This window comes from Pseudomonas sp. JBR1, from assembly GCF_028198185.1.
Classification (GTDB): Bacteria; Pseudomonadota; Gammaproteobacteria; order Pseudomonadales; family Pseudomonadaceae; genus Chryseomonas; species Chryseomonas oryzihabitans_E.
On the sequence record NZ_CP116340.1, the window covers coordinates 2,602,974 to 2,828,999 of the forward strand.

Consider the following 226,026-nt stretch of genomic DNA (forward strand, 5'->3'; position numbering starts at 1 on the left):
TTGAGCCCCACATTCGGCAACACGCTGTAACACTTGATCGCCCATCTGGTGGCCGAAGCGATCGTTGATCTTCTTGAAGTCATCGATATCGAGCAGCAGGAAAGCGAGCGGCTCCCCTTCGCTGCGGGCAAATTCGAAGGCACGTTGCGCGCTTTCGAAGAAATGGCGGCGGTTGCTGCTACGCGTCAAGACATCGGTGGTGGCGAGCCGCTGCAGCTCTTCCTCCATACGCTTCTTCTCAGTGATGTCTTCGGCGATTCCCACCACCAGGAGCGGCATACCGGCTTCGCTGCGCTGACTGACAAAGCATTTGTCACTGAGCCAGCGAATCTCGCCGTCGGCACGGATGATGCGGTACTCACGCGATTCGATAGCGCCCTGCTCTATCACCTGTTCCAGGGTTCGTTGCGCGTATTCGAGGTCATCGGGATAGATGTTGTTGAGCCAGGTACTGTAATCGCTCAACACCTGCGATTGGGAGCGACCGAAGATCTGCTGGTAGGCGGGGCTGACGTAGATGATCTGACGAGTGCGCCAGTCCAGCGCCCACAGCACGGCGTTGACGCTTTCCAGGAGCGCGCTGAACAGCTGTTCACGATCACGCAGGCGATCTGCTTCGGCCCGCGAGTGCAGGAGCGCCAGAAGATTCTCTTCCGGGGTAGGAAGAGCAGACAGCGGGGGTTGTTCATCCATATACACATGCGCCTACGCGGGGTCCTGAGGGAATTAGAGACAGCTGAAAGCAAGCTGGTTCAATCCCCGCGCAGCGCAGCCCACCGCTTCGATGGGCTTTTGTGAAGCCTTTCTCAGGCGGTCCCAGCCGGTCGCAGCGAATAGGTCTTCAGCTGTTCGGCGAACTCGCGCAGCGACTGGATACCGCTGGCTTCGGCCTCGCCGATCCACTGCCGGGTCGCGGCCAGCATGTCGTGGCCATTGGCACTGGTGCGGGCCCAGATCTGCTGCAGCGCCAGGCGCTTTTCGTAGATCAGCTTCAGCGCCTGGCTGTGCTCGAGCAACTCATCGATGCGTACCTGGTGGCGCGCCTTGAGCAGACTGGTCTCTCGCGCCAGCAGACCACGCGCCCGACGAAACAGCGGACGCTGGGAGGGCGCGGCGCTGACGCGCTCCTGCCGGAGCAGCGGACCTATTACCTGCTTGCGGTACTGGGCCATGATCTGGAAACGGTTGTTGAGGATGGCCATGGCGGTATCCATGTCCAACTGTCCCTTGCCCTCGATACGGTGGGCGATGGGCGCGACGCGATTGACCTTGGCCAGGCGCAGCCAGGTGAACAGCTTGATCCAGGCCCAGCCCATGTCGAATTCCCAGCGCTTGACCGACAGCTTGGCCGAGTTGGGATAGGTGTGGTGGTTGTTGTGCAGCTCTTCACCCCCGATGACGATGCCCCAGGGAACGAGGTTGGTGGCGGCGTCGCGGCATTCGAAGTTGCGATAGCCCACCGCGTGCCCCAGGCCATTGACCACACCGGCGGCCCAGAAGGGAATCCAGACCATCTGCACTGCCCAGACGGTGAGACCCAGGGCGCCGAACAGAGCCACGTCGATCAGCAGCAGCAACACGACCCCCAAGTTGCGGGTACGCGGATTGGAATAAAGCTTGCGCTCGATCCAGTCGTCCGGGCAGTTCTTGCCATAGATGCGCAGGGTGTCGGCGTTGTTCGCCTCGGCCTTGTACAACTCGGCGCCGCGTCGAACCACGGTGGCGAGCCCCTTGTGCACCGGGCTGTGCGGGTCGTCTTCGGTTTCGCACTTGGCGTGGTGCTTGCGGTGGATAGCGGTCCACTCGCGGGTGTTCATCGCCGTGGTCAGCCACAGCCAGAAGCGGAAGGCGTGCTTGAGCGCCGGATGCAGCTCCAGCGAGCGGTGGGCGGAGTAACGATGCAGGTAGACGGTGACACTGACAATGGTCAGGTGAGTCAACACCAGGGTGACCACCACCAATTGCCAGACCGTCAGGTCGAGCAGGCCGTTGTAGCTCATGACGCAGAGGACCTCGCGCGGATGTTGTAGTGCAACTGTCACTGAAAGTTCAGTGAACAGGCGTTCGCGCATTATTGCCGGGGTTGGCGATAAATCCAGCCCTACCTTTTGCTACACAACGTGTCCTTCACAAACCGCTAATTCTAAAAGCGCATAAACAAAGCATTATTAGCAATTTTAAGAAATAACAAACCTCCTTCTAAGATGGCGTCACCTCTTCACTTACCCCTCCTTCTAGGACGCCATCCCATGAGCTCCGCTCCGTTCCGCAGCCTGGAAAACCAGGACGAAACCGCACTGCTCCGCGACATCCAGCAGGCCTTGCGTGGCCTCAGGTTCGGCGCCATCGAGATCACCGTGCACAACGGCCAGGTGGTGCAGATCGAGCGCAAGGAAAAATTCCGGCCTCAGACCGGTCCGTCAAACAAGCATTGAGTTCGCGAGATTAGTGGACGAGCGGGCAAGGTGCCCGCCAGACGGTGTCCGCCTTTCCACGTCAAGGAGCCTTCCCATGTCCCTTCGCCGCTTCGCCATGGCCGCACTTGCCGGCGCCTTGCTCACCAGTCAGGTCCAGGCCGTCGAGTTGCTCAACGTGTCCTACGATCCGACCCGTGAGCTCTACCAGCAGTACAACGCCGCCTTCGCCAAGCACTGGAAGGCCGAGACCGGCGAAGACGTGAGCATCAAGAATTCCCATGGTGGCTCCGGCAAGCAGGCCCGCTCGGTGATCGATGGCCTGCAGGCCGATGTCGTCACCTTGGCACTGTCTGGTGACATTGATGCCCTCAACCTGCACCAGCAGCTGGTCGACCCTAGCTGGCAACAGCGTCTGCCGGACAACAGCACGCCCTATACCTCGACCATCGTCTTCCTGGTGCGCAAGGGCAATCCCAAGGGCATCAAGGACTGGGACGACCTGGTGAAGAAAGACGTCCAGGTCATCACCCCCAATCCCAAGACCTCCGGCGGCGCACGCTGGAACTTCCTTGCCGCCTGGGCCTATGCCAAGGCCACCTACGGCAGCGATGCCGAGGCACTGAAATTCGTCACCGAGCTCTATCGCCATGCGCCGGTGCTGGATACCGGCGCGCGCGGCGCCACCATCAGCTTCGTACAGCGCCAGCTCGGCGACGTGCTGATCGCCTGGGAGAACGAAGCCTATCTGTCGCTCAAGGAAGAAGGTGGCGACCAGCTGGAGATCGTCACGCCGTCGCTGTCGATCCTGGCCGAGCCGCCGGTGGCCGTGGTGGACAAGGTGGTAGACAGGAAGGGCACCCGCAAAGAGGCAGAGGCCTACCTCAAGTACCTCTACAGCCCCGAGGGCCAACGCATCGCCGCAGAGAATTTCTATCGGCCCCGCGACCCCAAGGTGGCGGCGGAATTCAAGGATCAGTTCAAGCCGGTCAAGCTGGTGGCCATCGACCAGGCATTCGGCGGCTGGAAAGCGGCGCAGCCGAAGTACTTCGCCGACGGCGGCGTGTTCGACAAGATCTTCGCCGACATCAACAAATAGCACCCCGGCCGGGACGGCTCACGCCGACCAGCCCGGAACAGGTATCGTTCCACCCCTCTGCGCCCTGGCGAAGGCATCGCCGGGGCGCCTTGCAGAAGGACGTCTCATGTCTCGCCGCCTCTCTCCGGTCATACCCGGCTTCGGGTTGACCCTGGGCTTTTCCCTGACCTACCTGGCGCTGATCGTGCTGATCCCGCTGGGCGCCATGTTCCTCCATGCCAGCCAGCTGACCCTCGGCCAGTTCTGGTCGCTGATCACCGGGCGCCAGGTGCTGGCCGCGCTGCAGCTGTCCTTTGGCACGGCCCTGCTCGCCGCCCTGGTCAACGGCATCCTCGGCACCCTGCTGGCCTGGGTGCTGGTGCGCTACGAGTTTCCCGGGCGCAAGCTGATCGATGCCATGGTCGACCTGCCCTTCGCCCTGCCCACCGCGGTGGCCGGCATCGCCCTGACCGCGCTCTATGCGCCCAACGGCATGATAGGTTCGCTGTTTCCCTTCAAGATCGCCTATACCCCGATCGGTATCACCCTGGCGCTGATCTTCGTCACCCTGCCCTTCGTGGTGCGCACCCTGCAGCCGGTGCTGGCGGACATTCCCAAGGAAATCGAGGAAGCCGCCACCTGCCTGGGCGCGCGCCCCTGGCAGGTGTTCCGCTACGTGCTGGTGCCGACCCTGCTGCCGGCCTGGCTGACCGGCTTCGCCCTGGCCTTCGCCCGCGGCGTGGGCGAGTACGGCTCGGTGGTGTTCATCGCCGGCAACATCCCGTTCAAGACCGAGATCCTGCCGCTGCTCATCGTCTCCAAGCTGGACCAGTACGACTACACGGGTGCCACCGGCATCGGCGTGTTCATGCTGCTGGTGTCCTTCGTCATGCTGCTGCTGATCAACATCCTGCAGCGCCGCATCCAGCCCAACATCTAAGGACGACCGCATGAGCCTCATGACTTCGACCAAGGCCGATGCGCGCGCCAGCAAGCAGCGCACCCCGGTGGCCATCGCTCTGATCGCCAGCGCCTGGCTGATCTTCCTGCTGATTCTGGTGCTGCCGCTGTACATGGTGCTGAGCCAGGGCCTGGCCAACGGCATCGGCGCCTTCTGGAACGCCATCAGCGAACCGGATGCGATCTCGGCGCTCAAGCTGACGCTGTTCGCCACCGCCATCTCGGTCCCCCTGAACCTGGCCTTCGGCCTGGCAGCGGCCTGGTGCGTCACCAAGTTCGAGTTCACCGGCAAGAGCCTGCTGATCACCCTGATCGATCTGCCCTTCTCGGTCTCGCCGGTGATCGCCGGTCTCATCTATGTGCTGCTGTTCGGCGCCCAGGGGCTGATGGGCCCCTATCTGCAGAGCGTGAACGTGCAGATCGTCTTCGCCGTGCCCGGCATCGTACTGGCGACGATCTTCGTCACCTTTCCCTATGTCGCCCGCGAACTGATCCCGCTGATGCAGGAACAGGGCACCCAGGAGGAAGAGGCGGCGCGGTTGCTGGGCGCCAGTGGCTGGCAGCTGTTCTGGCACGTGACCCTGCCCAACGTGAAGTGGGCGCTGATCTATGGCGTGGTGCTGTGCACCGCGCGGGCCATGGGCGAGTTCGGCGCGGTGTCGGTGGTCTCCGGCCACATCCGCGGCCTGACCAACACCCTGCCGCTGCACATCGAGATTCTCTACAACGAATACAACATCGTCGCCGCCTTCAGCGTGGCGATCCTGCTGCTGATGATGGCCCTGGTGATCCTGCTGCTGCGGCAGTGGAGCGAGAGTCGCCTGAGCCGCCAACTGCAGCACCGTGACGAGGAATAAGGCGCCATGAGCATCGAGATCCAAGGCATCAACAAGAGGTTCGGCGCCTTCCAGGCGCTCAAGGACATCAATCTGCACATCGAGAGCGGCGAGCTGGTCGCCCTGCTCGGCCCCTCCGGCTGCGGCAAGACCACCCTGCTGCGCATCATCGCCGGCCTGGAAGCGCCGGACACCGGCAACATCGGCTTCCATGGCGAAGACGTCTCCGGACGCGACGTGCGTGATCGCAACGTCGGCTTCGTCTTCCAGCACTACGCGCTGTTCCGCCACATGACGGTGTTCGACAACGTGGCCTTCGGCCTGCGCATGAAGCCGCGCCGCGAGCGACCGGGCGAGGCGCAAATCGCCAGCAAGGTGCATGAATTGCTGAACATGGTGCAGCTCGACTGGCTGGCCGACCGCTATCCCGAGCAGCTCTCCGGCGGCCAGCGCCAGCGCATCGCCCTGGCCCGTGCCCTGGCGGTGGAACCCAAGATCCTGCTGCTCGACGAACCCTTCGGCGCGCTGGATGCCAAGGTGCGCAAGGAATTGCGGCGCTGGCTGGCGCGCCTGCACGAGGAGATCCACCTGACCTCGGTATTCGTCACCCACGACCAGGAAGAAGCCATGGAGGTGGCCGACCGCATCGTGGTGATGAACAAGGGCCAGATCGAGCAGGTGGGCTCGCCCGCCGAGGTCTACGAGCAGCCGGCGAGCGACTTCGTCTATCACTTCCTCGGCGACTCCAACCGCCTGGCGCTGGGCGAACAGGAGGTTCTGTTTCGACCCCACGAGGTGGAGCTGGAGCGCGAGCCGCGGCCGGGTTATCACGCGGCAGAGGTGCGCGACATCCGCCCGCTCGGGGCCATCACCCGGGTGACCCTGCGAGTACCGGCGCAAACCGAGGTGATCGAGGTGGAGCTGGTCAAGGACCACCCGGTGCTGAGCGGGCTGCAACGGGGCACGCCCCTGCATTTCCTGCCGCGCACCCCCTGAATCCGGGGCGGGCGGCTACGACGAAAGTCGTAGCCGCCAAGGTCAGACAACGGTTGCAACCTCCGGAAAGCTGGCTCCATGATCGATAAAAGCTGACAGCCATCACGCTTTGACATCGATCCGAGCAGAATAACAAGGAGGTCCCATGCCCAGGCGCTGGCTGATCGTGTTGTCGCTTCACCTGGCCACCCTGGTCGGGGCCCTGCTGGCGTGGCAACTCCTGGCGCTGCCCAGCGTCCTTGGCCTCGGCCTGACCGCTGTCGCCGCCCTGTGGCCCTGGCTGCTGGTGCGCTCCCCCGCGCCACCGCCTGCCCCTCCCCTGGCGCTCGACGACCTCACCAGCGACCTGTCGCGCAGTACCGCGCGCAATGCGGTGGCCATCGCCGGCGTGGCCTTTGCTGCCCAGCAGCTGGCAGCCCGGGTGCAATCTCAGGCCAGCACGGCTGCGCAAATTTCCAGCAGTGCCACTGCCCTCTCCCGGACCGAGCAGGACAGCGCCGGCAGCGCCCGCCAGGCTCTGGAAGTGGCGCAACAGGTCCATGCGCGCAGCGAGATCGGTCGCGAAGCGCTGAGTTCGGCGATCGCCGCCATTCGCGCACTGAGCGATCACGCCCGCCAGAGCCGCGAACTGATCGCCGGCCTGAGTGCCCGCACCGACAAGATCCAGCAGGTCACCGAAGTCATCCAGGCCATCGCCAGCCAGACCAATCTGCTGGCGCTCAATGCTGCCATCGAAGCGGCGCGGGCCGGCGAGCACGGTCGCGGCTTCGCTGTGGTGGCCGACGAAGTCCGTGGCCTGGCGGCGCGGACCTCCACCGCCACCGGTGAGGTGGGGGTGATCGTCGCCGACATCAGCCAGCAGACCGAGGCCGTGGTCGCCCAGATTCAGGAACTGGCCCAGGCGCTGGAAGACGGTGTCCGCCAGGTGGAGCGCACCGGCGAAGGCCTACAGGAGATCGCCCAGCTGGCGCAGACCGCCGAGCGCCAGGCTGAAGACATCGCCCAGGGCACCTCGGCCAATCTTGCGCAGCTGGAAAGCCTGGCCCAGGCAGTGGAACAGGTGCATAGCGATCTGGCCGACAGCGAACGCCAGACCAGCCGCCTCAGCAGCGCTGCCGACGAGCTGGTGGACATGGCCGAAGCCAGCAGCGAGCGCCTGGCCGAGGTCGGGCTGGACAGCTATCACCAGCGTATCTTCGAACTGGCGCGCCAGGGGGCGGATGCCATCGGCAGGCGCTTCGAAGAGGATCTGGCCGCCGGGCGCATTACCCAGGACGCCCTCTTCGACCGTCAGTACCAGCCCGTTCAGGGCAGCCAGCCTGCCAAGTACCGCACCCGCTTCGACAGCTATACCGATGGCGTGCTACCGGCGATCCAGGAGCCGCTGCTGGAGCAGCATCCCGGCCTGGTGTTCGCCATCGCCTGTACGCCGGAGGGTTATGTGCCCACCCACAACCGCGCCTTCGCTCATCCGCCCACCGGGGATCTGGCAGTGGACACGGCGCGCAGCCGCAGCAAGCGCCTGTTCAGCGATCGCACCGGCAAGCGCTGCGGTAGCCATCAGCGCCGCCTGTTGCTGCAGACCTACATGAGGGACACGGGCGAGGTGATGCACGACCTCTCGGTACCCATCCTGGTGAACGGTCGCCACTGGGGCGGACTGCGCCTGGGCTATCGCCCTGACACCGCGCGCTAGGTCACCTGCAGCTGGGTGACGGCCAACTTCCACACCGGCGCCTCGAGGCCCAGCATGCGCCCGGCCTTGTGTTCGAGCAGATCGTCGAGGGCTTCGCCAGGCGCCAGATTCGCTGCCTGAGCGGCCAGATGCAGGATCAGCGACGGCTTGGGCAGTACACCATGCAGGCTGTGCACGGCAGCCACCAGCTCGCGCAACTCCAGCGGCAGACGCCAGTGCCGCTGCAACTCCGCAGAGAATTCCAGACTGTAGCTCAGCAGGGCACGCTCCAGCGCAGCCTCATCGATAGCACCGCCCTCCTCGCACCAGCGCTGCACGCCTTGCAGTACGGCCAACTCACCCAGCCGGTGCAGCAGGCCCGCGGTATAGCAGCGCTCGGCGTCCTCACGGGCATAGCGCAGCGCCAGCAAGCGAGCACAGTCGGCGGCGCGCTGGGCCAGGTGCAGATAGCCTTCGGCACGCCCGGCCAGCAGCGGCTCGGCCAGGCGTGTCGCGCGCCTCAGACTCAGACCCAGGACCAGGTTCAGGGTAAAGCCGACGCCCAGGCGCGGCAGGGCCTGGCCAAGCGTCTGGCAGGACTGCCCGACGCGCTGAGAGGCACTGTTGGCCGCGGCGATCAGGGTCGCCGTGACCAGTGGATCCTGGCCGAACTCGGTTTCCAGCTCGCCCAGGCTGCAATTGGCGCTATCGCGACAGCGCTGAATGATGGCGGGCAGGTCGGCGAACAGCGGCACCGCATCGATCTCGGCTGCCATGCGCTGTAGATGGTCACCCAGCGTACCCAGCGCCGTGGCATTGGTCGTCTGCGTCTCGTCACCCGCAGGCGGCAACAGGCTGCGCAGGCGACGCAGCACCTCTTCGGCGGCATAGGGTTTGACCAGATAGGCCGTGGGTGCCAGGCGCAGGGCAGCGCGCACATAGGCGGCATCCGCCTGATCGGATAGCAGAATCACCGGCTGCAGGGGCTGGGCGCCACGCTGGCGGATCCGCCGCAGCAGATCGAGTCCATCGCAATCAGCGGGGCGCTCGACGATGACCAGGGCGCATCTCTTGCACTGATCCAGTTCGGCGAGGGCCTGGTAGCCATGGCCGTATTCATGGACGGCGGCATCGGCACGCACGGCCAGGACGAGTGACTTGAGCAAATCACGGGTCCAAGGATTGGCATCGACGATGAGTATCAGGGGCGGCATCCCAACCCACTCCTGCGTGAGGCAAGCGAAGCGGCGGATGATGCGGCAAAGCGAGCATTATGCCAAGCAGGTCACACAAAACGTCTGTAATGGGGTTTTGCACCCGCTTGGTTAGCGCCGGAAGGGTGGCCGACAGGGATGACCAGGCGAAAAAAACCGCCCTGTTGCAGGGCGGTTTGGTCAGGACTCAGGCCAGTTCGGCAAAACACTCGCCGATGATGGCGAGGCCGCGATCCAGCTCTTCATCGCTGGCGGTCAGGGGGACCAGGATGCGCAGCACGTTGCCGTAGCTACCGCAGCTGAGCAGGATCAGGCCCTTCTGGCGCGCCCGGACCACGATCTGGCTGGTCAGCTCGGCATCGGGCTGCTCGATGTCGCCCCCCTTGCCCAGCTCCATGGCGATCATGGCGCCCAGGCCGCGGACGTCGCAGATCTGCGTGTGCTTGGCGGCCAGTTCGCGCAGGCCGGCGGTAAGGCGTTCGCCTACGGCCTTGGACCGGTCCAGCAGCTTCTCTTCCTCGAAGGTCTCGATCACCGCCAGGGCTGCGGCGCAGGCGATGGGGCTACCGGCGTAGGTCCCACCCAGGCCACCCGGGGTGACGGCATCCATCACCGTGGCCCGGCCGGTCACGCCCGACAGCGGGAAGCCGCCGGCGATGGACTTGGCGAAGGTCAGCAGATCGGCATCGACGCCCATCTGCTCCATGGCGAAGAAGGTGCCGGTACGACCGGCGCCGGACTGGACTTCGTCAGCGATCAGCAGGATGCCGTGGGTGTCGCACAGCTTACGCAGGCGCTGCATGAACTCCTTGGGCGCGGCATAGAAACCGCCTTCGCCCTGCACCGGCTCGAGGATGATGGCGGCGATGTCGCCAGGCGCGGCATCGTTCTTGAAGATGCGCTCGACACTGGCGATGGCGTCATCGACGCTGATGCCGTGCAGTTCGCAGGGATAGAGTGCGCGATAGACGCCACCGGGCATCAGGCCCATGCCGGCCGAATAGGGCGCGACCTTGCCGGTCAGCGACAGGGTCATCATGGTGCGGCCGTGGTAGGCGCTGGAGAAGGCGATGACACCGGCGCGCTGGGTGGCGGCACGGGCGATCTTGACGGCGTTCTCCACGGCCTCGGAGCCGGAGTTGAACAGCGCGGTCTTCTTCGGGAAGTTGCCTGGTACCAGCTCGTTGAGCTTTTCGCAGACCTCGACGTAGGGCTCGTAGGCCAGCACCTGGAAGCAGGTGTGGGAGACCTTGGTCAGCTGCTCCTGCACGGCCGCTACCACGCGCGGATGCAGGTGGCCGGTGTTGAGCACGGCGATGCCGCCGGCGAAGTCCAGGAATTCGTTGCCCTCGACGTCCCAGACCTTGGCGTTCTCCGCACGGGCGACGAAGATCGGGTGGGTCTGGCCGACGCCACGGGCGACGGCGGCGCTGCGACGGTGCATCAGGGAATCATTGGTGTGGCTCATTGCAGTCCTCGATGGCCGCTCATCGTGGCGGCCGGCTACGGGAAAGGCGCGGACCGGATTCCGGGCAGCATACGATGATCGACTGCCAACGGCCCGGCGTCCGCGCCGGGAGAAATCTTTGGATCGGGCGGGCCCCGTTGGGCTTCGACGAGGGAGCTGTCTCAGCCCAACCTACGGTAGAGGTAGGTTGGGCTGAGCGTAGCGAAGCCCAACGAACGGGATCAGACGCCCAGGCAGAGGTACTTGATCTCGAGGTATTCCTCGATGCCGTACTTGGAGCCCTCGCGGCCCAGGCCCGAGGCCTTGACGCCACCAAAGGGTGCGACTTCGTTGGAGATCAGGCCGGTGTTGATGCCGACCATGCCGTACTCCAGCGCCTCGGCCACGCGGAACACGCGGGACAGGTCACGGGCATAGAAGTAGGAGGCCAGGCCGAATTCGGTGTCGTTGGCCAGCTCGATGACCTCGGCCTCGTCCTTGAAGCGGAACAGCGGCGCCAGCGGGCCGAAGGTCTCTTCCTTGGACACCTTGGCACTCTTGGGCACGTCGGCCAGGATGGTCGGCTCGAAGTAGCTGCCCCCGTTGGCGTGGGCCTTGCCGCCGGCGATGACCTTGGCGCCTTGGGTCACGGCGTCGTCGATGTGCTCCTTGACCTTGGCCGCCGCCTTGGCGTCGATCAGCGGGCCAATGGTGACGCCCTCCTCCAGGCCATTGCCGACCTTGAGCTTGGCCACGGCGGCCTTGAATTTCTCGGCGAAGGCGTCGTAGACACCGTCCTGAATATAGAGACGATTGACGCAGACGCAGGTCTGGCCGGCGTTGCGGTACTTGGAGGCGATGGCGCCTTCCACGGCCTTGTCCAGGTCGGCGTCGTCGAAGACGATGAAGGGCGCGTTGCCGCCCAGCTCCAGTGACAGCTTCTTGATGGTGGGGGCGCTCTGCTCCATCAGCTTGGCACCGATCTCGGTGGAGCCGGTAAAGGAGATCTTGCGCACGATGGGGCTTTCGGTCAGCTCGGCGCCGATCTCGGCGGCGGAGCCGGTGACCACGCTCAGCACGCCCTTGGGAATGCCGGCGCGCTCGGCCAGCTCGACCAGGGCCAGGGCCGAGTACGGGGTCTGGCTGGCGGGCTTGATGACCATGGTGCAACCGGCGGCCAGGGCCGGACCGGCCTTGCGGGTGATCATCGCTGTGGGGAAGTTCCACGGCGTGATGGCGGCGGTGACGCCAATGGGCTGCTTGATCACCAGGATGCGCTTGTCGGCCTGGTGGCCGGGGATGGTGTCGCCATAGATGCGCTTGGCTTCTTCGGCGAACCACTCGATGAAGGAGGCAGCGTAGGCGATCTCGCCCTTGGCCTCGGCCAGTGGCTTGCCTTGCTCCAGGGTCATCAGCCGGCCCAGGTCATCCTGGTTCTCGATCATCAGCTCGTACCAGCGCCGCAGCTTGGCCGAACGCTCCTTGGCGGTCAGCGCACGCCAGGCCGGCAGCGCACGGTTGGCGGCGTCGATGGCACGCTTGGTCTCGGCGCGGCCGAGCTTGGGAATGGTGCCCAGGGTTTCGCCGGTGGCCGGGTTGTCCACCTTGACGGTGGCACCGCTGTCGGCGTCGATCCAGGCGCCGTCGACATAGGCTTGCTGGCGAAACAGGGAAGCGTCTTTGAGCTGCATTACGGTCTCCTTGGTGCAAAGGGCCGGAAGCAAGGGCATGACACCCCTGCGCCTGCGATAGGGTCAGGCTTGGAAACGCTGGCGTCGCCACCGTTCAGTGCCTGCGAGAGGAACGTCCGAAGCGCCACAGGCGTTCGAAATATTGAACGCATCCTAGGAGAATCCTGAACCCCTGCGCAAGAGCGCTGGCGAGGTTTTCGCGCTGCCCTCCTCCTTGTTTATGCAGCCCTTGCCACGCCCCGCGAAACAGTCGTTCAAAATCAACAACATCGTGCATCCGGGCATGGACGGTCCGATGCAAGATGAGTATGATGGCGACCGATTCAGCGTCATCGAATCGTTGCACTCGTAGCTCAGCTGGATAGAGTACTGCCCTCCGAAGGCAGGGGTCGTGGGTTCGAATCCCGCCGAGTGCGCCATCTTCCGTTCACCGTCGTGTGAACCTCAACAAAGCCCGCCATTGAGCGGGCTTTGTTGTTTCTGGTGGTCCCTTCCCGATATACCCATGCGTGACGCCTGCTCGCCTTTACCTGAAGAGGCCTTAGCGAAATGGAATTCGCCAGACCATTGGCCTGATTTATCTGATCATCACCATCGTCGTCAGTGTGATCCTGGGCTAAGCTCTGCCGAGTTGAACCCGTTGAAGCCAGCCGGCCGGATGCCGATACCCTGGTGCTCACCTCGCAAGGAAGCCTGCATGAGATATCTCCTGACCAGCTCGGTCACCCTCTTTCTCGCCGCCCCGATCTTTACCGAAGACACTGCCCTCGCCCAGGCTGGCCACGCCATCCGGCCAGGGCTAGCGGCCGCGGCTCACTGTCTGCACGAATCGCTACTGGAAACCAGCGCCGCCAACAGAGGCCCGGTGGCGGACGGCGCCCGTCTGCAGCTGGCCGGGCTGGAGAGGCGCGACCAGATTGCCCATTAGGGCTGGATCGGCGACCGGTGCGCCTCAGTTTCTCTGCCTTGGAGCCTTTTCAAAGTCCCTTTCCAGAGCGCTTTCGTGAACGAAGCCGCTGCCACTGGCTCTCAAGGTTTCCACCATGGACTCCCGAGGAGACCCGCATGAAAGCTCTGATTCCCCTGTTGCTGCTGCCCCTGGCCCTCGGTGCCTGCACCGGTCAGCAGGCGCGGCATGACGATCTTGGCCTGCCGAGCTGCAATCTGGCCGAGCAGCGCGCCGTGCCGGGAGAGCTGGGCGGATCGATCACGGATCCGCGGCAGGCGCATGTCTCGATGCGGGCCAATGTGCTGCTGGCGGATGTGAGCACGGCGCGCAAGGCGCGGCGGATCAGTCAGGAACAGGCGACGACCTTCAGCGAACGCATCGCCGCCGTGCGCAGCCAGACCAATGCCTTCGTACAGCAGCAAGGCTTTCTCAGCGCGGCCGAGCGGGCCAGTTTCGATCGGGAATTCGACGGGATCGCCGCGCAGATCTGCCAGCCACGTCCGGCGCAGTGATCTCTGCCTAGCCTGGACGGGTCGAAAGACCGCCGCTCGAACGGCTAGGATAGCGGGGCCGATCAGGCGGTGAGGACCCTTGCCGCCCTTCTCTTCCAGCCCAGGGGACGACCCCTGTGATCGGTGGGCAGCGTTCCGGGACGGCCCGGTGTCACAGGAGGCCGTCCTTGGCTTGGTTCTATCTGATCTGCGCAGGGCTGCTCGAGGTAGTCTGGGCGTTCTACATGAAGCAGTCCGCGGGTTTCACCCGCCTCACGCCGACGATCATCACCGGGGTCGCCATGGTGGCCAGCGTGGCGCTGTTGTCGATCTCCATGCGCAGCCTGCCGCTGGGTACCGCCTATACCATCTGGACCGGCATCGGCGCGGTGGGCGCCTTCATGGTCGGTATCCTGCTGCTGGGCGAGGCGGCGAGTCCGCTGCGTATCCTGGCTGCGGCGCTGATCGTCAGCGGTCTGGTGCTGATGAAGCTGACGTCGTCCTGAGCGCCCTCCTCTAGCGCTGAATCCTCGGGCGCGCCAGCCAGCTGAACAGCAGCCCGCCAAGCAGGCCGCCCATGGCCATCGCCAGCAAACCCTCCAGGGTGCGGGTGGCGTAAATGAGCACCGGCATGGGAGCGAAGGCATCGATCAGGCGGATGGCGACGATCACGCTGACGCTACTGGCTAGCGGCAGCAGCCAGGCGCGATAAGCGCCGCTGCGGCGCCCGAACCAGAAGGCCACGGCAAAGGCTGGTAACCAAGCGGCGAGCACGATGGCGGCGTAGACGGGTCCGAAGCCGAGCAGGTCCTGTACGGAGGTCCGCCAGCGAGTGGCACTGTCTATCGGTTGCCCAAGCCCCTGGAGCGCAGCCAGGTTGTACTGGGTCTGCACCAGGCTGCCCCAGGCGGTGGCCAGCAGCAGGGCTGCAGCGAATGCCAGCAGGGTGCGGGGTCTCGACAGGGCGCGCCAGAGCGGTTGGGACATGACTGAAAGATCTCCTGGAGAGATGCTGATGCTAGCGAAGGCAGGTGCGTGGAGTAGCTCTCAAGCGTTACCTAAAGCTTCCGGACGCTGGGCCTGGGTGGCGCTGCTGCTGGGACTGCTGGCGAGTTCGATGGCCCTGGCGACACCGGCCTATCGCGTCGAGACAGTGGCGACCGGCCTCAAGAGACCCTGGTCGCTGGCCTTCCTGCCCAATGGCCGAGCGCTCCTGACCGAAGGTGCCGGGCGTTTGCGACTGCTGGTGTCGGACGGCACAGGCCGGCTCAGGCTACAGCCGGAAGCCATAACCGGATTACCGGAACTCTATACCGAGGGCCAGGCTGGGCTGTTCGAGGTGCTGCCGGATCCGGATTTCGCCCGCAGCCAGCTGATCTATCTCTCCTATGCGATAGGCACGCGGCAGGCCAATCACCTCCGGGTGGTGCGGGCGCGGCTGGACGACAGACGCCTGCAGGACGTCCAGCCACTGTTCACCAGCCAGCCGGCCAAGGCTTACGGTCAGCACTTCGGGGCGCGGATGGCCCTGCTCGGCGACGGAACCCTGGCCATCGCCCTGGGCGACGGCAACGTCGAGCGCACCAACGCCCAGCGACTGGATACCCATCTGGGCAAGATCGTGCGCATCACTCGCGACGGCCAGGTGCCGACGGACAACCCCTTCATCAAGCGACCCGGCGCCCTGCCGGAGATCTACAGCCTCGGCCATCGCAATCCCCAAGGCCTGGTCTGGGTGGCCGAGCGTCAGGCGCTGTACGAGCACGAGCATGGCTCCAAGGGCGGCGACGAACTCAACCTGATCCGCGCCGGCGCCAACTATGGCTGGCCGCTGACCACCGGCGGCGTGGACTACACCGGTGCGCGCATCTCGCCCTTTCGCGAATTGCCGGGCATCACTCCACCGTTGCTGGAGTGGACGCCGTCGATCGCGCCCGCGGGCATGACCTGGTACGACGGCCAGGGCTTTCCCCCCTGGCGCGGCAGCCTGTTCGTGGCGGCGCTGCGAGAGAAGTCGGTGCGGCGGATACCGCTGGTTGAGGGTATGCCTGGTTCGCAGGAGCTTTTGTTCCAGGAATTGAACCAGCGTCTGCGCGACGTGCGCAGCGGCCCGGACGGCAATCTCTGGCTGCTCACCGATGGTGAGGACGGTCAGCTGTTGCGGGTGGTGCCGGGGTAGGTAGCGAAAGAGCCGTGATGCCGATCCGGTACAGCACCAGTCGCGGCCATGCCGATGCGGTAGGTGGGGTTGAGCACAGCGAAGCCCAACGTCGGCTCGGGGCTCACCATGTTGGGCTTCGACGATAGGGCCGTCTCAACCCAACCTACGGAGACATCGATAGCCTGTTTGGGCGGCAACTCGGGTAAGCCGCGAGAAGCCTCGTCGAAACGACGAATACTCCGCCGTTTCGTCAAATAAAGCACGACGATTCGACGCTCTGACGCTCACATCTGGCAGTGCCCCTTTTTAAGCTGGAGCCTCTAACCACGGAGGATCCCGCCATGAACGTCACCCTGCTCGGCGCCGGCCACATCGGCTACACCATTTCGCAATTACTGCACGCCAGTGGCGACTACCGGGTGACGGTGGCGGATCGTGACGAGCGTGCCCTAGAGGCAATCGCGGCCCTGGGCGTGCAGACCCGCACCCTGGACACGTCCGACGCCAGCGCCCTGGCCGCGGCCCTGGACGATCAGGACGTGGTACTCAACGCCCTGCCCTATCACCTGGCGATTCCCGTCGCCCAGGCGGCCAAGGCCACCAACACCCACTATTTCGACCTCACCGAAGACGTCAAGGCGACCAAGACCATCCGCCAGCTGGCCGAGGGCGCGAGCAATGCCTTCATGCCCCAGTGCGGTCTGGCGCCTGGCTTCATCGGTATCGCCGCCCATTCCCTGGCCAAGCGTTTCGACAGTGTGCGCGAGGTGAAGATGCGTGTCGGCGCCCTGCCGGAATTTCCCACCAACGCCCTGAAGTACAACCTGACCTGGAGCGTCGACGGCCTGGTCAACGAGTACTGCCACCCTTGCGAAGCCGTGCGCAACGGCGAGCTGCAACTGGTGCAGCCGCTGGAAGGCCTGGAGCATTTTTCCCTGGATGGCGTGGAATACGAGGCCTTCAACACCTCGGGCGGCCTGGGTACCCTCTGCGAGACCCTGCAGGGCCAGGTGGAAACCCTGGACTACAAGACCGTGCGCTATCCGGGTCACCGCGACCTGATGAAGTTCCTGCTGGAAGACCTGCGCCTGGCCGGCGACCAGGAGCAGCTCAAGAACATCCTGCGCGGTGCCGTGCCCACCACCATGCAGGACGTGGTGCTGGTGTTCGTGACCGTCAGCGGTATGCGCGGCGGAAAGCTGGTGCAGGAGGTGTTCAGCCGCAAGATCTTTGCCGCCGAGCGCGACGGTCGCCTGACCAGCGCCATCCAGATCACCACCGCCGCCGGCATCTGCACCGCCCTGGATCTGTTCCGCGAAGGCAAGCTGCCGCAGCGCGGCTTCATCGCCCAGGAACAGGTGGACATGGACGCCTTCCTGGCCAACCGCTTCGGCAAGGCCTACCAGCCGGCCTGATCGGGAAGCTTAGCGGCCGATGTGGGGTCCATAACAGAACAGTTTCCGTTGGAGGACCCCTCGTCATGCTCAGCGTCGCCATCGTCGGTTGCGAACAGATCCACGCCCAGGACTACCTGGACACCAGCCTGGCCGATCCGCGCGTGCGGGTAGTGGCCGTGGCCAGCGAACGCGATCCTGCCCGCGCCCAGCGTCTCGCCGCGCCCCATGGCCTGCCGGTGCTGGACGATTTCGCCCAGTTGCCCGAGGTGGATCTGGCCTTCGTCACCACGGCCATCGAGGATCACGAAACAGCGGTGGCCGCGCTACTCCCCCGCGCCCGTCATCTGTTCGTGGAAAAGCCCCTGGCCGTCTCGGCTGCACGCGCGACGGTGCTGGCCGCGCAACTCGCCGGGCGCTCCTGCTTCAGCGGCTTCTATCTACGCACCGACCCTGCCCTGCAGCAATTACGCCAGCGGGCCCGCGCTGGCGCCATCGGTACCCTTTCCCACCTGTCGCTCACGGCTGGCCACCCAGGTCTGCTGGAAGGCTGGCTAAGCGACTGGCCGGCGCATCTGGACGAGACGCGCATGGGCTATGGCGCCTTTGGCGACCTGGCCGTGCACCTGCTGGACTTCAGCGCCTGGCTGACCGGTGAATCCCTGACGGTCGAACACTGCCGCCTGGAACGCGATGCCCGCTGGCCACTGGATCATGGCGGCGAGGCGTTGCTCCGGGCCGGCGACCTGCCGATCCAGCTGCGGGCCAGCGCCACCCTGCGCGGTCCGCGATTGGCCATCCGGCTGGATGGCAGCACGGGCACCCTGGAGCTCACCGCTGGGCGTCTGCTGCTGCACGAGGCCAGTGGTGAGAGCCAGGTGCTGGCCGAGGCGATCGCACCCGGTGTTCCCCAGGGCGCCCAGGCGGTATTCGATCAGTTGCTCGGTCAACCGCGTCCCGAATTGGCCAACCTGGAGGATGCCCTCGCGGCCAACGGCCTGCTGGATCGCCTCTATGGACGCGACTAGAACGTCAGGCCAGGCCGTGTTGGCCACCGTTACCGAGAGACCGGAGGGGTTAAAGGTCAGTCTGATGGTGCCGATAGCGAGGCATCCGGCGCAGTTCGGCTGGCATCCCCGTCGCTGAAAGGAATTCCCAATGGTCTGGTTCAACAATCTGGCGCTGGCGAAAAAACTCGCCGTGGCCTTTGGTCTTTGTACGCTCATTACCCTAGGCATAGGCGCAGCGGGCATGAGTGGACTCAACAGCCTCAATGCGCTGCTGAGCACCTTGCTGAATGACAATCTGCGCTCCATCGTTCAACTCAACGATGCCAAGAGCAACGTGATCGGTCATAACCGCGACATCTTCCGCCTGATGTCCATGGCCTATGCCAATGCGCCCCAGGCCGAGCAGGATCGCATCATCGCGTCTCTGCGCTCCAACCAGGCCGATGCCGAAAAACCCTTCGCCGCCTATCGCGCCACGCCCTTGGAGCCTGATGAAAAGGCCGCGGGTGATGCCTACGAGGGTGATTGGAAAACCTATCTGGCCGGCATCGACGCCGTACTGGCCCGGCTGGCCGCCAAAGACGTAGCCGGTGCCAACCAGTTGCTCAACGAGCAGGTGCAACCCAGCTATCGCAAGACCATGGCTTCTTTCAAGATCATGGTGGAATCCAACAAGCGGCAGAGTGCCGAAGCCGGCGTCGAGGCGCAGACCACGTACGATAAGGCGTTCTGGACGCTCACCGGTGGTCTGCTGTTGGCCACACTCTGCGCCCTGGCGCTGGGCATCGTCATTACCCGCCTAATCGTGGCACCGATTCGCGAGGCCGTCTCCAGCGCCGAGCGTGTCGCCCAGGGCGATCTGACCTTGCCGATCCAGAGCGGTCGGCGTGACGAAGCGGGCCAGCTGCTGCAGGCCCTGGGCGGCATGCAGCGCAGCCTGAAGGACACCGTGCAGCAGATGGCCGGGGCCGCCAGCCAGCTTGCCGCGGCGGCCGAGGAGCTACACGCCGTGACCGAGGAGACCTCCCGGGGCCAGGTTCGTCAGCACGATGAGGTGCAGCAGGCTGCCACGGCGGTTAACGAGATGACCGCCGCCGTTGAAGAGGTGGCGCGCAACGCCGCGTCCACCTCGACCGCTTCCCAGGACACCAGTCGCGAGGCCCAGCAGGGTCGCGAGCAGGTGCAGCAGGCGGCCCAGGCCATGGCGGTGATGACCAGCGAGATCACCGATTCCACCCAGAAGGTGCAGACCCTGGAAGGCCAGGTGCGCGAGATCGGCAAGGTGCTGGAAGTGATTCGTGGCATCGCCGAGCAGACCAACCTGCTGGCGCTCAACGCCGCCATCGAAGCCGCCCGCGCCGGCGAGCAGGGTCGCGGTTTCGCCGTGGTGGCGGACGAGGTCCGCGCCCTGGCCCATCGCACCCAGGGCTCCACAGGCGAGATCGAGCGCATGATGAGCGCCGTGCGCGACAGCGCCGAAGAGGCGGTGAGCGCCATGCACAAGAGCCAGTCCCTGGCCGGCGATACCCAGGAGCGCGCCAACCGTGCCGGTGAAGCCCTGGACCGCATCACCAACGGGATCGCCAGCATCGAGGAGCGCAACCTGGTGATCGCCAGCGCCGCCGAAGAGCAGGCCCAGGTGGCTCGCGAAGTGGACCGCAATCTGGTCAACATCCAGGACCTGTCTACCCAGACCGCCACCGGTGCCCAGCAGACCGCGGCGTCCAGTCAGGAGCTGTCGCGCCTGGCGACGTCCTTCCAAGGTCTGGTCGCGCAATTCCGTTATTGATCGATCGTTCAGCAAACTTCCGACCAGTGGTCGACCCGCCCTCATCTCGGTGAGTGGCGGGCTTGCTGCGCTCCAGAGGGGCTGACGAGCCTTGCCCAGGTCGGCCCCAGGGGAACATTGGGCGCCAGAGCCGTTCTGAGCTGAAATACCTGAATGGATGCTCCCATGCGCTTTACCTACGATGCCCGCCGAAGTTACCGCCTGATCGGCCTCGACGACGGGCGTCTGGCCGGGCAGTTGCTGCGTGGTCAGCTCTACATCATGGTCGCCGGCGACGGTAAGCAGCCGCAGTCGTACGCTCAGCTGGAGGACGATCAGCTGCGTACCGCCGAAGGTCGCCTGATCGGCTGTCGCGAAGCAGACATCCTCACCCTGCAGCGCACCGGTGTCGCCTTACGCCTGGAGCCGCTCGACGCCTGAAGCGTTTGGCAATGGCCAAGGCAGTCCGGCGTGAGCGAGGCCACCACCAGACTCCGTTGGGTCCCGTGCTGAGAGCCAGCTCCAGACCGTGACCGCCATCCGGTCAGCGAGGCCACTCGGCGTTCTTCGTGCAGTTGGGATTTCCCATACGCGAAAGGACCCTCCTTTCTCCACGCCCTTGGACGTCAGATCGCGTCGGAAGCGTATCGGGGTAAGGCCAAGCATCAAATCTGCCTGCATCGACACATCCTCTGCTGATCGCGGGAACCTCGTCGGGTCTTTGCCCCTCCATTTCCTTGAACGTCATCGAAAAGATGCCAAACGGGCGCCTTCTTGGCCCCTTCAGGAGATGTCATGTCCAGCGACAACCAATACAGCATGCAAAACCCCCTTACCCAGTATCCCCAGCCGGAATTTCCCAAGCAGCCTCAGGAAGCACCGGGCCTGGCGCAGGTGATGCAGCCGCGCCCCGACCATGGCGAGACCAGCTACAAGGGCTTCGGTCGTCTGGCTGGCCGCAAGGCGCTGATCACGGGTGCGGATTCGGGAATTGGCCGGGCGACTGCCATTGCCTATGCCCGTGAAGGGGCGGATCTGGTGCTCAACTACCTGCCCGAGGAAGAGACTGACGCCCAGGAAGTGGTGAAGCTGGTGGAAGCCGAAGGGCGCAAGGTGGTCTGCGTGCCCGGTGACCTGAAGGACGAAGCCTTCTGTACCCAGTTGGTGAGCAAGGCCAAGGAGGCCCTCGGCGGTCTCGACATCCTAGTCAACGTGGCCGGCAAGCAGACTGCGGTGCAAGACATCGCCGAACTGACCACCGAGCAGTTCGATGCCACCTACAAGACCAACGTCTACGCCCTGTTCTGGCTGTGCAAGGCCGCGCTGCCGCACCTGCCAGCTGGCGCCGCCATCATCAACACCACCTCGATCCAGGCCACCCAGCCCTCGGAGTTCCTGCTGGACTACGCTTCCACCAAGGCGGCCATCACCAACTTCACCAAGGGCCTGGCCAAGCAGGTCGCCGCCAAGGGCATTCGCGTCAACGCCGTAGCGCCCGGCCCCTTCTGGACGCCGCTGCAGCCCAGCGGTGGCCAGCCCCAGGAGAAGATCCCCACCTTTGGTGGCGAGACGGTGTTCAAGCGTCCTGGCCAACCAGCGGAACTGGCACCCATCTATGTGCTGCTGGCCTCCCAGGAGTCGAGCTATGTGACAGGCGAGGTCTATGGCGCTACCGGAGGCATGGGCTGACGGCCATGGCGGTCTTCGATCCGGCTCGCCAGGACGGCTACGCGCCCCTGGCAGGCTACGCTGCCCTTTCCGACGGTCGTTCGGTCGCCCTGGTGGCGCCGGACGGCTCGCTGGACTGGTGGTGCGTGCCCAACATGGACTCCGCCCCACTGTTCGACCGCCTGCTGGACGCCCCCGCTGGCGGCTTCTTCACGATCACCCCGGTTGCCGACTACCGCGTCGAGCGGGCCTATCGCCAGGACAGCAATGTGCTGGAAACCTGCTTCCATACCGCCGATGGCACCGTGCGCCTGACCGAGTCGCTCAACAGCGGTTCGGCCGGCCGCCTGCCCTGGTGCGAATTGGGTCGCCGGGTCGAGGGCCTGTCCGGACGGGTCGAGCTGCGTATCGAACTGATACCCGGCACCCAGGGCCAGACCGTGTCACCCTGGATGCGCAGCACGCCCAATGGCGAAGTCATGCACGTCGACGGCGTCATGGCGACCCTGCGTTATTGCGAGCGGCTGGAAATCCTCGAATGCGATGACCGCCGACTGGTGGCGCGGCTGGTATTGGAAGCGGGCCAGCGCAGTGTCCTGGCATTGACCGCGACCGAGAACGAGCCACTCGTTGTACCTACGCTGGAGGAAGTCGACCAGCGTATCGACCGCAGCGACCAGGCCTGGCGCGAGTGGGCCCAGGGTTTCGCCTACCAGGGCGAGTTCCTCAGCGAGGTGAAGCGCTCGGCGTTGGCCCTCAAGTTGCTGCTCTACTCGCCCACTGGCGCCATCGTCGCCGCGGCTACCACCTCGTTGCCCGAGCGCATCGGCGGCGACAAGAATTACGAGTATCGCTATGCCTGGGTGCGCGATGCGGTCTTTACCATCAAGGCCTTCTTGCGCCTGGGTGCCCTCGGAGAGGCCCAGGCGGCCCTGGCCTGGATTCAGAACGTCATCCGCCGCCACGGCAATCGCCTGCACACCTGCTTCACCCTGGAAGGCGAACTGGCCCCCGAGGAACGCATCATTCCGGTTCCTGGCTATCGCGACTCCCAGCCAGTGCGAGTGGGCAATCGTGCCAGCGCCCAGTGTCAGCTGAGTCTCTATGGCGATCTGCTGGAGACCTTTCGCCTCTATGCGAGCAAGGGTCATGTGCTGGACTTCGCCACCGCCAGCCTGCTCACCGACCTGGCCAATCTCTGCGCCGATGGCTGGCGGCAACCGGACGCCGGCATGTGGGAGTTGCCCGAGGAGCGCCACTACACCCTGTCCAAGCTGGGCTGCTGGTTCGCCCTGGACCGCGCCGTGACCCTGGCCCGCGATGGCCATATCCCCGACGCCATGTGCGGTCGCTGGGCGCGCGAGCGTGACCGCATCCGCGACTGGGTCAACGAACACTGCTGGAGCGAACGCAAGCAGGCCTACACCTTCTATGCCGGTACCGAGCGGCTGGATGCCGGGCTGCTGCTGGGTATCCGCTTCGGTTTCGACGGCGGCGAACGTTCGGTCAGTACCCTGGCGGCCATCCGCCGCGAGTTGGCCCATGGACCTCTGGTCTATCGCTACAGCGGTGCCGAGCAGGAGGAAGGTGCTTTCCTAGCCTGTTCCTACTGGATGGTCGAGGCCTATGCCGTGCTGGGCGAGGTGGATCAGGCGCGTATCCTGATGCGCGAGGTCCTGGCCGCCAGTCTCAATGGTGTCGGCCTGATGACCGAGATGCGTGATCCCCGTGACGGCGCGGCCCTGGGCAACTTCCCCCAGGGCCTGAGTCACCTGGCCATGGTGCATGCGGCGCTGATCCTGGAAGCACCGGAGCCCGAGGCATGACGACCCTGGACTTCGATCGACCGGTGGAGGACGTCGCTCGGCAACTGATCGGTGCGACGCTCAGGGTCGAAGGCGTGGGCGGCCTCATCGTCGAGACCGAGGCCTATGACGGCGAAGATCCGGCCTCCCACAGCTTTTCCGGTCCCACGCCGCGCAACAAGGCCATGTTCGGTCCGCCCGGGCATGCCTATGTCTATCGCTCCTATGGCATCCATTGGTGCTTCAATCTGGTCTGCCGTGAGGCAGGCCATGGTGCCGGCGTCCTGATCCGCGCGCTGGAGCCGTTGTGGGGTTTGGACGTGATGCGGGAACGTCGGGGCGGGCTGGCCGATCGTCTGCTCTGCGCCGGTCCCGGTCGTCTCTGCCAGGCACTGGGCATCGATGGCAGTCACGACGGCTTGCCGCTGGACGCACCGCCCTTCCAACTGGAGTCAGCTACCGCAGACGTGGTGGTAGTCGAAGGCCCGCGCATTGGCATCACCCGAGCCCGCGAAGTCCCCTGGCGTTTCGGCCTGGCTGGCTCACGCTATCTGAGTCGTGGTTTCGCCACTGCAGTATCGGTACGAAACAGCGGCTAGGCTCAAGACAACGGCCACTGCTGTGTTGCTCGCCTGGAGGTCTGATGCGCCCTCGCTACCTGCTGCTTGCCCTGCTACTGCCGTCCCTTACCCAGGCCAGCCTGCGCTGTGGGCAGAACCTCGTCGAAGAAGGCGACAGCGTCGAGCAGGTCCTGGCCGCCTGCGGGGCCCCGGCCGAGCGCAAGGTCAATCCCCCTGCCCTGCGCAACAACCAGGTACCCAAATTCAATGCAGCCGAGACCCAGTTCTGGACCTATGGCCCGGAAAACGGCGCCTCGCGCCACCTCAGGTTCATCGATGGCAAGCTGGTAGAGATCAGGGTCGAGCGGTAGTAGGCGGGAGCTTCCCTCACCCCAACCCTCTCCCAGAGGGAGAGGGGCAGATTGGCTCCGGCGTAGGTTGGGTTGAGCGCAGCGAAGCCCAACAGCCTTTTCCTTTCACGGCTGGCAAAAAAAGAACCGCCCGAGGGCGGTTCAAGCGGAGCACGACCTAGGGCCGTGGTTAGAACTTGGCTTCCAGGTCCAGCTGCAGGGTCTTCACGTCCGCATCGTTGCGGAAGCGGCTGGCGGTGTCGGACTCGGCGAGGAAGTAGGTCAGGCCAACGCCGAAATTCTTGTCAATCTCGTAGCCGAGCTTGAGCTTGTGCCCACGCGCACCGGTCGAGCCATTGCCGAAGTCGGAGTCGGTGAAGGCGCCCACCACGGCGTTGCGCTGGACATCGCGGTAGTTGTATTCCAGCCCGACCCGCTGCATCAGCTTGGTTTTGGCGCCCACCAGCCAGGCAGTGTCCTCGCCGTCGTCGGCCTTGTCGTTGACCACGTACTGGCCATAGAAGGACAGCGGCACCCACAGCTTGGTCAGGTCCAGCTGGGCGAAGCCCTCGTAGAGCTGGAAGCGGTCGGTGGTGTTGCCATTGACCGCCAGGGCGCAGGGCGCGGTGACCGAACCGGTGGTCGGGCAGGCGCTGTCCTGTTCCTTGTCGTAAGCATAGACACTGCCGCCCACCATCAGCTTGGCGGCATCGCCCAGGTTGAAGCGGCTGCCCAGCTGGCCGGCGTAGAGGCGCAGGTCATGCTTGAATTCATAGCCTTCGCCGTCGACGTTATCCTTGAGCACGTAATAGCCGGTGCTGCCGAACAGTTCGGCGCCACCGCCTAGGTCGTACTTGTAGGTGCCGGCCAGGCCTTCGGGGTTGATGTCGGCGTCCCAGATGACGTCGCCGGTGCTGACCCACTGCTGGCCCATCTTGCCGCCCACCAGATGCAGATTCGGCACTGCCGTGGGGTGGTAGTCGATATAGGCCTGATCCAGCCAGAGCTGCTTCTTGTTGAAGTAGTTGTTCAGGTCCTGGTTGGTGGAGCGGGCGTCGTCGCCACCGCCGGTGGCGATGCGGATGCCAGTGTTCACCTGCGGATTGATCTCGCTGTAGGCACCCAGCCGCGCGCGGATACGCTGGCGGTCACGGTCGCGGCCGTTGTCCGGCTCGCCGCTGATGTCGATGCTCTCGTGGCGCACCCGCACGTCGCCCTTGATCTGGGTCTTGGTGGCCCAGGCCAGCTTCTTCTCGAAGTCGGAGGTCTTCTGCTGCTGGGCGACCTGGGCGGCACGCGCCTGCTGCTCCTGCTGCAGGTCGCCGCGCAATTCGCTGTATTGGGCCGGGGTGATGGAGCCATTGGCCCTGAGCATGTCGAGCAGCTTCTCATCGACAGCGGCACTCGCGGCGGCCGAGCAGGTAGCCAGGAGCACGCCCGAGAACAGCGCCGTGAATCGATAAGGGTTAACAGACATCGGCAGATCTCCTTTCAAGACAATCCAGGCGGTAGTGGCTGGCGGTGCAGCCCGTCACAAAGCTGGGTCAGTCTCGGCAGAAGAGATGTCGTTTTGCTTGCAGGAACATAAAGGTTTTAATTCAAGTCACTGAATTTAAAGCAAAATTTAACCAAAGATTCATCCGTTCGGACGGCTCCGCTGCGGACCGGGAAGGATGAGGACGACCAGAAGCCCTGGCTCGCCGCTTTTCAGCCGCCATGAAAAAGGCCACTCCAGGGAGTGGCCTTTTTCGAAACGACGCCGTATCAGCCGAAGCGACCGGTGATGTAGTCCTCGGTCTGCTTCTTGTCCGGCTTGGTGAAGATCTTGTCGGTCTTGTCCACCTCGATCAGCTCGCCCAGGTACATGAAGGCAGTGACGTCGGAGCAGCGCGCCGCCTGCTGCATGTTGTGGGTGACGATGACCACGGTGAAGTCCTGCTTGAGCTCGGCCAGCAGCTGCTCGATACGCGCGGTGGAGATGGGATCCAGCGCCGAAGTGGGTTCGTCCAGCAGCAACACCCGCGGACGCAGGGCGATGGTACGAGCGATGCACAGGCGTTGCTGTTGACCACCGGAGAGCCCCAGGGCGCTCTGATTCAGCTTGTCCTTGACCTCATCCCACAGCGCAGCACCGCGCAGGGCCTGCTCGACGCGATCCTGCAACTCGACGCGGGAGAGCCGCTCGTGGTGGCGGATACCGTAGGCGACGTTGTCGGCGATGGACATGGGAAAAGGCACCGGCTTCTGGAACACCATGCCGATGGTGCTGCGCAGGCGGCTCAGCGAGTACTTGGGATCGAGGATGTTCTCCCCGTCCATGAGGATCTCGCCGGTCGCTTCCAGCCCCGGGTACTCCGAGTAGATGCGGTTGAAGATGCGCAGCAGCGTGGACTTGCCGCATCCGGAGGGGCCGATGATGGCGGTGATCTGCTTGGCCGCGATGTCCAGGTTGATCGACTTGAGCGCCTGATGGCCCTTGTAACGGAAGCCGACGTCGCGCGCCTGCAGTTCCGGTATCTGCGTCTGCATGGTGGTCACTTGGAATCCCGGTTGCGAAAGAAGAAGCGAGAGGAAAGGTTCAGGAACAGCACGAACAGGGTCAGCAGCAAGGCGCCGGCCCAGGCCAGTTGCTGCCAGTTCTCGAACGGACTCATGGCGAACTGGAAGATGGTCACGGGCACGCTGGCCATCGGCTTGAGCAGGTCGGCGCTCCAGTACTGGTTGCCAAAGGCGGTGAACAGCAGCGGCGCGGTCTCGCCGGTGATGCGGGCGATGGACAGCAGCACCCCGGTCACCACGCCGGCGCGAGAGGCGCGCAACAGGACCTGCAGGGTGACCTTCCACTGGGGAATGCCCAGCGCCAAAGCCGCTTCACGCATGGCCGCGGGCTGCAGCTGCATCATCTCGTCGGTGGTACGGGTCACCACCGGCACCACCAGCATGGCCAGTGCCAGGGCCCCGGCGAAGCCGGAGAAGCCCACGCTGCCGCCAGTGGCCTGATTGAGCGGCACCACCACGGCGGTGTAGATGAACAGACCGATGACGATGGACGGTGCCGACAGCAGGATGTCGTTGACGAAGCGTACCACCAGGCCGAGCTTGGAATGGCGGGCGTACTCGGCCAGCCAGAGTCCGGCCAGGATGCCGATGGGGGCGCCGATGGCGGTGGCCAGCAGGGTGATCAGCACGCTGCCGAACAGGGCGTTGGCCAGACCACCGTCGGTGGCGCCGGGTGGCGGCGTCATCTCGATAAAGATGGTCGGGCTGAGGGCGGAGAGTCCCTTGAGCAGGGTGGTGCCGAGGATCCAGGTGAGGAAACCCAGGCCGACCACGGCAGCGGCGCTGCCGAAGATCAGCGCGATACCGTTCTTGATCCGGCGCTTGCGATAGAGATAGGCGTCGATATGCATCAGTTACCTGCCTTGCGCGACAGCTGCGCCAACATCAGACGCGCCGCCAGCAGCACGAAGAAGGTCACCACGAACAACAGGAAGCCCAGGGCGATCAGCGAGGAGCGGTGCAGATCGGTGTAGGCCTCGTTGAATTCGTTGGCGATCACCGAGGCGATGGAGCTGCTCGGCATCATCAGCGACGCGGAGAATTGGTGGGCGTTGCCCAGCACGAAGGTCACCGCCATGGTTTCGCCCAGGGCTCGCCCCAGACCGAGGAAGGCGCCACCAACCACCGCCGAGCGGGTATAGGGCAGCACGATGTCCCAGCAGACCTCCCAGGTCGTTGAACCCAGGGCATAGGCCGACTCCTTGAGCTGGGGCGGCACGCTGCGGAACACCTCGTACATCACCGAGGTGATGAAGGGCAGGATCATGATCGCCAGGATGATGCCGGCGGTGAGCATGCCGATGCCCAGCGGCGGACCCTGGAACAGGATGCCGATGATCGGGATGGCGCCCAGGTAGTCGTTGATGAAGGGCGAGATGTACGCGGCCATGAAGGGGCCGAAGACGAACAGGCCCCACATGCCGTAGATGATCGAGGGGATACCTGCCAGCAGCTCCACCGCCGTGGCCACCGGACCGCGCAGCCAGGTGGGGGCGATTTCCGACAGGAACAGGGCGATGCCGAAGGCGGTGGGCACGGCCAGCAGCAGGGCGATCAGCGACGTCATCAGGGTGCCGTAGATGGGCACCAGGGCGCCGAATTTCTCGGCACCGACGTCCCATTCGGCGGACGTCAGGAAATCCAGGCCAAAGGTCATGAAGGCCAGGCGGCCACCCCAGAGGGTGGACAGGGCTGCCCCGACCAGCACCGCGAGTACCAGCAGGGCCGCAGAGAACAGCAGGCGCCGGAACCAGGTGTCCGCGCGGGTATCCCGGCGGATGCGCTCTTCCTGAGCGGCCGAAAGGGGAAGGGTTTGATCGGTCATGGCGATTTCCGGTCAGCAGATCGGGATGCGCGAAGCCGCCCGGACCCCTCGCGGGATCCCGGACGGCAGGCGGTCTTGCTTACTTCTTGAAGTCGGAAGCCCAGTAGCCTTCGATCTGCTTGACCAGCGCGTCGGGAACCGGGACGTAGTCCAGTGCCGCGGCGTCCTTCTGGCCGTTTTCCAGGGACCACTTGAAGAAGTCGAAGGCGACCTTGCTGCGCTCTTCGTTCTTCGGCTCCTTGTACATCACGATCCAGGTGGTGGCGGTGATCGGCCAGGCATCGGCGCCCGGGGCGTTGGTCATCAACAGGTTGAAGTCCTTGGCGCTCTTCCAATCGGCGGTAGCGGCAGCGGCCTGGAAGCTCTTGGCGTCAGGCTGCACGAAGTTGCCGGCGGCGTTCTTCAGCTGCACATGGGACATCTTGTTGGTCAGCGCATAGGCGTACTCGACGTAGCCGATGGAGCCCTTGATCTGCTTGACGTAGGCAGCGATACCCTCGTTACCCTTGCCACCCACACCGACCGGCCAGTTGACGGTGGTGCCGAAGTTGAACTTCTCCTTCCACTCCGGGCTGACCTTGGCCAGGTAGTTGGTGAAGTTGTAGGAGGTACCCGAACCGTCCGAACGGCGCACTACGGTGATGGCGCTGGCGGGCAGCTTCATGCCGGGGTTCAGGGCAGCGATGGCCGGATCGTTCCAGGTCTTGACCTCACCCATGAAGATCTTGGCCAGCAGCGGGCCGTCGAGCTTCAGCTTGCCGGGCTCGATGCCTTCCACGTTCACCACCGGCACGATGCCACCGATGATGGTCGGGAACTGGCCCAGGCCGCCTTTCTGCAGATCCTCGGTGCTCATCGGGGCGTCGGTGGCACCGAAGTCCACGGTGGCCGCCTTGATCTGGGCGATACCGCCGCCAGAACCGATGGATTGGTAGTTGACGCGGTTACCGGTCTTCTCGCTGAAGGTCTGCGACCACTTCGACAGAACGGGATACACGAAGCTCGAACCTGCGCCCGTGACATCCACGGCATGAGCGGCAGTGCTCAGGCAAAAGGCCGACAACAACAGGGAGAGGCTGAACGTGCGTTTCATGGTTGCTCCATTACCTAGTGAGGGCTGGCGCTAGGCTATTGCCGAAATGTGACAATTAAGTGTCAGCGCCATGACGAAACGAGGAAGGCAGAGCGCCAGTATCAGCCCGCTCTGACCGGCTCATGGCTGCTGCCAGGGACACCTCAGGTCGTGTGCTCCTATGCTCATTCGGCTGCTCGCAGGCGACCTTCAGCGATCCTCTGGCGACGCCCTGCCCACGCGTAGAAGGCCGCCGTCGGCTATCGCCGGCATCCTGTGCTGCGGCTAAAGCCCTGTCGCCAAGCGCTATCCAGCTGCCTCGGCCGATTTCAAGCTATCCAGGACGGCAGAAGATTTAGCCAAGGCTATATATATTAGAACTATCTACAAGATAGACTTTCTCTATTCGGCTAGGTAAGGTGGCGGCCTCTTTGGGGAGTAGCCTGCTTCCACCACGGTGGAAAGCGTCCTGATCAACATACTCGGCAACCGCCGTGGTCAGGACAGCCAGTCAGGGTTGGCGAGACCAGGGGCATCACCGCGCCGTGCCGGGCGTGCGGGGATGTCTTGTGGATCCGAGCCCGGCCGGCGCTGTCACGATGAACCCCGCTTCCCTGATGTTCCTGGCGTTTGCCATGTCCACCGATGCCTTTGCCGCCGCCGTCGGCAAGGGTGCCAGCCTGCACAAGCCCTGCCTGCGCGAAGCCCTGCGCACCGGTGCCATCTTTGGCGTCATCGAAGCCATCACCCCGGTGATCGGCTGGGCCGTCGGCCTGACCGCCGCCCAGTACGTCCAGCCCTGGGATCACTGGATCGCCTTTACCCTGCTCACCGTGCTGGGCCTGCGCATGATCTGGGCCGGCTTCGGCGCGCCCGACGCGGAAGAAGAAAAACCCCGCCAGCATTCCTTCATGCTGCTCGCGCTCACGGCCGTGGCCACCAGCATCGACGCCCTCGCCGTAGGCGTCGGCCTTGCCTTCATCGACGTCAACATCATCACTGCCGCCCTGGCCATCGGCCTCGCCACCATGGTCATGGTGACCACCGGGGTAATGCTGGGGCGGGTGATGGGCAACCTGGTCGGCAAGCGAGCGGAAATGCTCGGTGGCGTGGTGCTGATCGTGATCGGCGCCGTCATCCTCCACGAGCACCTGACCTCCGTCGCCACCTGATGGCCCGGCTCTGGCGCGGCGCCCTCATCACCCTGGCCGCGAGCCTGCTGGCCGCAGTCGGCTTTCTCGCCTGGCAACGCTTCTGGCCAGCCCAGGCCGCCACGGGCTGGCACTACGAAGTGGCCTATCCTGACATCGCCAAGGCCAGCGCCCTGGCCTGGCAGGGCGACGCCCTGCTCGCCGCGGAAGAACTCAAGGATGGCAAGGGCCGCCTGCTGCGCATCGATGCCCAGGGCCGACGCAGCGTGCTTAGCGCGGGCCTGTACAAGCCCGATGGCCTGACGCCCTATCGCAACGGTTTCGCCTATAGCCAGGAAGGCGGCACTCATCCGATCCGCTGGTTCGATGCCGCGGGCAGTCGCGATCTCTTCATGGGTATCAACGCCCAGGGCCTCTGGGTCGAAGGCGAGCACCTCTATGCCGTGGAAGACCGCAAGGGTGAGGGACGCCTGCTGCGCTACGACGCCGCCGACGGCAGCCTGACGGTGCTGCGCGACCACCTGGACGAGGCGGAGTCCTTTACCCGCTGCCCGGACGGCACGGCCTTCTATACCGAGAAATCCCGTGGCCTGGTGCGTCAGCTCAGCGACGATGGCCGCGATCCACCGGCGCTGAGCGAGCTGCGCGAACCGAGCTTTCTGCTCTGCGACCACCGCGGCCTGTGGATCAGCGAAGACTCCACCCACCGCGCCCGGCTGCTGCTCTGGGATCGCCAGTCAGCGCCACGCGCCATCCTGACCTTTCTACGTGCCCCCCAGGCCCTGCTGCCCAAGGGCGACGGCTATCTGCTGGCCGAGGGTGGGCGCGACCGAATCATCGCGCTCTATCCACGCCAGGTTCCGTACTAAAGCCACCTGCGCGCGGTGCCACTTCGTCCTGCTCCTAGAGCATGCGCCTGAGGGTATCGTCCCGGCGTACCAGGTGATGCCAGAGCGCGGCCAGCACATGCAGCCCGATCACCCAATAGAAGGCCTTGCCCAGCCAGAGGTGCACGCCCTTGAGCGACTGCGCCAGCTCGCGATCCACGGCGAAGGGCGACGGTAGCGCCAGGGTGCTGGAGGGGATTTTCACCTCGCCGATGGTCAGCCAGACGGTGAAGAGGCCCAGTAGCGGCTGGGCCAGCAGGAAGGCATAGAGGGCGTAGTGGGTGAGCCGGCTGATCCGCTGCAGGCCTGTGGCCAGCGGCGGCGTGATGGGTGGCGCCGGATGGCGCTGGCGTACCCAGAGGCGCGGCACCACCAGGAGCAACACCAGCAATCCCACCCAGAAGTGGCCGAGGGTCACCCACTGGCGCTCCAGGGAGCCACGTTCGAACTGACCGCGGTTGGTGATCAGCACATAGGCCAGCAGCACCAGCAGGGCCATGAGCCAGTGCAGCAGGCGTGCGCTGTGGGCATAGCGAGAAAGGGATGAAGCCGAAGGCATGACGAGGTCCTGATGACGAGATGAAAAAGCGCCGGCAGTGTAGCGGCGCCCCGGAGCCAAGGGTAAGACGGCTGCAGCCTCAACCGCAGGGTGCTGCCGAGCTGTCCAGCAGTAGCTTGCTCAGTTGCTGCGGCGGCTGGTGCACCAGCCCGGTGGGCGATTCGCAGACGCGCTGCACGAAATTATCGCTGAACAGCAGCTTGCCATGGACGAAGTGTTCCTCCGGGCGGCGATTGGGATTGTCGATGCGGGTACCCAGGCGCTCCGCCAGCCAGCTGCCAGCTTCGTAATGGCTGATCCAGCGCTCGCCCTGCAGACCGGCCAGGGCATTGGCCGGTGCGTCCCGCGCCACCACGATCACTGGCACATCGCTGACCTCGGGGACCAGGTCGTTGTGCCCCCAGTGACCGCCCTCCCCCAGCCGCTGGCCGTGATCGCCCGTGATGATCAGGTAGCGCTCACCCTGCAGGCGATCGAAGTCGGCGAGTATCTCGGCGAGCAGGCCATCCAGGTAATGCAGCGAATTGTCGTAGGCATTGGCCTGGCCCTCGATACCGGTGTCCGGCCAGGGGGCTGGCGTAGCCTCGTGCCGGTAGTTCTGCGCATAGGGCAGGTGCGCGGTACGCAGATTGAGTACCACGAAGTTGCGCGGCGCCCAGCGCTGTTCGTCGAGGATAGCCAGCAGGGCACGATCCTGGCGTTGCAGGAAACGCAGCGGATGGTCCTCTCGGGTGATGGACACGTCCAGATAGCGACTGCCCAGGTGCGCCAGCAACTTGGATTCCTGGGACGACAGCCAGTGGGTGCGAAAGCCGGCGGCCTGGGCGAAGCGGAACAGGTTGATCTCGCCGGTGCGCAATCGCTGGTCCTGGCCCGGCTCGCGGATGGGATTCAATAGATAGGGCAGGCTGACGTCGGTGGCCACCCCTGCCGCTACCCCGGGCCGGATCAGGGCCTGGGGATTGCCCGCCAGATAGGCCGATAGCTTCGGGGTGGTATTGCGATGGTAGCCGAAGGCGCCCAGGCGATCGCTGCGCAGGGAATCGGCCACCACCAGCCAGACATGTCGCGCGGTGCTGGGCACCTGGACGAGGTCATAGGGCGCATAGGCCGTGGGCGGCAGGGTCACCTCGCTACGCCCGGCCAGACGCACCGCCCAGGCGGAAAAGGCATTGAGGCTGTTGTGCAGGCCGCTGCGACTGGGGCTGGGCACGAAGGCGTCGAGATTGCGGTAGGTGGCGCGATAGGGCTTGGACAGCAGCACCGCGGCGATCAGGACCAGCGCCCAGCGACTGGCGGGCAGCGGCACCTGGCTCGGCAGGTACAGATGCAGGGCGATCAGCAGGCCATAGGGCAGCCCCACGCACAGCAGCACCGGCCAGTGCTCGGGCAGGCTGACCCAGAGTGTCTGCGGGACCTCGGCGGTATCGCCCAGCAGCGCCTGGATATCGATGGCACTGAGTGGCTCGCCGAAAAAGCTCAGGTTGCCCAGCTGCAGCAGCTGCATCAGGGCGAACAGCAGCAGGAGGGCAGCCGCCAGGCGCGGCAGGTTGCACAGCCACAGCGCCAGGCTGAACACCCAGAGCGCCGCGACATAGCCCGCTTCCAGTTCGGCGCGGTTGTTCGGAGTGAAGAGCTGCTGGAGGTAGTCGTCGGCCAGCAACAGCAGGCCACTCAGGCTGCTCAAGGCCAACAGGTTGCACCAGGGTCGCCAACCTCGGGCCTGGGGACGAGTGCGCACAGCGAGCAGCATCAGGGCACCCTGCGCGAGGGCATGGAGAGGCAGCGGTGAACGAACATGGTGGGCTCCGGCGACAGGAAGCTGCCACCCTGGAGGGCGAACCTTAATGGAGTCTTAGTGGCTCATCCGCGGTTACAGATGACCGCTCGGTCATCCGGCAGGTGAGGCTGGCTTGACCCTGAAGTCACTTCAGGCTTCAGGATGGTCAGATAGAGAGGCGCTTGCACGCCTTGCCTTCTTTTCAGCCGGAGACCTAGAGATGAGTGGCTCCATCCGTCACCACGATCACGATCACGATCATCAGCATGGCCACGAGCACGGCCATGGTCACTCCCATGCCCCGCGAGTGACCGCCGACAACGAGCGCAAGCTCAAGCTGGTCTTCTGTCTGACCTTCGGCTACGCCATCGTCCAGGCCGTGGGTGGCTGGTGGTCCGGCTCCCTGGCGCTGATCGCCGACTCGGGGCACATGGTCTCGGATGCCGCCGCCCTGCTGCTGGCGCTGGTGGCCTACCGGGTGGCGGCCAAGGCCGCCAATGCCCGCTTCACCTATGGCTTCCACCGGGTGCGCATCCTCGCGGCCCTGACCAATGGCGTTGCCCTGCTGCTGCTGGTCCTGTGGATCGGCTGGGAAGCGGTCATGCGATTGCGCGAGCCCACCGAGGTCTTGTCCGGCCCCATGCTGGTGGTGGCGGTGATCGGCCTGGTGGTCAACATTGTCGGCTTCCTGGTGCTGAACGGCGGGCACAAGGACGACAGCAATCTACGTGGTGCCCTGCTGCACGTGGCCGGCGACCTGCTGGGGTCGGTAGGCGCCATCGTCGCCGCCCTGGGCATCCTCTGGACTGGCTGGACCTGGCTGGATCCGGCGCTGTCGATCCTGGTTGCCCTGCTCATCGTCAAATCGGCCTGGACCCTGGTGCGTGACGCTGGTGCCGTCCTGCTGCAGGCAGCGCCACGGGAATTCGACACCGCTGGCGCCACGGCAGAGGTACGTGCCCTGCCGGAGGTGGCCGAGGTGGGCCACCTGCACGTCTGGACCCTGACCGACGAAACCCGCATCGCCACCCTGCACATCACCCCGGCACCGGGCAGCGATCCGCTGCGGTTGCCGACCCTGGTGGGTGAGCTGCTGCGCAGTCGTCATGGCCTGCAGCACGTGACGGTGCAGGTGGATCCGCCGGGTACCCTCGACGGGCACTGCGCCTAGTCGCGTGGGGAGGCCTCATCCAGCGGGCGGCGGCGACCGGTCAGCATCGACAGCGGCAGGTTGTCGCGAATCCTCAGGCTTTCCACCACCGCCGCCAGGGCGTGCAGGCAGACCAGGGCCAGCAGGCCATTGGCAAAGAGCGCGTGCAGGTCTTCGGGCCAGTCGGCGCCCCAGAGCGCATCGACCTCGTGCATGAGGAAACCGGTCACGCCGAGCGTGCCAATGGCGACCATCATCAGCAGCATCACCAGGGCGCCCAGGGGGGAATGGCCGAGGCGATGATGGGGCCGCCCCTGCCAGAGATCACGCAGATGGGCGCTCAGCCGCGCACGGGTCGGCCAGCAGTCGCTCCAGCGCGCGCTGCGCGGGCCGACGAAGCCCCAGACCAGCCGCACCAGCAGCCAGGCACTGGCGTAGTAGCCGATCCAGCGATGCCAGAAGGCGCCCTTCTCGTTGAAAAAATAGTTGGCGAAAAAGGCCGCGGCGACCGACAGGTGGAACAGCCGTACCAGGGGATCCCAGAGCCGCACGGTCGCCGTTTTCATCAGCCGCCTACCTCGCTCTTGACCGCCTTGCCGCTCACCGGGTCGTGATAGATCTCGACCTTGCGCCGGTCCTTGTCGAAGCCGTAGATCTCGTAGCAGTTGCCCTTGGTGATCTTGAATTTCTTGATCTCGTAGCCCTGGTTTCGCAGCTGCGCCTGAAACTTCGTGGCGTCTTGCCAGGTGGACTTGTCCGCCTGGGTGCACTGGGGTTCGGCGGCAAGGGCCAGGGGACTTGCGAACAGCAACGGCAGCAACAGGCGGCGCATGGCGACACTCCTCGTGGTTGGAGTGGCCAGACTCGACGCCGAAGCTTAATGCAATCTTAGGATGCAACGCCCGGTAACAGATGCGCCTGCCGCTTCGCCAGGACGCCGGCGATGATGGCGGGCTAGAGGCATAGCGGAGAGGAACGCGGCCGTGCGAGTACTGCTGGTGGAAGACGATGCGGCCCTGGCCCAAGGCATCCGCATGGCCCTGCGCGGCGAGGGCTATACCCTGGACTGGGTGGCCGACGGCCTGGCCGCCGAGCACGCCCTGGCGCTCGAGCGTTTCGATCTGGTGCTATTGGACCTGGGCCTGCCGCGCCTGGACGGCCTCGACCTGCTGCGCCGTCTGCGCAGCCAGCCTGACAGTCAGGTCCCGGTACTGGTGCTCACCTCCCGCGACGCCAAGGCCGATCGCATCCAGGGCCTGGATGCCGGCGCCGACGACTACCTGGTCAAGCCGTGCGACCTGGACGAACTCAAGGCGCGTATCCGCGCCCTGATCCGTCGCAGCTGCGGCCGGGCGCACCCCTTGCTGGAGCACGCCGGCATCAGCCTCGACCCGGCCAGCCAGACGGTGCACTATCGCGGCGCCGAGGTGGTGATGACGCCCATGGAGTATCGACTGCTGCATCTGCTGCTGTTGCGGCCGGGCGCCGTCATCACCCGCGAGCGGCTGAGCAACGCCCTCTATGGCTGGCAGGAAGCGGCCTCGGGCAATACTCTTGAAGTGCTCATCCACAACCTGCGCAAGAAGCTCGACAGCGGGTTGATCCGCACCGTACGCGGTGTGGGCTATCTGCTGGAGCGCCAGCCGTGATCGCCATCCGCACCCGCATCCTCGCCCCTACCCTGGCCCTGGTGCTGGCCGGCAGTCTGGTCCTCGCCCTCTTGGCCCTGCGCGACAGTCACCGCGAGATCGAGGGCATCTACGACGCCCAGCTGGTACAGGGCGCGCGGCTATTGGAAGGGTTACTGCAGGCCGGCCTTCCAGCGGCGGATACCGGGCCCGAACTGGTCAGGGTGTTCGACCGGGCCATGCAACCCCGTCCCGGCAACGTGCCGGCGCACCCCTACGAGAACCAGCTGACCTTTCAGGTCTGGACCGCCGACGGCCAGTTGCTGGTTCGTTCCGGCAACGCGCCGCGGCTGGCCGAGGTGCCGCCCGAGGGGCTGCACGAGGTGTTCGAGAACGGTCGCGAGTGGTGCGGGATGCTGGTGCGGACCGCCGACAACGGCCTGCGCATCTGGGTCGGTGAGCGCGAGGATCTGCGGCAGGACCTGATCCAGCGCATCGTCAGCCATACCCTCTGGCCGACCCTGGTGGGCCTGCCGCTGCTGGTCGGGGTGCTCTGGCTGCTGCTGGGTTGGGGCCTGCGACCGCTGCAGGATTTCGCCCGCGGCCTGCGCGAACGCGATCCGCACAGCCTGGCGCCACTGCCCGAGGCGACGCTACCCCCGGAACTGCAGCCCATGCGAGGCGCCCTGGATCATCTGCTCGCCCAGCTGCGCACCCTGCTCGATCGCGAGCGCCGCTTCATCGCCGATGCCGCTCACGAATTGCGCACGCCGCTGGCGATCCTCGATTTGCACGCGCAGAACGCCCAACGCGCCGAGACGCCCGAGGAGCGCGAGGAAGCCCTGGGCTATCTGCGCCAGGGCGTCAGCCGGGCCACCCGCCTGGCCAGCCAGCTGCTGACCCTGGCGCGGCTGGAGCCGGGCGCCGCCCAGGTCCAGCCGCTGGCCCTGGAACCCCTGGTGCGCGAAGAACTGGCGGAATTGACGCCGCTGGCGCTGGAGCGGCAGGTGGAGCTGGTGCTGGCGGCCCAGGCCGGGCCAGCGGTGCTCGGTGATCCGGACGCCATCGCCATCGCCCTGCAGAACCTGGTGACCAACGCCCTGGCCTTCGCACCAGCCGGCAGCACGGTGGAGGTGGGCATCGAAGCCAGCCAGGACGACGGGGTCCTGCTGCGGGTGGAGGATCGCGGCCCCGGGGTGGACGAGTCCGACCTGGCGCGGCTGTGCGATCGCTTCTACAGCGCCGGCAATCCCCAGGGCGCCGGGCTGGGGCTGGCCATCGTCGAGACCATCACCCGCCGCCTGGGCGGCATCCTGAGGTTCAGCAACCGAGCACGGGGCGGCTTCTGCGTGGAGCTGCACCTGCCATGCGCGGTCTAGGCCTGTTGGTAGCCAGCCACCTTGGCCGGCTGCGCGGGCCGGGTCAGGCGCAGGCCAAGACCCATCAGCAGCACCACACCCGCCGCCATCAGCAGCCAGGCGTTGGCCAGGCTGTCCAGGTAGTCGCGCAGGATGCCGGCGGCCAGGGGCGCCAGGCTGGCGATGAGATAGCCGCCGCCCTGGACGAAACCGAGCAGTGCACCGGCCTCGGCCGGGTCGCGGACCTTGTCCATCGCCAGGATCAGCGACAGCGGAAACAGCGCGCCGATGCCCAGGCCGAGCAGGATGGCGGTGGGCACCGCCAGTTGCAGCGGCGCCAGGGCCAGGCACAGCAAGCCGATCAGCACCACGCCGAGTACGCCCAGCACCAGCGGACGGCGATTGCGCAGCCGGGCGATGGTGGCCGACAGCAGGAGACCGGCGCTGACCTCGGCCAGACTCACGCCGCCCAGCAGCAGACCGCTGTCGGCCGGTTGCCAGCCGAGACCGGTGTAGTACGGCGGCAGCCAGGCCAGCACCAGGGTGTAGGCCGCAGTGCCGATGCCAAAGAAGGCCAGTAGCAGCCAACCCTGGCGCTGACGCCAGGGTTGGGCGCGGGGGGTGATGGTCTGCGCCGGCGCATCGGGGCGCGCCAGGGCCAGCCAGGTGCCGAGGGCGAGCAGCACCGGCAGGGTCCAGAGCGCCAGGCCCTGGGCCCAGCCCCAGTGCTCGGCCAGGGGCGCCGCACTGGCCGCCGCCACCGCGGCACCGCCCATGATGCCGGTGGTGTAGAGGCCCATCAGGGTGCTGGTACGTTGCGGATAGCAGCGGCGGATATAGGCCGGGATCAGCGCCTGTACCAGGGCGATGCCAACGCCACCCAGGCCGGCGGTGAGGATCAGCCCCAGGCCGCTCGGCTCCTCCCAGCGCAAGGCATTGGCCAGGGCCAGCAGCAACAGGCCCAGGGCGATGCCACGGCGCTCACCGAGCCAGGCCTGCAAGCGGGCACCGCCCAGGGCGCAGAGCCCCATGGCGGCGATGGGCAGCGTGGTGAGGGCCCCAGCGCCGCTGCCTTCCAGACCGGTCGCGGCCTGGATGCCATCCAGCAGCGGACCGATGGCGGCCAGGATCGGCCGCAGGTTGAGGCCGACCAGCAGCACGAGCAGTACGGCGAGGAAGGCATCCTGGCGCGGCGCGGGCGTAGTCGGGGATGATGATGACGCGGAAAGCATGGACAATCTCCAGAGTGACGCGATATTTCTCTTGATGAGAAGTATCTTAACATCAAGATATATTCGCGAGGTAATCCGATGGCCGATCGCGCCGAATTCGCCGTGGACCAGTGGCACCGGGAACGCCCCGACCTGGACGCCCTGCCCATGCGCCTGGTCGGTCGTCTCGGCGAAGTCGCCCAGGTGCTCAATCGCGATGTCCTGCAGCCCTTCTTCGACGAGCATCGGCTGCACTACGGCGAGTTCGATGTGCTGGCCACCCTGAGGCGCGCTGGCGAGCCCTATGCCCTGAGCCCGACGGTGCTCTATGAGTCGGCCATGATCTCCTCGGGCGGCATGACCAATCGCCTCGACCGCCTGGAGCGCGCAGGCCTGATCGAGCGCCGCAAGAATCCCGAGGACCGCCGCAGCACCCTGGTGGCGCTCACCGCCGCGGGCTTCGCCCTGATCGACGGCCTGATGGCCGCCCATGTCGACAACGAACGCCGCGCCCTGGCTACCCTCAGCGAGGCCGAGCAGCAGCAGCTGGATGCCTTGCTGGGCAAATGGCTGGCCGGCCGCGCGCCGTCCTGACGGCCATGTTCATCGACTTCAGCTCATGCAACGGGTTGCATGCCGTGGCCCAGGACTACGCCCATGGCGACCGGGTGCCGCCCCACCGCCATCGCCAGGCGCAGCTGATCCATGCGCTGTGCGGCGTGGTGATCGTCAACACCGCCCAGGGGCGCTGGGTGGTGCCGCCGGAGCGTGGCGTCTGGGTACCCGCTGGCGAAGAGCACGACCTGCACCTGCTGGGGCGCGTCGAGGTACGCACCCTGTTCGTCGACCCCCAGGTGCGCGCCGATCTGCCGACGCGCTGCCAGCTGATCGCCGTCTCACCGCTCTTGCGGGAACTCATCCTGGCCGCCCTGCCCCTGCCGGTCGACCGACCGGCCGAGGGCCGCGCCCGGTACATCCTGCAGCTGATGCTCGACGAACTGCAGGGTTCGCCCACCGCCGGGCTGCACCTGCCCTGGCCGAACGATGCTCTGCTCGCCGAGCTCTGCCGCCACCTGCGCCAGCATCCCGGCGAGCGCTGGACCCTGACCCGGGCTGCCGCCCGGCTGGCGGTCAGCGAACGCACCCTGAGCCGGCTGTTTCTCCGCGAGACCGGCCTGAGTTTCGGCCAGTGGCTGCAGCGGGCGCGACTGGATTCGAGCCTGACCTCGCTGGCCGCCGGCCACACCATCGTCGACGTGGCCCTGGATCACGGCTACGCCAGCCCGAGCGCCTTCGCCACTCGCTTCCGCCAGGTGCTGGGCGTGTCGCCTTCGGCCTATCGCGGCCAGGCGGGACTGCCCGACGCCCCTAGCCCAGACGCGCTTCCAGGCCCACGTCCGCCGGATCGATGAGGCCCAGGGCCGCGCCCCGCTCCGGGTGAGCGGCCAGCGCCAGGCGACCGCCATAGGGATGACGCGGATGGATCGCCAGCTGATTGCAGGCCTCCACCACGCTGGCCACCTCCTCCAGCCGGGAAAAGTCGATGCCCGGCGCTATGCCCTGGCTGTAGAGATTCAGCGCCAGGGTCACCAGATCCACGTTGCCGGTACGTTCGCCGTTGCCGAACAGGCAGCCTTCCACCCGCGTCGCGCCGGCCAGCTGGGCCAGCTCGGCACAGGCGACACCGGTGCCGCGATCATTGTGCGGATGGACGCTGATGGTCACATGGGGAGCCGGGCCCAGGCCGCGGATGAAGCCTTCGATCTGATCGGCATAGACGTTGGGTGTCGCCACCTCCACCGTCGCCGGCAGATTGAGGATCAGCGGTCGCTCGGCCGAGGGCTGCCAGGCCTCGAGCACTGCCTGGCAGATCTCCAGGGCGAAGTCCGCTTCGGTAAAGCAGAAGGTCTCGGGCGAATACTGATAGGTCCAGGCCGTATCTGGCTGGGCATCGCACCGGGCGCGTACCCGCTGGGTACCGGCCACCGCCATGGCCTGGGTCGCGGCGCGATCCTGATCGAACACCACCCGGCGAAACAGCGGCGCGGTGGCGTTGTAGAGGTGCACGATGGCGCGCGGCGCGCCGACCAGAGACTCGAAGGTACGGTCGATCAGTTCGACGCGGGCTGGCGTCATCACCTGCAGCCAGAGATCCTGGGGCAGCCCGTCCGCCGTGACCAGCTCGCGCACGAAGGCGAAATCGGTCTGCGAGGCCGCCGGAAAGGCCACCTCGATTTCCCGGTAGCCCACCGCCACCAGCAGGGCGAAGAAGCGCCGCTTGCGCTCCAACCCCATGGGTTCAATGAGGGCCTGGTTGCCATCGCGCAGGTCGGTGGAGCACCAGCGCGGCGCCTGGGTCAGCTGGCGACCCGGCCATTGGCGATCGGGCAGGTGAGGCGCGGCGAAGGCTTGGTACTTGGTCTGAGGTTGCTTGAGCATGGGGGACTCCAGGGCTGGGCCCTTGAGTCTGACCGGCGCCGCCCCCCGCTGCGCTTGCGAGCAGGACAGCCCCCTGCGCGATCCGGACAGCCACCGGATGAAAAAAGCCGCCGGGGAGCACCCGGCGGCTTTCTTGACCTCAACAGCAGGGCGATCAGTCTACCGAGATGCGCTCCAGCGGTACCGGCTTGAGCCGCGGCGTGAGCACATGGATGACCACGATGGCCACCAGGTAGGCGCTGCCGGCCACGATGAAGATCGGCTGGTAGGACTTGAAGATCTGCAGGATGTAACCGTTGTAGGTGGTCATCAGCATGCCGCCGATGGCACCCGCGGTACCGCCGATGCCGATCACCGAGGCCACGGCTTCCTTGGGGAAGAGGTCCGACGGCAGGGTCATCAGGTTGGCCGACCAGGCCTGGTGCGCCGCGGCGGCGAGACCGATGATGCCCACCACCAGCCACAGGCTGGAGACGAACTGGGCGGTGACGATCGGGACGACCGCCAGGGCGCAGAGCAGCATGGTGGTCTTGCGTGCCAGGTTGGCGCTACGGCCGAGCTTCATCTGCTTGGAAGAACCCCAGCCGCCCATCACCGAACCGATGTCGGCCAGGATATAGATGGCGATCAGCGGCGGACCGAAGGATTTCAGATTCAGGCCATAGGTCTTGCCCAGGAAGTCCGGCAGCCAGAACAGGTAGAGCCACCAGATCGGATCGGTAAGGAACTTGCCCGCGGCGTAGGCCCAGGTCTCGCGGAAGGTCAGCAGCTTGAACCAGGAGATCTTGGTCTGGGTGGCCGGCGTCGCCGCCACCGGGGAGCCATCGTCTGCCTGGATGTAGGCCAGCTCTTCACGACTCACCTTGGGGTGTTCGTGAGGGCGACGATAGATCAGCAACCAGGCGATCAGCCACAGCGCGGTGACGAGGCCGATGGAGATGAAGGCCGCACGCCAGCCCCAGGCCAAAGTGATGGCCGGCACTAGCAAAGGTGTGATGATTGGCCCCATGGCGGTGCCGGCGTTGAACAGCCCGGTAGCCTGGGCGCGTTCCTTTTGCGGAAACCATTCCGACACCGCCTTGAGGCTGGCCGGAAAGCTGCCGGACTCGCCGAAGCCGAGGGTGAAGCGCACTAGCACGAAGTGCGTGACGGTATGGGCGATGCCATGGCCGATGCTGGCGATGGTCCAGATAGTGAAGGCAAGGGCGTAGCCGATGCGTACCCCGACCTTGTCGATGATGCGGCCAAAGGTCAGGAAGCCGATGGCATAGGCGCACTGGAACCAGAACACGATCGTGGCGTAGTCGGTCTCCGTCCAGCCCAGGTCCGCCTGCAGCGTGGGCTTGAGGATGCCGATCATCTGGCGGTCGATGTAGTTGATACCGATGGCGACGAACAGCAGGGCGCAGATCAGCCAGCGATAGCGCGTGAAGCGGGAGGTTTGCTGGGTAGCGGCGACGGGCGGGACCTGCGGCCGCGAGACGGACTCCGTCTCGGGAGTGACCTGGATAGTCATCGAATAGGCTTCCTGACTTGTTGTTATTGACCGGGGTGAACCGGGGTCGTTGGAAAGCTGTTACTAGATATTCATATGACATCGTATGAGTGACTTCCCTAGGTGTCAATGCGCCCAAAGCAGAGTGGTCAGACATCTTTGTTAGGGCTAGGAGATCCGTAACGGCGAGCCCCAGGCAGCCAGCGCCGGGCGCGATATCAGCAGGGCGGCAATCCGTGACGTAGGTGACACTTTTCCGCCTAAAGACATCTAATACGGACTTTGAAGCGAAGCCGTCGCCTCATCCTGGCCTGACGAGTCCACTGTGCCCCTCGCCGATATCCCTTCCCTGCTGGCGCGCATCGCCGAGCTGGAGCAGCACAATCAACAGCTGCGCCATCAGCTCGACGACCAGGCCATGCCGTCGGAGGGCGCCGCCACCCTGGCCAGCGAGCGTTATCAGTTCCTCTTCAACGCCATGGACGAAGGCTTCTGCATCATCGAGTTCCTCGATGGTCCCCATGGCCCCCTGAGCGATTACCTTCATGTCGAGGCCAATCCGGCCTATGCCGCCCATGCCGGCATTCCCAACGTGGTGGGCCAGAAGTTGCGCGACATGGTCGGCGACGAGGCCCAGGCCTGGCTCGACCGCTACGGCCATGTACTGCGGACGGGCGAATCCATCCGCTTCGAACAGGAGCTGGTGGCCACCGGGCGCTACCTGGACGTCACCGCCTTTCGCGTGGAGCCGGCCAGCCGCCGTCAGGTCGCGGTGCTGTTCCAGGACATCACCCCACGCAAGCGCGCCGAAGCCGCCCTGCGCCAACTCAACGAGACCCTCGAAGAACGGGTGCAGGCCGCCCTGGCCGCCAACCGTATCCTGGCCAACGTGGTGGACGGCGCCGCCGCCCTGATTCAGGTACTGGATTTCAATTTCCGCTGGCTGGCGATCAACGGCTCCGGCGCCGATGTCTTCGAACAGGTGATCGGAGTCCGCCCCCGTATCGGCGCCTCCTTCAGTGAAAGCCTCAGGCACCGTCCCGAACTGCGCGACGGCATCCTCGCCCACTGGCGCCGCGCCTTCGCCGGCGAGACCTTCAGCGAGATCATCTCGGTGCGCGAGGAGCCAGGCCTGCGCCATTACGAGCTGCAGTTCAGCCCCTTGCACGATGCCGAAGGCCGCACCATCGGCGCCTACCAGTTCGCCTATGATGTGACCGAGCGGCTCAACGAGCAAGAGCGCATCCGCCTCATGGAAGAAGCCCTGCGCCAGTCGCAGAAGATGGAGGCGGTCGGCCAGCTCACCGGCGGCATCGCCCATGACTTCAACAACCTGCTGACCGGCATCCTGGGTTCGCTGGAGATGCTCGACGTGCGCCTGCGGCAAGGCCGCCTGCAGAATCTGGATCGCTACACCGGCACCGCCCGCAGCGCCGCCCAGCGCGCCGCCGCCCTGACCCATCGCCTGCTGGCCTTTTCTCGTCGCCAGACCCTGGACCCCCAGCCGGTACCCCTGGACCAGTTGGTGATCGGCCTCGAAGACCTCATCCAGCGCAGCATAGGTCCGCAGATCGCCCTGGAGCGCGAGGCCGATCCAGGCCTCTGGCTGACCCATATCGACGGCTTGCAACTGGAAAACGCCCTGCTCAATCTCTGCCTCAATGCCCGCGACGCCATGCCCGAGGGCGGTCGCATCCGCATCGTCCTGAGCAACGAGCGTCTCGACGAGGCGCGTGCCCAGCGTTGCGCCCTGCCCCAGGGCGACTACGTGCGCCTGAGCGTGGGCGATACCGGCAGCGGCATGAGCGACGAGGTGCGCGCCCGGGTCTTCGATCCCTTCTTCACCACCAAGCCGCTGGGCCAGGGCACCGGCCTGGGCCTGTCCATGGTGCATGGCTTCGTGCTGCAGTCGGGTGGCGAGATCCAGATCGAATCCGCGCCCGCGGCGGGTACCTGGGTCCACCTCTATCTGCCGCGCCATCATCGGATGCCGATCGCTGACACCACAGCCCATGTCGAACCCGAGCCCAACCTTCCCGGCCAGGGCGAGACCATCCTGGTGGTCGACGACGAACCCACCATCCGCGCCCTGCTGGTCGACGTCATGACGGCCCAGGACTACCAGGTACTGGAAGCGGCCGATGCCGCCACGGCACTGGCACTGCTGCTGCCCGACACCCCTTTGGACCTGCTGGTCACCGATGTCGGCCTACCCGGGACATTCAATGGTCGCCAGCTGGCCGACGCCCTGCGCGGCCTGCGTCCGGGCCTGCCGGTGCTGTTCATCACCGGCTACGCTGAAAGCCACATCATCGGGGACGGCGATCTCGAAGCCGGCATGCGGGTGCTGACCAAGCCCTTCACCTTGGATGCCCTGGAACGGCGCATCCAGTTGATGCTAACCCCACCCTGATCCAGGTCCGGCAGCGAAATAGATAGCCTTTTGCTATCATCGGCGAATCGAATCCCTCCCCGCGCCCTTTCCGCCGAGACGCCCATGGACAAGCGATCCTTGGTCCACCTGCTGCTGATCTTCGCCATGATCGCCTTCATGGCCCTGCTGGCGTCGCTCATCCGCTAGCGACGTTAAGCCAGCCATAAGCCTGGTGGTGGCACGCTCTATCCCGTGCCGAAGAGGCATCGTAGAAGCTGACATCTGCGCTTTTGAGCCCGGGAGGATCCGGGCTCTTTTTTGTGCGGAGAAAATGCGCAGCAGTCCACGAGTCGAGGTGTTGCCCCTGCGGTGGGCCACGAGGGCCCGGCATGATGGGGTTCTTGTCCAGGAGGGACACGCCATGGTCACCAGGATGCCGTCCGTTATCGCTCCGTCGCTCGCCTTCGATGTCTGCCCCCTGGGTGCGGAAGCCTCTTCGCTGTCCCTCGATATCCTCCGCCAAGGGTTCCTGGCCCTGGATCATCACGGCCAGCTCGACACGAGTCGCGCCATCAAGCGCCAGCTGCGGGCGCGCCTGGTCGACGCCGTCGATGCCCAACTGCCCAGGGTGGTGGCCGACACCCTGGAACGCGCCCTTCCTCAGCAGTTGCCCAGACAGCAGCGCCGCACGCACGGCGGCTGAGCGCCTGCTTCAGTCCTGATAGTCCGGCTCCAGCCGCAGCAACTGACGCTTCACGCTCTCCAGATGCAGCCGCGCGCTGTCGGCATTGCCCTGCAGCATCTGCTGGCAGGCGGCGTGGGCGATCACCGGGTCTACCGGTTTGAGCGGCCGGCCGCTGGCCATGGCCTTGAGCTGCACCTCGGCGGCGCGCTCCAGGTAGTAGAGATCGTCCCAGGCTTCGGCGATGCTCGGCCCCAGCACCAGCGGCCCATGATTCTTCAGCATCACCACCGCTGCCTCGCCGGCCGCCCGGGCAATGCGCTCGCCTTCGGCAGCGTCCAGCGCCAGGCCGTTGTAGTCCTCGTCCACGCTCAGGCGATCATAGAATTTCAGCGCGGTCTGGCCGGCCCAGACGAAGGGCTCGCCTTCCAGCAGGCAGAGCGCCGTGGCATGGGGCATATGGGTATGGAAGGCCGCCCGCGCCTGGGGATTGAGCCGGTGCAGCTGAGCGTGGATGTGGAAGGCGGTGGCCTCGGGTGCGCCTTCGCCCATGACCACGCCACCGTCGAAGTCGCAGATCAGCAGGGAAGAGGCCGTCACCTCGGCAAAGGCCAGGCCATAGGGATTGACCAGAAAGAGATCGTCGTGACCCGGCACCACGAAGGAGAAGTGGTTGCAGATCCCCTCGCCCAGCCCGAGGCGCGCGGCCATGCGGAAGCAGGCGGCCAGATCGAGGCGGGCCTGGCGGATGGCCGGGGTATCGAGGGTGCAAGGGCTGGTCGCGATGGAGGCGGCAGGTTCGAAGGCGTGGGCCATGAGCGGCTCCTTGGACGGGAAGCCTAGTCGCTGCACAAAGGATGCCGAGGGTTGTCACCCCGCTGTCATCATCAAATTGCAGCAATACCTTGTTACATCTAGTGGCCTCCTCCCCTGCTGAGATCCTTTCATGGCGTTCATCCCCACCCTTCTCGCCCGTGCCTGCAGCCTCGCCCTCCTTGCCAGCTCGGCGGTCATGGCCGCCGAACCGGCGCGCAACGTCATCCTCTTCATCCCCGATGGCCTGCGGGCGGGCATCGTCGATGCGCAGACCGCGCCGAACCTGGCGCAACTGCGGCGCGAAGGGGTGAACTTCCAGAACAGCCATTCGCTCTTTCCCACTTTCACCACCCCCAACGCCTCGGCCATGGCCACCGGGCACTACCTGGGCGACACCGGGGATTTCGGTAACACGATCTACACCGGCTTTCCGGTTCCGGGTGCCAGCAACAGCGTCACGCCCTTCCTGGAAAACGACGAGGTGCTGGGCGACGTCGACGAGCACTTCGCTGGCAACTACCTGGATGAAGAAACCCTGCTGGCCGCTGCACGCCATGCCGGGCTGTCCACCGCCGCCGTCGGCAAGCTCGGCCCCGTCGCCATCCAGGACGTGACCGCCCGCGATGGGGAAAAGACAGTGATCGTCGACGACTCTACCGGCCACCCCACCGGCATCCCCCTGAGCGCGGCCATGCAGGACGCCCTGAAACAGGCCGGCCTGCCGCTGGAAGCCCCGAGCCGGGGCGCCAATGGCAAGGCCGGCAACGCCACCACGCCGGGCACCCTGAGCGCCAACATCGAGCAGCAGCGCTACTTCCTCGATGTCACCAACCAGGTGCTGCTGCCGCGCTTCAAGGAGAACGGCAAGCCCTTCGTACTGGTGTTCTGGTCGCGCGATCCCGACGGCACCCAGCACAACCAGGGCGACAGCCTGGGCAAGGTCACTCCGGGCATCAACGGCCCCACCAGCCTGGCCGCCATCCGCAACGTCGACACCAACCTCGGCGCCCTGCGCGCCCGACTGAAAGAGCTGGGCCTGGATGGCAATACCGACATCTTCGTCAGCGCCGACCACGGCTTCTCCACCATCTCCAAGGAGAGCAAGACCAGTCCGGCGGCCAAGGCCAGCTACCCCGACGTGCCCAAGGGGCTGTTGCCGCCCGGCTTCCTCGCGCTGGATCTCGCCACCGCGCTGGAATTGCCGCTGCTCGACCCGGACGCCAAGGGCGCCGCGGTGGAGATGGACAAGGGCCAGCACCCGAGCAAGGCCAACGGCCTGATCGGTCCCGATCCGGCCAAGCCGGAGGTGGTGGTGGCGGCCAACGGCGGCTCGGACCTGGTCTATCTGCCCCAAGGCGATGCCAAGGCCCTGGCGCCCAAGGTGGTCGCGGCACTGCTCAAGCAGGACTATGTCAGCGGCCTGTTCGTCGACGACGACCTGGGCAAGATCCCCGGCACCCTGCCCCTGTCGGCGATCAATCTCAAGGGTTCGGCGCTCACCCCCTACCCGGCCATCGTGGTCAACTTCCGCTCCTATGACAGCGGTTGCGGTAAACCCGACATCTGCGCCGTGGAAGTGGCCGATACCGGCCTGCAGCAGGGCCAGGGCATGCACGGCAGCTTCAGCCGGGGCGATACCCACAACTTCATGGCGGCTATCGGCCCGGACTTCCGCAAGGGCTTCGTCGACCTGAGCCCGGTCAGCAACGCCGACGTCGGCCAGACCCTGGCCCACCTGCTGCACCTGGAGATCCCGGCCAAGGGGCAACTGGTCGGCCGAGTGATCGGCGAGAGCCTGGAAGGCGGCAAGCCGGTCAAGGACAGCCACCAGGTGCAGCGTTCCGCACCGGCGGCGGGCGGCCTGGTCACCGAACTCAAGACCCAGAATGTCGGCAGCACCCGCTACTTCGATGCCGCCGGCTTCAAGGGACGCTCGGTCGGGCTTTGATCCGCGGTCAAAGGGTAAGGGTGCCGCGGATGCAGTCCTGCACCGCGCCACCCACCCAGATACCGTCGGCGATGCGTGCCACCCGCACCCGGCCGCGGCGGCCCATGGCCGTGCCCTGGCTGGCCAGGTAGCGCTCCGGGGCCAGGCCCGCCGGGATCAGCCACTGTGCCAGGCTGGCGTTGAGGCTGCCGGTGACCGGGTCTTCGGCGAACTCCTCGCCCATCAGGGCACGTACCTCGAACTGCGCCTCGGCAGCGCTGCCTGTCCAGGGTGCGATCAGGCCGACGTTGAGGCCTTCCAGCGCCGTGTAGTCCGGTCGGATCGCCAGCAGTTCCTCGCGACTTTCCAACAGCACGGCGACCCAGCCGGGGCCATTGTCGGCCCATTGGCTGGCCTGGAAACGCTCGGGCGAAAGACCTGTGCCACGGGCGATGCACGCCAGCACCTCGGGCGCCACCGGCCCGCCCCGCAGCAGCGGTGGCGCGGCAAAAGCCAGCTCCTCGCCGGCCGCGCGGATCGGCACCAGGCCGGCGCCGCATTCCTGGATCACCTCGCCGCCGCGCGGCTGGCCGCCTTCGCGCAACCAGACATGGCAGCTGCCCAGGGTCGGATGGCCCGCGAAGGGCAGCTCGCGAACCGGGGTGAAGATGCGCACCCGGTAGTCCGCGGCCGGATCGGTAGGTTCGAGGAGAAAGGTGGTCTCCGACAGATTGGTCCAGCGCGCCAGGGCGGCCATCTGTTCGGTGGAAAGCTGATCGGCACCGCAGACCACTGCCAGGGCATTGCCCTCCAGGGGGCGCTGGGCGAAGACATCGACCTGATGGAAAACGAGGGACATGGCGGCGGACTCCTGGGCAAAGAGCCGATTGTCCGCGGTCGGCAGGCGCTAGGAACAGCCACAGCCAGGTGGCTAAGGGGCCGTACAGAAGGGTGTTGCGCGTGGGATTCGCGTGGAAAACGCTGCGCGGCTTTCCACCCTACGGTGTCGCCCTACGTCATCGACGCGGGGCTTGCCCTCACCCCAGCCCTCTCCCCGAGGGAGAGGGGGCGGTTCCGAGCGCAGGGCGGCGCCGCGAACGAATCACCGGTCACCCGTAGGTTGGCGCTGAGCGCAGCGAAGCCCAACAGGGGCGTCCGCCCTCACCCCGAAGGAAAGGGCAGTCCCTCATTCCACCGCTGGTCGCCCGAAAATTCGGGTCACCGCATCCAGGTGCTCGGCCATGGCCTGGCGGGCGGCGTCGGGGTCGTGGGCTTCCAGGGCGTCGAGGATGGCGAGGTGCTCCTGCTGGGAGCGGTCGGGCATGTCTTCCGGGGTGTAGCGGCGCTGCAGGAGCTGGAACATGCTGCCGTAGCGATGGCCGAGCAGATGGCGCAGCAGCAGGGCATAGGCCGGGTTGCCGCTGGCCTGGGCGATGCGGATATGGAACAGCCGGTCACCCGGATGGGTAGTGGAGCCCAAGCGATTGTCCTCGACGTTGCGAACATAGGCGGCGCGGATACCGGCCAGATCACTGTCGCTGGCGTGCCGGGCGGCCAGGGCGGCAGCTTCCGGTTCCACCAGGCAGCGCGCCTGCAGCAGGGCGAAGGGCGGGATCTCGGCGTCCAGATCCAGCGCCAGGCTAAGTTCCGGATCCATCTCCGCCCACTGACCACGCCCGGCCAGCTCCAGCACCGGGGTATCCGGTGGTGGCGGAGCACTGGGCGCGCAGACCCGTACGCCGTCGCCGACGCGCACATCCACCAGGCCAATCACCTCCAGGGCGATCAGGGCTTCGCGCACCGAAGCCCGACTCACGCCCAGCTGCTTGGCCAATTCGCGCTCAGCGGGCAGGCAACTGCCCGGCGGGTATTCGCCGCCGTCGATAAGGGCGCGCAACTGGTCGGCGATCTGCCGGTAAAGCCGCGGCTTTTCAATTACCTGAAGGGGCATGGCGGTCTCGTCTCATGCAGGTCGCGCAGTTTGCCGCGAAAAAATCCTTGCCTGAGAGCCTAGCAGGGTCTAAACAATAGGACCAATGGCCTGACCATTGACCGCTGGCGGTCAGGCGACTCACAACAATAAACAGCCAAGAGGTCTCTCGCATGAGTCATGCAGGCAAACGCGTTCTGGTCACCGCCGCCGGCCAGGGGATCGGTCGGGCCACCGCCCTCGCCTTCCATCGCGCCGGTGCCGAAGTCATCGCCACCGACATCAATGCCGCCGCCCTGGACAGCCTGGAGGGGCTACAGACCCGGGTGCTCGACGTCACCGATGCCGCGGCCGTCTCGGCCCTGGTCGCCGAGCTGGGCAGCTTCGACGTCTTGTTCAACTGCGCCGGCTACGTCCACGCCGGCAGCATCCTAGATTGCGACGAAGAGGCCTGGCGCTTCTCCTTCGAACTCAATGCCACCGCCATGTACCGGATGATCCGCGCCGTGCTGCCCGGCATGCTGGCCCAGGGTGGCGGCTGCATCATCAACATGGCCTCGATCGCCTCCAGCCTCAAGGGCGTCCCCAATCGTTGCGCCTATGGCGCCAGCAAGGCGGCGGTGATCGGCCTGACCAAGTCGGTGGCCGCCGACTATGTCGGCCAGGGCATCCGCTGCAACGCCATCTGCCCCGGCACCGTGGATTCCCCTTCGCTGCACCAGCGCATCGCCGACCAGGCCGCCCGCGAAGGCCGCAGCGAGGCCGAGGTGCAGGCCGCCTTCGCCGCCCGCCAGCCGATGGGTCGCGTGGGCCGCCCGGAAGAGATCGCCGCCCTCGCCCTGTATCTTGCGTCCGACGCCGCCGCCTTCGTCACCGGGACCGCCCAGGTGATCGATGGTGGCTGGAGCGTCTGACGCCGCTTTTCGTCTGTACCCTTTCGCCCCTCATAGGAGCTCCGATGAAACTCTTGCGCTACGGCCCCCAGGGCCAGGAAAAACCCGGTCTGCTGGATGCCCAGGGCCGGCTTCGCGACCTCTCCGGCCAAGTGGCCGATCTTGCCGGCGAGGTGCTCGGCGCCGATTCCCTGGCCCGCTTGCGCCAGCTGGACCCGAACAGTCTGCCGCTGGTGGACGGCTCACCGCGCCTGGGCCCCTGCGTCGGTCGGGTCGGCAAGTTCATCTGCATCGGCCTCAACTACGCCGATCACGCCGCCGAATCCGGGCTGGACGTGCCCAAGGAGCCGGTGGTGTTCAACAAGTGGACCAGCGCCATCTGCGGTCCCAACGACGCCGTGCAGATCCCCCGCGACTCGACCAAGACCGACTGGGAAGTGGAGTTGGGCGTGGTGATCGGCAAGGCCGGACGCTACATCGACGAGGCCAATGCCCTGGACCACGTGGCCGGCTATTGCGTGGTCAACGACGTCTCCGAGCGCGAGTGGCAGATCGAGCGCGGCGGTACCTGGGACAAGGGCAAGGGCTTCGACACCTTTGGCCCGCTCGGCCCCTGGCTGGTCACCGCCGACGAAGTGGCCGACCCGCAGAACCTCGACCTCTGGCTGGAGGTGGACGGCCACCGCTACCAGAACGGCAACACCCGCACCATGATCTTCACGGTGGCCCAGATCATCGCCTACCTCAGCCGCTGCATGAGCCTGCAGCCGGGTGACGTCATCTCCACCGGCACCCCGCCGGGCGTGGGCATGGGCGTCAAGCCGCAGTCGGTGTACCTCAAGCCCGGCCAGGAAATGCGCCTGGGCATCCAGGGCCTGGGCGAGCAGCTCCAGCACACCGTCGCCGCAGACTAAGCCCCTCCCCTCCACCCTTTTTCCAGCAACCCCCCGTGCCCGCTTTCATCCAGCGGGCACGGGCCGGGTTCGCTCACCCCGCGAAAACCCTCGAGGACAGCGCCATGCCAACAACAATTACCGGCCTGCAGATCGAAGACATCCGTTTCCCCACCAGCCAGGCGCTGGATGGCTCCGATGCCATGAACCCCGATCCGGACTACTCCGCCGCCTACGTCATCCTGCAGACCGACCAGCCGGGTCTGGAAGGCCACGGCCTCACCTTCACCATCGGCCGCGGCAACGAGATCTGCTGCGCCGCGCTGCGCGCCCTGGAACCACGGGTGCGCGGCCTGACCCTGGAATGGATCCAGGAAGACCCAGGGCGTTTCTGGCGGCACATCACGGGTGATAGCCAGCTGCGCTGGATCGGCCCGGACAAGGGCGCCATCCACCTGGCCACCGGCGCGGTGGTCAACGCCGCCTGGGACCTCTGGGCGCGCGCCGTGGGCAAGCCGGTGTGGCGCCTGGTGGCGGACATGAGTCCCGAGGAGCTGGTGCGCTGCATCGACTTCCGCTATCTCACCGACTGCATCACCCCCGAGGAGGCCCTGGCCCTGCTGCGCCAGCGCGCCGAGGGCAAGGCCGAGCGCCTACAGCGCCTCGAAGCCGAGGGCTATCCCTGCTACACCACCTCGGCCGGCTGGCTCGGCTATCCCGACGACAAGCTGCGCCGCCTCTGCCAGGAGGCCATCGACGCCGGCTTCTCCCACATCAAGCTCAAGGTCGGTCGCGACCTCGCCGACGACATCCGCCGGGTGCGCATCGCCCGCGAGGTGATCGGCCCCGAGCGCCAGCTGATGATCGACGCCAACCAGGTATGGGAAGTCGGCGAGGCCATCGACTGGGTGCGCGAACTGGCCTTCGCCAAGCCCTGGTTCATCGAGGAGCCCACCAGCCCCGATGACGTGGAAGGCCATCGCGCCATCCGCGAGGCGGTAGCGCCGGTCAAGGTGGCCACCGGCGAGATGTGCCAGAACCGCATCCTCTTCAAGCAATTCATCATGCGCGGCGGCCTGGACGTGGTGCAGCTCGACGCCTGCCGCCTGGGCGGCCTCAACGAGGTGCTGGCGGTGCAGCTGATGGCCGCCAAGTACGACCTGCCGGTCTGCCCCCATGCCGGCGGCGTGGGCCTGTGTGAATACGTGCAGCACCTGGCGATGATCGACTACCTCTGCGTCGCCGGCACCCACGAGGGCCGGGTGGTGGAATACGTCGACCACCTCCACGATCACTTCGAGGACCCTTGCCGGGTGCGCGGCGCGGCCTACCTGGCACCCCAGGCGCCGGGTTTCTCCATTGCCATCAAGGCGGCCTCCCGCGCGCGTTATCGCCACGCCGGGGAGCAGCCGTCATGAGCCTGCGCCTGGATGCCCACCAGCATTTCTGGCGCTACCGCCCGGCCGAATTCGGCTGGATCGACGGGCGCATGCCAGGGCTGCAACGCGACCACCTGCCGGCCGATCTGCAACCGCACCTGCAGCGCGCCGGCTTCGACGGCTGCGTCGCCGTTCAGGCGCGCACCCAGGAAGAGGAGACGGATTTTCTGCTCGACCTGGCCGCCCAGACGCCCTGGGTGCAGGCGGTGATCGGCTGGACCGATCTGCGCGCCGCCGACCTGGTGGCGCGCCTGGAGCGCCGCAAGGGCAGTCGTCATCTACGCGGCTTTCGCCATCCGGTGCAGGACGAGGCCGATCCCGGCGCCTGGCTGGTCGATGCCGCCGCCAACCAGGGCGTCGCCACCCTGCAACGCCATGGCTATCTCTACGAACTGCTGATCCATGCCGAGACGCTGCCCGCCGCCACCGCCTTCGCTGCGCGTCACGACCACGGCGTGCTGGTACTAGACCACCTGGGCAAGCCGCCGGGACGGGTCGCTCCCGCCGACTACGCTCGCCTACTGGCGCCCCTGGCGCGGCTGCCCCACGTCCATTGCAAGCTCTCCGGGCTGGTCACCGAGGCCGACTGGCACGGCTGGCAGGCAGAGCAGTTGCTGCCCTATGCGCGCATCGCCCTGGAGGCCTTCGGGCCGGAGCGGTTGCTGTTCGGCTCCGACTGGCCGGTCTGCACCCTGGCCGCCAGCTACGCCGAGGTGGTCGACCTGGCCGAACAGGCCCTGCTGGACCTCACGGCCAATGAGCGCGCGGCGGTCTTTGGCGGCAACGCGGCCCGCCTCTATGGCCTGGGCACCCAGCCGCGGGAGGCCGTGGCATGAACCTGCAGCTGACCGACAAGGTGATCCTGGTCACCGGCGGTGGCTCCGGCATCGGCGCCGCCATCTCCCTGGCCCTGGCCGCCGAGGGCGCCATCCCGGTGATCCTCGCCCGCGAACCGCTGGAGGCCGACTTTGCCGAACGTCTGGCCGAACAACAGCCAAAAGCTCGGGCCTTCACCGTGGAACTGTGCGACGAAGCCGCCTGCGAGCGGACCGTGGCCGCCGTGCAGGAGGCCTACGGCCGTATCGATGGACTGGTCAACAACGCCGGGGTCAATGATGGCGTGAGCCTGGCTGCCGGTCGCGCCGCCTTCGTTGCCTCCCTGGAACGCAATCTGGTGCACTACTACCACCTGGCGCACCTCTGCCTGCCGGCGCTGCGCGCCAGCACCGGCGCCATCGTCAACATCGCCTCCAAGACCGCCCTCTCCGGGCAGGGCGACACCAGCGGCTACACCGCGGCCAAGGGCGGGGTACTGGCCCTGACCCGCGAATGGGCCGCCTCGCTGCTGGACGACGGCATCCGCGTCAACGCGGTGATCCCCGCCGAGGTGATGACGCCGCTCTATGAGCGCTGGCTGCAGGGCTTCCCCGACCCGACGGCCAAGCTCGCCGCCATCACCGCGCGCATCCCCCTGGGCCGGCGCATGACCACGCCGGAGGAAATCGCCGATACCGTGGCCTTCCTGCTCTCGTCACGATCCAGTCACACCACTGGCCAGTGGCTGAGCGTCGACGGCGGCTACCTGCATCTGGATCGGGCGCTGACGTGAAGACGGGGACGTAGGTTGGCGCTGAGTGCAACGAAGCCCAACAAGACACGGGCGCCCTCACCCCAACCCTCTCCCAGAGGGAGAGGGAGCGGTTCAGTGGATAGCCTTTAGGTTTGGCGCTAGCCGAGCGCAGCAACGCGTGGAAAACGCCCTGCGGTTTTCCACCCTACGCCAGACTAAACGTAGGTTGGCGCTGAGCGCAGCGAAGCCCAACAAGACACAGGCTCCCTCACCCCAACCCTCTCCCAGAGGGAGAGGAGGCGGCTCCGTGGATAGCCTTTAGGTTTGGCGTTAGCCGAGCGCAGCGATACGTGGAAAACGCCCTGCGGTTTTCCACCCTACGCCAGGCTCGACGTAGGTTGGCGCTGAGCGCAGCGAAGCTCAACAAAACACGGGTGCCCTCACCCCAACCCTCTCCCAGAGGGAGAGGGGGCGGCTCCGTGGATAGCGGTCAGGTTTGGCGTTAGCCGAGAACAACGACGCATGGAAAACGCCATACGGTTTTCCACCCTACGCCAGGCTCGACGTAGGTTGGTGCTGAGCGCAGCGAAGCCCAACAAGGGGCCGGCATCGTGGCACCCCGTAGGGTGGACAACGGCGCAGCCTTGTCCACGCGCCAAATACCGAATCCGCTATCGCTTGGGACTCAAGGGGCTGTCGTCCTGGTCCTCGCGCTCTTCGGTGGTGGTGGTGTTCGCCGAATCCGGCACGTCGCCGTATTCGTCGTAGTCGTGGGGGGTCTGCTTGTCGTCCGCGGGTTCGGGATTCATGAGGTACTCCAATAAAAGAAGTGCCTTCGGTGGAGTCCGCCAGCCCCTGCGGCGTTCCCGCTAGACCAGCGCCACCAGACGTTCGGCGACCCGGTCGAAGGGTTCGATGCTGCGCTGGGCGCGACACAGCGGGATCACTCCCTGCACCGCCGCTACCAGCAGCGTGGCCAGCCCCGTGGCCGCTTGCTCTGTATGGCCGTGCTCGACCAGCGCCACCTGCAAGCGCGCCTCCCAACGGCGATAGATGCCCGCCGCCGCGTCCAGCTCGCGCTGGGCGATTTCGTCCACCGGCTCTTCCACCGCCACCGCCATCACCGGGCAGCCGACGCGAAAGTCCGAGTCCAGCAGGATGTCGCGCCACAGCTGCAAAAAGCCCTGAATCCCAGCCAGCGCCCCGGCCTGCAGCTGCCGCTCCAGATCGCGACTGACCTGGGCGCCCGCCAGCTCCACCGCCTCCACCACCAGCTGGTGCTTGCCGCCGGGAAAGTGATGATAGGTGGACCCCAGCGGCGCCTCAGCGCGCTTGATGGTCTCGCGGATGCTGGTGGCGTTGAGGCCGTGCTGCGCCAGCATGGCCGACGCGGCCACCACCACCCGTTCCCGCACCGTCGACTGCTCGGTCATTCATTCTCCTTGCTATGACAGTCGTCATAATCTACCGTCCAGGCATTATAACAACTGTCATAGGGACCATCCCATGCCCAGCGACGCCCTCGTCGAGGACTTGATCACCGCGGATGGTTATCGCCTCAGCACCAGTCGCTTTCCCGCCGAGGGCACGTTGCAGGGACGGCTGATCGTCGCCGGTGCCACCGCCGTGCCCCAGGGCTTCTACCGGCGCTTCGCCCAACACGCCGCAGCCCGCGGTTTCGAGACCCTGACCCTGGACTATCGCGGCGTCGGCCGCTCGGCACCGGCCTCGCTCAAGGGCTTTCGGATGGACCTGCTGGACTGGGCGCGCCAGGATCTCGCCGCCGCCGTGGATACCATGGCCCAGGGCGACGTCCCGCTCTACCTGGTCGGCCACTCCTATGGCGGCCACGCCTTCGGCCTCCTGCCCAATCACGCCAAGGTCGCCGGCTTCTATGTCTTCGGCACCAGCGCCGGCTGGCACGGCTACATGCCGCCGCTCGAACGCCTCAAGGTGCTGGCCATGTGGAAGCTGGTGCTGCCGGTGCTGACCTGGTGGAAAGGCTACTGCCCCTGGAGCGCCCTGGGCCTGGGCGAAGACCTGCCGCGCGACGTCTATCGCCAGTGGCGGCACTGGTGCAGCTATCCCCACTACTTCTTCGACGACCCGGCCATGCGGGGCATCGAAGCCGGCTATGCCGAGGTGCGCACGCCCATTGTCGCGGTCAATGCGCTGGACGACCTCTGGGCCACGCCGCGCTCGCGTGATGCCTTCATGCAGGCCTATCGCAACGTCGACCTGCAGCGCGAAGACCTCGACCCTCGCCAGCACGGCGGCGCCATTGGCCACATGGGTTACTTCCGCGCCAGCGCCCAGCCCCTGTGGGACCGCGCCCTGGACTGGTTCGCCGCCCTGCCCCGCTCACCGGGGCTGAGCTGAGTCCCAAACAGGCCGCCCCAGCGGCGCGCCTGTCGCTTTTTCAAAAGCTACCCGTCGTTTCCGGACAGCCACTCCGCTGCCCCAGGTCCCATTGTGGCGGCACGAATAACAAGGAGTGACACCCGTGCTGATCGGCGTCCCGTTGGAATCCGGTGCAGGGGAAACGCGCGTGGCCGCGACCCCCGAAACCCTCAAGAAACTGATCGGCCAGGGCCACCAGGTGGTGGTGCAACAGGGTGCTGGCGAACGCGCCAGCGTGCCCGACGCGGCCTATGCCGCCATTGGCGCCCAGCTCGGCGATGCCGCCGCGGCCCTGGGCGCCGACCTGGTGCTCAAGGTCGCGGCGCCCGATGCGGCAGAGCTGGCGCTGATGAAGCCTGGCGCCGTGCTGATCGGCATGCTCAACCCCTTTTCTCAGGAGACTCTCGACCAGCTCAACGCCCGTGGCCTCACCGCCTTCGCCCTGGAAGCGGCGCCGCGTACTTCCCGCGCCCAGAGCCTGGACGTGCTCTCCTCCCAGGCCAACATCGCCGGCTACAAGGCAGTGATGCTGGCGGCCGACCACTATCCGCGCTTCATGCCCATGCTGATGACCGCCGCCGGCACGGTGAAGGCCGCGCGGGTGCTGATCCTTGGCGCCGGGGTGGCCGGGCTGCAGGCCATCGCCACCGCCAAGCGCCTCGGCGCAGTGATCGAAGCCTCGGACGTGCGCCCGGCGGTGAAGGAGCAGATCGAATCCCTCGGTGCCAAGTTCGTCGACGTGCCCTTCGAGACCGAGGAAGAACGCCAGTGCGCCGAGGGCGTCGGCGGCTATGCCCGGCCCATGCCGGCCACCTGGATGGGGCGCCAGGCCAAGGCCGTGCACGAACGCGCCAAGCAGGCCGACATCGTCATCACTACCGCGCTGATCCCCGGTCGCCGCGCGCCCACCCTGCTGCACGAAGCCACCGTGGCCGAAATGAAGCCCGGCTCCGTGGTCATCGACCTGGCCGCCAGCCAGGGTGGCAACTGCCCGCTGACCGAACTGGACCGGGTGGTGGTCAAGCACGGCGTCACCCTGGTGGGCTACGGCAACCTGGCCGCCCGGGTGCCGGCGGACGCCTCGGCGCTCTATGCCCGCAACCTGCTGGACTTCCTCAAGCTGGTGCTCAAGGACGGGGCCTTCCACCTCGACCTGGAGGACGACATCGTCGCCGCCTGCCTGATGTGCCACGGCGGCGAATTGCGCCGCAAGAACGCCTGAGCCCCAGCCCGGCCCCTCTGCCTTTAAAGGACTGCCCCCATGGATCTGATTTCCGACGGCATCTACAACCTGATCATCTTCGTGCTGGCCATCTATGTCGGCTACCACGTGGTCTGGAACGTCACCCCCGCGCTGCACACCCCGCTGATGGCCGTGACCAACGCCATCTCCGCCATCGTCATCGTCGGCGCCATGCTCGCCGCCGCCCTCACCGTCACCCCGCTGGGCAAGATCATGGGCACCTTGGCCGTGGCCCTGGCGGCGGTCAACGTCTTCGGTGGCTTCCTGGTCACCCGCCGCATGCTGGAAATGTTCAAGAAGAAGGCTCCCAAGGCCCAGGCGGAGAAGCCCTGACATGAGCATGAACCTCATCACCCTGCTCTACCTCGTCGCCTCGGTGTGCTTCATCCAGGCGCTCAAGGGCCTTTCCCACCCCACCACCTCGCGCCGCGGCAACGCCTTCGGCATGGCTGGCATGACCCTCGCCGTACTCACCACCCTGGCGCTGATCCACAAGCTCGGCAGCGAGCTGGCGGTGCAGGGCATCGGCTATGTCATCGTCGGCCTGCTGGTGGGCGGTAGTGCCGGCGCGATCATGGCCAAGCGCGTGGAAATGACCAAGATGCCCGAGCTGGTCGCCTTCATGCACAGCATGATCGGCCTGGCCGCGGTGTTCATTGCCATCGCCGCGGTGGTCGAGCCGCAGTCCCTGGGCATCGTCGCCACCTTTGGCCAGCCGATCCCCAGCGGCAACCGCCTGGAGCTGTTCCTCGGCGCGGCCATCGGCGCCATCACCTTCTCCGGTTCGGTGATCGCCTTCGGCAAGCTCTCGGGCAAATACAAGTTCCGCCTGTTCCAGGGCGCCCCGGTGCAGTTCGCCGGCCAGCACATCCTCAATCTGGTCATCGGTGTGGCCATCCTCGCCCTGGGCCTGATGTTCACCTTCAGTGGCAACCTCGGCGCCTTCGCCGTGCTGGTGGCCCTGGCCTTCGTCATCGGCGTGCTGATCATCATCCCCATCGGCGGCGCCGACATGCCGGTGGTGGTCTCCATGCTCAACAGCTACTCCGGCTGGGCCGCCGCCGGCATCGGCTTCTCGCTCAACAACTCCATGCTGATCATCGCCGGTTCGCTGGTGGGATCGAGCGGCGCCATCCTCTCCTACATCATGTGCAAGGCGATGAACCGCTCCTTCTTCAACGTCATCCTCGGCGGCTTCGGCGGGGCGACGGAAGCCGCGGCCGGTGGTGGGAGCCAGGAACAGCGTCCGGTCAAATCCGGCTCGGCGGACGACGCCGCCTTCCTGCTGGGCAACGCCGATAGCGTCATCATCGTCCCCGGATACGGCCTGGCCGTGGCCCGCGCCCAGCACGCGCTCAAGGAACTGACCGAGAAGCTGGTGCACAACGGCGTGACGGTGAAATACGCCATCCACCCGGTGGCCGGCCGCATGCCCGGCCATATGAACGTGCTGCTGGCCGAGGCCGAGGTGCCCTACGACCAGGTGTTCGAGATGGACGACATCAACTCCGAATTCGGCCAGGCCGACGTGGTGCTGGTACTCGGCGCCAACGATGTGGTCAACCCGGCCGCCAAGAACGACCCCACCTCGCCCATCGCCGGCATGCCCATCCTCGAAGCCTTCAAGGCCAAGACGATCATCGTCAACAAGAGATCCATGGCCAGCGGCTACGCGGGCCTGGACAACGAACTCTTCTACCTGGACAAGACCCTGATGGTCTTTGGCGATGCCAAGAAGGTCATCGAGGAGATGGTCAAGGCGGTGGATTAAGCCCTGCCCCTCGCGACCGCTCGGGTGGTCGTGGGGGCAGTTCGTCGGCGCTGATTGTTGCGGCGCCGACACTCGCCAAGCTCTCCTGCAGCCCAAACTTGCTTTAGCGCGGGGCTCCAACAGTCTTCCTCACTGAATCGTCGGACCTCTATAAAAGAGACTTCTTATCGCGGCCTTCTGCCAGCCTTGACGTGTCTAAGCCTGCCACCTAACGTGAATTCCATCACAAGAAAGCAGCCATCATGATCCCTAGTCCTGGCCCTGGCCAGGATGCCACATGCCCTTCAAAGGCCGTAAAGGCAAGACTGCTAAGGACTATAACTTCACGCTCGCAGCCAAACTTACCGCTCTTGACTACACAAGGTGAGGTGGCATTTGAAGGATCCATTACAGCAATCTATAGAAAATAAACAGCAGCTTGACTTTAAAATCAACGCTTATAGCAAGAAAGCAAATTGATAAATAACTCTACGGAAAGCCAATAAAATAAAGACAAAACCCAGTCTGCTCGACAAATTCTAAGTAGCTAATCGATAGAGAGATCAAATGAAATTAAATCCGCTTCACCTAAAGGTATCCAAATTAATTGAGGGAAGACTTTTCCGTATTCCTGACTACCAGAGAGCTTACTCATGGCAATCTCGTCAAAGGTCCGATTTATTTAGCGATATTAAAGAAGCATACCAATCAGGCAGAGAACACTTTATGGCTACGCTAGTAGCGTTAGCCAAGGAAACGAGAGAGATAAATGCAGATGAATTTCAGACAGTCGAGCTTGTTGATGGCCAGCAGCGAATCACCACGCTTATAATCCTACTAAAAGCGATCGAAAAAAATCTTAGTTTAAAAACACCCGATGAGGCCGAAATAAAAAAAGGACTGGGAAAGCTTTTAATTAAAGGAGATGAGCACTCGCTAATCCTGCTCCAAACAAACCACGACAGCAGTAAAGTATTTACAAGATATATACGAAGCGGAAAGATTGAAGAGCTCACAAACCCCACTACCGCAGATAAAAACCTAATAGACGCTGCCAACGAATGCGAAGCCTTTGTAAGTAATTGGAAAGCATCGGAAGGGACAATTATCAGCCTGATATCTACTGTTAGAAATAAACTATCAGTCATTTATCACGAAATCCAAGATCAAGCCACTGTCTATAGGGTCTTTGAAGTCCTAAACAGCCGAGGACTGGATGTAAAGTGGATTGACAAACTTAAAAGCCAGCTAATGGCACTTATATTTGAAAATATTGAAGACGAGAAAACTAAAGACGAAGCCTTCAATGAGATGAAGACAGTCTGGAAAAACATTTATCAAGCACTAGGAAGTGAGTCAAAAATTGGCGACGAGGCTCTAAGATTTGCAGGAACCTGGGCTACCAACCCGAGACCAAATCGAATCGTGAGTGAACAAGATGCCACGGCTGAGCTTACTAAAGAGGCAGGTAATACTCTTAAGAGCATCGCGAAAATAGGTCAAAATCTTGAAGATGTTGTACTTGCAAATCTAAAGCTATCTCGTGACAACCGTCTGAGAGCTGTAACACGAATTGCGCACGCAAGGTTTGTTGCTGCTGCCATAATACTTAGAAAGTTTTCACCCAAAGAAGAAAAACATTACTTGAGAAGTGGGAGCGCGTGACATTCCGAATTTTTGAGCTTGGAGGGGCGGACACCCGGCATAAAGTAGGGGAATACGTCAGACTTGGTCATGATATATATAGAACCTCAATACCCCCACAAGAAATACAAGAGCGACTTGACGAGATATCTAAAAAATTCTCCATAAATGATGTACTAAAATCTATCGACTGGAATGACCGCTATACTAACTGGGGTGAACAACTTCGTTATCTACTGTATCGCTACGACGAATATCTAGCTAAGGAAGCGGGCGAAAAAATCAACCAATCCGCTTGGAATAAAATCTGGCACTCTGAGCCGTCGTCTTCGATTGAACATATCCAACCGCAAAGCTCTGGCGCGAAGTACGCTCATCAACTAGGCAATCTTACAATGCTCCCTCCCGGTATAAATTCATCATTGAATAAGCGACCTCCTAAAGAAAAATTTGACACCTACATCAGTTGCGGGCTTCGCGCGACAGTACAAGCAGGCCTAGATATAAAAGAAAGAAACAGCTGGACTGAGGCAATGATAAAAAGACGAACCAAACAGATTGAAGATTTTATCAGGAGTGAATGGGCTGATTAGATCCAGCTTCACCAAAACACCTGAAGCCGCCACTCGCAATCAATTTCTACTTTTCAATAAAACAAAAATTGTGATTGGCGACTTCAAAAAAATAGCGAAAGAATTGCCATGCACTACAGGAACAAAATTACTTACCACTGATGATATCCGATTATTAAAAACCAAAATCCCGCACACCATACTTTACCAACAAAAAAAACTATGCACCACTCTCACACAAACTTCACCCCAGCTTTTAACATGCAAACCAAGTAACCTCCAAAGCACAATCCTACAATACTGTCCAAACCGGAACTATATAATTATAAATTTATATAAAGCTTTTAGCTGAAGATAATTTACGTCCAATAAGAAAAATTCGCGGCAACAACCGCCAAACGAAAAAGATGCTCCAATACACCGTTCGACTGATTGCTTTTGCAGATTTATCTTCTACCTTAGCTGTAATAGAAATACAGCAGCAACAGAGCCCACAAGGACCGTCCCCATGCAAACCTCCCGCTCCCTCATGGTCGTGTTATTGCTGGCCAACACCGGCGGCGCCTGGGCCGAGTCCAATACCGCCAACGTCCAGCAGGACGGTGGCTTCAACAGGGTGAACCTGAACCAGGGCAGCGAGCTGTCGGCGCGTAACAAGGCCGATATCCAGCAGAGCGGCATTTTTCTCACTACCCAGGTCACCCAGCAGGACGATGCTGATGACAGCGTGCGGGTGGTGCAGGACAGTGCCAGGAGCTATGCCGAGGTCAACCAGACCTTGGGTTCGCAGCGGCGGGTGGATATCGAGCAGCTCAATGCGGGCTACGGGCGGGTTCAGGTCGATCAGGGACCGGGCAGTGGCAACGAGACGGTGGTGCGGCAGAGCGGTCTGCGGCTGGACACCTATGTGCAGCAGGATGGTGGCTTTCACCGCATTGACATCGACCAGACCAGCGACCGGGCAGGTGGTAATACCCTGACGGCACGGCAGGACGGCCTCAACGGCACCCTGGAGCTTGGCCAGCATGGCGATGCGCTGGACCTGCAGGTGGTCAGCTTCGGACTGCGCAATAGCGCCTGGGTGAGCCAGAACGGCAACGACTCGACCACCCTCATCGAACAGCGCGGCAACGACAACTACATCGGCCTCAAGCAGGCCGGCGAGCGAACCGATTCCACCGTGGTGCAACAGGGTAATGGCAACGACGCCCGGGTCCGGCATTCCAGCGCCTATTCGCGGCCCAGTAACGTCGATATCGCCCAGCGCGGCGATCTCAACCGCGCCGACATCAATGTCTATGGCGCCGGCAACCAGCTGACGTTGGCGCAGACTGGTAATGGCAATAACGCCGACGTTATCGCCTCGGGCGAGGGCAATCAGCTGGATCTGGTATCTAACGGCGAGAGCAACGGCGTCTCGGCCTACTACCTGGGTAACGACGGCCAGCTGAAGGTCGATCAACAGGGCGACAATCTCGGGGTGACGGCTTATGTCACAGGTAATGCCTCCAGCATCACCGTCGCCCAGACCGGCAGCCAGCACACCGCCGACCTGACCCAGAACACGGCGGGCAATGCCATCAACATCACCCAGAGCGGCTTCTCCAACCACGCCGTCATTACCCAGTAACTGGTGATCAGCGGGGCCGGGCACCGTGCGCGCTGGCAACGTATGTGGGTTCCCTCTGCCCCGCCCGCTCTCAATCTTTGCCCCACGCGGCCGTTATCCTTGAGATGTACCTTTCAAGGAGTCCGCGATGTCCAGCACGCTGTCGGTGAATGGCATTGGCCACGGCATCTTGCGCGCGCCCACGCTCAGGCTGGGTGGCGCGACTGCCAAGCCCACCGCCGAAGACCAGGCGGCCGCCCAGGCCGAGCAAGCCAAGAAGCCCAAGGGCATCGGCAAGCCCAACCCACTGAACCAGATCAAGGACCAGGCCGAAGCCGACGCCGCCCCTGCCAGCGAGAAAGGCAGCACCGGTAACAAGACCCTGGATACCCTGCAGAAGGCCATCGACATGGCCAAGCGGCAACTGGAGCTGGCGCAGAAGCAGTTGCGCGCGGTAGAGGCTCAGAGCAAGGGCGAGGGCAAGGCTGACGAGGCCAGCCAGGCCGCGCGCGAAGCCGCCCAGGCCAATGTGGCCGCCGCCAGCGAGGCGTTGACGACTGCCTACGCCGCCTATACCGAAGCCCTGAAGAAGGCTGGCGACAGCACCGGTGGTGTCAGCGCCCGGGCGTGATGCTGGCCCCCTGACTGGACGGCCTGGGCTACTCTCTGATGCTATTCAAGATCTGGAGGGCGTACTCGCATGGCAGCCAAACTCAGCGGCAAGACCGCGCTGGTCACCGGCGCGGCCCAGGGCATAGGCGCCGCCATCGCCCGGACTTTCGTGGCGGAGGGTGCCTTCGTCTATATCACCGACCTCAACGATGACCTCGGCCGCGCCGTCGCCGCCGAGCTGGGGGACGGTGCCTGCTACCTACCCCTGGACGTGCGCCTGGAGGCCGACTGGCAGCAGGTCACACGGCAGATCCTCGCGGAGCGCGGTGGGCTGGACGTGCTGGTGAACAACGCCGGGATCACCGGCTTCGAGCAGGGGGTGGTGGCTCATGATCCGGAGCACGCCAGGCTCGAAGACTGGCACGCGGTGCATCGCACCAACCTTGATGGCGTCTTTCTCGGCTGCAAATACGGCATCCGTGCCATGCGCCCGGTTGGGACCGGGTCCATCATCAATATCTCGTCGCGCTCCGGGCTGGTGGGCATCCCCGGCGCGGCGGCCTATGCCTCGTCCAAGGCCGCCGTGCGCAACCACAGCAAGACGGTGGCCCTCTATTGCGCGGAGCAAGGCCTCGCGATCCGCTGCAATTCCATCCACCCCGCCGCCATCCTTACGCCGATGTGGGAGCCCATGCTGGGCGACGGACCGGACCGCGAGGCCCGCATGGCCGCGCTGGTGCGGGATACGCCGCTGCGGCGCTTTGGCCGGCCCGAGGAAGTCGCCGCCGTGGCATTGCTGCTGGCCTCCGACGAGGCCGGCTACATGACCGGCAGCGAGCTGAATCTGGACGGCGGTCTGCTGGCCGGTTCGGCGGTGACGCCCGCGACGGCGGAAGCGCCCTAGTCGTTGAGTAGGCGATGGAAGACTGCGCTCTGGTGTTCAGCGGGTGAGCGGCTACAACGGCGTCTCAGAGCGGGGTGTCTTCCTGCCGGTAGAGCCGCAGCCCACGCGCCTGGTAGTTGGCCAGGGCGGCCGGGTGATCCAGGGTGCAGGTATGCACCCAGACGCGCTCCGTCCCAGGCCAGTCCCAAGCGGAACGGATGGCATGGCTGAGCAGCGGGCCGCCGAAGCCGAGCCCCATGAAGGCGCCGGCCAGGCCGAAGTAGCGGATCTCGGCGTTGCGGCCATCCGGGCGGTACAGCTCGTAGTAACCGGCGATGGCGCCGCGGTGATAGGCGACCCAGGTACGGTGGCCTTCCTGCTCCACCAGTTCGCGCCATTGGGCGTCGCTCCAGCTGTCGAGATCGCTCCAGTCCCAGGCTTGGCCAACCAGGGCATAGAGGAAGCGATTGAGTTCGGGTTGCGGCACCTCGCACTCGACGATCTGCAGGTCAGGCCTTTGTGGCTTCTCGCGCAGCTCGGTAGGCGCGGTCATCTCCAGGTAGAAGGTGGTGTAGCTCTGCGTCATCGGCTGGCTCCTTGGTAACGTCAGGCCTGATTGTGACCAGAGCCAGAGGGATGCCGCCAGCCTGATTGCGACGTCTAACTAGGTTGCTTGAGCGCGATACGGAGACTTGCCCTAGGGACAGGCGGTGGTATTGGATGAACCCCTACCTGTATCGAGGATGACCATCATGCCCCTCTCATCGCGCCTGACGCCCCTGTCCGAACAGAACACGACGGCAGAACAGCAGCGCGTATTGGCCGAGATCCAGAGCGGTCCGCGGGGCAATCTCGATGGGCCCTTCCTCGCCTGGATCCACAGTCCGGCGCTGGCCGATCATGCCCAGCGGCTGGGGGCCTTCTGCCGCTATGGCACCCGGCTGGAATTGCGGCTCACCGAACTGGCGATCCTGACTACCGCCGCCTGGTGGCGCGCCCAGGCGGAATGGCAGATCCATGAGCCCATCGCCCGTCAGGCGGGGCTGGCGGATCAGGTGATAGAGGCACTCCGGCAAGGCGCCGTGCCGTCCTTCGAGACGCCCGAGGACGCCTGCGTCCATGCCATCGGGGTGGCGCTCTACGACACCCGGCGCATCCCCGATGACCTCTACCAGCAGGGTGTGGCGCTGTTCGGCGAAGCCGGGATGGTCGAGCTGATGGGTGTCTATGGCTATTACAGCCTGGTCGCCATGACCCTCAACGCCTTCGCGGTGGACCGGGCGGCGACACGCCCCTCCCCTTCGCCGAGTAAGGCTGACCTGCTCGTGGCTACCCTGCCACTGCTGTACCGGTCGCCCGACCGCGCCAGGCCAGGGCCAGCACCATCAGCAGCCCCAGGGCCGCCATGCCGGCGCCGGCCAGGGAAATCGCCGGATAGCCAAGACCGGCGCTGATCACCGCGCCACCCAGGGCCGCGCCGAGGGCGTTACCCAGGTTGAAGGCACCGATGTTGACCGCCGAGGCCAGGTTGGGGGCGTCCTTGGCGGCGTCCATCACCCGCATCTGCAGCGGCGGGACCAGGGCGAAGCTGGCGATACCCCAGAGCAGGATGGCCACGGCGGCCGGCAGCGGCCAGCGCATCAGCACGGTAAAGGCCAGCAGCACCAGGATCAGCAGGCTCAGGGAGGCGATCAGGGTGCGGTCGATGGATTTGTCCGCGGCCTTGCCGCCCCAGAGATTGCCCAGGGTCAGGCCGACGCCGAACAGCACCAGCATGGCGGTGATGAAGGCGGTGGAGCCATGGGTCTCGCTGGCGAGGATGGGCGCGATATAGGTGAAGACGGTAAACATGGCGCCCGAGCCGACCACGGTCAGGCCCAGAGCGGCCAACACCGGCGGGCGGCCCAGCACGCGGATCTCGGCCAGCACGCCGTCGCTGGGTGGCAGGGCCACGTTGGGCAGGGCAAACCAGAGCGCGGCCATGGTCAGCAGGCCGAGTCCGGCGATGCCCCAGAAGGCCTGGCGCCAGCCGAGCAGTTCACCGAACCAGGTAGCCAGGGGCACCCCGCCGATGGTCGCCAGAGTCAGGCCCATGAACATGGCGGCGACCGCCCCGGCGCGCCGATCCGGAGCGACCACGCTAGCCGCCACCAGGGCGCCGACGCCAAAGAAGGCGCCATGGTTGAGCGAGGTCACCACCCGGGCGATCAGCAGGCTGGTGTAGTCCGTGGCCAGTGCCGACATCAGGTTGCCCAGGGTAAAGATGGCCATCAGGCCGATCAGCAGCTGGCGACGTGGAATGCGGCCGGTGGTCAGGGTCATCAGCGGTGCGCCGATCAGCACGCCCAGGGCATAGGCGCTGACCAGCAGACCCGCCGCCGGGATGGAGACGCCGAGGTCGGCGGCGATGCCGGGCAGCATGCCCATGGGGGCGAACTCGGTGACACCGATGCCGAAGGCACCCGTGGCCAGGGCCAGCAGAGGGGGATTGATACGCATGGGAAAGGCTCCTTATCTATGCCTTGAATGCTAAGCTCCTGCTCGATGAGCCGGTAGACGGCGGTTTTGGCATACACCTTTGCCCTGGAGGCACAAGTGGATCTGGCAGGTCGCTCGGGAGAGATGGCGGTGTTCGCGCAGGTGGTCGAGGCTGGCAGCCTCTCGGCAGCGGCCAGAGCCCTGCGCCTGACGCCTTCGGCGGTGAGTCGCTCCATCGCTCGCACCGAGCAGCGCCTGGGTACGCGGCTGCTGCTGCGCACCACCCGGGCCATCACCCTCACCGCCGAGGGCGAGGCCTATCTGCGCGCCGCGCGGCGCATCCTGGCGGATCTGGCCGAGGTGGAAGAGGCCATCGCCGACCAGGGCGTGCCCCAGGGACGGCTGCGGGTCAGCGCCGCCCTCGGCCACGGCCGCATGACCATCGTGCCGTTGGTGGCGGCCTTCAGCGCCCGCTATCCCGACATCCTGGTGGACCTGGCGCTGGGTGACGAGGTGGTGGACATCCTCGCCGGCCAGGCCGATGTGGCGATCCGCTTCGGCCAGCTCGCCGACAGCCCTCTCACCGCCCGCCCCATCGGCGTCACCGGCCAGGTGGTGGTAGCTTCGCCCGCCTACCTCGCCCGCCACGGCACGCCCCTGGTGCCGGAAGACCTGCTCGGCCACAACTGCCTGAGATTCAACTTTCGCCGCGCCGCGCCGGACTGGCCTTTCGTGCGCGATGGTCGCGAATTCACCCTGAAGATCGCCGGCAACATCGAATGCAACAGCGGCGAGGCCCTGGCACTGCTGGCCCGCGAAGGCGCCGGTATCGCCCGCATCGGTGAATTCAGCGTGGCCGACGACCTGCGCAGCGGTGCCCTGGTGCCGCTGCTGGAGGCCTGGAATCCGGGCGATCTGGAGCCGATCCACGCCGTTTTCGTCGGAGGCACCACCATGCCGGCGCGGGTGCGGGTATTCGTGGATTTCTTGGTGGAACGCCTGGGCCGCTGAGGAGCCATCCGGCCGGCGTCCGAGCGCTACGGGCAGGCGCTCCGCCGCCCGCGTCATTCGCCAAGCCGGTCCGCTTGTAATAGTCTGAGCAATCAACATGCTTAGGTCGCGGCCCTCCTGCCTGTCGCTGTCGCTGCTGAAGGCGGTACGTCCCAGGCCCCTCTTTCCTTGTCCCGCAGGAGCCCTCTTGTCCAACCTTCCCTCGCAGCTGGCCTTTCTGGACGTCCCAGGTGAAATGGCCGCGCTGATGCGCCAGAAGGACTGGTCCCAGACGCCCTTCGGCCCCCTGGAAACCTGGTCGACCGCCCTGCGTTCGGCGGTCAGCATCTGCCTCGGCTCGCGTTTCCCCATCGTGCTCTACTGGGGCGAGACCCGCGCCCTGATCTACAACGATGCCTGGAGCGCGGTGCCGGGGCGCAAGCATCCCTGGGCGCTGGGACGTGCCGGCTGGGAAGTGTGGGCGGAAATCTGGGACATCATCGGCCCCATGTTCGACCACGTGATGACCACCGGCGAGGCCACCTGGTCCGAGGACCAGCTGTTGCCGCTGAACAGATTCGGCTACGTGGAGGAGTGCTACTTCTACTACAGCTACAGCCCGGTACGCGGTGATACCGGCGAGGTGGAGGGCATCTTCACCGCGGTGACCGAAACCACGCACCGGGTGCTCACGGAACGCCGTGAGCGCCTGCTGCGCAATGTCTCCGAGGCCACTTCGGCGACGCGCGTCGCCGAAGACGCCTGCCGCGAAGGGGTGCGCTGCCTGCACGAGGTGCCGGAGGAATCACCCTTCTGCCTGGCCTATCTGCGCGACGCCGCGACCGGCACCTTGCAGCGCGTGGCCCTGGCCGGACTGGCGCCGGACGATGTCCTTGCCCCGTTGGACGTCACCCCAGAGGCCGCCGGCTTGCCCTGGACCTTCACCGCGGCGCGCAGCGCGCCGACCCTGGTGACCAGTCTCAACGAGCGCCATGGCGGCCGGCTCGCCGGGACCCCTTGGCCGGAGCCCCTGGAAGAGGCGCTGGTGGTGCCGATTCCCGGACCGCTGGGTGAGGAACCCTATGGCTATCTGGTCTCGGGCATCAGCCCGCGGCGGCGAGTGGATGCCGACTACCAGAGCCTGTTCGTCCGCGCTGCCGGGCACCTCAGCACCGCCATCGCCAATGCCCGGCGCTACGAGGAAGAACGCCGCCGTGCCGAGCAGCTGGCCGAGCTAGACCGGGCCAAGACCGCCTTCTTTTCCAACGCCAGCCATGAGTTCCGCACGCCGCTGACGCTGATGCTCGGCCCCCTGGAAGACATGCTGGCGCGGCCGGACCGCGCCGACGGCGAGCCCGCGGTGAGTCGCCAGGAGCTGGAACTCATCCAGCGCAACGGCCAGCGCCTGCTGCGGCTGGTCAATTCGCTGCTGGATTTCTCGCGCATGGAAGCGGGCCGGATGCGCGCGAGCTTCGCGCCCCTGGACCTGGCGGTCTATACCGCGGAGCTGGCCAGCAGTTTTCGTTCGGCCATGGCCCGCGCCGGCCTGACCTTCACCCTCGACTGCGCCCGCCTGGACGAGCCGGTGTGGGTGGATCGCGACCTCTGGGAAAAGATCGTCCTGAACCTGGTCTCCAACGCCTTCAAGTACACCCTGGAAGGTGAGGTGCGGGTCAGCCTGCGCCGCCAGGACGCGCATGTCGTGCTGGCAGTGAGAGACACGGGGGTGGGCATCCCGCAGAGCGAACTGGGCAAGGTATTCGACCGCTTTCACCGCATCGAGGGTCAGATCGGCCGGACCCACGAGGGCACCGGCATCGGCCTGGCGCTGGTCAAGGACCTCACCGAGCTGCACGGCGGCGAGGTGCGGGTCACCAGCCAGATCGGCGTGGGTACCACCTTCGAGGTGCGGCTGCCCTTTGGCCATGCCCATCTGCCCGAGGCCAACCGAGTGGGCGCCACGAACCAGGTGTCCACCGCCACCCGCGCCGACACCTTTGTCGCCGAGGCCCTGCGCTGGCTGCCGGACGAGCCGACCCCCTCCGCCCCCACGGGGCTCGACGAGCATGCCGGTGGTGGCCAGGGGCGCGGCGAGCGCATCGTCCTGGCCGACGACAATGCCGACATGCGCGGCTATGTCGAGCGGCTGCTGCAGGAGTCCGGCTACCAAGTGGACGCCGTGGCCGATGGCCGCGCCGCGGTCGAGGCGGTGCAGCGGCAATTGCCCGCGTTGGTGCTCTCCGACGTGATGATGCCGGTGCTGGATGGCTTCGGCGTGCTGCGCGCCCTGCGCAGCGACGAGCGCACCGGCCAGGTGCCCATCATCCTGCTGTCGGCGCGAGCGGGCGAAGAGGCTTCCATCGAGGGCATCGCCGCCGGTGCCGACGACTATCTGGTCAAACCCTTCAGCGCCCGGGAGCTCATCGCCCGGGTGGAAGGCGCCATGCGCCTGGCGCGACTCAGGCGCGAGACCGCCGATGCCCTGCGGCAGGCCAACGAGGTGCTGGAGATCCGCGTCCGCGAACGCACCCGCGAGCGCGACCAGCTCTGGGCCTACAGCCACGATCTCATCGGCATCGCCGACAGCCGGGGCATCTGGGTCAGCGTCAACCCGGCCTGGACCCGCACCCTGGGCTGGGCGGTGGACGAGATCATCGGCAAGACCTCGGAATGGCTGGAGCATCCCGAAGACCGGCAGCGCACCCGCCAGGAGATCGCCCAACTGGCCGCCGGCGCCGCTACCTTCAACTTCGAGAATCGCTTTCGCACCCGTGGCGGCACCCATCGTCACCTGTCCTGGACCGCCGTGCCCGAGGGCGGGCTGCTCTACTGCGTGGCCCGTGACGTCACCGTCGAGCGCGAACGGGCGCTGGAGCTGGAGCAGGCGCGGGACGCCCTGCGCCAGAGCCAGAAGATGGAAGCCATCGGCCAGCTTACCGGCGGCATCGCCCATGACTTCAACAACCTGCTCACGGCCATCACCGGCTCGCTGGAATTGCTGCAGCGCCATCTGAACGGCGAACAGCCCCGCGCCGAACGCTACATCGGCATCGCCATCGCCTCGGCGCAGCGGGCCGCCGCCCTCACCCAGCGCCTGCTCAGCTTTGGCCGGCGCCAGGCCCTGGATCTGCAACCCCTGGACGTGAATCGGCTGGTCACCGGCATGGAGACCCTGATTCAGCGCACCCTCAACGAGAACATCCGGCTGCACCTGCGGCTCGACGCGGCCACCTGGCCCACCTGCAGCGATGCCAACCAGCTGGAAAATGCCCTGCTCAACCTCTGCATCAATGCCCGGGATGCCATGGCCCAGGGCGGCCAGCTGGCGATCGGTACCCGCAACCTGCGCGATCCGCAGCTGCTGATGCTGCCCGAGCAACTGAGCGGCGACTATGTCGAACTGGCCGTGAGCGATACCGGCAGCGGCATCCCGGCCGCCGTGCTGGAAAAGGTCTTCGAGCCCTTCTTCACCACCAAGCCGCAAGGCAAGGGCACGGGGCTGGGTCTGTCGATGGTCTATGGCTTCATCAAGCAGAGCGGCGGCTACATCGACATCCACAGCGAGGAAGGCCGGGGTACCCGGGTCAGCCTGCTGTTCCCGCGCCACCAGGGCGTCGCCAGCGAAGGGGTTCCGGAGGAAGTGGCGCTGCAACCGGGTCGCGGCGAGCGGGTGCTGGTGGTGGAAGACGAACCCGGGGTACGCCTGCTGATCGTCGAGGTACTCCGTGACCTGGGCTATACCGCCCTGGAGGCCGAAGACGCCCCCACCGCCCTGGCGCTGCTGGAGCGCGAGCCGCAACTGGACCTGGTGGTGTCCGACGTGGGGCTGCCGGGCCTGACCGGTCGCGAGCTGGTGGAAGAGATCCGTCGCCAGCGCCCCGGTATCGCCGTGCTGCTGGTGACCGGCTACGCCGAAGAGGCCATGGACGTGCAGCGCTTCCTCGGCCAGGGCATGCAGCTGCTGCAGAAGCCCTTCGCCATCGAGGTGCTCAGCGAGCGTATCCAGGGCCTGTTGCAGGACCGTCGCGAGCGTCCCTGACCACGGTTTGCGCCCCTGGCGGGAAATCCTGGGGCTGACGCCTGTCCTATCCAGCCAGGTCGGACCGACCGCCCTCTGTCGCCAGAGGCGCGGGGCGGTGCGACCTCGCCTACCCCTCAGGTTTTCAGGATACCCGCGTTCCCTATGTCTTCCTCCCGCTCCACCGCTCCCGCCGCCGACCCTGACCAGAAGGCCTCGGCCCGGCGATTGATCTTCATCACCGTGCTGGTCGCCACCATGGGCGCCCTGGCCTTCGGTTACGACACCGGCATCATCGCCGGCGCCCTGCCCTTCATGACCCTGCCCGCCGACCAGGGTGGCCTGGGGCTCAACGCCTACACCGAGGGCCTGGTCACTGCCTCCCTGATCGTCGGCGCGGCCTTCGGCTCCCTGGCGGCGGGCTATCTCGCCGACCGCTATGGCCGGCGCACCACCCTGCGCCTGCTGTCGATCCTCTTCGTCCTGGGCGCCCTGGGCACCGCGGTAGCGCCCTCGGTGGAGCTGATGGTGGCCGCGCGCTTCGTGCTCGGCCTGGCCGTGGGCGGTGGCTCGGCCACGGTGCCGGTGTTCATCGCCGAGATCGCCGGACCCAAGCGCCGTGGCCGCCTGGTGAGCCGCAACGAGCTGATGATCGTCAGCGGCCAGCTGCTGGCCTATGTGCTCAGCGCCCTGCTCGCCTGGCTGGTGCACGACAACGGTATCTGGCGCTACATGCTGGCCATCGCCATGGTGCCGGGTATCCTGCTGTTCGCCGGCACCTTCCTGCTGCCCACCTCCCCGCGCTGGCTGGCGGCCAAGGGGCGACTCCAAGAAGCCGAAGCGGTGCTGGAACGCCTGCGCGACACCCCCGAGGAGGTGAAGCGGGAGGTCGAGGAGATGCGCGAGAGCGAGGAGCAGGCCAAACATCGACCACCCCTGCGCGAGCTGCTGAGTCAGGGCTGGGTGGTCAAGTTGCTGCTGCTGGGCATCGGCCTGGGCTTCGTCGCCCAGTTCACCGGGGTCAACGCCTTCATGTACTACACCCCGATCATCCTCAAGAGCACCGGCATGGGCACCAGCGCGGCCCTCACCGCCACCATCGGCAACGGCGTGGTCTCGGTGATCGCCACCCTGCTGGGCATCTGGGCCATCGGCCGCGCCGGCCGCCGCACCCTGCTGCTGACCGGACTGGTGATCGTGGTGCTGGCGCAACTGGCGCTGGGCAGCGTGTTGCTATGGCTGCCGCAGAACCTCACCCAGAGCTACCTGGCGCTGGCCTGCATCCTGGTGTTCCTGCTGTTCATGCAGATGTGCATCGCCCCGGTGTACTGGCTGCTGATGTCCGAGCTGTTTCCCAATCAGGTCCGTGGCCTGCTGACCGGGGTGGCGGTGGCCGTGCAGTGGCTGTGCAACGCCACCGTAGCCTTCAGTTTTCCGGTCGCGCTGGAGTGGATCGGCAACTACACCTTCTATGGCTTCGCCGCGATCAACCTGGGGTCGCTTTTGTTCGTCTATTTCTGCCTACCGGAAACCCGTGGCAAGTCATTGGAAGAAATCGAACGCCATTTGAAGAAAGAGTTATAGCGGGTCGTTAGCTGACTGATCGGCGATTTTCCGGCCTGCTGCGGACCAAATGGAATAATTTTTCATTCCGTATCAAGTCGGACTTATCCGGGCCGATGCAGAGTGAAGGCATGTTGCCGTCACTCTTCGCGCAGCGCGCGACCGGGGCATTCGATGAACATCAAACAAAAACTCACGTCGCTTTTCGCGGTAACCGCCTGCCTTCCGGTGATCCTGGTGGCAGGCGTGGTCATCATGAACGTTAGCAGCCAGGCTACCGGGGATTTCCTCGACGGCAGCGGGCGCGAAATCCGTCAGATCGATCGCAACATCCAGCAGTTCTTTGCCGGCATCCAGCAGAACGTCGACTACCTGGCCAAGGAGCCGAGCATCCTGGCTCTGGATGGCCTGAAGAATTACCAGGGCGCCGATGCCGCCCAGCAGCCGCAGACCGAAACCGGCCAGCAGGCGCTGAGCTATTTCACCCGCTTCGCCAAGACCCACCCCACCACCGCCTACCTGTCGGTTGGCCTGGCCGATGGCGGCTACATCAGCTGGCCGGACGACGCCAAGCTGGCCAACTACGATCCCCGCGTGCGCCCCTGGTACCAGACCGCCATGGCCAATCCGGGCAAGGTGGTCCGTACCCCGGCCTACTACTGGGCGCAGGACGATGTCGCCCTGATGGGCATCGTCCGGACCATGGAAGACGCCACCGGCAAGGTGCGTGGCGTGGTCGGCCTGGACATCTCGCTGAAGCAGCTCACCGACCTGGTCAAGAGCATCACCCTCGGCCAGAGCGGCTACCTGATGCTGGTGGAAGACAACGGCAACGTACTGGTCGACCCTCGCGATCCCAAGCACAACTTCAAGCAGCTCAAGGAGCTGGGCGACGCCTACCAGACGCTCAGCGGCATCCAGAACGGGCTGGGCGAGGTCAATCTCAATGGCACCGACTACATGGTCAACGTCTACCCCGCCAAGGAGCTGGGCTGGAAATTCATCGGCCTGATCGAGCGCAACGAGGTGATGGGCAAGGCCACCACCCTGACCTGGCAGATCGCCGGCATCACCGCCGTGCTGGCGCTCCTGTTCGCCGTACTCGGTGCGGCCTTCGCCGGCATGATCGTGCGGCCGATCCGCGGCGTCTCCGCGGGCCTCGAATCCATCGCTCAAGGCGAAGGCGATCTGACCAAGAGCCTGAACGTCCAGGGTAAAGATGAAACCGCCACCCTGGCCGGCTGGTTCAACCAGTTCCTCGCCAGCATCCGCCAGCTGGTGCAGCGCATTGGCCAGGCTTCCAATGACCTGCAGCAGGCCTCGCAGGCGACCACCCAGGCTGCCGCCAGCATGAACGAAGTGGCTGGCCGCCAGCGCGAAGCCGTGGAGATGGTCTCCACCGCCTTCAACGAGATGGTGGCTACTTCCAACGAAGTGGCGCGCTCCTGCAGCCACGCCGCGGCCTCCGCCGATGCCGGCCACCACAGGGTGCAAGAGGGCTACGGCCAGATCGAAAAAGCTACCAGCAACGTCAACCAGCTCAGCGGTAGCCTCACCCAGTCGGCTCAGGCCATGGCGGTGCTGGAGCAGGACAGCCACAACATCAACACCATCCTTGACACCATCCGCGGTATCGCCGAGCAGACCAACCTGCTGGCGCTCAACGCCGCCATCGAAGCGGCCCGCGCCGGTGAGCAAGGCCGCGGCTTCGCCGTGGTGGCCGACGAGGTCCGGGCCCTGGCCAAGCGCACCGCCGATTCCACCGGCGAGATCGACGGCCTGCTCGGCAACCTGGCGCGCAAGACCCAGGAGGTCACCCGGCAGATCGAGACCAGCCTGGAGCTGTCGCAGACCAGCGTGACGTCCATCAGCGAGGCACGTGGCAGCTTCGAGGGCATCCGCCAGTCGGTGGACGAGATCCGCGACCAGGCCCTGCAGATCGCCGCGGCGGCCGAGGAGCAGCATCAGGTGGCCGAGGACATCAACCGCCACATCGCCCAGATCCAGGACGACGCCCAGCAGGTGGAAGGCCTGGCCCAGTCCACCACCCGCGACTCCTCGCGCCTGTCGCAGCTGTCGGGTGAGCTGGATGGACTGGTGAGACGCTTCAAGGCCTGATGGCTGGTTGAGATAGCGAAAGCCCCGCCGGTAATCCCGGCGGGGCTTTTTGTTGGGCGGCGTTGGGAAGTCCAGGTCGCGTGGATAAGGCTGCGCCGTTATCCACACTACGAGGTCGGCTCTTCACGCTGAATGTCTCCGCCGCACCGTATGGCTCTCCTTCCCGCTTAGAACGGCAGGTGCAAGAGAGGGCCGTAGCGTGGAAAACGGCGCAGCCTTTGCCACTCCTGGCATCAGGTGAGACTTTGTTGGGCTGATCGCGTTGCCTGACACGAAAGGCCTGGGGCTTTTTTGTTGGGTAGCGTTGGAGGTCTGGGTCGCGTGGATAAGGCTGCGCCGTTATCCACACTACGAGGTCGGCTCTTCACGCTGAATGTCCCCGCTGCACCGTATGGCTCTCTTTCCCGCTTAGGACGGCAGGTGCAAGAGAGGGCCGTAGCGTGGAAAACGGCGCAGCCTTTGCCACTCCTGGCATCAGGTGAGCCCTTGTTGGGCTTCGCTGCGCTCAGCGCCAACCTACGACCGTGCACTCCGTAGGTTGGGCTGAGACGGCTCTATCGTCGAAGCCCAACAGAACCCTGCACTCGAACTACGGCTTGTCCGGCAGCATCTTGCCGCCCTTGGCTTCGGCGCGTTGGCAGCCCGGCAGCTGGCGCAGGCCCTCGAAATAGGCCTTGAACACCGGATAGTCGTCCAGTACCCCGGCCATGGCGACCATGGCGCCCAAGTAGGAGAGCTGGATGTCGGCCAGGGTCAGGCGGTCGTCGACGATATAGGTCTTGCCGCGCAGGTGGTCGCTCAAATAGCCAAGCACCCTGTCCAGCTCCGGCTTGCCACGAGATTCGAGCACACCGACATCGCCCCGTTTGCCAAAGATCAGGATCAGCACCGGCGGCCAGGCCGAGGCTTCGACGAAGTCCAGCCATTCCTCGTGATGGGCCCAGGTGGCGGTGCCTGGCTCCGGCGCGAAACGCCCCTGGCCATAGCGCTGATTGAGATAACGCAGGATCGCCGAGGACTCGGACAGTTGCAGCTCGCCATCTTCCAGCACCGGCGACTTGCCCAGCGGGTGAACGCGCTTGAGTGCCTCAGGTGCCTGGAAAGTCTCGGTACGCGGATAGCGGACCAGCTCATAGGGCAGGCCCAGTTCTTCGAGCAGCCAGAGCACGCGGTGCGAACGGGAATAATCGAGGTGATGCAGCTTGATCATGGGATCTCCTGGGATGTCAGGCGCCAGAAGGCGAGCCCTGGTCACGGTCGCCGCGCAGGTTGCTGTGGGCCCCCTGGCAGATCTCGCGCAGACCGGACTTCAGACCTTCTTCGAGGGTGGGGTGGTAGAAGGGCATGTCGAGCAGCGAACTGGCGGTCTCGCCATGGATCAGCGCCAGTACCAGCAGGTGGCCGATATGGTCCATGCCCGGCCCGACCATGGCCGCGCCAGTGAGCTTGCCCGTACCTGGCTCGGCATAGAAACGAGCGACGCCCTGGTTGCGGGCCTCGGCCCGGGCACGGCCCTGATCCTGATAGGAAGAGGTGCCGATCAGACTGCCCGCGTCTGGTGGGCTACCCAGCACGGCCACCGGCGGATCGGTAAAGATCAGCGAAAACAGCGGCGAGCGCGGCGTGGGTCGAATCTCGGGATAACAGGCGGCGTTGTGGCCGGCGATGGCGCCCTCGTCGGACGCCTCATGGAGGATGGGGCGGTCGTGGTCGGCATCGCCGGCGATGAAGATCGACGAGGAGCCGCATTGCAGGGTCTGGGGGTCGTAGACCGGAGTGCCATGGTCGTCCAGCTCGATGCCGGTAGTTTCCAGGCCCAGGCCCTTCAGCCGCGGCGGTCGCCCGGCCGCCACCAGCACGTAATCGAAATCGCCCTCGCCGCTCGTGTCACCGGACCAGGACAGCCGGACGCCCTCGCCTTCACGCCGGGCATCCACCTCGACATTCAGGTACAGGGTCAGATCCTGCTCCAGGATCCTGCGCAGCTCGGCCTTGACCTCGGTGTCCTGGAGCGCACCCAGGCCATCGTCCTGACCGAACAGGGTGACGACCACCCCCAGGCGAGCCATGGCCTGGGCCAGTTCCAGGCCTACAGGACCGGTGCCTATCACCGCCAGCGAACGTGGCAGGTCGGGCAGCTCGAAGATCGTTTCGTTGGTCAGGGCGCGGTCGCCCAAGGCGTCGAAGGGCGCGGGCACCAGCGGATAGGAGCCCGTGGCGATGATGATACTTTTGGCCTGAATAGTTTTACCATTACTCAGTTGCAGTCGATCTGGCGCGATGAAGCGGGCGGTGGCGCACTGAGCCACACCCTCGGGTAATTTCTCGAAACCCTGCTTGGTCGCCGCAACAAAGTGATCGCGTTCGCGGCGCACCCGCGCCATGACGGCGGCGCCATCGACGTGGACCTCGCCTACCTCGATGCCAAAGGTCGCGGCGCGCTGGACGGCATGATGGGCCTCCCCCGCGATGATGAGCAGTTTGGACGGCATGCAACCCACCGAGGCACAGGTGGTGCCGGCCCAGTGGTCGTCGATCAGCAGGGTGCGGGCACCCTGGCGCCGGGCGGCGCGTTCGGCAGCGAGGCCAGCAGTTCCGGCACCGATCACGGCGACGTCGCAATGGAGATCCGGGGGAGTCGAACGCTGTGCGGGGTCACTCATCACATCACCTGACGTTGCGAAGGGTTAACCCGACTCACGCCAGGCTCTAGTTAGGGACCCCAAGCGCAGCGTTGAGGTTGCATCTCCAACTCGTGACCCACTTCGACAAAAAACCGACAATTCTTGTCAGGAGCGTCAATTTTCATGCCATTCGTCACCTTATACTGGCGAACTGGAACCATTGAGGCGTCTCATCCTCAATTAGCCAACTTATATGGACGCAGGCATTCACATGGAACGTGACATCAGCAAGATCCCGCTCATCAACGATTGGTCCTACCTGATCGCTCTGGAAACCGGCCTGTTCACCCGTGGTGAACTCAGCGGCGTGGTGCTCAAGGCACTCAACGACCAGGCCCGCCTGCTCTCCCGTCGCTATCTGGTGCAGAAGTCCAAGCTGGATGTGCGCAAGCTGACGCCTGCCGAGACCGAGATCCTCGATACCTTGAGCGAGACCGCCGCCAACCTGCGTCGCCGTCACCGCCTGCCGCACAACATCGTCAAGAGCCTCCGCGCTGGTGGCCTGATCGCCGCCGTCGAGCGCAGCGTCTGCGCCTCGGGCATCCTGCAGTGCCATAACGGCTTCTATGAAGACGGCCTGGAGCCTGGTGCCTTCGAGCGTATCGTCATGCGTCATCCCCAGGAATTCGGCGACCACGCCCGCCAGAGCGCCGCGCTCTATTTCGCCCAGGAACATCCGCAGGAAGACCTGCAAGACCAGCCGCTGCAGGCCAGCGCCTGATGCGCGTGACGTGCGCAGGGAAAGGGGCGGCCGGGAGGCCCCAGTCCCCTTTCGCCTGCGCGCGTCACCCGTCCCTGCTCGTCCCCGCGGTAGTGCTTTTCCGGAGTCCTGGCGCATGACGCCCGCTTTCGCCCCGCTCAGCCCCCCATAGCTCCTGCCCTCGCTGGCCGGCCGGACGATCCTGTGGATCGCGCTGGCTGCCGCCCCTTCGTTGCCGGTAGATCCGGCAGCGGCCTTTGCCTGCGTCCGTCTCGCTGACGGGCGTTCCTGCCAATGCCGTCCGCGTCACCGCCTGCCTGGCGTTCGTCCAGGGTGGTGGCCGCGGCATGGGCCACGGCTGCGAGGAGCAGACATGACCACCGCTCACGTCCCCCATGGACGCAACAACTTCGATTTCCTGAGATTCGCCGCGGCCTCCACCGTGGTGATCGGCCACGGCTTCTGGCTCTCGGGGCACATCGGCGCCGAACCCATCCTCAACTTCACCGGCTTCACCGACGCGGCCAACATCGCCGTCTATGTGTTCTTCGTGATCAGCGGCTTTTTGATCACGGCGTCCTTCCAGCGCAGTCGCAATCCGCTGGACTTTCTCGCCAAGCGCGCCCTGCGGATCTTTCCGGCCCTGATCGTTTCGGTACTCTTCTCCGTGCTGGTGGTGGGCTGGCTCGCCACCAGTCGCGAGACCGGCGCCTATTTCAGCGACCGTCAGACCCTGGGCTTCTTCAAGAACATCTTCCTGATGACGCGCTTCGAACTGCCCGGCGTCTTTACCGGCAATCCCTATCCCGACACGGTGAACGGCAGCTACTGGACCCTGCCCTACGAGGTGTTCATGTACCTGTCGCTACTGATCATCGGGGTGCTGGGGCTGCTGACCCGCTCGGTGGTCATGGCCACCCTGGTGGTGCTGGTGCTGGGCAACTTCCTGCTGCTGCCGCAGATGGGCGTCGCCAGCTTCGTGCTGCACAAGGTGTTCAGCCTGGGCATGTTCTTTTTTGCCGGCGCCCTGCTGCAGCTGGCGGGGCCGCGCATCCCCTGGCGGCTGGATCTGGCCCTGGCGCTGTGCCTGCTGTCGCTATCGGCGATCGTCTGGAAGATCGCGCCGGTGATCCACCTGGTGTCGCTGTCCTACGTGATCATCTACCTGGCCCAGGTGCAGGTGCCGGTGCTGCATGGCTTTGGCCGCTTCGGCGACTATTCCTACGGCCTCTACCTGTTCAACTTCCCGGTCCAGCAGCTGCTCATGCACTGGTTTCCCGACCGCTTCTCGCTGGGTGGCTTCCTGGTGGTGAGCTATGTGCTCACCCTGGGCATCGCGATACTGTCGTGGCACCTGATCGAGGCGCCCGCGCTCAAGTTCAAGCCGCGGCGCAAGGTTCCGACCGCCCCCGTGGCACCGGCCTGACGCTGGCGGCCGGTCGACTCAGCCGAGTCGGCCGGCCAGGGCGAAACCGGCCAGGGTCAGCAGCAACGACCCCAGCACATGGATGGTGATGGTCAGTGCCGCCCAGCCCAGGCGACCGCTCTGCAGCAACGTCACCACCTCGGCGGAAAAGGTCGAGAAGGTGGTGAAACCGCCGCAGAAGCCGGTCACCAGGAGCAGTTTCCAGTGCGCGTCCAGCCCCGGATAGCGGGCGAACAGCCCCAGCGCCAGACCGATGACGAAGCCGCCGACCAGGTTCACCAGCAAGGTGCCCAGAGGGATATGGGCGAACAGCGCATTGAGGCGCAGGCCGATCCACCAGCGGCAGGCGCTGCCTATGGCGCCTCCGAACATCACCGCAAACAGCGCAAGGGGCATGACAGGTCCTTGTTAACGACGACGGGCAGCCAGGAGCAGCACGGCGACGCCGGCCAGGGCTGACAGCAGCGAACCCAGCAGCACACCGATCTTGACCTCGTCGACCAGGAAGGGCGCGCCGGGAAAGGCCAGGGCGCCAATGAACAGGCTCATGGTAAAGCCAATCCCGCAAAGCAGGGCAACGCCATAGAGCTGCATCCAGTTGGCGCCCTCCGGCAGGCGCGCCAGGCCACTGCGGATGGCCAGCACCGCCATCAGCGAAATGCCGACCTGCTTGCCGAGGAACAGCCCCAGGGCGACACCCAGTGGAACCGGGTCTAGCAGATTGCCAGGCGACATGCCGGCCAGGGAAACCCCGGCATTGGCGAAACCGAACACGGGCACGATGAGGAAGGCCACCCAGGGGTGCAGCGCGGACTCCAGCTTGAGCAGCGGCGAGGCGTCGTCTGCCTCGGTATCGCCCAAGGGAATGAACAGCGCCAGGATCACCCCGGCCAGGGTCGCATGGATGCCCGAGCGCAGCATGCAGAACCACAGCAGCGCCCCGACCAGCAGATAGGGCAGCAAGGCGGTGACCTTGAGGCGGTTGAGCACGAACAGCACCGCCACCAGCCCAGCCGCGGCCAGCAGCATGTTGGTGGAGAGATCGCTGGTATAGAACAGGGCGATGATCAGCACGGCGCCGAGGTCGTCGAGGATCGCCAGGGCCGAAAGGAAGACCTTGAGCGATACCGGGACCCGCGAACCCAGCAGCGACAGCACGCCGAGGGCGAAAGCGATGTCGGTAGCGGCGGGAATCGCCCAGCCCGACAGGGTCTGGGGATCGTGGCGATTGACCAGGACATAGAGCAGCGCCGGCACCAGCATGCCGCCCAGGGCCGCGAGGCCCGGCAGGGCGCGATCACCCCAACTGGAGAGTTGGCCGACCGCCATCTCGCGCTTGATCTCCAGGCCGACCAGCAGAAAGAAGATGGCCATCAGGCCGTCGTTGATCCAGTGACCGAGCGACAGACCACCGATGTACCAGTGCAGGCTGGCGAAGTAGCCTTCGGCCAGCGGTGAGTTGGCGACGATGATGGCGATGGCCGCGGCGATCATCAGCACCACGCCACTGGCCGCTTCGGCGGCGACGAAGCGATTGAGATAGGCCAGGGCCTTGGCAGGGGAAACCGGGGTTGGCATGGGCAGCAGCACTCCGCGCGGCGGCCCGACCTGCGCTCTGTTCAACCTGTCCTACCGCGCTATTGCGGCGACACCCAGCCCTCGATGTTACTACGGCCTCCCGGCCCGTCGCAGCAGAAAATGCCAGCCCGCCCACTCACTCGCAGGGCCACGCCCGATCTGCTCCGGTCTTGCCAGTGACTTGCGCACGGAGGACCATCACTCCTCCGTTCTGCCCAGCAGCTGCCTTTCGCATGTCCCAGGAACCCGTCACGCCCCCCTCCTCCAGCCCCCTTACCCGCCTCGGCCAGGGCCTGCGTGCCTTCTGGCCGGCCCCCTTGCCCATCGACGCCCGCGAGCGGCTGCGTGCCAGCCTGGGTGCCGGGATCGGCATCCTGCTCGCCGCCCTGCTGGCGGCCTGGTGGCTGGAGGGCCAGCCGGTGCATCAGCACGGTGCCCTGGCGCTGGCGCTGGTGGCCCCGCTGGGCGCCAGTGCGGTGCTGGTGTTCGCCCTGCCGTCCAGCCCCCTGGCGCAACCCTGGTCGGTGGTGGGCGGCAACACCCTGTCGGCGCTGATCGGCATCGCCTGCTCGCTATGGATTCCCGAAGCCAACCTGGCCGCCGCCGCAGCGGTCGCCCTGGCCATCGCCGCCATGTTCACCCTGCGCTGCCTGCACCCCCCGGGCGGCGCCTCGGCACTGCTGATGGTGCTCATCGGCGCCCAGGATTTCAGCTATGCCTGGAGTCCGGTGGCGGTGGATTCACTGCTGCTGGTCGCCGCCGGCTTGATCTACAACAACCTGACCCGCCGCCCCTGGCCCCATGTGCCGCGCCCCGCCGAACCAGGCGGCGAGACCCTTCTGCAGCGGGCCGACCTGGATGCCGTGCTGGCGCGCTACAACCAGGTGCTGGACATCAGCCGCGACGACCTGGCCGAACTGCTCGAACAGGTGGAAGCCCTGGCCTACCAGCGCAAGATGGGCGAGTTGCGCTGCGCCGACGTCATGAGCCAGGAGCCGGTGACGGCCCGCGCCGAGATGCCGCTGCAGGAAGCCTGGGCACTGATGCGCGCCCGCCGCATCAAGGCGCTGCCCGTGATCGATCGCCAGGGCTACCTGCTGGGTATCGTCACCGTGGCCGACTTCATGCGGCAGATCGACCTGGACGTTCATGAAGGCCTCGGCTGGCGCCTGCGCACCCTGGTCCGGCCGAAGGCACGCCAGGACGACCATACCGTCGGCCACATCATGACCCGCACCGTGCGGGTGGCCAGCGCCGATCGCCTGCTGATCGACCTGGTGCCGGTGTTTTCCGAGAATGGCCACCGCCACATCCCCATCATCGACGGCTCGCGCCGCCTGGTGGGCATCATCACCCAGTCGGATCTGATCCGGGCGCTGTACCAGGCGGTGCGCGTCTAGGGCTCAGACCTGGAAGCGGTTCACCAGCCCCTGCAGATCCACGGCCAGCCGTGACAATTCCTGGCTGGCGGCACTGGTCTGGTGGGCACCGTCGGCGGACTGGGTGGAAAGATCGCGAATGTTGACCAGGTTGCGATCCACCTCGCGGGCCACCTGGGCCTGCTCCTCGGCCGCGCTGGCAATCACCAGGTTGCGCTCGTACATCTCGCCAATGCGGGTATTGATCTCTTCCAGCGCCACCCCGGCGGTTTCTGCCAGGGCGCGCGTGGCCTGGGCGCGTTCACTGCTGCTGTGCATGGAGCCCAGGGCCTGGCTGGCACCGCTGCGCATGCCCGAGACCATCTGCTCGATCTCGTGGGTGGACTGCTGGGTGCGGCTGGCCAGAGCACGCACCTCGTCGGCCACCACGGCGAAACCACGCCCGGCCTCGCCCGCCCGCGCCGCCTCGATGGCGGCATTGAGCGCCAGCAGGTTGGTCTGCTCGGCGATGGCGCGAATGACGTCGAGCACCTTGCCGATGTCCTGGGACTGCTCGGCCAGGCGCTGGACCACCGTCCCGGTGGCCGCCACCTCGTCGGACAACGCCTCGATGGCGCCCAGGGTCTCGGCGACACGGGTCTGGCCCTGCTGCGCCGCCTGGCTGGAGGCACGCGAGGCCTCTGAGGTGGAGACGGCGTTGCGCGCCACCTCGTCCACCGCGGTGCTCATCTCGGTGACGGCGGTGGCAGCCTGTTCAATCTCGTCGTTCTGGCGCTGCAAGCCCTGTCCGGCGGCCTCGGTGACCGCATTGAGTTCTTCGGCGGCGGTGGCCAGTTGGGTGGAGGATCCAGCGATGCGCGAGAGGGTCTCGCGCAGCTGCCCCTGCATCTGCTGCAAGGCGCGCTGCAACTCGCTCACCTCGTCGCGCCCCTGCACCGCCAGGGTCTGGGTCAGGTCACCTTGGGCGACCCGGCGGGCGGCCAGTAGCGCTTCACGCAACGGTCCGACGATGCTGCGGGTCAGGAGCCAAGCCATGAGCACCGTGGCCAGGGCGGCCAGGGCGATCACCGCGATGACAATCAGCCGCGACGCCTCGTAGCGGTCCGCGGAGACCTTTCCATCCCGCTCGATACCTTCGGCATAGAAGTCGCCCAGCTCGCCGAGCTGCTTGCCGGTGCCGTCGACCACCGGCTTCATGTCCACCAGGGTCAGCTTGTTGAGCGCAGCCGTGTCACCCTGGCGCGCCAGGGCGAAGGAAGAGGTCATGCCCTGCTGATAGGTGGCGAAGTCACGCTTGAACAGGTCCCAGCGCTGGTGCTCCTCGGGGGTGTCGACGAAGGCCTCATAGGCCTTGATGCCCTCCATGAGCACCTTGTTGCGCGCCTCGTACTGGCCGACATAGGTGTCGATATTGCGCGGATCCGGGTCCAGCGCCAGGCGCAGGGAGATGGTACGCACCCGCAGCATGTTTTCGCGGATGGCATCCACCGCACGGATGCTCGGCACCCAGTCGCGCTCCACCAGCACCTGACGTTCGCGGATGCCGGCCATCTGCGCCAGGGAAAACAAGCCAAGAAAGGCCACCATTAGGGCGATCAGGCCGAAGCCCAAGGCCGCGCGGGGCGCGATGTTGCAGTTGCGTAACAGCATGGAAATCTCCGTGGCCGCTGGCCCTGTTGTTGTCTGACAACGTATATCGGCCAGGACACCCTGCCCTTTAGCGCAGCGGTTGCAGCGAACCTCGCCGCGTTTTCGCCGTCTCACAGGCACTGTCGCCCATTCCGGGCGACCTGCCAGGAATGTACGGATGAAAACCGGTCCCTCTCGCGCCTCCCCGTTCTCCGCGCCCCGTGCGCTGCTCGCCAGCCTGGTCCTGGGTGGCGGTCTGCTGCTCGCAGGCTGCGCCGGCAATCCGCCGACCGAGCAGATGGCCGTGACCCAGTCCGCCGTCGACGAAGCCGTGAGCAGCGGCGGCAACCAGTTCGCCCCGGTCGAGACCAAGTCCGCCCAGGACAAGTGGACCCAGGCCCAGGCGGCACTGTCCAACGAGAAATACGACGACGCCAAGCGTCTGGCCGAACAAGCCGAGTGGGACGCCCGCCTGGCGACCCGCAAGACCCAGGCCGCCAAGGCCGGTGCGGCACTCCAGGATGCGCAAAACAGCATCCAGCAGATTCGTGAGGAAGGTCAGATCAACCTCCAGCTGCAACAGAATCTCCAGAAAAAGGTGCAGCAGTAAGGCTGCCCCGCTCTCTTGAAGGACGAAACCCATGCGTAAACGTTTTCTGCTACCGGTACTGTCGGCGCTGACCCTTACCCTGGCCGCCTGCGCCACCCCGCCCAACCCCAACCTGGAAAAGGCGCGCAACGACTACGCCGCCCTGGAATCCCAGCCGCAGGCCACCCAGCTGGCGGCTCTGGAAACCAAGGACGCCGGCACCTGGCTGGCCAAGACCGACAAGGCCTACAAGGACGGTGAGAACGAACGTACCGTCGACCAGCTGGCCTACCTGACCCAGCAACGCATCCAGACCGCCATGCAGACCATCAAGCTGCGCATGGCCGAGGCCGAACTGAAGAAGGTCGACGCCCAGCGCGGCGAAACCCGCCTGAACACCCGCACCGAGCAGCTGCAGCAACTGCAGAAGGCCATCAAGTAAGGCCAGAGGTCGCGGGGCCCGAGGCTCCGCGACCACGCGCCTCAGCCGTCCTGGCGGCGAATGCGACCGGCCGGTTCGGCCTGCCCCGCCGGCGTCCCCTGCCGATCCTGCTGCACCAGATAGCGCTCCAGGGCTTCCAGGTCGGTGATACCCGTCTCCAGCCGATTCCTGCCCTCCTTGAGCAGCGCCGCGCCATCACCGCCGTCGGCGAGGAAGTTGTTTGCCACCACCCGGTAACGGTGGCGGTCGTCCAGCGCCACGCCACTCAGCCGAATACTGCCCGGCACCACGCGTTGCCCTACCGGGCGGCGAGCATCCCAAACGTAGGCGAAGCCTGCGGACACCTGCAGAGGCCTGGCGTCGGGGTCGCGACGCCACTGCTGCTCCAGGAGTTCGCGCAGCTGGGCGCCGGTCAGGTCGACCAGGGTCAGGGTGTTGGCGAACGGCTGACAACTGGCGAGCTGGGCATAGGTCAAGCGCGACTGACCAGGCGCCAGGGCCAGTTCGTTGCGAATGCCACCACTGTTCATCAGGGCGATCTGGGCGCCCTGATCGCGTACCGCCGCCAGCTGGGCATCGGCGATCAGATCGCCCAGGGCGCTCTCACCGGCCGCGTCGTACCGCGGCTCCAGGCGTGGCACGCCCAGGCGCGCGACCGGACGCTCCAGTACCGTCTTGCTACGGGCCGCGACCTGGGCCACCCAGGCCGCGAGTTGCGGGTTCGGCGGATATTGCCCGGGAATCACCGGCAGGTTTTCCATCCGCACCCGGGTGACCTGGTGCTGGCGCGGATCGATCTGCAAGCTCACATGGCTGACCAGTTGGCCGTAGGAACCGCCCTGAAAGACCGGCATCCGCCCCACATGGCAGGTATAGGCCTTGTGACTGTGGGCGCTGGCGACCAGGTCGATGGCAGGGTCCAGGCGCTTCACCACCTCGACGATCGGTCCCTGGAGGTCCTGACAATCACGACCTCCCGCCGGGCTGGTACCGCCCTGGTGAATGATGGCGACGATGGCGTCCACCTTTCGAGCCTTCAGCTCGGGGATCACCGCATTGATGCTATCCGCCTCGTCCGTCACCTTGAGGCCGGCCAGCCCCTTCGGCGAGACCACCTGGTCCAGCTCCTTGAGCACGGCACCGACGAAGGCGATCCTCTGCCCGTGGGCCTGGAGGATGCGATAGGCCGGGAAGAGCGGCTGGTTGGTGCGCGCGTCCAGCAGGTTGGCCGCCAGATAGGGAAAGCGTGTGCCCTGCCAGAGCGACTCGAACTGGCAGGCCTTGGCTGGACGACTGGAATCGCAGCCGCCCCGGACCTGGCGCAGCAGCTCGGCCTGGCCATTGTCCAGTTCGTGATTGCCCACCGCCGAGAGTTGCAGGCCAAGCAGGTTCATGGCCTGCAGGGTAGGCTCGTCGGCCCACAGCGCCGAGACCGCAGGGCTCGCGCCGATCAGATCGCCACTGCCGATCACCAGGGTCTGGGGATCCTCCTGGCGCAGGTGATCGATGAGCCCGCCGACATTGGCGATACCGCCCACGAGCTGCCCCTTGCGTCCCTGGTCGAACAGCGCCGGATTGGGCTCCAGGTAGCCGTGGAAGTCGTTGATCAGGGCCAGGTTGACCGTGACCGGTTGGGGCGACGGACTGGCACAACCGGCTAGCAGCAGCACCAAGGCCAAAGACGCTGGAAAACGCGAACGCATGGATGAGCTCCGGACAAGCACTTCAGGTCAGAGCGATCTGCTCCAACGAAGCGGGGCAGCATGCCCAGCCTTTATGACAGTCACTTGGCGCCTAGAGAGTGATATCAAAATGTAATCACAGCGCAAGAAAACAGTCGCCGAAGCGTCAAGGACGGTTGTTAGGGTCTCGGGCTTCCGATAAATCGTAGGCCTCACCATGAAAGCCTGGGACGAACCCAAGAAGCGCAAAGCCCATATCGAACTCATCCCGATGATCGACGTGATGATGTTCCTGCTGGTGTTTTTCGTACTCATCAGCCTCAACGTGATTCCCGCCCTGGGCATCAAGACCCAACTGCCGGGCGCCAGTAGCGCGGTGCAACTCAAGCCGCAGAACAAGGCCATCGTCACCCTGACCGCCAGTGGCGACCTCCAGCTCGATGGCGAGCCCCTGACCCTGGCCGAATTGCCCGAGCGGCTCAAGGCGCAGGCCAAGCCCGACAGCCAGACCACCATCATCATCAACGGCGACAAGGAGGTTGCCATCGCGCGATTGGTGGAGGTGATGGACAGCCTGCGCCAGGGTGGCTTCAACGCCATCTCCATCGCCACCCGCAAGCCCTGACCATGTACGCCCTTTATCGCTCCCGCCATGTCCTCGGCTGGTTGCCGGCGGCGCTGGCAGCCGTGCTCATCGCCTGCACCCTGCAGCGGGTGCCGCTGAAGATCCAGCCCAGCTACGACGAGCCGCCGGTGCAGCTCGCCCTGGCCGAACCCGAGCCCGAAACCGAAGCGACGCCGCCGGTGCCGGAGGTGGAGACGCCGCCACCGCCGGTACTGGAGCCCGAATCCGAGCCCATGCCGGACGTGCCGCCAGTCGTGACGGAGCAATCGGTCGCCCCGCCGCCACCGCCCAAGCCGCGCGTGGAGCCCACGCCCCAGCCGAAACCGAAGCCCAAGCCCAAGCCCAAGCCGCGGGTGGAGCACCACCCCAAACCCGTGGCCAAGCCACAGCCCGTCACGGCCCCCGTCGCAACACCGCCCAAGGCCGTGGAAGCTGCGCCGCACCCTGCACCGCCTGCTCCACCGCCACCCAAACCGCGGGTGGATACCCAGGCCCTGGAGGGCGGCTACCTGCACGGCGTACGCGGTGATCTGGAGCGCTACAAGCAATACCCCACTGGCCGCCAGGCGTCCCTGGAACGCCCCAGCGGCAAGGTGGTGGTCTGGCTGCTCATAGACCGCAACGGCAAGGTCCTCGACCGCGGCCTGGAAGAACGCGCCAGCAGCATCCTGCTCAATCGCGCCGCCACCAGCAGCCTGGCGCGCATCGAGCAGGTCAAGCCCTTCCCACCGGAGGCCTTCGCCGGGCGCAGCCAGCTGCGCATCACCGCCACCTTCGACTATTCGCCCCGTTAACCGCACCCCTTCGAGGACTCGAGATGAAACGCAGTAGACTCTGTCTCGCCATCATGGCCGCGAGCCTAGGCCCCGGCCTGGCCTGGGCCGACGGCACCGCCGAACGCGACGTGGGCACCATCGGTGTCCAGGGCAACACCACCCTGGGCGGCGGCTACCTGGCCCCGGAACAGAGCGCCAAGTCGCGCTCCACCCTGACCCGCGAGGCGATGGACAAGCAGACCGCCACGGCCAACGCCATCGACCGCCTCCAGTACACCCCTGGTCTGCACGTCAGCAGCAATGACGCCAGCGGCATCTCCGGCTTCAACTTCACCATGCGCGGCCTCAACGCCAGCGAGATCGGGGTATCGGTGGATGGCATGCCGCTCAACGACTCGGGCAGCTACAAGGTCTACGCCAACCTGCTGGGCGATCCGGAAAACCTGGACCAGATCTTCGTCACCCAGGGCGCCTCGGAACTGGATGGCCCGCACATCGGCTCCAGCGGCGGCAACATAGGTTTCACCACCGTCCGTCCAACCAAGGACAGCGACGTCTTCGTCAAGCAAGCGGTAGGCAACAATGGCCTGACCAAGACCTTCGCCCGGCTCAACACCGGCGAATTCAACGGCTTCAGCAACTGGCTGTCGGCCTCTCATACCGAGGGCGAACTCTGGCGCGGCAAGGGGGCGGTGCGTGCCGACCGGGTCGAATTCAACAGTTTCTTCGACCAGGGCAACGGCAATACCGGCAACCTGATCCTCAAGTACTACCGGCAGGACAACGACAGCTACACCAAGCTGACCAAGGCCCAGTTCCAGCAGAATGGCCGCAGCTACACGCCGGCGCCAGACAACCCGGTACTTGGCAGCAACGGCAAGATCGCCCGCTACTACGAGTTCAGCAAGAACCCCTTCGAGAACTTCAGCGCCATCTTCAACGGCCACCTGCAGTTGCAGGACAATCTGGCGCTCAGCCTCAACCCCTATTTCTACTGGGGCGACGGCAGCGGCAATGGCTACTTCAGCAGCGCGCTGAATCGCAATTCCAGCCGCAGTGGCGTCTATGACCTGAGCAACCTGAACAGCGCCGCCGGTTATGCCGCCGATGGCACACCCAACTCCGGTGTCTACTACCGGCCCTCGCGCACCCAGACCTGGCGCCCGGGCGTGACCACCAAGCTGACCTGGGACGTGAATGACGCCCACAGCCTGCAATTCGGCTACTGGTTTGAATATGCCCGGCAATCGCAGACCCAGCCCTATATCCCGATCGACGCGGCGGGCAAGGCAGGTGACAACTTCTGGCCGGATGCCCGCAGCGTGGTGGACGCCCGCGGCAACCGGATCCAGGGTCGCGACCGTTACACCGAAACCCCGGCGCACAAACTCTGGGTGCAGGACACCTGGACCCTGAGCCCTGACTGGACGTTGAACGTCGGCACCGCCTACCAGAAGGTGGAGCGCAAGGCCGACAACCATGGCGATCTTGGCAGCCTGCCCTTCGAGCGCTCGCGCAGTTACGACGCCTTCCTGCCCAGCGCCGGCCTGAGCTACCAGCTCGACGCCCAGAACCAGCTGTTCTACAACGTCAACCGCAACATGCGGGTTCCGGCCAACTACGTGCTGTACGACGCCAGCCCGGATTCCCTCAACCTGCGGCCGGAAACCAGCTGGAACCAGGAACTGGGCTGGCGCCAGCAGCGCGAGACCATGGCCTTCTCGGCCAGTCTGTTCTACCTCAAGTTCAAGGATCGCCAGGTCTCAAGCAAGGACATCAACGGCGACAGCCTCAGCTTCAATGGCGGCGACGTCGACAACGCCGGCCTGGAGCTGGCCTGGAGCGGCCTGCTGCCCCACCACTTCAACTACTACACCTCCTACACCTACACCCGCGCCATCCAGCAGGACGACCTGCCGGCCTACAGCAAAGGCCAGCGCGTCGAGCTGCCTACCAAGGGCAAGCAGTTCCCCAACGTGCCGCGCACCATGCTGGCCGCCAACCTCGGTTACGACGATGGCCGCTACTACGGCACCTTCGGCGGCAAGTACAGCAGCAAGCTCTATGGCGACCAGACCAACGACGAAAGCGTACCGGGCGCCACGGTGTTCAACCTGGGCGCCGGCATCTACCTGCCCACCGACAAGCGCTTTCTGAAGGACGCCACCCTGCGTCTGAACGTCGACAACCTGTTCGACAAGAGGTACCTGGACGACGTCGACAGCGTGCAGACCAACGCCGTCGCCTACCAGGGCTATGCCGGTACCAGTCCGACCTACAACGTCGCCATGGAGCGGACCGTCACCCTCTCCCTGGAAGGCCATTTCTGAACCCGGAGCCCCTCATGAACACTCAACTCCTGCATGACGCCACCTTCTACATTCTCTACGGCTGCATCGCCCTGGCGCTGTTCATCGCCATCGAACGCGGGCTGTTCTTCGCCTACACCCGCCGCCAGGCCGGACGCCTGGCCGTGGCCCTGACCCAGCGCGAGGTCCAGCAGAGCGGTCGGCTGCCCGCCGCGCTGGCGGAACGGCCCGGTCTGCCGGTGACCATGATCGAGCCGATCCTTGCCCAGCGGGGCCGGCTCGATCAGCAGGCACTGGAAGATCTGGTCGATACCCAGTACCTGGCCACCCGAGCGCCCCTGGCGCGCAGCCTGTGGATCATCGAGACCATCACCACCGCCGCGCCGCTGCTGGGCCTGCTCGGCACCATCCTGGGTATCATCGACACCTTCAAGGCACTGGCGTCGGCTGGGGTGTCCGACCCTGGGCAGATCTCCGGCGGCATCGGTACGGCCCTGTTCGCCACCGGCCTGGGCATCGCCGTGGCGCTGGTCTGCGTGGTCTTCCACAACTTCTTCCAGGACCGCCAGGAGCGCATCAACGAGCAACTCAAGATCGTACTGATCCGCGCGCGTGGCGCTGCCGGCGCCCGTGAACAGCCCGAGCAACCGGCCGAAGGCCTGTCCCCGGCACGCCTGCGCCAGGCCTGAACGAAGGTCCGTGCGGTATGCCGCGCGGACCTCACCTCTGTAGCGGGAGCCTTGGCATGCAGCAACCCTACCTGACCACCGCGCGCCTGGTGCTGCGGCCCCACCACGAAGGCGATATCCCCGCCCTGGTAACCCTGGCCGGCGACTCCCGCATCGCCGCCACCACCGGCACCGTCCCCCACCCCTACACCGCAGACACCGCTCGCTGCTGGCTGGCCACCCATGCGCCAGCCTGGAACGACGGCAGCCAGGTGCACTACGCGATCATCGAGCGCGAGGGCAAAGCGCTGCGCGGCACCCTCTCGCTGCGCCGCGACGGCGTGGGCACCGCCAACCTCGGCTACTGGATCGGCGTGCCCTACTGGGGCCAGGGTTTCGCCACGGAAGCCTGTGCCGCGCTGATCGCCTTTGGCTTCGACCACTGGTCTCTGACCGCCATCAACGGCCGCCATCTGCTGGAAAACCCGGCCTCGGGTCGAGTGCTGCGCAAGAACGGCTTCGTGCCCCAGGGGCAGACCCGTATGCTCTTCCCGACTCGCGAACGTGAAGAAACGCTGGCCACCTACCAGCTGACTCGCGAGTGCTGGTCTGTCGGTCCTCGGGTACCTGCGCTGGATTGAATTCCCAGGCGCCACCCGGGGTCACTTTTGGATAGGCAGGTCGACCCCGGCCTGCAGCCTCTGGAGGATCTCACCTGATGCACGCCATACGCCTACGCAAACCCGGCGGTCTGGACCAGCTGGAACACTGCGAACTGCCCGATCCCGGTCAGCCCGGAGCCGGCGAGATCCGTGTGCGGATCAAGGCCAGTTCACTGAATTTCCATGACCTGGGCGTGGTGCTGGGCAAGATGCCCGCTGCCGACGGTCGCATTCCCATGTCCGATGGCGCCGGTGTCGTCGAGGCGGTGGGCGCCGACGTCAGCGAGTTCGCCGTGGGCGATCACGTGGTCTCGACCTTCTTTCCGCACTGGCTGGACGGCGAGCCGCCCACCGACGACTTTTCCACCACCCCCGGCGATGGCGTCGACGGCTTCGCCTGCGAGGTAGTGGTGCGACCGGCCACCGCCTTCACCCGAGCGCCCAAGGGCTACAGCCATGCCGAGGCGGCGACCCTGACCACCGCCGGTCTCACCGCCTGGCGCGCCCTGGTGGTGGACGGCAATCTCAAGGCCGGCGACAGCGTGCTGGTGATGGGTACCGGCGGCGTCTCCATCTTCGCCCTGCAGATCGCCAAGGCCATGGGCGCCACGGTGATCGCGACCTCCTCCTCGGACGAGAAGCTGCAGCGCGCCTATGCGCTGGGCGCCGATCACCTGATCAACTATCGCAGCGAACCCGAGTGGGGCGCCAAGGTCCAGGCCATCACCGGCGGACGCGGCGTCGACATCGTGGTGGAAGTCGGCGGTCCGGCGACCCTGGCGCAATCCATCCAGGCCGCGCGCATCCATGGTCACCTGGCGCTGATCGGCGTGTTGACCGGCGTCGAGGGGCAGGTGCCCACCGCCAACCTGATGCGCCGTCACCAGCGACTGCAAGGCCTGATCGTCGGCAGCCGCCGTCACCAGCAGGACATGATCCGCGCGCTGGAAAGCACCGCAATCAAGCCGGTCATCGATCGCAGCTACCCGCTGGAGGAGATCGCCCAGGCCTTCGCCTTCCAGAAGGATGGCAGCCATTTCGGCAAGATCGTCCTGGAGTTCTAAAAATCGTCAGACGAATGCAGGGCGGAAGGTGAAACAGCTCTGCTAGACTTCCGGAACCGCCGCATCGCGTGTTCCGGAAGTCCCGATGACCCTGCCCTCCTCCCCGCCCTACGTCGTCGTCATCGAAGACAACGGGATGCTCGCCGAACTGCTGGGCAGCCATCTCGAAGAACGACTGCAGTGGGCCTGCACGCGCTTCGACAATGCCGACGATGCCCTGGTGCATCTACTGCAGCAGCAGGACGCTCCTGCCCTGGTGATCACCGATCACCTGATGCCCGGTCAATTGCGCGGCGGCGAACTGGCGCAGATGCTGTTGCAGCGCTGGCCCGAATTGCCGATGGTGATCACGTCCGGCTATGGCTACGAAATCACCACGGCGTTGCCACCCCAGGTGATCTTCCTGCAGAAGCCCTGGACGCTGGATGAGGTGGATTCGGCGGTACGCCTCGCACGAGCGCGTCAGGCGGCAGATTAGACGCCCAACTGGCCGCAGGCCTTCAGCAACTGGTCGATGGTCCAGGGCTTGGGCAGGAACAGCGCCCGGTCTTCACGTTCGGCATATTGCTGGCCCGTGTACCCGGAGGACACCAGGATGGGCAACTGCGGAAACCGTTGGCGGACCTGTTTGGCCAAGGCGAGCCCGTCCAGCTGACCGGGCATGCGCACGTCGGTGAACAGCAGATCAGGTGGCAGCGGGTCGGCTTCGAACCAGCACCAGGCGGCATCGGCGGTGTCGAACGACTGGACGGCATAACCTTCCATTTCGAACACCTCCGTCGCCAGCGATCGCAGTACGGGATCGTCTTCGACGACCAGCACAGTGGTAACGGCTGCGGAAGAAACTACATCGGTCATGGCAACGCTACTTCATTAGTACGACTAATTAGACCGAATTTACTCGAATTGGATCACAACACTCGGATAGGCGGCTGGTCGCTTTCCGCTAGCACTTGTCTGATGCCCGCGCGACGACTTAATTCCCAGTCGCTCGAAAAAAGAGTCAGTGAATCCCTGGCCGTCCTCGGACTCTTTAACTCTAAGGCTCTCGCTGGACGCTGTTGGCGTCCTCCCTCTGCTGCTAACGCGTTCGAACGACCTCATGGCTGAATCCGATCTGTCCTACGCTGAACTCCAGGCGGAAGTCCGCCGCCTCCGTGCCGCGCTCGACCAGTGCACCGCGTTGCCCGCCCAGGACGCCCAGCGGCGCCTGGCGATCTTCGACGGCGCCATCGACTTCGCCATGGTCGTGCTCGACCCCAGCGGAATAATCAGCGACTGGAACAGCGGTGCCGAACGCCTGCTGGGCTGGACGGCGGAGGAGATCCGCGGCGCCCCGGCCGAGCGCTTCTTCACCCCGGAAGACAACCAGATCGGCCGGGCGACGCTGGAAATGCAACTGGCCCTGCGGGATGGCCGCGCCGAGGACGAACGCTGGCATCTGCGGCGCGACGGCAGCCGCTTCTGGGCCAGCGGCGAAATGCATCCGCTGCACGATGACGCCGGGCGCCATACCGGCTACGTCAAGATTCTGCGGGACCGCACCCCCCAGCACCTGGCGGGCCAGGCCAAGCACGACGAAGAAGGCTATCGGCGGGCGCTCGCCGAACTGGCTGAAGGTTTCAGCCACCTGAACGACACCGACGCCGTCACCGAGCTCGCCTGTGCCACCCTGGGCACTACCCTGGATGCCCATCTGGTGGGCTATGGGCTGGTGGATGACGACGCTGAAACCATCCGGGTGGAACGCGACTGGACGGCGCCGGGCACCCGCAGCCTGATCGGCACCCTGAATTTCCGCGACTACGGCAGCTGCATCGAGGATTTCAAGCGCGGCGAAACCGTGGTGATCGAAGAGGTCCGCGAAGATCCGCGCACCCGGGCCAATCTTGCGGCCCTGGAGCAGCTGGACACCCGTGCCTTCGTCAACACCCCGCTGTTCGAACATGGGCATTTCGTCGCCCTGCTCTATGTCAGCTCCCGCCATCCACGGCGCTGGACGGCGGCCGAATTGCGCTTCATCGGCGAGGTGGCCAATCGCACTCGCTCGGCAACGGCACGGCTGACCGCCGAGCATGCCCTGCACGACAGTGAGCTCAACCTGCGCCTGGTGGCCGACACCCTGCCCTGCCTGATCGCCTTCGTCGACCGCGCGCTGGTGTATCGCTTCGCCAACGCCGAGGCGCCCAAGTGGTTCAAGAACGCCCCGGACAGCATCCTTGGCCGCAGCATGGCGGAGGTCTTCGCGCCAGAGCTGTTCGCCGCCCGCCGCCCGGCCATCCAGGCCGCGCTGGACGGCACCCCGGCACGGCTCGACCTGCCCTGGGCCTGGCCGGACGGCCGCCGGCGCATCGCCGATATCCACTACCGCCCACGGCGCGACGCCCGGGGCGCGGTAGATGGCTTCTATGTCTTCGCCCAGGACGTCACTGTCCAGCGCGACGCCCAGGCGCTTATCCAGGCGCAGAATTTCAGCCTCAGCCAGGAGGTCCAGGCACGTACCGCCGAGCGTGACCGCCTCTGGGCGCTCAGCGAGGACCTGCTGCTCACCGCCGACTTCACCGGGCAACTGCTCCGGGTGAGTCCGTCCTGGTCACGCGGGCTGGGTTATTCCGAGGCAGATCTGCTGAGCCGTCCCTATCCCGAACTCATCCATCCTGACGATCTTCCCGGGGTCCTGGCAGCGTTGGATGAACTGCGCCGCAGCGGGCTGCCGACCCGGGTGGAGAATCGGGTCCAGGCAGCGAATGGCAGCTGGCGCTGGCTGGCCTGGACCCTGTCGCTGGACCTCGATCAGGAGCACCTCACCGGGGCCGGCCGCGACATAACCCGGGAAAAGGAGGCCATGGAGACGCAGGCCGTGCTGGAAGAGCAGCTGCGGCAGTCGCAGAAGATGGAAGCGGTCGGCCAGCTCACCGGTGGCCTGGCCCACGATTTCAACAACCTGCTCGCCGGCATCGTCGGCAGCCTGGATCTGCTCACGCTGCGCATCGGCCAGGGTCGGCTGAACAATCTCGAGCGCTACACCACGGCGGCCCAGGGCGCCGCCATCCGCGCCGCCGCCCTGACCCACCGCCTGCTGGCCTTTTCCCGCCGGCAGACGCTGGATCCCAAGCCCACCGACGTCAATCGCCTGGTGGCCGGCATGGAAGACCTGATCCGCCGCACGGTGGGTCCGGCGATCCAGATCGAGGTGGTGGCCAGCAGCGATCTCTGGTCGACCCTGGTCGATCCGCCGCAGCTGGAAAACGCCCTGCTCAACCTCTGCATCAATGCCCGCGACGCCATGCCCGAAGGCGGGCGCATCTTCATCGAAACCGCCAACCGGGTGCTGGATTCCCGCATGGCCCGGGTGCGCGATCTGGAGCCGGGCGAATACATCGCCCTGAGCGTGACCGACAACGGCTGCGGCATGCCACCCGAGGTGATCGCCAAGGCCTTCGATCCCTTCTTCACCACCAAGCCGATCGGCGTGGGCACCGGCCTGGGCCTGTCGATGATCTATGGCTTCGTCCGCCAGTCCGGTGGCCAGGCACGCATCCATTCCCAGGTCGACCAGGGCACCAGCGTCACCCTGTTCCTGCCACGGCATCGCGAAGCCGCAGCCAGCGCCGACTCCGCCATCGCCCAGCCGGCCCTGCCCCGAGTCGGTCATGGCGAAACGGTGCTGGTGGTGGATGACGAGCCCACGGTGCGGATGTTGGTCGTCGAGGTACTGGAAGAACTGGGCTACGCGGCCCTGGAGGCGGCGGATGCCAGCTCCGGGCTGCGACTGCTGGAGTCCGACGTGCGCATCGACCTGCTGATCAGCGATGTCGGCCTGCCTGGCGGGATGAACGGCCGGCAGATGGCCGATGCCGCCCGCCAGCGCCGCCCCGGACTCAAGGTGCTGTTCATCACCGGCTACGCCGAAAACGCCGTGGTCGGCAACGGCCACCTGGAACCGGGCATGCACGTGATGACCAAGCCCTTCGCCATGGACGCCCTGGCGGTGCGCATTCGCGATCTGATCGAAGGGACCTGACGTCCGCTTTCGAGTGGGTCCCCCCTCACCCCAGCCCTCTCCCAGAAGGAGAGGGGGCGGTTGGGATGCCCTGGGTGGATAAGGGTGCGGCCTTGTCCACGAACGGGATCAGGGCTTGCCCAGTGGAAAACGCTGCGCGGTTTTCCACGCTACGGTGACGCGGCCAAGGTGCACGAGCCACAACCCCGCACCCGGCTTAATCGCCCCCTCTCCCCTTGGGAGAGGGCTGGGGTGAGGGCGCTCCAGCACAGAGGCCTCCCCCTCGTTGGGCTTCGCTGCGCTCAACCCAACCTACGCGGCCGATCTCGGCCGTAGGGTGGATAACGGCGCCGCCTTATCCGCGAATGGAGTCAGGCTTGCGCAGTGGAAAACGCTGCGCGGTTTTCCACGCTACCGTGACGCTGCCGGAGTGCACGAACCACAACTCCGCACCAGGCTTGACCGCCCCCTCTCCCTTTGGGAGAGGGCTGGGGTGAGGGCTGAGGTGCGCCAGGGCATCCCCTCGTTGGGCTTCGCTGCGCTCAACCCAACCTACGCGGCCGATCTCGGCGGTAGGGTGGATAACGGCGCAGTCTTATCCACGGATGACGTGAGCTGCCTAGTGGAAAACGCTGCGCGGTTTTCCACGCTACGGTGACACGACCAAGGTGCACGAGCAACAGGCTCAATCGCCCCCTCTCCCTCCGGGAGAGCGCTGGGGTGAGAGGCCAGGATGCGCTAGGCTCAGCCCAACATCCGTCCTACTCAACCGCCGCCGGAACCCGTACCCAGCCTTCCATCAGCCGTCGGGCACTGCGACTCATGCTGGCTTTTTCCACCTGCCAGCTGCCGTCGATCTCGCGCGCCTGGGCACCGACAGCCACGGTGCCCGCGGTATGTCCCATGTGCACCTGACGGCCGCCCAGGTTACCCGTCAGCCGATTGACCAGGGTCCCCGGCAGCGCAGCGGCCACCGCCACGGCGACCGCGCCGGTACCGGGGATGGCATGGTGCAGCTTGCCCATGGAGATCATCCGCGCGATGACGTCGATAGCCTCGGCCGGCACCTGCTTGCCACCCGCCACTTGGTAGGTCTGGGGCGGCGCGATCAGGCACAGCTTGGGTGTATGCGGACGTTCCACGGTGGCCTGAACCGCGGTCCTGGCCAGGCCCATGGCCACTGCGCCAGTGGCGCGGACGGCTTCCAGGCGCTCCAGCAGCGCCGCATCGCCATTGACCTGCGCCTGGGTCTCGGTGCCGCTGAGGCCGAACGACTCGGCATAGGCGAAAACGGTAGGGTTGCCGGCGTTGAGCAGGGTCACCGGCAGCCGGCCCAGCCCGGGGATATCCAGCTCGTCGACCAGCTGCCCGCTAGGTAAGACGCTGCCATCGGTGCCGGCGGGATCGAGGAAGTCGAGCACCACCTCGGCGGCCGGAAAGGCCACGCCGTCGAAGCGGAAATCGCCCTCCTCCTGCACCTCGCCATTGACCATGGGAACGTGGGCGAGGATGCGCTTGCCGAGATTGGCCTGCCAGATGCGCACCGTGGCCAGGCCGTCGCGGGGCGCCTCGACCAAGCCCTCGCTGATCGCGAAGGGACCGACGGCGGCGCTGAGATTGCCGCAGTTGCCCGACCAGTCGATTACCGGCGCCTCGATGGCCGGAGCGCCGAAGAGGTAGTCGACATCGCAGTCCGGCCGACAGGAGGGCGTGATTACCACCACCTTGCTGGTGCTGGAGGTGGCGCCACCCATGCCATCGATCTGCTTGCCATAGGGATCGGGACTGCCGACCACCCGCAGCAGCAGGGCATCACGCGCTGGACCGGCGGGCGGCAGGTCACGGGCATGAAAGAACACGCCCTTGCTGGAACCGCCACGCATGTAGACGGCGGGAATACGCAGTTGCGGCATCGGTTTCTCCGGTGAGGGAATCAGGCGAGATAGCGGCCGAACCAGTCCAGGGTGCGCTGCCAGGCCAGTTGGGCGGCCGCCTCGTCGTAGCGCGGGGTGGAGTCGTTATGGAAGCCGTGGTTGGTGCCGGGATAGCGGTGCACCTCGTAGGTCCTGCCCGCGGTCTTGAGCGCCTCTTCGTAGGCGGCGGCGCCTTCGTTGATGCGCGGATCGTTCTCGGCGTAGTGGATCAGCAATGGGGCCTTGATGCGCGCGACCTCCTCCGCCCGCGCCTGGCGGCCGTAGAAGGGCACCGCAGCGGCCAGCTCGGGATAGGCGACAGCGGCCGCGTTGGCCACGCCGCCGCCATAGCAGAAGCCGGTGATGCCGACCTTGCCGGTGCTGAATTCATGGCTCATCAGGGTTTCCACGGCGGCGAAGAAGTCGTTCATCAGCTTTTCGGGGTCGACCTGCTGCTGCAACTCGCGCCCCTTGTCGTCGTTGCCGGGATAGCCGCCCATGGACGTCAGGCCATCCGGCGCCAGGGCCAGGTAGCCAGCCTTGGCCAGACGCCGCGCCACGTCTTCGATATAGGGATTGAGGCCGCGGTTCTCGTGCACCACCACCACGGCCGGTACCTTGCCGCTGGCCTTGGCCGGGCGCACCAGGTAGCCGCGCACTCGGCCATGGCCCTGGGGCGAAGGGTAGTAGACGTATTCGGCGACGATATCCGGATCGGTGAATTCCACCTGGCTGGCCAGGGCATAGTTGGGGCTCAGTGCCGCCAGCACCCCGGTGGCCGACAGCCCCAGCACCGCGGCGCAGGCCCCGGCGCGGTCGAGGAAGTCGCGCCGGCTAATGCGACCGTGGACATAGAAGTCATAGAGTTCGAGCAGTTCGGGCGAGAAATCCTTGGCGGTGAGACGGGTCATCGCGGCGCTCCTCTGGCGGGAAACGGAGCGCTCGACCCAGCTGGGTAGGCGCCCCGGTGGCTCCCGAGTGTGCCGCGAATCGTCTGACTATGCCACCGCATCTCCCTGACGCCACAAGGCGTGCAGCACGACGATCAGCGCCTCGAATTGACCAACCTGGCGCTTATGGAAGCCTCACGGCCGCAGAAGAAAATGGTCACGCCAACGAGCCTGTTCTTCTGCGCCGTCATCCCCCTGGGTTACCCCTGCCGAAGCTGGCGTTCGAACCAGAGCAGGACGGCGCCCAGCTGCTGCGCGAACTCGACCGCTGCCGCCTGTGGCTGCCGGGCTTCGGCATAGAAGAAATCCAACGCGGTGCGCTGCTCGGGATGCAGCCGCCGGGCTCGGCTGTAATGGTCTTCCAGCGTCCAGGGCCAGCCCGTCTCGTCTGGACGGCGCAGCACCTGTATCGCCCGGAGCAGCCGCCGCGCCGCCTCGCGCTGTATGCCCAGGCGCTCGACCGGCCTCGCACAGCTGGCGTGGGCCAGGAGGTAGCGCTGCATCACGGGCAGCACGTCGCCATTCACCGCCTGGGCGATGCCGACCTCCGGTTTGAAGGGCGCGTAGCGCCGCGCCAGGTCTTCGCCCCACAGCCAGCGGCAGTGATGTCTGAGCCAGAAGCCCCAGCTGAGACGGTTACCGGGGGCCAGGGCTTCGGCCCGGCGGCCGATATCGAAGTCGATCTTACTGACCTCGCCATGGCAGCGTTCCAGCAGACGGCGACGCCGCTCCAGTTGCACCAGCAGCCCTGCGGGGCAGGCATCGCTCAGGACCAGGGTGAGATCCAGGTCCGATTGCCCCGGTCGGGCGCGGCCTTCGGCCACGCTGCCATAGACATAGAGGGCTATCAGATGGCGGCCCAGAAGGGCTGGCAACTGGCACCGCACGGTAGCCAGCAGTGCCCGATACTCCGCCTGGAATGGCACCCTGGGCACCTGTCGGATAAAACCTTCGGCATCCACTCCATCGTTGGCTTCCCGCATCAGAACAACCCCATTTGCCGATCCAGCAGTCGGTCGAAGCGGTCGCCGACGAAGGGCAGGATGGCGTCGGCCACCGGCGCCAGCTGGCGCTGTACATAGTGGTCATAGTCGGGCGGCGCATGGGGCAGCTCGACCGGTTCGGCGCCGGCGGTGGTGATCAGGTAGCTGATCCAGCCGCCACGGCGAAAGCGGCTGCGGCGTCCTAGCCGGGCGTTTTCCGCCTCCAGCAGCCGCGCCGCGCGGACCTGCGGCGAGAGGTTGCTCTGGTACTCCTCCAGCGGCCGGCGCAGGCGCTTGCGATAGACCAACAGGTCGTCGAAGTCGCCGGCGCGGGTCTGGGCGACGAAGTCACGCACATAGTCCTCGTGGGGCTCGCCGGTGAAGATGCGCAGGTAGAGCTCACGCTGGAAGCGCTGGGCCAGCGGTGACCAGTCGCTGCGTACCGTTTCCAGGCCCTTGAACACCAGCTCGGGCTGGCCATCGGCTCCGGGTCTGAGCCCGGCGTATCTCTTCTTGCTGCCCTCTTCCGCGCCGCGGATGGTAGGCATGAGAAAGCGGCTGAAGTGGGTCTCGTACTGCAGCTCCAGATGACTTTCCAGCCCCAGCTCCGCCTGTAGCCGCTCGCGCCAGTGGGCGTTGACCGCCGCCACCAGCTCGCGACCGATGCGCTCGGCCTCGGCTTCGGCATGGGCAGCCCCGAGCCAGACGAAGGTGGAGTCGGTGTCGCCATAGATCACTCGATGACCGCGCGCCTCGATCAGCTCGCGGGTCTGATGCATCACCGCGTGGCCGCGCAGGGTGATGGACGAGGCCAGGCGGTGATCGAAGAAGCGGCAGTGCGGCGTGCCCAGCACCCCGTAGAAGCTGTTCATGATGATCTTCAGCGCCTGGGCCAGGGGCGCGTTGCCGGCACGCTTGGCGGCGTCACGGCCCTCCCAGACCCGCGCTACCATCTCCGGCAGGCAATGCCGGGTGCGATGGAAGCGCGCGCCGCGAAAGCCCGGCACGGTCTCGTCCTCGGGTAGCGCCAGCCCCTCCACCAGGCCCACCGGATCGATGAGAAAGGTGCGGATCAGCGAGGGATAGAGGCTCTTGTAGTCCAGCACCAGCACCGAGTCGTAGAGCCCGGGCCGGGAATCCATGACGAAGCCGCCCGGGCTGGCCTCGGGCGGCTGGGCACCGAGACTGGGGGCGACGAAGCCCTGGCGGTGCATCAGCGGCAGATAGAGGTGGTAGAAGGCGGCGATGGAGGCGCCGTGGCGCTCCAGCGGCAGGCCGGTGACGCTGGCCCGTTCCAGCAGAAAGCGCAGCAGCTCGGTCTTGGCGAAGATGCGGGTGACCAGTTCGCAGTCCACCAGGTTGTAGCGCGCCAGAGCGCTCTTCTCGCCCGCGAACATGCGGTTGATGGAGGCCATGCGGTCGTGGGGATTGTCGATGGCCTTGCCTTCGCCCAGGAGGCTGCGGCTGACGTTCTCCAGGCTGTAGGAAGGAAACACCCAGGTCGCCGACTTGAGCGCCTCCACCCCGTCGATGATCGGCCGTCCGGCCAGCAGCGCCTGGAATTGCCGGCCCTGGCCGCCGGGTTCGTAGCGATCGTCCTCCAGTGCACCACGCCCCAGGTGCAGGGACACGCCCAGTTTGCGCGCGTGTTCGTGGAGCACGCGGATGTCGAACTGCAGCACGCTCCAACCGATGATGACGTCGGGATCATGGCGCGCCATCCAGGCGTTGAGACGCTGGAGCAGGGTGGCGCGGTCGTCGACGTACTCCAGGTCGAAGTCCACGGCCGCGTCCTCGCCAGTGGGCGGGCCGAGCATGTACACCTGGCGCTGGCCGCAGCCGTGCAGGCCGATGCTGTAGAGCTCGCCGCGCTCGCTGGTCTCGATGTCCAGCGACAGGGTGCGCAGCGTGGGGCGATAGTCGGAATCGGGCCGCAGTGGCCCGCCGTCTGCCGTGGGCAGTGTCACCGGCGCGGTGATGAAGCGCTCCATGAGGAAGCGATCCGCCGGGGTGATGTCGGCTTCGTAGAGGTCGATGCCGGCGGCGGGGAGGCGCTGCTCCAGTTCGCGCAGGGTGCGATAGCGCGGCGCATAGAGCCCCAGGACGGGGCGCCGCTGGAAGTCCTGCAGCGCCAGCTCGCGGATCTCCACCCCGGCCGGCAGCAGGCGCTCGATGTCCGCCCGTCGCGCGGCTGGCGCAAAGGCCACGGCCTGTTGCGCCGGCACCCGCAGCTGGCGCGGACCGCTGTCGGTGGCGAACCAGAACACCAGCTCCATCCCGGTGGACGTCTCGCGCCAGAGGCGTGTCAGCAAGAAACCCTGGGCGGCGACCAAAGCGGCAGCGCTCCTCGACATGAATGAAGAGCTCATTCTCGCAAGACCGGCTACGACCGGCGACCCCGGCGCGCCAGATGGTCCGCTCGTCGCCACCGCCGAACGGCCTGTGTCCTGTGGCGATGATCTTGCATCGAATGCCCACACCCGTCGTAGAGCCGACCCTGTTGGCTTCTGGGCGCCTCCTTGGTTTCACCTGTCAGGCCGTGTCATGAACCTGTTGTCGTCGTCTTTTTCTGCCACTGCCGTCCCCGGCTACAACGCCCAGCAAGTACGGACGCGCGAACAGGCGCGCCGCTGGCTGGAGCAGGATGTGCTGGTGCTGGATACCGAGGCGACCGGTCTGGGCGAGGACGCCCAGCTGATCGAGGTGGCGGTGATGACCCTCAGCGGCCGGGTGCTGCTCGATACCTTGGTCCGCCCCAGCATCGCCGTACCGCGCGAGGCGACCCTGATCCACGGCCTGACCGATGCCCACCTGGGCCAGGCGCCCGCCTTTCCCGAGGTGTTCGCCCAGCTCTGGCCGCTGCTGCAGGGCCGCACCGTGCTGGCCTATGGCATGGCCTTCGACTATCGCCTGCTGGCCCATAACGCGGGCTTGCATGGCCAGGCACTGCCGCCGGAACTGGAGCGGGAGACGCCGCCGGTGCAACTGGTGGATGGCACCCGCCTGCACTGCCTGATGCAGCTCTATGCCCAGTTCTGGCAGGAGCCGAGCCTGGACAGCCGGAGCCAGGACGGCTGGCGGCGCAAGTCCCTGGCCGCGGCTGCGCGCCAGCAAGGCGTCGCCGTGCAGGAGACTCACCGCGCCCTCCCCGATTGTCGCCTCAAGGCTGCCCTGGTCCAGGCCCTGGCCGACGAAGCGCCGGCCACCTGGCATGGCGTGCAGGCCCTGGCCGGCTAACCGAGCAGGTAATCCACCGGCAGTTGGCGGTCGAGCTTCATCTCCCGCAGGCAGAGGTTGGAGCGGATGTTGAACACCCCCGGCAGCTTGCGCAGCACCTGCTCGACGAAGCGGCTGTAGTCGTCCAGATCTCGCGCCACCACGTGCAGCAGGAAGTCCGCTTCCCCGGTAACGTTGTAGCAGGCCAGTACATGGGTCGAGGCACCGATGATGGCCTCGAATTGCGCCGTGACCTCTTCACTGTGCTGGGTGCAGCCGATCTGCACGAAGGCCATGACGCCGATGCCCAGCCGCCTGCGGTTGAGCACCGCCTGATAGCCCTCGATCACCCCGGCCTCCTCCAGGCGCTTCTGCCGCCGCCAGCAGGAGGCCTCGCTCATCGACAGCTGCTCGGCCAGCCGTGCATTGGACAGCCGGCCATCGCGCTGCAGGCGCTCGACGATGGCGACATCCTGACGATCGAAGTGAGGCATGTAAGGATCCTTTCTGATTAGGTTGCTGGCACGAAAGACTATTTCAACCTGGCGGCTTCCGAGAAGCCATTCAGACAGGCTAATTCCGCGCGGCTCGCCATACTGGAGGTCTCATCCCACCCGAGGCCCCGCCATGAAAGCCGTCGTCTACGAAGCCTTTTCCGCGCCACCCCGCCTGTGCACCGTGCCGGACCCTACCCCCGAGCCGCACGGCGTGGTGCTCAAGGTCATGGCCACCGGCGTCTGCCGTAGCGACTGGCACGGCTGGGTCGGCCATGACACCGACATCGAACTGCCCCATGTGCCGGGCCACGAACTGGCCGGGGTGGTCGAGGCGGTAGGCAAGGACGTGACCCGCTGGAGCATCGGCGACCGGGTAACGGTGCCCTTCGTCGGTGGCTGCGGCGCCTGCCCGCAGTGCCATGCCGGCCACCAGCAGGTCTGCGACCATCAGTTCCAGCCCGGCTTCACCCACTGGGGCTCCTTCGCCCAGTACGTCGGCATCCACCAGGCCGATCTCAACCTGGTCGGGCTACCCGAGCAGCTGGACTTCGCCACGGCGGCGAGCCTGGGTTGTCGCTTCGTGACGTCCTTTCGCGCCGTGGTCGACCAGGGCAAGGTCAGCGCCGGCCAATGGGTGGCGGTGCACGGCTGCGGTGGCGTCGGGCTCTCGGCGATCATGATCGCCAGCGCCCTGGGCGCCCAGGTGGTGGCCATCGACATCACCGCCGACAAGCTGGCCCTGGCCCGCAGCCTTGGGGCCGTGGCCACCCTCGATGCCACCCAGGTAGCCAGCGTGCCCGAGGCGGTGCAGGAGATCACCGGCGGCGGTGCCCATGTCTCCCTCGACGCCCTGGGGCATCCCACCACCTGCTTCAATTCCATCGCCAGCCTGCGCAAGCGCGGCAAGCACGTTCAGGTCGGGTTGCTGCTGGGCGACCAGGCGGCGCCGGCGCTGCCGATGAACCTGGTGATCGCCAAGGAGCTGGAGATCCTCGGCAGCCACGGCATGCAGGCCCATCGCTACGACGTGCTGATGGCCATGCTGCGCAACGGCACCCTGGCACCGGCGCGATTGATCGGTCGCGAGATCAGCCTGGCCGAGTCCAGCGAGGCCCTGATGCACATGGACAGGTTCGAAGGTACCGGCGTGACCGTCATCACCCGCTTCGACTAGGGCGCTAGCCGGACTCCGCCGCCTGCAACACCCAGCGCAGCCCCTGCAGGTCCTCGGCGGACAGGGTTGCGCGCAGGCGGCAGAGGCGATAATTGACCCGGGTATTCATCGCCACCCATTCCAGGTCCTGGCGGCTGGGCTGGCCGATGAAGTACTCGCCGTAGCGCTCATCCAGCCCGGCCATGCGGTACTGGCCCTTGAGCGGCAGGTAGAGCTGACCGTTCATTTCCCAGCGACTGGCGCTGCAACCATGGAAGCGCACCTTGTCGCCAAAGGTGGACAGCTGGGTGCGGAAATCGGTGGTGGCGTTGCCAGCACTGGTCTTGAACTGGCTGGCGATCACGCTGAAGACGATCCCGTCGGGCGAGGGCGCCCCACGCCATTCGATGACCCGACGATTGAGCGCCGTGTCGAACTTGTCGGTGAAGATGCCGGCGGCCTGCGCCGTGAGCGTTGGCAGGGTCAGGGCACCCAGCAACGCCATCATTGTTTTCAAAACAGACTCCTGGTGGCGACCCGCACACCCAGCCTGAAGCAACAGGCAGAGGCGGCAAAGGGCCAGCTTCAGTCTTTGGAGACCCGATTGGCTGAAAGGTGCCCCCAGCGGTCCGGATAAGCGGTATCTTTCACAGTCTAGCGACGAGCCAGGCTCGTCCATCCCTTGAACCGTCGCCAGCGAGGCGTACGGCCCGACCACGAAACGACCGGCCAAACCGCCGGAGAGCACTGCGAGGATCTATGAGCGCTGCGGACATCGATTGGAAGACCCTCGGTTTCGACTACATCAAGACCGACTTCCGCTATATCGCCACCTATCGCAACGGCAGCTGGGGACCCGGCGAGCTGACTCGCGACAACCAGCTGCACATCAGCGAAGGCTCCACGGCCATCCACTACGGCCAGCAGTGCTTCGAGGGCCTCAAGGCCTATCGCTGCCAGGACGGCTCCATCAACCTGTTCCGTCCCGACCGCAACGCCGCGCGCATGCACAAGAGCTGCGCCCGCCTGCTGATGCCGCCGGTCCCCACCGAGATGTTCATCGAGGCCTGCCAGCAGGTGGTCAAGGCCAACGAGGCCTGGATTCCGCCCCACGGCACCGGCGGCGCCTTCTACCTGAGACCCTTCGTCATCGGCGTGGGCGACAACATCGGCGTGCGCACCGCCCCCGAATTCCACTTCGTGGTATTTGGCATCCCGGTCGGCGCCTACTTCAAGGGCGGCATGACCCCGCACAATTTCGTCATCTCCGGCTACGACCGCGCTGCGCCCCAGGGCACCGGTGCCGCCAAGGTCGGCGGCAACTACGCCGCCAGTCTGATGCCCGGCGCCCAGGCCAAGGCCGAAGGCTTCGCCGACTGCATCTACCTGGATCCCCTGACCCATCGCAAGATCGAGGAAGTCGGCTCGGCCAATTTCTTCGCCATCACGGGCGACGGCAAGTTCGTCACCCCGCGCTCCGAATCCGTGCTGCCAGGCGTGACCCGCATGTCGCTGATGGAGCTGGCCCGCGAGCGGCTGAACCTGGAAGTGGTCGAGGGCGACGTCTATATCGACCAGCTCGACCAGTTCGTCGAGGCCGGCGCCTGCGGCACCGCGGCGGTCATCACCCCCATCGGTGGTATCCAGTACGGCGAGAAGCTGCACGTCTTCCACAGCCTGACCGACGTCGGCCCGGTGACGCGCAAGCTGTACGAGGAACTGACCGGCATCCAGACCGGCGACAAACCGGCTCCGGAGGGTTGGATCGTCAAGGTCTGACTTGAGGTTGGTTTAGTGTGAAGAAGGCGCCTCAGGGCGCCTTTTTTGTTGGAGAAGGGGTTGGCGGTAGGTTGGGTCGAGCGGAGCGAAGTCCAACACCAAAGGCACGGCGTAGGTTGGCGCTGAGCGCAAGCGAAGCCCAACGGATTGCGGTTAGGGTTATAGGTGCCCTAGCTGTTTATCGCAGTCTGTTCGTGGCTCTTGTTTCGCCCACCCGGGCGAGTCACTTTTGCCAGTCACGGCTGCGCGCCCCGGACAAAAGTAACCAAAAACGCTTGCCCCGATCATCCGGCCCTCCGCTGAGCTCCGGGTGACTCGCGTTGCTCGCCCTTCGGGCCAGCCTGCGACTGTTACTTCGCTGCGCTTCGTTTCGCTCACGCCAGCGCCGTTCCGGGATCGGCCTACACGGGCCGTCCATGGCCCGTTAGGCATCTCGCCGCATCCATGCGGCTCGACCCACTCCAGGACACTGGCGTTCGCCCTCCTGAACGGGGCGATTCGCGCGCCTGATGCCTTGGGTGCAAACCGGTAGGGTGGACAACGGCGCAGCCTTGTCCACGCGTTAAGCGTTACTCCCTCAGTGGAAAACGCTACGCGGTTTTCCACGCTACAACATGTGAACACCTAAGTATCAGGCTTGCGCCCCGTCCCCGTCAGTGAGGCCGAGTGCAGGCGTTGCGCAGGGGGATGCGAGGTAGGACGCCGAGCAAGGCGCGAGGGGCAGGAGGCCCCTTCGTGCCGTGCCCCCGGAGCGGCGCCGGGGCGCGGGGACCCGGAGCGCAGCGAAGGGCCGAAACGTGGGGACAAGCGTTTTTGGTTACTTTTTTGGCGTTTGAAAAAAGTAACTCGCCCAGGTGGGCGAAACCAAAACCATCAAGGCACTCGATAACGAGCCGGGGCACACACGAGCACACAGGAGCGTTGGGCTTCGCTTGCGCTCAACCCAACCTACGCAGCCCTCCCCTACGCCCCCTCTCGCCGCCGCAGGATGGCGCGGGCGCCGATAAAGAGCACCACCACGCAGATCGCCGCCGCGACCAGCCAGCGCTTCGACACATGATGCTCGGCGAAGAAATCTCGCAGGATCTCCCCTACCGCATAACCGATGCCGGTCATGACGAAGCCCCACAGCAGGGCGCCGATGATGTTGAAGAACAGGAACCGCCGCGGCCGCACGCCGCTGGCACCGATCAGCAGCGGGCCGATCAGGCGGAAGCCATAGGCGAAACGGATGCCGATGATCCACAACGCCTCGTGGCGATGGATGCGGCTGCGCAGCCAGTCGATGCGCGCTTGCTGGCGCTTGAAGCGGCTGAGGATGCTGTCGCCATAGCGACGGCCGAGATAGAACAGCGTCTGATCGCCGATGAAGCCGCCCAGGGCCACGCACAGCGCCGTGAGCGGAAACAGCAGGTAGCCATGTCGCGCGGCGATGCCGGCCAGGATGGCGACGCCGTCGCCCTCCACCAGCGCACCCAGGACGGCGGCGCCGTAGCCGTAGTTGCTGATCACCTCGCTGTCGATCATGGGGCCGTCCTAGAGACCGAGGATGGTCAGCATGATGAAGGTGCCGAACAGCACGAAATGGGTCATGCCCTCGATGGCGTTGGTCTCGCCGTCGTTCAGGTTGATGGCGGCGACGATCAGGGTCACGGCCATCATCACCGTCTGCACCGGCGTCATGGCCATCTGGATCGGCTGGCCGTTGTACAGGGCGATGGCCTCCACCACCGGTACGGTGAGGATCACGGTGGACAGGCTGGCGCCCAGGGCGATGTTGATCACCGACTGCATGCGATTGGCCATGGCCGCGCGCAGGGCGGTGAGGATCTCGGGGCTGGCGGAGATCACCGCCACCACCAGCGCCGGGACCAGGGCGGGAACAGCCAGACCTTCCAGCCCGGTATCCAGCGACTTGGACATCACCTCGGCCAGGGCCCCGGTGGCGACGATGCCGACGATCAGCATGGCGATGGACAGGGTGGCGCTGCTTTCACCATGGCCGGCGGTGGCGGCTTCGCCCTCGGCAGCCGGGCGCTTGCGCTTCTTGTCCGGGTAGTTGTAGCTGAAGAAATAGCTGTGCGGACCGGTCTGCATGCGCAGGAACAGGGCATAGAGCAGCGCCATGGCACCGATGGTGAAGAAGGAATAGACGTGCCACTGGGCCGAGGGAATGAATTCCGGCACCAGCATGGAGATGCTCACCGCGGTGATGATCATCACCCCGTAGCTGCGGCTGGAGTCATCGTTGTAGGCCTGCTCGCCGTGCTTGAGGCCCCCGAGCAGCGCGGCCAGGCCGATGATGCCGTTCATGTCCAGCATGACCGCGGCATAGATGGTGTCGCGGGCCAGGGTCGGCGAGTGGTCGTGGCTCATCATGATCGCTAGGATGATCACCTCCACCAGCACGGCGGAGAGCGTCAGGATCATGGTGCCATAGGGATCGCCGACCTTTTCCGCCAGCAGTTCGGCGTGGTGGGCCACACGCATGGCCGCACAGATGATGGCGGCGATCAGACCGCCAGCCGCGATCAGCGCCAGGGTCTGGCCACCGCCGAGCAGCGCGTGTTCGAACACATAGGCCAGCACCGTGGTGCCAATGGCGACCAGCAGCAGGGTTTCGTCTTTGAGAGCGGCGAGCATGGAAAAGGGCGTCCTTGGTTGAGCAATGCCTTGTTACGACCGCCGTAGACGGCAAAACGCTCGCAGGCACCTGCATCCCGCCGGAGATCGCCGCCCCAGCCGGGCTCAACCCACGCGAGCAGGCGGCATCAGCCGCTTCCACACCGCCTTGGTGCCGGTCGCGCAGGCCTGGCGATAGCCCAGGGCATGGCGTTCCACCAGGAACCAGGACACCACCGCCAGCGGCAGGGTAATGCCGATGGAGAGCACCACCATGGTCCAGGCCTCGATGCCGGGAATCACCGCCGCCAGGGTCTGCTGCACCGGGAAGGAATAGATGTAGAGGCCGTAGGAGTAGTCGCCTACCTCATTGAAGGCGCGGATGCGCCCGGCCGGTACGAAGGCGAGATAGAGCAGCACATAACCTAGCGTCAGGTTGTAGACCAGGTAGAAGCTGTCGCGGTCGGGCATCGCCACCGCCAGCAGCGCCACGGCGGCGACGAAGGCCGCCCGCGACAGGGGGATGTAGCCACGCAGCACATAGAAGGCGCCCCCTAGAAAGAACATCTGGAACAGCCGCAGCAGGTGCGATTCGCTGGCGAAGAAGTAATAGGCGAACAGCTTGAACAGCACGGCACCGGCGGCGAACAGCAGGATGGCGCGCTGGAAGTGGCGACTGTCCAGCCGCAGCCAGAGCACGAACAACCAGAGCAGCGCCAGGGCGCCGTACATGCCCACCTCGAAGGGCAGCGTCCACAGCGAACCATTGACGATGGCCTGCAGCGGATTGCCCTCGAACAGTCCGGGCAGATCGAATTCGGCGCCAGCGATCAGGCCGGTGTTCTTGAACAGATAGAACCAGGTCTGGGGATCGCTCAGATAGTCGTGCAACGGTGCCCGGGTCAGCCAGGCGCCCAGACCCAGCACGGTCAGCACCAGCATCACCAGCAGCCCTGGCACCACGCGCAGGGCACGGCCCCAGACGAAGTCGATGATATCGGCGCGGCTGAGCAGACTCTTGGTGACCAGAAAGCCACTGGTGATGAAGAAGATGTCGACCGCGATGTCGCCCAGGGTCATGCCCAGGCTCTCGCGTCCGGGTTCCGCCGTGGCGGTACCGCTGGAAATGGCGAAGCTGTGGCTGAAGACCACGGCGAGCGCCGCGATCATGCGAATCAAATTGAGATTGTTGTTCTTGCCGCCAACGTAATCCTGAACGGTCTGCACGGATACCTCACGTCTGGTGTTTGGAGCCATGCGTCCCGATTGTAGTCAGATCCAGACCCAATGCAGGCCTTATGGCCCTTTGCTGGCCCAAAGCGTGGAATGCTGGGAATTTCTGACCGCCCAAACCACCGTACATCGGTCAGCGGGAACCCGGATGCCTGCGGAAACCGGTGCAAAGCGTGCGACAATCGTCCATCTTTTTCCGATTCAAGCTATCCCGAGGATCCCATGTACGACTGGCTCAATGCCCTGCCCAAGGCCGAACTGCACCTGCACCTGGAAGGCACCCTGGAGCCCGAGTTGCTGTTCAAGCTGGCCGAGCGCCATGGCGTCGCCCTGGCCTGGCCGGACGTCGAGGCCCTGCGCGCCGCCTACAACTTCGGCAACCTGCAGGAATTCCTCGACCTCTACTACGCCGGCGCCGACGTGCTGCGTACCGAGCAGGACTTCTATGACCTGACCTGGGCCTATCTGCTCAAGTGCAAGGAGCAGAACGTCATCCACACCGAGCCCTTCTTCGATCCCCAGACCCACACCGATCGCGGCATTCCCTTCGAGGTGGTGGTACGCGGCATCACCCAGGCGCTGACCGACGGCGAGAAGCAGCTGGGCGTGACCAGCGGGCTGATCCTGAGCTTCCTGCGTCACCTCTCCGAAGACGCCGCCCAGGCCACCCTGGACCAGGCGCTGCCATTCCGCGACCACTTCGTCGCCGTCGGCCTGGACAGCTCCGAGAAAGGGCATCCGCCAAGCAAGTTCAAGCGCGTCTTCGCCCGAGCCCGCGCCGAGGGTTTCCCGGCCGTGGCCCATGCGGGCGAGGAAGGCCCGCCGGAGTACATCTGGGAAGCCCTGGACCAGCTCGGCGTGGTGCGGATCGACCATGGCGTGCGCGCCTTCGAGGACGAGCGCCTGATGGATCGCCTGGTCGACCAGCAGATTCCGCTCACCGTGTGCCCGCTGTCCAACACCAAGCTCTGCGTGTTCGACGACATGAGCCAGCACACCATCCTCAAGATGCTCGACCGCGGCCTCAAGGTCACCGTCAACTCGGACGATCCGGCCTACTTCGGCGGCTACGTCACCGAGAACTTCATGGCCCTGCACGAAGGCCTGGGCATGACCCAGGCGCAGGCCCAGCGTCTGGCGCAGAACAGCCTCGACGCCCGCCTGGTGAAATGAGCATGAGCCTGACCGCTGCCGAGATCTCCTACTACGAACGCTTCGCCGAGCGCCTCGCCGATGCCGCCGCCGTGGCCATCCAGCCCTACTTCCGCGCCCAGCTGGCAGTGGACGACAAGGGCGACGCCGCCATCGCCGGCCGCCGCTACGACCCAGTGACCATCGCCGACAAGGCCGCCGAACGGGCCATGCGTGAACTCATCCAGGCCGAGCACCCGGATCACGGCATCCTCGGCGAGGAAGAAGAGAACGTCGCCGGCAGCAGTCCCCTGAACTGGGTGCTGGATCCCATCGACGGCACCCGTGCCTTCATCACCGGCCTGCCGCTGTGGGGCACCCTGGTGGCGCTCAACGACGGCAGCCGCCCGGTGATCGGGGTGATGAACCAGCCCTTCACCGGCGAGCGCTACCTGGGCACCCCGGCCGGCGCCTGGCGCAACGGCGCGGCCCTGCGCACCCGGGCTTGCGCCAACCTGGCCCAGGCCCGGCTGATGTGCACCAGCCGCGACATCTTCGACACCCCCGAGCGTCTGGCGGCCTTCGACGCCGTGGCCGCCGAAGTGCAGCTGGCCCGCTTCGGCGGTGACTGCTACGCCTACTGCATGCTCGCCTCGGGTTTCGTCGACGTCATCATCGAGGCGGGCCTGCAGCCCTACGACGTCCAGGCGCTGATCCCCATCATCGAAGGCGCCGGCGGCCGCATGACCGCCTGGGACGACGGCGACGCCCAGCAGGGTGGTGCCATCCTCGCCTGCGGTGATCCGGCGCTGCATGCGCAGTTGGTGGAGCGGCTCAAGCACCTGGCCTAGGACGCCCACTCTCGTAGGTTGGCGCCGAGCGCAGCGAAGCCCAACATTACAGTGCGTCCAGCCTGGCTTATGGGCGCTCTGGCTGCTTATCGAGGTTTGGGGAAGATGCTAGAACCACCGGCAGCCCCTATAACCCACCAGGGCCCTATAGCTAATCCTCAGCAATCGCGGCCATGGGCCGCTCCTACAAGTTTGGATCAACCCTGTAGGAGCGGCCCATGGCCGCGATTGGCGATGCTCCATTTTCCGTAGGAATGGCGATATCGGCGGACAATCCGTCAGCCCCGTCGTGCCCATGCACGTCGCCTCGGGCAACCTCCTTAAGCCCCCTCTAAGCCAAACCCCGTATACCGGCAGGATTCCGCCAAGAGTCATTGCCTTGCTCCCCTCCTCCTCCCCTGCCTCGCCACGCACCGCGCGTCTAGAGCGGGTACTGCTGCTCTGCTGCCTGGTTGCCTACCTGCTCGCCGGTCTATTCGGCCGTGGCCTGTGGAAGGCCGACGAGCCCTACTCCTTCGGCATGGTGTGGAATTTCCTCACCACGCCGGACTGGCTGATCCCGCGGGTCGGTACCGCGCCCTTCATGGAAAAGCCGCCGCTGATGTACTGGACCGGCGCCCTGGCCGTGCGGCTGTCTTCGCCCTGGTTGAGCGCACCGGACGGTGCCCGGCTGGCGGTGCTGGCCTGGATGCTGGTGACCCTGGCCGCCCTGGCCTGGCTTACCCAGAGGGTGCTGCCCGGGCGTAGGCGCCAGGCCGTACTCGCCCTGCTGGGCATGCTCGGCATCGTGCAGCACAGCCATCTGCTGATCGCCGACGTGCCCCAGCTGGCCGGTGCCACCCTCGGCCTGGCCGGCCTCGCCGCGCAGCTGCACGACCGGCGCCACCCCTGGCGTCATGGCCTGCTGTTTGGCAGCGGTCTCGGCATCGCCTTCATGAGCAAGGGCCTGCTGGTGCCGGGGGTACTGGGGCTCACGGGAGGACTCTGCGCGCTCTGCTGGCCCAGGCGCCTGGTCGAGCCGGAAGGTCGCCGCTGGCTGCTCGCCGCCAGCCTAGGCGCCCTGCCCTGGCTGCTGATCTGGCCTCTGCTGCTCTGGCACCGGGCCCCGGAGCTGCTCCATACCTGGTTGTGGACCAACAATATCGGCCGCTTCTTCGGCCTGGAGGCACGCAACAGCGACAGCGACGGCCTGGTCTCCAGCCTGGCGGACCTGGTGGCGCTGTCCTTTCCCACCGGACCGATCCTGCTCGGCGCCACGCTCTGGCAACTGCACCACCGCGGCGGCAGCCCCTTGCGACGGCTGGGCCGCCATCCCGGCCTGGCCACCGTGGTGCTCTACACGATCGTCTGCCTGGCGGTCCTGCTCAAATCAGCGGTGTTTCGCAGTCTCTATCTACTGCCGCTGTTTCCGGCCCTGGCGCTGCTGGCGGCGCGCCTGCAGCCGCCGCTCCCTCTCGCCCGGTTCGGGCGCGTTCTTGGCCTGGGCGTCTGGACGCCTCTCATCGCCCTGCTGGCCCTGGGTGGCCTCGGCCTGGCGCGGGGCTGGCCGCTGCCCTGGCCAGCCTTGATCCGCGATCACCTGCCGATAGGAGAACGCCTGCCGGTGAGTCTTCTGGCCTGGACCCTGGCCCTGCTGGCCCTGGTCGCCTGGGGACTGGTGCTGGGTGTGTGCCGTCGACTGACGCCGGCCAGTGTCTGGTTCGTCGGCCTGACCGTCAGCTGGAGCCTGGCCAACAGCCTCTGGCTACCCTGGGTCGATCTGGGCAACAGCTATGCGCGGCCCTTCACCGAGCTGCAGCAGGTACTCCCGCCCACGGCTTGCCTGGCCAGCTATGGCCTGGGCGAGTCGGAACGCGCCATGGTGCATGTCTATACCGGCTATCCGCCGCAGGAGATATCCGACCTCGCCCAGGTGCCCTGTCGAATCCTGGTGGTCCAGGACGAAAGACACGAAGCGGTGGCCATGCCCACGGGCTGGCAGGAGCTCTGGCAGGGCGCCCGCCCCGGCAATCGCAAAGAGCGCTTTCGCGCCTTTCGGCTCAGCCCCTAGTCTCGGCTCGCTGTCCGGGCAGGCGGTCGAGGACGTGAAGGGCCCGCTCGAACATGAAAAACCCGTAGCCCTGGACAGGCGAGCTGAATCGTTTAACCTTGCCACGATAAGCTCTAGCCTGCGGATTTCAGGCGAAACGACTTTGCGCTGCCAGACGGCCGTGCCCGGGCCATGGCTGTGCCCTTGACGTGCTAGAGTGAAAAAACGGATCGACGCTGCAACGCTCGACCGAAGGTTCGTCGACCAGGACGGTGCGAACCCGAGCGACCGTGCTGCCGGAGCCGCTCGCGTTCCGGCGCAGTCGGCACGGATCAGACGCTGAAAAGGCCCAAGGAGCAGTTCGTGAATCAGGCCAGCGATTCCCCGCCACGCAAACCTCGTCAACCCAGTCCCGCCGCCCAGCTGCGACGACAGCGCCAGATCGAGGCCAAGCGTACCCAGATCCTCAGCGCCGCCCTCGACATCTTTTCCCGCTTCGGCCTGCATGGCGCCAGCCTGGATCAGGTGGCGCTGCAGGCGGACGTCTCCAAGACCAACCTGCTCTACTATTTCAGCAACAAGGAAGAACTCTATCTCGCGGTGCTGCGCCAGCTGCTCGCCACCTGGCTGCGGCCCCTGCGCATCTTCAGCGAAGACCAGGAGCCCCTCGACGCCCTACGCGGCTATTTGCGACAGAAGCTGGAGATGTCCCGCGACCACCCCGCCGAATCCCGGTTGTTCTGCCTGGAGATGGTCCAGGGCGCACCCTTGCTGCTGCCCGAATTGCAGAGCAGCAGCCTGCATGCCCTGATGGACGAGAAGGTCCGGGTGATCCGCGCCTGGATCGACGCCGGCCGCCTGGCACCGGTGGATCCGCATCAGCTGATGTTCAGTATCTGGGCCACCACCCAGCACTATGCGGACTTCCGGGTACAGGTACAGGCCCTGTGCGGCCGCACGCTGAAGGATCCGGTCTTCTTCGACGAGGTCCTGCGCGGCCTGGAAACCCTGATCATCGACGGCCTGCGTCCACGTCCGGCCGCCTGAGCACGCCTCAGGGTGTCAGGAAGAAGTCGGCGAACAACTCGCTCAGCAAGGGCCAGAGCGGTGCCGGCAGATCGTGAGCCATCTCGGCAATGAGCTCGAAGCGGGCACCGGGAATGGCCCTGGCCACGGCGCGCCCACAGGCTGGGCGCAGGAGCGGATCCCGCGCGCCATGTACTACCAGAGCCGGCGCCTGGATGCGCCGGGCGAAGGGGCGCAGGTCGCCACTGCCCAGCAGGGCGAACAGCTGCCGCTGCACCCCGTCCACGTCCACCCCGCGCGCCAGGATACGCTGCACCAGGCGTTCGAGATCAGCGTCGCTCTGGCGGTAGCTGGGGCTCTCGATACCGCGCAGCAGGTTCTTCTGTCGGGCGAGCGCCGCATCGGCCGGCAGGTCGGTCGGCGGCCGCAGCAGCAGGCTGCCAAGCAGCTTGAACGAGGGCGGCGGCAACAGCGGCTGATTCGTGGACGAGAACAGGATACCCAGGCGCGCGACCCGCTGCGGCCAGTCGGCGGCGAGGATCTGGGCGATCATGCCCCCCATGGAGCCGCCCAGCACATGGGCGCGCTCCAGCCCCAGGTGATCGAGCAGCCCGACCGCATCGGCGGCCATGGCTTCCAGGCGATAGGGCACCGCGCTGGGCTTGCCCAGCTGCGCCCGCCCCAGCACCGGCCACAACGACGGCGGTCGCCCACCGGGCCAGCTCAGCCGCGAGGACTGGCCGACGTCGCGATTGTCGAAGCGGATCACCCGCAGTCCACGCCGGACCAGGGCTTCGCAGAAGCCTTCCGGCCAGAGCAGTAGCTGGGCGCCAAAGCCCATGATCAGCAGCAGCGCCGGATCGGCGGGATCGCCCCAATCCTCGTAAGCCAGTTCGAGGGCGCCAATCCGGGCGCGACCTTCACGTATGTCCATGGCTCCCCCGCGAAATCGGTAAAGGTTCATGCTACCCCAAGGCCAGCGTGAGCAAAGCGGTAGAACCCGACGGTCACGCAGCAGCGGTGCGCTATGCTCAGGCGACCCTCTACCTGAGACCATGGCCATGCCTGCAGCGCCCCTGGAATACCACCTTACCGACGAAGCCCGGGAGGACCTGCGCCAGGCCATCGCTGCGCCGCTGCGACAGTACAACGAAGCCCAGGCCGGCCCGAGCGGTTATCGGGCTTTGGTCATCAGCCTGAGCCGCGACGGCCAGCCCCTGGGCGGACTCTGGGGCTACACCAGCTATGGCTGGCTCTATGTGCAGTTGCTGGCGGTGGACGAAGCCGCCCGCGGCCAGGGTGCCGGCCGCGGGCTAATGTTGCGCGCCGAGGCCGAAGCGGTAGCCCGCGGTTGCCACGGTGCCTGGCTCGACACCCACGAATTCCAGGCCCGCGGTTTCTACGAGCGCCTGGGTTATGAGCTGTTCGGCGAACTGGCGGACTATCCACCGGGCTTTGCGCGGTATTTCCTGCGCAAGGCGCTGGTCTGAGCGGCCGGCTACCGAGGGACCATGCGAGCCTTATCCTTTCGAGCAATGGGTCTGATAGCGCTGCTGGCGCTGGCTGGCAGCAGTCAGGCCGAACCTGGCGTCAGGGTCATCGACGGGCGCGGCTGCCTGCTAGGCCTCACAACGGGTGAGCAGACCCAGACTCAGCCGACGCTGGCCTTCGTCGGCGCCCTGTACGATGAGCCAGGAATTCGCCGGGAGGTGCTCTTGCAGATGGCGCAGACCGCCCTGGCCACCGGCTGCCCGGCCGACGAACCTGTCGACGCCGGAGGCCTGACGCCGCTCAACGCCGCCATCCTGTTCAATCGGCCGGACCTGGTCGCCCTGCTGTTGCGCTACGGCGCCGACCCGGAGCGACGTATCGCGCGCCCTGGCAAGGCATCGGATGGCTGGAATGCCTACCAGCTCCAGGCCTTCCTGAAGCAGAAGCGGCCCCTTGATCGCAGTGCCATCGACCGTTTGCTGGACGAGCATCGCCAGCGCGCCGCGCGCCCCTGAAGTCGCTAGAACGCGGTCAGGAAATTCCCCACCCGGGCGTTCTCTTCCCCACCCTCCAGCAGGGGCACCTCGGCTTCGTCCTTTAGCTGAACCCCGGAGAGCTTACGGCGATCGGCCTCGCGCATCAGGTAAAGCAGCTTGTGCGCCGCCAGGCCATAGGCGAGGCCCTCCAGGCGCACGTTGGAGATGCAGTTGCGACCGGCATCGTTGAGGCCCGGGCGCGGACCATAGGTGAAATAGAGGCCGAGGCTGTCGGGTGAGCTGAGACCGGGGCGCTCGCCGATCAGCATCACCAGCAGCCGCGCCTTGAGCAAACCGCCGATCTCGTCACCCACCGCCACCCGGCCCTGTTCCACCAGGGTGACCGGCGCCCAGCGCCAACCGTCGGCCTTGGCCTGGTCGGCCAGCCGCTCCAGGAACGGCAGGGCATGGCGATGCACTGCCAGGGCCGAGAGGCCGTCGGCGATGACCACGGCGACGTCGAAGCCATCCGGATGCTCGGCGGCATAGGCCTGGAGTTCGCGGGCGGATTCCTCCGACAGCTTGCGTCCCAGGTCGGGGCGCTGCAGATAGGTGTGTCGATCCGGCGCGGCGCTCTTGAGCACCAGGGTCTCGCGGCCCTGGGCGGTCAGGCCTTCACGCAGCGCCTGGTGATCGAAGGTCAGGTGCACGGCATCGCGGGCCTGGGCATGGGCGGCCTGGAAGTCCAGCTGGGCGGCAGTGGGCAGGCTGGTGCCGGCGCGGCCCAGGGCGATACGCGCCGGGGTCAGGCGACGCAATTCGGCCCAGGGATCGGGGCGGGCGGTGTCGTTGGGGTTCATGGGCAAGACTCCTGAGCGATTCGGTGTCTGTCTGGAAAGGCTATCGCGGCCATGGGCCGCTCCTACAGGGATGGACGCTCTTGTAGGAGCGGCCCATGGCCGCGATAGTCGCGATCCTCCCTAAATCTGCGCCAACACCCGCTGGAACGGCGCGGGCAGGCCCTCGCCGAGGCGGAAGCGGCCGTCCTCCAGGCGCAGGATGCCCAGGCGGTCGAGCCAGGCGGCGAATTCCGGTGCCGGCTGCAGGCCCAGCACCTGGCGGGCGTAGAGGGCGTCGTGGAAGGAGGTGGTCTGGTAGTTGAGCATCACGTCGTCCGAGCCCGGGATGCCCATGATGAAATTGATGCCCGCCGCGCCCAGCAGGGTCAGCAGCATGTCCATGTCGTCCTGGTCCGCTTCGGCATGGTTGGTGTAGCAGATGTCGCAGCCCATGGGCACGCCGAGCAGCTTGCCGCAGAAGTGATCCTCCAGGCCGGCGCGGATGATCTGCTTGCCGTTGTAGAGGTACTCCGGGCCGATGAAGCCGACCACGGTGTTTACCAGCAGCGGCTGGAATTTGCGCGCCACGGCGTAGGCGCGCACCTCGCAGGTCTGCTGATCGACGCCATGGTGAGCGCCGGCCGACAGGGCACTGCCCTGCCCCGTCTCGAAATACATGAGGTTGTCGCCTAGGGTGCCGCGGCGCTGCGACAGGCCCGCTTCGTAGCCTTCCTGCAGCAGCGCCAGGCTGATGCCAAAGCTCTCGTTGGCGCCCTGGGTCCCGGCGATGGACTGGAACACCAGATCCACGGGCGCGCCGCGTTCGATGGCGGCGATGCTGGTGGTGACGTGGGTCAGCACGCAGGCCTGGGTCGGGATCTCATAGCGCTGGATCACCGCATCGAGCATCTTCAGCAGCTCGCAGATGCCGCCCGTGCTGTCGGTGGCCGGGTTGATGCCGATCACCGCATCGCCGTTGCCGTAGAGCAGGCCGTCGAGGACGCTGGCGGCAATGCCGGCCGGATCGTCTGTGGGGTGATTAGGCTGCAGCCGGGTCGACAGCCGCCCACGCAAGCCAATGGTGTTGCGGAAACGGGTCACCACGCGGACCTTCTGGGCTACCAGGATCAGGTCCTGGATGCGCATGATCTTGGACACCGCGGCGACCATCTCCGGGGTCAGTCCCGGGGCCAGCGCAGCGAGACTGGTCTCGTCCGCCGCCGGGCCGAGCAGCCAGTCGCGAAAGCCGCCCACGGTGAGATGGGCGACCGGCGCGAAGGCCTGGGCATCGTGGCTGTCGACGATCAGCCGGGTGACTTCGTCGGCCTCGTAGGGAATCACCGCCTCGGTGAGGAAATGCCTGAGCGGTAGCTCGGCCAGGGCCATCTGCGCCGCCACCCGCTCCACGTCGCTATTCGCGGCGACTCCGGCCAGGACATCTCCCGACCGCGCCGGAGTGGCCTTGGCCATGAGCGCCTTGAGATCGGCGAAACGCCAGGTCTGGCCGCCTACACTGTGCTGGAAACCGCTCATGCTACCTCCCGGGTTGCGCTGCTCAGGCCTCGCCAAAGGCAGCATCGGGTGCAATGTCGCCCTGTCTACGGCTGAGACCGCAGACCAGCGCGCCTATCACCATCAGTACCACGAAGACGCTGGCGATCACCGGGTTGTACCAGACCATGGCGATCAGGCAGACCACCGCCAGCACCAGGGCGATGGCTGGCACCACCGGATAGCCAGGGGCGCGGAAGGTGCGCTCCAGATGGGGCTCGCTGCGGCGCAGCTTGAACAGGCTGAGCATGCTCATGATGTACATGACGATGGCGCCGAACACGCTCATGGTGATCATGGCGGCGGTCAGGGTCATGCCCTGCAGGCTGATCACCCCGTCGCTGAAAATGGCGGCGATGCCCACCACGCCGCCGGCCAGCACCGCCCGGTGCGGCGTCTGGAAGCGCGACAGCTTGGCCAGGCCGTGGGGCAAAAAGCCGGCGCGGGCCAGGGCGAAGAATTGCCGCGAATAGCCAAGGATGATGCCGTGGAAGCTGGCCACCAGCCCGAACAGGCCGATGCCCACCAGCAGGTGCAGCCACACGGAGCCTTCGCCCACCACCCCCTTCATGGCCTGGGGCAGCGGATCGTTGATGTTGGACAGCGCCCGCCAGTCGCCCACGCCGCCAGCGAAGATCATCACGCCGATGGCCAGGGTCACCAGGGTGAGGATGCCGGCGATATAGGCCTTGGGAATGGTGCGCTTGGGGTCCTTGGCTTCCTCGGCCGCCATGGCCGCGCCCTCGATGGCGAGAAAGAACCAGATGGCGAAGGGGATGGCGGCGAACATGCCACCCACCGCGGCCAGGGAGAACTGGTCCTGGCCAGCCCAGCCACCGCTGGTGAAGTTGGCCACACTGAAGCCCGGCGCTACCACACCCATGAAGATCAGCAGCTCGATCACCGCCAGCACCGTGACCACCAGCTCGAAGGTGGCGGCGATGCTTACCCCGAGGATGTTCAGGGTCATGAAGATGAAATAGGCCGCTACCGCGCAGAGCTTGGGATCGAAGGTGGGAAACTGCACATTGAGGTAGGCGCCGATGGCCATGGCGATGGCCGGTGGCGCGAAGACGAACTCGATCAGCGTCGCGATCCCGGCGATGGTACCGCCCCGGGGACCGAAGGCGCGGCGGCTGTAGGCGAAGGGGCCGCCGGCATGGGGAATGGCGGTGGTCAGCTCGGTGAAGCTGAAGATGAAGCAGGTGTACATCACCGCCACCACCAGCGCGGTGACCAGAAAGCCCAGGGTCCCGGCGACGCCCCAGCCATAGCTCCAGCCGAAGTACTCCCCGGAGATCACCAGACCCACGGCGATACCCCAGAGGTGCAGGGTGCCGAGGGTCGGCTTGAGTTTTTCGTTGGTCATGACAGGCCACTCCCCTTGTAGCGACGTGATCCGAATGGACGACCGCGATCCCGCGATGCCCGGCTTTTTCGAGCTTAAACAGGCCAGGACCGCGCCGACTTGACCGCTCAGCACGGCCGGTGCGACCCAGGGTCAAGTCGGCGTTACCCCTCTTCCCAGGCTGCTACCCGCGACCGCACCAGCACGGTGCGACACCCACCCTCGCGCCCCGCAATGAGGCATACCAAGGGCCGAATACCGTGAAGCCCTCGACGTTACGGCACCTGTACCGGGTCGACGTCTGGCCCGGGGCACAGCCTTTGCTTCATTCATGCCGATCCCCTCCCTGGACCCGCCCCATGCCCCTGGCCGCTTCCGGCTTAGCCGCCCTGACCTCACCGTCGCGCAACCTCGGCGTGCTCTCTGCCGCCGCCAGCGGGCTGGATACCGTCATCACCAGCCACGGCGGCGATGTCGATCGCATCTTCGGCACCGCCGGCATCGATCCGGAACAGTTGCAGCACCCCACCCTGAGCCTGGGGCTGGGCAACTACTGCCGGGTCCTGGAAGAAGCGGCGGCCCAGTCCGGCTGCGACAATTTCGGGCTGCACTACGGGCAGCAATTCAAGCCGCAGATGCTCGGCCTGCTGGGTTACGTGGGGCTCTGCTCGCCCACCGCCGAGGCGGCGCTGCAGAACTTCGCCGCCGCCTTTCCCTTCCACCAGCACAGCACCCTGATCCAGCTGGTGGACGCCGGTGACTGCTGGCGCTTCGACTACCAGGTGCGCCACGGCGCCATCGTTGCCCGCCGCCAGGACGCCGAGCTGACCCTGGGCATGCTGCTCAACCTCTTGCGCCATGTGCTCGGCCCGACCTGGGCGCCGCGGGCGGTGCAGTTCGAACATCCCCGGCCCGAGGGCTGGCACGAGCATCGCCGGCTGTTCGATGCCGCGGTCAGCTTCGGTCACCCTTGCAACGCCATGCTGGTGCCCAAGGCCGACCTGCGCGACCGCACCATGCCCGACCACGACCCATTGCTCCTGCTGGTGGTGCAGGACGCCATTCGCCAACTCGGCCAGCGCCTGCCGCAGCTGGAACTGCTCGAAGAGGTCCGCGCCTCGGTACGCCTGGCCCTGCCCCTGGGCGAACCCAGCCTGGAGACCATCGCCCAGCGTCTGGACCTGTCCACCAGCCAGCTGCAACGCCGCCTGCGCGACCAGGGAGCGAGTTTCTCGGCGCTGGTCGAAGGCGTCCGCCGCGACCTGGCTCAGCACTACCTGCGGCAGCGGCTGCCGATCACCGACCTGGCGCCGCTGCTGGGCTACTCGGAGACGAGTGCCTTTTCGCGGGCGTTTCGGCGGTGGTTTCAGGTGAGTCCGCGGCAATGGCGGGGCCTTTCGTAGAGGTTGGATCCTTTAGCGCCAGCGAAGCCCTACGTCGAGCGGCCATCCAGGCACCGCCGTCGGTAGGTTGGTGCTGAGCGTAGCGAAGCCCAACGGCAACTCCTGCTCACCCGGTCAGATTCTTGCAAGGCCTTGTCCCAAACAGCCCCAACCAGAACAACGACCACCCGATGACCTCTGCCCTGCCCCCTGCCCTCTTCACCCCGGCCTGGCCGGCGCGCCTGGAGCTGGCCTATGCCCGCCAGGGCGACTGGACCCGGCCCACCACCCGCCGCCACCTCGGTCCCTTGCGCGTCCAGAAGCACCTGCACGCCGAAGGCCCCGAGGTCTGCCAGCACATCCTGGTGCATCCACCGGGCGGCATCGCCGGCGGGGATCGGCTGGACATCGACGTCAGCGTCGGCGAAAACGCCTGGGCTCAGCTCACCAGCCCTGGGGCAGCCAAGTGGTATCGCGCTGACAGCGCGGCCCACCAGCAGATCGACCTGCGCGTGGCCGCTGGCGCCACCCTGGAATGGTTGCCCCAGGAGACCATCGTCTTCTCCGGCGCCCAGGCCCATCTCGCCACCCGCATCGAACTGGAAGGCAATGCCCGCCTCTGCTACTGGGACATCGTCGCCCTGGGCCGCCCGGCCAGTGCCGAGCGCTTCACCGAAGGCCTGTTCCAGGCACACCTGGACATCCGCCGCGATGGCACTCCGCTGTGGCATGAGCGCCAACGCCTGGTCGGCGCGGATCGGTTGCTGGACTCGCCCATCGGCCTGGCCGGCCAGCCGGTGTTCGCTACCCTGCTGATCACCGGCACCCTGGACGCCGACACCCTGGCGCGCTGCCGCGACCTCGCCCTGCCGGTACGCGGCGACCTGACCCAGCTGCCCGGCCTGGTGGTCGCCCGCTGCCTGGCCGCCGAATCCCTGCAGGCCCGCGCCTGGCTGATCGACCTCTGGCGCCTGCTGCGCCCGGCCCTGCTCGGCCGCGTGGCCATGCCGCCGCGGATCTGGAGTACCTGAGGCAGCGCCGCCCTTGTAGGAGCGGCCCATGGCCGCGATGATCGACCGACATCCCTTGACCGCATCTGCCAACCGGAACACCCATGGACCTGACGCCCCGCGAAAAAGACAAACTGCTCATCTTCACTGCCGGCCTGGTGGCCGAACGCCGCCTGGCGCGTGGGGTGAAGCTCAACTATCCGGAAGCCATGGCGCTGATCTCCGCCGCCCTGCTCGAAGGCGCCCGTGACGGTCGCACCGTGGCCGACCTGATGCACTACGGCACCACCCTGCTAACCCGCGACCAGGTGATGGAAGGCGTTCCGGAGATGATCCCGGAGATCCAGGTGGAAGCCACCTTCCCCGACGGGACCAAGCTGGTCACCGTCCACCAGCCGATCGCCTAGGGAGACCATCATGAGTCTGATCGTCCGCGACGCCACCCCTGCCGACCTGCCGGCGGTGCTGCACATCTACAACGACGCCGTCAGCAACACCACGGCGATCTGGAACGAAACCCCGGTGGACCTGGCCAACCGCCAGGCCTGGTTCGACCTGCGCGCTACCCAGAGCTATCCGATCCTGGTCGCCGAGAACGCCGAAGGGACGGTGGTGGGCTACGCCTCCTTCGGTGACTGGCGGCCCTTCGAGGGCTTTCGCCACACCGTCGAGCACTCGGTCTATATCCATCCTGACCAGCGCGGCCAGGGCATCGGCCCGCAGCTGATGATGCCGCTCATCGAACGCGCCCGCGCCTGTGACAAGCACGTGATGGTGGCCGCCATCGAGAGTGGCAACCAGGCCTCGATCCGCCTGCACGAGCGCCTGGGCTTCATCACCACCGGGCAGATGCCCCAGGTTGGCACCAAGTTCGGACGCTGGCTGGACCTCACCTTCATGCAACTGATGCTGGAGCAGCGCCCATGATCCCCGGCGAATATCAGATCCAGGACGGCGACATCGAACTCAATGCCGGCCGCCGTACCTTGAGCCTGACCGTCGCCAACAGCGGCGACCGGCCGATCCAGGTGGGCTCGCACTACCACTTCCACGAAACCAACGACGCCCTGGTGTTCGACCGCGCCCTGGCCCGTGGCATGCGCCTCAACATCGCCGCCGGCACCGCCGTGCGCTTCGAGCCGGGCCAGAGCCGCGAGGTGGAGCTGGTCGAGCTGGCCGGCGCCCGCACCGTCTACGGCTTCGCCGGGCGGGTGATGGGCAGGTTGTAGGGACAGCCCCCTCAGGGAGAGGGGGCTATAAGCAGACACCGCGCCTTTCGCCCTTCCCTTTTCTGCCTGAGAAATGGCGGGCGTGAAGGCCCAAACAGAACACCCGCTCTTCCCCCTCTCCCTCCGGGAGAGGGCCGGGGTGAGGGCAAACCGAACCACCTTTATTCGGGATTCACGCCTATGAAAATCTCCCGCCAAGCCTATGCCGACATGTTCGGCCCCACCACCGGCGACCGGGTGCGCCTGGCCGATACCGAGCTCTGGATCGAGGTCGAAGAGGACCACACCGTCTACGGCGAAGAAGTGAAATTCGGTGGCGGCAAGGTCATCCGCGACGGCATGGGTCAGAGCCAGCTGCTGGCAGCCGAGGTGGTCGACACCGTCATCACCAACGCCCTGATCGTCGATCACTGGGGCATCGTCAAGGCCGATGTCGGCCTCAAGCACGGGCGCATCCAGGCCATCGGCAAGGCCGGCAACCCGGACATCCAGCCCGGCGTCAGCGTGCCCATCGGCGCGGCCACAGAGGTCATCGCCGGCGAAGGCATGATCCTCACCGCGGGCGGCATCGACTCCCACATCCACTTCATCTGCCCGCAGCAGATCGAAGAGGCGCTCATGAGCGGCACCACCACCATGATCGGCGGCGGCACCGGCCCAGCCACCGGCACCTATGCCACCACCGTGACCCCCGGTCCCTGGCACATGGCGCAGATGCTCAAGGCCGCCGATGCCTTCCCGATGAACATCGGCTTCACCGGCAAGGGCAACGCCAGCCTGCCCGGCCCACTGGAAGAGCAGGTCCGCGCCGGCGCCATCGGCCTAAAGCTGCACGAAGACTGGGGCACCACCCCCGCCGCCATCGACAACTGCCTGGCGGTGGCCGATCGCTTCGACATCCAGGTGGCCATCCACACCGATACCCTCAACGAATCCGGCTTCGTCGAGACCACCCTGGGCGCCTTCAAGGGTCGCACCATCCACACCTATCACACCGAGGGCGCCGGCGGCGGCCACGCGCCGGACATCATCAAGGCCTGCGGCTTCCCCAACGTGCTGCCCAGCTCCACCAACCCGACGCGGCCCTTCACTCGCAACACCATCGACGAGCATCTGGACATGCTCATGGTCTGCCACCACCTGGACCCGAGCATCGCCGAGGACGTGGCCTTTGCCGAGAGCCGCATCCGCCGCGAAACCATTGCCGCCGAGGACATCCTCCACGATCTCGGCGCCTTCGCCATGATCAGCTCCGACAGCCAGGCCATGGGCCGCGTCGGCGAGGTCATCACCCGCACCTGGCAGACCGCCGACAAGATGAAGAAGCAGCGCGGCCCGCTGCCCGAGGATGGCGCTGGCAACGATAACTTCCGGGTCAAGCGCTACATCGCCAAGTACACCATCAACCCGGCGATCACCCATGGCATCAGCCACGAGGTGGGCTCCATCGAGGTGGGCAAGTTCGCCGACCTGGTGCTCTGGCGCCCGGCCTTCTTTGGCGTCAAGCCGACCCTGATCCTCAAGGGCGGCGCTATCGCCGCGAGCCTGATGGGCGACGCCAACGCCTCCATCCCCACCCCGCAACCGGTGCACTACCGCCCCATGTTCGGCAGCTACGCCGGCATGCTCCACGACACCAGCCTGACCTTCATCAGCCAGGCCGCCTTCGAGGCGGGGGTGCCCGAGCAACTGGGGCTGAAGAAGCGCATCGGCGTGGTCAGGGGCTGCCGCACCGCGCAGAAGAGCGACCTCATCCATAACGACTATCTGCCGACCATCGAGGTCGATCCGCAGAACTACCAGGTCAGGGCCGACGGCCAGCTGCTCTGGTGCGAACCGGCCGAGGTCCTGCCGATGGCGCAGCGGTATTTTCTTTTCTAGATGGGCCTATTCTACGACGCACAGGGAATGTTGGGCTTCGCTACGCTCAGCGCCAACCTACATTGCGCGCACCGTAGGTTGGCGCTGAGGCAGCTTCATCGCCGAAGCCCAACGATACAAAGCATGGTTCTGCACCCGTAGGTTGGGCTGAGGCAGCTCCATCGCCGAAGCCCAACGATGCGCATGGCTATGCCAGGCGTAGCCAAAGCCTCTAAACTGCGACTTTCCATTCACCAAGGACGGTGATCTTGGACTATCGACGCAGCCGTGCCGCGGGTGGTACGTTCTTCTTCACGGTCAACCTCAACGACCGCTCCTCTACTCTACTCGTCGATCACATCGGCGCGCTGCGGCAGGCGATACGCCAGGTGAAAGCCCAGCATCCCTTCGACATTCTTGCCATGGTGGTCCTGCCCGATCACTTGCACGCGCTCTGGTGCCTGCCGGAGGGCGACTGGAACTATCCCCTGCGCTGGAGCCTGATCAAGGCAGGCTTCTCCCGTCAGTTACCGCCGCTTGAGACGGTAAACCTGTCGCGACGGCTAAAACGCGAACGCGGCGTCTGGCAAAGACGCTATTGGGAGCACCAGATCCGGGATGAGCAGGATCTGCAGCGGCATCTCGACTATATCCATTTCAATCCAGTGAAGCATGGTCATGCGCGAAGCGCGGTGGAGTGGCCCTATTCGTCCATCCATCGCTATGTGCGAGCAGGCGTCCTGCCAGCGGAGTGGGCAGGACAGCGCGATGAGGAATGGGCGGTGGGCGAGCGGTGAGAGTTGGTCGTGTTGGGCTTCGCTGCGCTCAGCGCCAACCTACGCGGTTCAACCATCCACGTTGTACCCAATCAACATTGGGCACCCGTAGGTTGGGCTGAGGCGGCTCTATCGCCGAAGCCCAACATGCCGTAGCAGGCATGGGCACCGTTGGGGTTGGTCGTGGTGGGCTTCGCTGCGCTCAGCGCCAACCTACGCGGTTCAACCATCCACGTTGTACCCAATCAACATTGGGCACCCGTAGGTTGGGCTGAGGCGGCTCTATCGCCGAAGCCCAACACACCACGGCAAGCATGGGCACCGTTGGGGTTGGTCGTGGTGGGCTTCGCTGCGCTCAGCGCCAACCTGCGCGGCTCGACCATCCACGTTGTACCCAATCAACATGGGGCGCCCGTAGGTTGGGCTGAGGCAGCTCCATCGCCGAAGCCCAACACACCACGGCAAGCATGGGCACCGTTGGGCTTCGCTTTCGCTCAACCCAACCTACACGAAACCCGCCGGCGCTCAGCCGCGACTGACTGGCGCCGCCGGGGCTTCCGCGCGGTCGTCGCGGTCGTAGGCGGCCTTGTCCAGCTGGCCCATCCAGCGCGCGGTCAGGGTGCCGGCGGTCATGGAGCCGTTGACGTTGAGCGCGGTGCGGCCCATGTCGATCAGGGGCTCGATGGACACCAGCAGCGCCACCAGAGTGACCGGCAGGCCCAGGGCTGGCAGCACGATCAGGGCGGCGAAGGTAGCGCCGCCACCTACGCCTGCTACACCCGCCGAACTCAGGGTAACGATGCCCACGAGCGTGGCGATCCACAGCGGATCGAACGGATTGATGCCCATGGTGGGCGCGATCATCACCGCCAGCATGGCCGGATAGAGACCGGCGCAGCCGTTCTGGCCGATGGTGGCGCCAAAGGACGCGGCGAAACTGGCGATGGCCGGCGGTACGCCGAGGCGCTCGGTCTGGGCCTCGATGTTCAGCGGGATGGTCGCCGCGCTGGAGCGGCTGGTGAAGGCGAAGCTCAGCACCGGCCAGACCTTGGGAAAGAACCGCGCTGGCGACAAACCGCTCAGGGTCAGCAGCAGCGCATGCACGCCGAAGAGGATGGCCAGGCCCAGGTAGGAGGCGATCAGGAAGGTGCCCAGCTTGAGCACGTCCTGGGGGCTGGCGGTAGCGACCATCTTGGTCATCAGCGCCAGCACGCCATAGGGGGTCAGTTGCAGCAGCAGGCGTACCAGCTTCATCACCCAGGCCTGGAGCACGTCGATGCCGGCCAGCACCTTCTCGCCACGGACTGGATCGTCGCGCTGCAGGCGCAAGGCGGCGACGCCGAGGAAGGCGGCGAAGATCACCACGCTGATGATGGAGGTGGGACTGGCGCCCGTGAGGTCGGCGAAGGGATTCTTCGGAATGAAGGACAGCAGCAGCTGGGGTACCGACAGGTCCGCCACCTTGCCGACATAGCTGTTCTGCAGGGTGGTCAGGCGCGCGGTCTCCTGGGCGCCCTGCACCAGGCCTTCGGCGCTCAGGCCGAACAGCCAGGTCACCAGCACCCCGACCAGGGCGGCGATGGCGGTGGTGAACAGCAGCGTGCCCAGGGTCAGCAGGCTGATGCGGCCCATGGACGAGGCCTCGCGCAACCGCGCCACGGCCGCCAGGATGGAGGCGAACACCAGTGGCATGATGCTCATCTGCAGCAGCTGCACATAGCCGTTGCCGACCAGGTTGAACCAGCTGATGGAGGTCTTGAGCACCGGGGCGTCGTGACCATAGACGAGTTGCAGCACCAGGCCGAAGGCGACGCCTAGGGCGAGGCCGATGAAGACGCGCACGGCCAGGCTCCAGCCGGTATTGCGGGTACGCGCCAGCAGGCCGAGCAGCACGACGAAGGCGACGAGGTTGAGGACGAGAGGCAGATTCACACGAGGTCTCCGAAACGGCGCCCGGCGCGGCCGCCGGACGAGAGGCGGGCGATGGTATCAGTTCAGGCCGCCCGGGCTTAGATCGAGGCGCTATCACCTGATAACCCCGGGACCTTGGGCGGAGCGGTTCTATCGCCGGAGCGAACGGTATTTCCGCGGTGCTCTGCACTGCTAGAGTGCGCCGCGTCGGGAAACGAAGCCCGACCCTGCCAACCAGAAAAGGAGTCACCTCATGCAACGTTTCGCCAAGCTCGCCGCCTCTTTCGCCCTCGCCGCCGCCGTCGCTGGCTGCACCGGCACCGCGATGAAGACGCAGAACCTGGATCCGTCGCAGTACACCGTCGTCGGTCATGGCGAAGGCAAGGCTACCGGTATCATGCTGTTCCAGATCATCCCGATCCAGCAGAACGACCGCTTCGTGCGCGCCCAGCAGGCCGCCATCAAATCCCGCGGCGGCGATGCCCTGATCAACACCCAGGTGCAGGAAAACTGGTTCTGGGCCTGGGTCCTGAATGGCTACACCACCACCGTTTCCGGCGACGTGGTCAAGCTCAAGCGCTGAGCCTTCCGCGACCGACAGGCGCCGCCCACCCGGGCGGCGTTTTTGCGCTAGGCTGGCAACTTCTCCCCGAGGAAGCCGACCATGACCGCGACCCTGATGAAACTCCCGCTGCAATCCATCGACGGCGAAACCCTGACCCTGGAACGCTACCTGGGCAAGGTGCTGCTGGTGGTGAATGTCGCCTCCAAGTGCGGCCTCACCAGCCAGTACGAAGGCCTGGAACGCCTTTACGAGACCCAGCGCGAGCGCGGCCTGGAGGTGCTCGGCTTTCCCGCCAACGACTTCAAGCAGCAGGAGCCCGGCAGCGATGCCGAGATCAAGGAGTTCTGCACCCTCACCTACGGCGTGCAATTCCCCCTGTTCGCCAAGCTCAGCGTGGTGGGTGAGGACCAGCATCCGCTCTATGCGGAGCTGACCCAGGCGCAGCCCGAGACGACTGGCGACGGCCCCTTCCGCGAGCGCATGCTGAGCCGTGGGGGCACTCCCAATCCCAAGCCCGAGGTGCTGTGGAATTTCGAGAAATTCCTGATTGGGCGCAATGGCGAGGTGGTGGGTCGTTTCGCGCCCGACGTGACGGCGGATGATCCACGGTTGGTGGAGGCCATCGAGAAGGAATTGGCGAAGGGCTGAAGCTGCCCTGCCGTTAAATGGCGAGGCGTGACCTGATTCGTAGGTTGGGTTGAGCGCCAGCGAAGCCCAACACTGCCAGGGTCAACCTTCAATATTGGTGCCCTGGCTGATTATCGAGTTTTGCTCGCACTTCTTGTTTCGCTCTCCCGAGCGACTCACTTTTTTCAATCGTGAAAAAAGTAAGCAAAAACGCTTGCCCCGGACATCCGGCCCTACGCTGCGCTGCGGGGCCACTCACGCCAGCGCCGTTCCGGGGTCGGCCTACACGGGCCGTCCATGGCCCGTTAGGCCTCTCGCCGCATCCATGCGGCTCCACCCACTCCACGACACTGGCTGTTCGCCCTGCTGAACGGGGCGATTCGCCAGCCTGAAAATTTTGGTTAAAGAGCCGGTAGGGTGGACAACGGCGCAGCCTTGTCCACGCGTTAAGCGTTGCTCCTTAAGTGGAAAACGCTGCGCGGTTTTCCACACTACACCTGAACACCCAAGCATCAGGCTTGCGCCCCGTCCCGTCAGTGAGGCCGAGTGCAGGTGTCGCGCAGGGGGATGCGAGGCAGGACGCCGAGCAAGGCGCGAGGGGCAGGAGGCCCCTTCGTGCCGTGCCCTCGGAGCGGCGCTGGAGCGAGGGAGACGTAGCGAAGCGAAGTAACAGCCGCAAGCTGGCCCGAAGGGTGAGCGAAGCGAATCACCCGGAGCGTAGCGGAGGGCCGAAACGTGGGGACAAGCGTTTTTGGTTACTTTTTTCGGGGCGCGCAGCCTCGTTTGAAAAAAGTGACTCGCCCGGGTGGGCGAAACAAAAGCCATCAGGACACTCGATAACCCGCTAAGGCGCCTGATATCCAAAATGTTGGGCTTCGCTGACGCTCAGCCCAACCTACGGTAAGTGCCTGGAGCTCCTGCGCGATCAGGCTATGACAGCAGGTCTACCCCCGCTGCAACACGCCGCGCATGGACCCGAAATGCCCCGGGAAGGAGCAGAAGAAGGTGTATTCCTTGCCTGCTTCCAGAACCCCGGTGTCGAAGGTCACCGAATCCTTCTCGCCACCACCCAGCATGCGGGTGTGGGCGATGATGCGTTCGTCGCCCTCGGGCAGGTAGCCCTTGTCTTCGCCTGCGTTCATGCCAGCGGCGTCGACGGCCGAGGCGTCGGTGGAGCGGGTCAGCACCCAGTTATGGCCCATGACGTTCTTGGGCAGGCTGCCGCTGTGGATCAGCTCGACGGTAAAGGTCTTGCACGAGGCCGGGACCTGGATCGAGGCGCGGCTGTAGGTCATCTGGTCGCCGGCTTCGATCTGGGTGGTGCAACTGTCGGCGGCCCAGGCGCCGGTACTTCCCAGGGCGAACAGCGCGGCGGCAAAAAGCTTGGATTTCATGAACCCTCCGGATGCGTGAAAGTCGCCAGTCAGACCGATGCGAGGGTGGCGGGTTCCGAGCGCGCTGGCAAGCAGGCCGCTGCGCTTCGCTCTATCGCCCCCATCGAAACCTTTGCCAGGTGGCCGTGCCCAATCTCTGCGTACCATGCTCCCATCATCCGCCAGCCAAGGACGCCCGCCATGACCCTTACCGCCCTGCTGCACGAGTTGTTCGCCAGCTATGCCCAGGCCGCCAGTGGCAATGCGCCGGAGGAGGCCTTCCTCGCGCGATGACGAAGCTTTGATCCGGCGGAACGGACGGCTAGGCTAGGCGTTTTGCCTGCCTAGGAGTCCTTATGTCGCTGAAAGCCGTCTGTGTCTTCTGTGGCGCCAAGTCCGGCGCCTCGCCTGTCTTCGAGCAAGCCGCTGCGCAACTCGGCCGCGCCCTCGCCGAACGGGGTCTCACCCTGGTCTACGGCGGTGGCAAGGTCGGCCTGATGGGCGTGGTCGCCGATGCCGCCCTGGCCGCCGGTGGCGAGGTGATCGGCATCATTCCCCAGAGTCTCAAGACCGCCGAGCTGGGCCATATCGGCTGCACCCGCCTGGAAGTGGTCGACGGCATGCATGCGCGCAAGGCGCGCATGGCCGAGCTGGCCGATGCCTTCATCGCCCTTCCCGGTGGCCTGGGCACCCTGGAAGAACTCTTCGAGGTCTGGACCTGGGGCCAGCTCGGCTACCATGCCAAGCCCATGGGCCTCCTGGAGGTCGACGGCTTCTATGCCCAACTGGAGGGCTTCCTCGATCACCTGGTCGCCCAGGGCTTCGTCGCCGCGCCGCATCGCGCCATGCTGCAGGTGGAAGACTCGCCGACCACCCTGCTGGACGCCCTCGCCGCCTGGCAACCCACGGTGCCGCCGCGCTGGGCCGAATCGGCACCGCGCTAGTTCGACTACACCGCCCGTCCCGGATCTAGAACCCTCGCCGCTTGTGGCCTGTCGGTACTGACAGGCACGCAAACGTTTCAAGAGCGACGAGGATTCTCCCATGACCGATTTCCCCAAATCCCCCATGCCGGAACAGCAGCAAGAGGTTCCCGGCCTGCAATCGCGCATGAATCCGGTCCCGGATTGCGGTGAACAGAGCTACAAGGGCTCCGGCCGCCTGACCGGCAAGAAGGCCCTGATCACCGGTGGCGACAGTGGTATCGGCCGCGCCGTGGCCATCGCCTTCGCCCGCGAGGGCGCCGATGTCGCCATCAGCTACCTGAACGAACACGAAGACGCCGAGGACACCGCCCGCCTGGTGCGCGAAGCCGGCCGCGAGGCCCTCCTGCTGCCGGGCTGCCTGTCCAAGCGCGAGCAGTGCCTGGCGGTGGTGGACGAGACCGTGGCCGCCTTTGGCCGCATCGATGTGCTGGTCAACAACGCCGCCTTCCAGATGACCCACGAGACCCTCGAAGAGATTCCCGACGACGAGTGGGTCTACACCTTCGATGTGAACATCACCGCCATGTTTCGCATCACCCAGGCCGCGCTAAAGCACATGGGCCAGGGTGGCTCCATCATCAACACCACCTCGGTGAACTCGGACATGCCGCGGCCGACACTGCTGGCCTATGCCACCACCAAGGGCGCCATCGCCAACTTCACCGCGGGCCTGGCCCAGTTGCTCGGCGAGAAAGGCATCCGCGCCAACAGCGTGGCCCCCGGCCCCATCTGGACCCCGCTGATTCCCGCCACCATGCCGCCTGAGCAGGTCAAGGAATTCGGTGGCAACACCCCGCTGGGCCGCCCCGGCCAGCCGGTGGAGCTGGCGCCGGTCTATGTGATGCTGGCCTCGGACGAATCCAGCTACACCTCGGGTGCGCGTATCGCCGTCACCGGTGGCAAGCCGATCCTCTAAGCGCCCGCGAAGTACCTGCACCCTGGCGCGAGCCGGGGTCGCCTTTCCCCTTTCCTGCATCGGAGCCCTCCGTGAGCGAGCATCCCAAGCCCCCATTGAAACCCCAACCCCAGACCTTTCCCGGCTCCGAAGCGCGCATGGATCCTCAGCCCGACAGCGGCGCTGTGACCTACCGCGGTTCGGGTCGCCTGGCAGGCAAGAAGACCCTGATCACCGGTGCCGACAGTGGTATCGGCCGCGCTGTGGCCATCGCCTACGCCCGAGAGGGCGCCGATGTCGCCATCGCCTACCTGGACGAGCACGAGGATGCCCAGGAAACCGCCCGCCTGGTCACCGAGGCGGGTCGCCAGGCCGTGCTCTTGCCCGGCGATCTGGCCGAGCGCCAGACCTGCCTGGACGTGGTGCAGAAGACCGTCGAGGCCTTTGGCCGCATCGACGTACTGGTCAACAACGCTGCCTTCCAGCAGGTACGTGACAGCCTCGACGAGATTCCCGACGAGGAATGGGTGCATACCTTCAACGTGAACATCCATGGGATGTTTCGGATTACCCAGGCGGCGCTGAAGCACATGCCGCGTGGCGGCTCCATCATCAACACCGCCTCGATCAACGCAGACATCGCGCCCCCGACCCTGCTGGCCTACTCGGCCACCAAGGGCGCCATCGCCAACTTCACTGCAGGTCTGGCGCAGCTGCTCGGCGAGAAAGGTATCCGTGCCAACAGCGTCGCCCCCGGCCCGATCTGGACGCCGCTGATCGTCAGCACCATGAAGCCGGACGAGCCGGAGCAATTCGGTAGCAGCACGCCACTGGGTCGGCCCGGCCAGCCGGTGGAGCTGGCGCCGGCCTATGTGCTGCTGGCGTCGGATGAAGCGAGCTACATTTCCGGCGCCATGCTGCCGGTGACGGGCGGGATGCCGGTGCTTTAAGGGTTTGCTGGGGTGCCCGGGTTTGCCCTCACCCCAGCCCTCTCCCAAAGGGAGAGGGGGTTGGCAGGTCTGTAGGTTGGGTTGAGCGCAGTGAAGCCCAACGCGGGATAGCCAGCAGCGTCGGGCTTCGACGATGAGGCCCGCTCAGGCACCGCGTGGAAAACGCTGCGCGGTTTTCCACCCTACGAATCTGAGTTTCTCCTCACCCCAGCCCTCTCCCAGAGGGAGAGGGGGTTGGCGGGTCCGTAGGTTGGGTTGAACGTAGCGAAGCCCAACCCAGGATAGCCAGCAGCGTTGGGCTTCGACGATGAGGCCGTCTCAACCCAACCTACGGGATTTCCACCCTGCGAATCCATGTTGGAGACTAGAAGCCTCGGTCAAACGCCCCCTCTCCCTTCGGGAGAGGGTTGGGGTGAGGGCCGCATGGACGCTCTACGGCTGCAGGTAGCGCACCATCGCATCGCCGATCATGTTCTTGTGCCGCCGCAACACCGCCGGTGCCTCCATGTCGATGTCGTGGATACGCCCGAAGGTGTGGCGGTTGGAGACGCGGTAGAAGCAGAACGAACACATCAGCAGGTGCACATCCACGGCGTCGAGACCGCTGCGGATGTCACCGCTCGCCTCGCCGCGCGCCAGGATGCGGCGCAGAGCCTCCAGGGCCGAGGAGTTGAGGCTGGAGATGGTCTCGGACTGCGCCAGGTGGCGGCCGCGATGGATGTTCTCGATGCTTACCACGCGGATGAAGTCGTCGTGGCTGCGGTGGTGCTCGAAGAGGAACTCGGCCAGGGTGCGAATCGCTTCCAGCGGTGGTAGCCGGTCAAGTGGCAGCTCGGCTTCGTCGCCGCGCACATCGCTGTAGAGCTTTTCCAGCACCGTCAGGTAGAGCTGCTCCTTGCTGCCGAAGTAGTAGTAGATCATCCGTTTGGAGGTGTGGGTGCGCTCGGCGATGGCGTCCACCCGCGCACCGCTCAGGCCCAGGTCGGCGAACTCGGCCACGGCGGCGGCCAGGATGGCCTGGCGGGTCTTTTCGGGATTGTTCTTGCGCGGCGTACGGAGCGCGGGCGCGAGCGCCGGGGTGTCCTGCATCGGGTCTGACTCTTAGCTGGGGAGAGACGCGGGTACCTGCAGGTACCCGCCTGGCTCAGAATTCCAGGGGCGCCGGGCGACCCTGGCGGGCTTGCAGCATGGCGGCCAGGCGCACCGGACTGTTGGCGGCGCCGTAGCCACTGTAATCCTTGCGCTCCAGGATTTCGAAGAAGAATCGGTCGGCGAAGGACTCGGTGTAGACGTGGAACAGCTCGCCACCCTGGGCATCGCGGTCGTAGAGCACGTTGTAGTAGGCCAGGCGACTGAGGAAGTCGTCGTCGAAATCGAAGCGCGCCCCCAGGTCGTCGTAGTAGTTCATCGGGATCTCCAGCAAGGGCACCCCGGCGGCCTTGGCCTGCTCCACGGCCTGGAAGATGTCCCGACAGGCGAAGGCGATGTGATGTACCCCGGAGCCCCGGTAGCTGGACAGCGCCCGGGCGATGGCGGTGTTGCGGTTCTCGGAGATGTTCAGCGCCAGGCGCACGTTGCTCTCGCGATTCTTCAGCGCACGGCTTTTCACCAGGCCATAGGGGTCGGGGACCACCACCTCGTCATCGGCGCTGAAGTCGAACAGACTCTTGTAGAACAGCACCCAGCTGTCCAGCGCATCGGCCGGCAGGGCGATGGCGACGTGGTCGACGTGGGTCAGGCCGAGGCCACCGCTGGCGCCGGCGCTGACATCGAAGTCGGTGTCATAGAGGCTGCGCCCGTCGGCGCCGCGATCGGCGAGATAGATCAGACTGCCGTCCGGCGCCCGCATCGCGGGGATCTCCCGTTCGTTCGGCCCGACCAGGCCGCGATAGGGCTGCGCCCGGTACTGCTGGGCGCGTTCCAGCGCCGCGTGACTGTCGGGCACCCGTAGCGCCATGGCGCACAGCGAGGGGCCGTGGGCCTCGAAGAAGTTGTGGCCGAAAGAATAGGGTTCGGCGTTGAGCACCAGGTTGATCTCGCCCTGGCGCAACAGGGTGACGTTCTTGGAGCGGTGCCGCCCGGCCTGGGCGAAGCCCAGCTTGCCCAGCCAACGGGCCAGTTCGGCACCGTGGGCGTCGTCCACGGCGAATTCGAGGAATTCGGTGCCTTCCAGACGCGGCGCCTCGGGCGGGGCGAACAGGGGCGCCGCCACCGGCGTTTCCTCACGCTGCAGGCGAGCCGCGGTCTGCTCTTCCAGGTACAGCAGGGATCTCAGGCCATCGGCGGCGGTGGCACGGGTCTGGGCGGCGCGGAAGCCGTCGTTGAAGATCTCCAGCGACAGCGGCCCCTGGTAACCGGTCTGCAGGATGGGCGCGAGAAAGCCGGCCAGGTCGAACTCACCCTGCCCCGGGAAGCAGCGGAAATGCCGGCTCCACTCCAGCACGTCCATCTGCAGCAGCGGTGCATCGGCCATCTGCACGAAAAAGATCTTGTCCCCGGGAATCTGGGCGATGCCCGCCGGATCGCCACCGATGGACAGGGTGTGGAAGCTGTCGAGCAAGACGCCGAGATTGGGGTGGTCGACCGCCTTCACCAGGCGCCAGACCTGCTGCCAGCTGTTGACGTGGCGACCCCAGGCCAGGGCTTCGTAGCCGATGCGCAGGTCGCGCCGGGCGGCGCGTTCGGCCAGCAACTGCAGGTCGTCGGCGATCAGACGCTCATCGCCCAGGCTGTCGGCGGCGGTGTTGCTGCACACCAGGATGAGATCGGTGCCCAACTCCTGCATGAGGTCGAACTTGCGCTCGGCGCGGTCGAGATTGCGCTGCAGCCGCTCGCGGCGTCCGCCCTCGAAGTCGCGGAACGGCTGGAACAGGGTGATGGCCAGCCCCAGGTCTTGGGTACGCTGGCGGATCTCGCGCGGGCTGGCACCGGAATACAGCAGGTCGTTCTCGAAGATCTCCACACCGTCGAAGCCCGCCGCGGCGATCGCTTCGAGCTTCTCGGTCAGGGTGCCACTGATGGATACGGTCGCGATGGAACGCTGCATGCCGGTGCTCCTGTGTTGAACGGCTGTCTCCACTGGCTGACTGTAGCGGAGCGGCTCTGGTTCGTCGGGTCTGGAGACGATTATTCTTGGCGCCGACCAGGCCAACAACGGATTATGTACGAACTGGTTAGTTTCTGTTCGCTGATCGAACAAATGGGTCTCTGGCGAATTGACCCACCGCCGTGGCGCCTCGCACTATGGATTGCAGAGCCCTCGTGCTTGCTTCCACCGCGTCGACCATAACAAGACAAACAAGAGTGTGCGTCCATGCCTCTGCTATCCACGCTATCCTCCGCCCCCCGTCTCGTCTGTAGCCCCCTGGCGCTCAGTCGGCGACGGTCAGGCTAGGTCATCCACCCCCTCGCACCTTCGGCCCACGGCAGCCCGCACGGACCTGCACGCCATGCCGAAGCTTCCCCTGGCCTGACAATAATTACGGAGACAACCATGGCCAATACCGCCTCCCACACGTCCAGCTCCCAAGCCAAGAAGGCCACTGCCAGCGGCTGGATCGGCTCGGCGCTGGAATACTACGATTTCTTCATCTACGCCCAGGCGGCGGCGCTGATTTTCCCGCAGATCTTCTTCCCCTCCACCGATCCCAAGATGGCCATCGTCGCCTCCCTCGCCACCTATGGCGTGGGCTATCTGGCCCGCCCGGTCGGCGCCTTCGTGCTCGGTCACTGGGGCGATACCCGCGGCCGCAAGAACGTCCTGCTGCTGTGCATGTTCCTCATGGGCATCGCCACCATGGCCGTGGGCCTGCTGCCCACCTATCACCAGATCGGCATTCTCGCCCCCATCCTGCTGGTGGTACTGCGGCTGATCCAGGGCTTCGCCGTGGCCGGGGAGATCTCCGGCGCCAGTTCCATGGTGCTCGAACACGCGCCCTTCGGCCGACGTGGCTACTATGCGAGCTTTACCCTGCAGGGGGTGCAGGCCGGCCAGGTGATGGCCGCCGCGGTGTTCCTGCCGCTGGCCTACTTCATGCCCGCCGATGCCTTCAACAGCTGGGGCTGGCGGATTCCCTTCCTGCTCAGCGCCTTCGTGCTGCTGGCCGGCTTCATCATCCGCCGCGAAGTCCAGGAGACGCCCGCCTTCGTCAAGGAAGAAGCCAAGACCGAGACCGTGGCCAGACGCTCGCCCATCGGTGAAGCCCTGACCACCAGCTGGAAGGCCATGATCCTGGTCGGCCTGATGGCGCTGATGAACGTGATCCCCGTGGTGGCGACCATCTTTGGCGCGGCCTATGCGGTGCAGCCGGCCTATGGCATCGGCTTCGACAAGAGCGTCTACCTGTGGATACCGGTGGTGGGCAACATCGTCGCCGTGCTGGTGATTCCCCTGGTCGGCAACCTTTCCGATCGCATCGGCCGGCGGCCGACCATGATCGGCGGTGCCCTGGGTTCGGGGCTGCTGGCCTTCGGCTATCTCTACGCCATCAGCATCCACAGCATGCCGCTGGCCTTCCTGATGTCGCTGCTGATGTGGGGTGTGGTCTACCAGGGCTACAACGCGGTGTTCCCCAGCTTCTACCCGGAGCAGTTCCAGACCCGCTATCGCGTCTCGGCCATGGCCATCGCCCAGAACATCGGCACCATGCTCACCGCCCTGCTGCCGGCGCTATTCGCCCTGGTCGCCCCGCCCGGTACCGACAACATCTGGATCGTGGTCGGTGGCCTGGCCTTCGCCGTGACCTGCCTGTCGGCCCTGGCCGCCTACCTGTCGCCGGAAACCTACCGGGTGCCCATGAGCGACCTGGGCAAGCCAGGCGCCCAGCAGATGGACAAGCACGCCTACGACACGGCCCGTCAGGACAGCTTCAAAGCCAGCGCCTGATCCGCTTGGAGCCCTCGCCAGCCGAGGGCTCCGGCCTGCTACCTTGGTAGTCTTGCCCCAAGACATACGTTGTCATATAACTACTCAGCCGCTCGTATCGGCCACTGCTTTCCAATAATTCAAATAAGAAAGGAATCCGTCATGTCGCCTGCCCCTTCCTAGCGCCACCTCGCCTCGTCCCGCTCTCCCGCCCTCGTCAGATGCCGCCCCTGTGCCGGCAGGGCACCCCTTACCCACAATAACAAGGAACCTCATGAGCACTCGACTCGCTTCCGGCCGGCTCGGCCGTGCCTGCGCCGCCTTCGCCGCCCTGGCCAGCACCACGCCGCTGTGGGCCGCCGACAACGGTTTCATCGAAGGCACCAAGGCCAACCTCAACCTGCGCAATTACTACATCAATCGCAACTTCGTCGATCCGGCCTACACAGCGCAGGACAAGGCCGAGGAATGGACCCAGAGCTTCATCTTCGGCCTGACCTCCGGCTACACCCAGGGGCCGGTGGGCTTCGGCATCGATGCCCTGGGTCTTTATTCGGTCAAGCTCGATGGCGGTGCCGGTACCTACGGCACCGGGTTGCTGCCGACCCACGCCGGCAACGAACCCGCCAAGGACTTCGGGCGCCTGGCGGTGGCGGCCAAGGCCAAGGTTTCCAAGACCGATATCAAGGTCGGCGAATGGTTCGCCGTGCTGCCGATCCTCAGATCCGACGATGGTCGCTCGCTGCCGCAGACCTTCCAGGGTGCCCAGCTCCACTCCACCGAGATCCAGAATCTGGAACTCTGGGGTGGCCAGATGCGCCAGAACAGCCCGCGCAACGATGCCAGCATGGAAGACATGTTCATGCAGGGCCGCGCCAATGCCACGTCCGACCGCTTCAACTACGTCGGTGGCGAATACAGGTTCAACGAGAAGCGCACCCAGATCGGCCTCTGGTACGCCCAACTCGAAGACATCTACAGCCAGAAGTTCATCAACCTGGTCCACTACCAGCCGGTGGGCAGCTGGACCCTGGGCGCCAACCTCGGCTACTTCATTGGCGACGACGACGGCTCGGCCCGCGCGGGCGCCCTGGACAACCGCACCGCCTATGCCCTGCTCTCCGCCAAGCAGGGCGGCGGCACCTTCTATGTCGGCCTGCAGCGCGTCAGCGGCGACAGCCCCTGGATGAGGGTCAACGGCACCAGCGGTGGCACCCTGGGCAACGACAGCTACAACTCCAGCTACGACAACGCCCGGGAACGCTCCTGGCAGGTGCGCTACGACCACAACTTCGCCGCCTTTGGCGTGCCGGGCCTGACCCTGATGAACCGCTATATCAGCGGCGACAACGTGCACACCGGCACCATTACCGACGGCAAGGAATGGGGTCGCGAGTCCGAGGTGCAATACGAGGTGCAGAGCGGTCCGCTGAAGAAGCTGCTGATTCGCTGGCGCAACTCCAGCATGAGACGCGACTACAGCGCCAGCGGCTCCTTCGACGAGAACCGCATCATCCTCAACTATCCGATCTCGGTGTTGTAGGGCGCAGTTTCGGCGGCGGCCGGGGTGGCCGCCGCTCGCGCCGACTGGACTCGTTGATAGCCGTTCCTACAGTCCAGCCGACCGCCGCACCCTTGCCCCGATCCCTCAGGCCTTATACTGTACAAAGATACAGCTTTCGAGGCCTCCACATGACCCAGCATCAGCGCCCGCCACGGGGTCGTGGCACCGCCAGCAATCCGCACAATCGCTTCGCCGCGACCCGCAGCGAGGCCGAGCATGACGGCTGGTACGAAGAGGCCACCCCGCTGACCTTCACCACCAGCGTCCGCCAGGAAACGGCGAAGACCGTGATCAGCCGCAACCAGTCCCCGGATGTCGGCTTCGATCGCTCGGTGAATCCCTATCGTGGCTGCGAGCACGGCTGCATCTACTGCTTCGCCCGGCCCTCCCACGCCTACTGGGATCTCTCGCCAGGCATCGACTTCGAGACCCGGCTGATCGCCAAGACCAATCTGGCCGAGCGGCTGGAGGCGGAATTGAGCAAGCCGGGCTACCAGCCGCAACCCATCGCCCTGGGTATCAACACCGACGGCTACCAGCCCATCGAGCGCCAGTACCAGCTGACCCGCCAGGCACTGGAGATCCTGCTGCGCTATCGCCATCCGGTGACGATCATCACCAAGAGCGCGCTGATCCTGCGCGATTTGGATCTCTTCGTGCAGCTCGCCGAGCGCAATCTGGTCCGCGTCGCCTTCAGCCTCACCACGCTGGACGATGACCTCAAGCGCGTCCTCGAACCCCGCACCGCGGCGCCCCAGGCCCGCTTGCGCGCCATGCGTACCCTGCACGAGCACGGGGTGCCGGTGAGTGCCCTGCTGGCGCCGATGATTCCCATGATCAACGACCATGAACTGGAGGCCCTGCTGGAAGCGGCCCGCGACCACGGCGCTCGCTCGGCCGGCTATGCGCTCCTGCGACTGCCGCTGGAGATCGCCGACCTGTTCGAGGAGTGGCTGCAGACGCACTTCCCCGAACGCGCCGCCCATGTGATGAGCCTGATCCGGCAGTCGCGTGGCGGCAAGAACTACGACAGTCGCTTCGGCATCCGCATGAAGGGTGAAGGCCAGTTCGCCGAACTCCTGGCCCAGCGCTTTCGCCTGGCACGCCGGCGTTTCGGCCTGGAGCGCCGCGAGGGCGAGGGCCTGGATTGCAGCCAGTTCGCCCCGCCGGGGGAGCAATTGGGATTGTTCTAGGACAGGCGCCGCACGGGCTGCTCCCTCACCCCAACCCTCTCCCAGCGGGAGAGGGGGAAAAGCAGTTCACGCTTCGTAGGTTGGGTTGAGCACAGCGAAGCCCAACAATCCTGCCCCTCACCCCAGCCCTCTCCCAAAGGGAGAGGGGAAAAGCGGCGCGCCCATAGGTTGGGTTGAGCGCAGCGAAGCCCAACGATCCTGTCCCTCACCCCAGCCCTCTCCCAGCGGGAGAGGGGGAAAAGCAGTTCACGCTTCGTAGGTTGGGTTGAGCACAGCGAAGCCCAACGATCCGCCCCCTCACCCCAGCCCGCTCCCAGCGGGAGAGGGGAAAAAGCGGCGCACCCGTAGGTTGGGTTGAGCACAGCGAAGCCCAACGATCCGCCCCCTCACCCCAACCCTCCCTCAGCGGGAGAGGGGGAAAAGCGGCGCACCCGTAGGTTGGGTTGAGCACAGCGAAGCCCAACGGGCCGGCACGCCCCCCAGACCGTTCCACACAGCTGCTAGGCTAACGGCTGTTCCTACTTCTGGAGTCGCCATGACCGCCCCTACCTCGCTCACGCCGGCCCAGGCCGTTGCCGCCGGCATCGACTTCGCCGAACTCAAGGTCGACGCCAGTGGCCTCTACTGGAGCCAGTACGACCCTACCGATGGCGCCACCCGGCTGTGGCTGCGCGCATCCGGCGCTGCACCGCAGTGCCTCACGCCGGCGGGGTTCAGCCTGCGCAGCAAGGTCTACGAATACGGTGGCGGCGCTCTCTGCCTGGCCGACCAGGGACCGCTGTTCGTCAATGAAGCCGATCAGGCGATCTATCGCCAACCGCGGGACGGCAGCGCCCCCGAACGCCTGGCGGGCGGCGAACGCTGGCGCTACGGCGACCTGCACTGGGATGGCGTCCGGCAGCGGGTGCTGGCGGTCGAGGAAGACCGCAGCGAACAGCCGCCGCGGCATCGCCTGGTCGCCCTGAGCTCGGGCGGCGAGCGCCAGGTGCTGGCCGAGGGCGCGGATTTCTATGCGGCGCCGCGCACCAGCGCCGACGGCCACCGGCTGGCCTGGATCGAGTGGGGCAGGCCGCACCAGCCCTGGACGCGGACTCGTCTGCTGGCCGCGGTACTGGACGCTCAAGGACGCCCTGGCGCACCTACGGTCATTTCGGCCGATCCCGACGAATCGCTGCAACAGCCGCTCTTCGATAGCGAGCACCGGCTCTGGGCACTGAGCGATCGTCAGGGCTGGTGGCAACCCTGGTGCGAGACCCCGGAAGGCTTCGCCCCCCAGGAGGCACCGGCGGCGGATCATGCCGCGGCGCCCTGGCAATTGGGCGGCTCCAGCTGGCTGCCGACGGTGCAAGGCTGGCTGGCGACCTGGCAGGAGGCCGGCTTCGGCCTCCTCGGCGAGCGGCAGGCGAATGGCGAGATCCGGCGTCTGGCCGAGGATTTCAGCCGTTTCCGCGGCCTGGCCCTGGACGAGGATCACTGCTACTGCATCGCCGCTGCGCCGACCCGGCCGTCGGCCGTGCTGGCCATCGACCGCCAGACCGGTGCGGTGGAGATCGTCACCGGTGGCGTGGCGCCCCTGGCGGAGGCCACCATCGTCACGCCGCAGCCGCTGAGCTACCCCAGCGGCGATGGCCAGGCCCAGGGCTTTCTCTATCTGCCCGACATCCAGGCCGAGGGCCCACCCCCGCTGCTGGTCAGCATCCATGGCGGCCCCACCTCCTGCACCTATCCGGTTTTCGATGCGCGTATCCAGTTCTGGGTCCGCCAGGGCTTCGCCGTGGCCGATCTCAACTATCGCGGCAGCAGCGGCCATGGCCGGGCCTATCGCCAGGCGCTGCACCTGCGCTGGGGCGAGGTGGACGTCGAGGATGCCTGCGCGGTGGTCGAGCACCTCGGCGCCCAGGGGCTGGCGGATCCAGCGCGCGCCTTTATCCGCGGTGGCAGCGCCGGTGGCTACACGGTGCTCTGCGCCCTGGCCTTCCGCGACGTCTTCCGCGCCGGCGCCAGCCTCTATGGCGTCAGCGATCCCCTGGCGCTGGCCAAGGCCACCCACAAGTTCGAGGCGGACTACCTGGACTGGTTGATTGGCGATCCCGAAGCCGACCGGGACCGCTACGAGGCGCGGACCCCGCTGCTGCATGCCGATGGCATCCAGGCGCCGGTGATCTTCCTGCAGGGCCTCAAGGACGCCGTGGTGGTCCCGGCCCAGACCGACGCCATGGCTGCCGCCCTGGAAGCGCGCGGCATACCGGTAGTGGTCAGGCGCTATCCCGACGAGGGCCATGGCTTTCGCCAGGCAGCCAACCAGGCCGATGCCCTGGAACAGGAAGCGGCCTTCTATCGCCGCTGGCTGTGATCGAGACGCGCTCAGAAAGTCGGTCCGGGCCGACGCTGAGCGCACCCAGGCCGTATAGAATGGCGCTTTAGCCGTCGAGTTCTTGCATGCCCTTCGTTCGCCGCAGTATCGAAAGCGTCGTATCCACCTGGCTGGCCGGCCTGCTGCTGCTCCTGCCGCTGGTGCTGACCCTGGCGCTGATCGGCTGGATCGTCAGTTTCCTCAATGGCCTGATCGGCCCCAACACCACCCTGGGTCGGCTGTTCGTGGCGGTCGGTCACCCCTTCGTCGGCAACTCCCTGGCGGCCTACGGCCTCGGTACCCTGCTGCTGCTGGTGCTGCTCTATCCATTGGGACTGGCGGTCAAGCTGGGGCTGCGCCGGCCGCTGGGCTGGTTCGCCGACGTGACCTTCCGCCGCATTCCGGTGGTGGGCAAGCTCTATGGCCTGGCCGAACGCTTCGTCGAGTTGCTCGACCGCAAGGAAGGCGGGGCGGATATCCGCGCCATGAGTCCGGTGTGGTGCTTCTTCGGGGGCCAGGGCGTGGCCGTGCTGGCGCTGCTGCCCAACCCAGCGGTGATCGACATCGACGGACGCCACTACAATGCCGTGCTGGTGCCCTCGGCGCCGGTACCGGTGGGCGGCGGGCTGCTCTATGTGCCGGTGGATTGGGTGAAGCCGGCGGACATGGGCATCGACATGTTCACCAGCATCTATGTCTCCATGGGCATCACCCTGCCACCGGTGGTCAAGGATCGCCAGGTGGAGTTCATTCCCCTGGAAGAGGCGGTGCGCCGCCAGCAGGGGCAGGAAGACGGGACGACCGAGGAGCCGCCCCGCTCGTCCTAGTTCTGCACGGCCTGGACCGAGCCACCGTCGACGCGCAGATTGCTGCCATTGATGAAGGAGGCACGCTCCGACACCAGCAGGGCGATGGCCGCGGCCACCTCTTCCACCTTGCCGCGACGCTTCTGCACGATGCCGGGCCGCTCTTCGTCGAGAAAGCTTTCGATGGCTTCCTCGACGGATACGCCCAGTTCCTTGGCCCGCTTTTCCATCATGCCGTCGGTCATGCCGGTCTCGATGAAGGCCGGCGAGACGGTATTGCACAGCACGCCGTGGGCCGCCTCCTGGTAGGACAGATTCTTGATGAAGGCGGCCAGGGCGGCCTTGGCCACGTTGTAGACGGCCTCTTCCCAGTAGGGCTGGACGGCGTTTTCCGAGGTGATGCAGACGAAGCGACCCCAGCCCCGCGTGCGCATGCGCGGAATGGCGGCGCGGCCGACACGCACGGCGGAAAAGAAGTCGGTGGCCCAGGCTTCCTGGTAGTCGGCGTCGCTCAGCTCTAGGGGATCGCCCTTGGCACCGGTAACACCCGCAGTGTGGACCACGATGTCGATCTGGCCGAAACGGGCCTCACCCTGCTCCACCAGCTTGTCCACCGCGGCCTGGTCGGTCATGTCGGCGGCGATCAGCAGCGGCTCGCCCGGCAGGCCTTTGGCCGCTTCCTCCAGCTTGCCCTGCTCCAGGTCGGACAGCACCAGCTTGACGCCTTCTTCGGCCAACAGCGTCGCCGTGGCCAGACCTATGCCACCACTGGCACCCGTGATGAGGGCGACGCGCCCCTTGATTCCCAGATCCATACCGACCTCGCTCATTGATTGCGTACAGTGCCGTCATCCGGCGTCTCTGATTCCGACTCGCCACAGGGCGCCGTTGCGCTTACCGTTCGGCGGAAAGCGCAACGGCTGCCCCGCCTGCCGGTCCAGATAGGCAAGACCACTGGGAAGACCACGATGCAAGCACCCCGCCTGCCCCTGACCCTGTTTCACGATGGCGCCTGCCCGCTCTGCGCTCGCGAGATCGCCTGGCTGCGCCGCCATGCCGATCCGAGTCGCCTGCATCTGGTCGACCTGGCCGCGCCGGACTACCAGACGCAGGCACCCGCCGATGCCCCGCCGCGCCAGGCTATGCTCGATCTGCTCCACGCCCGGGATGCCGACGGCCGCTGGTTCAAGGGCCTGGACGCCACCTACTGGAGCTGGCGCACCGCGGGACTGGGCCGCTGGGCCCGGCCGCTGGGCTGGCGGTCGCTGCGACCCGTTCTGGAACTGGGCTATCGGCTCTTCCTGAAGCTACGCCCGGGCCTGACCTGGCTGCCGCATCCGGAGGGCAGCCGGCGCTGCCAGGATGACGTCTGTACCCTGGACGAGCCGCGCGAGCCGCCGCGCAAGGGCTAGCGCCGCTGCTCTCCCGCCATCGCCAGAGTCCTGAAGAGGCGCTGGTTGACCCTGCTGGCATCCGGCCAGGGTTCGCCTGCTCGCGCGTCTCGGCTAAACTGCGCGGCTGCTCGCGTTACGGATCCTGACATGTCTGCTGCTCTACCCGCCCGCGCCCTGGGCCTCGACTTCGGTACCTCCAACTCCACCGCCGGCTGGCTCAGGCCTTCGGGCGAGGTCCTGCTGGCCCTCGAAGAAGGCAAGGCCACCCTGCCCTCGGTGATCTTCTTCAACGCCGAGGAACGCCGCCCGGCCTATGGCCGCCAGGCGCTGCACGAATACTTGGAAGGGTACGAGGGCCGCCTGCTGCGCTCGCTCAAGAGCCTGCTCGGCTCCAACCTGCTCAAGGGCGAGACCAGCATCCTTGGCAGCGCCCTGCCCTTCACCGAGGTGCTCGGCCTCTTCCTCGGCACCCTCAAGCAACGCGCCGAACAGCAGGCCGATCGCCCCTTCGACGCCGTGGTGCTGGGCCGTCCGGTACATTTCGTCGATGACGATCCGGTGGCTGACCAGGAGGCCGAGGACACCCTGGCCACCGTGGCGCGCCAGGTAGGCTTCAGCGACATCTCCTTCCAGTTCGAACCCCTTGCCGCCGCCTTCGACTACGAGCGCAGCATCGAGCGTGAAGAACTGGTGCTGATCGTCGACATCGGCGGCGGTACCTCGGACTTCTCCCTGGTGCGCCTGGCGCCGGAGCGCCGCAACCTGGCCGACCGCGCCGGCGACATCCTCGCCACGGGCGGCGTGCACGTCGGCGGTACCGACTTCGACCGCCAGCTGAGCCTGGAAGGGGTGATGCCGCTGCTGGGCTACGGCAGCGCCATGAAGAGTGGCGCCACCATGCCCACCAGCCACTACATTAACCTGGCGACCTGGCACACCATCAATGCCGTCTACGCCAAGAAGAGCGTGCTGGGCTTGCGCGACATGAGATACGACGCCCAGGACACCCGCTGCATGGACCGCCTGTTCAAGCTCATCGAGCAGCGCGCCGGCCATTGGCTGGCGATTCAGGTGGAAGACGCCAAGATCGCCCTGACCGACGACTGGCGCCGTACCCTGCGCCTGGATCGCATCGAGACCGGCCTGGCGGCGGATCTGGAGCGCCCGCTGTTCGACGCCGCCATCGCCCTGCAGCTGGAGCGCCTGAGCCGCGGCGTGGACGACCTGCTGGCCCGTGCCGAGCTCGATCCGGCACGGGTCGACAGCCTGTTCTTCACTGGCGGCTCCAGCGGCATCCCGGCCCTGCGCCAGGCCCTGGCCAGGCGCTTCCCGGGCGCCCGCCTGGTGGATGGCGACCGCTTCGGCAACATCGGCAACGGCCTGGCCATCGAGGCGTTCAAGCGCTACGGCTAGGGCTTTTGCAGCGACAGGTTCCTGGCGAGCGGATACCGTCTGGGTTCAACCTCTCAGACGGTGACTCGCCCGGGGACAATCAGGCGCCGAAGGCGCCGTCGATGGTGTGCATGGCGCCGGTGACGAAGCCAGCCTCGGGGCCGGCCAGCCAGGCCACCATGCCGGCCACTTCCTCGGCGCTGCCGTGGCGCTTGATCGCCATGAAGCTGTGCATCAGCTCCTTCATGGGGCCATCGGCCGGGTTCATCTCGGTATCGATGGGGCCCGGCTGCACCACGTTGACGGTGATGCCGCGCGGCCCGAAATCCCGTGCCAGACCGCGAGCCAGCCCCTGCAGGGCGGATTTGCTCACGGCATAGGCCGCCAGGCCGGGGACCGGCATGCGATCGCCGTTCACCGAGCCGATGACGATGATCCGCCCGCCCGCCGGCATCTGCCGCGCGGCTTCCACCGCCGCGTGATAGGGCGCCTGCACGTTGATGCTGAACAGGCGATCGACGGCGTCCGGGTCCTGCTCCAGGGCATCGCCGAAGAGCGCCACGCCGGAATTCACCACCAGCACATCCAGGGGGCCGCTGTCGCGGACCCGGGCGATCACGGCATCACGATTGGCACTGTCGGTCGCCTCGGCGATGCTGCCCGTTTCCGCGGCCAGCGCCTGGGCGGCGTCCTTCGAGCTGGAATAGGTGAAGATCACTCGGGCACCCTCGGCGGCGAAGCGTCGCACGATGGCCGCGCCTATGCCGCGACTGCCGCCTAGTACCAGCACCTTCTTGCCTGCGAAATTCGCCATGAGCCTGCCTCCTGATTAATGTAGTGAATGCTACAATAAACGTCCCCCGCCCTCTGTCAAAGCATTTTTGTAATGAGCACTACAATTAAATCCATCGCTCGCGGCCGGCCGCGTCGCTTCGATCCGGACGAGGCGGTCGCCAAGGCGCAGCGGCTGTTCCATGAAAGAGGCTATGACGGCGTGAGCGTCGCCGATCTGACCCAGGCACTCGGGATCAATCCACCCAGCTTCTATGCGGCCTTCGGCAGCAAGGGCGAGTTGTATCTCAAGGTGCTGGAGCGCTATGTCTCGAACGGCGCCCTGCGGCTGCAGCAGATCTTGGAAGCCGACCAGCCGTTGGTCGTCGCCCTGACCCAGGTCCTGGAAGAGGCGGCGCGCAGCTATGCGGCCGATCCGCAGGCCGCCGGCTGCCTGGTGCTGGAGGGAACCCACTGCGACGATCCCCAGGCACGCGCGGCGGCGAACGGCTACCACCAGGCCGCGCAGGAGCTCATCCGCGCCAGCATTGCCGCACGCCAGCCGCAGCAGGCGCAGGAGCTGGCCGATTTCGTCGCCACCACCATGGCCGGACTCTCCGCCAGTGCACGGCACGGCCAGAGCCTGGAGCGCTTGCTGGCCAGCGCGCGCCTGGCTGGTGTTGCCCTGGCTCAAACGCTTCCCGCCTAGAGCTGAACCGCTGCCGGGCGCCTGGGCATCGCAGCCGTTGCCCTGACTGAGTTCCAGGTCAAGGCGACTGGCATGCCCAGGATGGACGGGGACGGCAGCTCGGCTAGGCTGCGACCATTGGCCCAGCCAGGTTATGCCCTGCCCTGGCTGACCGCGAGGCGCCGCTGGAGTAAGGTGGCGGCCTTCATTGCATCTTCGAGAGAGTCTCATGTCGCTGGAAATCGTCGACCATCCCGCCCTGGAAGTGACCGGCCTGCTGTTCGAGCCTGGCCAGGGCGAAGACATCGCCGCCCTCTGGCGGCGCTTCGCCGACCGTGCCGGGGAAATCACCGGACGTGAAGGCGAGGCCGAGTGGTATGGCCTGAGCTGGCGTCAGGCCGGCGCCATGCATTACCTGGCCGCCGTGGCCACGGCGCCGGGTACGCCGCTGCCCACCGGCATGGTGCGTCAGGAACTGCCGGAAGGCCGCTATGCCCGCTATGTGCACCTGGGCACCGCGCCCAGCGTGGCCAAGAGCCTGGGCCGGCTGTTCGCCGAACTGCTCCCCGCCCGCGGCCTGCAACCGCGCCCGGGTGCCTGCTTCGAGCACTACACCGAGGCCTTCACGGGCGTGGATGCCCAGGACTCGCAGATCTACATCTACGTCCCGGTGTTCTAGCAAGGCTGCCTTCGGGCGGAGCGCCGCACGCCGGACAGGACGTTCGTCAGCTGCGGCTTGCCTCCCGGCATAACCCTTTCCAAGCTGGGGATATCGCCCGCAACCCCAGGTGCCCGATGTCCCTGCCCGAGCTTCAGTCCTTTATCGCCCGGCACGAGCGGATCTTCCTGCTCACCGGTGCCGGTTGCAGCACCGATTCCGGCATTCCCGACTACCGCGACCGCGACGGCGCCTGGAAGCGCCCGCAACCGGTCACCCTGCAGGCCTTCGTCGGCGACGAGCTGCTGCGCCGCCGCTACTGGGCGCGCAGCCTGATCGGCTGGCCGCGCTTCTGCCAGGCGCGGCCCAATGCCACCCACCAGGCCCTGGCGGCACTGGAGCGGCGCGGCCAGGTGGAGATGCTGCTGACGCAGAACGTCGATCGGCTGCACCAGGCCGCCGGCAGCGAGGCGGTGATCGACCTGCACGGCCGCCTCGACCAGATCCGTTGCCTGGGTTGCGAGATGCGCCTGCCGCGCCAGGAATTCCAGCAATGGCTGGGTGAACTCAATGGCGACTGGCTGCAGCTGGACGCGGCTACCGCGCCGGATGGCGATGCCGATCTGGAAGGCGTGGACTTCATGAGTTTCCAGGTGCCCGATTGCCCGCGCTGCGGTGCTCTGCTCAAACCGGACGTGGTGTTCTTTGGCGAACACGTGCCCGGCGCGCGGGTGGAGCGCGCCTTCGCCCACCTGGGCCGCGCCGATGCGCTGCTGGTGGTGGGCTCGTCACTGATGGTCTATTCGGGCTTTCGCTTCGCCCAGGCCGCGGCCCGCGCCGGGCTGCCCATCGCCGCCCTGGGCTATGGCCGGACCCGGGCGGACGAGTTGCTGACCCTCAAGGTGGAAGACTCCTGCGCCAAGGCCCTGGCCTTCTTGCTGGAGCATCCCGGCGCGCCATCGACCTCGCTCAAGCCGGCACTTCGCGACGCTGCGGGGCTCGTCCCAGGTGCATCAGCGGACGTTCGATCCAGCAGTAGCTGAGCATCGACAGCAGGCAGGCGAGTACCAGCACCGGCGGCAGCAGCGCCATGAAGCCGATCGTGCCCAGGGTCTCGACCGAACCCAGGTCGAGCAGGGTGAAGAGCCCATAGAGCAGCAGGCCATGGGTGAGATAGAGGCTGTAGCTGATCTCGCCGAGGACCTTGAGGCCACGACTGCGCAAGAGGCCGAAGAGGTCGTTGCCGGCGGCCATGGCGGCGAAGGGCAAGGCCAGCGCCAGCATCTGCTTGAGGCTGTAGTCCGGCTGCAGCATGGCGTAGCCCACCAGCGCCAGCACCAGCACCGCCACCAGGGGCGTGCGCAGCCGCGCCAGCAGCGCCGGCCGATGGACCTTGACGAACACCGGCAGGAACCCCAGCAGGAACAGCAGGCCGAAGCGGGCGCCCAGCACGTGATAGTGATAGCCGGCGGCGACCAGGCCGCCCACCAGCAGCACCGAGACCAGCAGCGGCAGCCCGAAGCCGCGACGATTGAACAGCGCGGCGATGATCGGCAGGGCCAGATAGAACAGTGCCTCGTAGCGCAGCGTCCAGTGAGCACCGGCGGTCATCCAGCCGCTCTCCTCCAGGCCGTTGAGACTGAAACCGGAAAACAGCTCCCAGCTGAGCAGTTCGAGCATGAAGTGCTGGCCGTCGGCGATGACGAAGTGGGTGCGGATCAGGGTGAAGAGCACCACCACGGCCACCACGCAGAGATACAGCGGCATGACCCGCAGCACCCGTGAACGGAACAACTCGCCCCAATTCGGCGTGCGCCGGTAGACCTTCCCGAAGAACAGATAGCCGGTGATCATGAAGAACAGCGAGACCGGTACCACGCCCATGTTGTAGAGCAGGTCGCTGTCGGGTTCGCGCCACTGGCCCTCGGCCTTGAGGTGATAGGTCAGCACGAAATGCAGGCAGACCACGGCAGTGGCGAGGATGCCGCGCAGGGCATCCAGCGGTGAGGAACGCGCCAGGGTCTCCTGGGTAAGCAGCGGGCTGCGGCGCAGGGCGAAGGCCAGCAGCACCAGGGTACCCAGGTAGAGGGCGATGGGTAGAGCGACGTCAGTCATATCCGTGACCTTTGTTGGCGGAGCCAGAAGAGGCCTGCCCCCTGAGCGGACGGGCGCTCGCCGGGACAGGCACGCAGGAACAGCGACAGCCGGGCACGCTACCGCGCGGTACGCGACCGTGGGCAGGAAGACCGGAAGAAGGAAAGGAACCGTGCGAGCGGAAAGATCCGCCCGCCTCAGGAAAGCCTGAGAACGCCCATCAGACAAGTCTTGTTACAGGCGTTCCCTGGACAATGCCGTTTCGTTGCAGCGGATCAGCAGCCCTGGCACGCGGCCTGACGGTCGCGCGCCGTTCGTCGGATCCTTTGCTCAGGGCGTCATTGCTCGCGCCACCACCGGGTAGTGATCCCATACCTGGCCATCCGCCATGGAGCGCAGCAGCTTCACGTATTCGGCGTGGGACCAGGCCAGGGGGGTGGCGGAATCGGTGCCCTGCCCCATCTGGTAGCCATGGCGCCGGTTGTCGCCCACACCATCCCAGACCTGCTCGGGCAGCATCAGGCCGGCGTTGGCGAACAGCTCCAGGCCGCGGACGTAGGTGTCACGCAGCTTGCCCAGCGCCGCCGGGTCCGGCTTGCCCTGCAGGGCCAGGCGCGCCAGCTCGTAATGGCCGCGCTCGCCGGTGAAGATCGGCCAGACCCGGCCACGCAGCCCCGAGTTGGGCACCGGCTGCTCGGTGGCGGGGAAATTGATGCCGGAGCTTTCGCTCTCGCCATAGCCATCGTTGCCGTAGCGCCGCCAGCCGGGGAAGGTGCCAGTGACGCCGGGATACTGGAAGCTGTACTTGACCCGCAGATTCTCCGGCAGGCCTTCGTCGTCCAGCACCGCCAGGCTTTTCTGTACCAGGGGATCGCTGGCCGGCCGCACGCCGTAGCGCACCAGTTCGAGGAAGCCGGCGTCCAGCACCTGGTCCTCCGGCAGGCCCGGGCGGCTGTTGTTGTCCACCAGCTTGCCCTTGTCGTTGGGATCGTCGTTTTGGGTGATGCGCAGGTAGTAGTTGCCAGCGCCCAGGCTGCCCTGGGTGGTGGCCATGGTCTTTTCCACTTGGCCCGAATAGCGCCGGGCGGTCTCGCGGTAACGGCTGGCATTGGCCTCGTCGCCGGCATGGCGCGCCAGCTCGCTGGCGGTGGCGAGACCGGCGATCACCGCCGCGGTGGTGGATGGCGAATAGCCCCACTGCTCTTCCCAGCGCTCCTGCTGGGTCTGCGGCGGCTTGACCTGCCAGGTGTTCCAGCCCAGGTTGACCTGGCTGTCACGGGCGAGGAAATCCGCCGCGGGCCTGAGCATGTCGCGGTACCAGCGGTCGATTTCGGCATCGCCGAGCAGGCCACCCTGCCAGAGGCGATAGCCGAGCATGATGGGCATGGCGGTCTGGTCGAGTTGCACGCCGACCCACTCGATGGTGCCGTCGACGTGGGTCTTCTGTAGGAACCAGCCGGTGGCGCCCGGTGCCCGTACCTCGTCGCCCTGTTTCTGCTGATGGATGAAGGCGGAGCTGTCGGCCGGCTTGTGCGCGGTATTGGCATCCACCTGCACCTGCTTGAGGTAACTGAAGGCGACCTTGGGCGTCTGCCGGTCACCCAGCGCCAGCAGGGCCATGGCGCACTGGTAGAAGTCCCGTGGCCAGACCGCCTTGTAGCCGGTGGTGCCCTTGCCAGCAGGCACCGTTTCACCCCAGGGATTGGACAGCGAGGCGATCAGGGCGCCGGCGTGGGTCTTGTCCTCCTGGGCCTTGAGCACCAGGGCGCTGGCATTGAGCAGCTTGCCGCCGTCGCCGGCCTGGGCCTGCAGGCGCGGCAGCTGGTCGAGGCCGGCCAGGTAGTCCTGCCAGCCGATGGCGTCGCCCTCGCCGTTGTAGTGGGCCAGCACCTTTTGATAACCGCGGGCCAGGGTGGCATCCGCCGCCGCCTCGGCCTGGCGCGGATTGGCGCCGAAGCCCACCACCACGTCCAGGGTGGTCTCGGCGCCCTTGAGCGGCAGCTTGGCCAGCATGGCGACGTTGCCGGCCTGGTCGCCGGTGCTGCTGTAGATCTGGGTCAGTTTGCCGTTGCGGCGCAGGTCGTCGAGGCCATCGGAGCTGCCGACGAAACCTACGGTAGGCGTCTGCAGCGGCTGGCTGGCCTTCACCACCAGCGCGTGCTCGCCTTCGCTGGCGTAGAGCACCCCACCCTTCACCGCGGCGCGGTCATGGCTGCCGCTGTTGGCCAGCGCCGGATCGACATAGAGATAGGGCTGGATGCGTGGGTCCTGGCTGCGAAAGATGACGCGCATGACCAGGGTGTCCTGGTCGGGGTCGGTGAAGACGTGCTTCTCGATCTCGTAGCGGCCCTGGCGGTCGCGGTTGACGATCTTGTAGGCCAGCGAGGTGGGCCGGCCGGCGGCATCGGTGTCCAGGTATTCGATACGGCTGTCGGTGTCGTCGCGCTCCAGGTGGGTGAAGTCGGGCCCGCGGATCACCAGCTGCATCTCGCGCAGCTGCGCCTCATGGATGAGACCCTGCATGGTCTCGGTGACCACGCCCTGGGCCAGGGAGAACCACACCCGCGAGACGCGGCCGGTGCTGGCCTGGTCGCTGTAGGCGCCGTCGCGATAGGCCTCGTAGCTGGTGCCGATGCCGGTCTTGCCGGAATAGGACCAGAAGGGCGTGGCACCGGGGGCACCTGGGGCTTCCAGGGCGGACGCCAGGGGCGTCAGGAGAAAACTGGCGGAACAGAGCAGCGGACGGACGAAGCGGACGGGCATGGGCAGGCGGGCCTTGTTCTGGTTGTGCCGAAAGTCGCATGGCAGAGGGCCTGACGGCCCTCCCCGTTCGTAAGCCTAGCCAATATTTCCAGAAGCGCTGCTCAGCCTTCGTCCCGCGCCGGTGGCCGGGCCGGCGGCAGGTACCCGGCCAGGGGCGAATCCGGCGCCAGCAGCGAGGTGCGGATGAAATGCAGGTAGCTGGCGATACGGCGCAGCGGTGAGCGATCGAAGTCGCCCGGATTGGGCTCCAGGTGGCGCTGGGCCTGGTGCGCCAGGGTGATGGCGTGGTCCACAGCGGCCAGGGCGCGGGCCAGGTTGGCGGCGTCGGGCTTGCGGAACAGTCGCACCAGGGCCCGTCCCAGGGCGCGAATGGCCAGGCGCCAGGCACGTTCTTGGCGATACCAGGGCAAGGGTGGCAGCGCGGCCTGCTCCAGGCGCAACTCGATGATGGCGTGGCCCAGCTCCAGACTGAGAAAGGTCCAGCGCAGCAGCCGGCGCTGCACCTCCGGCTGGCCGACGGTAAGCACCTGCACCTGGTTGAGCAGATCGCGCAGGCCGGAATCGAAGCGGCCACTCAGACCGGCCAGGGGTGCCCCGATGGCATGGACCAGTCGCTCGCGCAGGGCATCTTCCAGCCGGCGCCAGACCCAGGGCTGGCTGGGCGGCAGGAGCACGCTGACGGCTACCACCGCAACCGCGCAGGCCACCCCGTAGGCCAGGTAGGTGTTGCAGAAGACATCGGCGTCGTAGCGCGGCAGATTGCCCGGCAGCGCCGCAGAGCAGAACCAGACCATCAGCCCGGTGCCATAGCCCGCCAGCCGCGGTCGAGTGATCAGCCAGGCACCGGCGGCGAACACTGGCATCAGGACCAGCAGCAACAGGGCGAAGCCGTCGATCCAGGGCAACACCTGGAATTGCAGCAGCCCACCGGCCAGGGCGCCGACCAGGGTCCCGCCGGCCAGTTGCAGGCAATAGCGGCGCGGATCGGCCGAGGTGGAGGCCAGCGCCGAGATCAGCGCCACTGCCAGGGTGCAGGCCGCGCCACTCGGCCAGGCGGTCTCGATCCAGAACAGCCCCACGCCCAGTACCACCAGGGCGCTGCGCAGCCCGGCCATCCAGGCCACCGCGCGACTGGCCAGGGGCGTGAAGGTCTCCCGGGGTGTGGGTGTCGTACTCGCCGGCGCCTCAAGTGCCAGCTGGGCGCCAAGCAGCAGGTGCAGATCTTCGGCGAAGCGATAGAGCAGTTCGGCGGCGGTGTCGTAGTCGAGCCGGTCGGCCTGGGTGGCGGGCGCGGTCCGGATCAGCTGCTGGCGGCCACTGCGGATCGCGGCCATCAGCGTCTCGCGCTCCGTGGCCAGGCGTTCACTGAGGCGGCGCAGGTCACGCTCTTCCGGCAGGCGACCCAGGGCCGGCGCCAGGGCGGCGACGATCAGCCCCAGGGCGGGCGCAAGCGCCTGGCGTACGGCCGGGGGCCGATCACTCAGGCGATCGAGCAGTTGGTAGAGCGCGTGGAAGCGGGTGTTGAGCAGCATGAGGCGATTGCCCAGGGCGGCCAGGCGTCCGCTGCGTCGGCGCAGATAGGGCTCCTCGAAGACACTGGCGCTGCGCAGGCTTTCGAAGCCCACGGAGTCGGCAGCGAAACGCGCACTGAGCCCGGCGAAGCGTTCGGCATCAAGGCGGCCCAGCAGACCGTCATGGGCCATGGCCAGGAAATCGCGCAGGCGCTGGGCCAGGGTCCGGCGCAGGACGCCACGAGTGGTCTGCGGCAGGATCGCGACACTCACCACCCCGGCGCAGCAGATGCCCAGGGCAATCTCCAGCAGACGCCATACCGCCTGCAGAAAGGCGCCCTGTGGCTGGGCCACCGCCGGCAGGCCCACCAGGCAGGCGGTGTAGCCGGCCAGCAGGAAGCCATAGCTGCGAAAGTCGCGATAGCGCGCCGCGCCCCGGGTGCAGTAGCCGATCCACAGCACCAGGGCGCCGAGCAAGAGCACCCGCTCCTGGGCGAACAGGACGATGGCGGCGACGGTGAAGGTGAGCCCGGCGAGACTGCCCAGGATCCGGTAGAAACTCTTGGCGAGCACCTGGCCGCTCTGCGGCTGCAAGACGATGAACACGGTGACCAGCACGGTGCTCGGTTGCGGCAGTTCCAGGCGATAGGCCAGCCACAGGGCCAGGGTGGCAGCCAACAGCGCCTTGGCGATGAACGCCCAGGTCTGCCCATCGGTACGGGCCCATTCGCGACCGGCGCGGCGCCAGGCGTTCAGGCTGGGCCAGCGTCTAGGAGGGGAAGCAGTGGGGTGCCGCGCGAAGAGCGGCGAAGCGAAGGGCATGGTGGGCAACGACGGGAGCGACCGGAAGGGGGGAGGCGCAGCGCCTCGGTGGCTATTCTAGAAAGCCCGCCCCACGGCGATTAAGTCGGGTGTGACGGCAAAGAGCGTTAACCAACGGGCGGGTAATGGCCCACAATGCCTCTTTCCGCCGCCCTGCACCGCCCATGGATCATCTCTTCAATCTGCGCGCCTTCGCCTGCGTGGCCCAGACCGGCAGTTTCACCGCCGCCGCCCGCCAGCTGGAACTCACTACCGCCTATGTCTCCCGGGCGGTCAGTCAGCTGGAGCAGCACCTGCAGACCCGGCTGCTGCATCGCACCACCCGCCAGTTGCGCCTGACCGACGCCGGCGAACGCTACCTCACGCGCTGCCAGCGCATCCTCGCCGACCTCGACGAAGCCGATGCCGAGGCCCGTCACGCCCTGGCCGTGCCGCGTGGCCGGCTGCGCATCCACACCATGACCGGCCTCGGCCAGCACTATCTGATCCAGAGCCTGGCCGGCTATGCCGAGCGCTATCCCGAGGTGGATCTGGACCTGCAACTGACCAACACCTTTACCGACATCCTCAAGGAAGGCTACGACCTGTCGCTGATCCTGGCCGCCGGCCTGCCGGATTCGGCCTTCCATTCGGCGCATCTGGGCAGTACCCATAGCGTGCTCTGCGCGGCGCCTGCCTATCTGGACCACCAGGGGCACCCGGCCATGCCCGCCGACCTTACCGGGCATCGCTGCCTGCGCCTGGTCAATCGGGCCATGGCGCCGGATCGCTGGCTGCTGGAGGGGCCTGAAGGGATAGCTGAGGTGGCGGTGGATCGGCCACCCTTCCAGGTCAACACCGCCGATGCCCTGGCCGAAGCCGTGGCCAGCGGCCTGGGTATCGGCGCCCTGCCGCTGTACGCCGCGGTCGCCGGCCTGGCCAGTGGCCGCCTGCAACGCGTACTGCCCGGGCACCGGCTCTATGCCCTGGACATCCATGCGCTCTATCCGTCGCGGCGCTTTCTCGACGCCAAGATCCGCACCCTGGTCGACCACCTGCGCGAGACCCTGCCCGCCCTGCTGGAGCGCGATCGACTGCTGGTGGAAGGGGCCTGACGCTTAAGGCCGCTGCTCGGGCAGCATCCGCTCCAGGATGCCATCGCGGCGGATCGCCACATGCCAGACCACCGCCGCCACGTGCAGGATCACCAGACCATAGACAGCGAACTGGCCAGCCACATGGATGCGATTGGCGAGGATGCCGAGGGCTTCATGGCGAGGAAAGCCGGGCAGGGAAAACAGTCCGAACACCGGCACCGGCTGTCCCTGCCCGGCCATCAGGTAGCCGGTCACCGGCATCATCAGCAGCACGGCGTAGAGCAGGCCGTGATTGAGCCCGGCGAGCAGCTTCAGCAGGCGACCGTCACGGGGGTTGGCCGGCGGCGCCGGATGCCGCCAGCGCCAGGTCAGGCGGATCAGGATCAGCAGGAACACCGAGATCCCGGTGGATTCGTGCAGCAGATACCAGAGGGTCCGCACCGGCCCGGGCGGAAAGTTTTCCGCCACCCAGACGAAGGGCAGCAGCAGGCACAGCAGCGCGACGGTCAGCCAGTGCAGCGCCTGGGTGAATCCGGTATAGCGGGCGACGGCCATGGGCAGCTCTCTCCAGCAGAGGTATCCCGATAGTGCCCTAAGCGCAGCGACAATGCCGCTACGCCGGGGGACCACCGGTCAGCGCCTTAGAGATGGATCAGCGCGGCCAGCGCCAACACCAGCGCCGGGATCATCACCACGGCGCCCAGCCTGAGGAATTGCCAGAAGCTCACCGACAGCCCCTCGCGGCGCAGCGCGGCCAGCCACAGCAGGGTCGCCAGCGAGCCGGTGATGGACAGGTTGGGGCCGAGGTCGATGCCGATCAGCACGGCGCCGGCGATCTTCTCCGAGACCTGGGCGGTCTGCACCGCCGCCCCGGCCAGCAGGCCGGCCGGCAGGTTGTTGACCAGGTTGCTGCCAAAGGCCACCAGCAGGCCGGCGCCCCAGGCAGCCCGTTCCGGCGTCGCCTGGGCGGCGGCCTGCAACTGATTGGCCAGCGCCTGCAATACCCCGGTGGTCTCCAGAGCCTCCACCAGCACGAACAGCCCGGCCACCAGTGGCAGCACGCTCCAGGAGATGTGCTTGAGCAGCTCCAGACCGCCGCCGCGCTTGCAGGCCACCACCACCAGGAAGGTGGCGAAGCCGGCAAGAAAGGTCGGCAGACCCAGCTCCAGATCCAGTGCCGAGGCGCCGAGCAGGACCAGGATGGTCAGGATCAGACCACAGCCGGCGATGCGTCCGGTGGCGGGCAGGGCTTCCACAGCGCCCCCCTCGGACAGGCGCTCGGCGCGCAGGACCTTGGCCTGGGTCGCCCAGAGGGTCAGGAAGGTCACCACGATGGCCAGGATCGACGGCAGGGTGAACAGCGCCAGCCAGCGGCTCAGCTCGGGCATGTGCTCGGCGAACACCACCAGGTTGGCCGGGTTGGAGATCGGCAGCACGAAGCTCGCCGCGTTGGCGATGAAGGCGCAGGAGAACAGATAGGGCAGCGGATTCTTCACCTTCGCCGCGCGGGTGGCGTAGTAGACCGCCGGCGTCAGCACCACGGCGCAGGCGTCGTTGGAAAGGAACACCGTGACCAAGATGCCGACGCCATAGACCAGCGCGAACAGCCGCAACGCCGAACCCTTGGCCGCGCGCACCGCATGGCCGGCGACCCAGTCGAACAGCCCTTCCTTCCGGGCGATCTCGGCCAGCAGCATCATGCCGATCAGGAACAGATAGACGTCGGTGCCCTTGGCGATCCCGTGCCAGACGCCATCCAGTGGCAACAGACCGAAGACGGCCAGTAACGCCGCGCCGGCGACGGCGAACAGCGCCTCCGGCAAGCCGAAGGGCCGGGAGACCACCCCAAGGGTGGCTAACCCGGCAATGATCCAGGTCAGCAGGTGAGGAGAGAGCGCGAGTGACCCCATGAACGCCTAGTGCCTTCTGTCGAGCGGGAAAGCGGCAGACATTAGCCTAGTCCGGCCGATTGCGGAGGCCCCATGGAGCCGGATTGGGCATCGGAAGCCCCGCGGTGATCCCGGGTTTCCGGCATCAGCAGCAGATAGAGCACAAAGCCCACGCCCGCGATGGCGGCCAGGGTGGTGAAGGCCGCCGCATAGCCGAAGCGGACGATGATGATCCCGGCGATGGTGGCGCTGATCGCGGCGCCCAGGCCCTGGGCGGTGGCGATGGCCCCCTGGCTGACGTTGAAGCGGCCGCTGCCCCGGGTCAGGTCGGCGACGATGACCGGCATCAGGGCGCCATAGATGCCGGCACCGACACCGTCGAGCAGCTGCACCGCCACCAGGTAGTAGGGGCTGTCGGAGAAGGTATAGAGCACCCCGCGGAGCGCCAGCACGGCAAAGGCGAACAGGAAGATCGGCTTGCGCCCGAAGACGTCGGCCTTGCGCCCTACCAGGATGGCCACCGGCACCATCACGCACTGGGCGGCGACGATGCAGACGGCGACCAGCGAGGTGGCGCTGTCCTTGCCGACGATGTGGGTCAGCTGCTGACCGACCGAGGTCAGCATGGCGGCATTGGCCAAGTGGAAGATGGCGGCCAGCAGCGCCAGCAGTTGCAGCTTGCGATTGGCCAGCAGCGCCTGCCAGGCCGACACCGGCTTGGCGTCGCGGGCACCCTCTGCTTCGCTCAGGCCCTGGGCCAGGTCATCGTCGATCTCGTCCTGGGGAACGCGAACAATGGCGACGATGGAGGCCGCCGCCAGCAGCGCCATCAGCCAGAACACTACGGTGGGGCCGAAGAAATAGGCCAGGCCACCCGCCAGGGCTGCCGAGACGGCATTGCCGGCGTGGTTGAAGCCTTCGTTGCGGCCGATGTGCCTGGTGAAGGCCTTGGGCCCGACGATACCCAGGGTGATGGCCGCCAGCGCCGGGGCGAAAAGGGCTGCCGCGGCATGGGCCAGCGACTGGGTGGCAGCCACCACATAGAAGTTGGAGACGAAGGGCAGCATCACGCTGGAGACGGTCACCACCAGGGCGGCGATGCCGACCATCAGGCGCTTGTGCCGGGTACGGTCAATCAGGGCGCCGGCCGGAGTCTGGGCGATCAGCCCGGCGATACCGGCCAGGGTCATGATGAGACCGGCGGTGGCCTCGTTCCAGCCCTCGCCCGGGCCGCGCACGGCGATCAGGTAGATGGCCAGATAGGGGCCCAGGCCGTCGCGGACGTCGGCCAGGGTGAAGTTGAGGGCATCCAGGGCATGGCGCGCGCGGCGCGAGGGTTCGGCGCTGGCCGCGGTGGCCGGGGCACGGGTTTCGGACATGAGCGGGCATCCGTAGCGAGATGAAGAGTCGCAGGACAACACGCCCCACGGCACCTCTCGCCCTAGCCCACCAGAGGCCGTCGGTATGATTCGACGGATCCCAGCCAACCACCGCTGCCAGGGGAGATTACAAAATGTGACCGGAGCGAAGCGGCGCTAGTGCCGTACCGATAGCAAAGAAATCCCTCTGGCACGGCAGTTTCCGCACGTCTTCACACTTTTGGGTGGCGGCCGTCGCAGGTCGCGCCTCAGGCCACCTGACGTGCCAGGGGCAGCTCGGCCTCGGTCTGGGCCAGCGCCACCGCACTGCCCTCTTCGCTGCGCGGCCGCAGCATCGACAGCAGGTTGGCCTCGATGGTGGCGCACAGCTTGTCCATGGTGATCTGGTGCTGGCTGTCGGCGAAGGGCGCCTGCAGATCGCTGCCGATGCGCTCCAGCGCCAGCAGCATGAAGCCGACCACGGTGGACACCAGCGGCGTGAACCAGCCCAGGGTCGACACCAGCCCCAGCGGCATGGCGATGCAGAACAGGAAGCTGAACAGCTGCGGAAAGCAGACGTAGGGATAGGGCAAGGGCGTGTTGGCGATACGCTCCATGCCGCCCTGCCAGTTGGACATGTCCACCAGGGTCTCTTCCAGTCGCGCCAGGCGGATGCTGTCCAGGCGGCCCTGGCGGTATTCGCTGGCGATCAGCTCGGCGGTGCCGGCGAGGATGTCGTTGGCGAAGTTGAGGCTGCCTTCGGCCAGCGTCAGTTCGTGACGGGCCAGATAGGGGGCCGCGGCCTGGGCCGGGTCCTGGCGCTTGAGCTGGGCGCGCAGGGCATGCAGGTAGCCCATGTGCCGGCGCAGCAGCACTGCCTTGACCCTGTTCTGCGCCTTGCCGTTATCGTCGATCAGGGTCAGCACCTGGCGGCCGAAACTGCGCGAGCTGTTGACCATGGCGCCCCAGAGGGTGCGCGCCTCCCACCAGCGGGCGTAGGCGCTGCTGTTGCGAAAGCTGATCAGCACCACCAGCGCCGAGCACAGCAGGGTCAGGGGCGTGAGCGGCAGGTCGAAGCGATCCTCGACGAACAGCATGGCGTCCACCGTGACCGCTACGTCCCACAGCAGCAGGCCGAACAGCGACCAGCCGACATAGCTGAAGCTGGTACGCAGGAACTGGATCTTCTTCTGGATCGAACAAAGCTGGATCGGACTGGACATCTGGTACTCCCGGCGGCGGCGCGGATTCTCGATTCGCGGTTGCCGATACCCTCCTGTCGTCCTGCCACGGATCCTTCGACCCATCGCCGCGCCTCCTCCTGAGAATGCAACCTGTTCGCGAGACTAGTCGGCGGGCCTTAAGTCAAACTTAATCCGGACCGACCAGCGGATCATGGCAAAGTGCCGTGTTAGAGCCTTCGGCAAGGGTCTTAACGGCTCTACCGGAAGCCTTCCCGCCCACCTGACCACCGATCGGTCGTGCGCCCGCGCCGCTCGTCCGGGTTGGCGAAAATGTGATCGATCCTGCAGCCGCTCCCGTCCCCCTGTGGCTGAGGACGCGCGTAGCCAGCGCTTTTGGGACGGGCACCGCCCTCGTCACCAGGAGTGGCGTGCCATAATCCCGCCACCTTCGCCGTCCTAGATGCCTGCATGCCCAGAATTGTGAAAGCGAGCCTCGTGCTGCTCGCGCTCTTGGCCCTCTACAGTCTGCTCGGTTTCCTGGTCGGGCCGCGCCTCGCCCTGCACTACCTCAACCAGACGCTGGCCGAGCGCCTCACCCAGCCGGCCAGCCTGCAGGCCCTGAGCTTCAACCCCTTCACCCTGGAGCTGCACGCCGAAAAGCTGCTGATCGGTCCCGCCGAGCATCCCACGGTGGCAGCCGAGGGCCTCTATGCCGATCTGCAATGGGACAGTATCTGGCGCCGCACCCTGCACCTGACCGAAGTACGCCTCGACCAGCCCCAGGTCGATCTGCGCATCGCCAAGGGTGGCCAGGTCAATCTGGCCCAGCTCTGGCGCAGCGAACCCACCACCACCGCCTCGCCGACGCCAGCGGATACGGAGCCGGGCCAGCCCTTCCCGGTGCATATCGAGCGCATCGCCCTGGTCGGCGGCCGACTGCATTTTCTCGATGCCCGGGGTGCCCAGTCGGTAGAAGCCACCTTCACGCCCCTGGATGCCCAGCTGCATGATTTCCGCACCCGCAGCGGCGACACCCCGGGTCAGCTGGCGCTGACCGCCACCACCGCCCAGGGCGGCCAGCTCACCTGGAAGGGCAGCCTGGACCTCCTGCCGCTACGCAGCGAAGGCGACCTGACCCTCAAGGGCGTCACCCTGGCGCCCTGGTGGCCCTATGTGCGCAACCAGCTGCCTCTGGCGCTGGGCAAGGGGCGCCTGGAAGCCAGCACCCATTACCGCCTGGACCTGGCCAAGACCCTGCAGCTGCAGCTCAGCCAGGGCCGTCTGGCGCTGGACGACGTAGCCGTGCAGGCGGTGAATGCCGAACCCAAGGCCAGCTTCAAGCGCCTGGCCGCCGAGGGCATCGGTCTGGACCTGCAGAAGCGCGAAGTCAGCATCGCCCGCCTGCGCGGCAACGGCCTGGATGCCTGGGGTAACCGCGAGCAGGACGGCACGTTCGACTGGCAGAAGCTCTTCCCCACCAGCGATGCCCCCAGCAGTGGCCCGGCCTGGCGCGTGAAGCTCGACGACGTCCAGCTCAGCGACAACCAGCTGCACCTGGTGGACCGGGTTCCCCAGGACCCGGCCAGTCTCTATTTCAGCGGCCTGGACCTGGCGCTCAAAGGCTTCGATACCGCCGGCGATAAACCCTTCGACCTGGCGCTCAAGACCACCTTGGGCGATCGCGGTCGCATCACCGCCAGCGGCCAGCTGGCGCTCAGCCCCCTGCAGGGCAACTTCGACGTCGGCATCGACGAACTCAACCTGCGCCAGGCCCAGCCCTATCTCAGCCCCTATGTGCGCCTGGAGATCCGCAGCGGCCAGCTGGCCAGTCGGCTCAAGGTGGCCCTGAAACCCGGCGAGCCGCTGGGGCTCACCGTCAGCGGCGCGGCCCAGGTCACCCAGGTTCATGTGCTCGATACCCTGCACCAGCAGGACTTCATGCGCTGGCAGCTGCTGGACCTGCAAGGCATCGCCTTCACCCTTGGCAAACAGCTGGTCATCGACAAGATCGACCTGGAACAGCCCTATGGCACTCTGGTGATCAACGAGGACCTGAGCAACAACTTCAGCGCCCTGCTGGTGCCCCAGCCCAAGCGCGAGACCAAGGACACCTCCCCGCCGCTGCAGATTCGCATCGGCGGGGTAACCATCAAGGACGGCAGCGCCGACTTCGCCGACAACAGCTTGAAGCCCGGTTTCGCCACTAACATCCAGTCGCTGGAAGGCGGCATCGGCACCCTGGACACCGCCGCCTCGAAACCGGCCGACATCCACCTCGCCGGCAAGGTCGATCGCTTCGCGCCGGTGGAGATCAAGGGACGCCTCGACCCTCTCGATCCGCTGCAGCAGCTGGACGTGACCGCCTATTTCCGCCAAGTCGAACTCACCACCCTGTCGCCCTATACCGGCAAGTTCGCCGGCTATGCGGTGCGCAAGGGGCGTCTTGACCTGGATCTGCAATACCGCATCGACGACGGCAAGCTGCAGGCGCAGAACCACGTGGTGCTCGACCAGCTGGAACTGGGCGAGCGGGTGGACAGCAAGGACGCCGTGGACCTGCCGGTACGCCTGGCCGTGGCCCTGCTCAAGGACAGCCATGGTCGCATCGACCTGCGCCTGCCGGTGGCCGGCAATCTCGACGACCCCAACTTCAGCGTCATGCCGGTGGTCTGGCAGACCCTGCGCAACGTGCTCAGCCGTGCCGTCCAGGCCCCCTTCCGTATGCTGGCGGGGCTGGCTGGCAGCCACGAAGCCGACCTCAGCGCCATCGACTTCGCGCCGGGCAGCACCACCCTCTCCGCCCAGGCCCGTGGTGACCTGGACAAGCTGGCCACGGCCCTGCGCCAGCGGCCGCAACTCACGGTGGAGGTGAAGGGGCATGCCAGCGCCGCCAGTGACGGTCGCGCCCTGGCCGCCAGCCAGCTGGAAAAGGACTTCCAGACCCAGTACTTCAACCTGCTGCAACGCCGCGGCGACAAGGTCCCGGCCGATCCGAGCCAGCTGCAGGTCCCCGCCGACATGCGTGCTCCGCTGCTGGAAGGCCTGTACCGGCTGCGTCTGCAGGCGCAACCGCCGCAGGAATGGGATAATCTTGACGATGCCACCCGCACGGCGCGCCTGCGCCAGGCGGTCCTCGAAGCCTGGAGCGGCAACGACGGTCTCCTGCGCAGCCTGGCGCAGCAACGCGCGGGCGCCATCAAGACCTACCTGGTGGACACGGCGAAACTCGATGCCCAGCGGGTCTATCTGCTGGACGTCAGCACTAAAACCCCATCCGGCGAGTCGCCCACGGCCGCGCAGTTGCAGCTCGGGGTGCTCTGACCGGTCAGGAGACCTGGACATGCGTTGCCTGCTCGCCGCCTTCACCCTGCTGGTCGCCACCGGCGCCGCCGCTGATTCCATGAGATGCGGCAACGCCCTGGTCAGTCGGGGTGATCGTACCTTCGAAGTGCTGCAGAAATGCGGCGAACCGGTCCACCGCGACCTGGTGGGCTACGAGCTGGGCCGCAACGAACGCCGCGAGGCGGTGATCGAGGAATGGGTCTACGGCCCCAAGAACGGCGCCAACTACATCCTCACCTTCGAAGCCAACCGCCTCACTCGCATCGAGTTCCAGCGCCAATGAATCAGCGCGTTCTGCTTCTGCTGCTTCTGCTCGCCACAGGTACCAGCCAGGCCGCCTCCCTGCGCTGCGGCAGCGCCCTGGTCTCCACCGGCTCCACCACCCACGAAGTACGCGGCAAATGTGGCGAGCCGCTGAGCGTCACGCCCCTGGGCGAGCGCCAGGTCACCGACGGCTATGGCTATCGCCAGGTGGAGTTCGTCGAGGAATGGGCCTACGGCCCCTGGAACGGCATGCTCTATTTCCTCACCTTCCGCGGCGGCCGCCTGGACCAGGTGGACAGCAATAGAGCCAATTGAGGCGTTCACAAGTTGGCACTGCACCCGTAGGTTGGGTTGAGCGCCAGCGAAGCCCAACATTGCCCAAGGCCCAACCCCGCTGTTGGGCTTCGCTACGCTCAGCGCCAACCTACGGCGCGGGGCATGGCTCTCGTAGGTTGGGTTGAGCGCCAGCGAAGCCCAACATTGCCCAAAATCCCAGCCCTGCTGTTGGGCTTCGCTACGCTCAGCGCCAGCCCTCACTCCTCCCGCAGGTGAATCCCCAGATCGGTCCTCCCCGGCGCCTGCTCGGGCTTCAGGGTTAGTGCCGGAATCTCGTAATCCCCACCATTCTGCCGCCGGAACGCCAGGGGCGTATCCGTGGCCAGTCCATCCAGCCGTGCCCCATAGGCCTGGCACAGTCGCTCGAAGCCGGCGGCGTCCACCTTGCTCGTACGATAGATTGGAAACGGCGGTAGTACGCTGAAACCGGGATAGAAGAGGATGCCGTGCTGGATAGGAAAGAGGATGTCATCCAGCGCGCCATTGATGCCGCGCTCGCTGTAATGCGACGCCCAGCCGCCACAGGTCACCACCAGCATGGCGCGCTTGCCGGCTAGGGTACCTTCGCCATAGCGGTCACCCCAGTGAGTGTCGCTGTGCTCGCCGACGCCATAGGCGAAGCCGCAGGCATAGACGCGTTCCACCCAGCCCTTGAGGATGGCCGGCAAGGAAAACCACCACAGCGGAAATTGCAGGATCAGCACATCGGCCCACAGCAATTTGGCCTGCTCGGCGGCGATATCCGCCGGTTGCTGGCCGGCGGCATAGGCCTGCTGGGAATCCAGGACCGCATCGAAGCGCTCCCCAGGCGCCAAGTGTGGCGCGTCCGCCGCATCCAGGGTGGCCTTCCAGTGCAGGGCATAGAGATCGGAGACCTCGACCTCATGGCCGGCCGCCTGCAGATGGGCCACGGCGAAGTCGCGCAGCGCACCGTTGAGCGATCGGGGTTCGGGATGGGCGTAGACCAGCAGGACCTTCATGGCACGTACCTCTTGGGTGAAAGGTGGCCAGGCTAGGTGACGGCGGAGTTATGCTGGAAATGAATTACCGAAACAGTAGCCATTGCCATGCACAATAGCTTGCGCCGCCTCGATCTCAATCTGCTGGTGACTCTCGACGCCCTCCTGGTGGAACTCAACGTCACCCGCGCCGCGCGCCGCCTGAATCTGGCGCAGCCCACCGTCAGCCTGCAGCTGGGCCGGCTGCGCAAACTGCTGGACGATCCCCTCCTGCTACCTGGGCCGCGCGGCATGCGACCCACGGCGCGCGCGGCGGCGCTGCGTGAACCCTTGCGCCAGGCGCTGGCCGCCCTGGACGAGGCCCTGGCACCGGCCGCCCCCTTCGAACCGGCCCGCGCCGAGCGAACCTGGCGCATCGCTGCCAGCGACCACAGTGCCACCACCCTGCTCACCCCGCTGCTGGCTGACCTGCGCCAGCAGGCGCCCGGTATCCGCCTGGCGCTGCTGGACAAGAGGCCGGCGTTGCTCGCCGAACAACTGGAGGGGGATCGCCTGGACCTGGCGCTGGATGTGGCCGATACCGCCGCAGCCGGTCTGCGTCAGCGGCTGCTGTTCACCGAACACTATCTGCTGGCGGGCCGGCGCGGCCATCCGGCGCTGCAGCAACCTGTGTCCCTGGAAACCTTCTGCCAACTGGATCAGGCGCTGGTCTCGCCGAGCGGTGGCGGCTTCGACAGCGTCACTGACCGGTTGCTGGCGGAACAGGACCGCGAACGGCGAGTGGTGCTGTCGGTGCCCCACTTCGCCACCCTGGCCAGTGTCCTCCTGGTCAGCGATCTGGTGGCCCTGCTGCCCGCCCAGATCGCCCTTAACCATCCCGGCCTCCAGGTCCAGCCGCCCCCCCTGGCCATCCCGGGCTTCGACAGGGTGCTACTTTGGCCCGAACGCCTGCACCGCGACCCAGCCCATGCCTGGCTGCGCGAACGGATCGTTGCCAGCCTCTTGAGCCAAACACCAGCCTGACCAATCGACTCTCTGCATGGAGGGCATACAGCGGCTTGGCTGTTCGCCCCTGCCCTCGCCAAGCATCATTGGTCGCCTTGTACGAACGCGGTCAGACTGCCCGCAGTCGCATGCTTCGTCTCTTCCCTTTCCGGAGTCCGCCATGGCCACGCTACGCCTCTTCACCTCGCCGTCCGCCTTTCCCAATCCGCAACGCCTGCGGCTGTTCATCCATGAAAAGGGCATTGCCGATCAGTTCGAGGAGGTCATCCTGAAGATGGCGCCCGAGGGCGAGCAGCGCCAGTGGCAGCACCTCAAGCGCAACCCCTGGGGCGAAACGCCCACCCTGGAGCTCGCCGAAGGCGGTTACCTGGCCGAGAGCGCGGCCATCGCCCGCTATCTGGACAACAGCTATCCCGGCCGCAAGGTAATGGGCGAAACGCCGCTGGAGCAGGGCCAGGACGCCATGTGGAACGACCGCATCTTCGTCCATGTGCTCTATCGCATCGTGACCATGTTCCATGTGCAGCACGAAGGCCTCGGCCACAAGCTGGAGCTGACCCACAACCCGCAGTGGGGCGAGCATTGCCGCAAGGAAGCCCTGATGCACGCGGCCCTGGTGGATCGGCACCTGGCCGATGGTCGCGAGTGGCTGCTGGGTGGCGCAGCGCCGACCTTCGCCGACATCACCCTGTGCACCGCCATCGCCTTCTCCAAGTTCCCCACCAACCAGACCCCGCTGGACGAGCGCTTCGAGCACTTGGCGGCCTTCTGGGCCCGTTGGCAGCAGCGCGACAGCTTCCGCGCGGCCTATGCCGACGGCCACAGCGGGCTGGACGAGCTGGCGTCCCTGGCACGCGGCTGACCTCGCTCCAACCACCCCCTCTCCCCCCGGGAGAGGGCCGGGGTAGGGGTCGTACCCACCTGACTCGCTAGTCGAGCCGTTCGCGCAATACCGCCAGGGCCACCTCCGGACCACCGACGACGATGCTGACCGGTACCGCCAGCATCAGGTTGAGCGGCAAGCCAAATTCCTCCAGCGTCCAGCCATCGCGGTCCAGCAGCCCGGTCCCCACCCACTCGGGATGCCGCGCGCGAATCCGCTCGGCCAGGCTGCCCGTGTCCGGGACATAGCCCACCACCGGCTTGCCCAGCGCCACCGCATAGCCCACCTCGAAGCAGGTGCCGCTGTCGGGCTCGGCGCCGCGAAAGAAATCCAGACTGGCCAGCACCCCATCGGCCTGCTCGATCAGCGCCAGATTTGCCCGATAGATCCAGGCGGCCTGCTCGCGCGGCTCGGTCAGCTCCGGGGGAATGGCGTTGTCCAGCGGAAACAGGCCCGTGCAGCCGTGACGGGCGCACAGCGCCTTGAGGGCCTCGCCATGGGCGACGGCGTCGGGGCGAAACACCTCGGGACCGGCAAGATAGAGACGGGGTGGCATAGGGAGTCCTCGCTCAAAACGGCCAGTGTAGAGGGCGGGCGAAACCTCGTCTCGTGGCGAGGACTTCGCGCTGTACGCCAGGGTCGGCTAGACCAGCGCCGCCACCGACCGCGGCAGCGCCTCATCGAGCAGCCGACACGCCGCTTCACCGACGCGCCGCACCCCCTCCTCCACGCCCGGGCGCTGGGCCTGGGCATAGTTCAGGCGCAGGCAGTTGCGGTACTTGCCCGAGGCGGAAAAGATGCTGCCACAGGCGATCTGCACGCTCTGGGCGAGCAACTCGCGATTCAGTCTGTGGCTATCGCAGGCCTCGGGCAATTCCACCCAGAGCAGGAAACTGCCCTGGGGCTGGCTGACCCGGGTGCCAGCCGGAAAGTAGCGCTGCACCCAGGCGCTCATCAGGTCGCGATTGCGCTGGTACTGGGCGCGCATGCGCCGGACGTGGACGGTGTAGTGCCCGGCGGCGATGAATTCGGCGATGGCCAGCTGCGGTTGGGGGGCGGTGCAGCCGGTGCCTATGTACTTGAGGTGCAGGATGCGCTCGGCATAGCGCCCGGGTGCCACCCAACCGACCCTGAGCCCGGGGGCCAGGGTCTTAGAGAAGGAACTGCAGAGGATCACCCGGTCGTCTTCGTCAAAGGCCTTGAGCGCCCGCGCCCGCGGATAGCCATAGAGCAGATCGCCGTAGACGTCGTCCTCGATCACCGCCAGGTCGTGCTTGCGCGCCAGGGCCACCAGCTGGCGCTTGTTGGCCTCGGGCATGCAGTAGCCCAGGGGATTGTTGCAGCTGGGGGTGAGCTGGATGGCGCGCACCGGCCACTGCTCCAGGGCCAGTTCCAGCGCCGGCAGGCTGATGCCGGTACGCGGATCGGTGGGGATCTCCAGCGCCTTGAGGCCCTGGCCCTTGAGCGTCTGCATCACTCCGTGGAAGGTCGGCGAATCCACCGCGACGATGTCGCCCTCCTGGCAGGTGGCCCGCAGCGCCGTGGCCAGCGCCTCGTGGGCACCGCTGGTGATGACGATGTCATCGGCCGTGAGCACGCAGCCGGCATCCAGTTGCAGTCGTGCGACCTGTTCACGCAGCGCCGCCACACCCTGGATGCTGTCGTAGGACAGTCCGGCATTGCCTGGTCGCCGCGCCAGGCGTGCCATGCCGGCGAGCAAGGGGGCCAGGGTCGGCGCCTCGGTATCCGGCAGGCCGCGGCCAAGTTGCACTCGCACCGAGTCGGGGGTGCTGGTCATCAGCTCGCGCACCGGCTCCCAGCCGGACACCTCCACCGGCCAGCGCGCCGGACGGGTCACCCGGGGCAACTCGATGGCGCGTCTTTCCAGGCGGACGAAATAGCCGGACTTGGGCCGTGGCTCGACCAGGCCGCGATCCTCCAGCAGCCGATAGGCCTGTTGCACCGTAGCCAGGCTCACCCCGTGCTCCTGAGCCAGGGCCCGTACCGACGGCAGGCGTTCGCCCGGTCGATAGAGGCCCTGTTCAATACGGCGGCCGAGCGCGTCGGCCAACAGCTGATAGCGATTCATGTCCGGACTATAGCGGTGCCGGACCGCATCGCGCCCCATACAGATGGCCACGCCACCTACCATACAGCTGCCTGCTGTAAGGCGGCTGTATGGCGGACAACCGATCGGCCTGGACCTGCCCCTGGACAGGCTGGCGGCGGAGCATGGAGACAGCACAGGAGAGACGCCATGCCCAGAGACGCCCGCCTTCATGATCGGACCCACACCAGCGGCTGCTGGCTGCTGTTCCAGCGCCAGCTGAGCACCCGCCGCACCCTGCTGGAGCTGTCGGACGAAGAACTGGCCGACATCGGCCTGGATCGCCTGATGGCGTTGCACGAAGCCCACCGCCCCTGGTGGCGGGTGCTACTGGACGCCTGGCGTCAGTCCGGCAGCCGCGACAACCGTGCGGCCCACTCCGCCACCGGCGCCGGTAGCTCCGGATGCCAGAGTCTGCGCCAGACCACCGCCAGCTGCTCGCGACCGCCCCGCTCGCGCGGCCACAACGAGGGCTCGGCCACCAGCCGCCAGCCGCTCGTGTCGCGCTGAGCCAGCACGAAGCGAAAGCTGTGGTAGCCGGTGGCACCCAGGCGCAGATCGGTCACCACCAGGTCGTTACCGAGGCGGTCGTACCTCAGCCAGTCGTCGGTGAACCAGCGCAGGCGCTGTTCGGCCGGGGAATCGGCGAGGATGGGTGCCAGTTCGCCGCCCCGCGGCAGTGGCACCAGTTGCGGCGGATGGTCGTCGAACAATCCGACCCAGGTTTCCCGGTAGCGCTCCGGACCATCGTCCACCATGACTCGCCAGAGCAGACTGGTGAAAGGCAGGGGCGCGCTGAACAGGCGGGCGTCCGCTTGCCCCTGGGTCGCCAGCACCTCGCGCACCTGACGTTCGGCGGAATACTTGGCCACCAGCGTCCAGCCCAGATAACCCGTGGACAGCGCCAACGCCGCCACGGCCAGCCGTGGCGAGCGTCCACGCGGGCCAGCCACCAGCCCGGCGAGCACCGCCAGCAACAGTGGCAAGGTATAGAGCGGATCGATGATGAAGACGCTGGACCAGGCCACCGGGGTGCTCGGCAAAGGCCAGAACAGCTGGGTGCCGTAGGTGGTGAAGGCATCCAGCAGGGGATGAGTGATGAGCACCAGCCAGAGAGTCAGGAACAACCGGCGCTGGCTGTAACCCGGATCGCGCCAACGCCCGCACAGCCAGGTCAGCAGCAGGGCCACCCCGGTCAGCACGAACAGCGAATGGCTGAAGCTGCGGTGGTAGGTCATCTCGTTCACGGCGTTACCGTAGTCGATGACCACATCGAGATCCGGCAGGGTGCCCAGAGCCGCGCCATAGAGAAGGGCGCGGCGGCCCTGCCAGCGCCCCAGCAGCGCAGTCTGGAGGGTGGCGCCGAGCACGGCCTGGGTCAGCGAATCCACCGGTCAGAGGTCCCGGGCGAAATCGAGCATCAGCCGCGCCAGGGCCTGGGGCGTCTGCAGCGGCATCAGGTGACCGGCACCGGGGATCACCTCCAGCCGGCTATTGGGAAAGGCCGCCAGGGTGGTCCGGCGTTGTTCGTCCGGTCCCGGCACCTGCTGGTCATCGGCGCCACAAACCAGCAGCACCGGATAATCCAGGGTCTCGATCCGGTCGCTCCAGTCTTCACGGCTGCCGTGATCGACCCAGGCACGCCAGGCCTCAAGATTCAGTCGCTGGGCGTCGGCGATCACCACTTCACGGATGGCATCGGGCAGGCGATGGGCGCTGGATTCGTCGACGAAAGCCTCGGCTTCCGTCCGGCTCTTGCCATAGGCGCGCTGAGCATCGCGATCCGCGTCGCTCATCGGCTGCGGCCCGGGCGGCGAAGGCGCCACCAGGATCAAGCCGACCAGATACTCCGGCCGCCGCGCCGCCAGTACCACGGCGACCTTGCCAGTCATCGAGTGGCCGACCAGGATGCAGCGTTCCAGGCCCAGGGCGCGGATGCTGGCATCCACCTGATCGGCCATCTCGGCCACGCTGTAACCGTCGACCTCGGCGGCATCGCCAAAGCCCGGGGTATCGAGCGCCACGCAGCGGTGTTCGCCATCCAGGTAGGGGGCGGTGGGAAACCAGGTGCGGTGGGAACCGCCGAGAAAGTGCATGAGCACGAAGGTGGGCGAACCACTGCCCTGCTGACTATGGGGAAGCATCGGAAGTCCTCGGTGCGGGGCTGAAGGCAGGCACTTCTCAGATGGAGAGACGGGCAGCACGCTAAGTTCCGCCTCGCCAAGACCTGGCAACCCGGACCGCGCGGGTCGGTCTCATCCAGGGCCCCCTTCTTCCAGGAGTCCACCATGACCGATCTGTCGCGCTTTCCCATCACCCAGCGCTGGCCCGCCCGGCATCCCGAGCGCCTGCAGCTCTATTCGCTGCCTACGCCCAATGGCGTCAAGGTCGCTATCCTGCTGGAGGAGCTCGGCCTGCCCTACGAGGTGCATCGCATCGACTTCGGCCAGGACGACCAGCACACCGCGGAATTTCTCTCGCTGAGCCCCAACAACAAGATCCCCGCCATCCTCGACCCCGACGGTCCCGGCGGCGAACCCCTGGGCTTGTTCGAATCCGGCGCCATCCTGCTCTATCTCGCGGAAAAGACCGGACGCCTGCTACCCCAGGAGCCGGCCCGGCGGTATCAGGCCATCCAGTGGCTGATGTTCCAGATGGGGGGCATCGGTCCCATGTTCGGTCAGCTCGGCTTCTTCACCACCTTCGCCGGCAAGGACATCGAAGACCCGCGGCCTCGCGAGCGCTATGTGGCAGAAGCCCGGCGACTGCTCGGCGTCCTGGACGGCCAGCTCAGGGGCCGCACCTGGATCCTGGGCGAGGACTACAGCCTCGTCGACATCGCCACCTTCCCCTGGATCCGCGCCCTGCTGGAGGTCTACCAGGTGGCTGACCTGGTCGGCTTCCAGGACTTCCCCGACGTCCGCCGCGCGCTCGACGCCTTCCTCGCCCGCCCGGCGGTGCAACGCGGCCTGCGGATACCGGCCTCGTCCTGATGCTCGCCGACGCTGAACTGCAGTTGCGCCAGTGGCAAGCGGAGGACGGCCCGGCGTTCGCCAAGCTGAATGCCGATCCCGAAGTGATGCGCCACTTTCCCGCCTGCCTGGATCGGGCCGCCAGCGATGCGCTGCTCGAACGCTGCCGCCAGGGCATCGCCGAGCGTGGCTGGGGCTTCTGGGCGCTGGAGCGCTACACCGATGGCGCACTGCTCGGTTTGCTGGGCATCAGCCCGGCACCGGCCGATCTGCCCTTCACTCCCGCCGTCGAAATCGGCTGGCGCCTGGCACGTCCCTATTGGGGCCAGGGCTATGCCACCGCCGGTGCCCAACTGGCCCTGGCCTGTGCCTTCGACACTCTCGCACTCGAAGAGGTGGTCGCCTTCACTGCCGCCTCCAATCAGCCCTCGCTGGCCGTGATGCGTCGCCTGGCGATGACTGACGCCGGTCACTTCGAACATCCGCGCCTGCCCCCAGGCCATCCGCTGCGGCCGCATCGGTTGTTTCGGCTGAGCCGAGCACGCTGTACTACCGCGCGCATTGCAGCCGAGTAGACTGACTGCTACTTCCAGGCAGAGCAGCATCGATGACCGCAGGGCTGGATGGGAAGGACACGACCGCGATAGTCGAGAACGCCCATTGGCGCCTCGGTTATCGGCAGGATGCTCGGTATCCCGGTTGCTTGATCCTGAGTAGTCAAAGATGCGCTAGCGACCTTAACGAACTCGACGCAGCCAGCCTGGCTGACCTTGGCGGGCAACTGAGCTTCGCCGAGAGACTTCTAAAGCACTGCTATGCGCCGCACAGAGTGGTGTTCTACAAGCTGGGTTTTTCCGCGGGATTCTCCTTTCATTTTCACATTGCGCCGATCACGCGCGCACTGTTGGGCGAAATTGCGGCCCATCCCCGCTACAGCGACGCCCCAGACGGCAACGATGCCATCCTCTTTCTGAGCCGCGAATATGGCGAGCGAGCCCTCACGCCCGAGGAACGACAGGCACAAGAAATCGAGATCGCGCGCCTCAGGGAGACGGCCAACGAGCTCTTGAGCCCATCACCTCACGCCCCTAGCCAGCCAACGTAGTCACAACGCCATAACCCACCCGACTGCTGCTAGAGCATCGCCATCCGCAGGATTAAACTGCGCGGATGTCCCGCTCAGAACGCTTGTTCGATCTGCTCCAAGCCTTGCGCCGGCACCGCCGCGCCGTGAGTGGCCGTGCCTTGGCCGCGGAAACGGGGGTCAGTCTGCGCACCCTGTACCGCGACATCGCCAGCCTGCAATCGCTGGGTGCGGCCATCGAGGGCGAACCGGGTGTCGGCTATATCCTCAAGCCGGGTTTTCTGCTGCCACCGCTGATGTTCACGCCCGAAGAACTGGAGGCCCTGGTCCTCGGCTCGCGCTGGGTAGCAGAACGCACCGATGGCAGCCTGGCAGCGGCGGCCGGCAATGCCCTGGCGCGGATCTCCGCGGTCCTGCCGAGTGAGCTGCAAAATGAGTTGGCCATGACCACCCTGCTCATCGGACCGAGTCGGGAAACACCTCGCAACCAGGTCGATCCGGCGATCCTGCGTCACGCCATACGCCAGGAAACCAAGCTCATCCTGGTCTATCGCGATGCCGCTGACAGCGAATCCCAGCGCACCATCTGGCCCTTCGCACTGGCCTACTTCGACGCCGCACGGGTGCTGCTCGGCTGGTGTGAGTTGCGTAAGGACTTCCGCAGCTTTCGTGCCGATCGCATCGTCTCGGTACAGCCCTGCGAAGAACGCTATCCACAGCGCCGTCAGAGCCTGCTCAGGGACTGGCGAAGGCAGATGGAACGCCAGGGTTCCGTCCCTGCCTGACTGCTGCCAGAAACTGGCAGCAGGGGGTCCTAGACTGGGCGGCATCACCACAGAGGAGATGCGCCATGCACTACAGCACCAGTCTGATGTTCTACGTTACCGACGTCCGTACCAGCCGGAATTTCTACGTCGAATTGCTCGATCTCACCCCAGTCGAGGACGGCCCTGGCTTCGCCCTCTTCGTGCTCCCGTCCGGTCTCGCCCTGGGCTTGTGGGCAAGGGACGCCGTGGTTCCCGCGGTTGGCGCGGGCAGTGCGACGGGTGAACTGGGCTTCAAGGTGGCCAGCATGCCGGCGGTGGATGAGCTGTATGACCGCTGGCGCACGCGGGGCGCCGAGGAACTCTTACCGCCAACCAACCTGCCGTTCGGCCGCAGCTTCGTCGTACTCGATCCTGACGGTAACCGGCTGCGGGGCTATGCGGTGCATCCCGACTGACTCCTGCTAGCGGCCTCGCTCAGCAGCCGGCACACCTCATGCCAGCTGCTGACGCAAGACCCGTATGGTACAAACCCTTAGCAGCCTCGATCCTGCGAGACGTCCAGCCCTGTCCAGGTCGCCGCACCATGACACTAGCCAATCCAGCACTAGCGCAACTGACTGTCCTTGCTCGCACGGCGGTTGTAGCCGCCGGCGCGCTGGTCTTCCGCGTCCTGCTCGGATTGGCAGCGGATGCACAGGTGTACACCCGGGACCGCCTGGCGGCGCGCCTCGGGGATGGCGTCGCCGCACTCCTCGCAATGGGTGAGGCTCGCGCCTCGGTGCAGACGGCTGCGAGCGCGTTGCACCGCATCGTCCACCGTGCTGTCGATCTGTTCCTGAACCGCGCCGTCTCCGGCCCACCCGTTGGCCATGGCTGATCTCCCACTGCGTTGCCTTGATACCCATTGGAAGCGAAGCTCGCGCAGATGTTCGCTGCCGTCCAGCGTCCGCCCGTCGTGCTGGCGGTGGCTGTCGCTGCTGGTGTTGGCCATGACGCTGTCAGGTTGCTCCAGCCGCCTGCTGCTGCGCCAGGTCACGGTTGGTCTGTGCGAGCCCAATGCCCGGCTGACCGGCCTGCCCGCCCCCTGCCGCCAGGTGGTCAGGGATCCCGGCTTCGCCGTGCTGCGTGCACCCGGCGAGCGCCAGCATTTCATCCTGGTACCCCTGCGCCCCCTGCGCGGGCTGGAGAGCCCGGCCCTGTGGCAGCCCGGCCAACCCAACTGGTTCGGCTGGGCCTGGCGCCAGCGCTGGTATCTGAGCGCCTGGGGCAAGGCGCCGGTGACGGACGCCCAGATCGCCCTCGCCCTCAATGCTCCCAGCGGTCGCAGCCAGGATCAGTTGCACGTGCACCTCGCCTGCCTGCGTCCCGCGCTGCGCCAGCAGCTGTGGCAACTCGCGCCAGACATCGATGAACACTGGCGCGCCCTGCCCGTGGACCTGGCCGGGAGTCGCTATCAGGCGCGCCGTCTGAGCGAGACGCAGCTGCTGGCGGCGGACTTCTTCCCGGCCCTGGCCAGGCAGCCGCCCTATCCGCTGCCGGATCCACGCCTGTCGCTGGCCGTGGTGGCGCTGCCAAGCCAGGATGCCAGCCGTCAGTTCCTGCTGCTGGCCGGACGTGCGGGCAGTCAGCCTGACGACCAGGGCTCGGCGGAACGACTGCTGGCCGCGGACTGCCGGGGAACGTCCCTGCCGTTGGCGACTCAATAGCGCCAGCGCGCCAGGAGGCCCCATGCCGCACGAATTTCAAGAACTCTTCGACTTCATCGACCAGTTGCTCGCCTGGTCTGACTTCTATCTCAAATCCGCGCTGCTGCTCTGCGGCCTGGGCATGGTCGCAGGCGCGATCACCTGGAAGCGCTGGTGGGGCAAGGCATTGGCCTTTGGTTGCGCAGGCCTGGGCGCACTGGCAGCCGTCAGCCTGGATCTGCTCCGCCGGCTTTGAACACTCTTGAAAGCTATTGGGCTGGCTGCGCGCCTTCCGTCACCGAAGGTATGGCGGCAAGATGACACTAATCGTCGCTTTCCACCGCCAAAGCTTGAACTGTTTCACCGTCTCGAACAGAGGGCGCTACGGGTTGGCGGATAGATCGCGGCAGCTTGCTAGGGTACTGCCCCACAATAATCCGGCCTGGTCATCACGGCCTTCATCTTTTCAGCTCACGCATACAGACCCGATCATGCCCATGTCCCCATCTCGCCTGCTGTCCCGCCTTCCCCATCTCGGCTTCTGCCTGGCCGCCTCCCTCGCCTCCTTCGTCGGTACCGCTGTCGCTCAGGAAGGCAATGCCCGTTGGGTCAGTGACAGCCTGACTACCTACGTCCGCAGCGGCCCCACCGATGGCTATCGCATCGTCGGCACGCTCAAGTCCGGGCAGAAGGTCGAGCTGATCAGCACCCAGGGCGACTACAGCCAGGTGCGCGGCGAAGGCGGCAGCACCGTCTGGATTCCCAACAGCGACCTGCAGGACAAGCCCGGCCAGGCCGAGCGCCTGCCGCAGCTGGAGCAGCAGGTAGCCGAACTGAGCGGCCAGCTCAAGACCATCGATGACAGCTGGAAGAATCGCGTCCAGGGCATGCAGGAGACCCTGGATTCGCGCAAGCAGCAGATCGACGAACTGGAGAGCCGCCGCAAGGACCTCGACGCCCAGCTCACCCAGGCCCAGTCGGAACTGCGCAGCACCCAGGCCAAACTTGGCAACGAGAACAAGCAGGCGCTGATGCAATACATGGTCTATGGCGGCAGCATTGCCGGCGCGGGCCTGCTGGCCGGCTTGATCCTGCCCTCCATGACCCGCGGCAGGAAGAAGAACGACCGCTGGTTCTAGTGGATAGCGGTCGATAGCGGTTCCGTCCTGGCGGCTGGGCGGAACCCGGGGTCACGGCCCGGGCGTCAAAGAGGCAGCACTTCTGCTAACGTGGCCCGACGCCTTCCGCCCAGACGAGCCCCCATGCCCGACACCCCCCGCTTTCGCATCCAGCAGGTCGAGACCCTTTCCGATGACTGGGGCCTGCTCAAGAAGACCACCTTCGACTACCTGCGCCGCGACGGCAGCTGGCAACGCCAGACCCGGGAGACCTACGACCGTGGCAATGGCGCCACCATCCTGCTCTACGACCGTGCAAGACGCACTGTCCTGCTGATCCGTCAGTTCCGCCTGCCCACCCTGGGCAACGGCCTGGACGACGGCCTGCTGGTGGAGACCCCCGCCGGCCTGCTCGACGCGGCCGCGCCCGAAGCGCGCATCAAGGCCGAGGTCGAGGAAGAGACCGGTTACCGCCTGGACAACGTCCAGCACCTGTTCGACGCCTTCATGAGCCCCGGCTCGGTGACCGAGCTGCTGCATTTCTTCGCCGGTGAATACCAGGCCGACCAGCGCATCGCCGAGGGCGGTGGCCTGCACGAGGAAGGCGAGGACATCGAGCTGCTGGAGTTACCCTTCGACGAAGCCCTGGCCATGGCGCGCGACGGTCGGCTGCTGGATGGCAAGACCATCATGCTGCTGCAGTACGCCGCCCTCTACCTGCTGCCGCGCTAGCCCATGGAGCTGATCCGCAGCCGCATCGAGCGGCAGGTGATGAGCCTCACCGGCCTATCCCTGGGTGAGGTCGACTACGAACAGCCGGTGGGCGATCCCGGGTTGTTCGGGCCGGCCAGCGTCCCCTGGCGGGTGCACAGCGACTTCACCTGCATGCTGATCGGCGGCATCGCCGCCCTGCTCATGCAGACCCTGCATCCGCTGGCCCTGGCGGGCGTCTGGGATCACTCGAAATTTCGCGAAGACATGCTCGGCCGCCTGCGGCGTACCGGCCAGTTCATTGCCGCCACCACCTTTGGCAGCCGCGGCGACGCCGAGCGGCTGATCGCCCGGGCCCAGGCCATCCACCGCCACATTCGAGGCCAAGCCGCCGATGGCCGTCCCTACAGCGCCGAAGACCCGGCGCTGCTGACCTGGGTGCACGTGGCCGAGGTCAGTCATTTCCTGGCGGCCTACCTGCGCTACTACGATCCGCACCTTTCAGGGACGGAACAGGATCGCTACTACGCCGAGATCGCCCTGGTGGCCGAGCGCCTGGGTGCGACCGAGGTCCCTCGTTCGCGGGCGGAGATCGCCGCCTACTACCAGGCGATTCGTCCGCAGCTGGTCTGCGATGACCGCAGCCGAGAGGTCTGCCGGGTGCTGCTGCAGGCACCCGCGCCCAGCGCCCTGGCCAAGCCCTTCGGTGCCCTGATGATGCAGGCCGGCATCGACCTCTTGCCCGACTGGGCCAGCGAGGAGCTGGGTTTCCAGCAGGGCCCGCTGCAACGGCGGCTGATTCGCACGGGCATCGGCGCGACCGCCCCGGTGCTGCGCTGGGCGGTGCGCAACGGCTCCTCGCATCGGGCCAGACGGCGGATGGGGATTGAGACGTGAGCTGATCGCGGCCATGGGCCGCTCCTACAGGTTTCAGGGTTTATAGGAGCGGCCGCATCGGCGGACCACCATGGCCGCGATTAAGCCCATCGAAGGATGTGACCAGCCGTAGGTTGGGCTGAGACGGCACCATCGTCGAAGCCCAACAGCCTGAGGTACGCCGAGGCACCGTTGGGCTTCACTTCGCTCAACCCAACCTACGCCACCGGTTAGCACCGTAGGTTGGGCTGAGACGGCACCATCGTCGAAGCCCAACAGCCCGAGGTACGCCGAGGCACCGTTGGGCTTCACTTCGCTCAACCCAACCTACGCCACCGGTTAGCACCGTAGGTTGGGCTGAGACGGCTCCATCGTCGAAGCCCAACAGCCCGAGGTACGCCGAGGCACCGTTGGGCTTCACTTCGCTCAACCCAACCTACGCCACCGGTTAGCACCGTAGGTTGGGCTGAGACGGCTCCATCATCGAAGCCCAACAGCCTGAGGTACGCCAAGTCACCTTTGGGCTTCGCTGCGCTCAACCCAACCTACGGCCTTTCCTGCCTACAACATCCGCACCTTGATCGACCGCCCCTTGATCTTGCCCTCGCTCAGGCGCTGCAGCGCCTGGCGGGCGATGTCGCGCTCCACGGCGACGAAGGCCTGGTTGTCGAACAGGGTGATCTTGCCGATCTTGGCACCGGGCAGGCCAGCGTCGCCGGTCAGGGCGCCGAGGATGTCGCCCGGGCGCAGCTTGTCCTTCTTGCCCGCCGCCAGGGCCAGGGTGTGCATGGTCGGCACCAGCGGTTCCGGGGTATCACGCAGGGCGCCGAGCGGCTGCCAGTCCAACGGCGAACCCTGCTGTACCTCGATGGCCTGGGCGCGGCTGGCCTCGGCCGGGGCCACCAGCGACAGCGCCAGGCCCTGTTCCCCGGCACGACCACTGCGGCCGATGCGGTGCACATGCACCGCCGGATCACGGGACAGCTCCACGTTGATCACGGCTTCCAGGCCGGCCACGTCGATGCCGCGCGCGGCCACGTCGGTGGCCACCAGCACACAGAGGCTGCGATTGGCGAACATCGCCAGCACCTGGTCCCGTTCGCGCTGTTCCAGATCACCATGCAGGGCAGCGGCGGAGATGCGCTGGGCATGCAGCGCCTCGACCACCTCCTGGCACTGCTGGCGGGTCTGGCAGAAGGCCACGGCGCTGGCCGGGCGATGGTGCCGCAGGAGGCGCACCACGGCGGCCAGGCGGTCCTGGGCGGCGATCTCATAGAAGCGCTGGCGGATCTGGGTCTCGCTGTGCTGGCTCTCGACGCTGATGCGCAGCGGCGCGCGCAGATAATCCTCGGCGAGGCGTTCGATACCCTCCGGGTAGGTGGCGGAAAACAGCAGCGTCTGCCGTCGCGCCGGGGTCTGCCGGAGGATATCGGCGATGGCCTCGATGAAGCCCATGTCGAGCATGCGGTCAGCCTCGTCGAGCACCGCGACATTGAGCCCGTCCAGCACCAGGGTGCCCTTGCGCAAGTGCTCCTGCACCCGGCCCGGGGTGCCGACGATCACCTGGGCGCCGTGCTCCAGCGAAGCGATCTGCGGCCCCAGCGGCATGCCGCCGCAGAGGGTCAGGATCTTGAGATTGGGCGTGGTCCGCGCCAGGCGGCGCAACTCGCGGGCGACCTGGTCCGCCAGCTCGCGCGTCGGGCACAGCACCAGGGCCTGGCAACCGAAATAGCGCGGATTGAGCCCTGTCAGCAGGCCGATGCCGAAGGCGGCCGTCTTGCCCGAACCGGTCTTGGCCTGGGCGATGAGGTCCTGGCCCTTGAGGATGATCGGCAGGCTGGCCGCCTGGATAGGCGTCATGCTCAGGTAGCCGAGTTCGGCCAGGTTGGCCTGCATGGCCTCGGCCAGCGGCAGGGATTCGAAGGATGCGGGCACGGGAGTCCTGGAAACGGCTGGTAAAGGTTTACCAGTCTAGCAGAAGGGTGCCCACTCTCCTCTGCATGGACGCTGGACCAGCGCCTACCTATGCTTAGCGGTACGACAACTCAAGGAAGCTCCACCATGTTCGACCGGCCTGTGCTCTACACCCATCCCATGTCCCGCGGACGCGTCGTGCGCTGGCTGCTGGAGGAGCTCGGGCAGCCCTATGAGGTGCAGCGGATCGACTACGGCCCGGCGATGAAATCGCCGGCCTATCGCGCCATCAATCCCATGGGCAAGGTTCCCGCGCTGCGGCACGGCGCGGCCCTGGTGACCGAGACGGCGGCCATCTGCGCCTATCTCGCCGACGCCTTTCCCGCCGCAGGTCTCGCGCCACCGTTGAGCGATCCGGCACGTGGCAGCTACTACCGCTGGCTGTTCTTCGCGGCCGGTCCGCTGGAAGCGGCGACCACCAACCAGGCGCTGGGCGTCACCTTGCCCGAAGATCCGCAAAAACGCGGCGCGGTCGGCTATGGCAGTCTCGCCGAGGTGCTGGATACCCTCGAAGCGGCCCTAGCACCCGGTGAATACCTGGTGGACGACCGCTTCACCGCGGCCGATGTCTACGTCGGCGCTCATCTCGCCTGGGGCATGGCCTTTGGCACCATCGAGAAGCGGCCGCACTTCGAACGCTATGTCGCCGGACTGGTAAGCCGTCCGGCCGCAGTGCGCGCGCGCGAACTCGATGACGCCGAGCTCGCCACGCTCAACTAGGTGCCCGCGTCTACAGTTCCACCGGTCCACGCGGATGATGCAACGGGCAACCGTTGCGCTCGCTGCGGAACTGCGAAGACATCTCGTAGGCCGGCTGCCGCGATCTCATGATCCCACCCAGCGGGCGATGCGCGGCCAGGCCATGCCAGGGGCTGAACACCATGCCATCGTCCACCTCGCGGGAGCGTGCCTCGTTCCAGGCCGGTTGCGGCCGGACCTCCAGGCGCGCAACGGTCACATAGGGGGTCAGGTCTTCCGGCCAGACCACCGAGGCGTCCTCGATGGGCGTCTGCTCGATGTCGACACCCAGCTGCACGCGGATCTCCCAGACGCCACCCTGATGGGCGAAATGCGCGTTGACTGCTTCGCGCAGGCCGTCGGGCTTGCCGTTGACCTCCACCGGGGCATCGGTCAGGGCAGTCAGCTCGGGCGCCACCGGGACCACGCTGAGCTTGGCGAAATAGGGGCCGTAGAGGAAGGGCACCATGGTGTAGAAGGTCTCGCCAAGGATGTGGGTTTCCGGGTGCCCGCCGAGACTCTTGAGCGTGGGACTTTCGCCACCAAAGGCCTCCACCACCTTCTCGGCACCGCGCAGCACCGCCGAGGCTGCCTTCTTCAGGCCTTCGCCACGGTCAGTGGTCTTGGCCAGCAGCTTGAGCGTCTTGAGAAAGGTCTTGGGATCCGGCGCGGTAAAGGCCGGCGCGTTCTGCATGACGAAATCCTGGGTCACCTGCCCTTCGCTGCCAGGCAGGCGCTCGCCCGGCACGTCGATCAGCTTGAGCGCCAGGCCCCGCGGGGTGGAGACGCTGTCGGCCAGGATGTCGCCGGGATTGGTCGAGAATCTCAGCACCGCGGCATAGCTGCCCGGCACGGCGAAGGCGCCCTGGGCATAGGCCGGTGGCAGACCATCCAGCACCGTCACCTGGCCCGTGAGCAGACCATGACTCTTGGCGTGCACGCTACGGATGGCATGGCCGCCATTGGCATAGGTGGTCTCGGTAATGTCCCTCATGGCCGCGACCATCTCGCGAACGGTCTCGGCTTCATCATCCGGCGCCTGTTCGAAGGCGGGCTGGAACGGCAGCGGGTGGACAGCGGCAGGCGTGGTCATCTCGGGACTCCTCGGGTGCCGTCAATCGGACGCGACGGTCAGCCAATGGACCGCTATCGCGCTAACGACGTTCAACCGGCCACGGTCACCTCCGATACAAGGTCGCTGCCGACAGGCGCATGGGAACGCCGCTGACCAAGGGGGGTTCGATATGGTCACCCACCCCAGGAGTCCACCATGAGCGACGCTGACCAGAAGACCTACGACAACCCCAGCAACACCCCGCCCCCCGAAGAGCTGCCCTATGCCGACATGGAGCCGGAGGAATTTTCGGACGATCCGGACGTGGCTGGCGAAACCGAATCGGGCACCCCAGGCTAAGGGATGGCCCTACCTTGCGGACGACAGCTCAGGCTGCGTCCGCGACACTTTGTGACAGGCTGGTTTGACTGACACCCGTGCCCCCGCGAAGATGACGGGGCGTCTGTCGCGTCGAGCCCTCCCCCATGCTTTCCACCAAGGTCCCTTTGCTCCTGCGTAGCCTGATCGGTCGGCTGGTGCGTATCGCCATCGCCTCCGGAGTCACCTACCAAGCCTTCGATCGCTTGCTGCGCCAGACCTACTTCGAGGTCGCCCAGGATTTCGAACCCCTGCGCGACAAGCCCAACTCCGACAGCCGCATCTCGGTGCTGACCGGCCTGCCCCGTCGCGAGGTTCGCGCCCTGCGCGAAGCCGGCCCGGAACGCACGCCCTGCACGCCCAGCCTGGAATGGCAGGTGCTCAGCGCCTGGACCTCACGCCTGGATTTGCTCGACGCCGAGGGCAATCTGCGCCCCCTGCCCCGCACCCAGCGCCGCGGTGGCGAGCAGAGTTTCGACGCCCTGGTCGCCAGCGTCGGCAGCGACGTCCGCGCCCGGACCGTGCTGGATGAATGGCTGCGCAAGGGCTATGCCCGCCTCGACGAAGAAGACCGGGTGGTGCTCACGCCACGCTCGTTGCTGCGCGGCACCGAAAGCCAGGAAGGCGCGGGTCGGCTGCTGGCCCATTTCACCGGTGACCTACTGGCCGGCTTCGAGCGCCTCTATTTGCAGGACCGCGCCGCGCCGGACTTCACCTTCCATGTGGTCTACGGCCACAACCTGACCCAGGATTCGACCCTGAGCCTCTACCGCATCGCCTACGACGAATCCATGCACCTGCTCAACCGCCTCAACCGCCTGGTGGTCGAACACGAAGCCCAGGACGCCGGCAAAGCCGACGCCACCCAGCGGGTAACCCTGGGTTTCGGCGGCTATAGGGTGGAACAGGACCGGGATGCTGGCCTGGTGCAGGGGCGGGAGGATTAGCGCCAGCAGTTGGTAACGGTCGCGGCGTCTTTATCTGCGGTCGTACCCGCTGCACCGCGCAGGCCAGTCGAATCCAGCGTCAAGGTCCCGCAGGTGTCCTTGTCCTGCGCATTCTTCGGCACCACGCTCAGGTTGTAGGCGGTGGCGGTTGGCGTGCCAAGACTCAGGGCGTAGTACTTGTTCGACGAGTCCAGGGTCTTGGCGTCGGCGTCACTGGTTAAGCCCAAGCCTTTGAGTGTGGCCGTAGAATAGGTGCTGTTCTGCGCATAATAACGCTCCATCCGAGCCGCGGCCTCGCTGAGCAGGGCCATGCCCTCCGAACGATGACTGCGCAGGATGTAGTTCTGGTAGCTCGGATAGGCGATGGCGGCCAGGATGCCGACGATGGCAACGGTGATCATCAACTCGATCAGGGTAAAGCCCCGGGTACTGGTCATGCTGCGTGTGTCTCCCGAACTCATTGCGGTTGCGGTATTACCCGCCAGGTTTGCCGGCCAGACAGCTGGCCACCCCTGTTAACGGTAGTCGAGATGCCGTCCGTGGTGACCAACTGATTGTTCGACAGCGTAGTGCCTCCTGCGATCGTACCGAAACCCGAGACGACCATACCATCGAGGCTGTCCAGGCTGTTGACTACGCCATCGCCATTGAAGTCGAAGACATTGAAGCTGGTACGGCCTCCGGACCCCGGATCGACGGCATAGGCCCAGCCGCTGATGCCTGCCGAGCAGACATCGGCATTGGGCGTCACGGTGCTGAACACGAGCGTCTGGCCGCTCGCGGTCATTGGGTCCACCACCCGTTCGCCCACCGACTGGTTATTGGTCTGCAGATCCAGATACCAGCCACTGGCCGTCGTCCAATCCACTGCCGTATTACTCAGTACCCGAGCGCTCTTGCCACTTAGGGCGGTTTCGCTCGTGATGCTCTGCCGCTGCAGATCACTGCGTTTGAGCACGGGCAACGTCGTCACGGTACTGGGCGTCGAGGCAGCCGAGACATTCTTGTCCCAAATGCCATAGACGCTCTGCAGATCCGTCGAGGTCTTGTCCTCGGTGGCGAAGTAGCTGCCGGTGCCGAACATCACGATGAAGCCGGTGCCGGACGGATGCTTCACCACCGAAGGCGCCGCCGTGATGGGCTGGATCACGCCATTGGTGTCGCTGCTTCGCGCCGTATACAGCGGCTTGCCGCCAAAGGCGACCGCGAAGTTGTCAACGGTCGCCGCAGCGGTGAGGCTCCCCTTGTTCAGCAGATCGAAGCGCCAGAGATTGCCCTTCAGATCGCCGCCATAGACGTAGTCGGCGATACCATCGGAATTGACGTCCAGCACCTTGAGATTGAACAGCCCGTTGCTCTGGGTGGCGGTCTCGGCATCCAGCTTCTTGAGCAGGCGGCCCGTGGCGATGTCGAGAATCAGCAGCGATGCCGTCCCCCCGTTGCCGTTGTAGCCGTTGCCAGCCAGCACCGCCCATTGACCGCTGTGCAGCCGTGATACCAGCGGTGTGCCGAAACTGTAGCCCAGCGTCGCATTGGTCTGGCTGTTGCCACCAGCGCTACTGGCCTCACCACTGAACTCCCAGAGCAGCCTGATGGCATCCGGGTCAGTGATGTCCAGAGCGAAGATCGAACGACCGCCGCCACGCAGGGTTCCGATCAGCACCTTGTGCCAGGCACTGCCGAAATAGACATCAGCGATCACCGGTGAGCCATCCACATAGTAGGTGTGCTGCGAGGCGGTCGCATTGTTGTAGTTCGGCTTGGCCAGGAGGTAGAGGTTGGGGATCACCGCCGTGGGCACGAAGGCGAAGGTCTCCTGACCCGAGGTCGCATTGAAACCATGCAGCATCCCGTCGTTGGCACCCACATAGACCACCGGTGCTTCGGTAGCCTGACTGGTCTTGAAGGCACCGTAGTCACTGCCGCTTTCAAGGGCGTTTGCCGCACTGGTCAGATACTGGGCTCCATTGGCCAAGGCTGGCGCAGAGTTGATGATGTCGCCCAGTGGGCTCGACCGCTGCCGATAGGTAGAAGTCGCCAGGCTGTTATCACCTTTGAGAAAATTGACCTTGTTCGCATCCAGGCTGGACTGCAGATTGATCCCGCCATAAGTACGGCCTGTCAGAGCAGCGTAGGTGAAAGCCTGCAGGCCACTCCCCGTTCCAGGAACTGCGGCCATCTGGATGTTGCGCGCGCTCCAGGCGGGTAGCTGGGCACTGGCCTTCCATACCGTGGTAATGGTCTTGGTCGCAGTACCAGTAGTACTGGGCGTTATCTCAATGGTGCTCTTGGTCAGGTCACCGCTCCAGTAACTGGCGTTCATGGCCGTAGCGTAGGTGTCGTAGCGGGTTGCTGTACCGCTGCTGGTGCTCTGGTAGGGCAGCACTGCCGGAGCCGCTACCGAGTTGTTGCTCTGCAGGATCTGGTTGAAGGCGTTCGACAGCTGGGTCTTGAGCGTAGAGGCGTTGGTGACCAGGAAGTAGTTGTCCGGCGTACCAGACGTGTTGGAATCCCAGTCACCAGCGACCGGCAAAGGCTTGCTGCTGGAGTAGTTGTAGCCGCCCCATTTGGCCGCGTACCACAGCGGATTTTGCAGATTGGTGACCAGGGAGCTGGAAGACGGGGTAAAAATACGCGTGGTCAGGGGGCTGCCGTTCACCACGACACTGTTGCTCTTGCGCCCTGGTAACGCCGGACAGGCATTGGGATTATTCGCGCAAGCGCCTGGCAACCGACCGGGCGGGGTATCCAGCGGGTTGTGCTGGTTGCCGCTGTTAAAGGAGGTACCACCGCCCGTCACCTCTAGGTAGATGCCATCAGCCGTGGTGCCCGACATGGTATAGCCCATGTGGGAATCGTTACCTGATACCGAGTATTGGGTATCGCTGGTGACCGTGACCGTACCGTCGGCGTTGGCGGCCAAGGTGTAATACACGATGGCGTCCATGTCGTAGTCGCCACCCTGGGAGGCGTCATCGTAGACCACGCGAAAGCTGATCAGCGGCCGTCCATTGTTCTTGGTGCTATCTACGGCCATGCCACTGAGATTGGCCATGGTGTCGATATAGAAGCCGGTGATCTGCTCGGTTGCCTGATAGCTGGAACCCTGGCTGGTTACCTTGCCAAAAGGCACCAGGGTCAAGGTACCGCGGCTGGTGGTCAGCTGAATGCGCGGCTGGGTGGAGGACAGCGCGACAGCAAAGGTCTTCACCCGTTGTCCACTGGTGGTCAAGGCGGTCTTGTTGCCGTAGTAGGCAACACTGGCCACGTTATAGGTACCCTGCCGAGTAGGTTCATCGGGCAGGCCACGGAACGTGCCAAACCCACTCACTGTCTTGGCAGTAGGCGCGTAGTCGGTACTGCTACCAGCCACCTCGCCGATATTGATGTTACGACTGCCGCCTACTTCGCTGTCCCAGATGGCCTGCCCCAGGGTTCGCGCACTAAAGCCCGTAAGTGTGGCGGGCACGGACGTAGCGCTGAAGGCACTGTCCGGCAGGTCCGAGTCGTAGCTTGGATTCACGTCGCTGAGCAGCGTCTGGAACGGTTTCGAACAGGAGGGATAAGTGTTGTAGGGGTTGCTCCAGGTAGTGACCGCTGGCAGCCCCAAACTGCTATCCACCGAACCGGAGGCATAGCCGGAGGTAGGCGCAGTAGCACCGCTGAAATAGCGCAGAACCTCGTAAGACATCTCCGCCAGCGGATTGCCGTAGTTGTAACATTTGCCATTGGCAAGGTCATTGCCAGGGGTACCCCAGCCTGCGCAGGCACTGTCCTGAGAGTACTGGATGCCATCAAGGGTGGCGACGATGCCCTGTTTGGTATAGGTCGTGGTCCCTCCTGAGGTGGAGGCAACCCCAAAGATTCCGGTATTGCCATCAACTTCGCTACCAAAGGAACTGATGGCCTTGCGGAGCGCGCCGCCCTGCAAGTTGTCGCTGTAGGTACCGGTCAACAGACCGAAGTACATCTGATTGCCTTCGCCATAGTCATGCAGCAATCCAGTCGGCTTGTACTGACCGTTGGGATAGGCCTTACAGTTGCTCTCCAACAGCCCGCCGACACACGCCTGGACCCGCACATTGAAGCTGTAGACGTTGCGACCGGACGCACTGACGAGGGTGCCTGCAGGGGCGGTCGCTGACAGTCCCACATCCGAGAAGGCGGTGGTGGTTGCGGTGTTCTGTCCCTGAGTCGACTCGCGTGATACCCAGCCCCAGATACGGATATCGGAGGTGCTCGGGATGATCCTCAGGCTCGGCTGGTTGCCATAGGTGGTATTGGCGAACAGCACATAGTTGCTGGAACTGTTGCTGGGCGTAGCAATCGGCGCGTAATCGGAAATGTTGTAACCGTCGCGCAAGTTGCTCTTGTATTCCTTGCCCCAAGAGTGGGCATCAGCGGGCACGTAGGCGCGCTCCAGCACAGTGCTGCTGACGGTGTCGACGTCGCGATATCCGCCATAGAGTACCTTGCGCAGCGCGTCCATCCGCGACGTGGTCAAGTAATTGAGGAAATCCCCACTCCAAGGCGCGTTGCTATTGCTGGTACCACACTTCTTGGGTGTGCCGGTAGTGAGGCTACCGGTGATTGCCGTCCCCGCACTCCTGGGGACAAAGTAGCCATTGAGGGTATCGTAGGAATAGCACTTTCCAGAATCGAAATAGCCGGTGTAGTCGATGGAGGCGGGCTTGTAGTAGATATCCAAAAGACCATCGCCATCCAGATCCGCCGCATCGTTGTAAGCAGGGGCATAGAGCTTATGGTCGCGTTCCACTACCAGCATGTTGAGTGGTGGTACCGCGCTATTGACGAACAGCGGGGTCTGGGTAGGGAAGTTGGTAGCAGCCTGCACACCGATTGACCAGGCGAACAGCTGAGCAGACAACAGGAGGCAACGGCGACCACGAGCATTCATGAATAGCGTTCCTGCCGATTAGAAGGATTTCGCCATGACGGATCTCAGGGTGATCCGTTGGCCGACTTGGTTGGTCGCACAGCCTGCGCCGGCACAGCTGTCCACCTCGTAGTAGCGGGTACCGCATCCGGTCAGCGCACAATTGTTCTCGCTACCGGTATCGAGCGGCCCCAGATCGACTACGTACCAGCGGGCATTGGGCGTCTCAGGCGTGGTGCCGGAACTCAGGATGCTGTAGCCATTCAATGTGGCGCTGGGATCGCCGTTACGGAACAGCGGCGTCATGTATCCCAGGGGTACGCTGCGATCACCGATCTTCTCGCTGCCCAGAGCAACACCACTGGCGTTCAGATAGGCGTTATTGCGCAATTGATAGGGAAAACAGAAGGTCACGGTACAGGTGCTCGTCAGGTCTGGCGCGGCCACGGCCTTACCGATCACGCCTTCACCGGCCCTCAGCGCGGTCTCGGCAGCACTCTGCAGATTGTGCTGCTGCTTGATGTTGCCCATGACACGTGACTCCAGGGTGACACCCCGCAGGCTGGTCAACGCCAGAAGGGTCAGCAGCAGGAGCAGGACCAGCGCGATCAGCAACGAGGCACCGCGCTGACGTTGTTCCGAATGACGTCGAGCGGCCCTCATGGCATCAGGTTCCTCAGGGTGATGGTGTCCTGGGCGATCTGGTAGAGGTAGGCATTACCGGTGAAGGTGGTGGAATAGAGCTTGTTCCACTGGCCCAGAACGGGTGGTGTATCGCTGGTATCCCTCAATCCCTGGGCCACCGACTGCAGCAGCGCCGAGTAGCGCACGGTACGGATCAGGTTGGCCGCACTGACGGAAGGCGTGGGGGTAAAGGAGGAAACGCTCCTGTCGACACCGACGCCGTAGTCGAAGCGCAGGTCGCGAATACCGCTGATCAGCTGAGCGGTATCGGTATCGCCTTTGATCCGCGTGCAGCCCCCATTGCCGCAGGCCAGCAGATTGCTGGCACAGACCAGGGCGCGAGGACGTTCGTCAGCCGCGCCAGTGGTGAAGTTGGCGTCCGCAGCCAGGGAAAAGCGCGTGACGATCACCGCATTCTGACTGGCGTTCGAGTATTTGTAGGGCGCATCGGCGTTGGTGGCCAGGGTGGCTGACTGGGCACTGAGCACCTGACCGCGGCAATCCGTTTCCCCGGCATCGCGCGCCTGATAGCGGATACAGATACTGCTCGCGTCGCCGATCACCGATGCGCCCGCGGCGAAGTTGCAACCCAGGGCATTGCCCGTTTTCGAGCTACCGTCGTCAGCCGGAAAGTCCTGGGTGACCGCGATGTCCGGCCGCCGCCGATAGCCCGCCTTGGCCAGCTCTTGGTTCAGCAGTGCCAGCGTGAAGCGGCCATTTTCCTGATTGAGTTCCTGGCTCTGCTGGAACAGATAGGTTTTCTTGTTGTTGATGTAGAGCTGGGTGATCCCCAGGATCAGGAAGCTACTGATCGCCAGGGCAACCATCAACTCGACGATGGACAGTCCCCGTTGCCGGGCCGTTACGTTCATGAGGCGGTTGAGCATCGAACGGGCCTTCAGAGTCGGGTTCGCAAACGGTAGGTGCAGATGGAACTGGTCGCGTCCTCGGCCGGGACAACGCCATCCAGGCAGCTGTCGAACGGCGCGGTCCAGGCCACCTGGATTTCGAGGTAGTTGCCACCGCTACAGGACGCCGCCGCCCCGCCGGGACCAGGGGTAGCGTTCTGGCAGACATAGAAGGAGCTGCTCAGCAGGTCTGCCGCACCGGGCAGCAGCGAACTGGCCTGAGCTGCCCAGCAAGCGAGCCGGTCTGCCGCAGCGGCGGGGGTCGGGAGACAGCTCGCCGGTGTCTTGGCGAAGGCTTTGCCAGGCGCCTTGAGATAACTGTCGACCGCCGCAGGATTGGCACGCACGAGCTCCAGGAGATCGTTGGTCAGCATCATCGCGGTGTTGCGCTGGATGGAGTCTTGAGTGAAAGGCACCGCCTTGCTTTGCAACGCAGCGATGCCGAGCAGGCCGACGCAGATCAGCACGACGCTGACCAACACCTCGATCATGCTGAAGCCCGACTGGAGCCTCCTCATGTGCATTCTCCCGACTGTGGCTTGTCGGTGGATGGCTGGGTGATACGTCCGGTCACGCTGACGCCAACGAAGCGGCATTGCCCTACCTTGTCGACGGAGCAAAGGGTGAAGCACTGACCAGTCGTGGCGCCGCTGGTACCAATGGCGCTAAAGCTTGCCTGAGCGGCGGCCGAACTCACGGTTACACCGCTTTGCAAACCGCCGGCGTCGATACGCCTGAGCGTCTGCCCTGCCGCGGTAATCTTGAAGCCGGCATTCCAGGTGGTTTCACTGTCGGCCGTCAGCGTCACGGTCACGCCACGGGTAATGGCCTCCGCACGCGCGTATTGCAGGATTCCTACCAGCTCATCGGCAGCGGCCTGGACCCTGTTGGTGCGAATCAAGCTGGCGAAGTTGGGTGCGGCTATGGCCAGGAAGATGCCCATCAGGGCAACGACCACCAACATCTCGATCAGGGTGAAACCCTGGACTGGGCGTAAGGACCTACTTTTCATGACGGGGTACCCAAGCGAAAAGCGCAAGCTGGGAAACTCCTTCCGCAGCGAGACAACACTCAGTCGTCATCCCAAAGCATTCAGACAGTAACGTATCGACCCGGAGTCGCAGACCGGGACGTGTTCCGCCCCTATCTGTGTCTACCATGCTGAATCCAACGCCATCGTAAGTCAGTAGGCGTGTGATATTCGGCCTCGAAACCATGATGATCGGTGCGGCTGCCAGGTCTTGTATCGGCCAGAACAACGAAGCTCGTCCCGCCATGGCGAAGCCGATCGAACCTGGAATTCATCGGCCGAAATGCCCTGATTCCATGAGTCGCGTCGGAATGCCTGTCGCTGGACCCCTGCGTCCGGATGAATGGGTGGAGGGCAAGCACGATGAGGGCCAGGCGCGCGAGTTCAGAGCGGTTTGTGTCCTAAACATGGTCGAACCCTACTCGTAACAGCGGCCAGGCGCTCGGACCACCGTCGCCTTGCTCGCCCCTCCTCTTTGGACTTCTGGATTTCTCTGCCACACGGCCCCTTCCTAGCCGCTCGGCTGGCAAAACGTACAGGTACCCCTTGCGCGCCGCTCAACCCGATTGATTGAACGAACAAACAATTAAGTAGCGTTTAAATTAAAAGAACGAACAATTAAAAAACAATTAAAAGCATCAACTTCTCATCAATGAGAAACCAAGGGCGACTTAACTAGCAAAACAAACGGCAATTGTTTAAAACAACCAGAACCCTGTATCTACGAGATCTGGAATTTTCACCGCGTCTCGCCTGCAGACCCCGGATACCAGGGCATCAGGCCGCGCTGCAATCTATGCAACGAAATAGCGAAGCGCCTGATGTCCATCAATCGACCGCACTTTCCGCTTTCGCACACCGCCCAGAGTTAGCTCCGTAACGCCTCTGCTTTCATCTACCGACAATGACAAGGCCGCTATGCACGACTCGAAGAAAATCGATTATTCGCTAAATACCGCCGACACCTCTGCGCCGCACTCCGCGCTGGACAATGCCGCCATCATTTCCGCCTATCGGCGCTGGGCCAATGTCTATGATCGGGTGTTCGGTGGCGTCTCGGCGCCCGGCCGCAAGCGTGCGGTGGCGGCGGTCAATGCCCTGGCGGGTACCCGGGTGCTGGAGGTCGGGGTAGGAACCGGTCTCGCCCTGCCCCACTATGGCGCCGACAAGCGCGTCACCGGGATCGACCTCTCGCCGGACATGCTGGCCAAGGCCCGGGAGCGGGTCGCGCGTGATGAGATCACCACGGTGGAGGCGCTGCTCGAAGCCAACGCCGAGGAAACCGGCCTGCCCACCGGCTCCTTCGATATCGCCGTGGCCATGTTCGTGGCCTCCGTGGTACCCAATCCGCGCAAACTGATGCAGGAAATGCGGCGGGTAGTGAAGCCTGGCGGTCACCTCCTGCTGGTCAACCACTTCCAGGCCGAGCGTGGCATGCGCCTGCTGGCGGAGAAGGCCCTGGCACCGGCCTCACGCAAGCTCGGCTGGCACCCTGACTTCGCCATGGACTCCATTCTCTCCCGCGAAGACCTGCGCCGCGCCAGTCGCAGCAGCGTACCGCCCTTCGGACTCTTCACCCTGGTGCAACTGAGCAACGACTGATCGCTACTCCACCCGATAGCCCCGCCCTGCCAGGCAGGCGGCCAGGGCCTGGCGGAAACGCTGGGTCAGGTAGGGGTCGCTTACCGCGCCCGGCCGCTCGGGATCGAAACCGGAATCCCCGGCGGCGTAGCGGCGGCAGTCGTATCGGTCCGTGGCGTAGCGTCCGGGTGGCTGGCCCTGCAAGGGATAGGCGGTGACGTCGTAGGCGTCGTAGCCGACGCCCGTGGACGCAGGCGCGGCAGAGGTAACGGGCACTGCCGCGACATTGGGATCGGCGACGGTGACGAAACCGCCACCCGGATCGGTGCGGTAGTAGCTGCCGGCGGCGAAGTAGTAGGTGGTGCCGCCCATCCACAGCGTTTCGGCAAAGGCCGGCAACGCGCTGACCCTTACGCCGGTCGGCGGCAGGGTGACCACATAGCGCGGGCCCTGGGGTCGATACCAGTAGCCGTCGGCATAGTAGTACTGGCTGTCGCGGTACCAGATGCGGGTGAAGCCGGCCGGTACGCCGGGCACCTCGAAACCGGGTCGCCATTGGGGATTGGCGCCCCAACCGGGACGTGGGCCGGACCAATGCGGGTCCCGATCCGGTCGAGGCGGTGGCGGCGGATAATTCCGACCGGGCTGGTCAGGGGCCGGCATCATGTAGCCCGGACGCGGCAGCGGCACGGGGCGATCCTGCCAGGCCGGCTGATAGTTTGGCCGCGGCGGTGGGGGATCATTGCGCTCCCAGCGCTCCAGGGCTGGACCATTGCCGCGTCCAGGCGCATCGCCGCGACCGAGCGGACTACCATTCCAACCACCCTGCCCATTCCCCTGCCAGCGTCCCCCGTTGCCGGGTGGTGGCGCGGGCATGGGCGGCGGCGCGGCACCCGGCGGTGGCGTCACATAGCCACCGCCCAGGCGATAGTTGTTATCGGCCCAGGCAGGCGCAGCGTGCCAGCAGGAAACGCCAGAGAGGACAAGCGCGAACAGGACGGCAGGCGACTTCATCGCACGGCTCCGCAAGGGGATGGCCCAGAGTACCCCAAGGCCTGGCCCTCCCCCAGCCTGACCGTCACCCGCTCAGCTATTTGTCGCGGCGCTGTTCCAGGGTCTTGCGCTGCTCGGCCAGGAAGGGTTGCTCGGCCGGATCCAGCCGATCCATCCCGGCGACGATACGGTGCCAATAGGGATACAGCGGCTCACGCCGGGTCGCCGCCTCGATCCGTGCGGACTCTTCCGCTGTCAGCGCCAGCGTCATGGCTGCCAGGTTGTCGTGCAGCTGGGCTTCGCTACGGGCACCGACGATCAGGCTGGTGATGCCTGGCCGATCCTTGAGCCAGGCCAGGCAGACCTGGGCCACCGACACGCCATGGGCATCGCCCACCACGGCCAGGGTCTCGATGATGTCCAGGGCGCGTTCGGGATCGTGGACATAGGGCTCGGGCCAGTCGCTGCCCTGGCGCGTACCCTTCGGCGCTGGCTTGCCGCGCCGGGTCGAGCCGGTCAGCAGGCCTTCGCCCATGGGGCCCCAGACCAGGGTGCCGACTTCTTGGTCGAGCGCCAGCGGCAGCAGTTCGTATTCCGCCTCGCGGGATTCCGGCGTGTAGTAGATCTGCTGGCTGACCGGCTTGGTGAAGCCGTGCAACTCGGCCTTGCCAAGGGTCTTCATCATTTGCCAGCCGGTGTAGTTGCTGGTGCCGAAGTAACGCACCTTGCCGCTTTGTACCAGATGGGTCATGGCCTCCAGCGTCTCTTCGATGGGCGTGACGCCGTCCCAGTTGTGCAGCTGGTAGAGATCCAGGTGATCGGTGCCCAGGCGGCGCAGGCTGTTTTCGCAGGCGCGGATCAGGTGATAGCGCGAGGCGCCGCTGTCGTTGGGGTCGTCGCTCATGGCGCTGCGCCCCTTGGACGCCAACAGGATGCTGTCGCGCTTGTCACCCAGCGCCTGGCCGACGATTTCCTCGGCCAGGCCGTAGGAATACAGGTCGGCGGTATCCACCAGGTTCACCCCGGCGTCGAAGGCGATGTCGAACAGCCGTCGCAGGGTGCGCAGGTCGATGCCACCGCACTTCTCGAAGCCATCACGACCACCCACCTGCAGGGTGCCGAGGGCGAGTTGGGAAACCAGCAGGCCGGAATGGCCAAGCGGACGATACTGCATGGTGCCTCCACGAGTTTTTACCGATAAAGGGTCGACTCCAGGCGTGTTTGGCAAGTTTCAACCGCACAGGAATCGCACTTACAGCGGTCCGCTTGGGTCTATGGCCCCACGCAAGGAGGAAAACACATGTCGAAACACCATCATCACGTTGGCTGGTTCAAGCGTCGCCATGAGGTAAAGCCGGACGACCTCACTATCGTCGACAATTCCCTGGTCAAGCGCGCCGTCGGCGCCGCCGCCCTTGGCAATGCCATGGAGTGGTTCGATTTCGGCGTCTATGGCTACCTGGCCGTGACCCTGGGCAAGGTCTTCTTTCCCGACGGCAATGCCGCGGCCCAGCTGATCGCCACCTTCGCCACCTTTACCGTGGCCTTTCTCGTCCGCCCGCTCGGCGGCGTGGTGTTCGGCCCCCTGGGCGACAAGTACGGTCGCCAGAAGGTACTCGCCCTGACCATGATCATGATGGCCCTGGGCACCTTCAGCATCGGCCTGATCCCCAGCTACGAGAGCATCGGCATCTGGGCGCCTGCCCTGCTGCTGCTGGCGCGGGTGGTGCAGGGCTTCTCCACCGGCGGTGAATACGGGGGTGCGGCGACCTTCATCGCCGAATATGCCACCGACAAGACCCGCGGGCGCATGGGCAGCTGGCTGGAGTTCGGCACCCTCGCCGGCTACATCGCCGGTGCCGGGACGGTCACCGCGCTCACCGCGGCCCTGACCCAGGAACAGTTGCTCGACTGGGGCTGGCGAGTGCCTTTCTTCATCGCCGGTCCGCTCGGCCTGCTCGGCCTCTACATGCGCCTGAAGCTGGAAGAAACGCCAGCGTTCAAGGCCCACGCCGAGGCCAACGAAGGCAAGGCGGCGGATAGCCCGGCGCACAGCCTGCGCGAGCTGTTCACCCTGCATCGCGTCGCCCTGCTCAAGTGCGTCGGCCTGGTACTGGTGTTCAACGTCACCGACTACATGCTGCTGACCTACATGCCCAGCTACCTGGCCGTGACCATGGGCTACGCCGAGACCAAGGGTCTGCTGCTGATCCTCATCGTCATGGTGGTGATGATGCCGCTCAACATCCTGGGGGGTTTCTTCAGTGACCATCTGGGGCGCAAGCCAATGATCATCGGCGCCTGCCTGGCGATCCTGGTCCTGGCGATTCCCTGCCTCAAGCTGATCGGCAGCGGCAACGACTGGCTGATCTTCCTTGGCCTGATGCTGCTAGGCGCCTCGCTGGCCTGCTTTACCAGCACCATGCCGTCCACCCTGCCAGCGCTGTTCTACACCCCGATCCGCTACAGCGCCCTGTCCATCGCCTTCAACATCTCGGTATCGCTGTTTGGCGGGACCACCCCGCTGGTCACCGCCTGGCTGGTGGAAAAGACCGGCGACCCCCTGGTGCCGGCCTACTACATGATGGCCGCTGCCGTGATCGGCATCCTGACCATGGTCACGGTGCGCGAAACCGCCGGCCAACCCCTGCGCGGTTCGCCGCCCTCGGTGGCCAGCGAAGAGGAAGCCAAGGAATTCCTCGCCAGCGACGCGCCCCTCACCGTGGACAAGCAGCCCCCCGGGCAGGCTTGAGTTTCACGAAAGGATCGCGGCCATGGCTGCCCCTACATAAATCGTAGGAGCGGCCCATGGCCGCGATCAAAAGAGCACGCCCGAGAGGCGGCCCCATCGGCGGACCGCCATAGCCGTACTTAGCAGCATCCCCCACCCACCACCAAATCCCACCCAAAAGAAAAGGGGAGACCTTGCGGCCTCCCCTTGAATTCGTTGTCCTCTCGCACCGCTCGTGACGGTGGCTGCGATCGACCAGGAATGGTGACCTGGGCGGGCCCGGGCGCGGCGGACGGGATACCGTCGTTGGCGATGCGAAAGGCCCTCCTGGGGCACTTCCGTTGGACAGCTCTACCGGGCTATCGAAGTTGAGTTCAGCTTACGCCCCTGCCGCCGGCAGAGGTTTGCGTTGTGCGCACTCTTTCCTGCCTCTTGCGCAATTCATGGCTATAAACCTAGGATTGGACGCAACGTGATAGCGCAAGGCATGGAAAATGGACAAACTCGATCGCTTCGATCTGAAAATCTTGGCAGAACTGCAGCGCGATGCGCGTCTCTCCAACCAGGAACTGGCCGAACGCATCGGACTATCGCCCTCGCCCTGCTCAAGACGGGTCAAGCAACTGGAAGACAGCGGCTACATCACCCGCCAGGTCGCCCTGCTGGATCGCAAGAAACTTGGCCTGTCGCTGACCGCCTTCGTCCTCATCGGCATGGATAGACACACCCCGGAGCGCTTCGAGAACTTCCAGGCGATCATCGCCCAGTGCCCCGAGGTGCTGGAGTGCTGCCTGGTCACCGGCATGGATGCGGATTACCAGCTCAAGGTGGTGGTGCCGGACATGGAGCACTATCAGCAGCTGCTGTTGGGCACCCTGACGCGCATCGAAGGCGTTTCCAGCGTGCGGTCGAGCTTCGTGCTCAACCAGATCCTGGCCAGTACCGAACTACCGCTCAACCACCTGCGGTCCTGAGCGCGGCGCGGCTTCGACGCCGGCGTCGAGAAAACGCGGCAGCACCAGCATGTGTGGCACGGCGAAGGCGGCCAGCACGGCGAACAGGGCGCGGATACCGGTACGCTCCTGCAGCAGGAACACCAGGCCACCGGCCAGGGTAAACAGCGCAGCGCCCAGCAGGATCGGCCACGTCAGGCGCAGATAGGCCTTGAAGGTGGGTGCCCCCAGCAAACGTTGGCGCACCCCGGTCTGGGGCGCGGCGTGCAGCAGATAGAAGCCCAGGGCGAACCCCACCAGGGGCGGCGCCAGCACCACGGCCAGCAGCGTCACCGCCAACCTGGGGCAACGCTGCTGCCAGGCGGCCAGCAACAGCACCGGCAGTGCCAGCAGCCCACCCAGTAGAAGCACGCGGGCTAGCCAATCTGCGAGGGCCAGAGAAGCAGCCGGCCCCATGGCCAGGGCCAGCAACCGGGCGACGGCGGCTTCGTGCACCACCGCCGGACCGCCAATGATGAACAGCCCCAAAGCCAGCGAGGTCAGCCGCTTGGGAAACAGCTCGTCTTCATGGGCGAAATGCCAGGCCGAGAGCAGCAGGAACAGCAGCAGCGCCGCCGTGCCTGCCAGTTGCCAGCAGAGCAGGCAGGCCAGGGCCGTCGCCAGATAGCAGCCGAGAAAGGCGAGGCGCCGCCCGGGTGCGACCAGGCGCAGATCACTGGCGCCATGCAGCAGGCCCAGACCCAAACCTACCACCAGGGCGTAGGCCAGTTGCCCGGCCCCGCCCGCCAGGCTGGCGAGCCCGGCGGTCAGTACCAGCGCCAGCCAGCCTCGCCCGGTCTCCTGCATCCTTAGACGCCGGTCCGCGCCAGGGCCGCACGCAGATTGCGCTCGGAGGTGAAGGCATAGACCACCTTGGCCAGCACGTCGAGCACCAGGATGATCCAGATGGTCGCCGCATCGCTCACCATCCACACACCCTCCGGGCCAATGGCGAAGACCACCGGATAGATCAGCCAGAGCACGGTCAGAAAGCCGGTGTTCTTGCGATAGGCCGCGCCGATCGCGGCATGTTGCCCGGCCAGGGTCGCCAGCGGTTTCCACAGCAGATAGAGCACCCCGACAAAGGCCGCGCAGGACCAGGCGAAGAACACCCACTTGATGGTGCCGTAGGGCGCCAGGGAGGCCACCAGGCCCGTCACGATCATCACCACGTCGAGGGTGACGATGGAGGCCACGAAGCCGCCTTGTCCCTCTTGCTCACGCGCGCCGAGAAAGGCCGAGCTCACCACCCCGGCCAGCAGCAGTGGCGTGGTGAAGGTCCAGTCCAGGTAGCGGGCGACATAGGTCACGCTGCCATCCGGCTTGATCAGATTGCCAACCCCCAGGTACATGGCCAGATAGGCCGTAGCGGCGATGAAGGGCACGGCGGCGTGGATCAGGGTGTGGCCGCGTAGCGGACCACGGTGCGCGCCCTTGGCATAGATCGCCAGGGAGGCGAGCGACATGATGACGAAGCCGATTAGCAGGGGTGTCTGACTCATTGGAGGTCTCCAGAGGGATGAGGGACGCGCATCGGCAGGGCCAGCCGCTCTGGAGTAGGGGTTCCTGGTCTACCGCTGCGCTTAAGGTAGAGAAGTCGCCGCGTGACTTGGTTCAAAATGTTTCAGTGTTCGCGACCAATCGCTGCAGGCCCTTGATCCGGGTCAAGTGGTCCTGGCAGTGGCCGAGGCAAGCTGCGTCGTTTCGTGTCCGCCCAGGAATTCGCATGCTGCCGGCCCAGAACGTGATGCTGAGCTACGGACGCTGCTGCGCCAGCCCCGCCTTCTTCGATGATTTCTATCAGCGCTTCCTGGCCAGCTCGCCTCGGGTAAGGGAGAAGTTCGTCCATACCGACATGGCCGCGCAGAAGCTGCTGTTGCGCCACGGCATCATGAACCTGGTTCTGGTGGCCCGCGGCATGCCCACCACCAAACTGCGCCAGCTCGGCGAAAGCCATTGCCGGGCACGGCTGGACATAGGCCCCGAACTCTACGACCTCTGGGTCGACTGCCTGCTCGCCACCCTGGCCCAGCACGATGCCGACTTCACTCCCGCCCTGCGCCAGGAATGGCAGGGCGTGCTGGAGGCAGGGATCGCGGTGATGCGCAGCTACTACTGAACGGGCCTGGGCCCTGTTGGGCTTCGCTGCGCTCAACCCAACCTACGACACCCGCAGGTTGGATTGAGACAGCTCCACCGTCGAAGCCCACCGCCCCAAAGCAACGCATCCCACCCAAACGCCCCCTCTCCCCCAGGGAGAGGGCCGGGGCGTGGGCAGCCCATCACCGTAGGTTGGGCTGAGACAGCTCCACCGTCGAAGCCCAACACCCCAAGGCAACGCACCTGCCCCAAACGCCCCCTCTCCCTTGCGGAGAGGGCCGGGGTGAGGGCAGCCCATCACCGTAGGTTGGCCTGAGACAGCCTCACCGTCGAAGCCCAACGCCCCAAGGCACCGCTCCTCACCCAAACGCCCCCTCTCTCCCTGGGAGAGGACCAGGGTGAGGGCAAACCATTACCGTAGGTTGGGCTGAGATAGCTCCACCGTCGAAGCCCAACACCCCCAAAGCAACGCACCTGCCCCAAACGCCCCCTCTCCCCTGGGAGAGGGCCGGGGTGAGGGCAAACCAAACCTCGACGTACCGCTATACCTCCAAGACAGCCCAATACCGGCCACCTGCCAGCCACCATCGGTCGGCCAACTCGGCCAATCGCCCGGCAACACCCGTCTCGCGCTTTACCCGCCGCACCTGCCTGACTAACGTATGACGAAAGGACTTTTGTGCGACAGATCACGGTTTATCCGCCCTGCCCCACACCACGGATGGATGACCGATGGCCCGCTTCTTCCCCGCTCGCAGCCAGTGCCAGTTCGATACCCCCGGTGAACGTCGCTTCGCCGAACGCCTGGAAAAACTGCTCGAAGACGACTACCTCTGCTGGAGCAACGTCCCGGTCGGCCCCAAGGCGCGCTACCCGGATTTCGTCGTACTTCATCCGCGTCGCGGCATCCTGGTGCTGGAGGTTAAGGACTGGAAGCTCGCCACCCTGGAATCCGTCACCCCGGGCAAGGTGCGCTTGCACACCCAGGACGGCCTCAAGACCGTCGCCAATCCCCTGCTGCAAGCCCGCTCCTACATCCTCGAAGTCGACCTGCTGCTGAAAAAGGACCCGCTGCTACGCCAGAGCGCCGGCTCGCCCCATCCGGGCCAGCTGATCATGCCCTGGGGCTGGGGCGTGGTGCTCACCGGCATCACCCGCCGCCAGTTCGAGCAGACCGACCTGGCCGACGTCCTCGATCCCCAGCGCGTGCTCTTCCAGGACGAAATGACCGAGTCCGCCGACCCCGAAGCCTTCCAGCAACGCCTCTGGGACATGTTCCCCCACGTCTTTCCCTGCGCCCTCAGCCTGCCGCAGATCGACCGGGTGCGTTATCACCTCTACCCCGAGGTGCGGGTCAACAGCCAGCCCGGCCAATTCGGCCTGTTCGACGCCGCCGAGGCGCCGCTGCCCAGCCTGATCAAGGTCATGGACCTGCAGCAGGAACAACTGGCGCGCTCCCTGGGCGATGGCCACCGCGTCATCCACGGCGCCGCCGGCAGTGGCAAGACCATGATCCTCGGCTATCGCTGCGCCCACCTGGCCAAGGTCTCGGTCAAACCCATCCTCGTGCTCTGCTACAACAAGTCCCTGGCCGGTCGCCTGCGCCAGGTGATCGAACAGAAAGGCCTGGGCGAACGGGTGGTGGTGCAGAACTTCCATGCCTGGTGCGCCGAGATGCTCACCGCCTACCAGGTGGACAAGCCGGACCAGCGCCTGCCGGTAGCGGCCAAGATGGAACAGTACGTACTGCGCACCATCGAGGGCGTCGAGCGCGGCCAGATCCCCCGCGGCCAGTACAGTGCCGTGCTGATCGACGAAGGCCACGACTTCGCCCCCGAGTGGTTCCAGCTCGTGGTGCAGATGGTCGACCCCAGCACCCAGTCCCTGCTGGTGCTCTATGACGACGCCCAGGCCATCTACCGCGGCAAGGGTGGCAAGAAGGCGCTGGACTTCAGCTTCGCCAGCGTCGGCATCCAGGCCCAAGGCCGCACCACCATCCTCAAGCTCAACTACCGCAACACGGTGGAGATCCTCTCCGTCGCCCGCGCCTTCGCCACCGAACTCCTGACCCGCCGCGACGCCAGCGAAGACGGCGTGCCTCTGATCGCCCCGGAAAGCGCCGGCCGCCGCGGCCCCTTCCCTGAACTCATCCAGTGCGGCAGCGACCGCGAGGAGTGGGACCTGCTCATCGCCCGCATCCGCGACGAACAGGCAAACGGCCGCCTGCTCAGCGACATGGCCATCCTCTACCGCAGCACCAGCCAGGCCTACCAGGCCGAATACGAACTCAAGAAGGTCGCCATCCCCTACCGCTCCGGCGCCAGCAACAAGGGCCGCGCCCAACTCTACGACGCCGAAGACAGCGTGAAGATCGTCAGCATGCATTCCAGCAAGGGATTGGAGTTTGGGCTGGTATTGATTTCAGGACTAGGCGAAATGCCCAAGCAGGGTGAGCCGGAGGCGGATGAGGCGCGGTTGCTGTATGTGGCGATGACGCGGGCGATTGATCGGTTGGTGATGACGTATCAAAAGCCGTCGACTTTCTCTAAAAAATTAGTGGAAACCGTTCTTCAAAATCAGCTCCAGCCAAGGAATTAAATGATGGCAAAAAAAGGGACTTTCTATGTTGGCCGAGTCCTAAAACTTGGACTCTTAAATCAAGAAATGCTAATAAATGCAATACTCAACCCTAAACCGATAAAAATAAGAGAAACCGCTTGGACCATCATCGACCCCCAAGAGCACAACTTAGGACCCAATAAATTCTATACTGGAAAATTAACAAAATACGCCCCAAAAGGTGAAGTTACGATTATTGATGAAGAAAAGCGTAGAGAAGCCCTACAGGCGGAACCAAACCTTGGACTGGCATCAAGCCACTTTATATACATCCCAGAGCATTCAGGCATAGCCTTTCTAAACATCTACAACCATATAGACCAAAAGACATTCACAAATTTATTCTCTAAAATAATAGAAGAAACGTATGAAGGCTTTTTTGTTAGATGCGAAATTGAGCTTATCTCAGATCTTAAATCCTTTGCAGCAAAATTAAGTGGCCTTGAAAAAATCTATCAAATTAAAGCTAAAATATCTCCACCAAATCCTTTGTTTGGCCCTTTGTGGGCACCGCTTAAAGACTACCTAATATCGAGAAACACCGACAGAATGTCTATCAGCGAGGAGGCTCCAGAAAAGCAATCTATCCTTACAGACATTCAAAACATTGTTCAGCAAGCTGCAGAGCAAAAAGAAGAAGAGCTATATTTCACGGATAAACCAATCCCTATCGGTGATGCAGCTATCCTTATGGCTGCAGACGGATACGGGAATGGTGAAGTGAAGGGCAGCCAAGGGGACGAACTGATAGTCATAAAAACAAGCGAAACTGCAAAAAACTTTATTTTTGAGAAAAACCCAGACGCTTTAGACTTATATTATAAACTTCTACCTATTCTTGAAGAAATACAAAAGAATCGCCATATGCGTCATTGACCAAAATGAAAAGAATCCTAGACATAACCAGGCTTTCAATTGTTTCCCCAGAAACGCTAATCATCGCCGCACTAGCTCTTATTTTTTACTGGGCGCCAGATATACTTGAAGCTGTAGGGGAGAAAATCAAATCTGATAGCACTATGTCCCAGTGGCTCCCAACATTACCCATGCTATTCACAGGCATCTCATTTCAGTACTCCTCCAAACTAAGAGCACCACTCGACTCCGGAAACAAGAAACTTTATGACTGGTTTGAGTACCATAGAATTACAGACCGCCTGATAGCATCACACATACTAACAATCACAAGCAGCATCATCGCAATTAGCCTCTGGATCTTTTCTAAAGAAATAAACTCAGCCCTAATGGGCTTTGCATTTACGAGTGCAACACTGGTATCCGGTTCAGTTGCACTTAATGTCTTCCTAGCCTGTCAAAAAATAAGAGAGATCTTAGAAAAATATGAATGAAAATCAGGACGCTCACACTGCCAATTAAGAAAAACTCAAACTTAGGCTATTAACCAACAACCCTACAAACGCCTCCGCCTGCGGAGACACCTCCTCCCTACGCCTGAGCAACCACACCGCCGAAGTCGCCTCGGGATCGTCCAGCTCCCGATACACCAGCCCCTCCATCTGGGTGCGCTGGTAGGTGGCGGGCAGTACGGTGACGCCGAGGCCGGCGGCGACCAGGCCGAGGATGATGAGGACTTCGCTAGCCTCCTGGACGATGCGCGGGGCGAAGCCAGCGCGGGCGGTGAGGGTCAGTAGCTGATCGTAGAGGCCGGTGCCGAAGCTGCGCGGGAAATAGACGAAGGGCTCTTCGGCGAGCGCGGCCAGGGGCAGCGGGCCGCTGCCCTGCTGGGCCAGGGGATGATCGTGTCTCAGGGCGACCACCAGAGGTTCGCGGAAGAGTTCGACCGCCACGAGGGAATCCGGCAATTCGATGGGGCGGATCAGGCCGATCTGCAGGTTGCCGGCGAGCATAGCGTCGATCTGTTCGCGGCTGCTCATCTCCTGCAGTTGCAGGCGCACCTCGGGATAGGTACGACGGTAGGCGAACAAGGTCTTGGGGATGGTGGCGACGAAGGGTGAAGAGGCGCTGAAGCCCACCTGCAGTTGCCCGGTTTCGCCCCGGCCGGCGCGGCGGACGCGCTCGGCGGCGCGTTCGCTGGCCAGGAGGATCTGCCGGGCTTCATCGAGAAACAGCCGGCCGGCCTCGGTCAGGGCAACGCGGCGGTTATTGCGCTCCAGCAGGCGGGTGTCCAGCTCGGCTTCCAGGGCCTGGATCTGCTGGCTGAGCGGCGGCTGGGAGAGGTTGAGGCGCTGGGCCGCACGACCAAAGTGCAGTTCTTCAGCCACCGCTACGAAGTACCTCAGGTGTCGCAATTCCATGCCATCTCCATTGAGTCGCAAAACCTATCAATCGAGACGGACAATATATTGGATATATGACAGCGACCAGCCTAGGGTGATGAGGTCAGACTTGCCTTGAGGTACCCGTGAACACGTCCCGGTCGTCCGCCACGCCCCCTGCCCCTGCGCTGGAAACCCGCCCTGCCGCCAATGAGCCGCAGCACGCACCGGACGCCTTCATCGAAAAGGGTACGCCGCAATTCCTGCGCACCGCCCTGGCCCTGTTCTGCGGCGGCTTCGCCACCTTCGCCCTGCTCTATTGTGTGCAGCCGCTGATGCCGATCTTTTCCCAGGCCTTTGGCCTCACTGCTGCCGCCAGCAGTCTGTCGCTGTCCCTGGCCACCGGCCTCATGGCCTGCGGCCTGCTGGTGACCGGGCCGATTTCCGATGCCATCGGCCGCAAGTCGGTGATGGTCTATGCGCTGTTCGCGGCAGGGGCCTTTACCCTGCTCAGCGCCCTGATGCCGACCTGGGACGGCATCCTGGTGACCCGTGCCCTGGTGGGGCTGTCGCTGGCCGGAGTGGCGGCGGTGGCCATGACCTACCTGGCCGAGGAGGTGCATCCCGAACACCTGGGCTATGCCATGGGCCTCTATATCAGCGGCAACGCCCTGGGCGGGATGTCGGGGCGAGTGATCAGCGGGGTCCTGGTGGACTTCGTCTCCTGGCGCATCGCCCTCGGCGCCCTGGGGGTGCTGGCGCTGGTGGCGGCGGTGCTGTTCAAGCGCAGTCTGCCAGCCTCGAAGCGCTTCCAGCCGCGGCCCCTGCGGCCACGCAGCCTGCTCGCCGGCTATGCCCTGCACTTTCGCGATGCCGGCCTGCCCTGGCTGTTCCTGGAGGCCTTCCTGCTGATGGGCGCCTTCGTCACCCTGTTCAACTACATCGCCTATCGTCTCTTGGCCGAGCCCTACCACCTGAGCCAGGCCTGGATCGGGGTGCTGTCGCTGGTCTATCTGGCGGGGATCTACAGCTCGGCCAAGTTCGGCAGCCTGGCCGATCGCTTCGGTCGGCGGCGGGTGTTCGCCGCCGCCATCGTGCTCAAGCTCTGTGGTCTGCTGCTGACCCTGTTCACCCCGCTGTGGCTGGTGCTGCCGGGTATGCTGCTGTTCACCTTCGGCTTCTTTGGCGCCCATTCGGTGGCCAGCAGCTGGGTGGGCCGCCGCGCCCGCCAGGCGCGTGGCCAGGCGTCGTCGCTCTATCTGTTCAGCTACTACGCCGGGTCCAGCGTGGCCGGCACCCTGGGTGGCTTCTGCTGGCACCTGGCTGGCTGGACCGGCGTCGGCCTGTTCATCGGCGCCCTGTTGCTCGCGGCCCTGGCCGTGGCCGTCCGCCTTTCGAAGTTGCAACCGCTACCAGCGGCATGACGACCGCTCCGTCGTGAAGGGGACGACCTTGGCGCGGCCCCTGGAGCCCTGATCGCGATAACCGTCAGCGACGAATTCGCCTTTACGTTCATCCACCCCCGCCAAATCCCGGCTTTCACTGCCGCTCGTCGCACGGAGCGGCGTTTCACGCCCTTGCAAGGGGCTCCAGCTTCCCTACCGCGCTAGCCTGTTCCCGGCTCAATGCGGGCGACTGCTACCCCTTCGCAAAGTTCATGCAAATGTTTGCCTAGGGTAATAGCCGCTTGGATAATGCGCGCCGAACGCTGCAATACCCTGCTCATCAGGGATAGATGAAACGGCAAGCACGTAGGCTCCGGGGTAGATTCAGCCGTGAACATACATTTCCAGATTAGCGATTGGCGCGCCTGGGCGCCTGGTCTTGTCGACCAGGATGCCTGGCGGCAGTGGTGCGCCGCGCCCTGGTGTCCGGCGGACGACGGCAGCCAACCCGATGCCAGTTTTCTGCCGGCCATGCAGCGCCGCCGCCTGAGTCGCCTGGCACGCATGACCTTCCAGGTGGCCTGGCCGTTGGCCGACGCCCATGGCGAGCCGCTGCCGCTGATCTTCGCCTCACGCCACGGCGAGACCCCGCGCACCCTGGCGATCCTCCAGGAGCTGGCCCGCGGCGAGCCGCTCTCCCCGACCCAGTTCAGCCTTTCGGTGCACAACGCTATCATCGGCCAGTGGTCGATCCTGCGCGGCGATCACAGCGAGATGAATGCCCTGGCCACCGGCCGCGATGGCCTCGAACACGCCGTGCTGGAAGCCTCCACCCTGCTCGCCGAAGGCGCCAGCGGGGTGCTGGTGGTGATCGCCGAAGAGGCGCCGCCCACCCTCTATGCGCCCCAGATCGATGACGTTCCCTTTCCCTATGCCGTGGGCCTGCTGCTCACTCCTGGCAGCAGCCATGGCCTGAGCGGCGAGCCGGCCCCGGCGGACGCCGCGACCAGCGCCTGGCCGCATGCCCTGGAATTGCTGCGCCTGCTGGAAGCCCGCGGTGATCGGCACCTGGCCTATGCCGGGCGCGCCTGGCACTGGCAGGCGGAGACCTACTGATGACTGGCCGGCTGGACTACGGCTACCGGCTGCTGGCCACGGGGCTCAACTTCGTGGTGTTCGGCTGCGGCGCCCTGGTCTTCCGCTTGCTGATCCTGCCGATCCTGCTGGTGCTGCCAGGCGATCCACTGCAGCGGCGTCAGCGTGCGCGGCGGGCCAATGCCCGGCTGTTCCGTTTCTTCGTCGCCTTCATGGTACTGACCCGGGTGATGAACCTGCGCATCCAGGGCCGCGAGCGCCTGGGCCGCCCGGGCCAGCTGATCATTGCCAACCACCCCTCGCTGATCGACGTGGTGGTGCTCATCGGCCTGGTGCCCGACGCCAATTGCGTGGTCAAGCAGGGGCTCTGGCAGAACCCCTACCTCAAGCGGCAGATCCAGGCAGCCGGCTACATCAGCAACAACGGCAGCGCCGAAATGCTCGACGAAGCCGCCGACGCCCTGCGCGAGGGCCAGACGCTGATCATCTTTCCCGAGGGCACCCGCACCACCCCCGGCGAGCCCCCACGTTTCCATCGCGGCGCTGCGGCCATCGCCCTGCGCGGCGCACACTGCATCACCCCGGTCACTATCCGCGTGGTGCCCAGCACCCTGACCAAGGCCACGCCCTGGTATCGCATCCCCTCCCGGCGCTTCGACTTCCAGCTGGACGTCGGCGCCGACATCGATCCCTCCACCTTCGCCGGGCGGCCGCTGCCGCTGGCGTCGCGTGAGCTCAACGACCAGCTGCACCAGCTCTACCTGAAGGAAACCGGCAACCATGACTGATCTCAACCTTGAGCTCAAAAGCCTGATCATCGAGGCGCTCGGCCTCGAGGACGTCACCGTCGACGATATCGGCGACGACCAGATCCTGTTCGGCGACGGCCTGGGCCTGGATTCGGTGGACGCCCTGGAGCTGGGCCTGGCGATCCAGAAGCGCTACGGCATCCGCATCGACGCCGAAGCCAAGGACACCCGCACCCATTTCGCCAACGTCAACGCCCTCGCGGCCTTCGTGGCCGCCCAGCGCGCCGCCTGAGGAGATCGCCATGCAAAGCCGTGAAGCCATCTTCGAGACCCTGCGCAGCGCCCTGGTCGAGCTCTTCGAGCTGGAGCCCGAGCGGGTGACCCTGGAGGCCAACCTCTACGAGGACCTGGAGATCGACAGCATCGACGCCGTCGACCTGATCGACCACCTGCGCCGCCAGACCGGCCACAAGATCGCCGCCGAGCAATTCCGCCAGGTGCGTACCGTGGGCGACGTGGTCGAGGCTGTCTATCGCATCAGCCAGGCGGACGCCTGATCCGCCGCCTATGAGTGCCCTGCCTTCCCGCTCCCCGCTGGGCCTGCTCGCCGCTGCCCTGCTGCTCCTGCTCGGCCTGGCCTATCCCTTCGCCGTGTACTTCGGCCTGCAGCACCTGTCGCCGCGGCTGTTCGCGGTCGGTCTCGGTGTGCTCTGGGGCCTGCGCCTGCTGCAACCCGACCTCAACGGCCTGCAGCGCGGCACCGCCCTGGTCGCTCTGGGCTTCTGCCTGCTGCTGGCCCTGAGCGACGCCGCCGTGCTCTTGCGCTGGTATCCGGTGCTGCTCAGCCTCTTCCTGCTGGCGGTGTTCGGCCTGAGCCTGCTGCGCGGCCAGCCGCTGATCGAGCGCCTGGCACGCTTGCGCGAACCCGAGCTGCCACCCCGTGCGGTGCGCTACACCCGCCGGGTGACCCAGGTCTGGTGCCTGTTCTTTCTGTTCAATGCGCTCACCGCCGCTGCCCTGGCGCTCTGGGCGCCGCTGGCCTGGTGGACGCTCTATACCGGCGTCATCGCCTATGGCCTGATGGGCCTGCTGTTCGCCGGTGAATGGCTGGTCCGCCAGCGCGTGCGGAGGTTGCCATGACGTTCACCCCTCTCGCCGAGCTGCTGGGCGCCGCGAGCCCGCTGGATGCGGCCCTCAAGCAGCGCGCCCTGAGCTTGGCGGCGGCCTTCCAGTCCGCTGGCCTCAGGCGCCTGGCGCTGTACCTGGACGATGCCGAGGACCTGGCCTGCGCCCTGCTCGGCGCCTGGCGCGCCGGCATCGAGGTCGTCCTGCCGGCCGACGCCCAGCCCGCCACCCGTGCCCGGCTGATCCCGACCCTCGATGCCTGGCTCGACGATCTTGCCGGTTGGACGGCCGCCGAGCCCCTGGCGCCCGCCGCGCTCGACCTCCAGGCACCGCTGCTGACCCTGAGCACCTCGGGCTCCAGCGGCGAGCCCAAGCTGATCGCCAAGCAACTGTTCCAGCTGGCCAACGAGGTCGCCGCCCTGGAGCGCCTCTGGGGCGAGTCCCTGGGCGAGGCGACCATCCTCGGCAGTGTCTCCACCCAACACATCTATGGCCTGCTGTTCCGCGTGCTCTGGCCGCTCTGCGCCGGGCGCCCCTTCGCCCGCCAGGCGCTGCCCTTCACCGAGGAGCTGCAGCGAGAGACCGCCGCCCTGCTACGCGAGGGTCGCCGTGCGGTATGGATCAGCAGCCCGGCGCTGCTCAAGCGCCTGGGCGAGAACCTCGATGACGCCATCCTCGGTCAGGTGGTGCGGGTGTTTTCCTCTGGCGGCGTGCTGCCGGAGGCGGCGGCCACGGCCTGCCAGGCGCGCTTCGGCCAGTACCCTACCGAGGTCTATGGCAGCTCCGAGACCGGCGGCATCGCCTGGCGCCAGGGCCCGCAGCCCTGGCAGGCCTTCGCCGACCTCACCCTGGGCCAGGACGCTGACGGCGCCCTCTGGCTGAGCTCACCCTACCTGCCCCAGGGCGTGCGCGAGCAGACCATGGACGGTGTGAGCCTGCTGGGAGACGGTCGCTTCGAGCTGCTCGGGCGTCTGGATCGCATCGTCAAACTGGAAGAGAAGCGCATCGCCCTGCCAGCGCTGGAAGCGCGCCTGCTCGACCATCCCGCCGTCGCCGATGTCCGCCTGGGCGTGGTGCAACAGGGTCGCGCCCTGCTCGGCGCCCTGGTCGCCCTGAGCGAAAGCGGTCTGCACCAGTTGCGCAATGGCGGTCGCCGCGCCCTGGTGGCCGAGTTGCGCGAACACCTGGCCGGGCACTGCGAGGCCATCGCCCTGCCGCGCCGCTGGCGCCTGCTGCTGGCGCTGCCCTACAGCGCCCAGGGCAAGCTGGCCCAGGCCGAGGTGGAGCGGTTGCTGGCCCAGCCACGGCCGGTGGACATCGAACCGCTCGGCGTCGAGCAGACCGAAGATGGCTGGCGGCTGGAGCTGGAAGTCGCGCCGGACCTGGCGTTCTTTTCCGGTCACTTCCCCACGGCGCCGGTGGTGCCCGGGGTGGTGCAGGTCGGTTGGGCGCAGCGCCTGGCCCGTCAGCACCTGGATCTACCCGCGGACTTCGCCGGGATGGAGGTGCTGAAATTCCAGCAGCTGCTGCGCCCCGGCGACCGGGTAACCCTGACCTTCCACTTCGACACCACCCGCAGCAAGCTGCACTTTGCCTTTCGCCAGGGCACCGCGGCCTGCTCCTCCGGGCGCATCCTGCTCAAGGAGGCGCAGCCATGAGCTTTCGTGCCTGCGCGGTGATCCCGGTATTCGACCATGAGCACGCCCTGCCGCTGGTGGTCCAGGCGCTGCGCCAGCGCGCCCTGCCCTGCGTGCTGGTGGACGATGCCTCCAGCCCCGCCTGCGCCCAGGTGATGGACGAGCTGGCGACCCAACCCGACGTCCATCTGCTGCGGCTGCCGGTCAACCAGGGCAAGGGCGGCGCGGTGATGGCCGGACTCGCCGAGGCGCAGCGTCTGGGCTTCACTCATGCCCTGCAGGTGGATGCCGACGGCCAGCACGACCTGGCCGACGTGGCCGCCTTTCTCGCCGAGGCCCAGGCCTATCCCGAGGCGCTGATCTGCGGCTACCCGCAGTTCGACGACTCGGTGCCCAAGGGCCGGCTCTATGCCCGCTACCTCACCCATGTCTGGGTGTGGATCAACAGCCTGTCCCTGGCGATCCGCGACAGCATGTGCGGCTTTCGCGTCTACCCGCTGGCGCCGACCCTGGCGGTGATCCGCGCTGGCGGCCTGGGCAAGCGCATGGATTTCGATCCGGAGATCCTGGTACGCCTGGCCTGGCGCGAGCAGCCCATGCGCTGGCGTCCGACCCGGGTGCATTATCCGCTGGATGGCCGTTCGCACTTTCGCCTCTGGCAGGACAACGTGCTGATCTCGCGCATGCACACGCGGCTGTTCTTCGGCATGCTGCTGCGCGCGCCGCGCCTGCTCTGGCGCCGGGTGCGCGCGTGAGCGGCCACTGGGCGCAGCAGCGCGAGCGTGGCAGCCCCGTGCTGATGCGCCTCACCGCCTGGCTGGCACGGCACCTGGGCCGCCGCGCCATCGCTCCGCTGTTGCGGCTGATCGTGCTGTACTTCTTCCTGTTCGGCGCCCGCGCCCGCCGCGGCATCCGCGAATACCAGCAGCGCCTGGCCGCCTGGAGCAATCGTCCCGACCTGCAGCCCAGCTGGCGCAGCGGCTATGCCCAGTTCATGGCCTTCGCCGAAGCCCTGCTGGACAAGCTCGACGCCTGGAACGGCCGCCTCGGCCTTGATCAGGTACAACTGCACGACCCGGATCAGGTGCACAGCCGCATGCACGCGCCGCGCGGCGAGATCCTGGTCACCGCCCACCTGGGCAACCTTGAAGTCTGTCGCGCCCTGGCCCAGCTGGGGCGGCGGGTGCGCCTCAATGTACTGGTGCACACCCGCCATGCCGAGGCCTTCAATCGTCTGCTGGAAGAGGCCGGCGCCAGCGATCTGCGGCTGATCCAGGTCAGCGAGCTGGACCCGGCGGTGATGCTGCAGCTCAGCGAGCGCCTGGAGCGCGGCGAATGGCTGGCCATCGCCGGCGACCGGGTGCCGCTGCATGGCGGCCGGACCGTCGAGGTGGACTTCCTCGGCGCCCCGGCGCCCTTCCCCCAGGGCCCCTGGCTGCTGGCGCACCTGCTGCGTTGCCCGACCAACCTGCTGTTCTGCCTGCGCGAAGCCGACGGCTACCACCTCTACCTGGAAGATTTCGCCCCGGCCCCGGCCTGGCGTCGCCAGGAGCGCGCCGCCAGCATCCAGGGCCTGGCCCAGGCCTATGCCGAACGCCTCGCCGCCCATTGCCTCAAGGCGCCGCGGCAGTGGTTCAACTTCTACCCCTTCTGGAGTCGCGATGAACGCTAGTGTTCGCTTTGGTAGCCAGGCCCTCGCCATCGAAGACCTGGTCGCCCTGGCCGAGGGCCGGGCCCAGGCCGAATTGCAGGACGACGCCGCCTTCCGCGACGGCATCGCCCGCGGCGCGCGCTTCGTCGATTCGCTGCTGGCCCGCGAGGGGTCGGTCTACGGCATCACCACCGGCTACGGCGATTCCTGCGTGGTCGCCGTGCCCCTGGCCCAGGTCGAGGCGCTGCCGCGTCAGCTCTACACCTTCCACGGTTGCGGCCTGGGGCGCCATCTGGATGCGGCGGCGACCCGCGCGGTGCTGGCGGCGCGGCTGCAGTCGCTGTGCCAGGGCGTCTCCGGGGTGCGCGTCGAGCTGCTCGAACGTCTCACCGCCTTCCTGCGCGAAGACCTCCTGCCGCTGATCCCCGAAGAGGGCTCGGTGGGCGCCAGTGGCGATCTCACCCCGCTGTCCTATGTCGCCGCCGCCCTCTGCGGCGAGCGCCAGGTGCTCTGGCGCAATGAGATACGGGAAGCATCGGACGTCCATGCCGAGCTGGGCTGGACGCCGCTGGTGCTAAGGCCCAAGGAAGCCCTGGCGCTGATGAACGGCACCGCGGTGATGACCGGCCTGGCCTGCCTGGCCTTCTCCCGCGCCGAGTACCTGCTGCGCCTGGCGACGCGCATCACCGCGCTCAACGTGGTGGCCCTGGCCGGCAACCCCGAGCACTTCGACCAGCGCCTGTTCGCCACCAAGCCCCATCCGGGCCAGGGTCAGGTGGCCGCCTGGTTGCGCGCGGATCTCGCCGCCGAAGGGCCGGCCGCGCCCCTGCACCGCCTGCAGGACAGATATTCGCTGCGCTGCGCCCCCCATGTCCTGGGCGTGCTGGCCGACAGCCTGCCCTGGCTGCGCCAGTTCATCGAGACCGAACTCAACAGCGCCAACGACAATCCGCTGATCGACGCCGAAGACGAGCGGGTGCTGCATGGCGGCCACTTCTATGGCGGCCATATCGCCTGCGCCATGGACAGTCTCAAGACCCTGGTGGCCAACGTCGCCGACCTGCTCGACCGCCAGCTCGCCCTCTTGGTGGATGCGCGCTACAACCATGGCTTGCCGGGCAATCTCTCCGGCGCCCCGGCCGAGCGGGCCATGCTCAACCACGGCTTCAAGGCGGTGCAGATCGGCGCCAGCGCCTGGACCGCCGAGGCGCTCAAAGGCACCCTGCCGGCCAGCGTCTTCTCCCGTTCCACCGAATGCCACAACCAGGACAAGGTCAGCATGGGCACCATTGCCGCCCGCGACGCCCTGCGCGTGCTGGAGCTCACCGAGCAGGTGACCGCCGCCACCCTGCTGGCCGCCCAGCAAGGCGTCTGGCTCAGGTGCGAGCAGGGCGTGCAACCGCCCGCGCCCCTGGCCGCCATGCACCGCGCGCTGGGCGAGACCTTCCCGCCACTGATCGAAGACCGTGCCCTGGAAGCCGAACTGCGCCAGACCCTGACCCTGATTCGCGCCCGCCACTGGAGGCTCTATGCGTAAGACCGGTGCCCTGCAGGTCGAGGTGGAGATGCAGATCCCCTTCTTCGACGTCGACATGATGGAAATCGCCTGGCACGGCCATTATGTGAAGTACCTGGAGGTGGCGCGTTGCGCGCTGCTCGACCGCCTCGACCATAACTACCTGCAGATGCGCGACTCCGGCTATGGCTGGCCGGTGATCGACCTGCAGATCCGCTACATCCGCCCCCTGCTGTTTCAGCAGCGCGTGCGGGTAAAGGCCGATCTGGTGGAGTGGGAGCATCGCCTCAAGCTCAACTACCTGATCACTGACGCGGCCACCGGTGAGCGCCTGACCCGCGCCAGCACCGTGCAGGTCGCCGTGGACCTGGCCAGCCGCGAGATGCAGCTGGCATCGCCCAAGGTCTTCATCGACGCCGTGGAGAGGGCCCTGGCATGCGCACGCTGATCGCTCTGCTATTCATCCTGGCCGCGCCCCTGGCCCAGGCCTTCGATCTCGACGACCTGGCCGCCCAGCTGGCGCGCCCCGCGGCGGTCGAGGGCAGCTTCGTCCAGCAGCGCTATCTGCGCGCCCTGCCGCAACCGCTGACCAGCAGCGGTCACTTCACCCTGGCCCGCGGCCTGGGGCTGCTCTGGCGGCTGGAAAAGCCGCTGACCCAGACCTATCGCATCACCCCGGGCGCCATCGCCAAGCAGACGCCGACGGGTTGGACGCCCTTGCCCGGCAGCGACCTGGCCGCGCGCCAGAGCGCCCTGTTCCTGGCCGTGCTCGGCGGCGATCGCAGCGGCCTGGAACGCGACTTCGAGCTGGCCCTGACAGGCGACGCCAATCACTGGCAGCTGCGCCTGACCCCACGCGGCGCACTGCTCAAGCAGGTGTTCGACGGCATCCTCATCCAGGGCGGCGCCCTGGTCGAACAGGTGGAAATCCGTGAGACCCAGGGCGACCGCAGCTTGCTCACCCTGGACGGCCAGCCCAGCGACACCCTGGGCGCCGAGCAGCGCGCGGTCTTCCAGTGACCCGGCTGCAGCGCCCCTTCCTGCTGTTATTGCTCACCCTGCTGGCGCTCAGCGCCTGGCAGTGGCGGCATGGTCCGCCGGTGGCCGCCGATCTGCTGGCGCTCTTGCCCCAGGGCGCCGGCGACGCCCTTACCCAGCAGGCCGAGGCGCGCATGGCCGAGCCGCTCAATCGTGAGGTGCTCCTGCTGGTGGGTCATCCCCAACGTGAGCGGGTCGCTGCCCTGGTCGAGCGCCTGGGCCAGGCCTGGTCCCATGAGCCACTGTTCGAAAAGGTGCAATGGCAGCTGACGCCAGATCTGCCTGGCTTGCGCCAGCAACTCCTGGCCAGTCGCCTGGCGCTGACACCGGGGCCGGCGCGCGACGAACTGCTCAAGACGCCCGACAGCTATCTGCAGGCCCGCGCTGCGGCCCTCTTCGATCCCTTCGCCGGCGCCGGCGCCCTACCCCTGGAGCAGGACTGGTTCGGCCTCGGCCTGTTGGTGCAGCGCCAGCTCACCCCGGCCAGCAAGGTGCAATTCGACGCCGGCAGCGGCCTGCTGCTGACCCAGGGCGACGGTCTGACCTGGGCCCTGATCCGCGCCCGTACCCGCGCCGATGCCTTCGACTTCGACGCTCCGCCACGGGTAGAAGCCCTGATCGAGGCCGCCCGCCGTGAGGTGGTCGCGGATGGCGGTCAGCTACTCGCCGCCAGCGGCCTGAGATACGCCGCCGCCGGCCAAGCCACCGCCAGTCGCGAGATGTCGCTGATCGGCGGCCTGGCCACCCTGGGCACCCTGGCCCTGCTGCTGGGGCTGTTCCGCCGCTGGCGGGTGCTGCTCAGCCTGCTGGCGGTGGGCGTGGCGCTCCTGGCCGGCAGCGCCACCTGCGTGCTGCTGTTCGGCCAGATCAACGCTCTCACCCTGATCCTCGGCGCCAGCCTGACCGGGGTGGCCGCCGACTACCCGCTGCACTACCTGAGCAAGAGCTGGAAGGGTGGCTCCTGGGATGCCACGGCCATCCTGCGCCAGACCCTGCCGGGATTGTCCCTGAGTCTGGCGACCAATCTGCTGGGCTACCTGGCGCTGGCCTGCACGCCCTTTCCGGCGCTGACCCAGGTGGCGGTGTTTTCCGCCGCCGGCCTGATCGGCGCCTACCTCACCACCGTCTGCCTCTTGCCGGCCTGGTGGCAACGCCTGGACCTGGCGCCGCCCGCCGCGCCCCTGCGGCTGATGCAGCGCCTGCTTGACCTGCGGCTGCGCCTGCTGGCGCGCACCGGCAGCCTGCCGCTGCTCCTGGCGCTGCTGGCCTTTTGCGGCGCCGGCGTCTGGCAGCTGCACCTGCAGAACGACCTGCGCCTCTGGCTTGGCCAGGACCCGGCCCTGACCCGCGAAGCCCAGGCCATCGCCCGCCTCACCGGGCTGCAACCCACCAGCCAGTTCTTCCTGGTGCGCGGGGCGGATGCCGATGAGGTGCTGCGCCGCCAGGCCGCCCTGGGTCAGCGCCTGGATAGCCTGGTCAGTCAGGGCCAGCTGCAGGGCTATCGCGCCCTTAGCGGCCTGGTCGCCCCTGCCGCGGCCCAGGCCGAATTGCGTCAGGCCCTGGCCGGCTGGGGCGAGCGCCTGCAACCCCTGCTGGCGGTAGGCATTCCGGCCGACGCGCTGGACGCCGAACTGAGGCAACTGCATCAGCTACCCGACCTGAGTCTCGACCGGGCCCTGGCCGGCCCGCTGGGCGAGCCCTGGCGACCGCTCTGGCTGGGCCGGACTGCCAACGGCGGCGCGGCCGGGCTGGTCAGCCTGCAAGGGCTGGGCAACGCCCAGGTCCTGCAGACGGTGGCCGAGGGCTTGCCTGGCGTGCAGCTGGTGGATCGCCTCGGCGAACTACGCGGGCTGTTCCTCCATACCCAGCGCCTGGCGGTGGAGCTCAAGCTACTGGCCTCGGGCGCCATCTTCATGCTGCTGCTCTGGGCCTTCGGCCGCCGCGCGGCGCTGCGCATCGTCTGCCTGCCGCTCCTGGCAGCCCTGGCGGCCCTGGCCTGCCTGGGCTGGCTGGGTCAGCCGCTGACCCTGTTCAGCCTCTTCGCCCTGCTGCTTATCACCGCCATCGGCGTGGACTACGCCATCCTCATGCACGAGGCCATCGGCGGCGCGGCGGTGAGTCTGCTCGGCGGCCTGTTGTCCGGCGTCGGCAGCTGGCTGTCGTTCGGTCTGCTGATGCTCAGCAGCACCCCGGCCATCGCCAACTTCGGCCTGGCCATCAGCCTGGGGCTGGTGTTCAGCTTCCTGCTGGCACCCTGGGCCTCGCCCCCCGTCTCCCACGAAAAGGACCTTCGTCATGGTTGAACATCATCCCCTGGTCGTCATCGGTGCCGGCCCGGCCGGCGCCGTGGTCGCCGCCCTGCTCAAGCGTCGCGGCCATCCGGTACTGGTACTGGAAGCCCAGCACTTCCCGCGCTTTTCCATCGGCGAGAGCCTGCTCTCCCACAGCCTGGATTTCGTCGAGGAAGCCGGGATGCTGCCGGCGGTCGAGGCCGCCGGTTTTCAGACCAAGGTCGGCGCGGCCTTCGCCTGGGGCGAGCGCTACACCGACTTCGACTTCCGCGACACCTACAGTGGCGGGCGCAGCACCTTCCAGGTCCAGCGCGGCCCCTTCGACAAGATCCTCGCCGACGACGCCGCTCGCCAGGGCGTGGCGATCCGCTACGGCCAGCGGGTGACCGCCGTGACCCTGGGCGAAGAAGGTGAGAGGACCCGGATCGAGGTGCTGGGTGACGACGGCCAGGCCTATGCGCTGACCACCGACTTCCTGCTCGATGCCAGTGGCTACGGACGGGTGCTGCCGCGCCTGCTGGACCTGGAAGCCCCTTCGGACTTCCCCCCGCGTCGTGCCCTCTTCACTCATGTCGAGGACCGCATCGACGATCCCGGCTTCGACCGCGACCGCATCCTCATCACCACCCACCCGACCTGGCGCGACGTCTGGTTCTGGACCATCCCGTTCAGCGACGGCCGCACCTCGCTCGGGGTGGTGGCCGCCGCCGAGCGCTATGCCGGACGCGCCCCCGATCTCGCCACCTGTCTGCGCGACTGGGTCGCCGAGACCCCGAGCCTGGCCCGGGTGCTGCACAATGCGGTCTGGGATACCTCGGTGCGCGAGCTGGGCGGCTATGCGGCCAACGTCAAGCGCCTGCACGGCCCCGGCTTCGCCCTGCTGGGCAACGCCGCCGAGTTTCTCGATCCGGTGTTTTCTTCGGGCGTCACCATCGCCCTGCGCTCGGCCAGCCTGGCCGCGCCCCTGGTGGATCGCCAGCTGCGTGGCGAGGCGGTGGACTGGGAGGGCGAGTTCGCCCGACCACTCAAGGCGGGCGTCGATACGTTCCGTGCCTATGTGGAGGGCTGGTACGATGGCAGCTTCCAGGACGTCATCTATTTCGAGAACGCCGACCCCGAGATCCGCCGCATGATCTGCGCCATTCTCGCCGGCTACGCCTGGGACCTTCGCAACCCCTTCGTCAAGGAGCCCAAGCGGCGCCTGCGCCTGCTCGTCGAGCTCTGCCAGCTGAATTCGGCCCACTCTGCATGACCCTGCCCCGTCCGCTCGTCTTCGCGCTGGCCTGCCTGCTACTGCTCGCCGCCTGCGCCAGCCAACCGCCACTGCCCAGCAGTCCGCCACCGCTGGCGCACACGCTCGTCTATCAGGTGGAGCGCCAGACCGCCGAGGGCAGCGACGCCCTGCTGCTGGCCATCCAGCCGGAAGGCCAAGCCCTGCGCTTTTCCCTGTTCGATCCGCTGGGTGTGCCCCAGGCGCGCCAGCGGCTGCTCGACGGCGCCTGGCACGCCGACGGCCTGCTGCCGCCCAATCCCCGGGCGCGCACCTTCTTCAGCGTACTGCTGTTCGCCCTGACCCCGGCCGACCAACTGCCGCAGGCCTATGCCGCGGGCGACTGGCAACAGGCCGCCGACGGCAGCCGCAGCCTCAAGGACTGGCAGGTGCGCTATCCCGCTGCCGACCGCCTGGAGCTGCAGGCACCGGACGGGTCGCGCTATCGCCTGACCCTGCTGCCGGAGTCCGCGCCTTGAGCGCCTACCTGAATGCCCTGGGGCTGCTCTGCGCCCTGGGCCAGGGCAAGGCCGAGGTGGCGCGCGGCCTGTTCGCCGGCGACACGGCAGGCATGCAGCCCACCCCGGGCTGGATCCCCGAGCGCCAGCCGCCGGTGGGCACCGTCAGCGCCGCCCTGCCGGCCTGGCCTACCGACTGGGCCCCCTTCTTCAGTCGCAACAACCAGCTCCTGCTGGCGGCCCTGACCGAGATCGAGCCCCAGGTGCGCCAGGCCATCGAGCGCCACGGTCCTGCGCGCATCGGCGTGGTGCTGGGCACCAGCACCTCCGGCATTCACGAGGCCAGCCTGGGCATCGCCGTGCACCAGCGCAGCGGCCAACTGCCCGAGGGCTATCAGTACGCCCAGCAGGAGCTGGTCGCGCCGGCCGATTTCCTCGCCCGCTACCTGGGCCTGAGCGGCCCCTGCTATGGCCTCTCCACCGCCTGCACCAGCAGCGCCCGCGCCCTGCTCAGCGCCCGTCGGCTGCTGGTCCAGGGACATTGCGATGCCGTGCTCTGCGGTGGCGTCGACAGCCTCTGCGGCCTGACCTTGAACGGCTTCGCTG

Annotated in this window: 208 protein-coding genes, 1 tRNA gene, 4 pseudogenes and 1 riboswitch (2 of these 214 running past the window's edge); of the genes and pseudogenes, 136 read left to right on the forward strand and 77 right to left on the reverse strand. The window is 65.9% G+C overall.

Annotated features, from left to right (window positions below; translation table 11 throughout):
• Positions 1-693 carry the 5' portion of a sensor domain-containing diguanylate cyclase gene (locus tag PJ259_RS12060; protein ID WP_059316127.1) on the reverse strand. Its footprint begins 285 nt before the window's first position, so the window shows 693 of its 978 coding nt (coding positions 1-693); its start codon is at positions 691-693; its stop codon lies beyond the left edge, outside the window.
• Between the two features lie 113 nt (positions 694-806).
• Positions 807-2,000, reverse strand: a complete 1,194-nt coding sequence (gene desA / locus PJ259_RS12065; protein ID WP_271652971.1) for a delta-9 fatty acid desaturase DesA — start codon at positions 1,998-2,000, stop codon at positions 807-809.
• A 249-nt stretch (positions 2,001-2,249) separates the two neighbouring features.
• Here desA and oscA point away from each other — a divergent pair, with 249 nt between their 5' ends.
• The 6 genes from oscA to PJ259_RS12095 all read left to right on the forward strand — a co-directional run bounded on the left by oscA (position 2,250) and on the right by PJ259_RS12095 (position 7,980).
• Positions 2,250-2,435: a sulfur starvation response protein OscA gene (gene oscA, locus PJ259_RS12070; RefSeq protein ID WP_059316129.1), complete on the forward strand. Its 186-nt coding sequence runs from the start codon at positions 2,250-2,252 to the stop codon at positions 2,433-2,435.
• A gap of 76 nt (positions 2,436-2,511) precedes the next feature.
• Complete coding sequence (locus PJ259_RS12075) at positions 2,512-3,513, forward strand: sulfate ABC transporter substrate-binding protein (protein ID WP_271652972.1); 1,002 nt, start codon at positions 2,512-2,514, stop codon at positions 3,511-3,513.
• A gap of 106 nt (positions 3,514-3,619) precedes the next feature.
• Positions 3,620-4,432 (forward strand): sulfate ABC transporter permease subunit CysT, encoded by an 813-nt coding sequence (gene cysT / locus PJ259_RS12080; RefSeq protein WP_133861341.1) that lies wholly within the window; start codon positions 3,620-3,622, stop codon positions 4,430-4,432.
• Between the two features lie 10 nt (positions 4,433-4,442).
• Complete coding sequence (cysW, locus tag PJ259_RS12085) at positions 4,443-5,309, forward strand: sulfate ABC transporter permease subunit CysW (protein ID WP_271652973.1); 867 nt, start codon at positions 4,443-4,445, stop codon at positions 5,307-5,309.
• 6 nt (positions 5,310-5,315) lie between these two features.
• Entirely contained in the window at positions 5,316-6,284 is a 969-nt protein-coding gene (locus PJ259_RS12090; protein WP_271652974.1) for a sulfate/molybdate ABC transporter ATP-binding protein, read from the forward strand.
• Between the two features lie 145 nt (positions 6,285-6,429).
• Positions 6,430-7,980, forward strand: a complete 1,551-nt coding sequence (locus PJ259_RS12095; RefSeq protein ID WP_271652975.1) for a methyl-accepting chemotaxis protein — start codon at positions 6,430-6,432, stop codon at positions 7,978-7,980.
• On the opposite strand, the gene PJ259_RS12100 is transcribed toward PJ259_RS12095, so the two are convergent.
• The 3 genes from PJ259_RS12100 to gabD all read right to left on the reverse strand — a co-directional run bounded on the left by PJ259_RS12100 (position 7,977) and on the right by gabD (position 12,311).
• Positions 7,977-9,173 (reverse strand): HDOD domain-containing protein, encoded by a 1,197-nt coding sequence (locus PJ259_RS12100; protein WP_059316135.1) that lies wholly within the window; start codon positions 9,171-9,173, stop codon positions 7,977-7,979. The genes PJ259_RS12095 and PJ259_RS12100 overlap by 4 nt on opposite strands.
• Before the next feature lie 187 nt (positions 9,174-9,360).
• Positions 9,361-10,641, reverse strand: coding sequence for a 4-aminobutyrate--2-oxoglutarate transaminase (gene gabT, locus PJ259_RS12105; RefSeq protein WP_271652976.1), 1,281 nt, complete (start codon positions 10,639-10,641; stop codon positions 9,361-9,363).
• Positions 10,642-10,862: 221 nt separating this feature from the next.
• Complete coding sequence (gene gabD, locus PJ259_RS12110; RefSeq protein WP_271652977.1) at positions 10,863-12,311, reverse strand: NADP-dependent succinate-semialdehyde dehydrogenase; 1,449 nt, start codon at positions 12,309-12,311, stop codon at positions 10,863-10,865.
• A gap of 342 nt (positions 12,312-12,653) precedes the next feature.
• Between gabD and PJ259_RS12115 the strand changes: the two genes are divergently transcribed.
• The 4 genes from PJ259_RS12115 (at position 12,654) to sugE (ending at position 14,257) form a co-directional block, all read left to right on the forward strand.
• Positions 12,654-12,730, forward strand: a tRNA-Arg gene (locus tag PJ259_RS12115).
• A gap of 278 nt (positions 12,731-13,008) precedes the next feature.
• Positions 13,009-13,239, forward strand: a complete 231-nt coding sequence (locus tag PJ259_RS12120; protein ID WP_271652978.1) for a hypothetical protein — start codon at positions 13,009-13,011, stop codon at positions 13,237-13,239.
• Between the two features lie 137 nt (positions 13,240-13,376).
• Positions 13,377-13,772, forward strand: a complete 396-nt coding sequence (locus PJ259_RS12125) for a hypothetical protein (protein WP_271652979.1) — start codon at positions 13,377-13,379, stop codon at positions 13,770-13,772.
• A gap of 167 nt (positions 13,773-13,939) precedes the next feature.
• Positions 13,940-14,257, forward strand: a complete 318-nt coding sequence (sugE, locus tag PJ259_RS12130) for a quaternary ammonium compound efflux SMR transporter SugE (protein ID WP_271652980.1) — start codon at positions 13,940-13,942, stop codon at positions 14,255-14,257.
• Between the two features lie 10 nt (positions 14,258-14,267).
• On the opposite strand, the gene PJ259_RS12135 is transcribed toward sugE, so the two are convergent.
• Complete coding sequence (locus PJ259_RS12135; protein WP_271652981.1) at positions 14,268-14,738, reverse strand: hypothetical protein; 471 nt, start codon at positions 14,736-14,738, stop codon at positions 14,268-14,270.
• Between the two features lie 130 nt (positions 14,739-14,868).
• Here PJ259_RS12135 and PJ259_RS12140 point away from each other — a divergent pair, with 130 nt between their 5' ends.
• The 10 genes and pseudogenes from PJ259_RS12140 (at position 14,869) to PJ259_RS12180 (ending at position 24,488) form a co-directional block, all read left to right on the forward strand.
• Positions 14,869-15,930 (forward strand): PQQ-dependent sugar dehydrogenase, encoded by a 1,062-nt coding sequence (locus tag PJ259_RS12140; protein ID WP_442964896.1) that lies wholly within the window; start codon positions 14,869-14,871, stop codon positions 15,928-15,930.
• A gap of 323 nt (positions 15,931-16,253) precedes the next feature.
• Positions 16,254-17,327, forward strand: coding sequence for a saccharopine dehydrogenase family protein (locus PJ259_RS12145; protein WP_059316143.1), 1,074 nt, complete (start codon positions 16,254-16,256; stop codon positions 17,325-17,327).
• Positions 17,328-17,392: 65 nt separating this feature from the next.
• On the forward strand, positions 17,393-18,334 hold the full coding sequence (locus PJ259_RS12150) for a Gfo/Idh/MocA family protein (protein ID WP_271652983.1): 942 nt from the start codon (positions 17,393-17,395) through the stop codon (positions 18,332-18,334).
• A gap of 130 nt (positions 18,335-18,464) precedes the next feature.
• A pseudogene (locus tag PJ259_RS22915) lies at positions 18,465-19,247 on the forward strand (MCP four helix bundle domain-containing protein); the annotation flags it as partial.
• A gap of 27 nt (positions 19,248-19,274) precedes the next feature.
• The gene (locus PJ259_RS22920; protein ID WP_442964897.1) at positions 19,275-20,105 is read left to right on the forward strand and encodes a methyl-accepting chemotaxis protein; all 831 of its coding nucleotides are present in this window, start codon (positions 19,275-19,277) and stop codon (positions 20,103-20,105) included.
• Between the two features lie 165 nt (positions 20,106-20,270).
• Positions 20,271-20,525, forward strand: coding sequence for a hypothetical protein (locus PJ259_RS12160; protein ID WP_064308103.1), 255 nt, complete (start codon positions 20,271-20,273; stop codon positions 20,523-20,525).
• A gap of 354 nt (positions 20,526-20,879) precedes the next feature.
• Positions 20,880-21,773, forward strand: coding sequence for an SDR family oxidoreductase (locus PJ259_RS12165; RefSeq protein ID WP_271652985.1), 894 nt, complete (start codon positions 20,880-20,882; stop codon positions 21,771-21,773).
• Between the two features lie 5 nt (positions 21,774-21,778).
• Positions 21,779-23,578: a glycoside hydrolase family 15 protein gene (locus PJ259_RS12170; RefSeq protein ID WP_271652986.1), complete on the forward strand. Its 1,800-nt coding sequence runs from the start codon at positions 21,779-21,781 to the stop codon at positions 23,576-23,578.
• Positions 23,575-24,156 (forward strand): DNA-3-methyladenine glycosylase, encoded by a 582-nt coding sequence (locus PJ259_RS12175; RefSeq protein ID WP_271652987.1) that lies wholly within the window; start codon positions 23,575-23,577, stop codon positions 24,154-24,156. Before PJ259_RS12170 ends, PJ259_RS12175 begins: the two co-directional genes overlap by 4 nt.
• A gap of 44 nt (positions 24,157-24,200) precedes the next feature.
• Positions 24,201-24,488, forward strand: coding sequence for a DUF2845 domain-containing protein (locus tag PJ259_RS12180; protein ID WP_271652988.1), 288 nt, complete (start codon positions 24,201-24,203; stop codon positions 24,486-24,488).
• A 169-nt stretch (positions 24,489-24,657) separates the two neighbouring features.
• Here PJ259_RS12180 and PJ259_RS12185 read toward each other — a convergent pair whose 3' ends face one another.
• The 5 genes from PJ259_RS12185 to pstS all read right to left on the reverse strand — a co-directional run bounded on the left by PJ259_RS12185 (position 24,658) and on the right by pstS (position 29,944).
• Complete coding sequence (locus tag PJ259_RS12185; RefSeq protein ID WP_271652989.1) at positions 24,658-25,944, reverse strand: putative porin; 1,287 nt, start codon at positions 25,942-25,944, stop codon at positions 24,658-24,660.
• Between the two features lie 287 nt (positions 25,945-26,231).
• The gene (gene pstB, locus PJ259_RS12190; RefSeq protein ID WP_059316941.1) at positions 26,232-26,996 is read right to left on the reverse strand and encodes a phosphate ABC transporter ATP-binding protein PstB; all 765 of its coding nucleotides are present in this window, start codon (positions 26,994-26,996) and stop codon (positions 26,232-26,234) included.
• 5 nt (positions 26,997-27,001) lie between these two features.
• Positions 27,002-27,877 carry a phosphate ABC transporter permease PstA gene (pstA, locus tag PJ259_RS12195; RefSeq protein ID WP_059316152.1) on the reverse strand — a complete coding sequence of 292 codons (876 nt, stop codon included), beginning with the start codon at positions 27,875-27,877 and terminating at the stop codon, positions 27,002-27,004.
• The gene (gene pstC / locus PJ259_RS12200) at positions 27,877-28,851 is read right to left on the reverse strand and encodes a phosphate ABC transporter permease subunit PstC (protein ID WP_059316153.1); all 975 of its coding nucleotides are present in this window, start codon (positions 28,849-28,851) and stop codon (positions 27,877-27,879) included. Before pstC ends, pstA begins: the two co-directional genes overlap by 1 nt.
• A gap of 79 nt (positions 28,852-28,930) precedes the next feature.
• Positions 28,931-29,944: a phosphate ABC transporter substrate-binding protein PstS gene (gene pstS / locus PJ259_RS12205; RefSeq protein WP_271652990.1), complete on the reverse strand. Its 1,014-nt coding sequence runs from the start codon at positions 29,942-29,944 to the stop codon at positions 28,931-28,933.
• Positions 29,945-30,349: 405 nt separating this feature from the next.
• Positions 30,350-30,518: riboswitch (yybP-ykoY riboswitch) on the forward strand.
• A 4-nt stretch (positions 30,519-30,522) separates the two neighbouring features.
• On the opposite strand from pstS, the gene mntP reads away from it, so the two are divergent.
• The gene (gene mntP / locus PJ259_RS12210) at positions 30,523-31,095 is read left to right on the forward strand and encodes a manganese efflux pump MntP (RefSeq protein WP_271652991.1); all 573 of its coding nucleotides are present in this window, start codon (positions 30,523-30,525) and stop codon (positions 31,093-31,095) included.
• Positions 31,095-31,943 (forward strand): hypothetical protein, encoded by an 849-nt coding sequence (locus tag PJ259_RS12215; protein ID WP_271652992.1) that lies wholly within the window; start codon positions 31,095-31,097, stop codon positions 31,941-31,943. Before mntP ends, PJ259_RS12215 begins: the two co-directional genes overlap by 1 nt.
• 34 nt (positions 31,944-31,977) lie before the next feature.
• On the opposite strand, the gene PJ259_RS12220 is transcribed toward PJ259_RS12215, so the two are convergent.
• Together PJ259_RS12220 and PJ259_RS12225 are read right to left on the reverse strand one after the other, a co-directional pair.
• Entirely contained in the window at positions 31,978-32,520 is a 543-nt protein-coding gene (locus PJ259_RS12220; RefSeq protein ID WP_271652993.1) for a cytochrome b, read from the reverse strand.
• A 79-nt stretch (positions 32,521-32,599) separates the two neighbouring features.
• Positions 32,600-34,273: a phosphoethanolamine transferase gene (locus tag PJ259_RS12225; protein WP_271652994.1), complete on the reverse strand. Its 1,674-nt coding sequence runs from the start codon at positions 34,271-34,273 to the stop codon at positions 32,600-32,602.
• A 247-nt stretch (positions 34,274-34,520) separates the two neighbouring features.
• Here PJ259_RS12225 and PJ259_RS12230 point away from each other — a divergent pair, with 247 nt between their 5' ends.
• Positions 34,521-35,471, forward strand: a complete 951-nt coding sequence (locus PJ259_RS12230; protein WP_271652995.1) for a cation diffusion facilitator family transporter — start codon at positions 34,521-34,523, stop codon at positions 35,469-35,471.
• Here PJ259_RS12230 and PJ259_RS12235 read toward each other — a convergent pair.
• Positions 35,468-36,016 (reverse strand): cytochrome b/b6 domain-containing protein, encoded by a 549-nt coding sequence (locus tag PJ259_RS12235; protein ID WP_271652996.1) that lies wholly within the window; start codon positions 36,014-36,016, stop codon positions 35,468-35,470. The genes PJ259_RS12230 and PJ259_RS12235 overlap by 4 nt on opposite strands.
• Entirely contained in the window at positions 36,016-36,282 is a 267-nt protein-coding gene (locus PJ259_RS12240) for a PepSY domain-containing protein (RefSeq protein WP_271652997.1), read from the reverse strand. Before PJ259_RS12240 ends, PJ259_RS12235 begins: the two co-directional genes overlap by 1 nt.
• Positions 36,283-36,433: 151 nt before the next feature.
• On the opposite strand from PJ259_RS12240, the gene PJ259_RS12245 reads away from it, so the two are divergent.
• Positions 36,434-37,099 carry a response regulator gene (locus PJ259_RS12245; RefSeq protein WP_271652998.1) on the forward strand — a complete coding sequence of 222 codons (666 nt, stop codon included), beginning with the start codon at positions 36,434-36,436 and terminating at the stop codon, positions 37,097-37,099.
• Complete coding sequence (locus PJ259_RS12250) at positions 37,096-38,457, forward strand: ATP-binding protein (protein WP_271652999.1); 1,362 nt, start codon at positions 37,096-37,098, stop codon at positions 38,455-38,457. Before PJ259_RS12245 ends, PJ259_RS12250 begins: the two co-directional genes overlap by 4 nt.
• On the opposite strand, the gene PJ259_RS12255 is transcribed toward PJ259_RS12250, so the two are convergent.
• Entirely contained in the window at positions 38,454-39,668 is a 1,215-nt protein-coding gene (locus PJ259_RS12255) for an MFS transporter (RefSeq protein WP_271653000.1), read from the reverse strand. The two genes, PJ259_RS12250 and PJ259_RS12255, sit on opposite strands and share 4 nt — an antisense overlap.
• 78 nt (positions 39,669-39,746) lie before the next feature.
• On the opposite strand from PJ259_RS12255, the gene PJ259_RS12260 reads away from it, so the two are divergent.
• Both PJ259_RS12260 and PJ259_RS12265 read left to right on the forward strand, forming a co-directional pair.
• Positions 39,747-40,241 (forward strand): MarR family winged helix-turn-helix transcriptional regulator, encoded by a 495-nt coding sequence (locus PJ259_RS12260; protein ID WP_271653001.1) that lies wholly within the window; start codon positions 39,747-39,749, stop codon positions 40,239-40,241.
• Positions 40,242-40,246: 5 nt separating this feature from the next.
• On the forward strand, positions 40,247-41,059 hold the full coding sequence (locus tag PJ259_RS12265; protein ID WP_442964898.1) for an AraC family transcriptional regulator: 813 nt from the start codon (positions 40,247-40,249) through the stop codon (positions 41,057-41,059).
• Here PJ259_RS12265 and PJ259_RS12270 read toward each other — a convergent pair.
• Positions 41,016-42,086 carry a 2-isopropylmalate synthase gene (locus PJ259_RS12270; protein ID WP_271653003.1) on the reverse strand — a complete coding sequence of 357 codons (1,071 nt, stop codon included), beginning with the start codon at positions 42,084-42,086 and terminating at the stop codon, positions 41,016-41,018. The genes PJ259_RS12265 and PJ259_RS12270 overlap by 44 nt on opposite strands.
• Before the next feature lie 154 nt (positions 42,087-42,240).
• The gene (locus PJ259_RS12275) at positions 42,241-43,602 is read right to left on the reverse strand and encodes an MFS transporter (protein WP_059316166.1); all 1,362 of its coding nucleotides are present in this window, start codon (positions 43,600-43,602) and stop codon (positions 42,241-42,243) included.
• A 304-nt stretch (positions 43,603-43,906) separates the two neighbouring features.
• Between PJ259_RS12275 and PJ259_RS12280 the strand changes: the two genes are divergently transcribed.
• Both PJ259_RS12280 and PJ259_RS12285 read left to right on the forward strand, forming a co-directional pair.
• Positions 43,907-45,994, forward strand: coding sequence for a PAS domain-containing protein (locus PJ259_RS12280; RefSeq protein WP_271653004.1), 2,088 nt, complete (start codon positions 43,907-43,909; stop codon positions 45,992-45,994).
• A 382-nt stretch (positions 45,995-46,376) separates the two neighbouring features.
• Positions 46,377-46,658 carry a hypothetical protein gene (locus PJ259_RS12285; protein ID WP_271653005.1) on the forward strand — a complete coding sequence of 94 codons (282 nt, stop codon included), beginning with the start codon at positions 46,377-46,379 and terminating at the stop codon, positions 46,656-46,658.
• A 9-nt stretch (positions 46,659-46,667) separates the two neighbouring features.
• On the opposite strand, the gene PJ259_RS12290 is transcribed toward PJ259_RS12285, so the two are convergent.
• Entirely contained in the window at positions 46,668-47,453 is a 786-nt protein-coding gene (locus PJ259_RS12290) for an aldolase (protein WP_271653006.1), read from the reverse strand.
• Positions 47,454-47,583: 130 nt separating this feature from the next.
• Between PJ259_RS12290 and PJ259_RS12295 the strand changes: the two genes are divergently transcribed.
• On the forward strand, positions 47,584-49,401 hold the full coding sequence (locus PJ259_RS12295; protein ID WP_271653007.1) for an alkaline phosphatase family protein: 1,818 nt from the start codon (positions 47,584-47,586) through the stop codon (positions 49,399-49,401).
• 7 nt (positions 49,402-49,408) lie between these two features.
• Here the strand turns inward: PJ259_RS12295 and PJ259_RS12300 are convergent, their stop codons facing one another.
• Together PJ259_RS12300 and PJ259_RS12305 are read right to left on the reverse strand one after the other, a co-directional pair.
• Positions 49,409-50,239 carry a PhzF family phenazine biosynthesis protein gene (locus tag PJ259_RS12300; protein ID WP_271653008.1) on the reverse strand — a complete coding sequence of 277 codons (831 nt, stop codon included), beginning with the start codon at positions 50,237-50,239 and terminating at the stop codon, positions 49,409-49,411.
• A gap of 327 nt (positions 50,240-50,566) precedes the next feature.
• Positions 50,567-51,331, reverse strand: coding sequence for a FadR/GntR family transcriptional regulator (locus PJ259_RS12305; RefSeq protein ID WP_271653009.1), 765 nt, complete (start codon positions 51,329-51,331; stop codon positions 50,567-50,569).
• A gap of 152 nt (positions 51,332-51,483) precedes the next feature.
• Here PJ259_RS12305 and PJ259_RS12310 point away from each other — a divergent pair, with 152 nt between their 5' ends.
• The 5 genes from PJ259_RS12310 (at position 51,484) to PJ259_RS12330 (ending at position 56,144) form a co-directional block, all read left to right on the forward strand.
• Complete coding sequence (locus PJ259_RS12310) at positions 51,484-52,224, forward strand: SDR family oxidoreductase (RefSeq protein WP_271653010.1); 741 nt, start codon at positions 51,484-51,486, stop codon at positions 52,222-52,224.
• A gap of 44 nt (positions 52,225-52,268) precedes the next feature.
• Positions 52,269-53,117 (forward strand): ureidoglycolate lyase, encoded by an 849-nt coding sequence (locus tag PJ259_RS12315; RefSeq protein ID WP_271653011.1) that lies wholly within the window; start codon positions 52,269-52,271, stop codon positions 53,115-53,117.
• Positions 53,118-53,221: 104 nt separating this feature from the next.
• Positions 53,222-54,514 (forward strand): L-fuconate dehydratase, encoded by a 1,293-nt coding sequence (locus PJ259_RS12320; RefSeq protein ID WP_271653012.1) that lies wholly within the window; start codon positions 53,222-53,224, stop codon positions 54,512-54,514.
• Positions 54,511-55,371, forward strand: a complete 861-nt coding sequence (locus tag PJ259_RS12325; protein ID WP_271653013.1) for an amidohydrolase family protein — start codon at positions 54,511-54,513, stop codon at positions 55,369-55,371. Before PJ259_RS12320 ends, PJ259_RS12325 begins: the two co-directional genes overlap by 4 nt.
• Positions 55,368-56,144, forward strand: a complete 777-nt coding sequence (locus PJ259_RS12330; RefSeq protein WP_271653014.1) for an SDR family oxidoreductase — start codon at positions 55,368-55,370, stop codon at positions 56,142-56,144. The genes PJ259_RS12325 and PJ259_RS12330 overlap by 4 nt, the downstream gene beginning before the upstream one ends.
• Positions 56,145-56,776: 632 nt before the next feature.
• Here PJ259_RS12330 and PJ259_RS12335 read toward each other — a convergent pair.
• Together PJ259_RS12335 and PJ259_RS12340 are read right to left on the reverse strand one after the other, a co-directional pair.
• Entirely contained in the window at positions 56,777-56,914 is a 138-nt protein-coding gene (locus tag PJ259_RS12335; protein WP_167348568.1) for a hypothetical protein, read from the reverse strand.
• A 60-nt stretch (positions 56,915-56,974) separates the two neighbouring features.
• Positions 56,975-57,538 (reverse strand): TetR/AcrR family transcriptional regulator, encoded by a 564-nt coding sequence (locus PJ259_RS12340; protein WP_271653015.1) that lies wholly within the window; start codon positions 57,536-57,538, stop codon positions 56,975-56,977.
• A 73-nt stretch (positions 57,539-57,611) separates the two neighbouring features.
• Here PJ259_RS12340 and PJ259_RS12345 point away from each other — a divergent pair, with 73 nt between their 5' ends.
• The 9 genes from PJ259_RS12345 (at position 57,612) to PJ259_RS12385 (ending at position 66,839) form a co-directional block, all read left to right on the forward strand.
• Complete coding sequence (locus tag PJ259_RS12345) at positions 57,612-58,484, forward strand: alpha/beta hydrolase family protein (protein WP_271653016.1); 873 nt, start codon at positions 57,612-57,614, stop codon at positions 58,482-58,484.
• A 124-nt stretch (positions 58,485-58,608) separates the two neighbouring features.
• Positions 58,609-59,727, forward strand: a complete 1,119-nt coding sequence (locus tag PJ259_RS12350) for a Re/Si-specific NAD(P)(+) transhydrogenase subunit alpha (protein ID WP_271653017.1) — start codon at positions 58,609-58,611, stop codon at positions 59,725-59,727.
• 39 nt (positions 59,728-59,766) lie between these two features.
• Complete coding sequence (locus tag PJ259_RS12355) at positions 59,767-60,081, forward strand: NAD(P) transhydrogenase subunit alpha (protein WP_271653018.1); 315 nt, start codon at positions 59,767-59,769, stop codon at positions 60,079-60,081.
• Position 60,082: 1 nt separating this feature from the next.
• Positions 60,083-61,519, forward strand: a complete 1,437-nt coding sequence (locus PJ259_RS12360; protein ID WP_271653019.1) for an NAD(P)(+) transhydrogenase (Re/Si-specific) subunit beta — start codon at positions 60,083-60,085, stop codon at positions 61,517-61,519.
• A gap of 546 nt (positions 61,520-62,065) precedes the next feature.
• Positions 62,066-63,163 (forward strand): DUF262 domain-containing protein, encoded by a 1,098-nt coding sequence (locus PJ259_RS12365; protein WP_271653020.1) that lies wholly within the window; start codon positions 62,066-62,068, stop codon positions 63,161-63,163.
• Positions 63,160-63,735 carry an HNH endonuclease family protein gene (locus tag PJ259_RS12370; RefSeq protein ID WP_271653021.1) on the forward strand — a complete coding sequence of 192 codons (576 nt, stop codon included), beginning with the start codon at positions 63,160-63,162 and terminating at the stop codon, positions 63,733-63,735. The genes PJ259_RS12365 and PJ259_RS12370 overlap by 4 nt, the downstream gene beginning before the upstream one ends.
• A gap of 487 nt (positions 63,736-64,222) precedes the next feature.
• Positions 64,223-65,344, forward strand: a complete 1,122-nt coding sequence (locus tag PJ259_RS12375; protein WP_271653022.1) for a hypothetical protein — start codon at positions 64,223-64,225, stop codon at positions 65,342-65,344.
• Positions 65,345-65,471: 127 nt separating this feature from the next.
• Positions 65,472-65,954, forward strand: a complete 483-nt coding sequence (locus tag PJ259_RS12380) for a hypothetical protein (protein ID WP_271653023.1) — start codon at positions 65,472-65,474, stop codon at positions 65,952-65,954.
• Positions 65,955-66,023: 69 nt separating this feature from the next.
• The gene (locus PJ259_RS12385; RefSeq protein WP_271653024.1) at positions 66,024-66,839 is read left to right on the forward strand and encodes an SDR family oxidoreductase; all 816 of its coding nucleotides are present in this window, start codon (positions 66,024-66,026) and stop codon (positions 66,837-66,839) included.
• A 64-nt stretch (positions 66,840-66,903) separates the two neighbouring features.
• Here the strand turns inward: PJ259_RS12385 and PJ259_RS12390 are convergent, their stop codons facing one another.
• Positions 66,904-67,404 (reverse strand): GNAT family N-acetyltransferase, encoded by a 501-nt coding sequence (locus PJ259_RS12390; protein WP_271653025.1) that lies wholly within the window; start codon positions 67,402-67,404, stop codon positions 66,904-66,906.
• A 743-nt stretch (positions 67,405-68,147) separates the two neighbouring features.
• Positions 68,148-69,317 carry an MFS transporter gene (locus tag PJ259_RS12400; protein WP_271653026.1) on the reverse strand — a complete coding sequence of 390 codons (1,170 nt, stop codon included), beginning with the start codon at positions 69,315-69,317 and terminating at the stop codon, positions 68,148-68,150.
• 96 nt (positions 69,318-69,413) lie between these two features.
• Between PJ259_RS12400 and PJ259_RS12405 the strand changes: the two genes are divergently transcribed.
• The 5 genes and pseudogenes from PJ259_RS12405 (at position 69,414) to PJ259_RS22930 (ending at position 77,985) form a co-directional block, all read left to right on the forward strand.
• A complete protein-coding gene (locus PJ259_RS12405; RefSeq protein ID WP_082696389.1) occupies positions 69,414-70,307 on the forward strand; it encodes a LysR family transcriptional regulator in 894 nt (297 codons plus the stop codon).
• Positions 70,308-70,494: 187 nt separating this feature from the next.
• Positions 70,495-74,325: an ATP-binding response regulator gene (locus PJ259_RS12410; RefSeq protein ID WP_271653027.1), complete on the forward strand. Its 3,831-nt coding sequence runs from the start codon at positions 70,495-70,497 to the stop codon at positions 74,323-74,325.
• A 144-nt stretch (positions 74,326-74,469) separates the two neighbouring features.
• The gene (locus PJ259_RS12415) at positions 74,470-75,888 is read left to right on the forward strand and encodes a sugar porter family MFS transporter (protein ID WP_271653028.1); all 1,419 of its coding nucleotides are present in this window, start codon (positions 74,470-74,472) and stop codon (positions 75,886-75,888) included.
• 234 nt (positions 75,889-76,122) lie between these two features.
• Positions 76,123-77,130, forward strand: a pseudogene (locus PJ259_RS22925) (cache domain-containing protein); the annotation flags it as partial.
• A 126-nt stretch (positions 77,131-77,256) separates the two neighbouring features.
• Complete coding sequence (locus PJ259_RS22930) at positions 77,257-77,985, forward strand: methyl-accepting chemotaxis protein (RefSeq protein ID WP_420480524.1); 729 nt, start codon at positions 77,257-77,259, stop codon at positions 77,983-77,985.
• 589 nt (positions 77,986-78,574) lie between these two features.
• On the opposite strand, the gene PJ259_RS12425 is transcribed toward PJ259_RS22930, so the two are convergent.
• Positions 78,575-79,195 carry a glutathione S-transferase family protein gene (locus PJ259_RS12425; RefSeq protein WP_271653030.1) on the reverse strand — a complete coding sequence of 207 codons (621 nt, stop codon included), beginning with the start codon at positions 79,193-79,195 and terminating at the stop codon, positions 78,575-78,577.
• 16 nt (positions 79,196-79,211) lie between these two features.
• The gene (locus tag PJ259_RS12430; RefSeq protein ID WP_271653031.1) at positions 79,212-80,648 is read right to left on the reverse strand and encodes a dihydrolipoyl dehydrogenase; all 1,437 of its coding nucleotides are present in this window, start codon (positions 80,646-80,648) and stop codon (positions 79,212-79,214) included.
• Positions 80,649-80,880: 232 nt separating this feature from the next.
• Between PJ259_RS12430 and PJ259_RS12435 the strand changes: the two genes are divergently transcribed.
• Both PJ259_RS12435 and PJ259_RS12440 read left to right on the forward strand, forming a co-directional pair.
• Positions 80,881-81,390 (forward strand): hypothetical protein, encoded by a 510-nt coding sequence (locus PJ259_RS12435; RefSeq protein ID WP_271653032.1) that lies wholly within the window; start codon positions 80,881-80,883, stop codon positions 81,388-81,390.
• 352 nt (positions 81,391-81,742) lie between these two features.
• On the forward strand, positions 81,743-82,795 hold the full coding sequence (locus PJ259_RS12440) for an acyltransferase family protein (RefSeq protein WP_059316195.1): 1,053 nt from the start codon (positions 81,743-81,745) through the stop codon (positions 82,793-82,795).
• Positions 82,796-82,813: 18 nt separating this feature from the next.
• Here the strand turns inward: PJ259_RS12440 and crcB are convergent, their stop codons facing one another.
• Positions 82,814-83,191: a fluoride efflux transporter CrcB gene (gene crcB / locus PJ259_RS12445; RefSeq protein ID WP_271653033.1), complete on the reverse strand. Its 378-nt coding sequence runs from the start codon at positions 83,189-83,191 to the stop codon at positions 82,814-82,816.
• A 12-nt stretch (positions 83,192-83,203) separates the two neighbouring features.
• Entirely contained in the window at positions 83,204-84,373 is a 1,170-nt protein-coding gene (nhaA, locus tag PJ259_RS12450; RefSeq protein WP_271653034.1) for a Na+/H+ antiporter NhaA, read from the reverse strand.
• Between the two features lie 233 nt (positions 84,374-84,606).
• Between nhaA and PJ259_RS12455 the strand changes: the two genes are divergently transcribed.
• Positions 84,607-85,773 carry an HPP family protein gene (locus PJ259_RS12455; RefSeq protein ID WP_271653035.1) on the forward strand — a complete coding sequence of 389 codons (1,167 nt, stop codon included), beginning with the start codon at positions 84,607-84,609 and terminating at the stop codon, positions 85,771-85,773.
• A gap of 3 nt (positions 85,774-85,776) precedes the next feature.
• Here PJ259_RS12455 and PJ259_RS12460 read toward each other — a convergent pair whose 3' ends face one another.
• Positions 85,777-87,402, reverse strand: coding sequence for a methyl-accepting chemotaxis protein (locus tag PJ259_RS12460; protein ID WP_059316198.1), 1,626 nt, complete (start codon positions 87,400-87,402; stop codon positions 85,777-85,779).
• Positions 87,403-87,559: 157 nt separating this feature from the next.
• Here PJ259_RS12460 and PJ259_RS12465 point away from each other — a divergent pair, with 157 nt between their 5' ends.
• Positions 87,560-87,991, forward strand: coding sequence for a DUF4398 domain-containing protein (locus PJ259_RS12465; RefSeq protein ID WP_271653036.1), 432 nt, complete (start codon positions 87,560-87,562; stop codon positions 87,989-87,991).
• A gap of 31 nt (positions 87,992-88,022) precedes the next feature.
• A pseudogene (locus PJ259_RS12470) lies at positions 88,023-88,406 on the forward strand (DUF4398 domain-containing protein); the annotation flags it as partial.
• A 47-nt stretch (positions 88,407-88,453) separates the two neighbouring features.
• Here the strand turns inward: PJ259_RS12470 and PJ259_RS12475 are convergent.
• A complete protein-coding gene (locus PJ259_RS12475) occupies positions 88,454-90,115 on the reverse strand; it encodes a bifunctional metallophosphatase/5'-nucleotidase (protein WP_271653037.1) in 1,662 nt (553 codons plus the stop codon).
• Between the two features lie 196 nt (positions 90,116-90,311).
• On the opposite strand from PJ259_RS12475, the gene PJ259_RS12480 reads away from it, so the two are divergent.
• From PJ259_RS12480 to PJ259_RS12510, 7 genes are all read left to right on the forward strand, one after another.
• Positions 90,312-90,719 (forward strand): ExbD/TolR family protein, encoded by a 408-nt coding sequence (locus PJ259_RS12480; protein WP_271653038.1) that lies wholly within the window; start codon positions 90,312-90,314, stop codon positions 90,717-90,719.
• A gap of 2 nt (positions 90,720-90,721) precedes the next feature.
• Positions 90,722-91,513, forward strand: a complete 792-nt coding sequence (locus tag PJ259_RS12485) for an energy transducer TonB family protein (RefSeq protein ID WP_271653039.1) — start codon at positions 90,722-90,724, stop codon at positions 91,511-91,513.
• Between the two features lie 23 nt (positions 91,514-91,536).
• Positions 91,537-93,825, forward strand: a complete 2,289-nt coding sequence (locus PJ259_RS12490) for a TonB-dependent receptor family protein (protein WP_271653040.1) — start codon at positions 91,537-91,539, stop codon at positions 93,823-93,825.
• 14 nt (positions 93,826-93,839) lie between these two features.
• Positions 93,840-94,493 carry a MotA/TolQ/ExbB proton channel family protein gene (locus PJ259_RS12495; RefSeq protein ID WP_271653041.1) on the forward strand — a complete coding sequence of 218 codons (654 nt, stop codon included), beginning with the start codon at positions 93,840-93,842 and terminating at the stop codon, positions 94,491-94,493.
• A gap of 56 nt (positions 94,494-94,549) precedes the next feature.
• Entirely contained in the window at positions 94,550-95,113 is a 564-nt protein-coding gene (locus PJ259_RS12500; protein WP_271653042.1) for a GNAT family N-acetyltransferase, read from the forward strand.
• 77 nt (positions 95,114-95,190) lie between these two features.
• A complete protein-coding gene (locus PJ259_RS12505; RefSeq protein ID WP_271653043.1) occupies positions 95,191-96,198 on the forward strand; it encodes a zinc-dependent alcohol dehydrogenase family protein in 1,008 nt (335 codons plus the stop codon).
• 85 nt (positions 96,199-96,283) lie between these two features.
• Positions 96,284-96,676 carry a response regulator gene (locus tag PJ259_RS12510; RefSeq protein ID WP_271653044.1) on the forward strand — a complete coding sequence of 131 codons (393 nt, stop codon included), beginning with the start codon at positions 96,284-96,286 and terminating at the stop codon, positions 96,674-96,676.
• On the opposite strand, the gene PJ259_RS12515 is transcribed toward PJ259_RS12510, so the two are convergent.
• Complete coding sequence (locus PJ259_RS12515; RefSeq protein ID WP_059316203.1) at positions 96,673-97,056, reverse strand: response regulator; 384 nt, start codon at positions 97,054-97,056, stop codon at positions 96,673-96,675. The two genes, PJ259_RS12510 and PJ259_RS12515, sit on opposite strands and share 4 nt — an antisense overlap.
• 244 nt (positions 97,057-97,300) lie before the next feature.
• Here PJ259_RS12515 and PJ259_RS12520 point away from each other — a divergent pair, with 244 nt between their 5' ends.
• Positions 97,301-100,222, forward strand: a complete 2,922-nt coding sequence (locus PJ259_RS12520; protein ID WP_271653045.1) for a PAS domain S-box protein — start codon at positions 97,301-97,303, stop codon at positions 100,220-100,222.
• 740 nt (positions 100,223-100,962) lie between these two features.
• Here the strand turns inward: PJ259_RS12520 and prpF are convergent.
• The 4 genes from prpF to PJ259_RS12540 all read right to left on the reverse strand — a co-directional run bounded on the left by prpF (position 100,963) and on the right by PJ259_RS12540 (position 106,401).
• Positions 100,963-102,114 carry a 2-methylaconitate cis-trans isomerase PrpF gene (gene prpF, locus PJ259_RS12525; RefSeq protein WP_271653046.1) on the reverse strand — a complete coding sequence of 384 codons (1,152 nt, stop codon included), beginning with the start codon at positions 102,112-102,114 and terminating at the stop codon, positions 100,963-100,965.
• Positions 102,115-102,134: 20 nt separating this feature from the next.
• The gene (yghX, locus tag PJ259_RS12530) at positions 102,135-103,025 is read right to left on the reverse strand and encodes a YghX family hydrolase (protein WP_271653047.1); all 891 of its coding nucleotides are present in this window, start codon (positions 103,023-103,025) and stop codon (positions 102,135-102,137) included.
• A gap of 239 nt (positions 103,026-103,264) precedes the next feature.
• The gene (locus tag PJ259_RS12535; protein ID WP_271653048.1) at positions 103,265-103,990 is read right to left on the reverse strand and encodes a nucleotidyltransferase domain-containing protein; all 726 of its coding nucleotides are present in this window, start codon (positions 103,988-103,990) and stop codon (positions 103,265-103,267) included.
• Positions 103,991-104,046: 56 nt separating this feature from the next.
• Positions 104,047-106,401, reverse strand: coding sequence for a DNA polymerase II (locus tag PJ259_RS12540; RefSeq protein ID WP_442964851.1), 2,355 nt, complete (start codon positions 106,399-106,401; stop codon positions 104,047-104,049).
• 190 nt (positions 106,402-106,591) lie between these two features.
• Here PJ259_RS12540 and PJ259_RS12545 point away from each other — a divergent pair, with 190 nt between their 5' ends.
• Complete coding sequence (locus tag PJ259_RS12545) at positions 106,592-107,284, forward strand: 3'-5' exonuclease (RefSeq protein WP_271653049.1); 693 nt, start codon at positions 106,592-106,594, stop codon at positions 107,282-107,284.
• Here PJ259_RS12545 and PJ259_RS12550 read toward each other — a convergent pair.
• Positions 107,281-107,757, reverse strand: a complete 477-nt coding sequence (locus tag PJ259_RS12550; protein ID WP_271653050.1) for an Lrp/AsnC family transcriptional regulator — start codon at positions 107,755-107,757, stop codon at positions 107,281-107,283. The two genes, PJ259_RS12545 and PJ259_RS12550, sit on opposite strands and share 4 nt — an antisense overlap.
• Before the next feature lie 133 nt (positions 107,758-107,890).
• Between PJ259_RS12550 and PJ259_RS12555 the strand changes: the two genes are divergently transcribed.
• Complete coding sequence (locus tag PJ259_RS12555) at positions 107,891-108,934, forward strand: zinc-dependent alcohol dehydrogenase family protein (protein WP_271653051.1); 1,044 nt, start codon at positions 107,891-107,893, stop codon at positions 108,932-108,934.
• Between the two features lie 4 nt (positions 108,935-108,938).
• On the opposite strand, the gene PJ259_RS12560 is transcribed toward PJ259_RS12555, so the two are convergent.
• Positions 108,939-109,430: a hypothetical protein gene (locus PJ259_RS12560; protein WP_174523150.1), complete on the reverse strand. Its 492-nt coding sequence runs from the start codon at positions 109,428-109,430 to the stop codon at positions 108,939-108,941.
• Positions 109,431-109,672: 242 nt separating this feature from the next.
• On the opposite strand from PJ259_RS12560, the gene PJ259_RS12565 reads away from it, so the two are divergent.
• Positions 109,673-110,692, forward strand: coding sequence for a branched-chain amino acid aminotransferase (locus PJ259_RS12565; protein ID WP_271653052.1), 1,020 nt, complete (start codon positions 109,673-109,675; stop codon positions 110,690-110,692).
• A 963-nt stretch (positions 110,693-111,655) separates the two neighbouring features.
• On the opposite strand, the gene PJ259_RS12570 is transcribed toward PJ259_RS12565, so the two are convergent.
• The 3 genes from PJ259_RS12570 to PJ259_RS12580 all read right to left on the reverse strand — a co-directional run bounded on the left by PJ259_RS12570 (position 111,656) and on the right by PJ259_RS12580 (position 114,541).
• On the reverse strand, positions 111,656-112,219 hold the full coding sequence (locus PJ259_RS12570; RefSeq protein WP_059316213.1) for a DedA family protein: 564 nt from the start codon (positions 112,217-112,219) through the stop codon (positions 111,656-111,658).
• 9 nt (positions 112,220-112,228) lie between these two features.
• Entirely contained in the window at positions 112,229-113,335 is a 1,107-nt protein-coding gene (locus PJ259_RS12575) for a calcium:proton antiporter (protein ID WP_271653053.1), read from the reverse strand.
• Positions 113,336-113,440: 105 nt separating this feature from the next.
• Positions 113,441-114,541, reverse strand: coding sequence for an acyltransferase family protein (locus PJ259_RS12580; RefSeq protein ID WP_271653054.1), 1,101 nt, complete (start codon positions 114,539-114,541; stop codon positions 113,441-113,443).
• Positions 114,542-114,769: 228 nt separating this feature from the next.
• On the opposite strand from PJ259_RS12580, the gene PJ259_RS12585 reads away from it, so the two are divergent.
• From PJ259_RS12585 to rutR, 4 genes are all read left to right on the forward strand, one after another.
• Entirely contained in the window at positions 114,770-115,720 is a 951-nt protein-coding gene (locus PJ259_RS12585; RefSeq protein WP_160923955.1) for an adenosine deaminase, read from the forward strand.
• Positions 115,721-115,722: 2 nt separating this feature from the next.
• Complete coding sequence (hisN, locus tag PJ259_RS12590) at positions 115,723-116,529, forward strand: histidinol-phosphatase (RefSeq protein ID WP_271653055.1); 807 nt, start codon at positions 115,723-115,725, stop codon at positions 116,527-116,529.
• A gap of 379 nt (positions 116,530-116,908) precedes the next feature.
• Positions 116,909-118,579 (forward strand): ArnT family glycosyltransferase, encoded by a 1,671-nt coding sequence (locus PJ259_RS12595; protein WP_271653056.1) that lies wholly within the window; start codon positions 116,909-116,911, stop codon positions 118,577-118,579.
• 342 nt (positions 118,580-118,921) lie between these two features.
• Positions 118,922-119,605, forward strand: a complete 684-nt coding sequence (rutR, locus tag PJ259_RS12600) for an HTH-type transcriptional regulator RutR (RefSeq protein ID WP_271653057.1) — start codon at positions 118,922-118,924, stop codon at positions 119,603-119,605.
• 7 nt (positions 119,606-119,612) lie between these two features.
• Here rutR and PJ259_RS12605 read toward each other — a convergent pair whose 3' ends face one another.
• Positions 119,613-120,518, reverse strand: coding sequence for an alpha/beta fold hydrolase (locus PJ259_RS12605; RefSeq protein WP_271653058.1), 906 nt, complete (start codon positions 120,516-120,518; stop codon positions 119,613-119,615).
• Between the two features lie 127 nt (positions 120,519-120,645).
• Here PJ259_RS12605 and PJ259_RS12610 point away from each other — a divergent pair, with 127 nt between their 5' ends.
• Entirely contained in the window at positions 120,646-121,074 is a 429-nt protein-coding gene (locus PJ259_RS12610) for a GNAT family N-acetyltransferase (RefSeq protein ID WP_271653059.1), read from the forward strand.
• A 45-nt stretch (positions 121,075-121,119) separates the two neighbouring features.
• Positions 121,120-121,590 (forward strand): hypothetical protein, encoded by a 471-nt coding sequence (locus PJ259_RS12615; protein WP_271653060.1) that lies wholly within the window; start codon positions 121,120-121,122, stop codon positions 121,588-121,590.
• A gap of 5 nt (positions 121,591-121,595) precedes the next feature.
• Here the strand turns inward: PJ259_RS12615 and eutC are convergent, their stop codons facing one another.
• From eutC to eat, 3 genes are all read right to left on the reverse strand, one after another.
• Entirely contained in the window at positions 121,596-122,411 is an 816-nt protein-coding gene (eutC, locus tag PJ259_RS12620; RefSeq protein ID WP_271653061.1) for an ethanolamine ammonia-lyase subunit EutC, read from the reverse strand.
• A gap of 120 nt (positions 122,412-122,531) precedes the next feature.
• On the reverse strand, positions 122,532-123,923 hold the full coding sequence (locus tag PJ259_RS12625; RefSeq protein WP_271653062.1) for an ethanolamine ammonia-lyase subunit EutB: 1,392 nt from the start codon (positions 123,921-123,923) through the stop codon (positions 122,532-122,534).
• A 22-nt stretch (positions 123,924-123,945) separates the two neighbouring features.
• Positions 123,946-125,310: an ethanolamine permease gene (gene eat, locus PJ259_RS12630; protein WP_271653063.1), complete on the reverse strand. Its 1,365-nt coding sequence runs from the start codon at positions 125,308-125,310 to the stop codon at positions 123,946-123,948.
• 338 nt (positions 125,311-125,648) lie between these two features.
• On the opposite strand from eat, the gene qhpR reads away from it, so the two are divergent.
• The 7 genes from qhpR (at position 125,649) to PJ259_RS12665 (ending at position 131,567) form a co-directional block, all read left to right on the forward strand.
• A complete protein-coding gene (gene qhpR, locus PJ259_RS12635) occupies positions 125,649-126,692 on the forward strand; it encodes an AraC-like transcriptional regulator QhpR (RefSeq protein WP_059316225.1) in 1,044 nt (347 codons plus the stop codon).
• Positions 126,693-126,862: 170 nt separating this feature from the next.
• Entirely contained in the window at positions 126,863-127,702 is an 840-nt protein-coding gene (locus tag PJ259_RS12640; RefSeq protein ID WP_271653064.1) for an urease accessory protein UreD, read from the forward strand.
• Between the two features lie 83 nt (positions 127,703-127,785).
• A complete protein-coding gene (ureA, locus tag PJ259_RS12645; protein WP_059316227.1) occupies positions 127,786-128,088 on the forward strand; it encodes an urease subunit gamma in 303 nt (100 codons plus the stop codon).
• A gap of 10 nt (positions 128,089-128,098) precedes the next feature.
• Positions 128,099-128,608 (forward strand): GNAT family N-acetyltransferase, encoded by a 510-nt coding sequence (locus tag PJ259_RS12650; RefSeq protein WP_271653065.1) that lies wholly within the window; start codon positions 128,099-128,101, stop codon positions 128,606-128,608.
• Complete coding sequence (locus PJ259_RS12655) at positions 128,605-128,910, forward strand: urease subunit beta (protein WP_271653066.1); 306 nt, start codon at positions 128,605-128,607, stop codon at positions 128,908-128,910. The genes PJ259_RS12650 and PJ259_RS12655 overlap by 4 nt, the downstream gene beginning before the upstream one ends.
• Before the next feature lie 180 nt (positions 128,911-129,090).
• Positions 129,091-130,791: an urease subunit alpha gene (ureC, locus tag PJ259_RS12660; protein ID WP_271653067.1), complete on the forward strand. Its 1,701-nt coding sequence runs from the start codon at positions 129,091-129,093 to the stop codon at positions 130,789-130,791.
• A gap of 245 nt (positions 130,792-131,036) precedes the next feature.
• Positions 131,037-131,567 carry an REP-associated tyrosine transposase gene (locus PJ259_RS12665; protein ID WP_271655865.1) on the forward strand — a complete coding sequence of 177 codons (531 nt, stop codon included), beginning with the start codon at positions 131,037-131,039 and terminating at the stop codon, positions 131,565-131,567.
• Between the two features lie 504 nt (positions 131,568-132,071).
• Here PJ259_RS12665 and PJ259_RS12670 read toward each other — a convergent pair.
• Positions 132,072-133,478 (reverse strand): L-cystine transporter, encoded by a 1,407-nt coding sequence (locus PJ259_RS12670; protein WP_271653068.1) that lies wholly within the window; start codon positions 133,476-133,478, stop codon positions 132,072-132,074.
• Between the two features lie 232 nt (positions 133,479-133,710).
• On the opposite strand from PJ259_RS12670, the gene PJ259_RS12675 reads away from it, so the two are divergent.
• Entirely contained in the window at positions 133,711-134,040 is a 330-nt protein-coding gene (locus PJ259_RS12675; RefSeq protein WP_093256472.1) for a hypothetical protein, read from the forward strand.
• A gap of 81 nt (positions 134,041-134,121) precedes the next feature.
• Positions 134,122-134,670: a glutathione peroxidase gene (locus tag PJ259_RS12680; RefSeq protein ID WP_271653069.1), complete on the forward strand. Its 549-nt coding sequence runs from the start codon at positions 134,122-134,124 to the stop codon at positions 134,668-134,670.
• 923 nt (positions 134,671-135,593) lie between these two features.
• Here the strand turns inward: PJ259_RS12680 and azu are convergent.
• A complete protein-coding gene (azu, locus tag PJ259_RS12685; RefSeq protein ID WP_271653070.1) occupies positions 135,594-136,043 on the reverse strand; it encodes an azurin in 450 nt (149 codons plus the stop codon).
• Positions 136,044-136,378: 335 nt separating this feature from the next.
• Here azu and PJ259_RS12690 point away from each other — a divergent pair, with 335 nt between their 5' ends.
• From PJ259_RS12690 to PJ259_RS12700, 3 genes are all read left to right on the forward strand, one after another.
• Positions 136,379-136,966 carry a TIGR00730 family Rossman fold protein gene (locus PJ259_RS12690; protein WP_271653071.1) on the forward strand — a complete coding sequence of 196 codons (588 nt, stop codon included), beginning with the start codon at positions 136,379-136,381 and terminating at the stop codon, positions 136,964-136,966.
• A 100-nt stretch (positions 136,967-137,066) separates the two neighbouring features.
• Positions 137,067-137,924, forward strand: coding sequence for an SDR family oxidoreductase (locus PJ259_RS12695; RefSeq protein WP_059316235.1), 858 nt, complete (start codon positions 137,067-137,069; stop codon positions 137,922-137,924).
• 71 nt (positions 137,925-137,995) lie between these two features.
• A complete protein-coding gene (locus PJ259_RS12700) occupies positions 137,996-138,853 on the forward strand; it encodes an SDR family oxidoreductase (protein ID WP_271653072.1) in 858 nt (285 codons plus the stop codon).
• A gap of 432 nt (positions 138,854-139,285) precedes the next feature.
• On the opposite strand, the gene PJ259_RS12705 is transcribed toward PJ259_RS12700, so the two are convergent.
• Both PJ259_RS12705 and quiC read right to left on the reverse strand, forming a co-directional pair.
• Positions 139,286-139,942: a TetR/AcrR family transcriptional regulator gene (locus PJ259_RS12705; RefSeq protein WP_059316237.1), complete on the reverse strand. Its 657-nt coding sequence runs from the start codon at positions 139,940-139,942 to the stop codon at positions 139,286-139,288.
• Positions 139,943-139,997: 55 nt separating this feature from the next.
• On the reverse strand, positions 139,998-141,899 hold the full coding sequence (gene quiC / locus PJ259_RS12710; RefSeq protein WP_271653073.1) for a 3-dehydroshikimate dehydratase QuiC: 1,902 nt from the start codon (positions 141,897-141,899) through the stop codon (positions 139,998-140,000).
• 447 nt (positions 141,900-142,346) lie between these two features.
• On the opposite strand from quiC, the gene PJ259_RS12715 reads away from it, so the two are divergent.
• The 5 genes from PJ259_RS12715 (at position 142,347) to PJ259_RS12735 (ending at position 149,654) form a co-directional block, all read left to right on the forward strand.
• Entirely contained in the window at positions 142,347-143,738 is a 1,392-nt protein-coding gene (locus PJ259_RS12715; RefSeq protein WP_059316239.1) for an MFS transporter, read from the forward strand.
• A 253-nt stretch (positions 143,739-143,991) separates the two neighbouring features.
• Positions 143,992-145,260 (forward strand): OprD family porin, encoded by a 1,269-nt coding sequence (locus tag PJ259_RS12720; RefSeq protein ID WP_271653074.1) that lies wholly within the window; start codon positions 143,992-143,994, stop codon positions 145,258-145,260.
• A gap of 149 nt (positions 145,261-145,409) precedes the next feature.
• On the forward strand, positions 145,410-146,474 hold the full coding sequence (locus PJ259_RS12725) for a PA0069 family radical SAM protein (protein ID WP_271653075.1): 1,065 nt from the start codon (positions 145,410-145,412) through the stop codon (positions 146,472-146,474).
• A 535-nt stretch (positions 146,475-147,009) separates the two neighbouring features.
• Positions 147,010-148,827, forward strand: a complete 1,818-nt coding sequence (locus PJ259_RS12730) for a S9 family peptidase (protein ID WP_271653076.1) — start codon at positions 147,010-147,012, stop codon at positions 148,825-148,827.
• An 86-nt stretch (positions 148,828-148,913) separates the two neighbouring features.
• A complete protein-coding gene (locus tag PJ259_RS12735) occupies positions 148,914-149,654 on the forward strand; it encodes a DUF502 domain-containing protein (protein ID WP_271653077.1) in 741 nt (246 codons plus the stop codon).
• Here PJ259_RS12735 and PJ259_RS12740 read toward each other — a convergent pair.
• Complete coding sequence (locus PJ259_RS12740; RefSeq protein WP_271653078.1) at positions 149,651-150,448, reverse strand: SDR family NAD(P)-dependent oxidoreductase; 798 nt, start codon at positions 150,446-150,448, stop codon at positions 149,651-149,653. The genes PJ259_RS12735 and PJ259_RS12740 overlap by 4 nt on opposite strands.
• A 153-nt stretch (positions 150,449-150,601) precedes the next feature.
• Here PJ259_RS12740 and PJ259_RS12745 point away from each other — a divergent pair, with 153 nt between their 5' ends.
• Together PJ259_RS12745 and PJ259_RS12750 are read left to right on the forward strand one after the other, a co-directional pair.
• Positions 150,602-151,045 (forward strand): thiol-disulfide oxidoreductase DCC family protein, encoded by a 444-nt coding sequence (locus PJ259_RS12745; protein ID WP_271653079.1) that lies wholly within the window; start codon positions 150,602-150,604, stop codon positions 151,043-151,045.
• 129 nt (positions 151,046-151,174) lie between these two features.
• Complete coding sequence (locus PJ259_RS12750) at positions 151,175-152,440, forward strand: Hsp70 family protein (protein ID WP_271653080.1); 1,266 nt, start codon at positions 151,175-151,177, stop codon at positions 152,438-152,440.
• Between the two features lie 79 nt (positions 152,441-152,519).
• Here PJ259_RS12750 and bdcA read toward each other — a convergent pair whose 3' ends face one another.
• Positions 152,520-153,233, reverse strand: a complete 714-nt coding sequence (gene bdcA, locus PJ259_RS12755) for an SDR family oxidoreductase (protein ID WP_271653081.1) — start codon at positions 153,231-153,233, stop codon at positions 152,520-152,522.
• Between the two features lie 72 nt (positions 153,234-153,305).
• On the opposite strand from bdcA, the gene PJ259_RS12760 reads away from it, so the two are divergent.
• From PJ259_RS12760 to PJ259_RS12770, 3 genes are all read left to right on the forward strand, one after another.
• The gene (locus PJ259_RS12760; RefSeq protein ID WP_271653082.1) at positions 153,306-153,899 is read left to right on the forward strand and encodes a TetR/AcrR family transcriptional regulator; all 594 of its coding nucleotides are present in this window, start codon (positions 153,306-153,308) and stop codon (positions 153,897-153,899) included.
• A 208-nt stretch (positions 153,900-154,107) separates the two neighbouring features.
• Positions 154,108-154,557 carry a GyrI-like domain-containing protein gene (locus PJ259_RS12765; protein WP_271653083.1) on the forward strand — a complete coding sequence of 150 codons (450 nt, stop codon included), beginning with the start codon at positions 154,108-154,110 and terminating at the stop codon, positions 154,555-154,557.
• A gap of 116 nt (positions 154,558-154,673) precedes the next feature.
• On the forward strand, positions 154,674-155,579 hold the full coding sequence (locus PJ259_RS12770) for an NAD-dependent protein deacetylase (RefSeq protein WP_271653084.1): 906 nt from the start codon (positions 154,674-154,676) through the stop codon (positions 155,577-155,579).
• On the opposite strand, the gene PJ259_RS12775 is transcribed toward PJ259_RS12770, so the two are convergent.
• The 3 genes from PJ259_RS12775 to PJ259_RS12785 all read right to left on the reverse strand — a co-directional run bounded on the left by PJ259_RS12775 (position 155,506) and on the right by PJ259_RS12785 (position 161,726).
• Positions 155,506-156,651, reverse strand: coding sequence for an acyltransferase family protein (locus tag PJ259_RS12775; RefSeq protein WP_271653085.1), 1,146 nt, complete (start codon positions 156,649-156,651; stop codon positions 155,506-155,508). The two genes, PJ259_RS12770 and PJ259_RS12775, sit on opposite strands and share 74 nt — an antisense overlap.
• Positions 156,652-156,960: 309 nt before the next feature.
• Positions 156,961-159,393 carry a glucan 1,4-alpha-glucosidase gene (locus PJ259_RS12780; protein WP_271653086.1) on the reverse strand — a complete coding sequence of 811 codons (2,433 nt, stop codon included), beginning with the start codon at positions 159,391-159,393 and terminating at the stop codon, positions 156,961-156,963.
• A gap of 101 nt (positions 159,394-159,494) precedes the next feature.
• Complete coding sequence (locus PJ259_RS12785) at positions 159,495-161,726, reverse strand: FUSC family protein (RefSeq protein WP_271653087.1); 2,232 nt, start codon at positions 161,724-161,726, stop codon at positions 159,495-159,497.
• A 164-nt stretch (positions 161,727-161,890) separates the two neighbouring features.
• Here PJ259_RS12785 and PJ259_RS12790 point away from each other — a divergent pair, with 164 nt between their 5' ends.
• Complete coding sequence (locus tag PJ259_RS12790) at positions 161,891-162,820, forward strand: LysR family transcriptional regulator (RefSeq protein ID WP_271653088.1); 930 nt, start codon at positions 161,891-161,893, stop codon at positions 162,818-162,820.
• A 3-nt stretch (positions 162,821-162,823) separates the two neighbouring features.
• Here the strand turns inward: PJ259_RS12790 and PJ259_RS12795 are convergent, their stop codons facing one another.
• From PJ259_RS12795 to PJ259_RS12810, 4 genes are all read right to left on the reverse strand, one after another.
• Positions 162,824-163,357, reverse strand: coding sequence for a cytochrome b (locus PJ259_RS12795; RefSeq protein WP_271653089.1), 534 nt, complete (start codon positions 163,355-163,357; stop codon positions 162,824-162,826).
• 86 nt (positions 163,358-163,443) lie between these two features.
• Positions 163,444-164,712, reverse strand: coding sequence for an arsenic transporter (locus tag PJ259_RS12800; RefSeq protein WP_271653090.1), 1,269 nt, complete (start codon positions 164,710-164,712; stop codon positions 163,444-163,446).
• Positions 164,713-164,753: 41 nt separating this feature from the next.
• Entirely contained in the window at positions 164,754-166,070 is a 1,317-nt protein-coding gene (locus PJ259_RS12805; RefSeq protein WP_271653091.1) for an MFS transporter, read from the reverse strand.
• A gap of 248 nt (positions 166,071-166,318) precedes the next feature.
• Positions 166,319-167,272, reverse strand: a complete 954-nt coding sequence (locus PJ259_RS12810) for a bestrophin family protein (protein ID WP_271653092.1) — start codon at positions 167,270-167,272, stop codon at positions 166,319-166,321.
• Between the two features lie 429 nt (positions 167,273-167,701).
• Here PJ259_RS12810 and PJ259_RS12815 point away from each other — a divergent pair, with 429 nt between their 5' ends.
• The 3 genes from PJ259_RS12815 to PJ259_RS12825 are packed head-to-tail and all read left to right on the forward strand — an operon-like array spanning position 167,702 to position 171,154.
• Positions 167,702-170,554, forward strand: coding sequence for a DUF748 domain-containing protein (locus PJ259_RS12815; RefSeq protein ID WP_442964852.1), 2,853 nt, complete (start codon positions 167,702-167,704; stop codon positions 170,552-170,554).
• Between the two features lie 19 nt (positions 170,555-170,573).
• Positions 170,574-170,858 (forward strand): DUF2845 domain-containing protein, encoded by a 285-nt coding sequence (locus PJ259_RS12820; RefSeq protein WP_059316257.1) that lies wholly within the window; start codon positions 170,574-170,576, stop codon positions 170,856-170,858.
• The gene (locus tag PJ259_RS12825; protein ID WP_271653094.1) at positions 170,855-171,154 is read left to right on the forward strand and encodes a DUF2845 domain-containing protein; all 300 of its coding nucleotides are present in this window, start codon (positions 170,855-170,857) and stop codon (positions 171,152-171,154) included. Before PJ259_RS12820 ends, PJ259_RS12825 begins: the two co-directional genes overlap by 4 nt.
• Before the next feature lie 218 nt (positions 171,155-171,372).
• On the opposite strand, the gene PJ259_RS12830 is transcribed toward PJ259_RS12825, so the two are convergent.
• Positions 171,373-172,155 (reverse strand): NAD(P)H-dependent oxidoreductase, encoded by a 783-nt coding sequence (locus tag PJ259_RS12830; protein ID WP_271653095.1) that lies wholly within the window; start codon positions 172,153-172,155, stop codon positions 171,373-171,375.
• Between the two features lie 87 nt (positions 172,156-172,242).
• Between PJ259_RS12830 and PJ259_RS12835 the strand changes: the two genes are divergently transcribed.
• Together PJ259_RS12835 and PJ259_RS12840 are read left to right on the forward strand one after the other, a co-directional pair.
• Positions 172,243-173,157: a LysR family transcriptional regulator gene (locus PJ259_RS12835; protein ID WP_271653096.1), complete on the forward strand. Its 915-nt coding sequence runs from the start codon at positions 172,243-172,245 to the stop codon at positions 173,155-173,157.
• 142 nt (positions 173,158-173,299) lie between these two features.
• The gene (locus PJ259_RS12840) at positions 173,300-174,001 is read left to right on the forward strand and encodes a glutathione S-transferase family protein (RefSeq protein ID WP_059316260.1); all 702 of its coding nucleotides are present in this window, start codon (positions 173,300-173,302) and stop codon (positions 173,999-174,001) included.
• 67 nt (positions 174,002-174,068) lie between these two features.
• Here PJ259_RS12840 and PJ259_RS12845 read toward each other — a convergent pair whose 3' ends face one another.
• Both PJ259_RS12845 and PJ259_RS12850 read right to left on the reverse strand, forming a co-directional pair.
• Positions 174,069-174,578: a nucleoside 2-deoxyribosyltransferase gene (locus PJ259_RS12845; protein WP_271653097.1), complete on the reverse strand. Its 510-nt coding sequence runs from the start codon at positions 174,576-174,578 to the stop codon at positions 174,069-174,071.
• Positions 174,579-174,665: 87 nt separating this feature from the next.
• A complete protein-coding gene (locus PJ259_RS12850) occupies positions 174,666-176,111 on the reverse strand; it encodes an aminotransferase-like domain-containing protein (RefSeq protein ID WP_271655866.1) in 1,446 nt (481 codons plus the stop codon).
• A 168-nt stretch (positions 176,112-176,279) separates the two neighbouring features.
• On the opposite strand from PJ259_RS12850, the pseudogene PJ259_RS22935 reads away from it, so the two are divergent.
• Positions 176,280-176,387: pseudogene (locus PJ259_RS22935) on the forward strand (hypothetical protein); the annotation flags it as partial.
• An 86-nt stretch (positions 176,388-176,473) separates the two neighbouring features.
• On the opposite strand, the gene PJ259_RS12855 reads toward PJ259_RS22935, so the two are convergent.
• Positions 176,474-177,520 carry a metal-dependent hydrolase gene (locus PJ259_RS12855; protein ID WP_271653098.1) on the reverse strand — a complete coding sequence of 349 codons (1,047 nt, stop codon included), beginning with the start codon at positions 177,518-177,520 and terminating at the stop codon, positions 176,474-176,476.
• A gap of 3 nt (positions 177,521-177,523) precedes the next feature.
• The gene (locus tag PJ259_RS12860) at positions 177,524-178,273 is read right to left on the reverse strand and encodes an alpha/beta fold hydrolase (protein ID WP_271653099.1); all 750 of its coding nucleotides are present in this window, start codon (positions 178,271-178,273) and stop codon (positions 177,524-177,526) included.
• Positions 178,274-178,417: 144 nt separating this feature from the next.
• On the opposite strand from PJ259_RS12860, the gene PJ259_RS12865 reads away from it, so the two are divergent.
• The 5 genes from PJ259_RS12865 (at position 178,418) to PJ259_RS12885 (ending at position 181,407) form a co-directional block, all read left to right on the forward strand.
• Positions 178,418-179,122: a glutathione S-transferase N-terminal domain-containing protein gene (locus tag PJ259_RS12865; RefSeq protein ID WP_271653100.1), complete on the forward strand. Its 705-nt coding sequence runs from the start codon at positions 178,418-178,420 to the stop codon at positions 179,120-179,122.
• Positions 179,122-179,676: a GNAT family N-acetyltransferase gene (locus PJ259_RS12870; protein ID WP_271653101.1), complete on the forward strand. Its 555-nt coding sequence runs from the start codon at positions 179,122-179,124 to the stop codon at positions 179,674-179,676. The genes PJ259_RS12865 and PJ259_RS12870 overlap by 1 nt, the downstream gene beginning before the upstream one ends.
• Before the next feature lie 32 nt (positions 179,677-179,708).
• On the forward strand, positions 179,709-180,206 hold the full coding sequence (locus PJ259_RS12875) for a hypothetical protein (RefSeq protein WP_271653102.1): 498 nt from the start codon (positions 179,709-179,711) through the stop codon (positions 180,204-180,206).
• Positions 180,207-180,271: 65 nt separating this feature from the next.
• The gene (locus PJ259_RS12880; RefSeq protein ID WP_059316268.1) at positions 180,272-180,970 is read left to right on the forward strand and encodes a helix-turn-helix transcriptional regulator; all 699 of its coding nucleotides are present in this window, start codon (positions 180,272-180,274) and stop codon (positions 180,968-180,970) included.
• Positions 180,971-181,035: 65 nt separating this feature from the next.
• Entirely contained in the window at positions 181,036-181,407 is a 372-nt protein-coding gene (locus PJ259_RS12885; RefSeq protein WP_059316269.1) for a VOC family protein, read from the forward strand.
• Between the two features lie 149 nt (positions 181,408-181,556).
• Here PJ259_RS12885 and PJ259_RS12890 read toward each other — a convergent pair whose 3' ends face one another.
• Positions 181,557-181,823: a DksA/TraR family C4-type zinc finger protein gene (locus tag PJ259_RS12890; RefSeq protein ID WP_017642690.1), complete on the reverse strand. Its 267-nt coding sequence runs from the start codon at positions 181,821-181,823 to the stop codon at positions 181,557-181,559.
• Positions 181,824-181,941: 118 nt separating this feature from the next.
• On the opposite strand from PJ259_RS12890, the gene PJ259_RS12895 reads away from it, so the two are divergent.
• The 5 genes from PJ259_RS12895 (at position 181,942) to PJ259_RS12915 (ending at position 185,363) form a co-directional block, all read left to right on the forward strand.
• Positions 181,942-182,658: a CDP-diacylglycerol diphosphatase gene (locus PJ259_RS12895; RefSeq protein ID WP_271653103.1), complete on the forward strand. Its 717-nt coding sequence runs from the start codon at positions 181,942-181,944 to the stop codon at positions 182,656-182,658.
• 22 nt (positions 182,659-182,680) lie between these two features.
• Positions 182,681-182,893 (forward strand): hypothetical protein, encoded by a 213-nt coding sequence (locus tag PJ259_RS12900; protein ID WP_059316272.1) that lies wholly within the window; start codon positions 182,681-182,683, stop codon positions 182,891-182,893.
• Between the two features lie 241 nt (positions 182,894-183,134).
• Positions 183,135-183,776, forward strand: a complete 642-nt coding sequence (locus tag PJ259_RS12905; protein ID WP_442964853.1) for a TIGR04211 family SH3 domain-containing protein — start codon at positions 183,135-183,137, stop codon at positions 183,774-183,776.
• Between the two features lie 123 nt (positions 183,777-183,899).
• Positions 183,900-184,487, forward strand: coding sequence for an NUDIX domain-containing protein (locus PJ259_RS12910; protein WP_271653105.1), 588 nt, complete (start codon positions 183,900-183,902; stop codon positions 184,485-184,487).
• A 3-nt stretch (positions 184,488-184,490) separates the two neighbouring features.
• Complete coding sequence (locus tag PJ259_RS12915) at positions 184,491-185,363, forward strand: oxygenase MpaB family protein (protein WP_271653106.1); 873 nt, start codon at positions 184,491-184,493, stop codon at positions 185,361-185,363.
• 540 nt (positions 185,364-185,903) lie between these two features.
• On the opposite strand, the gene dbpA is transcribed toward PJ259_RS12915, so the two are convergent.
• The gene (gene dbpA, locus PJ259_RS12920) at positions 185,904-187,277 is read right to left on the reverse strand and encodes an ATP-dependent RNA helicase DbpA (RefSeq protein WP_271653107.1); all 1,374 of its coding nucleotides are present in this window, start codon (positions 187,275-187,277) and stop codon (positions 185,904-185,906) included.
• Positions 187,278-187,403: 126 nt separating this feature from the next.
• Here dbpA and PJ259_RS12925 point away from each other — a divergent pair, with 126 nt between their 5' ends.
• A complete protein-coding gene (locus PJ259_RS12925) occupies positions 187,404-188,036 on the forward strand; it encodes a glutathione S-transferase family protein (protein WP_059316276.1) in 633 nt (210 codons plus the stop codon).
• A gap of 10 nt (positions 188,037-188,046) precedes the next feature.
• Here the strand turns inward: PJ259_RS12925 and PJ259_RS12930 are convergent, their stop codons facing one another.
• Positions 188,047-189,147, reverse strand: a complete 1,101-nt coding sequence (locus PJ259_RS12930) for a catalase family protein (RefSeq protein ID WP_271653108.1) — start codon at positions 189,145-189,147, stop codon at positions 188,047-188,049.
• A 177-nt stretch (positions 189,148-189,324) separates the two neighbouring features.
• Here PJ259_RS12930 and PJ259_RS12935 point away from each other — a divergent pair, with 177 nt between their 5' ends.
• Both PJ259_RS12935 and PJ259_RS12940 read left to right on the forward strand, forming a co-directional pair.
• Positions 189,325-189,468: a hypothetical protein gene (locus PJ259_RS12935; RefSeq protein WP_271653109.1), complete on the forward strand. Its 144-nt coding sequence runs from the start codon at positions 189,325-189,327 to the stop codon at positions 189,466-189,468.
• 125 nt (positions 189,469-189,593) lie between these two features.
• On the forward strand, positions 189,594-190,433 hold the full coding sequence (locus PJ259_RS12940; RefSeq protein ID WP_271653110.1) for a DUF6502 family protein: 840 nt from the start codon (positions 189,594-189,596) through the stop codon (positions 190,431-190,433).
• Here the strand turns inward: PJ259_RS12940 and PJ259_RS12945 are convergent.
• From PJ259_RS12945 to PJ259_RS12970, 6 genes are read right to left on the reverse strand one after another with little or no spacing between them, the layout of a single operon-like run.
• Positions 190,430-190,870 carry a type IV pilin protein gene (locus PJ259_RS12945; RefSeq protein ID WP_271653111.1) on the reverse strand — a complete coding sequence of 147 codons (441 nt, stop codon included), beginning with the start codon at positions 190,868-190,870 and terminating at the stop codon, positions 190,430-190,432. The genes PJ259_RS12940 and PJ259_RS12945 overlap by 4 nt on opposite strands.
• 20 nt (positions 190,871-190,890) lie before the next feature.
• Positions 190,891-195,351, reverse strand: coding sequence for a pilus assembly protein (locus tag PJ259_RS12950; protein WP_271653112.1), 4,461 nt, complete (start codon positions 195,349-195,351; stop codon positions 190,891-190,893).
• Positions 195,352-195,369: 18 nt separating this feature from the next.
• Positions 195,370-195,993, reverse strand: coding sequence for a PilX N-terminal domain-containing pilus assembly protein (locus tag PJ259_RS12955; RefSeq protein ID WP_271653113.1), 624 nt, complete (start codon positions 195,991-195,993; stop codon positions 195,370-195,372).
• The gene (locus PJ259_RS12960) at positions 195,990-196,901 is read right to left on the reverse strand and encodes a PilW family protein (protein WP_271653114.1); all 912 of its coding nucleotides are present in this window, start codon (positions 196,899-196,901) and stop codon (positions 195,990-195,992) included. Before PJ259_RS12960 ends, PJ259_RS12955 begins: the two co-directional genes overlap by 4 nt.
• An 11-nt stretch (positions 196,902-196,912) precedes the next feature.
• Entirely contained in the window at positions 196,913-197,446 is a 534-nt protein-coding gene (gene pilV / locus PJ259_RS12965; protein WP_333909672.1) for a type IV pilus modification protein PilV, read from the reverse strand.
• Positions 197,437-197,934, reverse strand: coding sequence for a GspH/FimT family pseudopilin (locus PJ259_RS12970; RefSeq protein ID WP_271653116.1), 498 nt, complete (start codon positions 197,932-197,934; stop codon positions 197,437-197,439). The genes pilV and PJ259_RS12970 overlap by 10 nt, the downstream gene beginning before the upstream one ends.
• Positions 197,935-198,870: 936 nt before the next feature.
• Between PJ259_RS12970 and PJ259_RS12975 the strand changes: the two genes are divergently transcribed.
• The gene (locus tag PJ259_RS12975) at positions 198,871-199,554 is read left to right on the forward strand and encodes a class I SAM-dependent methyltransferase (RefSeq protein ID WP_059316280.1); all 684 of its coding nucleotides are present in this window, start codon (positions 198,871-198,873) and stop codon (positions 199,552-199,554) included.
• A gap of 3 nt (positions 199,555-199,557) precedes the next feature.
• Here PJ259_RS12975 and PJ259_RS12980 read toward each other — a convergent pair whose 3' ends face one another.
• The gene (locus PJ259_RS12980; RefSeq protein ID WP_271653117.1) at positions 199,558-200,547 is read right to left on the reverse strand and encodes a DUF6515 family protein; all 990 of its coding nucleotides are present in this window, start codon (positions 200,545-200,547) and stop codon (positions 199,558-199,560) included.
• A 76-nt stretch (positions 200,548-200,623) separates the two neighbouring features.
• Positions 200,624-201,700, reverse strand: a complete 1,077-nt coding sequence (locus PJ259_RS12985) for an aldo/keto reductase (protein ID WP_271653118.1) — start codon at positions 201,698-201,700, stop codon at positions 200,624-200,626.
• Positions 201,701-201,826: 126 nt separating this feature from the next.
• Between PJ259_RS12985 and proP the strand changes: the two genes are divergently transcribed.
• Entirely contained in the window at positions 201,827-203,278 is a 1,452-nt protein-coding gene (gene proP / locus PJ259_RS12990; RefSeq protein ID WP_059316283.1) for a glycine betaine/L-proline transporter ProP, read from the forward strand.
• A gap of 473 nt (positions 203,279-203,751) precedes the next feature.
• Complete coding sequence (locus PJ259_RS12995) at positions 203,752-204,231, forward strand: Lrp/AsnC family transcriptional regulator (protein ID WP_017642712.1); 480 nt, start codon at positions 203,752-203,754, stop codon at positions 204,229-204,231.
• Here PJ259_RS12995 and PJ259_RS13000 read toward each other — a convergent pair.
• On the reverse strand, positions 204,205-205,056 hold the full coding sequence (locus PJ259_RS13000) for a Brp/Blh family beta-carotene 15,15'-dioxygenase (RefSeq protein ID WP_271653119.1): 852 nt from the start codon (positions 205,054-205,056) through the stop codon (positions 204,205-204,207). The two genes, PJ259_RS12995 and PJ259_RS13000, sit on opposite strands and share 27 nt — an antisense overlap.
• Before the next feature lie 2 nt (positions 205,057-205,058).
• Positions 205,059-205,751 (reverse strand): bacteriorhodopsin, encoded by a 693-nt coding sequence (locus PJ259_RS13005; protein ID WP_059316285.1) that lies wholly within the window; start codon positions 205,749-205,751, stop codon positions 205,059-205,061.
• Positions 205,752-205,975: 224 nt separating this feature from the next.
• On the opposite strand from PJ259_RS13005, the gene PJ259_RS13010 reads away from it, so the two are divergent.
• The 4 genes from PJ259_RS13010 to PJ259_RS13025 all read left to right on the forward strand — a co-directional run bounded on the left by PJ259_RS13010 (position 205,976) and on the right by PJ259_RS13025 (position 210,317).
• The gene (locus tag PJ259_RS13010; protein ID WP_271653120.1) at positions 205,976-206,368 is read left to right on the forward strand and encodes a globin domain-containing protein; all 393 of its coding nucleotides are present in this window, start codon (positions 205,976-205,978) and stop codon (positions 206,366-206,368) included.
• Between the two features lie 713 nt (positions 206,369-207,081).
• Entirely contained in the window at positions 207,082-208,947 is a 1,866-nt protein-coding gene (locus tag PJ259_RS13015; RefSeq protein ID WP_271653121.1) for an NERD domain-containing protein/DEAD/DEAH box helicase, read from the forward strand.
• Positions 208,948-209,844, forward strand: a complete 897-nt coding sequence (locus PJ259_RS13020) for a hypothetical protein (RefSeq protein WP_271653122.1) — start codon at positions 208,948-208,950, stop codon at positions 209,842-209,844.
• Positions 209,845-209,849: 5 nt separating this feature from the next.
• Positions 209,850-210,317 carry a hypothetical protein gene (locus PJ259_RS13025; RefSeq protein WP_271653123.1) on the forward strand — a complete coding sequence of 156 codons (468 nt, stop codon included), beginning with the start codon at positions 209,850-209,852 and terminating at the stop codon, positions 210,315-210,317.
• Between the two features lie 24 nt (positions 210,318-210,341).
• On the opposite strand, the gene PJ259_RS13030 is transcribed toward PJ259_RS13025, so the two are convergent.
• Positions 210,342-211,244, reverse strand: coding sequence for a LysR substrate-binding domain-containing protein (locus PJ259_RS13030; RefSeq protein WP_271653124.1), 903 nt, complete (start codon positions 211,242-211,244; stop codon positions 210,342-210,344).
• Positions 211,245-211,351: 107 nt separating this feature from the next.
• Between PJ259_RS13030 and PJ259_RS13035 the strand changes: the two genes are divergently transcribed.
• The 16 genes from PJ259_RS13035 to PJ259_RS13110 all read left to right on the forward strand — a co-directional run.
• The gene (locus PJ259_RS13035; RefSeq protein WP_442964854.1) at positions 211,352-212,629 is read left to right on the forward strand and encodes an MFS transporter; all 1,278 of its coding nucleotides are present in this window, start codon (positions 211,352-211,354) and stop codon (positions 212,627-212,629) included.
• A gap of 351 nt (positions 212,630-212,980) precedes the next feature.
• Entirely contained in the window at positions 212,981-213,706 is a 726-nt protein-coding gene (locus tag PJ259_RS13040) for a beta-ketoacyl synthase chain length factor (protein ID WP_271653125.1), read from the forward strand.
• Positions 213,706-214,473 (forward strand): lysophospholipid acyltransferase family protein, encoded by a 768-nt coding sequence (locus PJ259_RS13045; protein WP_271653126.1) that lies wholly within the window; start codon positions 213,706-213,708, stop codon positions 214,471-214,473. Before PJ259_RS13040 ends, PJ259_RS13045 begins: the two co-directional genes overlap by 1 nt.
• Positions 214,466-214,726: a phosphopantetheine-binding protein gene (locus PJ259_RS13050; protein ID WP_017642722.1), complete on the forward strand. Its 261-nt coding sequence runs from the start codon at positions 214,466-214,468 to the stop codon at positions 214,724-214,726. The genes PJ259_RS13045 and PJ259_RS13050 overlap by 8 nt, the downstream gene beginning before the upstream one ends.
• Before the next feature lie 10 nt (positions 214,727-214,736).
• The gene (locus tag PJ259_RS13055; RefSeq protein WP_017642723.1) at positions 214,737-214,991 is read left to right on the forward strand and encodes an acyl carrier protein; all 255 of its coding nucleotides are present in this window, start codon (positions 214,737-214,739) and stop codon (positions 214,989-214,991) included.
• Between the two features lie 10 nt (positions 214,992-215,001).
• Positions 215,002-215,574 (forward strand): hypothetical protein, encoded by a 573-nt coding sequence (locus tag PJ259_RS13060; RefSeq protein ID WP_271653127.1) that lies wholly within the window; start codon positions 215,002-215,004, stop codon positions 215,572-215,574.
• Entirely contained in the window at positions 215,571-217,217 is a 1,647-nt protein-coding gene (locus tag PJ259_RS13065) for an AMP-binding protein (protein WP_271653128.1), read from the forward strand. Before PJ259_RS13060 ends, PJ259_RS13065 begins: the two co-directional genes overlap by 4 nt.
• Positions 217,214-217,951 carry a glycosyltransferase family 2 protein gene (locus PJ259_RS13070; protein WP_160921879.1) on the forward strand — a complete coding sequence of 246 codons (738 nt, stop codon included), beginning with the start codon at positions 217,214-217,216 and terminating at the stop codon, positions 217,949-217,951. The genes PJ259_RS13065 and PJ259_RS13070 overlap by 4 nt, the downstream gene beginning before the upstream one ends.
• 44 nt (positions 217,952-217,995) lie before the next feature.
• A complete protein-coding gene (locus tag PJ259_RS13075; RefSeq protein WP_271655868.1) occupies positions 217,996-218,868 on the forward strand; it encodes an LpxL/LpxP family acyltransferase in 873 nt (290 codons plus the stop codon).
• Positions 218,858-220,384, forward strand: coding sequence for an HAL/PAL/TAL family ammonia-lyase (locus PJ259_RS13080; protein ID WP_271653129.1), 1,527 nt, complete (start codon positions 218,858-218,860; stop codon positions 220,382-220,384). The genes PJ259_RS13075 and PJ259_RS13080 overlap by 11 nt, the downstream gene beginning before the upstream one ends.
• The gene (locus PJ259_RS13085) at positions 220,377-220,811 is read left to right on the forward strand and encodes an acyl-CoA thioesterase (protein WP_271653130.1); all 435 of its coding nucleotides are present in this window, start codon (positions 220,377-220,379) and stop codon (positions 220,809-220,811) included. Before PJ259_RS13080 ends, PJ259_RS13085 begins: the two co-directional genes overlap by 8 nt.
• Complete coding sequence (locus PJ259_RS13090) at positions 220,799-221,383, forward strand: outer membrane lipoprotein carrier protein LolA (protein WP_271653131.1); 585 nt, start codon at positions 220,799-220,801, stop codon at positions 221,381-221,383. The genes PJ259_RS13085 and PJ259_RS13090 overlap by 13 nt, the downstream gene beginning before the upstream one ends.
• Entirely contained in the window at positions 221,380-223,704 is a 2,325-nt protein-coding gene (locus tag PJ259_RS13095; protein ID WP_271653132.1) for an MMPL family transporter, read from the forward strand. The genes PJ259_RS13090 and PJ259_RS13095 overlap by 4 nt, the downstream gene beginning before the upstream one ends.
• A complete protein-coding gene (locus PJ259_RS13100) occupies positions 223,697-224,944 on the forward strand; it encodes an NAD(P)/FAD-dependent oxidoreductase (RefSeq protein ID WP_271653133.1) in 1,248 nt (415 codons plus the stop codon). Before PJ259_RS13095 ends, PJ259_RS13100 begins: the two co-directional genes overlap by 8 nt.
• The gene (locus PJ259_RS13105; protein WP_059316300.1) at positions 224,941-225,441 is read left to right on the forward strand and encodes a hypothetical protein; all 501 of its coding nucleotides are present in this window, start codon (positions 224,941-224,943) and stop codon (positions 225,439-225,441) included. Before PJ259_RS13100 ends, PJ259_RS13105 begins: the two co-directional genes overlap by 4 nt.
• Positions 225,438-226,026, forward strand: partial view of a beta-ketoacyl-[acyl-carrier-protein] synthase family protein gene (locus PJ259_RS13110; RefSeq protein ID WP_184290139.1) — the start only. Its footprint extends 596 nt past the window's final position; 589 of the gene's 1,185 nt are visible here — the first part of the coding sequence; it begins with the start codon at positions 225,438-225,440; the stop codon falls past the right edge of the window. Before PJ259_RS13105 ends, PJ259_RS13110 begins: the two co-directional genes overlap by 4 nt.

Excerpts from the sequence above, each read along its gene's own strand:
- bdcA (WP_271653081.1), bottom strand. The coding sequence starts at position 153,233 with ATGGCGAATTTCGCAGGCAAGAAGGTGCTGGTACTAGGCGGCAGTCGC.
- PJ259_RS12610 (WP_271653059.1), top strand. The coding sequence starts at position 120,646 with ATGCCTGCAGCGCCCCTGGAATACCACCTTACCGACGAAGCCCGGGAG.
- PJ259_RS12305 (WP_271653009.1), bottom strand. The coding sequence starts at position 51,331 with ATGCCCCTTCAGGTAATTGAAAAGCCGCGGCTTTACCGGCAGATCGCC.
- PJ259_RS12585 (WP_160923955.1), top strand. The coding sequence starts at position 114,770 with ATGTACGACTGGCTCAATGCCCTGCCCAAGGCCGAACTGCACCTGCAC.
- PJ259_RS12545 (WP_271653049.1), top strand. The coding sequence starts at position 106,592 with ATGAACCTGTTGTCGTCGTCTTTTTCTGCCACTGCCGTCCCCGGCTAC.
- PJ259_RS12940 (WP_271653110.1), top strand. The coding sequence starts at position 189,594 with ATGCTTTCCACCAAGGTCCCTTTGCTCCTGCGTAGCCTGATCGGTCGG.
- PJ259_RS12750 (WP_271653080.1), top strand. The coding sequence starts at position 151,175 with ATGTCTGCTGCTCTACCCGCCCGCGCCCTGGGCCTCGACTTCGGTACC.
- pilV (WP_333909672.1), bottom strand. The coding sequence starts at position 197,446 with ATGCACATGAGGAGGCTCCAGTCGGGCTTCAGCATGATCGAGGTGTTG.
- gabT (WP_271652976.1), bottom strand. The coding sequence starts at position 10,641 with ATGAGCCACACCAATGATTCCCTGATGCACCGTCGCAGCGCCGCCGTC.
- PJ259_RS12220 (WP_271652993.1), bottom strand. The coding sequence starts at position 32,520 with ATGCCTTCGGCTTCATCCCTTTCTCGCTATGCCCACAGCGCACGCCTG.
- pstB (WP_059316941.1), bottom strand. The coding sequence starts at position 26,996 with ATGCAGACGCAGATACCGGAACTGCAGGCGCGCGACGTCGGCTTCCGT.
- PJ259_RS12680 (WP_271653069.1), top strand. The coding sequence starts at position 134,122 with ATGACCGCGACCCTGATGAAACTCCCGCTGCAATCCATCGACGGCGAA.
- PJ259_RS13030 (WP_271653124.1), bottom strand. The coding sequence starts at position 211,244 with ATGGAATTGCGACACCTGAGGTACTTCGTAGCGGTGGCTGAAGAACTG.
- PJ259_RS12770 (WP_271653084.1), top strand. The coding sequence starts at position 154,674 with ATGTCCCTGCCCGAGCTTCAGTCCTTTATCGCCCGGCACGAGCGGATC.
- PJ259_RS13085 (WP_271653130.1), top strand. The coding sequence starts at position 220,377 with ATGCGTAAGACCGGTGCCCTGCAGGTCGAGGTGGAGATGCAGATCCCC.
- PJ259_RS12325 (WP_271653013.1), top strand. The coding sequence starts at position 54,511 with ATGAGCCTGCGCCTGGATGCCCACCAGCATTTCTGGCGCTACCGCCCG.
- PJ259_RS12860 (WP_271653099.1), bottom strand. The coding sequence starts at position 178,273 with ATGCTTCCCCATAGTCAGCAGGGCAGTGGTTCGCCCACCTTCGTGCTC.
- PJ259_RS13045 (WP_271653126.1), top strand. The coding sequence starts at position 213,706 with ATGACTGGCCGGCTGGACTACGGCTACCGGCTGCTGGCCACGGGGCTC.
- PJ259_RS12345 (WP_271653016.1), top strand. The coding sequence starts at position 57,612 with ATGCCCAGCGACGCCCTCGTCGAGGACTTGATCACCGCGGATGGTTAT.
- PJ259_RS12650 (WP_271653065.1), top strand. The coding sequence starts at position 128,099 with ATGAGTCTGATCGTCCGCGACGCCACCCCTGCCGACCTGCCGGCGGTG.
- PJ259_RS12895 (WP_271653103.1), top strand. The coding sequence starts at position 181,942 with ATGACGCTGTCAGGTTGCTCCAGCCGCCTGCTGCTGCGCCAGGTCACG.
- PJ259_RS12400 (WP_271653026.1), bottom strand. The coding sequence starts at position 69,317 with ATGCGTATCAATCCCCCTCTGCTGGCCCTGGCCACGGGTGCCTTCGGC.
- PJ259_RS12970 (WP_271653116.1), bottom strand. The coding sequence starts at position 197,934 with ATGAAAAGTAGGTCCTTACGCCCAGTCCAGGGTTTCACCCTGATCGAG.
- PJ259_RS12240 (WP_271652997.1), bottom strand. The coding sequence starts at position 36,282 with ATGCGCCGCCTGTTGCTGCCGTTGCTGTTCGCAAGTCCCCTGGCCCTT.
- PJ259_RS12910 (WP_271653105.1), top strand. The coding sequence starts at position 183,900 with ATGCCCGACACCCCCCGCTTTCGCATCCAGCAGGTCGAGACCCTTTCC.
- PJ259_RS13075 (WP_271655868.1), top strand. The coding sequence starts at position 217,996 with ATGCGCCTCACCGCCTGGCTGGCACGGCACCTGGGCCGCCGCGCCATC.
- PJ259_RS12865 (WP_271653100.1), top strand. The coding sequence starts at position 178,418 with ATGACCGATCTGTCGCGCTTTCCCATCACCCAGCGCTGGCCCGCCCGG.
- PJ259_RS12565 (WP_271653052.1), top strand. The coding sequence starts at position 109,673 with ATGAGCGCTGCGGACATCGATTGGAAGACCCTCGGTTTCGACTACATC.
- PJ259_RS13065 (WP_271653128.1), top strand. The coding sequence starts at position 215,571 with ATGACGTTCACCCCTCTCGCCGAGCTGCTGGGCGCCGCGAGCCCGCTG.
- PJ259_RS12365 (WP_271653020.1), top strand. The coding sequence starts at position 62,066 with ATGAAATTAAATCCGCTTCACCTAAAGGTATCCAAATTAATTGAGGGA.
- PJ259_RS12875 (WP_271653102.1), top strand. The coding sequence starts at position 179,709 with ATGACCGCAGGGCTGGATGGGAAGGACACGACCGCGATAGTCGAGAAC.
- PJ259_RS12765 (WP_271653083.1), top strand. The coding sequence starts at position 154,108 with ATGTCGCTGGAAATCGTCGACCATCCCGCCCTGGAAGTGACCGGCCTG.
- PJ259_RS12465 (WP_271653036.1), top strand. The coding sequence starts at position 87,560 with ATGAAAACCGGTCCCTCTCGCGCCTCCCCGTTCTCCGCGCCCCGTGCG.
- PJ259_RS12460 (WP_059316198.1), bottom strand. The coding sequence starts at position 87,402 with ATGCTGTTACGCAACTGCAACATCGCGCCCCGCGCGGCCTTGGGCTTC.
- PJ259_RS12945 (WP_271653111.1), bottom strand. The coding sequence starts at position 190,870 with ATGACCAGTACCCGGGGCTTTACCCTGATCGAGTTGATGATCACCGTT.
- PJ259_RS12935 (WP_271653109.1), top strand. The coding sequence starts at position 189,325 with ATGAGCGACGCTGACCAGAAGACCTACGACAACCCCAGCAACACCCCG.
- eutC (WP_271653061.1), bottom strand. The coding sequence starts at position 122,411 with ATGAACCCCAACGACACCGCCCGCCCCGATCCCTGGGCCGAATTGCGT.
- PJ259_RS12175 (WP_271652987.1), top strand. The coding sequence starts at position 23,575 with ATGACGACCCTGGACTTCGATCGACCGGTGGAGGACGTCGCTCGGCAA.
- PJ259_RS12735 (WP_271653077.1), top strand. The coding sequence starts at position 148,914 with ATGCCCTTCGTTCGCCGCAGTATCGAAAGCGTCGTATCCACCTGGCTG.
- PJ259_RS13015 (WP_271653121.1), top strand. The coding sequence starts at position 207,082 with ATGGCCCGCTTCTTCCCCGCTCGCAGCCAGTGCCAGTTCGATACCCCC.
- PJ259_RS12500 (WP_271653042.1), top strand. The coding sequence starts at position 94,550 with ATGCAGCAACCCTACCTGACCACCGCGCGCCTGGTGCTGCGGCCCCAC.
- PJ259_RS13000 (WP_271653119.1), bottom strand. The coding sequence starts at position 205,056 with ATGCAGGAGACCGGGCGAGGCTGGCTGGCGCTGGTACTGACCGCCGGG.
- PJ259_RS12235 (WP_271652996.1), bottom strand. The coding sequence starts at position 36,016 with ATGAAAACGGCGACCGTGCGGCTCTGGGATCCCCTGGTACGGCTGTTC.
- PJ259_RS12425 (WP_271653030.1), bottom strand. The coding sequence starts at position 79,195 with ATGATCAAGCTGCATCACCTCGATTATTCCCGTTCGCACCGCGTGCTC.
- PJ259_RS12090 (WP_271652974.1), top strand. The coding sequence starts at position 5,316 with ATGAGCATCGAGATCCAAGGCATCAACAAGAGGTTCGGCGCCTTCCAG.
- PJ259_RS12285 (WP_271653005.1), top strand. The coding sequence starts at position 46,377 with ATGGTCACCAGGATGCCGTCCGTTATCGCTCCGTCGCTCGCCTTCGAT.
- PJ259_RS12950 (WP_271653112.1), bottom strand. The coding sequence starts at position 195,351 with ATGAATGCTCGTGGTCGCCGTTGCCTCCTGTTGTCTGCTCAGCTGTTC.
- PJ259_RS12795 (WP_271653089.1), bottom strand. The coding sequence starts at position 163,357 with ATGGCCGTCGCCCGCTATACCGGATTCACCCAGGCGCTGCACTGGCTG.
- PJ259_RS13060 (WP_271653127.1), top strand. The coding sequence starts at position 215,002 with ATGAGTGCCCTGCCTTCCCGCTCCCCGCTGGGCCTGCTCGCCGCTGCC.
- PJ259_RS12430 (WP_271653031.1), bottom strand. The coding sequence starts at position 80,648 with ATGAGTGACCCCGCACAGCGTTCGACTCCCCCGGATCTCCATTGCGAC.
- PJ259_RS12380 (WP_271653023.1), top strand. The coding sequence starts at position 65,472 with ATGTCCAGCACGCTGTCGGTGAATGGCATTGGCCACGGCATCTTGCGC.
- PJ259_RS12785 (WP_271653087.1), bottom strand. The coding sequence starts at position 161,726 with ATGCCCTTCGCTTCGCCGCTCTTCGCGCGGCACCCCACTGCTTCCCCT.
- azu (WP_271653070.1), bottom strand. The coding sequence starts at position 136,043 with ATGAAATCCAAGCTTTTTGCCGCCGCGCTGTTCGCCCTGGGAAGTACC.
- PJ259_RS12640 (WP_271653064.1), top strand. The coding sequence starts at position 126,863 with ATGACCTCTGCCCTGCCCCCTGCCCTCTTCACCCCGGCCTGGCCGGCG.
- PJ259_RS12315 (WP_271653011.1), top strand. The coding sequence starts at position 52,269 with ATGAAACTCTTGCGCTACGGCCCCCAGGGCCAGGAAAAACCCGGTCTG.
- PJ259_RS12375 (WP_271653022.1), top strand. The coding sequence starts at position 64,223 with ATGCAAACCTCCCGCTCCCTCATGGTCGTGTTATTGCTGGCCAACACC.
- PJ259_RS12320 (WP_271653012.1), top strand. The coding sequence starts at position 53,222 with ATGCCAACAACAATTACCGGCCTGCAGATCGAAGACATCCGTTTCCCC.
- PJ259_RS13005 (WP_059316285.1), bottom strand. The coding sequence starts at position 205,751 with ATGAGTCAGACACCCCTGCTAATCGGCTTCGTCATCATGTCGCTCGCC.
- PJ259_RS12880 (WP_059316268.1), top strand. The coding sequence starts at position 180,272 with ATGTCCCGCTCAGAACGCTTGTTCGATCTGCTCCAAGCCTTGCGCCGG.
- PJ259_RS12275 (WP_059316166.1), bottom strand. The coding sequence starts at position 43,602 with ATGACTATCCAGGTCACTCCCGAGACGGAGTCCGTCTCGCGGCCGCAG.
- PJ259_RS12120 (WP_271652978.1), top strand. The coding sequence starts at position 13,009 with ATGAGATATCTCCTGACCAGCTCGGTCACCCTCTTTCTCGCCGCCCCG.
- PJ259_RS12740 (WP_271653078.1), bottom strand. The coding sequence starts at position 150,448 with ATGGATCTGGGAATCAAGGGGCGCGTCGCCCTCATCACGGGTGCCAGT.
- mntP (WP_271652991.1), top strand. The coding sequence starts at position 30,523 with ATGAACCCCGCTTCCCTGATGTTCCTGGCGTTTGCCATGTCCACCGAT.
- PJ259_RS12985 (WP_271653118.1), bottom strand. The coding sequence starts at position 201,700 with ATGCAGTATCGTCCGCTTGGCCATTCCGGCCTGCTGGTTTCCCAACTC.
- PJ259_RS12705 (WP_059316237.1), bottom strand. The coding sequence starts at position 139,942 with ATGCAGGACACCCCGGCGCTCGCGCCCGCGCTCCGTACGCCGCGCAAG.
- PJ259_RS13050 (WP_017642722.1), top strand. The coding sequence starts at position 214,466 with ATGACTGATCTCAACCTTGAGCTCAAAAGCCTGATCATCGAGGCGCTC.
- PJ259_RS13105 (WP_059316300.1), top strand. The coding sequence starts at position 224,941 with ATGACCCTGCCCCGTCCGCTCGTCTTCGCGCTGGCCTGCCTGCTACTG.
- PJ259_RS12850 (WP_271655866.1), bottom strand. The coding sequence starts at position 176,111 with ATGAATCGCTATCAGCTGTTGGCCGACGCGCTCGGCCGCCGTATTGAA.
- PJ259_RS12690 (WP_271653071.1), top strand. The coding sequence starts at position 136,379 with ATGTCGCTGAAAGCCGTCTGTGTCTTCTGTGGCGCCAAGTCCGGCGCC.
- pstS (WP_271652990.1), bottom strand. The coding sequence starts at position 29,944 with ATGAAACGCACGTTCAGCCTCTCCCTGTTGTTGTCGGCCTTTTGCCTG.
- PJ259_RS12870 (WP_271653101.1), top strand. The coding sequence starts at position 179,122 with ATGCTCGCCGACGCTGAACTGCAGTTGCGCCAGTGGCAAGCGGAGGAC.
- PJ259_RS12780 (WP_271653086.1), bottom strand. The coding sequence starts at position 159,393 with ATGCCCGTCCGCTTCGTCCGTCCGCTGCTCTGTTCCGCCAGTTTTCTC.
- PJ259_RS12625 (WP_271653062.1), bottom strand. The coding sequence starts at position 123,923 with ATGAGCGGTTTCCAGCACAGTGTAGGCGGCCAGACCTGGCGTTTCGCC.
- PJ259_RS12160 (WP_064308103.1), top strand. The coding sequence starts at position 20,271 with ATGCGCTTTACCTACGATGCCCGCCGAAGTTACCGCCTGATCGGCCTC.
- PJ259_RS13070 (WP_160921879.1), top strand. The coding sequence starts at position 217,214 with ATGAGCTTTCGTGCCTGCGCGGTGATCCCGGTATTCGACCATGAGCAC.
- PJ259_RS12810 (WP_271653092.1), bottom strand. The coding sequence starts at position 167,272 with ATGTCCAGTCCGATCCAGCTTTGTTCGATCCAGAAGAAGATCCAGTTC.
- PJ259_RS12900 (WP_059316272.1), top strand. The coding sequence starts at position 182,681 with ATGCCGCACGAATTTCAAGAACTCTTCGACTTCATCGACCAGTTGCTC.
- PJ259_RS12095 (WP_271652975.1), top strand. The coding sequence starts at position 6,430 with ATGCCCAGGCGCTGGCTGATCGTGTTGTCGCTTCACCTGGCCACCCTG.
- PJ259_RS12075 (WP_271652972.1), top strand. The coding sequence starts at position 2,512 with ATGTCCCTTCGCCGCTTCGCCATGGCCGCACTTGCCGGCGCCTTGCTC.
- PJ259_RS12995 (WP_017642712.1), top strand. The coding sequence starts at position 203,752 with ATGGACAAACTCGATCGCTTCGATCTGAAAATCTTGGCAGAACTGCAG.
- PJ259_RS12570 (WP_059316213.1), bottom strand. The coding sequence starts at position 112,219 with ATGATCGACAGCGAGGTGATCAGCAACTACGGCTACGGCGCCGCCGTC.
- PJ259_RS13010 (WP_271653120.1), top strand. The coding sequence starts at position 205,976 with ATGCTGCCGGCCCAGAACGTGATGCTGAGCTACGGACGCTGCTGCGCC.
- PJ259_RS12975 (WP_059316280.1), top strand. The coding sequence starts at position 198,871 with ATGCACGACTCGAAGAAAATCGATTATTCGCTAAATACCGCCGACACC.
- PJ259_RS12815 (WP_442964852.1), top strand. The coding sequence starts at position 167,702 with ATGCCCAGAATTGTGAAAGCGAGCCTCGTGCTGCTCGCGCTCTTGGCC.
- PJ259_RS12955 (WP_271653113.1), bottom strand. The coding sequence starts at position 195,993 with ATGAGGGCCGCTCGACGTCATTCGGAACAACGTCAGCGCGGTGCCTCG.
- PJ259_RS12905 (WP_442964853.1), top strand. The coding sequence starts at position 183,135 with ATGTCCCCATCTCGCCTGCTGTCCCGCCTTCCCCATCTCGGCTTCTGC.
- pstC (WP_059316153.1), bottom strand. The coding sequence starts at position 28,851 with ATGACCGATCAAACCCTTCCCCTTTCGGCCGCTCAGGAAGAGCGCATC.
- desA (WP_271652971.1), bottom strand. The coding sequence starts at position 2,000 with ATGAGCTACAACGGCCTGCTCGACCTGACGGTCTGGCAATTGGTGGTG.
- PJ259_RS12300 (WP_271653008.1), bottom strand. The coding sequence starts at position 50,239 with ATGTCCCTCGTTTTCCATCAGGTCGATGTCTTCGCCCAGCGCCCCCTG.
- pstA (WP_059316152.1), bottom strand. The coding sequence starts at position 27,877 with ATGCATATCGACGCCTATCTCTATCGCAAGCGCCGGATCAAGAACGGT.
- PJ259_RS12775 (WP_271653085.1), bottom strand. The coding sequence starts at position 156,651 with ATGACTGACGTCGCTCTACCCATCGCCCTCTACCTGGGTACCCTGGTG.
- PJ259_RS12915 (WP_271653106.1), top strand. The coding sequence starts at position 184,491 with ATGGAGCTGATCCGCAGCCGCATCGAGCGGCAGGTGATGAGCCTCACC.
- ureA (WP_059316227.1), top strand. The coding sequence starts at position 127,786 with ATGGACCTGACGCCCCGCGAAAAAGACAAACTGCTCATCTTCACTGCC.
- PJ259_RS12165 (WP_271652985.1), top strand. The coding sequence starts at position 20,880 with ATGTCCAGCGACAACCAATACAGCATGCAAAACCCCCTTACCCAGTAT.
- PJ259_RS12820 (WP_059316257.1), top strand. The coding sequence starts at position 170,574 with ATGCGTTGCCTGCTCGCCGCCTTCACCCTGCTGGTCGCCACCGGCGCC.
- PJ259_RS12135 (WP_271652981.1), bottom strand. The coding sequence starts at position 14,738 with ATGTCCCAACCGCTCTGGCGCGCCCTGTCGAGACCCCGCACCCTGCTG.
- PJ259_RS12360 (WP_271653019.1), top strand. The coding sequence starts at position 60,083 with ATGAGCATGAACCTCATCACCCTGCTCTACCTCGTCGCCTCGGTGTGC.
- PJ259_RS12255 (WP_271653000.1), bottom strand. The coding sequence starts at position 39,668 with ATGCTTTCCGCGTCATCATCATCCCCGACTACGCCCGCGCCGCGCCAG.
- PJ259_RS12310 (WP_271653010.1), top strand. The coding sequence starts at position 51,484 with ATGAGTCATGCAGGCAAACGCGTTCTGGTCACCGCCGCCGGCCAGGGG.
- PJ259_RS12505 (WP_271653043.1), top strand. The coding sequence starts at position 95,191 with ATGCACGCCATACGCCTACGCAAACCCGGCGGTCTGGACCAGCTGGAA.
- PJ259_RS12330 (WP_271653014.1), top strand. The coding sequence starts at position 55,368 with ATGAACCTGCAGCTGACCGACAAGGTGATCCTGGTCACCGGCGGTGGC.
- PJ259_RS12485 (WP_271653039.1), top strand. The coding sequence starts at position 90,722 with ATGTACGCCCTTTATCGCTCCCGCCATGTCCTCGGCTGGTTGCCGGCG.
- PJ259_RS12615 (WP_271653060.1), top strand. The coding sequence starts at position 121,120 with ATGGGTCTGATAGCGCTGCTGGCGCTGGCTGGCAGCAGTCAGGCCGAA.
- PJ259_RS12265 (WP_442964898.1), top strand. The coding sequence starts at position 40,247 with ATGTTCATCGACTTCAGCTCATGCAACGGGTTGCATGCCGTGGCCCAG.
- PJ259_RS12745 (WP_271653079.1), top strand. The coding sequence starts at position 150,602 with ATGCAAGCACCCCGCCTGCCCCTGACCCTGTTTCACGATGGCGCCTGC.
- PJ259_RS12520 (WP_271653045.1), top strand. The coding sequence starts at position 97,301 with ATGGCTGAATCCGATCTGTCCTACGCTGAACTCCAGGCGGAAGTCCGC.
- PJ259_RS12840 (WP_059316260.1), top strand. The coding sequence starts at position 173,300 with ATGGCCACGCTACGCCTCTTCACCTCGCCGTCCGCCTTTCCCAATCCG.
- PJ259_RS12720 (WP_271653074.1), top strand. The coding sequence starts at position 143,992 with ATGAGCACTCGACTCGCTTCCGGCCGGCTCGGCCGTGCCTGCGCCGCC.
- eat (WP_271653063.1), bottom strand. The coding sequence starts at position 125,310 with ATGACCAACGAAAAACTCAAGCCGACCCTCGGCACCCTGCACCTCTGG.
- PJ259_RS12760 (WP_271653082.1), top strand. The coding sequence starts at position 153,306 with ATGAGCACTACAATTAAATCCATCGCTCGCGGCCGGCCGCGTCGCTTC.
- PJ259_RS12170 (WP_271652986.1), top strand. The coding sequence starts at position 21,779 with ATGGCGGTCTTCGATCCGGCTCGCCAGGACGGCTACGCGCCCCTGGCA.
- PJ259_RS12495 (WP_271653041.1), top strand. The coding sequence starts at position 93,840 with ATGAACACTCAACTCCTGCATGACGCCACCTTCTACATTCTCTACGGC.
- PJ259_RS13090 (WP_271653131.1), top strand. The coding sequence starts at position 220,799 with ATGCGCACGCTGATCGCTCTGCTATTCATCCTGGCCGCGCCCCTGGCC.
- PJ259_RS12675 (WP_093256472.1), top strand. The coding sequence starts at position 133,711 with ATGCAACGTTTCGCCAAGCTCGCCGCCTCTTTCGCCCTCGCCGCCGCC.
- PJ259_RS12845 (WP_271653097.1), bottom strand. The coding sequence starts at position 174,578 with ATGCCACCCCGTCTCTATCTTGCCGGTCCCGAGGTGTTTCGCCCCGAC.
- PJ259_RS12100 (WP_059316135.1), bottom strand. The coding sequence starts at position 9,173 with ATGCCGCCCCTGATACTCATCGTCGATGCCAATCCTTGGACCCGTGAT.
- PJ259_RS12890 (WP_017642690.1), bottom strand. The coding sequence starts at position 181,823 with ATGGCCAACGGGTGGGCCGGAGACGGCGCGGTTCAGGAACAGATCGAC.
- PJ259_RS13100 (WP_271653133.1), top strand. The coding sequence starts at position 223,697 with ATGGTTGAACATCATCCCCTGGTCGTCATCGGTGCCGGCCCGGCCGGC.
- PJ259_RS12730 (WP_271653076.1), top strand. The coding sequence starts at position 147,010 with ATGACCGCCCCTACCTCGCTCACGCCGGCCCAGGCCGTTGCCGCCGGC.
- ureC (WP_271653067.1), top strand. The coding sequence starts at position 129,091 with ATGAAAATCTCCCGCCAAGCCTATGCCGACATGTTCGGCCCCACCACC.
- PJ259_RS12385 (WP_271653024.1), top strand. The coding sequence starts at position 66,024 with ATGGCAGCCAAACTCAGCGGCAAGACCGCGCTGGTCACCGGCGCGGCC.
- qhpR (WP_059316225.1), top strand. The coding sequence starts at position 125,649 with ATGCCCCTGGCCGCTTCCGGCTTAGCCGCCCTGACCTCACCGTCGCGC.
- PJ259_RS12455 (WP_271653035.1), top strand. The coding sequence starts at position 84,607 with ATGTCCCAGGAACCCGTCACGCCCCCCTCCTCCAGCCCCCTTACCCGC.
- PJ259_RS12150 (WP_271652983.1), top strand. The coding sequence starts at position 17,393 with ATGCTCAGCGTCGCCATCGTCGGTTGCGAACAGATCCACGCCCAGGAC.
- hisN (WP_271653055.1), top strand. The coding sequence starts at position 115,723 with ATGAGCCTGACCGCTGCCGAGATCTCCTACTACGAACGCTTCGCCGAG.
- gabD (WP_271652977.1), bottom strand. The coding sequence starts at position 12,311 with ATGCAGCTCAAAGACGCTTCCCTGTTTCGCCAGCAAGCCTATGTCGAC.
- PJ259_RS12270 (WP_271653003.1), bottom strand. The coding sequence starts at position 42,086 with ATGCTCAAGCAACCTCAGACCAAGTACCAAGCCTTCGCCGCGCCTCAC.
- PJ259_RS12790 (WP_271653088.1), top strand. The coding sequence starts at position 161,891 with ATGGATCATCTCTTCAATCTGCGCGCCTTCGCCTGCGTGGCCCAGACC.
- PJ259_RS12800 (WP_271653090.1), bottom strand. The coding sequence starts at position 164,712 with ATGGGGTCACTCGCGCTCTCTCCTCACCTGCTGACCTGGATCATTGCC.
- cysT (WP_133861341.1), top strand. The coding sequence starts at position 3,620 with ATGTCTCGCCGCCTCTCTCCGGTCATACCCGGCTTCGGGTTGACCCTG.
- PJ259_RS12805 (WP_271653091.1), bottom strand. The coding sequence starts at position 166,070 with ATGTCCGAAACCCGTGCCCCGGCCACCGCGGCCAGCGCCGAACCCTCG.
- PJ259_RS12510 (WP_271653044.1), top strand. The coding sequence starts at position 96,284 with ATGACCCTGCCCTCCTCCCCGCCCTACGTCGTCGTCATCGAAGACAAC.
- PJ259_RS13080 (WP_271653129.1), top strand. The coding sequence starts at position 218,858 with ATGAACGCTAGTGTTCGCTTTGGTAGCCAGGCCCTCGCCATCGAAGAC.
- PJ259_RS12980 (WP_271653117.1), bottom strand. The coding sequence starts at position 200,547 with ATGAAGTCGCCTGCCGTCCTGTTCGCGCTTGTCCTCTCTGGCGTTTCC.
- PJ259_RS12225 (WP_271652994.1), bottom strand. The coding sequence starts at position 34,273 with ATGCTGCTCGCTGTGCGCACTCGTCCCCAGGCCCGAGGTTGGCGACCC.
- yghX (WP_271653047.1), bottom strand. The coding sequence starts at position 103,025 with ATGACCCGTCTCACCGCCAAGGATTTCTCGCCCGAACTGCTCGAACTC.
- PJ259_RS12960 (WP_271653114.1), bottom strand. The coding sequence starts at position 196,901 with ATGCTCAACCGCCTCATGAACGTAACGGCCCGGCAACGGGGACTGTCC.
- PJ259_RS12835 (WP_271653096.1), top strand. The coding sequence starts at position 172,243 with ATGCACAATAGCTTGCGCCGCCTCGATCTCAATCTGCTGGTGACTCTC.
- PJ259_RS12440 (WP_059316195.1), top strand. The coding sequence starts at position 81,743 with ATGACCACCGCTCACGTCCCCCATGGACGCAACAACTTCGATTTCCTG.
- oscA (WP_059316129.1), top strand. The coding sequence starts at position 2,250 with ATGAGCTCCGCTCCGTTCCGCAGCCTGGAAAACCAGGACGAAACCGCA.
- PJ259_RS12725 (WP_271653075.1), top strand. The coding sequence starts at position 145,410 with ATGACCCAGCATCAGCGCCCGCCACGGGGTCGTGGCACCGCCAGCAAT.
- cysW (WP_271652973.1), top strand. The coding sequence starts at position 4,443 with ATGAGCCTCATGACTTCGACCAAGGCCGATGCGCGCGCCAGCAAGCAG.
- PJ259_RS12390 (WP_271653025.1), bottom strand. The coding sequence starts at position 67,404 with ATGACGCAGAGCTACACCACCTTCTACCTGGAGATGACCGCGCCTACC.
- PJ259_RS12655 (WP_271653066.1), top strand. The coding sequence starts at position 128,605 with ATGATCCCCGGCGAATATCAGATCCAGGACGGCGACATCGAACTCAAT.
- PJ259_RS12295 (WP_271653007.1), top strand. The coding sequence starts at position 47,584 with ATGGCGTTCATCCCCACCCTTCTCGCCCGTGCCTGCAGCCTCGCCCTC.
- PJ259_RS12180 (WP_271652988.1), top strand. The coding sequence starts at position 24,201 with ATGCGCCCTCGCTACCTGCTGCTTGCCCTGCTACTGCCGTCCCTTACC.
- PJ259_RS12555 (WP_271653051.1), top strand. The coding sequence starts at position 107,891 with ATGAAAGCCGTCGTCTACGAAGCCTTTTCCGCGCCACCCCGCCTGTGC.
- quiC (WP_271653073.1), bottom strand. The coding sequence starts at position 141,899 with ATGCAGCGTTCCATCGCGACCGTATCCATCAGTGGCACCCTGACCGAG.
- PJ259_RS13020 (WP_271653122.1), top strand. The coding sequence starts at position 208,948 with ATGATGGCAAAAAAAGGGACTTTCTATGTTGGCCGAGTCCTAAAACTT.
- PJ259_RS12185 (WP_271652989.1), bottom strand. The coding sequence starts at position 25,944 with ATGTCTGTTAACCCTTATCGATTCACGGCGCTGTTCTCGGGCGTGCTC.
- PJ259_RS12260 (WP_271653001.1), top strand. The coding sequence starts at position 39,747 with ATGGCCGATCGCGCCGAATTCGCCGTGGACCAGTGGCACCGGGAACGC.
- PJ259_RS12695 (WP_059316235.1), top strand. The coding sequence starts at position 137,067 with ATGACCGATTTCCCCAAATCCCCCATGCCGGAACAGCAGCAAGAGGTT.
- PJ259_RS13055 (WP_017642723.1), top strand. The coding sequence starts at position 214,737 with ATGCAAAGCCGTGAAGCCATCTTCGAGACCCTGCGCAGCGCCCTGGTC.
- PJ259_RS12355 (WP_271653018.1), top strand. The coding sequence starts at position 59,767 with ATGGATCTGATTTCCGACGGCATCTACAACCTGATCATCTTCGTGCTG.
- nhaA (WP_271653034.1), bottom strand. The coding sequence starts at position 84,373 with ATGCCAACCCCGGTTTCCCCTGCCAAGGCCCTGGCCTATCTCAATCGC.
- PJ259_RS12575 (WP_271653053.1), bottom strand. The coding sequence starts at position 113,335 with ATGCTCGCCGCTCTCAAAGACGAAACCCTGCTGCTGGTCGCCATTGGC.
- PJ259_RS12930 (WP_271653108.1), bottom strand. The coding sequence starts at position 189,147 with ATGACCACGCCTGCCGCTGTCCACCCGCTGCCGTTCCAGCCCGCCTTC.
- PJ259_RS12415 (WP_271653028.1), top strand. The coding sequence starts at position 74,470 with ATGTCTTCCTCCCGCTCCACCGCTCCCGCCGCCGACCCTGACCAGAAG.
- crcB (WP_271653033.1), bottom strand. The coding sequence starts at position 83,191 with ATGCCCCTTGCGCTGTTTGCGGTGATGTTCGGAGGCGCCATAGGCAGC.
- PJ259_RS12215 (WP_271652992.1), top strand. The coding sequence starts at position 31,095 with ATGGCCCGGCTCTGGCGCGGCGCCCTCATCACCCTGGCCGCGAGCCTG.
- PJ259_RS22920 (WP_442964897.1), top strand. The coding sequence starts at position 19,275 with ATGGCCGGGGCCGCCAGCCAGCTTGCCGCGGCGGCCGAGGAGCTACAC.
- prpF (WP_271653046.1), bottom strand. The coding sequence starts at position 102,114 with ATGCCGCAACTGCGTATTCCCGCCGTCTACATGCGTGGCGGTTCCAGC.
- PJ259_RS12145 (WP_059316143.1), top strand. The coding sequence starts at position 16,254 with ATGAACGTCACCCTGCTCGGCGCCGGCCACATCGGCTACACCATTTCG.
- PJ259_RS12335 (WP_167348568.1), bottom strand. The coding sequence starts at position 56,914 with ATGAATCCCGAACCCGCGGACGACAAGCAGACCCCCCACGACTACGAC.
- PJ259_RS12830 (WP_271653095.1), bottom strand. The coding sequence starts at position 172,155 with ATGAAGGTCCTGCTGGTCTACGCCCATCCCGAACCCCGATCGCTCAAC.
- PJ259_RS12825 (WP_271653094.1), top strand. The coding sequence starts at position 170,855 with ATGAATCAGCGCGTTCTGCTTCTGCTGCTTCTGCTCGCCACAGGTACC.
- PJ259_RS12435 (WP_271653032.1), top strand. The coding sequence starts at position 80,881 with ATGGAACGTGACATCAGCAAGATCCCGCTCATCAACGATTGGTCCTAC.
- PJ259_RS12490 (WP_271653040.1), top strand. The coding sequence starts at position 91,537 with ATGAAACGCAGTAGACTCTGTCTCGCCATCATGGCCGCGAGCCTAGGC.
- PJ259_RS12140 (WP_442964896.1), top strand. The coding sequence starts at position 14,869 with ATGGCCCTGGCGACACCGGCCTATCGCGTCGAGACAGTGGCGACCGGC.
- PJ259_RS12550 (WP_271653050.1), bottom strand. The coding sequence starts at position 107,757 with ATGCCTCACTTCGATCGTCAGGATGTCGCCATCGTCGAGCGCCTGCAG.
- PJ259_RS12605 (WP_271653058.1), bottom strand. The coding sequence starts at position 120,518 with ATGGACATACGTGAAGGTCGCGCCCGGATTGGCGCCCTCGAACTGGCT.
- PJ259_RS12515 (WP_059316203.1), bottom strand. The coding sequence starts at position 97,056 with ATGACCGATGTAGTTTCTTCCGCAGCCGTTACCACTGTGCTGGTCGTC.
- PJ259_RS12475 (WP_271653037.1), bottom strand. The coding sequence starts at position 90,115 with ATGCGTTCGCGTTTTCCAGCGTCTTTGGCCTTGGTGCTGCTGCTAGCC.
- PJ259_RS12230 (WP_271652995.1), top strand. The coding sequence starts at position 34,521 with ATGAGTGGCTCCATCCGTCACCACGATCACGATCACGATCATCAGCAT.
- PJ259_RS12290 (WP_271653006.1), bottom strand. The coding sequence starts at position 47,453 with ATGGCCCACGCCTTCGAACCTGCCGCCTCCATCGCGACCAGCCCTTGC.
- proP (WP_059316283.1), top strand. The coding sequence starts at position 201,827 with ATGTCGAAACACCATCATCACGTTGGCTGGTTCAAGCGTCGCCATGAG.
- PJ259_RS13025 (WP_271653123.1), top strand. The coding sequence starts at position 209,850 with ATGAAAAGAATCCTAGACATAACCAGGCTTTCAATTGTTTCCCCAGAA.
- PJ259_RS12715 (WP_059316239.1), top strand. The coding sequence starts at position 142,347 with ATGGCCAATACCGCCTCCCACACGTCCAGCTCCCAAGCCAAGAAGGCC.
- PJ259_RS12125 (WP_271652979.1), top strand. The coding sequence starts at position 13,377 with ATGAAAGCTCTGATTCCCCTGTTGCTGCTGCCCCTGGCCCTCGGTGCC.
- PJ259_RS22930 (WP_420480524.1), top strand. The coding sequence starts at position 77,257 with ATGGTCTCCACCGCCTTCAACGAGATGGTGGCTACTTCCAACGAAGTG.
- PJ259_RS12480 (WP_271653038.1), top strand. The coding sequence starts at position 90,312 with ATGAAAGCCTGGGACGAACCCAAGAAGCGCAAAGCCCATATCGAACTC.
- PJ259_RS12925 (WP_059316276.1), top strand. The coding sequence starts at position 187,404 with ATGTTCGACCGGCCTGTGCTCTACACCCATCCCATGTCCCGCGGACGC.
- PJ259_RS12540 (WP_442964851.1), bottom strand. The coding sequence starts at position 106,401 with ATGTCGAGGAGCGCTGCCGCTTTGGTCGCCGCCCAGGGTTTCTTGCTG.
- PJ259_RS12340 (WP_271653015.1), bottom strand. The coding sequence starts at position 57,538 with ATGACCGAGCAGTCGACGGTGCGGGAACGGGTGGTGGTGGCCGCGTCG.
- PJ259_RS12885 (WP_059316269.1), top strand. The coding sequence starts at position 181,036 with ATGCACTACAGCACCAGTCTGATGTTCTACGTTACCGACGTCCGTACC.